The organism is Alistipes sp. An66, from assembly GCF_002161445.1.
In the GTDB taxonomy this organism is placed as follows: domain Bacteria; phylum Bacteroidota; class Bacteroidia; order Bacteroidales; family Rikenellaceae; genus Alistipes; species Alistipes cottocaccae.
The window spans coordinates 287,307-451,071 of record NZ_NFHT01000001.1 but is presented as its reverse complement, the minus strand read 5'-3'; the positions used below and the strand labels follow the sequence as shown (position 1 = coordinate 451,071).

The following is a 163,765-nucleotide window of genomic DNA, read 5'->3' as shown; positions in this document are numbered from 1 at the left end:
GAATACGTATTTGTCTTGGAACATAGCAGCCATTTGTATTAGACTGCAAAGTTGCAAAATCAAGTCCGTTTCATCTCAAGAAAACACGTAATTGACTATATTTCAATAATTTCAAAGAATTATTTATCCACTTTTACGGGACAGTAATGAGAATAAATAATAGATAAATGGTATGTGGTTCTGCGAGTTTGAAGATAATCATTAAATCAATAAATACTCCTATTTATTAATTTACAGAACATAGGGAAAGTTAATTCTTTTATTTCTCGCCTCCGAAATGATTGCGATATTCGAGCGGAATCATATCCAGATTGCGACAAAACATGTTCGAAAAGTAGTAGGCATCTCTATAATTGACCCGAAAAGCAATTTTATTGATACTCATAGCTGTACTCAGTAACAAACAACAAGCGTCCTGCAAACGGAACTGTTGCATGTAACGGGCCGGGGAGATATTCGTATAGCGAGGGAGCTGAATCCATTAAGCAACACTCAATATATCAATATACTAAAGCTTTCACCTGACTGCAATACACCGAACAGGCCACAATGTATTTACGGCTATTTTCCTTCAGGTTCTATTGGTTATCAAGTACTTACTATTTTTTTCAGAATCTGCAACTAAAACAGGGCGCATTATTTCCATCAACAACTCATTTTCAACCGTTTGCGTTCATAAAAATATACAGAAGAATTTTGTTTCATACCGAAACCATCCCTTTTTCCAGAAAAGTAGGCCCCAAATTCTAGGGCCGCTTTTCTTACTGTATCCAAAAGGATCCTGCACAAACAATGGAAAGTATCTCATCGCGAAAGAACAGATGATGGGAGCTTGATCCCGAAATCCTGAAAAACAGGATTGATGGATAAATTCGACAGCAGTTTCATGAATGGATTGTTGGTCGTTTACTTGCAAGACAACGGAGAGGGCTGCGGAGGCCTTTCTGTACCGACAGCAACATTCTCTAATCCCAGAAGATTCACGTAATATTGCAGCGGAGAATCTGCCCGTGATTTATCGTTTCGGAGGTGTCTTTTCTGGAGTGGACTTGTTCTTTACAAATACCGAAACTATACCTGTCGCCTGCCTCGCAAAGCGAGGTTCTCCCAAGTCAAACCCAAACTTTTCTATCGAATGGTCCATCAACAAGAATCCAACTACAAGCTCCAATTCCCGTCATAAATACTCGTCCCGGTCCAAAAACGAGGACAAAAGGGCGACCATGATACGGTGTTGCCTGAATCTGTACAACCGGAAGAGTGAATCGAGATCGAGAAGAACCTCACGGCCGACAATCTCCCTCTCAAACCAATCAACCCGCCGATCTGAAACCATCACGCTGTTTTCGACTTCAAGCTCGGGGCCTCCGGACAGGAACCCTCATCAGGATATCATTCCGCAATCAAGGCATACGCACACCAAAGGACAGGTGCCTGTCCATGGACATCGCCCGTCAGCCGTTTTTTGCTACGATAATGGTCACTGGTCGTACCGAGCATGGTCCCTTCACAAACGTCCTCAACATAACCATCTGCCGTAATGCGATCACAGAGAGCCAGCCATCCCCTGCGGGCCGCCCGGGCATAGGCCGGATCGGTCAGCCACCCCCGCTTCACGCCGACGATCATCGCATAGGTGAACATCGCCGTACCCGACGACTCCTCCCACATCGTCGGATCGTCGACCACCTGCAGCCACATGCCGCTTTTGCTCTGACAGTTGAGCAGCGTCCGCATCATCTTCAGATAGCCAGTCATGATCCGTTCACGGTGCATATTATCCTCGGGCAGGACCCGCAGCAATTCAGCCATCCCGACAGCCATCCATCCGTTGCCGCGGCTCCATGCGAACGGCGCCCCCGGAGCATGATCGAAAAGACCCGACGGACGCTGGATCGAATCCAGATAAAGCTCCATCTCCCGGGCTGCGCGATCAATGTATTTCTCATCACCCGTTACCCGGTAGGCCTGCGACTGAATCGCCGTGATCATGAACATGTCGTCGAGCCAGAAGCGGGTCTGCCACGAATAACCCCGGTCGGCCCACTCTTTCTGCGGTGCCAAGAAAAGCCCGGCATCGACAAAATCGCCATACATCGAACTCTTTTGGACATGCATCGAATCGAGCGACCACCCCGCGGGTAGGGTCCATTGGCTGTCGGCATACATCATACCCAGTTTCAGGCACCGCGGATCATGCGTCTGCATGTAGATCTCCAACGGAACCGCTCCGAAGACATTGTTGTCCACATGGTTGGGTTTAGGCTGCAGACAGGAGTCCTTCGAAAACAGCGGCTCGAACTTGTCGATCAGCCCCTGCTTCAACTCCCTGTCTCCAATTTCATGGGCAAACCAAAGACCTCCGAGCCAGGCACAGACATCCGGATAAGTGACCTGCGTTCGCGGCTCATGGATTCGGAGCGGACTTCCGTATTGCGAATAGGGATCGGCAATAAACCGACGGGTAAGTAATTTCCCGATCTCAACCGGATCAGCCTTCGCCGGGAAAGATCCGGCCGAAAGGTCTGTACACTCTCGATCATTGCATCCTACGGCAAAAACACCGGTCAGAAAAAGGATCCATACGAAGATCGACATCGACGTATTTCGAAAATTCATATTGGTAGTATTAATATTGTTTTCAATCCGGGTAATAGGGGGCAGACTCCTCGTCCATAGGGACATAGGGCTCCATCCAGAAGGCAGAACGACGTTTGAACCGCAATTCCGTGGCGGGATACCAGTTGGCCCACGACGCGGGATCCGTATCGACGACCGCCGAACGTTCGCTCGTGCCCCGTCCGTTAACGGCCACAACACAATATCTGTAGAAAGCCGACCGATCTGCCTCCAACGGACGATCCGACGGATACCGGTCACAAGGACGCACTCCCGACAGATTCCGGTCCGTAAAGGTCGTGGCCTCCCCCTCGTAGACGACCCGGAACCGGCCCGAACCGGGATTCTGCCGATAGAGCACATAACGACGCACGCCCGGCACTGTTCCCCACGAAAGGGTAGCACTTCGCTCCCCCAATCGCAACCTCACCCCTTCGGGGGCATGCGGTTTGCGCTCGTCGACATAGAGGGGGTATTCCGGAGCCGAGTCGGCTCGTTTGCCGCCGTTGAGCGATACGGCCCGGACGTGGTATTTGCCGGGACGAAGATGTTTCAATGCGAAAGTATTGCCGTCGCACCGGCCAACCTCCCGCCACTGTTTACCGCCGTCGTCCGACAGTTCGATGACTACCTCCCGAGCCGACGGGGCCTTCCCGATCACCAGTTCGGCCCCGCGCGGCGTATACTCCGCCGAGGCGACAAGCGACGGCATCGGGACGGCCTCTTCCCGCGTATATTCGATCACATGTTCGCCGACAGGCAGATCGATTTCCTGCCCGGAAAGCGTAGCCGGAACGCCGTCGATATGAAGCCTACCGCCCTTGAGTCCTCGGATCCGCAACGTCGCCGCGCCATAACTCTTGTAGCGGCCGGTGGCCGACGAAGGATTCCGGAACGTCATCGCCACGGCACAATCCCCCTGCGCCTCGAGTTCCATGGCCAGCGGACCGTATGCGATCTTCGAGCCGCGGAAGAGCGCCATCTGAATCTCTCCGGAGTTCATCCGCCGGATCAGCCCCGCCTCGCCCTCGAAGGCATAATTGGGCTCCTGGCAATGCAGCCCCCGGCCGTTGCGGAAGATGATATCCCGGCTGCGGGGCGTTGCGATCTCGCAGATCCCCTCATACTCGATACCCCGACGGTCACTGCGGTGCTCGTAAACCTCTTCGGAGGCCAGTAGCGAGGGTTTCTGGAGTCGTCCGCCCAGCGGCTTCACCCCCTCCTTGTGCGTAACCAGTGTCAGCAACGATCCGTAGTTGTCCCGGTAAAAGCCCCGCGAATTCTCCGTCTGAGCCGTATACCAGTGATCCCTGCGGGCCGGCGCCCCGAAAAAGAAGATCCGGGGCAGTTGGTCCTTTTTGTGGACGAACCACGAAAAGCGGTGGTAGGCCCGCCAGTTCGTGCCGGTCTGGTCGTAGATCAGGAAATAATCGGTACCAACGAGCAGGATGCTCCGCGACAGGTACTCCGGCCACGAATAGCCATCCTTCTCCGACGAGCGAACCTCGGCATATTGAGCAATGTCCAAATCATAGAGCGGAGCCGTAAGTTCATTGTATCCCACCGTCCGGAAGGTTCCGTCCTTCATGACCCCGAAGTTCGTCACGCCGTCCGTATCGTTCTGCGTATGGTCGCCAGCCGCTTCGTTCTCGTGTCCGCAGTAGATCTTCCCGCCGGCATAGAAGTAGAGTCCGCCGGAGTGGCCGCTGCCCTGGTTACCCCAGCGGTAGTTCGGCCCCTTGTCCACTTGGTCGAGATGAATCGAGAGCTCCTCCGGAGTCCCCACTCCGGCACGCAGGATAATGCCGTGCCCCGTATATTTCACACTCTTCAGATGCGGGTCGGTTCCGTTGTTCGAGGTCTCGGAGCAGGCGGCAAAGACATCGTCCCAACAACTGTCGTTGGGTTTGCCTTCGGGGGCCCGACCCATGTCACGCCCCCAATAAAGGTGTTCGGCCTGCATCGGATCGTAATTTTCCAGGAAGCGGGCCAACTGGTAGACATACGAGTACTGCTCGACGAAGCGTCCACCCGAATGGGCTCCGTGAGCCGTATAGACCCGCTGCAAGCGCTCGGTCGAATCCGCCGAGGTGCGAACCCGCACCGGAGCCGTCAGCATGTCGGTCATCCAACGCCCCCGCCGGGCCATCTGTAGCCCAGGGAAACGGTTCTCGCCCCGTGTGGACCACAATGCCAGATTGGCGGCAACGGTCGGTTTGAAGTAGGCCCAGTTGTAGATGCCGAGGCTCTCGACCCAGCGTCCCCCGAACGACTCATAACGGGGTACATCGGGCCGGGTATAGAAGATTCCGTAAATTTCGAGACTCTTGGCGAAGAAATCGGCCCATGTGCGTGCCATCTCATGCTCGGGGAAAAGTGCCGAGAGCACGCCGGTGACAGACCATCCATCGGCAGCCATGTTGGCCGTACCGGCCAGACAGGTCCGGATGGCATTCATCGCCTCGGTCATGTTGACATATCCGGCCAGCAGAAGCAGTGCCTCAACCTGGCGACGTTGCGTATTGTCCAGCAACTGATAATTGTCCAGATACCCTTGAGTCAGACGCCCGTAGAAGTTGCGATGTTCGATCGAATGCACGCCGGGATAACCGTTCAACCCCATCATATAGTAGGCCATACACGAACGCTTCACCTCTTTGAGGAACTCTTCGGGCGAACTCTTCGGAAGCGGTCTTTGGAAGGGGATCTTCCCCCGGGCGCCCTCTTTGGGATATTCCAACTGCCAGTTCTTGACCCGATCGAGATTCAACAGCGCATACTGACTGTGAAGCAGCGTTGCATACCGGTAAGCCGTATTTTTCCCGGTCATCGACCCTCCGATCGCATCCAACGCCCGGTCGAACATCTCGCAGGCCCGTTCCCCTTCATCCACCCCGTAGAGAGCGATAGCCGTAGAGCGGGTGCCGCTCACCAGTGGATAGAGAAATCCGAGCTGCTTGTCCCGGTACCGGAAGCCCACTGACAGATCGGGGCCTTGTTGCCAAATACCATATTGTCCATCATCCCATCGTTCATGGTCGCAGACAAATATGCCGAGTTCATCGCCCTTCTCCTCCCAAAAAGAGATCAACGGCACCTGTTCGCGCACGGAGTTCCCGCCGAAGGGGGTCAGTCGGAACAACATCCGTTCGGCTACGTTTTCAAGCGTACCGCGCCCCGTCCAGGCGGGATCTTCGCGGCAATAGTTCGTATAGACCGGCTCATCGATCCGATACCACGGGAAGCGACTGTCGAAGGTCCGATCCCATTGCAAGGGATAGCGGTAGACCGGGGCAAAATCCGCCCACGTCAACTCCATTCGGACGCTGTCCTGCACCGTCAGGCCTTCGATCCGCTCGTCGAGGATAACGAACGGATAACCGCTCACCACCTTGATATCGAGCCGATAAGCCGCATCGTTTCCGAATCTGTAGGTCATGGCATACTGTGCAAACAGAGGACCGCTCTCCACCTCGGAAACATCTACGGAACGGATCCGGGGCCCCTTTGAGACGATTTGCCCCACACTGCGGGCTCCCGTCGCGGCATCCTTGGCAAAAACCGGAGCCTCGGCACGGTCAGCATCGAGCGAAACCGAGACCGGGAGGGTAACCCGCAGTATTCCATTGGAGACCGTATGCCGACCACCGACGTTCTGCGAAATCACGGGCCGAGTTTCTACAACGGGGCCCGCGGCCTCACGCTTCAACGTAAAGGAGTAGTCTCCTCCGGAGGGAAGCGACGCGAAGAAATGAAGATCCGCCGTCACAATCCGTTCTCCGGACTTCACCACCCGAGCCAATTGGAAAGGAACGGGGCGAGAGGTGCGGTTGTCGATCAGCGTCAGTTCCGCAGCGCTCCGGATTCCACCCTCAAAATCGACCGGATAGCACAGCAATGTCCTCGGCCAATTGTAAGTCGGCAGGGCAAGATTGTCTTTTCGGGTAAAATCCAAATGCCCGTTCTTTTCGAGCACAAGGGCGTTTGCCCGGACCGGACTCAGCGCTCCAAATCCGAACGCCAAAACCAGAGCGGCAAGAAACAGTCTCTTCATTTTCCTTCTGTCACTTGAATTTCATGTGTTGTTTCCGGAGTAAGATGAACCCGTAATAGTATTACGGGTTCATCGGAGTGTAGGGTCCGCAGGCTATTTTACCTTGACAATCTTGAAGTCATCGAACCAAACTTTCGCCTCGGGAGCCGATATGATATTGTCGACACGAGCCTGCAAATAACCGATCTTGACTGCATCTTTGGGGGCCGTCACTGTTCCGGTAAGCTCCACCCAGTCATGGGTTCCTTTCGTCTTGTCGATCCACAGCGAGGTACGGTGATCGATGCTGTTCTTCTCGGGAGATCCCGGAATCCAGCCCGTCAGCCACTTGTTGTCTTCACTCTTGAAACCGAAACCCAGATAGACGTTGGCCGTCTTGGGCATATCGGCCGTCTTGACCCATACGCTGATGGCATACGTGGCCCCCGGCTCGATCAGGATGTCACGGTGGCGCCACGCCTGCCACGGTTTGAACCCATTCTTGAGATCGATATTCCCGATTTTGAGTGACCCCGACCAATCGGAGCCGTGTGACTCGTTCGCATCATAAGCAAGAATCTGCTCCTTGACATAGTTGTTCTCCGGTTTGTCGGCTACCCCGACGATGACCCATTCGGTGAGCCCGTCGATCTGTCCGTTTTCCAGGATGTTGATCTGCCCGGCATCCGGAGTCTCCTGTGCCAGGGCATGCGTCGAGCAAAGAACGAGAGCCGTCAGTGCGGCCGGAATCAAAAATATCTTTTTCATAGCTGCTGTCTTCAAATTTTTGTTATTCAAAATAAATTATTCGCTGATTTTGACCATCTGGATATCATCGAACCAGACATAGGCATCGGGAGCCGTGATGACATTGTCAAGACGAACCTGAAGATTGCCCATCTTGACGGCCCCTTCCGGAACCGTCTCTTCGGCCGTCAGCGTGATCCAGTCGTGCGTGCCCTTTTCCTTGTCCACCCAGGGTGAGGTCACATGATTATAAGCCGTCAAGTTATCATTTCCCTCAATCCAACCCTTCATCCACTGGTTGTTGGCGTCCTTGTAGCCCAACCCCAGATAGACATTGGCCGTTGCCGGCATATTCTCGGTCTTGATGCAGACGCTGATTCTATAAGTGGCACCAGCCTCCACCTCGATGTCTTGGTAAGCCCACGACTGCCAGGGTTTCCAGTTGTTGAGACAATCAACACCCCCAATTCGAAGCGAGCCCGTGCCATCGTCGACATGAGACACTTCCGGATCAATTACCAACACCTTCTCCTGATCGTAATTGTTGTCCGGGCTGCTTGACGTTCCATAGCGCCTCCAACCGCTCTCAAAGCCGTTCGGAATGACACTGGCCGGATCAAACGTGCAGGATTTCTCCTCATGGACAAGAGTCATCGAACGGACATAGGTCGGAACCCCCTCCACGCCTTTGGCAATCCGGAATTGCCCGATAGCAGAAACACTCTTCTTGGGAATCTCGAATTCGATGTACCCACCGTTCTGCAAGGCCGTCTCCAGGCTGACGCTCTTGTCCGTACCATCGATCTTGTCCCAGCTCTCGCCGTTGAACGTCTCCAACCAAAGGGCATGTGCCGCCATCTCCGGGCGGGTATCCACCGACAGTACAATACGTGTTACCTGTCGGCCATCGATATTGGGAATGGAGAGGGCGCCCGGCGTAGCCATATCACCCTTCATACAAAGGCCCGTTTCCGCATCAAAGTTGCACTGCGGGGCATTGAAACGATAGGTCGTTCCCCCGGTGCTGCCCACCAGCGTGAACGCTTCGCCGTCAAGCGTTGCGGCCGGCGTGCCGTCGCTCTTCAGAAAATCAAACGTCAGCGCCTGTTCCGACTCCGCTTGGTTCAGATCAACCGACGCCGAAAGTTTGTCGCTCCCGGAAAAGGTGACGGATCCCGCAGCGATCTTCACCAAACGGCTGTCGGTGATGACAAACACATCGGGAGAGACGAGACCGGTCGAGGCCGTCAGCAGATGGATAGTCGTTGCAGCAAGGCCTTCGGGGTAAATGGCCGTCAGACTGGTTGAAGAGCGATCTGCTGCAAAACCAGAAATGGCAAGCGGTTCCTGCATCCAGTCGACAAGCGCAAAACCCGAAAGGGCAGCCGAGCCGGAGAGCCCTGCCGAACGGATCTTCTCCCCGTCGGCTAGTCCCTGAATCGAGAGTTCGACAGGGGTGGCTACCGAGTTCAGTTCAACGGATATTTGCCCGTCATCGAGAGGGGCCCAAGCGGCCAGCACATCCGCATCCGCATCGCAGGCATCGGCGGCGGGTTGCTGAACTGTCGGGATCATCTGACCGAAGGAGTGTTGTTCCTCCATCAGTTCGAGCGCCGAATTGCAGGGGGCAATCACCAGCATGCGATCCACCTTCTTAGCCGAATTGACCTCCGCTTCGAATTCATAGAATCCGGATTGTTCAGGATCCGGTTCGGCTTGGATCAACGTCTCATTGACTTGTGTACCATCTTCATAAAACAACAGGATGCCGAGATTTTCCGATTTCAAATCCGATGCATTGCTCACTGAAAAGGTAAACGGCACGGTCTCCTCTGTCGGAGTCGACGGCGTATCGTCACCGGGCTCCTGCGGTATATTGTCGTTCGGGACCTCGGTCTCTTCGTCCTGACAAGCGGCGCCCAGCAGCAACATGCCCAGCGCACCCGCTGTAAAAAACAATTTTCTGAGATTCATATGTCAAACATTTAGGTAAGTAATATATGTCTTTTCACCAGAACAAAATTAAGATCGTATCCCGGTGACTCCGGGTCAAAAAATCTCAATCTCCGGTCAGATCGTCTCATTGCACGACGATCATATCGTTGACTACGGGGGCTCCGTCACGGCGCAAAACGATCTTGTCGGCCTTATCTGCCGGCGAAGGCAGGTAGAGCAGATACCCTTCGTCGACAGCCTCGCATTCGACATTGTCGAGGAATGCGCCGATACTCTCCGTTTTTTTGACGGGGACAATGAGAGCCAACAGTTCAGCGGTCTCTCCCGGTTGAAGAGGTTCGGTCGATTCCAGCACCAGAATCCGGGTCTTACCTCGCTCGTAGCTCGAGCACAAATCATCGGTCTCGACCCGCATTCGCGTCGAGGTGGCAGTCTGCGGGAAGAAGAAAGCAGTCGGGATCTCCGCAACGGCCGGCACCGAAACCGTAGTCGGCACATGGCCGGTCTGCATCACCCAACGCTCACCCTGCTGTTCGATCGAAGGCCACAGGTTGTAGGTCACGGCCGCATTCAGCGGCATTCCGCTGCGATTTTCGAGGCGATCGAAAACGATTGCCATACCATTGTTCAACAAAACGATTTGCCGACGCGCACTCACCCCCTCATACTCGAATTTAGTATAGGCTATATCGCACCAGGCCGCATAGGAACAGATTGCCGCGGCACGGTAATCGCCGATCGCATAGTCGGTCTTTTCATCGTAACCCATCACCGCCTTGTAAGCCGACGAGGGCCAGACATCGCCCTGCTCGACCTTCAGCACGGGAAAATCGGCAACCGAAACGGGTGCGACCATCGGGCGGTTGATCCGGAACGGTTCGCCCGGACGCCCCAGCACAGTCGCCATGTGCGCCGACATGAACTGATAGGTAGTGATGCCGATCCGGTGGTCGTAGGCCGCCTTTGACTGCGTATAGCTCATGTCGATGAGCATACTCGGCGAGTTCGGGTGGCGGCCCGTCGAGAGGATGATCTTGTCCTGCACGGTCTTGTAGTTGGCGTCGCCACGGCCCAGCATCACCCCGTTCTGCGAGGTGATCCGCTCCGTGACATGAACCGTCCCGAAATCCGATGTCGGAAGAGCCGTCTGCCCTTCGTAGTTGATTCCTTCGGGCCACAGGTCATAGATGCTCCCCTTCCAGCGCGAGACATTCCGCGAATTGAAACGCAGATCCTCGTATTTACGGGCGATATAAAGGTAATTCGGATCATTATAAAGGCGGTAACCCACCTTCAGATCCCACGACAAGAGCCGTCCTCCGTCGATAGCCAGCTCCTTGTTCGAGGAATAGAGATTCTCCATCGACTTGCCGAACTTGCCGCTTTGTCCCGAGTTCATCACGGTCTTCGCCATCCGGTCCATGATCCGCCGGATATGGGGCGATGCAGCCAGATCATACTCCCGGCCCAGAAGCAGACCCCAACGCAGAATCAGATAGAAACCCGTGGTCGAATCGTAGTGCGGCGAATTATCGCCGTCGTAAGAGGTGACGGTCACGTTCGTCCAGACATTTTCGAAGGTCTTCACCGTCAGCGGATAGGTTTGATCGCCGTAAAGCATCTTGACCCAAAAAGCAATATCCACGGCAAAAATCTCCTTGTTGTAACCGCTCGTCAGGTAGGTCCCGTCAAAATAGTAGGCCCGGTTTTCGACACAATCCTCGATCAACTGCTTAACCAACGCTTCTGATTCTGCATCGTAGCAGTCGAGCAATTTCAGCGCATAAGCGCTCTCCAGTGCATAACGCACCGGATGGACCGTATTGAGATCACGCGGATAGCCGTCGTAGCCCGCCGCACGATCCTTGGCGGCCTCCGCCTCATAGACCTCTATATTGTGCGGAATCTTTGCTCGAAGCAACTCGACCAGTGCCGGCTTGAGCGCCGGGGTGTACTCCGGCATCCGCGACAGCAGTTGCGCCAACACTGTATAGGGTTCTGCGGCATCGGTCTCCGATGTGAACTCCTTGTGATAGGTCGAGAGCCACTGACTCAATGTTCCGTTGGCGATAGCCTGGTCGAGATTAGCGAAAAAGGTCGTCTTCCGGGCGACAAGCCGGCTCTCCCGGGCTGCAATATCAGACGAAGGCTCGTCCGACGGCACCTCGTCCATCGAAAAAACGGCATTGGTATAGATGTATTTGTCTGGATAGTTTTCTCCCGAGGCCGGTGCTCCCGGCTCATCCTCCGGAGCCTTGGTACAGGAGATCCCGACGAGGGCACACAACCCCAAAGCGACAAAATGCCGATAGAATAGGTTCTGCATGACGGTAGTAGTTTGGACTCCGAAACAAAGCTACACAATCGGACGCCTTGGAATCCTTGAATTCATATCAAATCCGGGTAATTCCGTCTCAATCGACCGGTCAAGACGTATTTTCAGGCATTTTTATGGAGGTAATCCGAAGGAGAGATACCATAGGTACCCTTGAAAACCTTACTGAAATAGGACGGATCGGTATATCCGAGTTTGTAGGCCACCTCGGAAACGGTAAGCCGGCCTTCACGCAACATATCGGCCGCAATATTCATCTTGATACTCACGATCAGCCTGTTCGGCGAAAGATTCGAAATAGCCTTTACCTTACGAAAGAACTGTGCCCGGCTGATGCCCATCTCCGGATAGAGATCATTGACCGAAAGGTCCGTAATCTCAACCCGTGACTTGATGAGTTCGACCAATTTTCGAAAGAAGGGGTCCTCGCTTTTAGTCTCTGCCGTGACTGAATCCGTCTGTTTGAGACTTGCCGAAAGGAGCTCCCGCAATCTCGCCCGATTGGCGATCAGACTCTCGATCTTTACTCGAAGTATTTTGCTACTGAAAGGCTTGAGCACATAGTCGTCTGCCAAGGCCTGGTATCCCTCTTCGATTTGTTCTTTCTCCGATTTGGCGGTCAGCAGAATCACCGGAATGTGGGCCGTTGTCAGCTCCTCCTTGATTCGGCGGCAAAGTTCGACCCCATTCATGTTGGGCATCATCACATCGCTCAGGATCAGATCCGGAATATGGGCCCGCGCCAGTTCGAAGGCCTCCACGCCGTCGGCCGCCTCCAGAATCCGGTAGTTTTTCTCGAATTTGCGGCGGATATAGTTCCGCAACTCCTCGTCGTCCTCTACAATAAGCAGAACAGGAGATTCTTTCTTCTCCACCTCCTCTATCAACTTTGGATCCTCTGCCGGAACCGGTTGGATCTCCTCCTTCCGTGAAATCGGCTGAATTGTCTCACGCAAATCAATATCCGGAACAGGGTACAACAACTCGTCGGGTTGGTAGTGTACATAGCCCAGCGGGAACTCCAGCACGAACCGGCTTCCTTCACCCTTCCGGCTCTCAACCCAGACCCGACCCTTGTGAAGAGTCGTCACATACTTGACAAGTGTCAGTCCAATTCCACTGCCAAAACTGCGAAGCCTGCGAGGCGTCGGGACCTGATAGAACGGTTCGAAAATCTTCTCCTGGTCAATTTCATCAATTCCTTCGCCGTAGTCCTGGACATAAATACGCAACAGCCCCTCTTCAGAGCAACAGGTTCCAATCTCGATCCGGGCATTGTCCGGAGAATGTTTGATTGCATTTGAAAGCAGATTCGCAACCACCCGGTCCAGCAGATCCGCATCGGCCCAGAAGTCATCCGGAAGATACCCCTCCTCCAGATCCAAACCAATACCGCGCTTATCGGCGGCCGTACGGAAATTCTCGAGCTCTTCGGTGAGAAACTGTCGGCAATCGATCTTCGTCAACCGCAGTTTCATGTTGCCGTTTTCGATCTTCCGGAAATCGAGCAGCTGATTGACAAGCAGAAGTATCCGATTCGCATTCTTATCGATCTGCCGGATCGGATAGACGAACTTCTCGGGCAGCGATTCGTCGCGGAGCAGATCCTCCGTGGGAGCCGTAATCAGCGTCAGAGGCGTCCGCAACTCGTGAGAGAACTGCGTAAAAAGATCAATGCGGAGTTTGTAGGCCTTTTCAATGTTCTCCTTTTCGAGTTGGTCGATCAGCCGCTTGTATTTCGACGCGCGACGGTCATTCAGATATTTGAAAATGAAGAACAACAGTGTCAAACTCAAAAATCCGTAAAAGATCCGGGCCCCCGTACAGAGCCAGAAAGGCGGCACGATGACGAAAACCTGTTTGGTAACGACGTCACTCCAATTGCCATACTCGTCCGAGGCCTTGATCTTCAACAGATGACGCCCGTAGGGAAGATTCGACAGAATCAGATCGTTTCGGTCCGTATAGTTCCAGTCGTCATCCACATCTTCTACCCGATAGGCATAACGGTAAGCCGACTGAAACAGGTAGTTTAACGTCGAGATCTTGATTCGGATCGAGGTGTTGGCATGCCGGAAGCGCACCCTAAGAAGCTGCTCCGGACTGTCATAAGTTGCCCGATCCCGATCATCCACCCCCTTCAATGATTCGATCGTAGACACAAAGACCCGGGGTGAATGTTCCCTGTAAGAGGTCAACTCCCGGGGTGAAAAAACGGCAAGACCACCATTTCCGCCAACATACATATTCCCATCGGAGGCCATCAGGATCGCCTGATTCGAATTTTCTCGAAGCGGATATCCGTTGGCCTGCGTATAGGAGACGACTGAAAGCCGTTCTGCATCAATGAACGACAGTCCTTTGAGCGTCGAAACCCAAACGCGGCCATCACCATCCTCGGCAATTCCATACACGGTATTATGCGGCAGTCCATTCTCCTCGTTGAACAGACAGGTCTTTCGCTTCCGACTGTCATACATGTAGAGGCCGGAATCATAAGTCCCAATCCAGATACGCCCCTGTCCATCCACGGCTATCTTGCTGATGTTGGCGTCATCGGGAATCGACGGATCTACTCGTTCAGTCTCGAAATATACGGGGGTTGAGCCTCGCTGACAGGGATATCTCCAAAGTCCGTTGTTCCGGGTTCCCACCAGCATGTCGCCATTCTTCTCACGACAGATATCCTGCGTGAGCATGTAACGTGTATATCCATTGTAGTTCGTCGACAGGTCGCGGGATATTGCTCCTGAACGGCGGTCGACCCGGCACAACTCATCGGCCGCAAACCACAGATTACCCTCCGCATCCTCCTCGATGGTCCGGATCTGAGAGGTCGACGAAATTCCCTCATAAACCTGAACAAGAGTCTGTCGATCGGGATCGAACGAAAAGATCCCGACATTGAGAATGTAAATCAGGATGGTTCCGTCGGACAACCCCGCGAGGTGAAACAATTCGCTTTCAGCCCCCTCTTTGTGAATGAGTCGGGTCAGATCGAGGTCTGAAATCCGCCCGTCGGAAAGATCGACTATCGAAATCCCCCGACGATAGCCGACGATCAACTTCCGATTCACCTCCACAAGATCCGAAATGACACGAACCGGATTGTCGGTCCCGTCATCCCGCAGGCGAATCAATCCGATTGAATAGAGGCGTGGATTGTAGAACGAGATCCCGTCCTCAAAAGTTCCGATCCACAACGAACCGTCACGATCCCGAAATATCGACATGATACGGCCCTGTGCATCGGGTTCACGCAGATCGCCCCGAGGATTGTGTTCAGAATAACAGGTCACAATGCTGTCCCGCGTATTGAAGACCATCACCCCGGCGTCGGCGGCCAACAACAGCGAGTCGCGATTGAGTTTGATCACGGCGTGCACCTGGTTGTTCCCGGACCATCGCTTCTCCGGGATTTTCACCTGCACTTTCCGGGTCTTTCCGGTATGAAGATCATAACGGAGCACATGTCCCGCTTCGACAAAAAGCCAGGTGGTCGCATCTCCGTCGTACAGGCAGCAGTTGACGGGATCGCGCCGCACATCGCCCCCGTATTCGGAGATCGGCCGCACCTCACCCGATTCGGTATCGTACAACAACAGGCCTTCGCCAATCACATCGAGAATAATATCGCTCCCTCCGCAGTGCGACATTGAATTGATATAGAGATTGCGGAACCGTTCGACCGGTTCACAGCGCTCTTTCCCGAAGCGGAAAAGTCCCCGCTTGGTTGCCACCCAAATCTCGTCATCCCCGGAAATCCAGATTCCCACAACCACGCCCACAGGCAGTTCGCCCGTGTATTGGCTTCGCAAGTCGACAAAAGTCCCCGTGTAGGGATTGAAGAGCGTGATGCCATTGAAGGTTCCGATCCACATACGGCCCCGACGGTCAGCCTGGATGCTGACGATATCATTCTTCTGACGCTCCCCTTCCTGCCGGTAGTGATAGGTTCTGAATTCGTATCCGTCGAACCGGTTGAGCCCGTTTTTGGTCCCGAACCACATGTAACCGATCGAGTCCTGATAGATGGCCTTGACCGAACTGTTCGAAAGTCCGTCGCTGACCGAATAGTTCGTGCTGCCACAAACCGGAACTGCGATCAGAAAAGACAAAAGCAGGGCAAAAAGGGATCTCATCATCTCGAACGGAGGCATTTCACGGTCCTAATCTATGACAATTATTTTAAATTCCACCACCTTTTCTGCCGTTTCGTTCCGATTCTGGTTATTGAGAACGAACGTCACCGTATAAAGGCCCTTGTCCAAGAATGTATGGCTGAAATTCCAGACCATGCTCATCGACTTGATTTTCACGTAACTGGAAACCTCGTCGCGGCTTACCTGGCGAACATGATGACGCCGTGAAACCAACCACGACTCGCTGGGCTGTTTTTTCATCGCATCGGTGGGCGTCGTGGCGATGACGCCGTTTCCGAGGTCGATATTCTTGTTGGGCTCCCAGACTTCTGTGTCATACGTACATTTGATATCCTGCCCCACGGCATTGGTCCGGACCCAGGGATAACCGGATCCTTCGCCGTATTTCAGGCCCATCTCCGCTACGTTCCATCGGTAGAGCTGCGAATTGGGAACCACCTCCGAGGTTCCTTCGGGAACGGTGGTCGAAGGGGTATACGAGGCCCAGCAGGCCGGAGTCTCATCGTTGGTAACCTTGAAACTGGAATCGAACGGCGACAACGCCTCAAAGATCGGGTGTGAGAGGCTCTTCTTGACCACGACCTCAGTGCCGTCGAGTGTAAAACTGTAATCGCGAGTCTCCACGTTCGAAACATCAAACTGGCGCAATTTCAAGCGGTTATATTGAGCCTCATTGCTCTTGGCCTGGATTCCGTAGACAACATACTCACCGGAGAGCCACTCCGTATAGTCATCCGTCAGCCCGCTTTCATTCTGAATGCCGAGTGTCGGATAATAATACTGCGTCACATCGGACGAGGTTCTGTTTCCGTCCCGCAGATCGAGTTCTCCCACATCGAGCCACGTTGCCTGCGAAACCGCCCGATCGGAATACTCTTCCAAATCGTGGGAGACCAAAAAGCGGAAGCGTGCACTCTTTTCAGCCTGTGGAGACGAAAGTCCCGTCCGGATGAGGATCGTAGGCTTCAGATCACATTGCGGATCGGCATACACACGATCCCGATAGCGGTACTCGTGTCCGATCTCACCGGAATAGAAAAGAATATTATCGACCAGATCGCCCCGAAAGGAGAAAGAGACAGGATCGTTCAGATGGGTGACATAAGCCTGATTTATCTCATCAAAGCGCAGGTCATTGTCAACCGAGATATCCAGATTGACTGCCGATATGGGATCGACATTATATTCGTCACTGCACGAGCAGCAGACGATGCCGGCCACTCCGGCACACAGAATATGGATCAGTGTTTTCATGGTTGCTTTTGCATGATTTTGGATTACCATCCGGGATTCTGATAGAACGTATCGGCCGCTAACCCCATTTCATCCGAAGGAATGGGCAGGATACTGTATTTGGCGTAATCGCTGCCCAACTTGTCGATGGCATAGTTGATATAGGAGTGGTTGGGATTGCTCTCAATCACCCGTCCGACAGCATTGTAGGATCCGACATAGGCATCCCAGCGGATCAGGTCCATTCGTCGGATTCCCTCGAAACACAACTCCCGGGAGCGTTCGTCCATCAACGTTTCCAGATCATAGGTTGCAAAGTCGACCTCGGGATTCGGCGTATTCACATCCACACCGTAGGCGCGGCGACGAACCTGGTTCAGGTATTCGAGGCCTTTGGCCGGATTACCCTCGCTGCCCATCAGATGGGCCTCGGCAGCCATGAGCAACACATCGGCAAAACGCAGTACGGGCAAATGGCATGCCGTCACCCACTGTTCGCGGATCGGCGGCAGATCGGTTTCGTATTCGCGGCGCCACTTTCCGATTCCCCGTTCGGTGACCATGGCAAAGCCCGTTCCCAGGTTGGCGGCCGACGGGTTGAGCCGCGTAACCGAAGTGACAACTCCGTCCACAACTTCGATCCGCACGCCGTCGTTCTGATTGCAGGCGTTGATCCGCTGCATGCCGGTCGTCGCATCGAGCGAATTGCCGGCCTTGTAACCGATGATACCACCCACGGACTTATTGAAGCTTGCCATGGTCTGCGGACGCGAGATGCGCGGAATCTCGACCGTAAAGGTCGTCTGCCCGGCGGCATTGGTGTATCCACTGCCCCCCTCCTCGAGTTGGATTGTCTTCAGGTTGCCCGACCCATAGGTCCAGGTCTCCCGATCGATGACCGGCAGAAAGACCGCCTCCCGGTCCCAGGTGATCCCCTCCGGCATGTAGACCTTGAAATAGGCGTAGCGGGTCGTGGCCGAATAGCCGTCGGCCAGCTCGTCGCTGCTGACATTCTTGTAGCAGAAGGTCGGAATGTTCCAGTCGCGGCGCAAGTCACCGGCCGGATAGGGTTTCGAATCCGACCCAACATACTTGTCGTAGAGGTTGTTCAGCGCCCGATAGGTCAGGTCGGCGTAGCCGATCGGCGAATTGGCCGTCCGGTCCGGACAGGGAATACCCATCTGGCTGCCCAGGCGCTGCGCCGTCTTGTAACGCCCACCCTGATACTCGCCCGAATTGACCGACTTGGCGAAGAACATGATCGACCAGATTCCCTCGGGGTTTTCGCTGTTCCAGGTGGCATCGCTGCGCATGTTGTTCACGAACAGACGCGCATAGGCCGGAAGCGTCTCGTTGTTCACCGTAAGCGTAGCTGTATTCAATCGGTTGGGACCGTTCTGGATGAACTCGTCGGCCCACTTGATGACGTCGTTGTACTTGTCCGTATCCTGGATGTCGGGATGCGAGGCCATGTACAGTGCGATGCGATACGAGAGCGCCTCGGCCGCCGACTTGGTGATGACTCCGCAGTTACCGGTCTGATCCAGGGACTTGAGCAACGGAATGGCATCGCGGCACAGATCGAGCGCATACTGGCAGACATCCTTGAGGGGAGCACGCTCCAACCCGGTATCGAGCCCCATCTCATAAGAGGCCACGCTTTTGATGGGAACCGGGCCGTAATTCATAGCCAGCGTGAAGTGGCTGAACGCCTTGAGCACCATGGCCTGTCCGCAAACATCATCCTTCTCGGTCTGCGTCATATCCGAAGCCGTTTCGGCCATCATGATGGCCGTATTGCAGAACTCGTTGATCTTATAAAGATTCTTCCAGAACTCCCGCACGGAGGTAGACGAAGGGACAATGTTATGGGCATTCGGTATGTTGTTCTGGTTGCTGACATTGTAACGGAAGGATTCATCGGTATCCATGCCGCCGATCTGCCCCCAATAGTATTCACCCATCACTTCGGCATAAAGCAACATGCTGTATGCAGCCGTGAGGTTTCCCTCAACCGTACCTTTCATACCCTGGTCGGCATAGACTGGTTTGCCGGGTTCCATGTTCAGATCCCACAGCGCATCGCACGCCGTCGAAGCCCCGGCTGCCAGGATCAGTATCGTTTTCAGAATAGCTTTCATTGCCGTAACATAATTGGTTTAGAAGGTGATGTTGGCCCCCAGACTGATAACGATGGCCTTCGGATACTGGGCGTTGTCAAGGCCTGCCGAGAGGCTCGTATAGGGAGACGAATTGGTGATCGTATTGTATCCCAATCCCTTGTAGTCGGCGGCATTGCCTCCGCCATAGAAGGAGTTGACCTCGGGATCCTGACCCGTATATTTGGTCCAGACAAAAAGATTCTGAGCCGAGAGATTCAGTGCAACACCCTGAATCCGCAGTTTGTTGAGCCATTTTTTAGGCAGTCGATAGCTCAACACCACGTTTTTCAAGCGCACAAACGATGCATCCTCGATCAATCGGGTTGAAAGACGTGCATAACTGATATTGCCTACATCACCCTTGGCCGTTGGGCGAAGCAGTCGCGGAATGTCCGTATCGGGATTCTCCGGTGTCCAATAATTCGCATAACCGGCGTATTGGTTCGAGTAACGGTTGTAACTTCCCGTCGATTCATAAACAGCCTTGTTGTAATTGATAAGTTTGTTGCCAAAACTATATTGCAGAAAGACGTTCAGCGACCAGTTCCCGTAGGTGAAGGTGTTCGAGAAGCCTCCGGTCAGCACCGGAAGCGGCGAGCCCAGAATCGTCCGGTCATTGTCGTCAATCACACCGTCGTCGTTTAAATCACGGTATTTCGGATCGCCAGGCTGTACACGATAACCTCCCGACACGGTTTTGAAGCCCACAACGTCGGGTTTAAGCAGATAATTGCCGTGCGCATCCTGTTCAAAATCATTAAGTTGATAGAGACCGTCGAAAACGAATCCGTAGAACTGCGACGAGGAGGCCCCAGCCTGCGCCAGCCAGATTTGATTAGGACTGAATCCATTGTATATATAAGTCATCAGATCGGCGCCACGCTCGAAACTCTTGATGCGGCTCTTCACGTAACTCAGCGTAAAGTCCGTCTTCCAGGAAAAACGTCCCTTTTTGACGTTGAGTGTATTGAGTGTGATCTCCAAGCCCTTGATACTCATAGAGCCGGCATTCTCAACCCGGGTATTGGCTCCGTTCATGTAGCCCATATAATAAGGCAATGACTTGGGAATCAGCATGTCGGTCACATTTCGTACATAAGCGTCGACACTCAGGTAGATCCGATCCTTGAAGAAGGTCAGGTCCAGACCGGCATTGAATTCGCGGGTCTTCTCCCACGTGAGCTCCTTGTTAGCGTAGAAGAACGGGACGACGCCGTATCCTGTCTGCTGCGAAAGAGCATCAGTCGGATACTCGTACATGTTGTCTCCAGCGTTGAACTCGATGGCATAGGCATAGTCCATGACGTTACGGTTGTTACCGACGGACCCATACGTCAGTCGGAGTTTTCCATAAGACATCACCGGGGTGATCCACTGCATGAAGGGCTCTTCGGTGAACCGCCACGCAAAAGCACCCGAAGGGAAGATACCCCACTGGTGTCCCTTGGCAAATTTCGAGGAGCCGTCGTCACGGATCGACGCCGTGAGCAGGTATTTGTCCCGGAACGTGTAATTGACACGCCCGAGCAGTGATACCAGCTGATTGGCCGACTTCTGGGACGTAATCTTGCCGTAGGGCGTTCCCAGATCGAGACGATCCATCTTCAGGTGTTCGAAGGCCTGCGGGATGTTCGAGACGCTGAAGGCATAGGGATTCCACTCACTGTACTGGTAGGTGAAACCGGCCATGACCTCCAGTTTGTGATCGCGGCTGAAGGTCCGGTTATAGCGCAGGATATTCTCGTTGAGCAGGCTTTTCACGTCGTTGACACTCCGGTTGGCGTTGATCCCCTTGGAGTTGACCATCACCCCGTTGTAGCGTTTGAAGATCATGCCCTGACGGGTCTGGCTGTTGTAGAACTGATCGCGACGCGTCGTGGTCATCGTCAGTCCGACCGACGGCGTGAAGGTCAGATGATCGGTGATCTTCCACTCAACCTTGCCACTGATCATCGTCTGCCGCTGAATGCGCTTGTCATACTCGTTCTCGGCCTGCTGGAGCGGCGTGATGAGTGCTCCGTAGTCGATGCCCGACTCATCGAGCGTCCCCTCGGCCAGCATTTGCTCCATCTCCTCGATGAAACTGTTCACATCGAGAAATCCCGTCGTAGGGAAGAACTGCCGCGCTTGGTTGAAGGCCGTATTGCTGCGCGTGACGGTCGACGAGTGGTTGGCCATGAGTGTGACCTTGAACCGCCGCCCGAACTGCTGCTCCAACGAGGCCTTCGCCGTGTAGCGCTCCATCCCGGTATTGATCACCAAACCGTTCTGATCCGTATACCCGAACACGGCGTTGTACTTCGTGCCGGCATTCCCGCCCGAAATATTGATGTTGTGGCTGTGGGAGAAGGCATTGTGGGTGATGGCCCGCTGCCAGTCGTTACCCTTTTCATCTCTGTAATAGTCCAGCGTCCGGGGGCGCACGCCGTTCTCGTCGGGCGAACCCAGATAGCGATCGCGCATGTAGGTGCGGTTCTCCTCAAGAGACTCCAGATCGAGTTGCAGCTTCACGTAGTCGTAGGGCGACATCATGTCGATGAAGTCGGGACGCAGCGAGACATTCACGTTGAAGTTGTACGATACGCGCGGCTGTCCAGCCCAAGCCTGCTTCGTGTTGATAATCACCACGCCATTGGCACCACGGGAGCCGTAGATGGCGATCGACGAGGCATCCTTGAGCACGTCGATACTCTCGATGCTCTGCGGATCAAGCGTATTGAGACTGAAGTTCTCGATCGGGAAGCCATCAATGATAAAGAGCGGAGCAGAATCCTGCGAAAAGCCGCCGCTGCGGATCGAGATCGAGGCCTCGGAACCGGGAGCCCCGTCCGTGGCCATAATGTTCAGACCGGCGATCCGGCCGCCAAGCACTTCCGAAAGATTCGCCGCATCAGTCTTCTGGATCGCCTCGACATCTGCCCGCCCCACGGCGCCCGTCAGATCGCGTTTGGCAACGGTTCCATAGCCGACCACCACCACTTCGTCGACGGCCTTCACCTCTTCGTCCAGCACCACGTCGAGACTCGTCCGGGCATTGACTGCCTCGTGCCGGGACTCGTAGCCCAGGCAGGAGAAGACCAGAATGCTCTTGCCCGTGACGGGCAGGGTGTATTTACCCTCCTTGTCGGTGGCCACGCCATTCGAAGGCTTGTTCTTGTCGTAGACGGTCACTCCCACGATCGGATTCCCCGAGGGGTCACGGACCACGCCACTCACCTTCCAGGAGTTTTGAGCTACTGCGGATTGAAGGGCAAAAGAGGTCAGAAAAACCCCTATTGCGATTTTGAGTAGTTTTAAAGTCATAGGTTAGAGATTTGAGTTAATAATCCGAAGTTGTGAAACAAATTTAAGGGTTGGCACGTGGATGAACCGGTAAAAAAATCGCAGATCCGACCATTTTCGTATCAATGTTCACAGGCTTCGGACAAGGAGAGCTCCCCAATGTTCGGGGAGCTCTCCCTCCGGTTTCAAAACGGGCACAAGGTAAACGAAATCCGGCAGGGCTCCGCCTTGAGCAGGTACTTGTCCAGCGGCGGCGGTCCGCAACTGCGGTTTCCGATCGGGTAGATCCGGCTGTCGATCCGCCACTCGATGTCGGGGATCCGCTCCAGCTGGCTTGCGTCCACGGCCCGCGTGAGATTCTCCTGGGTATAGTGCATGGCCGAAGTCTGGATCAGCCCCTCTTTCGAATAGACTCCGATACCGTTTCTCTCTTCCGTGAGCTGCGCCCAGCGACAGCCGTACTTGTTGCCATTGTCCTGCGGATAGACGTAGTTGACAAACTGCTCCTCAACCGGTCCGGAATAAATACCCAGTTTCACACCGTCGTGACGATCCACATAAGCCTCCTCGGGGCCGTAGCCATACCAGCTCATCGTCTTATAGCGTCCGTCGATGGTCAGCAGGTAACCCACGCGGGCGAACGAGACCCAGTCGTCTCCCTCCGGAGTCAGATCAGCGGAAAGGTCCACCGTCCCGTTGCGATGAATCGTATAGGTCTCGACATAATCCACCCAATTGTCATTGCCCGGGGCCTGGGCGCGTTTGCGGGCCGTCACAACCACCGCCCCGTCCCGTTCGGCCGTCGTCAGATCCAGCAACCGGTATTCGAGCGAATCCAGGCCGACTTTGGCCCACTGCTTGACGATCGGGCGCCGCATGCGGGGCAGATAGTCGCCGTCGTTGTTCAACGGCGCCCGCCAAAGATTCAACTGCGGGGCCGATTTCAGCAGCTCCCGGCCGCCGACACGCCACGAGGTCATCGTGCCCCGTGCGGCATCGAAACCGATCGTGAAGCCGCGGCCGGCAACGGTGACTTGTGCTCCATCCCGATCGAGCGTGAGCCGCCCCTTCGCGCGGAGTCCTCCGGCAAAGGGCGGTACGACCCGATCCTCCCGCAACATAAACTCCTCGAACGCCACCTCGAAGCCGGCCGGCGCCCAGATCCGATCAAAACGGGTTCTGGCCGAGAGCCGGAGCAGCAGTTCGCCGTCGTACCCGGCCGGATCGAACGGCAGCTTCAGCGTCACGGAGTCCTGCGGCGCACATTCAACGACGGGCCAGTCTCCCCGCGCCACCGTCCGTCCGTCCGAAAGCAGCTCCCACGCAAGCGCATAGTCGGAGAAATCCGTATAGTTATGATCGTTTCTGAGCGTCAGACGTCCCGCCACCGGATCGCAGCCAAAGAGGATCGGCTGACAAACCTGCTTGCACTCCAGAATCGACGGTTTGGGCCGCTGGTCAGCCCACAAAAGGCCGTTCGTAGCCGTCAAGGCTGTAAAGTAGGGATTTCCATCCTTATCGTAGCGGATCATGCTCTGGTCCTTCCAGTCCCAGATATACCCTCCGATCAGGCGGGGATATTTGCGGATGGCCTCCCAGTACTCCCGGAAGTTGCCTACCGAATTGCCTTTGGCGTGGGCATATTCGCACATGATGACGGGCCGGCTCTCAAAGGTCTGCGTCGCCAGCTCGATCACTCCCTCCACCGAAGGATACATCGTACTGATCAGATCGACAGCCATCGGTTCGCGCGGGTTAACCTTCGGACGATTCGTCAGCATGAAGTCACGACCATAGCCGTACTGTTTCGAACCTCCGTTGGCCAGATAGGCCTCAAAATGAATAAAACGCGTCGGATCGTACTCCTTGACCCATGCCGCCCGTGCCGCATGGTTGGGTCCGAAGCCCGATTCGTTGCCAAGCGACCAGAAAATGATCGACGGATGATTCTTGTCGCGGATCACCATGCCGGCAACACGTTCCATCTGGGAGTGGAGCCAAACGGGATTGTTCGACAGCTCGGCATCGGCCCCGCACGTCTCGACGTTGGCCTCGTCCATGACGTAGAGTCCGTACCGGTCGCACAGATCGTAGAAGCGCGGATCATTGGGATAGTGCGACGTGCGGACCGAATTGAAATTGTGACGCTTCATCAACTCGATGTCGCGGATCATCTCCTCCTTGGAGACGGTTTTTCCATTCCAGGCACTGTGTTCGTGGCGGTTGACCCCCTTGACGAATTCACGCTTGCCGTTGACATAGAGTTCACCGCCGATGAACTCAATCTTGCGGAAGCCGACGTTGCAGCTACGCGACTCAACCGTCGAGCCGTCGGGAGCAAGAATCGTCAACGTCAACTTGTAGAGATTCGGCGTCTCGGCGCTCCAGAGCCGCGGAGCCGAAACCGGGATCTCCAGATACTTGCCCAGATGGTAGTTGTGCTGATACTTCTCGGTGGCATATTTGAACAATCCGTCGCCCATCTCGGCCAGAGGCTCCTCGCCCTCACCGTATAGCCGTGCCCGGATCCGATAGCCGTCGAGTGTCATCCGTTCGGTGGAGGCTACCACGGGGCGAATACGCAACACGGCATCCCGGCAGGCCGAATCCAATTGGGTCTCAACGGCAAAGTCGCGGAGAAACAACGTTGGGCTCATCTCGAGATAGACCCCGCGGTAGATCCCGTGGAACCGCCAGTGGTCCTGATCCTCCAGGTAGGAGCCGTCGCTCCACCGCAGCACCTGAACCGACAGGTCGTTTTCGCCCGCACGCTTCACATATGACGTGACATCGAAGACCGACGGCAGGGCTCCGTCCTCGTTGTAACCGATCTGCACTCCGTTCAGATAGACGAAGTGGGCGCCGCGGATCCCCTTGAAGTGAAGCAGGATCCGATTGCCCTCCCACCCGTCGGGAAGCGTAAAGCGGGTCTTGTAGAGTCCCATGTTGTTCTTTTCACGGGGAACGAACGGCGGGTTAACGGGCCGGAACTCATAACCTCCGCCGCAATAGACCTGCTCGCCGTACCCGAGCGCCTCCCAGGTCGAGGGAACCCGGATACGGTCCCAATCCGCTCCGGCAGGCCGCCGAAAGAAGGTGCTGTCGTACCGGCTCCAGGATTCCAGAAACTTGAAGTCCCATTCTCCGTCGAGACTTTTGTACCGCGGAGAGGACTCAATATCGATTCCGAGCGCGCTTTGTTCATCAGGGAAAGAGATGGAGGTCGCCGCGTAGGGCTCCCGCTCCAGTGAGGTGATCAATGGATTCTCATAAACGGATTGAACGACGGTCAAAGGTGGCGTGTAATAGTTCTCCTGACCATCGAACGGCACCTGCGCCTGCGCAGACATGGCCATGGTCGTCAGTAGAATCGCACCCGAAAAGTGTCTCTTCATAATCGGTCGATTTTAGGTTTTCGTTGCAAAAGTAGCCATCAAAAACAAGAGACAAAGGTAGAAAAATCTCAAAATAACGAGATTTGTACCCCCGGAAAGGGGTGACATATACGGGAGAATCCACTCCTCTCCGGATTATTTTACCCGCAGATGAGACAAAAATAGGGGATAAAACGAGGGATTCAGCCTACCTTTGTATAACAAAACCCAAGAAAACTTACCCCTCCGAGCCATGAACCGCCTACTACCTTTCTGGGGGCTGCTGTTTCTAAGTGCCTGCACCTCCACGCCACGGGCCAAACAATTGATCCTGGAGAATCCGCTTTCATTCACTCGGGAGGACGAGTCCCTTGCAATCGCGTTCTCCCGATTGGGAGACTGCCGGAATGCCATGCCATTGCTGAAAAACGAACAGGGAGAGATCATTCCCTGTCAATTTGATGATCTCGACGCTGACGGCCACCCCGACGAGGTGGCATTCCTCTGTTCATTCGCCCCGCAGCAACGGATGACGATCGGCCTCGAATGGATCGACCCGTCCGAATACCCCCATTTCGCATCCCGTACGAACATCCGCTACGGGAAGGTCGGGGAAGACGGACATATCCACGAACAGACAAACGACATACACGGGAGATACGGCTTGCCGCGCGATGCCGCGACCTATCCCTATCAGATGGACGGCCCAGCCTGGGAGAACGATAAAATGGGGTTCCGCCACTATTTCGACGGCCGCAATTGTCGCGATCTGTTCGGAAAGCGAACTGAGAAAATGGTTTTGGACAGCGTCGGAATCAAGCCCGACGGGAAACCCGGAGACACCTATCATGTTTGGGCCGACTGGGGGCGCGACATCCTGAGTGCGGCCCAGTCGTTCGGACTGGGCGGCGTAGCCCTGCGCTCCGGTGAAGGATTGACCCTGTTGGGAGTCCCTGCCGAGTGTACGACCGACAATGTCGACTCCACCCGTTTCACGCTTCTCTTCGAGGGACCGGTCCGTTCGCGCTTTACCCTCGATTTCTACGGTTGGCACGCTGCAGGAGCAACAATCGGGCACCTGCATCAGGAAGTGACCATTTGGGGCGGATATTACGGGTATGAACAGATGATGACCGTTTCGGAACTTCCCGCCGGGAGTTCGCTGGTAACAGGAATCGTCGCCAGTCGAAACAGCCAGCCTTATGTCGAACACTCACACGAAGACCGACTGGTCTCGATGGCGACCCACGATCTGCAAAGTTACAACAAGGAGTACTATATCGGTATGGGGCTGATTCTGCCCGCAGAAAATGCGGCCGGATCGTTCCACAGTCCCGAAGAAGAGGGTGATCTGCGCAAAACATGGTGCATGGCACTGCGGCCCGATGCGAACGGGCGCTATCAATACCGGGTCTGCGCCGCGTGGGAGCATCGTGATCCCCGGTTCCGGGATCGATCCTACTTTCTGGACATGATCGACCGCTATGCGCAGGCTATCAACCATCCGATTCTCATACATATCCAATAAACCCAATGATGAAAACCATGAACACGAAACTCATTTCGACGCTCTCCGCATTTGCACTTTGTGCAGGTGCCCTGCATGTGAATGCCCAAGTGCAGATTGCCCCCATCTTCAAGGACAACATGGTGCTGCAACAGCAGACCGATGCTCCGATCTGGGGCCGAGCCCTGCCGGGACACACCATCTCCGTAACAGTCAGCTGGCAGGAGAATGCCATCGAAACGAAGGTCAGCAAGGACAGCACCTGGCGCCTGGTCATCCCCACACCCGGAGCCTCATACGATCCGCAACAGATCACAGTCAGCGCCGACGGCCGAAGCCGGACCTTCAGCAACGTTCTAATCGGTGAAGTTTGGCTTTGCAGCGGACAGTCCAACATGGAGATGCCCATGAAAGGCTACTCCTCGCAGCCGATTCTCGGCGGACAGGATGCCATCGTCCACTCGAAGAACGACTTCCTGCGCTGCTTCACCGTCGGCAAGGCAATGACTCTTCAGGAGCAGGAGAGCTGCACGGGGCGCTGGGAGTCAGCCTCGCCCAATACGACTGCAGAGTTCACGGCCACGGGATACTATTTCGCGCGCCTGTTGCAAGAGGTGCTCGATGTCCCGGTCGGCATCATCCACAGCAGCGCGGGCGGATCAGCCATCGAAGCCTGGATCCCGCATGAGGCCTTCACCCGTGAGTTCCCGAAAATCGCCATTCCAAACGACATCTCCCGAGAAAAGAAAAAAGTTCTTGTCCCGACCGTCCTCTACAATGCCATGATCCATCCCATCGCCGGATATGCCATCCGAGGCGCCATATGGTATCAAGGAGAAGCTAACGTAGGGAGATACCAGGAGTATCCCCGGATGTTTGCCGCCATGCATGATGCCTGGACCAAGCGTTGGGGAGGCAAACGATTCCCGATCTATCTGTGTCAGATTGCACCGTTCCGATTCAGCGATCAGGCTGGAAATGCCTTTCTGCGGGAGGCACAAATGAAAATTGCCCAAACCCAGCCCGACACGGGTATCGCTATTCTGATGGATACGGGTGAACAGAACTGCATCCACCCTGCCAACAAACAGGTGGCAGGCGAACGTCTCGCCTATATCGCACTGGCCCGCAACTACGGATTCCCGAATCTGCCCTACCGTGCCCCGGAATTCCGCCGTGCGGAGTACGCCGACGGCAAAGCCACCCTCATCTTCGATCATACGGGAAGCGGATTCACCTCGTTCGGGCAACCGCTGACCGGGTTCGAACTTGCCGGCGCTGATCGGGTTTTCCATCCGGCAACGGCTGCCATTGTCAACGGGAAGATTGTCGTGGAGTCGTCCCAGGTTCCGGATCCCGTAGCGGTGCGCTACGCCTTCAGGGGGTATATCCGGGGATCACTCTACGGTTCGAACGGACTGCCGGTATCGTCGTTCCGCTCGGACAACTGGGATGATGTCCGCTAACCGTCCGACACCATGACACGGCTTTTCGAACGAGGACTTGCTGCGGCGCTTCTGCTGCTGTTGCTGCTCTCCGGAGGCAAAGGCGCGGCCGCCAACCGCTACACGGAACTCTTCCGCGAGCGGGCCGACCGGGCCATTGCCGCCTTCGAGCGGGGGAAAACCGGCCATGACCGCCGCGAATCGCCCTGGAACGGCGACGTGAGCATGATCAATCTGGGATACTTGTGCTACGTGGTCGGCCTTGCAGACGAAGAGAAGCGATATGTAGATGTCGCCCTGAAAATGTACGACTGCTACCTCGATCAGGTGGATGGGAAGCTACTGACGGCCGACTTCCACGCCTATCGTCCCTTTGCCCTTATGACCCGACGTCTCGACACATCGGGCCTGTTGACCGGAGACCGCCGCACACGCGCCCGCAAATTGGCCGAAGGGTTCATGCACTGGTTCTCACCCCGTCACTCTGTCGCAAGGGTCTTCCTCGAGGAGATGTGGGACCACAATATCCACATGGCCACCTACGTAGCGGTCAGAGCACTGTCGTTGACCTTCCCCGACCTGCCGGGACAGACCGAGGCCGACTCACTCTGCAACGAGGTAGTCAACCGCATCATCCGGAAATGCGACCTCAACGAGAATGCCAGCAACTACTCGACACTCGGCGCCGCCTATTTTTACGACTTGCTCCGGCTCGACAACCGGATGGAGCGACTCTCCACGCCCGGATTCCGCGACTACTTTCTGCGGTGGCGCGACATGATGAGCCCGGCAATCATGCTGCCCGAGTTCGGCGACAGCTATTTCTACCACAACCAACTGCCGCTCGATCTGGTTCTGATGATGGAAGTGGCGGCCGGAAGCTTCAATGACGCGTCGTTCTCCGACGAGGCGCAAAGGATCATGTCGTCATACGGCCATACGGCCATCATCAGCGACGATCAGATGTTCCGCTCGCTGCTGCTGGCCGAACTGGAGCTTTCCTCCCCCTCACACGCCTCGGACAGAGGTCTTTCGTTTATCTCGAAGCGGCGTCTGGATTCCGGAGCCCTGACTTTCGACAAGCTGGTCCTCAAAACGGGAAACCGCCCCGGAGATGCCATGATCGCCATGGATCTCTACTGCCGGGGGAGCCATGCGCACGAATTCCGCGAATCGGCCATCCTCTACTACGAAGCAGGAGGGGTCCCGCTCTTCCATAGTCTGGGACGCCGGGGCACCTCGGGAGCCAACTTCGCCAACCTCTTCTGGATGACACCGGCGGGAAACTTTCCGGGGCATCCGGCCAAACACGTCTGGAATACCATGACAATTCCCATAGATCGGCTCCAACCCAAAGGTGAAAAATACATTTTCGGCAGTCGCAAGCTCGATTTCAGAACCTTTCCACAAAAGGATCTGAACCATATCGTCTTCGACAATCTCCGGCTGGTCGGACCCAAGGATACGTTGCTGATCGACGGATTCGAGACAGCAGAACTCTGGGATCGCAATCTGCTGCAACACAATCCGGCCGTAAGGATCGAAAGCGTCGAAGATCGCACCGAAGGTGACAGGGCACAACAAATCCAGTGGAATCTGTTTACGAACGAGGTGGTGAGCCGGCTTCTCCCCGAGTCGTTCATGGAGATGGAGATCGATCCGAAGCGGTATGACCGGATCTGTCTGGACTACAAGTACGAGGGGCCGCTGCCCTGTTTTCACTTCCGGGGCTGGTGCGCCCGGCAATTGGACATGGGTTGCGCGGTATTGGCGTGCAAAGTCCGGGGAGCGATCGTCAAACAACTAAGGCAGGATGCCTATGCACGGATCGAATACGACAACTACATGGAGCCGGGGGCCAAACTGACCCGGGAGATCGTTCTGACCCGGGAGGGCATACTCGTCATCCGGGACACGTTCCACCCCACGGAACGCTGCATCGGGATGGATGTCGGCCAGCTCTGGCAGCTTTACACGCTCAAGGAGCGTGGCCGGGACTATTTTGTCGCCTTTGATGACGGGCGGTTTCCGCAACCGGACGGTCGGGCACGCGAGAAACGCTGCATGCTGGTGAAGTATCTCTCGCCGACCGACATGGAGTGCGGGCACAAACAGTTCGTCCCGGGCTACATGCACGCCTATCGGCTTGAAGCGGAGCAGCGCGTCAATTATCGATCATTCCATACGACCTACTCGACGACCCGCGTGAAGGATCTGAAACCGCGGTCTCTGCTGCAAGTGATCTATCCGCTGGCCGAATCGGAATACCGAAATGCGGCCCAGATCGCCTCGGAGACGCAACTTGAACCGTCCCAAAGCGAATCATCCATCCGTATTCCGACTCCCGACGGTCCATATGTCCAGATCTCCTTTACCCAAACACTTCCGACTGTAATACGACCAATGAAATGAAAAGCGGCGGTCGCCCCCAACCTCATATTCGCAATACTCCTCGCTGAGACAGGACAAGTATATGTAACTCGGGATCGGGAATTTGGGGTTGTGTTTTCGCGGACGGGTCATTCAATAGAAGTTTTGGGGTTCGACTTGGGAGAACCTCACCCGCCTCGCAGAGCGAGGACCTTTGTCGGACAAACCGCCGGTTGTCGGACAAAGGCACACCTCGCTCCCGTCAGGCGACGGGTACAGTTTTGGCATCCAAAAAGAGCGTCTACGCTCTTGAAAGAGCATCCCCGAAACAAAAAAACACGTGCGGATTCTCCACCGCAATATTACGAGGATCTTCAGGGATTAAAAAACGCGGTTGTCGGCCATGCAAGGCCTCCGGAGGACACCGGGAACCAATCCCCAGAAACCGCATTACCTTGCGGACAGATGGATTCAAACCGACACATGACGGCATGGATATTCGATTGAAAAGAGATTTCTCCAAATAAATATTTCCGGATTTACAGATTTCCGGAAATCTGGATTTCTGGATTTCTGGAAATATCCACCCGAACGGAGATTCATGCACATTCATAGATATAGAGTTGAAAATCCAACACGACCAATCATCAACCCCTCAAATCTTCAAACGATGAAAACATCCGATCAACAAACATCCGGTTCCTGGAACATCTCCATCTGCAATCAGAAGGGAGGTGTCGGCAAGTCGGCCCTTACAACGCTTCTTGCCAGCTATCTGCACTACATCTGCAAACGCAAGGTGCTGGTCGTCGACTGCGACTACCCCCAATGGTCAATCTACACGCAACGCTCCCGCGAGTTGGAGATCAAATTTATTGGTTCTTATTTTGAGATAAGAAATATATAACGTATCTTTGCTTTGTAGCAAGGGAAAGTATTAAGGCGCAAAATCGGCCCGACAAACTAGTGACCCACTCATCGTGAAGAGGCGCAACAAATTGATACATAAGAGATGGACGAAGTAGGTTCAAGCCTCGTCAACAGCTCATCAATCAGGCGGTTGCAAATATTTGCTTCCGCTTTTTTCGTTTCGCCGGCTGCTCTTTTTCACACGACACCGGCCAAAAGCCGAATCCCCCCGCTGAAAAAATCCGGAATCAACACCTCAAAAAAAACACACCTCCGGATTTGATTTTTCAAAATTTTTCAGTATGTTTGTAGCCGGTTAAGGTTATTGAGTTTTCAGTACGATGAGACTTCACGGATTTGCATACTTCTTTTATTACTTTTTCTTTCACGCCAGAAGAGAAAGCGGGACGGTATGCATCTGATACCTTGAATTGAATCGAAAACAAACGCATAAATTCACGAAAATCCCGCACCGAACCCAGTGCGGGATTTTTCTTTAATCATCAACGCCATGGATCGAATCGCCATACAGGGCATCGCCGGATGCTACCACGAAACCGCTGCAAGGCGCTATTTCCCCAACCGGGATCTCAACGTGCTGCCCTGTTCGAGTTTCGATGCGCTCTTCGCCCGCATGTCCGAAGATCCCGAACTGCTGGGAATCGCCGCCATCGAGAACACCATCGCCGGAAGCCTGCTCCCCAACCACGAACTCCTGCAACGCAGCCGCGCCCGCATCGTCGGCGAGCAGAAACTCCGCATCTCCCACGTCATCGCAGCGCTCCCCGGGCAGACACTCGACGAAATCCGCGAAGTTCATTCGCACCCCATTGCGCTGATGCAGTGCGGCGAGTTCCTCAAAAGCCGCCCGGCCCTGAAAGTCGTCGAACGCGACGACACCGCCGGAAGCGCCCGGGAAATCGCCGAAGAACACCTCGCGGGAACGGCCGCCATCTGCGGGGCCGACGCCGCGGAGATGTACGGTCTCGAAATCCTCCGAAGCGGCATCGAGACCAACAAACACAACTTCACCCGCTTCCTGATCCTGGCCGACGAAACGCGCGCCGCGGAGTTCGACGATCCCGCCCGCACGAACAAGGCCTCGCTCGTCTTCACCCTCCGCCACACGCAGGGGAGCCTCTCGAAGGTGCTGACCGTCCTCTCGTTCTACGACATCAATCTCACGAAGATCCAGTCGCTGCCGATCATCGGACGCGAATGGGAGTACCAGTTCTACGTCGACGTAACGTTCGACGACTCCCTCCGCTACCGGCAGGCCGTCGATGCGGCACGTCCGCTGACCAGCGGATTCCGCATCCTCGGCGAATATGCCGAAGGCCCCAACCCCGCGATCTGAAACCCGATCGCATTCCCGAATCCGTCACGAACAATCAAAAATAGAAAACACCATGAACGATCTTCAACCCATCGCACTTCCCGGGGTCGACCCCCGCCGGCCGCTGGTCATTGCCGGTCCGTGCAGCGCCGAAACCGAAGAACAGCTCCTCAACACGGCCCGCATACTGGCCGCCGAAGGAATCCGCATCTACCGCGCCGGGCTCTGGAAGCCCCGCACGAAACCCGGCGGATTCGAAGGCGTCGGCGAGAAGGGAATCGCCTGGATGCAGCGCGTAAAGCGCGAAACGGGCATGTACACCGCCACCGAAGTCGCCACGCACCAGCATGTCGAGACGGCCCTGAAAGGGGGCATCGACCTGCTCTGGATCGGGGCCCGCACGGCCGCCAACCCCTTCGCCATGCAGGAGATCGCCGATGCCCTGCGCGGCGTGGACATCCCGGTACTGGTGAAGAACCCCGTCAGCCCGGACCTCGAACTCTGGATCGGAGCCATCGAACGCATTCACAACGCCGGAATCCGCCGTCTGGGCGCCATCCACCGCGGATTCACCTCGATCGACAAGAGCCTCTACCGCAACCATCCGATGTGGGCCATCCCCATCGAGCTGCACCGGCGTCTGCCGTCGCTGCCGATCTTCTGCGACCCGAGCCACATCGGCGGCAAGCGTGAACTGATCGCACCGCTCTCGCAGCAGGCCATGGACCTCGGATTCGACGGCCTGATCATCGAGGCGCACTGCACGCCCGACTCGGCATGGAGCGACAAGGCCCAGCAGGTGACGCCCGATGCGCTGGCCTACATCCTGCGCAATCTGGTCATCCGCGAGCAGACCACGACGACCGAGAATCTCAACGAGCTGCGCGCCCAGATCGACAAGCTCGACGACCAATTGCTGGAACTCCTCGTACGGCGGATGCGCGTCTCGCGCGACATCGGACAGTACAAGAAGGAGCACGACATGCCGATTCTGCAAACGCAGCGTTACGAGGAGTTGCTGGCGCGGCGTGCCGCGCAGGCCGTGGAGCTGGGCATGGACCGCGAATTCATGCGCACGGTGCTGCAAGCCATCCACGAGGAGTCGGTCCGTCAGCAGATGGAGGTCCTGGGGAAGTAAGTTTTTTTTGGGGGCCCGCATAAAAAACGGATTCCTTGTTCAGAAGGTTGATTTTCAAAAAAAAATCGACCTTCTTTTTTGTCAAATCGTCTTTTTTTTATAAATTTGTTATCCCTACCTGAAAACAACCCTCAAAAACCCCAAAATGAACGGCTGTCTGAACATCCTTTGGCATTTTCCGTTTCTCGGATTCCTGCATGCCCTCCTGTACGCGATACTCGGCGTGATTCTCTGCTGCACGATCATTCTTTATCCCGTTGGACTGGGATTTTTCCAAATCGCCCAATTCCTGCTCTCGCCCTTCTCATCGGCGTTAGTATCCCGCAAGGACCTCGATCTGATCCAGCCGTCCGAGCAAAGCACGGTGGCAATGGCCTATTCGACCCTCGTTTCCGTGCTTTACATTCCGTTCGGAATCCTTGCCGCGGCCGGGGCCCTCTTCACCATGCTGGGCGAATTCTTGAGCATCATCGGCATTCCGTGCGGCATTGTCTGGTTCAAGACGCTGCCGGCCATCTTCATGCCCGTCAACAAGGTCTGCGTCCCAAAGGCCGTCGCCGAAGAGATTGAGCGCGTCAAGGCCGGAAACACGGTCGCCGCGTTCAAGGCCGGGAACACCCAGGAATCCGATCCGGAATCCGACCCGGAATCCGACCCGGAATCCGACCCCGACCGTTTCGAAGAGGGAGTTTCGATCTCCGGAGAGAAACCCGAAGTCCGCAAATTCGACACGGTTCAGCTCCAAGAGATTGTTACGCATGCCGCGATGTATCGGGCATCGCTGGTCGAGGAGTGCCGCCATGAGTTGGAGATCCGCGAAAAAAGCAGTTCCTTCGCCGAGATGGTGGCAGCCATGGACGACGCGAAAATACGAGAGATTCTCGCCCACCCGCAACTCTATGCCGAAGAGTTGATCTATGCCTGCTCGCAAGAACATGTCGAACGCGACCGCATCCGGCAGGAGCAACAGGAGCGGGAGGCCGAAGCCGCCCGTCTTGAACGGGAACGGAAGGCCGAAGAGGAGCGTATCGCCCGAGAGCAGCGGAAAAAGGAGGAGGCGGAGCGCCGTGCGGTGGCATGGAAAAAGCAACGCCCGTATGTATTCGCCGTTATTGCCATTCTGGTGCTGGCCGGTATCGGCGTCGGAGGATACTCCTATTATAAGGAGCAAAACCGGTTGAAACAGGAGCGTATCGCCGCAGAGCAGCAGCGCGTCGCGGAAGAACTCCGAGCCGAGCAACAGCGGATCGCGGAAGAAAAAGCCGCCGAAGAACGGCGTCTGGCCGAAGAAAAAAGACGGGAGCAGCAGCGCATCGCGGCTGAAAAGGCTGCCGAAGAGCGGCGGATTGCAGAAGAAAAGGCCGCCGAAGAGCGACGCCTCGCAGCCGAGAAGGCCGCCGAAGAGGAGCGTATCGCCGAACAAAGGCGAGCCGAAGAACGACGAATTCTGGCGGAACAAAAACGAATCGCCATTGAAAAAGCGGAAAAAGAATATCGAGAAAGGCAACAGGCGGAATGGCAGGCCAAACAAAGAATGCTTTCCCAATACAAAGAAGGGGATTTGTTCGTAGATGGGGACGACAAGGGAGTAGTTATCAGACTCGATACACAAGGCATGCTGGTCATCGGCATGAGCGACATGTTCGGTTCCTGGCCCGGATATTATGCAAACACAAACGGATGGAGGCTGCCCACTCGGAAAGAGTTGGACTACATCCAATCCAACAAAGAGAAAATAAACCGATATTTAAGAGAAAACAAGGGTTCACAAATCCGCTCCGGGGTCTATTACTGGTCAGCGAACAAAGGGAGCAGAAGCAACGAAAGAATCGCCTCCAACGGATTCGAGATCTCGCGCGATTACAGCAACAAGAACTACATCCGACTGGTTCAATCTTTCTGAAAAGCCAGAAAGGGCTTATTACATTTCCGTGAAATGTCGGACGCCGGGCGTGTAACATCCGTGAATGTTGTGTAAATTTGGCACGGATTCAAACCCCGAAGCTATGGCAAAACACAAAATCCTCGTGGTCGACGACGAAGAGTCGCTGTGCGAAATCCTCCAGTTTAACCTCGAAGTCGAAGGATACGACGTCGACGTGGCGTACAGCGCCGAACAGGCCCTCGGCATGCACCCCGAACGCTATTCGCTCATCCTGCTCGACGTCATGATGGGCGAGACGAGCGGTTTCCGCATGGCCCGCATCCTCAAAGAGAATCCCGCAACGGCCCAGGTCCCCGTGATCTTCTGCACCGCCAGGGACTCCGAGGACGACACCGTCGCCGGGCTGAACCTCGGCGCCGACGACTACATCGCCAAACCCTTCTCCATCCGCGAGGTACTGGCCCGCGTGCGCAGCGTCCTCCGGCGCACCGCAACCGCCGAAGCCGAACACGAGACGATCGCCTTCGAGGGGCTCGAAATGGATCTCCGACGCAAGGCCTGCACCCTCGACGGGAAGGAGCTCGCCCTCACCAAAAAGGAGTTCGAAATCCTCGCCCTGCTCATCGCCCACCGCGGCGTGATCTTCTCCCGCGAGGAGATCCTCCACCGCATTTGGAGCGACGAGGTCATCGTCCTCGACCGAACCATCGACGTCAACATCACCCGCCTGCGCCGCAAGATCGGACCCTACGGCAAGCACATCGTAACCCGGCTCGGATATGGCTATGGATTTGAGGAGTAGTCTCTCCTACCACCGGCGGCTCTTCCTGCTGCTGCTGGCCTTCTCGTGGACGCTCGTGGGGTGCTTCGTGCTCTTCCAGTACGGGCGCGAAAAGCACTTCAAGGCCGAGCGGCTCAACGCCCGCCTGCAACTCTTCAACCTGCGGATGCTCGACGCTCTGGACGAAGGCGCCGACCCCGCCGCCTTCATCGCCTCGCACGACGAGTCCTTCGAGGCATTGCGCGTGACGCTCATCGACCGCTCCGGGCACGTCCTCTTCGACAACTCGCTCGACTCGCTCCCCGCGGCCAATCACCTCGACCGCCCCGAAGTCGCCGACGCACTGGCTCACGGAACCGGATACATCATCCGCCGCCACTCGGAGAGCACCCACCGCAACTACTTCTACTCGGCGATGTGCGGAGACCGGCACATCGTCCGTTCGGCCGTTCCCTACTCCGTGCCGTTGGGCGAGGTGCTCGCCGCCGACCGCGAGTTCCTCTGGTTCATGCTGGGCGTCACGCTGCTGATAAGCATCGCGGGGTATTTCGCCACCCGACGTCTGGGACACAACATTACGCGGCTGAACGACTTCGCCCAACGGGCCGAACGCGGCGAGCGCATCGACGACATCGCCCCCTTCCCGCACGACGAGCTGGGCGAAATCTCGAACCACATCATCCGCCTCTACGCCCGCTTGCAGCGCACGACCGCCGACCGCGACCGCGAGCATGCGCTGGCGCTGCACGAGGAGCAGGAGAAGATCCGCATCAAGAAACAGCTCACGAACAACATCAACCACGAGTTGAAAACCCCCGTGGCGGCGATTCAGGGCTATCTGGAAACGCTGCTGGCCAACCCCGGGATGGAGGGCAGCCAACGTACGGAGTTCCTCGAAAAGAGTGTCGCGCAGACCGAACGCCTGCGCCGCCTGCTTGCCGACGTCTCGACCATCACGCGCATGGACGAAGCGAGTCAGCTGATCCGGAAGGAGCCCGTCGTGCTGAACGAACTGATCGCCGAGGTGGCCGAAGAGATGGCACTGAAACCCGCCGAACAACGGCTGCGCGTAAACGTCGACGTCCCGAAGCGGGTCGAGGTCGTGGGCAACCCCGCGCTGCTGTCCTCGATCTTCCGCAACCTCGCGGACAACGCCGCGGCCTACTCCGGGGGACGCGACATCTACATCCGCCTGCTGGACGACACGCCCGAGGAGTGCTCGCTCCTCTTTGCCGACAACGGAATCGGCGTCGGCGAGGAGCACCTCCCGCACCTCTTCGAGCGTTTCTACCGCGTCGACAAGGGCCGCTCGCGCAAATTGGGCGGTACGGGGCTCGGACTTTCGATCGTCAAGAACGCCGTGATGATCCACGGCGGAACGATCACGGCCCGCAACCGCGAGCGCGGCGGACTGGAATTCCGTTTCTCGCTGAAAAAAAGAGGGTGACCGCCCATGTTTCACGACGTCGCAACATCCCTGTAACGGTTTTGTAATATCTGTTTCGGACCTTTGCTCCCGGTAAGCCGCAATTCTTCCGGAAGTCCCCGGCACGGCGCCGAAGCCCCGCCCCGCGGCGGATCCTGCAACGGCAGCCACGCGTCGACCTCCCCGAAGAGGGCTGCCCCGCAAGGGAAATTCACAAAAACCGTCAGATATTCACCATGTCTCCCCTGTTTACCGCCATCGTCATCATTCTGGCCATCCTGGCCGTGATGGGCATTGTCGTGGGTGTCGCCAACGACGCCATCAACTTCCTCAACTCGGCCATCGGCTCCAAAGTCGCGCCGCGCCGCACGATCCTCTGGATCGCCGCCGCCGGTATTCTGGTCGGAACGCTTACGTCCAGCGGCATGATGGAGGTCGCCCGCAGCGGCGTCTTCTATCCGGCGCAGTTCTCCTTCCCGGAGATCATGATGCTCTTCCTGGGCATGATGCTCGGAAACGTCCTGCTGCTCGACCTCTACAACACGCTCGGACTCCCCACCTCGACCACCGTCTCGATGGTCTTCGGATTGCTCGGAGCCGCCGTCGCCACGGCTCTCTTCCGCATCGCCGGCGATCCGGCCTTCTCCCTGCAAGACCTCTCGCAGTTCATCAACACCGGAAAGGCCATGGTCATCATCGCCGCCATCCTCCTCTCCGTGGCCTTCGCCTTCGTCGCCGGACTCTTCTACATGTATGTCTCGCGCCTGATCTTCTCGTTCCGCTACGCCCCCGTCTTCCGCCGCTGGGGCGCCGTATGGTGCGGAATCTCCCTCTCCGGAATCCTCTACTTCGCCCTCTTCAAGGGGCTGAAAAGCTCCGGGCTCATCCCCACGTCGGTCTCGGAGTACGTCACCGACCACGTGCTGCTCACGCTCCTCGCCTTCTGGGCCGTGGCATCCATCGTGCTGTGGCTCTTCCAGCGGATGCGGCTCAACATCATCCGCATCACGATCCTCTCCGGAACCTTCGCCCTGGCGCTCGCCTTCGCCGGAAACGACCTCGTGAACTTCATCGGCGTGCCCCTGGCCAGCTTCGACGCCTGGCAGATCGCCCGCGAGGCCGGCAGCGAAACCCTCATGATGGGAGCCCTCGAAGCCCCGGCCCGCGCGAACTTCCTGATCCTGATCGCCTCGGGAGTGGTCATGGTGCTGACGCTCTTCTTCTCGAAAAAGTCCCAGCACGTGGCCGAGACCGAACTCTCGCTCGCCTCGCAGCACGAAGAGGAGGAGCGCTTCGGCTCGACGTTCCTCTCGCGCGGGCTGGTGCGCCTGACGCTGATGGCCAACCACCTCTGGTCGGGCTTCGTACCCAAACGGATGCAGAAGGCCATCGACCGGCGCTTCGAGCCCCTGCCCGTCGAGGAGCGCGCCTCGGCGCAGTACGACATGATCCGCGCCGTGGTGAACCTCACCGCCGCCTCGATCCTGATCGCCATCGGTACCTCCTACAAACTCCCGCTCTCGACCACCTACGTCGTCTTCATGGTGGCGATGGGTTCGTCGCTGGCCGACCGCACTTGGGGACGCGAAAGCGCCGTCTACCGCATTACGGGCGTCATGGCCGTCATCTCGGGGTGGTTCATCACCGCACTGGGCGGGTTCCTCATCGCACTGGCCGTCACGGCCCTGCTGCTCTGGGGCGGATGGATCGCCGTCGTGGTACTCACGGTGCTCTGCGCCTGGCTGCTCATTCGCAGCCACCGAAAGACCCCCGCACTGAAAGAGGAGGCCGAAAAGGCCCTGCTGCCCCTCGAAAAGGCCGAAACCCCCGACGAGGTGCTCTGCGCCTGCATCGGCGAGGTCTGCAACACGATGCAGGAGGTCACGCGCATCTACAACCGCACGCTCGTGGCCGTCTTCAAGGAGAACCGCAAGGTCCTCAAGGAGATGGTCCGCGACTCGGAACGCCTCTTCTCGGAGGCCCGTGAGCGCAAGTACAACATCATGCCCACGCTGCGGCGCCTGCAGCAGTGCGACATCGACACCGGGCACTTCTACGTCCAGGTGGTCGACTACCTCTCGGAGGTGACCAAGGCCCTGATCCACATCACGCGCCCCTCGTTCGAACACATCGACAACAACCACGAGGGCATGTCGAAGGAGCAGATCGTCGACTTGATGCGCGTGAACGACCAGGTGGAGGAGATTTTCGACAAGATCAACGAGATGCTCGCCTCGAAGGATTTCACGGACCTCGACCGGGTGCTCGACATGCGCGACCGCCTCTTCGACACGATCGTCGAGGCCGTCAAGAGCCAGCTGCGGCGCATCAACAGCAACCCCTCGACCTCGACGCGCGCCAGCGTGCTCTACCTGACGATCCTCAACGAGACCAAGACCATGGTGCTCCAATCGCGCAATCTGCTCAAATCCCAGCACTACTTCCTGGAATCGCAGCACGAAATCGCTCCGTCAAGGCAATAGCCGTCGCGCTTCACACAAATGCAACGGGGCCGTCATTCCGATGAAACGACGGCCCCGTATCTTTGCAGCGTGAAAACCGGAAGCCCGGATTCACAAGTTGGTTTTAGGTTACACAAGCAGGTTAGTGGGAGATGCAGCGACGCGATGTCGCGGCATCTTCGTTTTTTTGAGGGCGGGATCCCGCCGCAACCCTCCCGAGGGGCTATTTCTCCATATCCTTCAAATGGATTTCCAACGCCCGGACCGAGATCTGGATCTCCCAGATCGAAACCCCCAGCGAGGCGATCAGCAGCAGCAGCGCAGCCCCGAACACCCAAGCCGAAAGCGTGAAGAAATCGACATAGATCAGAAACATCGTCACCACGCAGAGAAACAGGCTCGACACGCCGAGCGCCTGCATCGTACGGGTGAGGTGGAGCCGGCGGCGGAGGTTGTCGATCTGCGCCTGCGTCACCTTCGAAGGGTGCTGCAGGTACTGCTCCTTGAGCGTGCGAACCAGCTGCGCATAGGAGAGAAAGCGGTTCGTGTAGGCGAGCAGGATCAGCGAGACGGCCGAAAACAGCAGCGCCGGAGTGGTCAGGGTCAATTCTTCCATAACTAACTGAACGAAAACGTTTGCCGCAAAGGTACGCATTTTCCACGACTTCGGAAAATGCACCCAGAACCCCCTCAGGATACCGAAATGCAGGTATTTTTTAAATTTTTATAGGAATTTGTAAGCAAAATTCGTCGCGAGTGAAAAAAACAACCTATCTTTGTGCGCCGAAAGGAGACAATCTTAATCCCAAAACGAACAATAACGCATCTATGGAACTGAACAAAACCTTCATCGACGGGCTTTGGAGCAAGGAGATCAACGTCACGAGTTTCGTGCAGACGAACATCACCCCCTATCTGGGCGACGCTTCGTTCCTGCAAGGACCCACCGAACGCACCCGGCACATCTGGGACCTTTGCCTGAAAGCCATCGAAGAGGAGCGTCAGAACAATGGCATCCGCTCGCTGGACAACAAGACCGTCTCGACGATCACCTCCCACAAGGCCGGCTACATCGACCGCGAGAACGAACTCATCGTCGGCCTGCAAACCGATGAACTCCTCAAACGCGCCATCAAACCCTTCGGCGGCATCAACGTCGTATCGCGGGCCTGCAAGGAGAACGGAGTGGATGTCGACGAGAAGGTGCGCGACATCTTCACCCACTACCGCAAAACCCACAACGACGGCGTCTTCGACGTCTACACCGAGGAGATCCGCTCGTTCCGCTCGCTCGGATTCCTGACGGGTCTGCCCGACAACTACGCCCGCGGCCGCATCATCGGCGACTACCGCCGTCTGGCCCTCTACGGCACCGACCGCCTGATCGAGGCCAAGCAGCAGGACCTGCGCAGCCTCACCGGCCCGATGACCGAAGCCCGCATCCGCCTGCGCGAAGAGGTCGCCGAGCAGATCAAGGCCCTGAAAGACATCCGCACCATGGGCGAATACTACGGACTGGATCTCTCCCGCCCGGCGCACTCGGCACAGGAGGCCGTGCAGTGGGTCTACATGGCCTATCTGGCCGCCGTCAAGGAGCAGGACGGGGCCGCCATGTCGCTCGGAAACGTCTCGTCGTTCCTCGACATCTTCATCGAGTATGACCTCGCTCACGGCCTCATCGACGAGACCTTCGCACAGGAGTTGATCGACCAGTTCGTCATCAAGCTCCGCATGGTGCGCCACCTGCGCATGCAGTCCTACAACGACATCTTCGCCGGCGACCCGACGTGGGTGACCGAAGCCATCGGAGGCCGCTTCAACGACGGTCGCACGAAGGTCACGAAGACCTCGTTCCGCTTCCTGCAAACGCTCTACAACCTCGGCCCCTCGCCCGAACCCAACCTCACGATCCTGTGGAGCCCCGACCTGCCGCAGGGATTCAAGGATTTCTGCGCCAAAGTCTCGTCCGACACCAGCTCGATCCAGTACGAGAACGACGACCTGATGCGCGAAGTGCGCCACTCGGACGACTACGGCATCGCCTGCTGCGTGTCGTATCAGGACATCGGTCGTCAGATCCAGTTCTTCGGCGCCCGCTGCAACCTGGCCAAGGCCCTGCTGCTGGCCATCAACGAGGGCCGCTGCGAGAACACCGGAACGGTCATGGTAAAGGGTATCCCGGCGCTCTCCGAGGGTCCGCTGCGCTTCGAGGAGGTGATGCAGAACTACAAGAAGGTGCTGCATGAGATCGCCCGCGTCTACAACGAGGCGATGAACATCATCCACTACATGCACGACAAGTACTACTACGAGAAGGCCCAGATGGCGTTCGTCGACACCGACCCGCGCATCAACCTCGCCTACGGCGTCGCCGGCCTCTCGATCGCTCTCGACTCGCTCTCGGCCATCAAGTATGCCAAGGTGACGCCCATCCGCAACGAACAGGGCCTCACGGAGAACTTCGACATCCAGGGCGAGTTCCCCTGCTTCGGTAACAACGACGACCGCGTCGACCACCTCGGCGTCGATCTGGTCTACTATTTCAGCGAGGAGCTGAAAAAACTGCCCGTCTACAAGAACGCCCGCCCGACGCTGTCGCTGCTGACGATCACCTCGAACGTGATGTACGGCAAAAAGACCGGCGCCACGCCCGACGGACGCGCCAAGGGCGTCGCCTTCGCTCCGGGAGCCAACCCCATGCACGGACGCGACAAGAGCGGCGCCATCGCCTCGCTCTCGTCGGTGGCCAAGCTGCGCTACCGCGACTCGCAGGACGGTATCTCGAACACCTTCTCGATTGTTCCGAAATCGCTGGGCCCCACGCCCGAGGAGCGGGTCGAGAACCTCGTGACGATGCTCGACGGATACTTCACGAAGGGTGCCCACCACCTGAACGTCAACGTCCTGAACCGCGAGATGCTCGAAGATGCCATGGAGCACCCCGAAAAGTATCCGCAGCTGACGATCCGCGTGTCGGGCTACGCCGTGAACTTCACGAAGCTGAGCCGCGAACACCAGTTGGAGGTCATCAGCCGCAGTTTTCATGAGCGGATGTAACCTCCGGAACGGCAGAAACGGAAACGACCGCGGCAACGCGTCCCGATTCCCGGCAACCGCCGACCGAAGTATGACTCAAAACCGAAACCACCGATGATTCGCGTACACTCCTACGAATCGATGGGAACTTTCGACGGGCCGGGACTCCGGCTCGTCGTTTTCCTGCAAGGCTGCAATTTCCGCTGCCTTTACTGCGCCAACCCCGACACGATCGAGGCCTGCGGCGGCACGCCCACCGAGGCGTCGGAAATCCTCCGCATGGCCATCGACCAGAAGCCCTTCTACGGAAGGCGCGGCGGCGTGACCTTCTCGGGCGGAGAGCCGACGTTCCAGGCCGCGGAGCTGGTTCCGCTGGTCCGGGCGCTGAAAGAGGCGGGGATTCACGTCTGTCTCGACTCGAACGGCGGGGTGTGGAATCCGGCCGTCGAGGAGCTGTTGGGACTGGTGGATCTGGTGCTGCTCGACGTCAAGCAGGCCGCACCCGAACGCCACAGGCTCCTCACCGGACGCGAAAACACGCAGACACTCCGCACGGCGGCGTGGCTCGAAGCCCACGGCAAACCCTTCTGGCTGCGGTATGTGCTCGTCCCGGGGTACAGCGACGCCGAGGCCGACATCCGCGCGCTGGGCGAACGGCTGGGCGGGTACCGCTCGATCGAGCGGGTCGAACTGCTCCCCTACCACACGCTCGGCGTCCACAAGTACGAGGCCCTGGGCTGGGAATACAAGTTGCGCGACGTGCGGGAGAACTCCCCCGAACAGATCGACCGGGCAGCGGCGCTGCTGCGGGAATACTTCCCGACGGTGGTGGTCAACTGACCGTGCCGGTTCTGCCCGACACTACCGACCCGGACCTCGAAAGGTCCGGGTTTCTCATTTTCCGGCCGGTTCTGCCCGCGAAACGGGTGGAATACACAAAAAAGGTCAGAGTCGAAACACGAAAACCAACACAAATCGGACTTATTGATTAATATCTCTCCATAAGAGATTTACAAATCCCGCCGTATGGATTTTTCGACACGGTTTCTGCCACAAATTCGTTCACAGAAAAGATCCGGCAATCGTTTCCCCGAAAGCAAAGGATCCACAAGAGTCTGTTTCACTGACAGATATAGCTGCGTTTGCAAAATATTTCCAGTGGCAAATTTTCAAACGCACTGATCTTCAACATATTGAATATGCTTTATGCCTTTTTTTACAATTCGGACAATCGGATTCGGATTAAAAATGTGTAAAAAAACAGGACGTATATAGCCATTTTGAATAAAAAACTATTATATTTGTTCAACCATTCTCTCTCTTATGGAGAGATTAGAACAACGATCTTTCCGTCGACGGGAAAAATGTTGCACAAAACGATTGTCTCTCTCTTATGGAGAGATTAAACAATTAATTACTCACTCAAACTCTGTTTTTTTCGTATGAAAAAATTGTTTACCTCTTTGGCACTCTGTGGCTGCCTCGTGGTTTCCGCCCAGGAGAAAGTCCGGGAAAACGTACAGGACGACTACAAGCGCAACAGCCTGTCGATCATCGTTGTGGATCGCGGAGACAATTATGATGACACGGTATTCGAAGCCGTGCGTTCGATCAATCTCGGCGACAAGTTCGACCTGAACCTCATCCCGACCAACCGGATCACGATCTCCGGAAACCGTGCCAACACCGTCGGCGGTATCGAAGTCGGCAAAGCCGTGAACGCTTCCGACCTGGGCAAGGAGATCCTCTCCTACTGGTTCGACCGTCAGGCCGACGGCACGATGAACGCCAAGCGTCTCGAACAACGCGGCAACTACAACGCCGACGATCAGGACGTCCTCAATGCCCGCGCCGCAAAGGTCGGCCCCGAATCGCTCGGAGATACGGGGTATGCCCTCGTCAGCGGCAGCTACGTGATGATCCTCGACTACTCGGGCATCACGTCGTCGAAGAACGACAAGCAGGAGGTTTCCTGGTCGGTGACCACCAACGCCTATGTCTACCAGATCGACTACTCGCAGGACATCGAGGCACAGGTGATCGAGGCCTGGGTCTACGAGGACGACACCCCGGAGGCCATCGCCCAAAAGAACGAGGCTTACGACAAGATCCTCGTCGGCATGAGCCCCAAGGCCACGGTATCCTACACCACCTCGGCCAAAGAGGCTGACGGAGGCGTGCGTGCCGCCATCGTGGAGGGCTACGGCGAGACGCTGCTGCGTCTGGAAAACCAGATCCCGGCCTGGAACGTGACCACCGCAATCGCCAAACGGAATCCGCTGCGCGCCAAGATCGGCACGAAAGAGGGCGTGAAGAACCGCATGCGCTTCCGCGCCTATCTGGTCAAGGGCGACAAGAACGGAAACCCCTATACGGTACCCAAAGGCTATATCCGTGCCACGACCGTCGCCGACAACCGCGGCATGGCCACCGGCCAGAGCACGAAGTTCACGGAGTTCTACCAGATCTCCGGCGGCAAGATCGACGAGGGTATGACCATCAAGCAGAAGAACGACCTCGGCATGGGCGTATCGCTCGGCTATAAGGTCGGCGGTCTGGCTCCCTACAACCTCACGGTTGACTATCTGGCCAGCATCAACACCAAAGGTTTCTCGCACTACGGCTTGCTCAACATCGGATATGACATGTTCAGCGGTTCGAAAATCGGCGACAAAGTAGGTAAATATTTGGATGCTGGCGACCTGACCGGATTGACTGACGGAGGAATTTCCTATATCAATTTCGGTATCGGCTATGGATTCGGTATCCGTCCGATCCGCCACGTCGAGCTGATGCCCTTCATCATGGGTGGTGGAGACTATATGATGAACCACAATGATTTCCTCAAAGAAGATGCAGGTGAAGAGACAGAAGACAGTTTCTCGAAGAAAATCGCATGGTATGGAAATGCCGGTCTGCGGGTCAACTTCAATGTGAAGTATCCGTTGCAACTCTTCATCCAGGCAGATTACACGCTTCTTATCGAAGAAGGATCGTATTATAAAGCATTCAACGACCTTCTCAAAGTCGGTGATCTGGGCCACAAGAACTCGTTCGGCATTATGGCCGGCGTGAAGTGGACCTTCTAACGGACGAAACCCAACAAAATCGGAAATAAGATGAAGAAACTCTTGTTTGCGGTGGTAATGGTGTTGCTGGCGGTTGCGCCGGCAACATCATTTGCCCAGAAAAAGAAAGACCGCAAGGCGCTGTTCAGCAGCTGGAACAACTACGAAGTCGCCACCCAGAAGGTCGGAACCGACGGTACGAAATTCATCAAGGTATGGGCCTTCGGAAAGGATGTCGATCAGGCCGTCGTGCAGGCCAAGAAAAACGCCGTGCATGCATGCCTCTTCCGCGGACTCCCCGGAAACGAGGTCGCCATGGCTACGCCCGCCATCTGCCCCGATCCCGCCACGCTGACCGCTCACGAAGCCTACTTCACCGACTTCTTCGAAACGGCCGGCGAGTACCTCAAATACATCAACATGACCACCGACGGCGTGCCGTCGGGACAGGACCGCATGAAGATCAAGGGCGGCTACAAGGTCGCCATCTACGTGCAGGTGATGTACGACAACCTGCGCGACAAGATGGAGGCCGACGGTATCGTCCGTAAACTCAGTACGGGATTCTGACCGGCCGCCGGTTGAATTCCCGCCGTCCGGAAATCGCGGCAAAACGCCGGAAGTGAGGAGTTTTCCCCGCTTCCGGACGTTGCCGCAAATACGGAAGGAGCTGAAAAAAGGGCCGGATGGGATATTCCCACCCCGCGCAAAACGGAGCCGCACAAAACGGGGCGGAGCAAAACGGAACCGAGCAAAACGGAACCGAGCAAAACGGGACGAAGCAAAACGGGGCGGAGCAAAACGGGACGAAGCAAAACGGAACCGAGCAAAACGGGGCGAAGCAAAACGGGGCGGAGCTATTCCCGGAGACAAAGCCCGAAAGCAAAAACCCCGGACCGCGCACCGAAAGCCCGCAATCGGCACGGCGTCTCCCCGGAAGACAAGACCCGGAAACAGGTGTTCCGGATTACAGGCCCGACAAACGGCCGGCAACACGGTTTGAGAGAAAAACGAACAGCATAAATCCATCATGAAAAAATTGATTCTGACCCTCCTGGCTACATCCGTAGCCTGCGGAGTATTCGCCCAGGCGAAGAAACCGACCATCATGGTCGTACCCAGCGATGCGTGGTGCATCCGAAACGGCTTCATTCAGGAATTCAACGACCAGGGCGTCGTAAAGAAGGTCTGCGACTATCAAGCCGCCATGCAGAACAACGCCGACATCCGGACGCTGGTCGCGGCCATGGGAGACTTCATGGCCCAGCAGGATTTCCCGATCCAGTCGCTCGAACAGGAGCTCAAACGCTTGCAGAACCAGGAAGTTGATCTCTCCGTTATAACCGGCAAGGAGACCGGGGCCATCGTTACTGAAAACGACTATGAGCGAATCATCCGCAGAGCCAAGCCCGATATCAGACTCGACCTCGACTTCGAGGTGCGCAGGATTGGACCCAAACGTCAGGTATCGTTCAACCTGACGGCTATCGACGCCTACTCCTCGAAGATCATCTCGGGAAACACCGGCGTCGGAAGCAGCAGCAGCGGAGCCGCCATCGAAACTCTCCTGCAAGAGGCCGTGTTGAGCTTCAAGGACAACTTCATCGCAGGACTGCTGCGCTACTTCGACGACCTGTTCAACAACGGACGCGAGATAACCGTCTACATGCAGTGCTTCGACAGCTCGCCGATCGACTTCGAAACCGAATTCGACTACAACGGGCAGACCGCCGAACTGGCCGACATCATCGGCGTGTGGTTCGAGGAGAACACGCTCAATGGCCGCTTCTCCGAAGCCGAGCGTTCGACCAACATACTACGATACAATCAGGTGCGCATCCCGCTCTACGGCAAGAGCCTCTCGGGCCGCGAGGTGGCCATCGACGCCACGGCCTTCGCACGCCCGCTGGCCAACATGCTCAAAAAAGACCCCTACAACGTAGTCGTGAAAACTGTTCCCAAGGGGCTGGGCGAAATATGGCTCTTCCTGGGTGAAAAATAACCAATACGAACCGACATGATACGCAAACTGCTGATCTGCCTGACCGCCTGCTGTGCCCCGTGGCTACTCACGGGACAGACGCAGCAGGAAGAGCGCATCGCCATCACGCCGATGGTGTGCGACGCTCTGGACCTCCCGGCCGACGCCCGCGCGGCCCTGAACCGCAAGTTGCTCCAAATGACCACACAGAACGGCTTCGGAGCAACCGGAGGACCCTTCATCCTCACGGCCGACGTCCGCACGGTGGACAAACAGGTCACCGCTACGGCCCCGGCCCAGTACATCGTCGAACTGGAAGTCTCGGTCTATGTGGTCAACTTGCAGGAACAGCTGCTGGCCGCCGAGACGTCGTTCGTCGTGAAGTCCATCGAGTCGTCCGAAAACAAGGCCGTGATCCGCGCCATCAACCGCATCAACGCCCGGACGCCCGTCGTGCGGCAGTTCATGACCTCGGCCCGCGAGAAGATCGTCGACTACTACGCCACGCGCGTCCCGACGATCATCGCCAAGGCCCAGTCGCTGGCCGACCGCGGCGATTACGAAGCGGCGCTGGCCGCGCTGGCCGCCGTGCCCGAATCGCTCGACGACTATCCGATGGTCGCCGAGAAGATGACCGCCGTCTACACGCAGATGGTCGACAAGTTCGCCACCGTGTCGATCCAGGAGGCCAAGAGCAAGATCGCCCTGCGCGACTACGAGGGGGCGCTGGACGCCCTGCTCTACGTCGATCCGTCGAGCACGCGCTTCGAGGAGGCCTGCCGCATGGTCGACTCGATCAAGCGCACGATCGACGCCAAAGAGCAGGCCGAAATGCAGGCCCGTCTCGAACAGATGGAGGCCCAGCGCGAACTGGCGCTGAAAATGCACGACGACGAGGTGATGCTGCGCCGCATGCAGATCGAAGCCTCGCAGAAAACAGCCGAGAAACAGGCCTCCGCGTCCGACGCCGCAACGCAATCGGCGTTGAAGAGCTGGCTTTTCGGAAAACTCAACTAATTCCATACGCGCCATGATTTGTCCCCAATGCAAGGAGGAGATGCCCCTCCTGTCGCGCATCTGCCCCGTCTGCGGATACGTCGCCGATGAAGACGAAAACCGACCCAGCGCCACCGAACTCGCCGACACGCTGGAAGAGATCCTGCTCGCCGCACGGTCGCTGCCGGCGCCGTCGTTCAGCCGGAGCATGGGTCAGCTGTCGGTCGTGATGCTGCCGCTGTTGACGCTGTTCCTGCTCCTTGCAGCCCTGATCAGCGAGGCCGGGATCTTCTGGATCGCCACCATCCTGTTCGCACTGGGCAGCATCGCGGCAATCATCCTCAAAATCTGCGGACGCATCGGAAACGGACGCGCCGACCGCGAATTCGCCGAACTCAAAAACAACTTCGAATTCACGGCCCGCATCGCCCGGCGCGATTTCGGAAAGAGCCGCGAGGTGAACAACCTGCTGACCGAAATCACGGAGCGCATCCGGGAGATCGAGCAGGAGCGTCGCAGCGCATCGCGCCGCAACCTGATGATCTGGATGGCGATCCTGCTCGTCGGAGCCATTCTGGCCGGCATGGGCGTACGGTCGGTCGACAAGGCCGTCGCCGTACAGGAGGAGACCGGATGGCAGAAGGAGCTGGAAGCCTTCCGCGCGGCGGGCGTCGTCGACGACTACGACATCGAGACCCGCTCGGCTCTGCTCGCGAAGATCCTCGCCGCCGGAGAAACAACGGCCGCCGAAGAGTTCTTCCGCAGCTACTGCATGGGACGTCCCGGCGACTACGACTGCGCCGTGCAGATCGTCGACCGCTATTTGCAGACGGGCGACCGCGAGGCCGCCGAACGCTTCGTCGGAAGCTGCGACCTGCGGTACAACTCGGACCGGAACAAATTGAAAAAACGCCTAACGAACTGATACCATGGGATTATTCGGAAGCAAAAAGGAGGGTGGCATCCTCGATGTCATCCGCTGCGATCAGAGCGATTACCTGATCTGGAAATGGTCGCCCTCGGGTGAGCCCTCGAAAAAAATGAACGCCATCCGCTACGGCAGCCGCCTGCGCGTCAAGGAGGGCGAAGTCGCCGTCTTCGTCTACGACAAGGAGGGCGGCATGGACTTCATCGAGGGATTCAAGGACGAGGTGCTCAAAACCGCCAACTTCCCCGTCCTGTCGTCGATCGTCGGCAGCGCCTTCGGAGGAGCATCGCCCTTCCAGGCCGAGGTCTTCTTCATCAACCGCGCCGGAACGATCCGCCTGCCCTTCTTCGTCAAGAAGATCTCGCTCTCCGAGCAGTGGCAGCAGCGGCTCTTCGTCCCCGCAACCGTCAAGGGTGCCATCACGTTCAACATCTCCGACTACCGGGCCTTCATCTCGAAATACCAGATGGCCGGGTACAGCATGGACGACCTCTCGCTCCAAATCCGCGACATGGTCGAACGCTACGTGAAATCCGCCGTGACGAACGCCCCCTATCAGCTGGGGATTCCGGTCGTGCAGATCGAACGCGGCATCGACCAGATCAGCGAGGCCGTGCAGGCCAAACTCCGCGATCCGCTGGCCGAGGACTTTGCGGTCAATCTCCGCCGGGTGGACATCTCGGACATCTCGCTCGACACCGAATCGGAAGGCTATCAGGCACTGATGAATCAGGGTCTGGCGCAGGCCGACATTCTGGAAAAGCAGTTCGCGGCCACGGGCGAGGCCACGAGCCGGAACATCCTCGACCAACAGCAGATCGGCGCAGAGAACCTCGCCGAATCGCTCCGCATCAACCGCGAGGAGACCCAGCGTCGTCAGCGGCTGGCTACCGAGAGCGATTTCCTGACGGCACACCAGATCGACGTGCAGGGCGAAGTGGCCCGGACAGCCGCCGAAAGCCTCGGCGAACTGGGCGGCGGCATGGGCGGCGGCGACGGTTTGAACCCCGCCGGCATGATGGCCGGCATGATGCTGGGCGGCGCCGTCGGAGGCCACATGGCCGGCATGATGGGCGGCATGATGCAGGGACTCGGGCAACCGGGGCTCGGACAGCAGAACCTCGGACCGCAAGGACTCGGACCCCAGAACTTCGGGGCGCAGCCGGGCATGGGACAACAGCCGGGCATGGGACAACAGCCGCCGGTTCCTCCCGTACCGCCGGCCGTGCAGTATTTCGTGGCCGTAAACGGGGCGCAGAGCGGGCCCTTTACCCCGGAACAACTCCGGCAGATGATCGCCAACCGGCAGGTGACCGCCGCAACCTACGTCTGGAAGCAGGGCATGGCAGGCTGGGCGGCCGCATCGTCGCTGCCCGAACTGGCCGACGCATTCGGAAGCGTTCCGCCTCCGCCGCCGGCTCCTCCCGCCTTGTAAGGTCGGACGTACAGGAAATCCGCAACCGAAAAACAGAGACCTATGGATGACAAACCGAAACTTTCGATCGACCAGATGCTCGGCATGGCCCAGGAACTCTCGATGGGGCCGCAATGCCGCGACATCATGCAGGGAAGCATCGACAACCTGAAACAGTCGCTCGACCCGAACGGACTGGGCGGGAAGGTCGAACTTCCGAACAACGCCTACTTCGCCATGATCGACGGCACACAGCAAGGCCCCTGCTCACTGCCCGAGATGATCGAACGGGTCCGCTCCGGAGCCATCACCCCCGACACCTACGTCTGGAAATCCGGATTGAAGGAGTGGATCCCCGCCCGCCGGATGGAGGAACTCGCCGGCGAATGGGAAAAGATCGCAGCCCAACAACCCCCGAAAACCATTCCGCAACCATGAAAACCAACTATTTTCTGGCGGTCATCGCGCTGCTCGTCGGAGCCCTGATCGTCTACGGATTCTGCGCCGCCGGAGCCCCGGCCTTGCAGACGGCCGTCAGCGGCGTGCTCTGCACGGCGTTCCTCGTCGTCGGCATGGCCCTCTCGGTCGAGGGGCAGCCCCGCGCCACGCTGCTCGTGAAGAGCGTCGCCCTGACGCTCTTCCTGCTGCTGCTGATCCTCAACATCGTGTTGACCGGACTGCATGTCGGCCAGACCCTCTACATCATCGTGAACGGCGTGCTGACGCTCGTTGCGGCAACCATCGTCTACCTGATCATCCGCGCCAAGCCATGATACGCAGACTCTTCATCACGCTGTCGGCCCTGCTGGCCCTCCACGCGGCAACAGCACAGGAAAAGGTGCTGGAAAGCAGCGCCAGGAAGGCTCCGGCCTGGATCGGAACCACCGAATCCGAATTCATCATCGTCTCGGCCGAAGAGACGACGCTCGATGCCGCACAGAAGCGCTGTCTGAACGACATCCGGCAGTCGATCGTCAATGCAGTCTGCGTGAACATCCGCTCCGAGGAGACCCTCACGGAGCAGCAGACCGAATATTCCGGGGCATCGGAGATCTACCGCCGCTACGAGTCGCAGCTGAAAACCGTCGCCGGACGCCTGCCCTTCATTACGGGCATCTCGCTCTCCGACGCCGAGACCTACTGGGAGAAACGCTACGTGAAGCGCGACAAGCGCACCTATTATCTCTGCCACGTGCGCTATCCCTTCCCGATCACCCGGCGCAATGCCCTGATCGCGGAGTTCCTGCGGCAGGACCGCGCGCAGTACGCCAAGCTGACCGCACTCAAAGAGCGGTTCGACACCTTCACCCGGGTCGAGGAGATCGACCGTGCGATCACCGAACTCGAACCCCTGATCGCCTACTTCTTCGACGACATGCGCCGCGACGAGGCCCAGGCCCTCCAACGCAACTACCGCAAACTCTACACGATGATCTCGACCGTGGCGTGCGGCAACGAACTCGGAGAGCACACGTTCTGCTTCACGCTGAACGATCGCCGGGTGACGACCTCGCGCCGCCCGACCGTCCGGAGCCAATGGGCCACGGGGATCACGGTCACGCCGACCGACGAGGGGCTCTATCGGGTGACCTACAATTACGAGATGTGTCCCGACGATGCGGAGAACAGCATCGAGCTGATCTATCTGCTCGGCGGGCAGGCCGTACGCCACTCGTTCACGTTCGACGTGCGGCAGGACAAGATGTCCGTCATCCCCTGCGGAACGCTCGAACTCGACCTCACGCCCCATGCCAACGCCGCCGACAGCTGCGCCACCGTGACCGGATGGCTCGACCTGCGCTCGAAGTACGAGGCTCCGTTCGAAGTCACGGCCCTGAATCTCACGGCCGACGGCATCGGAGTCCGCATCTACACCGATCTGATGGCGCGTTTCGAAGGAAAGAGCACCCATCGGCTCGGATTCCGTTTCGACGGACCCTTCCCGATCTCCGCACGCCGCGCCGCTCTGGCACAGGGCGTCGTGACGCTGCGGAACGTCCAGACCGGCGAAAGCCGCGACGTGCGCTTCGCACTGCCTTACAAAATCAAAATCCAATAACCCTTAAAACCGAAAAAACATGAAAAAGATGCTTTACTGGACCGGTGTCCTGACGCTGACGATTCTCTTCGCAAGCTGCTCGTCGAGCAGAAAGGCTTCCAAATCCACGCCCGTGACTCCCGGCGAAATCGAGGTGACGATCCCGCTCGGAGGCCCCGAATACCAGTCGGACGCCGAATACTGGCGCGCCGTCCAGACCGGAACGAGCAAGGACATGTCCATGGCCAAGAAGGTCGCCATGCAGAACGCCCGTCAGGACCTCGCCGCCACGGTGCAGCATGAGGTGAAGGCCGTCATCGAAAACTACGGACAGAATGCCGCCGTGGGCGCCAAGAACGAGAACGAAGCTCTCTATCAGGAGATGGCACGCACGGTCATCAACCAGCAGATGAACGGCGTGGAACTGGTCGGCGAGAAGCTCTTCCGGCTGGAAGACGGCAGCTATCGCTACCACGTCTGCCTGCAAATGAGCCGCGAGTCCCTCGGGGCAGGTCTCTCCGATGCACTTTCCAACGACGACCGCCTGAAATTGGAGTTCGACAAGGCCCAGTTCAAGAAGGTCTTCGACGAGGAGATGGCCCGGTTCGCCGAGCAGAAATAATGCAATCGTAAACCTGCGGGGCGGCGTCTCTCGAATGCGGAAGGCGCCGCTTCGTGCATTCCCCCGAAACGATGAAAAAATGGCTGATTCTGGGGCTGTTGCTGGGCATGCTCGGCCCGGCCGCGGCCCAGCGCAACAGCGACTGGCGAAAACAGTACGAAGCCTTCCGGCAGCAGCGGAACCGGGAGTTTCAGGACTTCAAGGCCAAAGCCAACGCCGACTTCGCGGAGTTCCTCAAACAGCAGTGGAAGGATTTCCGGCCCAATGCGGCCGTCGATGCCCCGATCCGGGTCGTGATGCCCCAACCGGAGCAGGTGCCGCCCGCCGAACCCGCAACGCAACCGCTCCCGCAGCCGAAACCCGACCTCGATGTCGTCCGGCGGCTCGCCGACGGGGCGGAGAAACCCGCCGGGCAAACCGCCGGAGGTTCCGGAACATCGGCCACCTCCGGCAGAAACGGCGCCGGACAGCGCGAAGGCTCCGGATCCGGCAGGAATTCCTCCGCAAGCACGGGCGGGAGCGTCTCCGGAGGCTCCGCCACTGCCGTGTCCGGGGCGGCGTTGTCGCTCGACTTCTACGGCGACCCGCTGCGCATTCCGTGGCCCAGGGGGCTGGCGCCCCGGTTGTCGACGGTCGGCGAGGAGGGATTCGGTGCCTGGTGGGGTGCGCTGGGCGCAGAGACCGAAGCCGCGGCCGACTACCTCGCCCAATATGCGGAGCAGCACCGCCTCAACGGATGGGGATACTACCAGCTGGCCCGGAAGGTCAGCGAAGCGATCTATCCGGCGGAGCGTCCCGACGAGCGGATCGCCATGCAGGTCTTCCTGCTCTCGCAATGGAGGTTCCGCGCCCGGGCGGGAGTCTGCGGCAACCGGCTGGTGCTGCTGCTTCCCTTCCGGGAGCAGGTCTACGCCGTGCCCTATCTGCTGGTCGGCGCCGAAAAGTACTATATTTACAGCTACGGCCACGACCGCAGCGCCGAATACCGGACCTATGCGAATGACTTTGCCGAGGCGGACCGGGTGTTGAGTCTGGCGATGGACGGCACGATGGAGGTGGGTATGAAGAGCCGGATCGAGGTGCCGCGGTGGAGCGCCCTGCTGGGCGAAACCTTCGCACCGATGATGAACGTCGGGAATCTGGCCCTCGAAATGGACTATCCGATCGTCGACGGCGAAGTCTTCTACCGGCAGGGCGTGCCGGCGGATCTCTCCGACGCCGTGCTGGGGACATTGCGCCGCAAGATCGCCGGAAAGAGCGAGACCCAGGCGGTGGGATATCTGCTGAACCTCGTGCAGAACGGATTCGAGTACGTCACCGACGAGGAGGCCTTCGGACGGCAGAAGCAGCTCTTCATCGAGGAGTCGTTCTTCTACGGCCGCAACAACTGCAAGGACCGCGTGGGCGTCTTCTCGTGGCTGGTGCGCGAACTGACGGGCCTCGACGTGATCTTCATCCGCTACGAGGGGAATGCGGCCAGCAACGGCGTGAGCCACATCACCTGTGCCGTCGGGTTCCGCGGCACGGTCGAGGGCGATGCGTTCCAGTACAAGGGGCGCCATTACGTGATGTGCGACCCGACCTACATCAATGCCGGCATCGGCCGCACGATGCCGTGCTACGCCTCGTCAAAGGGCGAGATTCAAGTGTACGACTGATTCAACATCCCAAATCCGGACGTCGAAAGACGGCAACGGACCGGGAATACATCTACAACAAGGACTACCGGCAACTTCACATGGTGCGGACGGTCGGGGCGCAGGCTCCGGCCGTCCGTTATTTTTAAGTTAATGCCCCTCCCGGCACGCCATACCCCAACGGCCCGGAACCGACCCCAAAAGTCCGAAATACAACACAAAAAAACGGGGCGGATGGCACTCCATCCGTCCCGTTCGGGTTTCGGTGCGGAACGATCCGCTACCGTTCTGACTACAATTTCGGACCGGCAGCAACCAGGCTCTTGCCCTCTTCGTTGCCCGTGAACTTCGTGAAGTTCTTGATGAAACGGCCTGCCAGATCCTTGGCCTTCACATCCCAGTCGGCTGCGTTGGCATACGTGTCGCGCGGATCCAGAATCTTCGAATCTACGCCCGGCAGCTCCGTCGGAACCTTGAAGTCGAAGATCGGAATCATCTTCGTCGGAGCCTTGTCGATCGAACCGTCCAGGATGGCGTCGATGATGCCACGCGTATCCTTGATCGAGATACGCTTGCCGGTGCCGTTCCAACCCGTGTTCACCAGGTAGGCCGTAGCGCCCGACTTCTCCATTTTCTTCACCAGCTCCTCACCGTACTTCGTCGGGTGCAGCGACAGGAAGGCTGCGCCGAAGCAGGCCGAGAAGGTCGGCGTCGGCTCCGTGATGCCGCGCTCCGTGCCGGCCAGCTTGGCCGTGAAGCCCGACAGGAAGTAGTATTTCGTCTGCTCCGGAGTCAGGATCGATACCGGGGGCAGCACGCCGAATGCGTCGGCCGAGAGGAAGATCACCTTCTTGGCGGCCGGAGCCTTCGATACCGGCTTCACGATGTTCTCGATGTGGAAGATCGGGTACGATACGCGGGTGTTCTCCGTCACCGACTTGTCGGCATAGTCGATCTTGCCCTTCTTGTCCACCGTCACGTTCTCCAACAGGGCGTTGCGGCGGATGGCGTTCCAGATGTCCGGCTCGTTCTCCTGCGAGAGGTTGATCACCTTGGCGTAGCAGCCGCCCTCGAAGTTGAAGACGCCGTCATCGTCCCAGCCGTGCTCGTCGTCGCCGATGAGCTGGCGCTTCGGATCGGTCGAAAGCGTCGTCTTGCCCGTTCCCGACAGTCCGAAGAAGATGGCCGTCTCGCCCTTCTCGTTCGTGTTGGCCGAGCAGTGCATCGAGGCCATGCCCTTCAACGGAAGCAGGTAGTTCATGTACGAGAACATACCCTTCTTCATCTCACCGCCGTACCACGTGTTGATGATCACCTGCATCTTCTCCGTGAGGTTGAAGACAACGGCCGTCTCCGAGTTCAGACCCAGTTTCTTGTAGTTCTTCACCTTGGCTTTCGAAGCGTTCAGAACCACGAAGTCAGGCTCGCCGTACTTTTCCAGCTCCTCGTCCGTCGGACGGATGAACATGTTCTTCACGAAGTGTGCCTGCCAGGCCACCTCCATGATGAAGCGGATTTTCAGACGCGAGTTCTCGTTGGCGCCGCAGAACGTGTCGACCACGTAGAGTTTCTTGCCCGAAAGCTCCTCGGCGGCGATCTTCTTCAACTCCTTCCAGGCAGCCTTCGTGACGGGTTTGTTGTCGTTCTTGTACTCGTCGGAGGTCCACCAGATCGTATCCTTCGTGGTCTCGTCCATTACGAAGAACTTGTCCTTGGGCGAACGGCCCGTGTAGACGCCCGTCATCACGTTGACGGCACCCGTCTCGGTCAGCTGACCCTTCTCGAAGCCGCGCAGGCCCTTCTTGGTCTCCTCACGGAACAGTTCGTCGTAGGAGGGGTTGTACACGATCTCGGTCACGCCCGTGATCCCGTACTTTCTCAGATCCATCTTGTCCATAATCGTTTATTTTGAATTAAACACCAAATCCTTAACCTAACGTTCGGGCGACTCCGGAAAGTATGCTCCCGAACGGCACAAAGGTAAGAAAACTTTCAGAATTGTGAAAAAAATAACAGTGAAAATTATAAAAAATTTTTATTATCCGTCCCGAGACCCTCGAACGGCCCGCTCCGGGCAGGCCGCAGAGCCCGGGAAACGGCATCAAACCCCACCTGCCTCCTGCGAAAACCGCGCCGTTACGCAGAAAAAGCCGTATTTTCTCCCACCCCGGACCGAAAAACGCCCGCCAATCGGACCGAAAAACGCTCCGGACGGCCGAAAGACCCTATCCACGGAGCGTTTTGAAACGGAACTTCCGTTTTCGAATCGAAAACCCGTGCCCGATCCGATTATTTTTATTAACTTTGATATGTTATGGCCGGACTTTACTTCCATATCCCCTTCTGCAAGCGCGTCTGCGCCTATTGCGACTTCTTCAAGGAGGTCGGAACCGCCCGTCTGCAACCCCTCGCCGAAGCCATGCTCCGCGAATTGGAGGCCCGCCGCGACTACCTCGGCGGAGAAGCCGTCCAGACCCGTTATTTCGGAGGCGGAACCCCGTCGCTCTGTCCCCCCGAAATATTGGGCCGGCTGCTGGACCATGCCGCACGGATCTTCGACTGCTCGCACGTGGCGGAGACCACCCTCGAAGCCAACCCCGACGACCTCTCGCCCCACTACCTCGACGCCCTGCGGCGGATCGGCATCGACCGCCTGTCGATCGGCATCCAGTCGTTCGACGACAACTGCCTGCGGCTGATGAACCGCCGCCACAACGCCGCCGAGGCTGCCGAGGCCGTCCGGAACGCCCGACGGGCCGGATTCGGAAACATCACCGTCGACCTGATCTTCGGCGTCCCGGGATTCGGGCGCGAAACGCTCCGCCGCTCCCTCGAAAAGGCCCTTGAACTCGACGTGCAGCACATCTCCGCCTACCACCTGACCATCGAACCCGGCACCGCATTCGGTCGCCGGATGGAGCGCGGCGCCTTCGCGCCCGTCGACGAATCCGTCAGCGAGGAGGAGTACGCCCTCGTGCACGAAACGCTCTGCAACGCCGGATTCGAACACTACGAAGTCTCGAATTTCGCCCGACCCGGATTCCGCGCCCGCCACAACGCCGCCTACTGGCACGGCGTCCGATACCTCGGAATCGGACCCGCCGCCCACTCCTTCGACGGACGGGAACGACACTGGAACGTCGCCTCCGTCGGCGACTATATCGACGGACGGCCCGCCGAATCCGAAACGCTCACGGCGTGCGACCGGTTCAACGAATATGTGATGACCCGGCTGCGGACCGCCGAAGGTATCGACCTCGATGAGGTGGCGGCACGTTTCGGATCGCAACAGGCCGCACGAGTGGTGCGGCATGCCGAAGGCTGGATCCGCGCCGGAGGGCTCCGGCGCGAAGGCTCCCGGCTGGCCGTCCCGCCCCGCCGCATGCTTGTCTCCGACGCCGTCATCGAGGAGCTTTTCGAAACGCAAGACGACACGCAACCAAGTGAAACAGAAATGTTAAGTTATTCTTAAATAATTTTAGAAATTTGCCCCGGAATTGTTTTATCTAAATATAAGTATTACCTTTGCGGCCGGATTCAAATCCATTCGCCACGAATAACAAACAAGCGTTTAAAGTATATGAGCAATGCTAAACACACGCCCGACTTCCTGTTCGAGGTAAGTTGGGAGGTATGCAACAAAGTGGGCGGCATCCACACCGTCATCTCGACCAAGGCACAGACCGCAACCCGCAAATTCGCCGACCGGTATCTGCTGATCGGTCCCGATCTCTCGCATGAGGGACTGAACCCCGAATTCGAGGAGGATCCCAACCTGCTGAAAGCCTGGCGGCAGGGACTCTACAACGAGGGTATCCGCGTGCGGGCCGGACACTGGAAAATCAAGGGCGAACCCAAAGTCCTGCTCGTCGACTTCTCCTCGCTGATCCCCCGCAAGGACGAGATCCTCAAAAACCTCTGGGAATCCTACCACGTGGACTCCATCTCCGGACAGTGGGACTACATCGAACCCGTGCTCTTCGGATGGGCCGCCGGCGTCGTGATCGCCTCCTACGTCAAGACGTTCGGATCCCCCACCGACAAGATCGCCGCACACTTCCATGAGTGGCAGACCGCAGCCGGAGGACTCTACCTGCGCAACCATTCGCCCTATGTGGCTACGGTATTCACCACCCACGCCACCGTCATGGGCCGCTGCATCGCCGGAAACCGCCTGCCCCTCTACAACTCGCTCACGAAATTCAACGCCGATGAGCTGGCCCGCCGCTTCAACGTCGTGGCCAAGCACTCCATCGAGAAGATGGCCGCCACCTATCACGACGCCTTCCTGACCGTGAGCGACATCACGGCCAACGAGTGCAAATACCTCCTCGGACGCGAACCGGACGGCGTAACCCCCAACGGTTTCGAAAACGACTTCGTCTGGTCCGGCGACGAATACTACGCCAAACGCGACGAGGCCCGCAAGGCCATGATCTCCGTGGCCGAGGCCTGCCTGGGAGAGAAGTTCTCGGGCGACCCCCTGATCATCGGAACCAGCGGCCGCTACGAATTCCGCAACAAGGGCATCGACGTCTTCATCGAGTCGCTGAAAATCCTCGCCCAGTCGGACAAGCTCCAACGCGAAATCCTCGCATACATCACCGTCCCGGCCGGAAACCGCGGCCCGCGCGTCGACTTGCAGGCCCATCTGGCCAACCCGGCGAACCCCATCGACGAAAAACAGTACAAATACTCGACCCACTATCTGGAAGATCCGACCTGGGATCCCATCGTGAACGCCCTGAAAGACAGCCCGCTCACGCAGCCCGGGTCGAAGGTCAGGGTCATCTTCGTCCCCACGTACCTGAACCGCGCCGACGGAATCTTCAACAAGGATTACTACGAGTTGCTCGTCGGCATGGACCTCACGGTCTATCCCTCCTACTACGAGCCCTGGGGATATACCCCGCTGGAATCCGTAGCCTTCTCCGTGCCGACGGTCACCACGACGCTCGCCGGATTCGGACGCTGGGTCGACAAACAGCGCGACCACGCCGGCGTGGAGGTCATCCGCCGCGACGACTTCAACGACCGTGAGGTCGGAGAGAAGATCGCCGACGCCCTGCTCCGCTTCTGCCAGCTCGACGAGAAATACGTCAACGAGACGCGCACCTCGGCATTCGAAATCTCGACCACCGCACTCTGGGAACACCTCTATGCCGCCTACGAACAGGCCTATTCGGAGGCCATCGAGAGCTCGATCGTCCGCACCAACCGCGCCATGGACGACGGTGGTGCAAAGACCGAACAGATCAACTTCGTGCGTCAGCAGCTCTTCGTCGAGAAGCCCAATTGGAGCCGCATGATGGTCGACAAGACCCTGCCCAAGCGGCTGCACGCCCTCGAAGAGCTGTCGCGCAACCTCTGGTGGTGCTGGAACCCCGGCGCCCGCGACCTCTTCGAAGGCATCGACCCGACACTCTGGGCCGAGTGCGACCGCAACCCGATCGCCTTCCTCGACAAACTCAGCGTCGAGCGGCTGCGCGAACTCGAAAAGGATACGAACTTCCTCGCCCTGCTCGACGCCGTCTACGCCCAGTTCCGCGAGTACATGAACGAAAAGCCCGATCCGAAGGCCACCACCATCTCCTACTTCTCGATGGAGTACGGTCTGCACTCCTCGTTGAAGATCTACTCGGGCGGTCTGGGCATTCTGGCCGGCGACTACCTCAAAGAGGCTTCGGACCGCAACGTCCCGATGGCCGCCGTCGGTCTGCTCTACCGCTACGGATACTTCACGCAGCGGCTTTCGGCACAGGGTGCGCAGGAGGCCACCTACGAAGCCCAGAACTTCTACAAACTCCCGATCTCGCCCGTGCGTGACGAGGCCGGAAACTGGATGACCGTCTCGATCGCCTTCCCCGGACGCACGCTCCTGGCCCGCATCTGGAAATGCCAGGTCGGACGTACGGACCTCTACCTGCTCGACGCCGACATCGAGGACAACCTCGAGGAGGATCGTCAGGTGACCCACTACCTCTACGGCGGCGACTGGGAGAACCGTCTCAAACAGGAGATCCTGCTCGGTATCGGCGGTATCCGCGCCCTGCGCAGGTTGGGCATCAAGCACGACGTCTACCACTGCAACGAGGGACATGCCGCATTCATCGGCATCGAGCGTATCCGCGACCTGGTCAACCACCGCAAGCTCTCCTTCTCGGAGGCGCTGGAAGTCGTCCGCTCGTCGTCGCTCTTCACGACCCACACCCCCGTGCCGGCCGGACACGACGCATTCCCCGAGTCGATGATCCGCCAGTACATGTCGCACTATCCCGACGTGCTGGGCATCACCTGGGAGCAGTACATCAACCTCGGAAAGACCAACCCCAACGATCCGAACGAGAAGTTCTCGATGTCGGTGCTGGCCTGCAACCTCTCGCAGGAGGTCAACGGCGTATCGTGGCTCCACGGCGAGGTCTCGAAGGACATCCTCGGCAACATGTGGCCCGGATACTTCAAGAACGAGCTCCACATCGGCTACGTCACCAACGGCGTACACTTCCCGACCTGGATCGCAACCTCCCTGCGCCGGCTCTACGCCCGCTACTTCGCCGACGGGTTCGAGGGGCACACCTATGATATCCCGGCCTGGCAGAAGGTGCACAACATTCCCGACGCCGAACTCTGGGAGGAGCGCATGAAGCTCAAAAACAAGCTCATCAAGCACATCCGCAAACGTTACAGCGATCCCAAGCAGGTGCGGCTCGACTCGCCGCGGCAGATGTTGCAGGTCATCGAGGGCATCCGCCCCGACGTGCTGACCATCGGTTTCGCACGCCGCTTCGCAACCTACAAGCGCGCCTACCTGCTCTTCACGAACCTCGACCGTCTGGCCGCCATCGTCAACAACAAGGAGCGTCCCGTGCAGTTCATCTTCGCCGGAAAGGCGCACCCGAACGACAAGCCCGGCCAGGATCTCATCAAGCGGATCGTCGAAGTGGCCGCCATGCCGCAGTTCGTGGGCAAGATCATCTTCCTGCAAAACTACGACATGGAGCTCGCTCGCCGCATGGTACAGGGCGTCGACGTATGGCTGAACACCCCGACCCGGCCGTTGGAGGCCTCGGGCACCTCGGGCGAAAAGTGCGTCATGAACGGCGTCATGCAGTTCTCCGTGCTCGACGGCTGGTGGGTCGAGGGATACAAGGAGGGTGCCGGATGGGCCCTGCCCATGGAGCGCACCTTCACCGACCAGCACTTCCAGGACGAACTCGACGCCGAGATGATCTACAACACCATCGAAGAGCAGATCGCGCCGAAATACTACGCCCGCGGCGTGGACAACATCCCCCACGAGTGGGTGGCTTCGGTCAAGAAGTGCGTGGCCGACATCGCCTCGAACTTCACCACCAACCGCATGCTGATCGACTACGAGGAGCGGTTCTACAACAAGCTCGCCGCCCGCAAGCGCGCCATGGCCGACGACGCCTACCGCATGGCCCGCGAGATCGCAGCCTGGAAGCGCAAGGTCTCCGCAGCGTGGGATCAGGTCCATGCCGTCGACGTACAGCGCGTGAAGATCGACAAGGAGGCCGTCTGCGTCGGTGAAAAGTACCTCTTCTCCGTGACGGTCGACATCGCGAACCTCCGGCCCGAGGACATCGGCGTCGAAATGGTCATCGCACGCCAGATCGTCGGCGGACAGACCGTCAACGTGACCCGCACGATCCAGCTCGAAAGAACCAAGATCGACGGAAGTCTCGTGACCTACGCCCTGGAATACACCCCCGACGAGGCCGGAACCTTCGACGTCGCACTGCGAATATACCCCTCCAACCCGAATCTCCCCCACCGCATGGATTTTGCGCTCGTGAAGTGGGCTTAAACCCGATTCGGACGGAAAGACCGAAAAAAAACGGTATAAAAATATCAAAATCCGGCATTTCGCTTGCTGTTTTTTGAAATTTTGAATATCTTTAAAGGACGAACCGCATTTTTTAAACATATGTCAGCATTAACCTTCGACAAAAGCGAACTCGGCAACCTGGAATACTCCCTCCAGCGTGAGATGCTCGCTACGGACCGGATCGGCGGATACATGAGCACGACCATCGTCTGCTGCAACACCCGCCGCTATCACGGCCTGATGGTGGCTCCGATCGACAACAGCGACCGGACCTATGTCCTCCTGTCGGCGCTCGACGAAACGATCATCCAGCACGACCAGACCTTCAACCTCGCCCTGCACCGCTACAAGGGCGTATACGAACCCCGCGGACACAAGTACATCACCGATTTCGAGTACACCCCGACCCCCACGATTACCTACCGTGTGGGCGGCGTGATCCTCAAAAAGGAATTGCTCTGGATCCACAAGCGCACCCAGCTCATGATCCGCTACACGCTCGTGGACGCTCACTCCGAAACCCGCCTGCGCCTGCGGCCCTTCCTCGCATTCCGCGACAAGCACACCCTGACCCATGCCAACATGGAGGCCGACGGACACTCGTATCCCGCCGTCAACGGCGTGAAATGCCGCCTCTACGGCTCCTTCCCGTGGCTCTACCTCCAAACGAGCAAGCCCGAGGCGGAGTTCGTGCCCGCCCCCGACTGGTACTACAACTTCGAGTACTTGCAGGACATCGCCCGCGGATACGACGGGTACGAGGACCTCATGACGACCGGATACTTCGAAACCGAACTCAAAAAGGGCGAAAGCATCATCTTCTCCGCATCGCTCGATGAGATGGGCTCCACGAAGACCATCGAGGAGGTATTCAACGCCTCGATCGCTCGGCGAACCCACAAGATCGACTTCATCAGCTGCATGGAGCACTCCGCACGCCAGTTCCTCATCCGCCGCCCCGGAAACCGGACCGAAGTGATCGCCGGATACCCGTGGCACGGCGTTTCGGGACGCCAGACATTCATCTCGCTCCCCGGAATCACCCTGCGCCAGAACCACAAGGAGGATTGCATCGACGCGCTCGACACCCAGGTCCGCAACCTGTGCAACGGCATGTTCTGCGGAGACTTCTCGGCGGCCGTGGCCGCCGACACCCCGCTGTGGTTCTTCTGGACCCTCCAACAGCTCGAAACCCAGATCGGTGGAGCCGAAATCTGGAAACGCTACGGCGAAACCATGAAACAACTCCTCGATGCCTACAAACAAGGTGTCGCCGGGCGTGTCATCCTCAACGACAACGGACTCATCTGGGCCTCCGCCGAGAACACCCCCCTGACGTGGATGAACTCCGTCATCAACGGTCAGCCCGTCACCCCGCGAAACGGCTATCAGGTCGAGGTCAACGCACTCTGGTACAATGCCGTATGCTACGCGCTCCGGCTGGCGGCCGAAAACGGAGACAAGAAGTTCGTGAAGGCTTGGGAGAAACTCCCCGAAAAGACCAAAGCGTCGTTCAACGAACTCTTCTGCCTGCCCGAAGGCTATCTGGCCGACTACGTCGGATTCGAAGGCCCCGCCCGGGAGATCCGACCCAACATGATCATCGCCTGCGGCCTTCCCTGCAAGATGCTCGACGAACAGATGCAGCTCGCCGTGATCCAGACCGTGCGCCAGCACCTGCTGACCCCCAAAGGTCTGCGGACCCTCTCGCCCCGCAACCCCCTCTACAAGGGTTCGCAGGAGGGTACCCCCGAAGAGCGCGACTTCGCAGGAAAGAACGGATCCGTATGGCCGTGGCTGTTGGAATTCTACGTCCAGGCATGCTTCGACATCAACGGTGACGCCTTCTTGCCGGAGGCCGAGGAGATCCTCGCCGGATTCGACGAGGACATCCAGTCCTACGGAATCGGATCCATCGGCGAACTCTTCGATGCCGATCCTCCCTATGCACCCCGCGGTGCGATCTCGCAGGCATGGAGCGTCGCTTCCGTACTGGACATCCACGCCATGATTCAGGCCCGCAAGGCCGGTGCTCCGGAGCCGAAGAAAAAAACGACCCGCAAGAGCGCCGTCAAGGCCGAAGCAAAGGTCGAGAAAGAGCCTGCGGCCCGGAAATCCCCGGCCAAGACGGCGGTAAAGGAGGAAGCAAAGACCGCGAAAAAACCTGCGGCCAAAAAGGCTACGACCAAAAAAGCGGCTGCGAAATAGATTTCCGCAGCCCGACGGTCCGGCTCCAAGAGGGGGGGGGCAGTAGAAGGGAGCGAGAAAGAGAGGAGCGAGAAAGAGAGGAGCGAGAGAGAGAGGAGCGAGAGAGAGGAGCGAGAGAGAGAACAAGCAGAAGGGAAGACGGGAGTGAGAAAGAGACGGGAGCAAGAAGGAGAGAAGGGAACGGAGCAGAAGGAGTGAAGGCAAGAAGACGCAACGGAAAAGAGCGGAAAGGGACAGTGAGCAGGGAAGGAGTGAGTAACGGAAAGAACTGACGGAAAACCGGAAAAAGCGGAAAACCGAAAACTCGATGCCAAGCGACAATGCCGGACAACAGCGGATAAAAACGCAAGGAAACACAAGACAAAACTGAATAAGACATGAAAGTATTGATGTTCGGATGGGAGTTCCCGCCCCACATTGCGGGCGGACTGGGAACGGCCTGTTATGGAATGACCCGCGGACTGGCCCGAAATGGCGTAGACGTGACCTTCGTAGTCCCGCATGCGTATGGCGACGAGGACCAACGATTCACGCACGTATTGAATGCCAGCGACGTCGAGGCGCTCTACGGTGCCACCGGCAGCGGTGCCGACGACATTCTCCAAAAAATGTCGTTCATCCATATCGACTCGAATATGGTCCCCTACATCTCCCCCGAAGAGTATGAAAACTACCACGAGCAGTATGTCAAGTCGGGACAGCGTACCTGGTCCACGACCGACGCGTGGAAACAACGCTACACCTTCTCCGGGAAATACGGCGCAAACCTCATGGAAGAGGTGGCCCGTTATGCCATCGTCGCAGCACAGGTTGCCCGCGACCTCGAGGGACAGTTCGATGTCATCCACGCGCACGACTGGCTCACCTACTACGCCGGAATCGCCGCAAAACGGGTCTCCGGGAAACCCCTCGTCGTGCACATGCACGCAACCGAGTACGACCGCAGCGGTGAGCACGTCAACACCCAGGTCTATGACATCGAACGCGCCGGCATGCACGCCGCAGACCGCGTGATCGCCGTATCGAACCTCACGCGCAACATCGTCATCAACCGATACGGCGTCCCCGCCGAGAAGGTCGTCACGGTGCACAACGCCGTGCGATTCGCGGAGAAGGAGACCGTAGCACCCGAACGCGGCGTATCCGACAAGATCGTCACCTTCCTGGGCCGCATCACCTACCAGAAGGGACCCGACTACTTCGTCGAGGCCGCCGCAAAGGTCCTCAAACGGGTTCCCAACGTGCGGTTCGTCATGGCCGGATCCGGCGACATGATGAACCACATCATCCGGCGCGTCGCAAGACTCGGCATCGCAGACCGATTCCACTTCACGGGATTCCTCCGCGGGGAGGACGTACACAAGATGTTCCAGCTTTCGGACGTATATGTCATGCCTTCGGTCTCGGAACCCTTCGGAATTTCGCCCCTCGAAGCCATGCGGTCGAACGTCCCGGTCATCATCTCCAAGCAGAGCGGTGTCGCCGAGGTGCTCGACTACGCCGTCAAGGTCGATTACTGGGATGTCGATGCCCTGGCCGATGCCATCTACGGCCTGATCGAATATCCGGCCCTGGCCAAGATGTTCGCCTCGAAGGGACTCGCCGAGGTCACGAACCTCAAATGGAACGATGCCGCAGCCAAGATCAAGAAGGTCTACGAAGCGGCGATCGACGAGAGTAAAGAACAATCAAAATAGATAACACCACCATGAAAACCGTCTGCCTTTATTTTCAGGTACATCAGCCCTGGCGCTTGAAGAAATACCGCTTCTTCAACATGGGCAAAGACCATAACTACCTGGACGACCTCCAAAACCGTGCCATCATGCAGAAAGTGGCCCGTCAGTGCTATCTGCCGATGAACGCCCTGCTGCTCAAACTCATCAAGGAGAACAAGGGCAAGTTCCGCTGCTCGTTCTCGATCACCGGCATCGCCATCGAGCAGATGCGGACCTTCGCTCCCGAGGTGCTCGAATCGTTCAAGGAGCTTGCGGCCACCGGATGCGTGGAGTTCCTCGCCGAAACCTATTCGCACTCGCTCGCAGCACTGGCTTCGAAGGAGGACTTCGAGGAGCAGGTTAAGCTCCATACCAACCTCATCAAGAAGGAGTTCGGCGTAAAACCGACCGCCTTCCGGAACACCGAGCTCATCTATTCGGACGAGATCGGCGCCATGGTTGCCGGGATGGGATTCCGCACGATGCTCGCCGAAGGTGCCAAGCACGTGCTGGGATGGAAATCGCCCAACTACGTCTATGCGAACGCCATCGACCAGAAACTGCGCCTGCTGCTGCGCAACTACAAGCTCTCGGACGACATTGCCTTCCGCTTCTCGAACCGCAGCTGGGATCAGTGGCCGCTGACCGCCGACAAGTACGTGCAGTGGCTCGCCTCGGAGGAGACGCCCGGAGAGGTCATCAACCTCTTCATGGACTACGAGACCTTCGGAGAGCACCAGGCCGCCGACACCGGGATCTTCGAATTCATGCGTTCGCTGCCCAAGGCCATCCTGGCCAAGAAGAACGGGCTGGAATTCGCCACCGTCACGGAGGCGGCCAAGAAGTACCAGCCCGTGGCCGTGCTCCACTGCCCGCACGTGATGTCGTGGGCCGACGAGGAGCGCGACGTAACGGCATGGCTGGGCAACGAGCTCCAAAACGAGGCTTTCTCGAAACTCTATGCCCAGAAGGAGAAGATCAAGGCGTTGAAGAACCCCGATTTCGATTACGTATGGAGCTTCATGCAGACCTCCGACCACTTCTACTACATGGCCACCAAGTGGCTGTCGGATGGTGACGTACACTCCTACTTCAACCCCTACGATTCGGCTTACGATGCCTTCATCAACTACATGAACGTACTTTCGGATTTCATCATCGAGTTGGACAAGGCCGTAGCAGCCAAGACGACGAAGACCAAACGCGCATAAGGCGTTCGGGTGATGGAAAAAGCGGGTCCCTCCGATGGAGGGGCCCGCTTTTCGGTTCCGGGAGCGACCCGGGAAGGGAGGCAGTCACCGAAGGGAGAAAGGCTGTGGAGGGAAGGGCGGCGGGAGGCGCAGCCGTCTGCCGGAGTCGTCCTCCCGCCTGCCGGAGCGCCGAAGCGGCAAGGCGGCGGGACAACAGGACGGCGGGACAACAGGACGGCGGGACGATCAGACTTTCAGGAAAGTCTTCTTCCGGTAGAGGAAATAGAGAAACAGCCAGCAGACCGCCACGTAACCGGCTGCACAGATCACCGTCCCCACCGCTTCGCCGCACTTCGAGGCCACGCCTCCGACAAAGAAATTCGCGACCCGATTGAACGGAATGATCTGCTGCGCCAGGTAAATCGTAATGGAGTTCAGGCCGATGACGCGGAAAAAGAGCGTCCAGCGCCGGCAGCCGCGGACATCGATCACGTAGTAGAACAAGGCGAACATACCCAGCGAATAGGCTGCCACCACACAGGTGAACGAACTACTCCACAACATCTTGTTGACGGGCATCACGAAACTCCACGCCCAGCCGATGAGGGCGAGCGCCACGGCGGCAAGCGCCATCCAGAGCGCTTTCCGGCTCCCTGAAAGCTTCGGCGAGTCGGCACGCAGGAACTCGCCGGTGAACATGCCGAGCATGGCCGTCACAATAGCTGGAAGCGTGCTCAACAGACCTTCGGGATCAAACGTTCCGTAGATCAGACGTCCGGGCAACCACTGCCGGTCGACCCAGCAGGCCAGGCACCCCTCCTTCGACAGCGGATCGGCTCCCAGCGGGGCATCGGGTGCCGCAACCAGGCACAGCAGCGCCGAATAGACGATCAGAATCACGGCTGCGATCCCGATCCGGGTCCGGGTTCCGCAATAGAGGTAGAGCAGCGCCGCGAACATCCAGGCCAGGCCAATGCGACCCAGCACGCTGGCCACACGCAGCGTCGAGAAATCAAACTTGAAAAGGCCATTGTAGACCATTCCCAGGAAGACCAGCAGCACACCCCGCCGGATCACCCGGTAGAGGATCCGCCCCTCGCTGAACCCCTTGGAGCGCTGCTTGGCCAGCGAAAAGGGGAACGAGATACCGGCGATGAAGAGGAACAGCGGGAAGATCGTATCGTGGTGGGTCAGCCCGTTCCACGACACGTGGTGCATCTGGGCGGCCAGTCCGTCCGTGAAGGCATTGGGACAAAGGGCGCAAAGCGACGCCACAAGGCTCGCAAAGCCCATGATGAAGAGCATGTCGAAACCCCGCAGGGCATCCAGCGAAAAAAGGCGTTCGTTCGGATTCATCGGTTCGGATACTGTTCGGTGCGGATCAAGTCAAATCGGGAGAACGGAGAGGGCCGGGGAGGGCCGGGTCAAACCGGAGACCCGTCACTCCTTCGGGAGGTCCGTACCATCGAAGAAATAGGGCGCATAACGCCAGCCCTGACGCTCGTAGAGCTTCCGGAAGACCTCCATGCGGCGGCGGAAATCCTCCGCATCCCGACGCTCACACGACCATCCCACCTCGGCCAAAGCCGCCAGACGAGGAAGAACCATATGTTGAAGGTGAGCGAAACCGGCGATGTATTCCGTCCAGATGTTGCCCTGAACGCCCAGGATATAAGGACGCTCCGCCTCGGTCAGCTGGTCGTAGGGATCCAGCGAATAGGCCTTGCCCACCGAGACGTAACCGCCGATGCCCCACGGTTCGAGACGCCGCGGATCCTTCGTCTGATAGTAGTCGAGATAGCAGTGCGTGTTGGGCGTCATGATGACCTTGTTCCCGGCACGGGCCGCCGCAATGCCGCCCTTGGCACCGCGCCACGACATGATCGTCGCGCTCTGCGAGATACCGCCTTCGAGAATCTCGTCCCACCCGATCAGGCTGCGGCCATGTTCGTTGAGCCACTTCTCCATCCGCAGGATGAAATAGCTCTGCAATTCATGTTCGTTTTTCAGGTGCTCGTCGCGGATCCGCTGCTGGCAGGCCGGGCATTTCTCCCAGCTCTCCTTCGGGCACTCGTCGCCGCCCACGTGGATATACTTCGAGGGGAAGAGTTCGATCACCTCCGAGAGGACGTTCTGCAAGAACTCGAAAGTCGACTCCTTGCCGGCGCAGAAGACCTCCGGGAAAACGCCCCAGCAGGTCTGCACCTTGTAGCCCTCGCCGGCACACCCCAGCCACGGATAGGTGGCCAGCGCCGCCGAAGCATGGCCCGGCATCTCGATCTCGGGAATCACCTCGATGAAACGTTCGGCCGCATAGGCCACCACCTCGCGGACGTCGTCCTGCGTATAATAGCCGTCGTAAGGAATTCCGTCGTATGCCACCGAGTTGTTGCCCAGCACCGTCTCGGCACGGCGCGACCCGATCTTCGTCAGTTCGGGATAGCGTTTGATCTCGATGCGCCAGCCCTGGTCCTCGGTCAGGTGCCAGTGGAAGCGGTTGATCTTGTGCAGCGCAAGGATGTCGAGGAAGGTCTTCACCTCCTCCACCGTGAAGAAGTGCCGGCAGCAGTCGAGCATCGCCCCGCGGTATCCGAAGCTGGGCGCATCCTCGACCTGCACCTCCGGGAGCGTCGTGCCGTATTGCGCCACGAGCTGCCGCAGGCTTTGCAGTCCGTAGAAGACGCCGGCCGGCGAACCGCCCTCGACAACAACGCCCTCCGGACGGACCGACAGGCGATAGGCCTCCTCGCCGAGCGAGGTATCAAGCATCAGACGGATGTCACCGCCGGCCTTCCGGTCGACTTTCAACGAAAGGTCGCTCTCACGGGCAAGATCCCGGGAAAAGAGCGTCGCGGCAGCGATCAGCTCCTTCTCCTGACCGGGGATGCAGATCCGCGCGGCGGCGAGGTCGACCGTCCGGCCGGGTTCAAAGGTCAGGTGTTGCGGTACGGGAACGAGAGCGGGCGGATTCTCCGCACCGCAGACCGCCAGCGTGGCGACAAGCGCGACAGTCGTCAGAAAGAGGTTTTTCATAGGTCGTTTTTTGTATGTTTGGGTTGATCGGATACCGGGCGGAGACTCCCCGCACCGAATCCGACTCCAAAGATAACGAAATATCGGAAAGCTGCGGAACTTTTTTCGACGGAACCGACATAAAATTATCTCGCGCCCTCTCCGGAGCCGGAGTTCCGACAGATCGCGACGGCGGAAGCCCCCGACCGACGCGCATCCGCAACACGGGCCGCAGTCCGCGGACAACCCCGGAGGCAGTCTCTGCAACTGCACCCCGGGACCATTCCGAACGGCGTCATCCGCAGCCGAAAAGTCCGCCGGTACGGATATTTCCTTTTTTTACCGATTATTATCCCGATCGACTCCGCCATTTGCGTATTTTTGCCCTCGGAACGGAATCCCCGGTCCGAAAAAGGAAACAACCGACCCGAACAAAGTTGCTTTTATGAAACGACTGTTTTCCCTACTGCTCCTGACGCTCCTTGCACTGACGGCCGGAGCCCAACCTCCCCATGCAGCCTATCAAGGCGGCATGGACGTCGACATCACGCCCCGGGGCTGGATCGAGGAGTTCCTCCTCCGCCAGCAATCCGGACTCACCGGACATCCCGAAGCGCTGTCCTATCCCTACGACTCCTGCCTCTGGGCCGGGGAGATCGGACGCAACACCGAAACCTACGGATGCGACTGGTGGCGGTACGAACAGACGGCCTATTACAGCGACGGGCTGCTTCGTCTGGGGTATCTGCTCAACGATCCGACGCTCATCGAAAAGGGCGAGGCCGGCATCCGCTACACGCTGGAAAACGCATCCCCCACGGGAAAACTCGGAAATGCCCGGATCGAATCCATGTGGCCCATGTGCGTCTATTTCCGCGTCATGCAGGCCTGCTACGAGCGGACTGGAGATCCCAGAATCCCGGAAGCTCTCGAACGGCACTACCTCAACTTTCCGAAAGAGGAGATCGAGAAATGGCGCAACATCGTTACGATCGAGGGCATGTTGTGGACCTACGGCAAAACCGGAAACAAAAAGCTGCTCGACCTCTGCGAAAGCGCCTACAACGACGGGAAATTCGGCGACCTGACTCCGGAGGTGGCCGCCAGCGACGAACGCCTCTCCATGCACGGCGTGACCTGCATGGAGGAGCTCAAACTCCCCATGCTGCTCTACGCATACACCGGCAAGCAGCGTTACCTCGATCTGGCCCTCAACGCCGAGCGCAAGCTCACCCGCGACCACATGCTGCCCGACGGTGTCCCGGCCAGCGCCGAAGCCCTCGTGGGCAACGAAAACGTCATCAACAGCCACGAAACCTGCGACATCTCCGACTACTCCTGGACCCTCGAACAGTTCCTCCTCACGACCGGTGACGCCCGGTGGGCCGACAAGATCGAAAAGGCCGTGTTCAACGCCGGAGCCGGCGCCGTGACGAAGGATTTCCGGGCCCTGCAATACTTCTCGTCGGTCAACCAGGTGATCGCCACCGGACGCTCGAACCACAACGACTTCTTCCACGGATCGACCTGGATGGCCTTCCGCCCCACACACCAGACGGAGTGCTGCTCCGGAAACGTCCACCGCTTCATGCCCAACTACGTCACCTACATGTGGCTGCGCGGCAACGACGGTGCCATCGCCGCGGCCCTCTACGGGCCTTCGGTCGGGGAGTTCGAGCTCCCCGACGGCCGGACCTGCCGCATCGAGCAGCGCACCGCCTATCCCTTCGACGGGGAGATCGAATTCGTATTCTCGATGAAGGGAAAGGCCGAAATACCCTTCCAGCTGCGCATCCCCGGCTGGTGCGACGACGCCTCGATCCGCATCAACGGGAAATCCTGGAAGGGCGAGTGCCCGAAAGGATCCTTCGTAACCATCCGGCGCAAGTTCCGGGACGGAGACCGCATCCGGCTGCATCTCGGCATGGAGCCCGTCGTAACGCCCCTCCCCGGGCAGGGCGTCTACATCCAGCGGGGCCCGCTGGTCTTCTCCTACGCCGTACCCCAGCGGAAAACCGAAGACACGACCGTCTATGCCAACATGAACGGAAAGGTCCCGGCCAACCCCGAATTCAAGTGTTGGAGCATCGAGCCGGCCGGGGCCTGGAACTTCGCCCTCTGCCCGGATGCGAAGCCCGAAGTGATCCTCCCGGAAGGAATCGAGGCCGGCAGTTATCCGTTCGATGCGGAGCAGGCTCCCGTGAAGATCCGCGTCCCGGTCAAACGGATCGACTGGACGCTCGAAGAGGAGCGTTACACGCCCCGGCTGCCCGAAGGCGGAAAGGCTCGCGCCATCTCCGACAAAACCGAATACCTCGACCTGATCCCCTACGGGTGCACCGAACTCCGGCTCACGGTATTCCCCGTCGCCGAATGACCGGGGGAGGGCGTGTCGCCGGATGACCGGATCCGTCGCAAAAAACGGTCGCCGTGCCAGATTGCACGGCGACCGTTTTCCGTCCGGAACGCAGACCCGGAGTTTCCGCGTCACACGCCTACCGACGACGCTTGTAGCGCGAAGGCGAAGTGCCCGTATGCTGCTTGAAATACTTCCCGAAAAACGACTGCGTCGAGAAATTCAGATGGTAGGAGATCTCCTGGATGCTCATCCCCGAATATTTCAGCAGCGCCTTCGCTTCCAGAATCACCGACTCGTCGATCCACCGCGCCGCCGTCTTCCCGCTCACCTCCTTGACCACCGACGACAGGTATTTCGGCGTGATATTCATCTGCTTGGCATAGAAGCTCACGTTCCGCTCCCGTTTGTTGTGCTGTTGAAGCAGCGACATGAATTCGTTGAACAGCACCTCGCAACGGCCCTGCCGCTGCTCCTCGGGCTGCTCGCGGAGATTGATCTCCGTAATGAGGTAGAATGCCGTGGTGAAGAGCGTGCGGATGATCTCGTGGCGGTAGCGCTCCTTGTCGCTGCGAAGCATCGTCTTGATCAGTTGGAACAACTGACGGATCTCGTCCACGTCCTGCTGCTGCACCTCCAACAGCGGGGCCTTGCCGAAACGCATGTAGACCGGAAGCGATGTCGACAGGTCGATCTGGATCTCGTTGACGAACGATTTCGAAAAGGCCAGCAGGTAGGCCGCCGCATTCGACGAGCACTTCACGGTCCGGATGATCGAATCGGGGCTGAAAAAGACGATCATGTTCGGACGCACGTGGTAGTTCTGCATGTCGATCGAAACGGTCGCCTCGCCCGCCATCATGATGATCGCCGTAAAGCCGTCGATCGTCGTCGGATACTCCGATGTCGTGTTCTTGTCGGCGGTAAGCGTCGTAATGACCAGATCGTCCGAAAGGTAGAAGACATCGCTCATCTCCTTCTTGATGCGGGAGATCGAAACCTTGTGAAGGCCTTCCCGGCTATTGCCGCGCATCGTTTTGCCGTTTTCCGCCATAAGGACCTCTTTTTTGACAAAAATAACATTTACACCGCAAAATCGCAAGCCGCGAAGGACAAAAAAACCATTCGCACGACCCGCTGCCGACATCCGGACCGCTCGCCGAAACTTCGCGCCAGGAGGCTCTAAACCGGCTCTCCGCGATGGGGGCACATCACCCGAAGGCCCCCTGCCACACATTCGATATGCAGCGGGAACTCGGCACCGGGCTGACCGTCGACGTCCGTCGGTTCGTTGATCGTCGACCGGATGTCGATCTGCCGGGCGCGGATCTGGCGGACGATCTTCGGATTTCCCCCCAGCAGGTAGCGCCCCATGGCCAGGGTCGAACGGAACGGATCCCTCTTTTCCAGCAGAATGCAGTCGAAAAGTCCGTCTCGGATCGACGACGTGCGGGCCAGACGGAAGCCGCCGGCCGTCTCTCCATTGAAGATCAGCACGATCAGCGACCGAAGGTCGAAGCGTTCGCCGTCGGCGACGATCTCCAACGGAACGGCATGCATCGTCCGGAACTCCTTCACCCCCTCGATCAGATAGGCCAGCTTCCCGATCCGGTGTTTGCGGGAATCGGGCGTCCGCTGCGAGGTGGTCGTAAAGATCCCGAACGAGAAGATGTTGACGAACCACAGGTCGTTGACCTGTCCCACGTCGACCCGTTCCTCACGTCCCGAAGCGATCTGACGGGCTGCTTCCAGCACCTCGGACGACATCCCGAGCGCTCCGGCAAAGTCGTTCGCCGTACCGGCCGGGATCACACCCAGAGGGATGTCCAGCCCCTTGCGCTTCATGGCGTTGACGGCGAAATTGACCGTCCCGTCGCCGCCCGCGACGACCATCAGGTCGATCGTCTCGTGTCCGTCGAACGGATTGGCATCGAAGTCGATCACCTGCGGAACGATCTCATAGCCGCACGAGCGGAAGATGGCGTCGATACGTTCGACATTCCGGGCAATCCGTCCCCGTCCGGAACGGGGATTGTAGAGAAGAATTGCGGTTTTCATATTTTTCACTTCATGATCAACGGCTGCATCGCCGGGGAGACATACTCTTCATACGCATCGCCGTCACCCGCAAGGATGAAGTAGACCTTCACCCCGGGCATCCGGTCGACGGCCGCCCGCGCATCATCGGCCCCCATGGCCAGGAACATCGTCCCCAGCGCATCGGCCTCGGCGCACGTCGGAGCCACGACCGTCACCGACAGCAGCCGCGACAGCACGCTGCGCCCCGTCCGCGGATCGAGCGTATGGGCCACCTTGTTGCCGTCGGCATCGAGGTAGAAGCGCCGGTAGTTGCCCGAAGTGGCAAGGCCGCCCTCGGTGAGGCGGATCCGGCGTTGGAGGTAGTCGCCGTCGCTCATGTTCCCGTCGAAGGGGGTCTCGACCCCGATCCGCCACGGATTGCCCTGGCGGTTTACGCCCCGGCAGCGCACCTCGCCGCCGATGTCGACGATGTAGTTCCCGGCGCCGAAACCCTCGACCAGACCGGCCAGCAGGTCCACCGTATAGCCCTTTGCCACGGAGTTGAAATCCAGCTGCACGCGCGGGTCCGCCTTGACCAGACGGCCGTTTTCGATGTGCACCTTGTCGCGCCCCACGAAGGTGAGGAGCGAATCGAGATTCGGGTGCGCCTCGGCCTGTTTCCCGGCGAAGCCCCACGCCTCGACCAGCGGCTTGACCGTCACGTCGTAGCGCCCGTCGCTCAACGCCCCGATGCTGTCCGCAAGGTGCAGGTTGAAGGCGATATGCCGGTCGACCGAATCCGTTTCGTTGCGGTTCAGCCGGCTCAACAAAGACCCCTCGTCGAAAATCGACATCGAAGCCTTCGCCTCCCGGTCGAGATCCATGATCGCCCGATAGAGTTCCTGCGGCGTGGTGTTCCGCACGTCCGCCACCACGTGCAGCGTCGTTCCGAGCATCACCCCGTCGACGGTCGTATATTCCGGACGCTCCGCACACCCCGCGAACAGAACCGCCGCGGCTGCGGCAACAAGACCGGAGATGCTTCTTTTTCCCATAATTTTCATGCGTTTAAGCACAAAAATACGATTTTTCGCGCGAACTTTTCATTTTTCTACCCAAAAGACAAAGAATTTTTAACTTTTCATTCCTAAATCCTAATTATATTCGTACCTTTGCCGAACGCTCTGGCGTTATCCACGGTAAGGGGGATGCGTCGTAGAGTGGAACTTAAATAAACTTTTACACAATGGCTTATTTAACAGCTGAAAAAAAGCAGGAGCTTTTTGGCCAGTACGGCAAGTCTAACACCGACACCGGTTCTCCCGAGAGCCAGATCGCGTTGTTTTCGTACCGTATCAACCACCTTACTGAACACCTCAAAAGCAACAAGCACGACTTCGGTACGCAGCGGGCTCTGCTCCGCCTGGTCGGTAAGCGCCGCCAGTTGCTGGAATACCTCAAGGAGGTCGACATCGAGCGCTACCGCGCCATCGTCAAGACGCTCAACCTCCGCAAGTAATCCCGAGGAAAGAATGAGGGCAATTCCCGCGTGGGATTGCCTTCATTTTCTTGCAACGAACAATCGAAACATCATAGGTTAAAATTTATGGAAGAAAAGAAGCTGTACAACGCAGTCCGCAAGATCATCACCCTGGCCGACGGTCGCCAGATCGAGATCGAAACGGGCAAGCTGGCCAAACAGGCCGACGGCGCCGTGGTCGTCAAGATGGGCGACACGATGCTGCTCGCAACCGTCGTGGCCGCAAAGGATGCAAAACCCGACACCGATTTCATGCCCCTCCAGGTCGAATACAAGGAGAAGTACGCCGCATGCGGCCGCTACCCCGGAGGCTTCATGAAGCGCGAAGGAAAGGCAAACGACAGTGAGATCCTCGTCGCCCGCCTCATCGACCGCGCACTCCGGCCCCTGTTCCCCGCAGACTACCACGCCGAGGTATACGTCACCGTGAACCTCATCTCGGCAGACAAGGACATTCAGCCCGATGCTCTGGCCGGCCTGGCCGCATCGGCTGCGCTCGCCGTGTCGGACATCCCCTTCGGAGGTCCCATCTCCGAGGTCCGCGTCGTACGCAAGAACGGGCAGTACGCCATCAACCCCAACTTCTCCGAGATGCCCGAATGCGACCTCGACATCATGGTCGGAGGTACCATCGACAACATCCTCATGGTCGAGGGTGAGATGAAGGAGGTCTCCGAGGAGGTCATGCTCGGGGCCATCAAGTTCGCACACGAGGAGATCAAGAAGCACTGCGCCGTGCAGATCGAGCTCTCCAAGGAGCTCGGCAAGGACGTGAAACGCACCTACTGCCACGAGGTCAACGACGAGGAGCTCCGCCAGACGATCATCCGCGAGCTCTACGACAAGGCCTACGCCATCGCCACGAGCGGCACGATGAAGCACGAGCGCGAGGATCTCTTCAACGCCCTCGAAGCCGAGTTCGCATCGCGCTACACCGAGGAGGAGCTCGTCGAAAAGGCCCCCCTGATCCACAAGTACTTCCACGATGACGTCCAGAAGAAGGCCATGCGCAACATGATCCTCGACGAGGGCAAGCGTCTCGACGGCCGCCGCACGGACGAGATCCGTCCCATCTGGTGCGAGGTCGGCTATCTGCCCGCAGCACACGGTTCGGCCATCTTCACCCGCGGTGAAACCCAGGCCCTGGCAACCGTAACCCTCGGAACGAAACTCGACGAGAAGGTCAAGGACGAAGTCCTCGTACAGGGCACCGAGCAGTTCGTGCTCCACTACAACTTCCCGCCCTTCTCCACCGGCGAGGCAAAGGCCGCACGCGGTCTCTCGCGCCGTGAGATCGGACACGGACACCTCGCATGGCGCGCCCTGAAACCCATGATCCCGCTGGGCGAGGAGAACCCCTACGCCGTGCGCGTCGTATCGGACATCCTCGAATCCAACGGCTCCTCGTCGATGGCAACCGTCTGCGCCGGAACCCTCGCCCTGATGGACGCCGGCGTGAAGATCAAGAAACCCGTATCGGGTATCGCCATGGGGCTGATCTCCGACTCCGCAACCGGCAAGTGGGCCGTGCTCTCCGACATCCTCGGAGATGAGGACCACCTCGGAGACATGGACTTCAAGGTGACCGGCACGAAGGACGGCATCACCGCCACGCAGATGGACATCAAGGTCGACGGACTCTCCTACGAGGTGCTCGCAGCTGCATTGGAGCAGGCACGTCAGGGCCGCATGCACATCCTCGGCAAGATCACCGAGTGCATCGCCGAACCGCGTGCCGACTACAAGCCCTGCGTACCGCGCATCGTTCAGATCACCATCCCGCAGGATATGATCGGTCCGGTGATCGGCCCCGGCGGAAAGGTCATTCAGGACATTCAGAAGACCACCAACACAACCATCACCATCACCGAGGTCGACAACAAGGGTATCGTCGACATCTTCGGTGTCGACAAGGAGGCCCTCGACGGCGCTCTGGCCCGCATCAAGGCCATTGTGGCCATTCCCGAGGTCGGCGAAACCTATCACGGAAAGATCCGTTCGATCGTCGCATTCGGCGCATTCGTCGAGATCATGCCCGGAAAGGACGCCCTGCTCCACATCTCGGAGATCGACTACAAGCGCTTCGAGACCATGGAGGAGACCGGGCTCAAAGAGGGGGACGAGATCGATGTCAAGCTCATCGGGCTGGATCCCAAGACAAACAAGCTGAAACTTTCGCGCAAGGCTCTGTTGCCGAAGCCCGAAGGATATGTCGAGCGTGAGCGGCGTCCGAGACCCGAGCGGGGAGAACGGCGTGAGCACCGCGAACGGCACGATCGCAAGGAGGAATAAAAGCATTTGTTGATGCAGGATTTCGGGCGGGAAATTTATTCGCATTTTCCGTCCGAAATTTTGCATAATTTACAATACTTTCCTATATTTGCGTTGTTCTGTGGCCATATCTCCGGGGTATGGCAGAACAACAAGGGGGGGGGTGAGAAGAGTGGAGACGGGAGAGCGGAGACGGAACAAGTGGGAGACGGAAGAGTGGAGACGGAACAAGAAGTAAGGAGAAGAGAGGAAGAACGGAAGTATTGGGAATAGGCAAAAAGGCAAACAATATAAAAATAAACACTTAATTTTACCTGAACTATGAAAAACATCATGAAATTGAGCGTTGTGCTCGTAGCTGCCGCTCTGGCATTTTCGAGTTGTAACTGCTTCAAAAAGATGGCTCAGAACCGGGAAGATGTCAAATTGACGGTAACCCCCGAAATCCTGACGCTGAACAACGGCATCGTGGCCGCTGACATCAATGTCACCTTCCCGCAGGAGTATTTCAACAAAAAGGCCGTCATCAAGGTTACGCCCGTGATCGTATTCGAAGGCGGCGAAGTAGCCGGTACGACCAAATACTATCAGGGTTCCAAAGTCGACGAAAACTACGCCGTAGTGGACAAGGTCAACGGCGGAAACTTCAACCAGCATGTCGAATTCCCCTATGACCCCCGTATGGATCAGTGCGAATTGCAGCTCCGCGCCGAGATCAAGTGCCCGTCGGGCAAGTGCAAGGAGTTCACGCTCGTGAACCTCAACACCGGGGCAATCCCCACCAAGGAGGAGGCTGCCGTACTCGCCGGAAATGACGAGGCTGCAAAGGCTGCACTCGCAAAAGAGTTCGGGCTCACCGTCGCTTACGGTCTGAATACCCTCCAGAAGGATCTCAAATACGGCGATCTGATGGAGCAGATGCCCAACGACTACAAGAAGGTTACCACCGTCGTGGACAAGACTGATCTGCTCTACGCCATCAACTCGTCGGTCGTAACCAAGAAGAACGAGAAGAACGCCAACCTCGACGCCTTCAAGGCCAACGTTGACAAGAACCTCGACAACGACCGCGCTACCCAGAACATCGCCGTGAAGGGTTACGCTTCGCCCGATGGCCCCGTGAAGTTCAACGACAAACTCTCGAAGGCTCGCAGCGAGTCCGGACAGAAGGTCGTTGCCAAACTCCTCAAGGACGCAGGACTGGAAATCGACGCCGCTGCATACGGTGAGGACTGGGATGGCTTCAAGGAGCTCGTCGAGAAATCCAACATCCAGGACAAGAACCTCATTCTCCAGGTGTTGAGCCTCTACAACTCGCCCGCAGAGCGTGAGGCCGAGATCAAGAACATGTCGTCGGTATTCGAGGAGCTGAAAAAGGAGATTCTTCCCGAACTCCGCCGCTCGCAGATCGTCAACAGCACCGATCTCCAGGGCCTGACCGACACCGAGATCATGGAGGCTTACCGCAACGGTGGCGAACTGACCGCCGAGCACTACCTCTACGCTGCACAGGTTCTCGCCAAGACCCCCGCAGAGCAGGTTGAGATCCTCACCGCCGCATCGAAGAAGTACAACGATGCACGCATCTGGAACAACCTCGGTGTCGCACAGACCGAAGCCGGCGACAAGGAAGCCGCTTTGGCATCCTTCGAGAAGGCTGCCAAGCTCGACTCCTCGAAAGAGCTGAACAAGAACCTCCTGCTGGCCAACCTCGCAAACGGAAACACCGCCGAGGCCAAGAAGTACGCCGCAGCTGCCGACGCCGAGTCGAAGGCCGCCATGGCTGCCGCCGAGGGCGACTACAAAGCCGCTGCAAAGGGCCTGACCGGATACAACGAGGCGATTGCCCTGATCCAGTCGAACGACCTCGCAGGTGCCAAGAAGGCCATCGCAAAGGACAACTCCGCAGAGGCTGACTACCTGCGCGCCGTGATCGCCGCCAAGGAGGGTGATCTGAAAACCGCAGAGGCACAGTTGAAGAGCGCCGTTTCGAAGAATCCCGAACTGGCACAGAAAGCCGAGAAGGACGTCAACCTGAAAGCGCTCAAATAAGCGATCTCGATCTTAAAAAGTCCGGACCCCGACACGGGTCCGGACTTTTTTTTGCCGGATCGAATAATTTTCCTATTTTTGTACAAAACCGCAAAGTATGGAATACGCCAACCACCTGAAAGAGTATGCGCCGGCAGCAAGCCCCGCACAAGTGGACGACGAAGTGGCCCGCATCCGCAAAATCGCCGAAGCCCGCAACCACAACGCCGAAGTCTACAAGTTCTGCTACTCGGCCATCGACCTCACGACCCTGTCGTGCAACGACTCCGTAACGTCCGTCACGGAATTCGCCCGCAAGGCCGTCGAATTCTATGAAAAATACCCGCACATTCCCAATGTTGCCTCCATCTGCATCTATCCGGCATTCGTCGATACGGTAGGGGTGGCCGTCGACGGGACCCCGATGCGGATCACGAGCGTCGCAGGCGGATTCCCGGCCGCACAGACGTTCCTCGAAGTCAAGGCGCTGGAAGTCGCCATGGCTGTGGAGAACGGAGCCGACGAGATCGACATCGTGATGAACGTCGGACACATGCTCACAGGCGAATACGACGAGGCGGCCAATGAGGTCGAGGTGATCCGTTCGGAGATGGACAGCGACATCGTGCTGAAAGTGATCATCGAATCCGGAGCCTTGAAAACCCCCGAACTGATCCGCAAGGCTTCGCTGCTGTCGATGTTCGCAGGGGCCGATTTCGTCAAGACCTCCACGGGCAAGATCGATGTGGCGGCAACGCCCGAAGCCGCCGTCGTGATGTGCCAGGCCATCCGGGACTACTACACGAAGACCGGACGCAAAGTGGGATTCAAGGCCGCAGGCGGAGTCCGCACGCCGGAGGATGCCGCCCTCTACTATACGATCGTCGAGGAGATCCTCGGCAAGGAGTGGATCACGACCGATCTGTTCCGGATCGGGGCCTCGTCCGCCGCGAACAACATCCTCTCGGCCATCGAAGGCTCGCCGATCAAATACTATTGACGGAATCCGGATCGCACAAAAAGGGCGGCGACCTTTCACAGGTTGCCGCCTTCCTTATATTATATATAGGTAAATTCCGCCGGATTACGAAAGCGTGTCCGGAGTCTCGGATGCCGCAACAGAGAGCGAATCGCCCGGAACCGGAGCGGCAACCGGGGTACGATCCCCGGCGAAACCGGGAGCCTGCCCGTCGGCAGCATCCGGAAGAGTCTGCTCCGTCGGTGCGGAAGCCGGAAGCGTGTCCCGCGGGACCACTGGCTGTTCCGAGGGCTCGCCGATGCGCAGCATCGTGCGGAAACGGTCGCGGTGCAACACCGTCAGAACCACGACGGCAAGCACCGCCACGGTTACCAGAAAGCCGATCAGTCGTTTAATCATGGCTTGCCTCCTCTCCCTTCAAAATCCCGATCGCCCGCATGATCACGTTGTCCACGGGATAGATGTTCGCATAGAATCCGTTGTCTTCCAGGGCCGTATTCCGACCGATATAGGCCCGCAGCTGCGCTTCGATCAGTTTGCGCGAACGGGCTATGTCGCCGTAGCGCGGAGCAACGCCCTTCCGCGCCGCATAGCGGATGAAATCATCCACCAGCGTGCGGTCGCTGTCGAGCAGCGCCTCCAACTCGTCGAGCGTCTGCACGGCATTCAAGGCGTCGCGGTGACGGTCGGCATACTCGATCGTATAGCGGTAGAGAATATTCCGGCCCACGACCTCGATGAAGTAGGGCGTCACGTCGGTCGTATCGGCCGGGACGAAGACGTCGGGCATGATCCCGCCCCCGCCGTAGACCACCTTCCCGCCGGGGGTCACCCGTTTGAGCGAATCGGCGAAATGGATGCTGTCCGCCGAGAAAAACTCGTTGTTGCGGTAGCGGTTGATAAGATCCTCCTCATAGCTCTCGTCGTCGCCGATCGTATAGGGTTTCTGGATCGAGCGGCCCGTGGGGGTATAGTAGCGCGCAGTCGTCAGGCGCAGGGCCGAGCCGTCGCTGTACGGAATCTGACGCTGCACGAGCCCCTTGCCGAACGAACGGCGGCCGACGATCGTCCCCCGGTCGTTGTCCTGCAACGCTCCGGCCAGGATCTCGCTCGACGAGGCGCTCGCCTCGTCGATCAGCACGGCGACCTCCATCTCCCGGGCCGAACCCGTGCCGTCGGCATATTCGCGCAACTGTCTGTGCTGCCGGTCCTCCGTATAGACGATCAGCTGACCGTCGTGCAGGAACTCGTTGGCCACGCCGATCGCCTGATCGAGGAAACCGCCCGAATTGCCCCGCAGGTCGAAGATCAGTTTCGTGACCCCTTCGGCCCGCAACCGCGCCAATGCCTGGCGGATCTCCTCGTGGGTCGTCCGGGCGAACTGGCCGAGTTTGATGTAGCCGATGCTGTCGACGATCCGGAACGCAGACTCGACGCTCTTGATCGGAATCACGCCCCGCACCACCTCGAAGTCGACCAGACCGGAGATGCCCTGCCGCTCGATGCCCAGCCGCACCTTCGAATCACGGGGGCCACGCAGGAGCCGCACGATGCGGTTCTGCGGGATCTGGCGCCCGGCGACCAGCGAATCGTCGATCTCGATGATCCGGTCCCCGGCCTTCACGCCCGCCTTGTCGCTCGGGCCCTGCGGGATGACATTCAGCACGATCACCGTATCGGTAGCCATGTTGAAGACCACGCCGATGCCGTCGAACTCCCCTTCGAGGGGTTCGTTCAATTCGGCCATCTCCGAGGCCGGGATGTAGACCGAATGCGGATCGAGCTCGCGTACCAGCAGCGGAATGACATGTTCCGACAACGAATCCATTGACACCGAATCGACATACTCGTTCTCGATCAGCGAGAGCGTATAGGTGAGTTTGTTGGTGGGAAGTGTCATGCGGTCGAGCACGCCTTTGAGCTGCGAAGCCGTGGTGTTGCGGCCCAGATAGTGCCCGAGCAGCAGTCCCGCCGCCACACCCGCCGCCAGCAGCAGCGGGAAAAGAATCGCTTGTTTCGAATTGCGGTACATCACTTGTTCTTGAAGGTATAGGTAAGACCGACGCTCAACAGCGTCTGGGTCTGGACATCGACGTTCTGCGCCCGGTTGTAATAGAGCTGGAAGCTCACCGTCGTGGTGATGAATTTCGTCGCCTTGATGTCGAGCGTATTCGTCCAGCGAACCGTCGGGTGGATCGGAAGCCACGGTTTGGTCTTCGGATCCTTACCCGCAGCCTCCCACTCCGCATAGGCGTTCTCGTAATCGGAATAGTCGCGGATCTTGTTCGGCTTGCCGATGTCGGTGATCCAACCGTAGAACGAGAAGAGCGTCGTGCGGTAACGCAGGTAGCCCGTCTTGCCGAACGTGCGGTCGAAGTTGATCTCCACGGACGAACCGCCCTCGTATTTCGACGTCTCCTCCGCCGAGGCCAGACCGTAGGATTCCCAGCCCGGCTTGTTGCTGTCCCAGCTGTTGTTACGGATGGTCGCACTCTCCACGAACACCGCACTCATGGCCACCGGAGAGATGTTCACCGCGATCGGGAACTTCGGATGAGGGCTCTTGTAGGTCAGACCCAGCGAGATGTCGAGGTAACCCGGCGACAGGAAGGTGCTTTTCAGATGCTCGCGCTCCTGTTCCGTACGCGACTTGTAGCCGTTGACGAACTGGCTCCGGAACTGGAATGTCGAACCGTAGGTCCAGTTCTTGGCCAGCGTGAAGGCCGGGTTCACCCAGAAGAGCAGTTCGTCCTGATTCTTGAACCAGACGCCGTTGCTGACCGTCTCGCCGCTCTCGGAGTCCGTCGTCTCGACCTTCATGCGGTTGTAGCCGATCTTGGCCGAGAACTTCGTCTCGATCGAGAAGAGGTTTTTCTTGAAGAGGTGACGCAGGTTGAACGTCGCAACCAGCGCGATGGAGTTGTCACCGCCCGACACGGAGATCCACGGGTCGTTGTACGATGTCAGCGTCCCCTGCAACCCGGTGCCGATTTCCAGATCGTTGCGCTCCCTGCGGATGGCGGCCCGTTCGGCCTTGTAGCGCGCCAGGCTGAAATAGTCCACGTCCACGGAGGTGGATTTCAGTTCGTCGCGGAACTTCACGTCCTGCGGTTCGGCCTTGACCTCGTCGATCGAGATCTGGGCTGCGGCCGGAAGACCCGAGACCAGCAGGATAAGAGCTGCAAGCAGCGTATGGAGACGTTTCATGGCGGGTTCAAGGCTTTAATATTCCACGAATGCAAAGTTATGAATTTATTTACAAAATCCTTAACTTTGTCCGAAACAACACGAAACATCGAACGCCATGAAATACTTCGGAGCACATGTCAGCGCATCGGGCGGGGTCGACAACGCACCCCGGAATGCCCGCGCCATCGGGGCCGACGGATTCGCCCTCTTCACCAAGAACCAGCGCCAATGGATGGCCAAACCCCTGACGGCCGCCGAAATCGACGCCTTCCGCCGCGCCTGCGACGAATGCGGCTACACCGCCGCACAGATCCTGCCCCACGACTCCTACCTGATCAACCTCGGACATCCCGATGCGGAGGGGTTGGAAAAGTCGCGCGAGGCCTTCATCGACGAAATGAAACGCTGCGAACTCCTCGGGCTCGACCGTCTGAACTTCCACCCCGGGAGCCACCTGAAACAGATCTCCGAGGAGGAGAGCCTCGACCGCATCGCCGAATCGATCAACCTCGCACTCGAACAGACCCGCGGCGTCACGGCCGTCATCGAGAATACCGCCGGGCAGGGCTCCAACCTCGGATTCCGCTTCGAACACCTCCGCTATCTGATCGACCGCGTGGAGGACAAGTCCCGCGTCGGGGTCTGCATCGACACCTGCCACGCCTTCGCCGCCGGCTACGACCTGCGCACCGCCGAGGCGTGCGACGCCACCTTTGCCGAGCTGGACCGCGTCGTGGGATTCCGCTACCTGAAAGGCATGCACCTGAACGATGCGATGAAGATCCTCGGCAGCCGCGTCGACCGCCACACGCCGCTGGGCGAGGGAATGATCGGCATCGAATGTTTCCGATACATCGCCCGCGACCCGCGTTTCGACGCCATTCCGCTGATCCTCGAAACCCCCGACGAGACCCGCTGGCCCGAGGAGATCGCCCGGCTCAAAGCCTTTGCCGAGGAGGCATAGGCGCAGGCCCGGAGAGAAGGAGAGAGAAGGAGAGAGAAGGAGAAAAAAAAGAGACCCCCCGCAGGAGGTCTCTTTTCGTTGTTTCCAGTCCGCCCGGTTCCCCGGTCCGTTCCCCGGTCCGTTCCCCGGTCCGTTTCCCGGCCTACAACCGGTCGAGGCATTCGCGGATGAGAGCCGCACTGTCGCGCACCTCCTCCTCGGAGATCGTCAGCGGCGGCGAGATCCGGAACGCCGTATCGCAGAAGAGGAACCAGTCGCTCAAAATCCCCGCCTCCTTGAAGAGCTCCATGATCCGGTAGAGCCGCTCCGACGTTCCCAGCTCCACGGCTAACAGCAGTCCGCTGCGGCGGATTTCGCGCACGGCGGGATGGTCCCGCAACAACGTTTCGTAGAGCGCACCCTTCGCCTCGACCGTCCCGACCACGCCGTTGTCCAGCAGGTAGTCGAGCGCAGCCAGTCCCGCCGCACAGCAGACCGGATGGCCGCCGAAGGTCGTGATATGTCCCAGCACGGGGTCGTGCTGCAAGGTATCCATCACCTCGTGGCGCGACACGAAGGCCCCGAGCGGCATCCCTCCGCCGAAGGCCTTCGCCAGGCAGACGATGTCGGGCACGACGCCGTACTTCTGCATCGCAAACATCTCGCCCGTCCGGCCCAGACCGGTCTGGATCTCATCGAAGATCAGCAGCGCACCCGTTTCGTCGCACCGCTTCCGGAGCGCTTCGAGGTAGCCCGGCTGCGGAGGACGCACCCCCGCCTCGCCCTGCACCGGCTCGGTCAGCACGCACGCCGTGCGGCGCGTGATGCGGTCCAGCTGCGCGAAATCGTTGAACTCGATCGCCTGCACGTCGGGCAGCAGCGGACGGAACGCCCCCTTCCACTCCTCGCCCTCCGGAGCCCCCATCATGCTCATCGCACCGTGTGTCGAACCGTGGTAGGCCCGCCGCATGGAGATCATCCCGGTGCGTCCGGTGAAGCGTTTGGCCAGTTTCAGCGCCCCCTCGACCGCCTCGGTCCCCGAATTGACGAAATAGACGCTTTCGAGCGGCGCCGGCAGCAACGAGGCGATCTTCGCCGCATAGGCCACCTGCGGCGTCTCGACCAGCTCGCCGTAGACCATCACGTGCATGTAGCGCGCCGCCTGCTCCTGAACGGCCCGTACCACCGCCGGATTCGCATGCCCGACGTTGCTCACCGAAACACCCGCCACCAGGTCGTAGTAACGTTTCCCTTCGGGCGTATAGAAAAACGAGCCCTCGCCCCGGGCAACCTCCACCAGCATGGGCGAAGGAGAAGTCTGGGCCACATGGGCCAGAAACTGTTTTCGCAGGATCGTATTCATGGATTTTTCTGTTTCCGGATTTATTCCCGCCCGCCGAAGCGCCGTTGCAGGATCGCGTCGGCATCCTTCACGCTGCGCCGCATCCAGCGCTCCATCAGTTCGGCCTGCTCCGCCTCCGTCATCCGCCATCCGTCGACCGTGCGGCGCACCCGTTCGGAGAGCTGGTAAATGAGGATCGCCGCCGAGGCCGAGACGTTCAGACTCTCGACCAGCCCGCACATCGGGATGCGCAGGAATTCGTCCGCCGCGGCGATCGCCTCGTCCGAGATCCCCGCATGTTCGGTTCCGAAGACCAGCGCGAAGGGACCTTTCGTCACGTCGAAGGTCTCGGGCGTCGCATCCTCGCGGTGGGGCGTGGTGGCCACGATCCGGTAACCCCGGCGTCGCAACTCCGCAACGGCCTCCGCCGTCGAGGCGTGGCGGTGCACGTCGACCCACCGCTCCGAACCCCGCGCAATCACGGGATTCGGCTCGAAACGGCACAGCGTCTCCACGGTGTGCATCTCCTGCACCCCGAAGGCGTCGCAATGGCGGATCAGCGCCGCGGCATTCTGACCGTGGTAGATGTTCTCGGCCAGCACCGTCATGTAGCGCGTGCGCATGGCCACGCTCCCCCGCAGCACGCCGTAACGCTCCGCCGTCATGAACTCCGCCAGGCAGGCAATCCGCGCGGCAGACGGTCCCGCCTCCGCACCGAACAGGGCGTCGGAACGCGGCGTCGTATCGTTACTTGCGGTACTTCTCATCTTCGTCGAGGATTTTCAGATAACTTTCGTAGCGCGGCCAGGCGATCTCCCCGGCCTTCACGGCTTCGACCACCGCACAGCCCGGTTCGTGGGTGTGCGTACAGTTGTAGAAGCGGCACCCCGGCGCCGTGCGCATCATCTCCGGGAAGTAGTGCCACAGTTCGGCGTCGTCGATGTCGATCAGCCCGAAACCCTTGATCCCCGGCGTGTCGATCACCGCACCGCCCTCCTGCAAAGGATACATCGTCGAGAAGGTCGTCGTATGGCGCCCCTTGTGGTGGCTCTCGGAGATCTCGCCCGTGCGGATGTCCAGCGTCGGGTCGATGGCCTGGATGAGCGTCGATTTCCCGACGCCCGAATTCCCCGAAACGAGGGTCGTATGTCCGGTCAGCAGCGTGCGGACCTCCTCCACGCCCCGGTTTTCGACGACCGAGGTCTCCAAGACCTCGTAGCCGGCCCCTTCGTACACCGCACGGAAAGCCCCGACGGCCTCCGGATCCTGCAAGTCGATCTTCGAGAGCAGAATCGTCACCGGGACCTTGTAGGCCTCGCACGTCACCAGAAAGCGGTCCACGAACTCCGTGGGTGTCTCCGGAGCCCGCAGCGACACCATCAGCAGCGCCCGGTCGATGTTCGAGGCGATGATGTGCGACTCCTTCGAGAGGTTCGAGGCCCGGCGGATGACATAGTTGCGGCGCGGGCGGATCTCCACGATCACCCCTTCGCCGTCGGCATCCCCCGTCTCGCACTCCACGACGTCGCCCACGACCACCGGATTCGTCGAACGGACCCCTTTCAGGCGCAGCCGCCCCCGGATCCGGCAACGCATCGCCGTACCGTCCTCCGCCACGACGTCGTACCAACTGCCCGTTGCGCGGACCACCGTACCCGCAAATCGTTTATCCATCGTTTTCGTCCGTTTTTTCCGCCCCGGGCGCTTCGGTTGCCGCCGCGGCGTCCGTCCGGGGAAGGCGGTCGCTCACCTCTTCCAGCAGCGGAGGAAGCATTTCGGAGAGCCGCAGCAGCGGTCCGTAGCTCCGCGACTGTCCGATCGTCTGCCGGTCCGCCAGCGTATAATCGGCATTGAGCCGGTCGAAGGCTGCCACGAGCACGCTCAACACCAGCAGGTACTTCACGACCGAGACCGCGACGCCCAGCACGATGTCCGCAATGCCGAAGCCCGCAAAATGGAACAGCTTGCGGAGCAGTCGTGCGGCAACGGCCACAACCAGCACCACGGCCACCAGCACCGTGACGAACCCTCCGGCGGCGGCAACCTCCTCATCGAGGCGGAGCCACGACCCGACCTCGGCGCCGAAACGCGCCGCCAGCCAGATCCCCGCGACGATGCCCGCCAGCGAGCAGACCTGCACGATGAGCCCCTGCCGCCAGCCGTTCCATACGGCCAGCGCCAGAATCAGACAGACAATCAGATCGACAATGTTCAAAATATTCGTTTCTAATCGGGTCGTAAAGATACGAATTTTACCCGAACGTCCCAAAAAAGCTACTGCGGAGCGGCGCGTCCGTCAGCGGACCACCTCGCGCAGCGTCACGCCCAGGGCGTTGCAGATCGTGCACAGGGTCCGCAGCGTCAGGTTCGCACGGCCCGCCTCGATGCGGCTCAAATTCGAACGCTCCATGTCGCATCGATAGGCCAGCTCCTGAACCGTCAGCCGCCGCTCCTTACGCAACTCCCTGATCCTTTTCGAGATATGGATTATTTCATCCTGGCAGTCCATCTTCGGGATTCGTTTCCGCGTATCAAATATAATACATCCCGGCGAAATACGAAAAATTTGTGCGTCGGTTCCGGCAACAAACTTATCGCGAAAATTCGTATCTTTGTGCAGATCCGTCGAAACAACACCGCGCCATGAAACGACACATTCTGTTCCTGCTTCTCTGCTCGCTGCTCCCGACCGTCCTGTCGGCCCGCGAAGTATTCCCGCTCAACGAAGGCTGGCGGTTCTTCTTCAAGTCGGAACGCACCTCCGACAACGCCCGCCACATCACCCTGCCCCACAGCTGGAACACCGACCCGCTGGCACAGGGCTACTGGCTCGAAACCACGGGAAACTACCAGAACGGCATGTACGTCCCCGTCGAATGGGCCGACAAACGCTTCTTCGTGAAGTTCTACGGCGTGCAGTCCGTCGCCGACGTCTTCGTCAACGGCAGCCACGTCGGGTCCCACCGCGGAGGTGGCACGGCCTTCACGTTCGAAGTCACGGACAAGATCCGCTTCGGAACGGACAACGCCCTGCTCGTGACGGTCAACAACAGTTCGCGCGACGACGTGCTCCCCACCTCCACCGACATGAACCTCTACGGCGGAATCTACCGCGAGGCCGAACTCATCGTCACCGAACGAACCGCCATATCGCCCCTCTACCTCGGATCGGACGGCGTACTGGTGCACACGCGCACGCTCTCCGACGAAAGCGCCGAAGGCGAAATCGAGGTGCACCTCACCTCGAAGGGCGAAAACACCTGCATGCTCAACCTCGAAATCACCGCCCCGGACGGACGCCGGGTCTTCACCAAACGCCAGAAAACCCGGATCGACGAAAAACCCGTCTTGATCCCCTTCGCGGTGGAGAACCCCGAGCTGTGGAGCCCCGAACATCCGGCGCTCTACACCGTCACGGCCGCCATCGGCGAAGACAGCATCACGGACCGTGTGACCGTCCGCACGGGATTCCGTACGATCGGCGTCAGCACGGCCGAAGGTCTCACGATCAACGGAGAACGGATCCCCCTGCACGGCGTGGTGCTCCACCACGACAACGCCCTCTCGGGCGGCACCCCGACGGCCGAAGACTGCGACACCGATCTGGGATTCGTCCGCACGATCGGCGCCAATGCCATCCGTTCGGCCGTCGTCCCCCACGGACAATACCTCTACGAACGCTGCGACGAACAGGGACTGCTCGTATGGATCGATGCGCCGCTGCACCGGGCACCCTTCCTGGGCGACATGGCCTACTTCGCCACGACGGCCTTCGAGGAGAACGGCATACAGCAACTGCGGGAGATCATCGCCCAGCACATCAACCACCCCTCGGTGGTCATGTGGGGCATCTTCTCGCAACTCTGGATGCGCGGCGACGACGTCACGCCCTACATCCGCCGTCTGAACGACACGGCCCGCACGATGGACCCTTCGCGCCCGACCGTCGCGTGCAGCGATCAGGACGGAGCCCTGAACTTCATCACCGACCTCATCGTCTGGAAACAGAACGTCGGCTGGCAGCACGGATCGACCGACGACGTGATCGTCTGGCGCGACCAGTTGCAAAAGAACTGGTCCCACCTGCGGTCGGGCGTCAGCTACGGAGGCCCCGGATTCCTCGGACACAAGAGTTACACGACACAGTCCGAACCCCGCTCGAACTGGCTGCCCGAAGAGAAACAGACCCTCTTCCACGAGGAGTATGCCCGCAATTTGCAGAACGACTCGCTCTTCTGGGGCATATGGATCGAGAACCTGTTCGACTACGGTTCCGCCCGCCGGGCCTACGGCGTGAACGGATCGGGGCTCGTCACCCTCAACCGTCGTGAATGCAAGGATGCCTTCTACCTCTACAAGGCGATGTGGAACCGCGACGCACCGACTCTGCACATCGTCGACAAACGCCGCCGGCTCCGGGATTCGGAGAAGCAGCTCTTCCGGATCTACTCCTCGGCCGGCATGCCGCTGCTGACCGTCGGGGCCGACACGGTCGCCGTCACCGAATACGCACCCTGTCAGTACCGCACGGATTCGGTGGATGTGAAGGGGACCTTCCTCGTGAGGGCCGCGGCCGGGGAGCTGCGCGACAGCGTCATTATTCGAGTCGGCAACGTCCTAAAACCGAAACGGACGCCGGGCCTTCCGCGAACAGCAAATCCGCAAACGACAAATTAGCCGCAAAGGGCAAACGGTCGGAAAAAACCTGGAAATAGGGCTCGGCAACGAATGCCGGGCCCTTCGGGTGTTTGGGTCGCAGGTCGAGATCCCCGGGGCGCGGGTCGACATAAGACTCGGAGAGTTGCGGCATGGGGATCTTCGCCAGCGTGCACAACGTTTCCAGCAACCCGAGGTTGTAGTCGACCAGAAAACCGTACTCCCGGCGGTAGAAGGGTTCGAAGCGTTCGGCATAGTAGTCGAAATAGGGCGACGAACGGTAGGAGGCCACCAATGCTCCCCAATGCTGGTGCTGCCAGCGTTTCGAATAGTCGAGGCGCACGTCGCGCATGGGCTGACGCGGGCGGTTGGCGTGACAGACGTGGGCCGTCAGTTCCATCACGCCGTCGGTGGCCAGGATCCGCGTCCGGTTGCGCTCGGAGCGCTTCACGAAGTGTTCCCCGAGGTCCACGACACAGCCGCCGCGGAGCAGGTGCACAAAATACGACACCGAAGGGAGGTAGGCAAGGGGTAGAAGGGTCATGTTCGGGAAGAACGGTACGGTCGGGAACAGAAGATTTCAGGATCGGGAAGGCATGTCGCCCGGGGCATCGACCCAGTCGCCGTTCTCGCGGATCAGCGCGATGAGCCGGTCGAGGGCCTCCTCCTGCGGAATGTTGCGCACGATCACCTCGCGGCCCTTGTAGAGCGTGATGCGCCCCGGGCCCGCACCCACGTAGCCGTAGTCGGCGTCGGCCATCTCGCCCGGGCCGTTCACGATGCAGCCCATGACGCCGATGCGGAGGTTTTTCAGGTGCGACGTGCGCGCCTTGATGTCGGCGAGCGTCTTCTCGATGTCGTAGAGCGTCCGCCCGCACGAGGGGCAGGCGATGTATTCGGTATGCGAAAAGCGCACGCGCGCCGCTTGCAGGATCATCAGTTCCACGTCGCGGATCGCCGCCGCGGAGTGGGTCGGAGCGTCGATCCAGATGCCGTCAGCCAGTCCGTCCAGCAGTAGCGGCCCCAGGTCGGCCGCCGCCTTCACGGCCACGGCTTCCAGCGAGGCATCCCCGTAGCGGCGCTTCACGACGACCGGGCGGTCGGGCGTGTCGAGGTTCAGGATCGCTGCGCGCAGTTCGGCCGTCGGGTTACCCGAGACGGCTTCCAGAACGAGGAATCCGTCGTGCGGTTCGTCGTGCGTCACCGTGCCGGTGACGTGCGAACGGCGCCGGTATTCGGTCGGGGAGTAGCGTTCGGGATGCCGGACCTCGAACACGCCGGGACGCGAGGCGAAGTGTTCGACGAGCATCCGCGCCACGGGAATCTCATTCTCGGGCGCCTCGGTGAGCGACACGCGGATCGTGTCGCCGATGCCGTCGGCCAGCAGCGCCCCGATCCCCACGGCACTCTTCACGCGCCCTTCGAGCCCGTTGCCGGCTTCGGTGACCCCGAGGTGGATCGGGTAGCGCATCCCCTCGGCATCCATCGCCGCGACCAGCAGCCGGTAGGCCGCGACCATCACCCGCGTGTTGCTCGACTTCATCGAGACGACCACCTGGTCGAAATCCCGATCCCGGCAAATCCGCAAAAACTCCATCGCCGAGACGACCATCCCCTCGGGCGTATCGCCCCAGCGGTCGAAGACCCGTTTTGCGAGCGACCCGTGGTTGACCCCGATGCGCAGGGCGACGCCCCGTCGGCGGCACTGTTCGATCAGCGACTCGAACTCCCCGTGGTCGTTGCGGTAGTTGCCGGGATTGATCCGCACCTTGTCGACGTATTGCGCCGCGACGGAGGCCACCTCCGGGACGAAGTGGATGTCGGCCACGACGGCCGTCGCGAAGCCGTCGGCCCGCAGCTGCCGGACGATATTCGCCAGATTCTCACCCTCGCGCCGCCCCTGGGCCGTCAGGCGCACGATCCGCCCGCCGGCCCGGTCGATGCGTTCGATCTGGGCAACGCTCGCCGCCGTGTCGTTCGTATCCGTATTGGTCATCGACTGCACGGCCACCGGGTGTGCGCCGCCGATCGTCTCGCGCCCGATGCGGACCTCGCAGGTCGCACGGCGCACGTATCTCGTCAAATCCATTTTCGCACAGTTTTCTACAAAGATACGCAAATTTTCCTATCTTTGTCTCCGTGGAGATGCTCGACAACGATATCAAATACGTCCCCGGCGTCGGCGAGGCCCGTGCCCGGCTCCTCGAAAGGGAGCTGGGCATCCGTACCGTAGGCGACCTGCTCTCCCACTACCCGTTCCGGTACATCGACCGCACACGCATCTACCGCATCGCGGAGATCACCGAAGCATCCCAACTCTCCTACGTCCAGTTCCGCGCCCGCGTGACGGGCGTCTCCTACGCCGGCGTCGGACGCAAACGGCGCTTCTCGGTTCAGGTACAGGACCCGTCAGGTGCGGCCGAGCTCATCTGGTTCCAGGGGATCAAGTGGATCGAAAAAAAGGTCGAGGTCGGACGCGAGTACCTCGTCTTCGGACGCCCGAACTTCTTCCGCGGCGAACTATCCATCGCCCACCCCGAACTGGAAACCATCGAACAGGCCCTCTCGCGCAAGACCGAAAGCGGCATGCAGGGCATCTACCCCTCGACCGAACGGCTGGGCAGCGTCCTCGGAGCAAAGGGTTTCTACCAGATCGTCTGCAATGCATGGGCGCTGGCCCGCGACCGCATTGCGGATCCCCTGCCCGATGCGCTCCGCGCGCAATACGGGCTGATCCCCCTGCGCGAAGCGCTCTACAACATCCACTTCCCCCAGACGCAGGAGATGCTCCGGCAGGCGCAGTACCGGCTGAAATTCGACGAACTGTTAGGCGTGCAGCTCAACATCCAGCAGCGCCGCACCGCCCGGCTCTCGAAGAGCGACGGATTCCTCTTCCCGAAGGTCGGCGGCGTCTTCAACACCTTCTACAACGAAAAACTCCCCTTTCCGCTCACCGGAGCCCAGAAGCGCGTGATCCGCGAGATCCGCAAGGACACCGTCTCGGGATTCCAGATGAACCGCCTGTTGCAGGGCGACGTCGGCAGCGGCAAGACCCTCGTAGCGCTGATGTCGATGCTGCTGGCCGTCGACAACGGATACCAGGCCTGCATGATGGCCCCCACGGAGATCCTCGCCCGCCAGCACTTTGCGACCATTTGCAAGATGCTCGGCGGAATGCCGGTGCGGGTCGCCATCCTCACCGGCGCATCGAAGGCCCGGGAGCGTCGCGAAGCCCTCGAAGGAATCGCCGCGGGAGAGGTCGACATCCTGATCGGCACCCATGCACTGATCGAGGACCGCGTGCAGTTCGCGAACCTCGGATTCGTCGTCATCGACGAGCAGCACCGATTCGGCGTCGAGCAGCGCGCCCGACTCTGGACCAAAAACGCACAGCCGCCACACATCCTCGTGATGACCGCCACGCCGATCCCCCGCACGCTGGCCATGACCCTCTACGGCGACCTCGACGTCTCGGTGATCGACGAACTCCCGCCCGGACGCCGCCCGATCAAGACCTTCCACTACACCGACGCCGCACGACTCAAACTCTTCGGATTCATGCGGCAGGAGATCGCCAAGGGACGTCAGGTCTACGTCGTCTACCCGCTCATCAAGGAGTCCGAAGCGATGGACTACAAGGACCTCACGGACGGATATGAAGCCATCTCGCGCGACTTCCCCCTGCCGCAGTACGTCACGGCGATCTGCCACGGCAAGATGAAGCCCGCCGACAAGGAGGAGTCCATGCGGCAGTTCAAGGAGGGCGAGGCACAGATCCTCGTCGCAACCTCCGTCATCGAGGTCGGCGTCGATGTCCCGAATGCCACGGTCATGGTCATCGAATCCGCCGAGCGTTTCGGACTCTCGCAACTCCACCAGCTGCGCGGGCGCGTGGGACGCGGCGGCGAACAGTCCTACTGCATCCTCATGTCGGGCGAGAAGCTCTCGCGCGAATCCCGCGCACGCCTCGACGCCATGTGCGAGACGAACGACGGATTCCGCCTCGCCGAACTCGACCTCAAACTCCGCGGTGCCGGAGACATCAACGGCACGCTCCAAAGCGGCATGGCATTCGATTTGAAGATCGCAAGTCCCACGGCCGACGTGCAGATCCTCACCGTCTCGCGCGAAGCCGCCGCCGGGCTCCTCTCCAAAGACCCGAAACTCGCAAAACCCGAAAACCGCGGATTGGAAGCCCTGCGACGCCGCTACTCGGGACGCGAGGAGATCGACTTCTCCCGCATTTCGTAAATCCGACACAAAATATTCATCGCGGAAAAAACGTTAACCCTTAAAAACATGCGCTCGAAGATGAAACGATTTCTGTTCACCATACTGCTGCTGACGGCCGCCGCGCCCCTCGCCGCACAACTCTACCACCCGGGCGAAGAGCTCTACTACCGCGTAAGCTACAAGGCCAAGATGTTCCCCAACACGGAAATGGGAACCGTCGAGGTCCGCACCTCCGAGGATCGGAGCAACGGCAAGACCTTCTACAAGGTTGTCGGCATCGGACGCACGCTGCCCACCTACCGCTGGTTCTACAACCTCGAAGACATCTACACCGTCTGGATCGACACCGCATCGCTGCGCCCGGTCCGCTTCGTCAGCGACCTCCACGAAGGCGACTACACCTTCCAGAGCCAATACACCTACAACTGGCCCGACTCCACGGTCCACACCCGCTGGCAAAGCCGCAAACGGCCCTTCCAGGAGAAGGATATTCCGCTGACCAGCGAAAGCATGGATGCCATCTCGCTCTTCTTCAACCTGCGGACGGCCGAAGCCGAAGATTTCGACACCCGCGAGCCCGGCACCCTGCAAATGGTCCTGCAAGACACCATCAAGATCCTGCACTACCGCTACCTCGGACGCGAGAACAAGAAGATCCGCAACGTGGGAAAATTCAAAACCCTGAAATTCGAATGCCAGCTCGGGACCACCGAGGGATACTCCTTCACCGACGGCACGATCTTCACGCTCTGGATCTCCGACGACCGCAACAAAATCCCGCTCTACATCGAATCCCCGGTCAAGGTGGGCAGCATTCAGGCCTACATCTCGAAGTACAAGGGTCTGAAATACCCCCTCGAAAGCCTTATCCGGTAGCCTATCCGGAGGCGGACGGGGCATCCCGGACCGGAAAGCAGGCCCGAAACGAACCCCGCCGGATTCCGGATTCCATATTTTTCACTATCTTTGCCCAAAGATAACCCCGGTCGGAGGCGAACGGACCGGCGGCCCCGGAGCAACAGGTCCCGGAATCCGCACCGATGCGGCCCCCGCACCGCCAAAACGAACCTTCTATGGAAAACAGACAGGGATACGACCCCTCGGAATTCGAAGACGACGACTACATGACGCCGCAGCCCGACGCCGGAAAATCCATCCGCGGATACCGCATCGTCATCATCATCCTCTCGGTCATCCTCGTGGCGATCTCGGCGCTCTATTTCAGCATCCACCGCCAGCAGATGATCGACAACGAACTCTTGCAGGCCGACCGCGACTCGATCCAGAACGATCTCGGCCGCCTGATGAACGACTACGACAACCTCCAAATCACGAACGACTCGATCTCCCGGGGACTCGACATCGAACGTGAACGCGCCGACTCGCTGATGACCCGGCTCAAAAAGGAGCGTTCGTGGAACCTCGCCAAGATCAAGCAGTACGAAAAGGAGGTCGGGACCCTGCGCTCCATCATGAAGGGATACGTCCGGCAGATCGACTCGCTCAACACGCTCAACAAACAGCTCATCAAGGAGAACGTCGGATACCGCAAGGAGATCTCCACGGCCAAACTCCGGGCCGAAATGGCCGAGGAGAAGGCCGCCGAACTCGACAACAAGGTCAAGGTCGGATCCGTGCTCCGGGCCCGCGACATCCGGCTGGCGGCGCTCAACGACCGCGGGAACTCCGTATCGCGGGTGAAGAACGCATCGCGGCTGCGCGTGGACTTCGTGCTCTCGGCCAACGAGCTTGCAACGCCCGGAAACAGGGCCATCTACGTGCGCATCACATCGCCCGACGGCTATGTGCTGACCACCGAAGCGATGCCGACCTTCGAGTTCGAAGGCGAACGGTTGAGTTACTCGGCCATGCGTGAGATCGACTACCAGAACCAGGACCTCGAAGTGGGCATCTTCTTCAACTCGACGGGATTTGCGGCCGGGACCTACACGATCGAGCTCTACTCCGAAGGCCGTCTGATCGGCAGCAACCAGATCGTCATGAAATAACCCGGGGGGGGGAGAAGGCCACGCCGAGAGACAGGGACTGGGAGAGCACAACACCGGGAGAGAACGGGACCGGGAGAGCGCCACACCGGGAGAAATCGAAACCGGGAGAGCGCCACACCGGGAGAAATCGAAACCGGAAAAGGCCGAAAAAATCCCTGCAACAAGATTGTTGCAGGGATTTTTTCGCAGGAAGCGGACTTCCGGAGTCCCGGATCAGCGGATCAGCGGATCAGCAGGTTCCGAGAACCGGAATGCCGACAGTTCAACGAAGCCGGCCCGGCAAAGCCGCAAATCACCCGATCAGCGAATCCCGCATTTGCGGAGTACCTTCAACAACTCGGGTTGCAGATTCTGCGCCCAGCGCCAGTAACCCAGATCCGAGGGATGCGTCCCGTCGGCCGACGTCACATGGTCCGTACCCGTCAGATTCGCCTTGTCGATGAAGTAGACGTTGTCGAACTCCTCCATCGCCTTCGCCATCATCTCGCGGGCCGCAGCCTGCTTCGCCTCCTCACGGGAACGGCTGCCGAGATTGAAGTTTCCGCTTTCGCGGTAGATCGTCTGCACGAAAATCAGCGGCGTCGAGGGCAGCTTCGCACGGATCCGCGCAATGAACGGCAGCAGCCGTTCGCGGATCATCTTCGCATCCGGATTCGAAAATCCGTCGAAAACAATCGCATCCGCATCCTTCACATCCCCCAGATAATCCGCAAAATAGGGTTGGAGTTTGCAGTTCCCGCTGCATGCGATGCTGCAAAAATAGAGCCCCGTATTGCGCTCGATCTGCATCGGGTAGCTCATCCCCGCACGGCTCGTGCTCACGCCGTGCGTGAAACTCGACCCGAAGATCACGATCTTGTGCCGGAAGGGATTCTCCATCGCTTCGATCCGCGCCCCTTCGTCCACACCGATCTGCAACGACAGCAGCTCGCTGTAATTCGGAAGGTAGAGCAGGCACTCCTTCTCCGCATCATCCATCTCGCCGATCAGCGTGAAGGCCCGGCCGCGCTTCCCGGGAGCCAGCGACGAGGCATAGACCCACTCGCCGTCGCGGCGGATGTAGAGGTCGAACCCCTCCGAAGCGACCCGCGGCGTACTCGCCCCGCCATAGACGAACGAGGTGTAGACCGGCAGCAGGTCGAGACGCGTGGTATTGGTCCGGAAGACCACGGCCAGGCCCGCCGAACAGCGGATCTGCTGGTTCTCGGACTTCGTGAAACCCTTGTAGCGCGTCGTGTCGATCCGATGGTAGGGATGCGAGGTCGGCAGCGCCTTGCCGATCAGCGTAAGCTCCGTGGCATCCACGAAGCGCATCTGGGCGGCGACCGTGCAGAACGCCATCAGTGCGGCCGCCAAAACAATCAGTCTTTTCATAGGTTTTGGGTATCAGTAGTTTTCAAAAAGGGCGAAGTTCGGAAACTTCGCCCGTGGAAAAACCGGTCGCCCGGAGTTTATTTCGACTGCTCCTGCCAGATCAGGGCCGAGGCGCCGAGGATGGCGGCATTCTTGCCCTGGATACCGCTCGGGAGCAGTTTCACCTTGTTCTTGAAGACAAACAGCATGTTCTCCTCCATGTACCACTGCGTGGGATCGAAGAGCAGCTTCCCGGCCTTCGAAAGCCCGCCGAAGAGGAAAATCGCCTCCGGAGAGGTCACCGTGACCACATCGGCAAGCGCACGGCCCAGCATCTCGCCCGTCAGGCGGAAGGCCTCCTTCGCAAGGGGATCGCCCTGCTCGGCGGCGGCCGAGATCATCGAAGCGTCGAGGTCGCTGAACGCAATGTCGCGCAGTTTGCTCGGGGCGGTCATCGTCGCCATCAGCTCGAAGGCCGTGCGTTTGATGCCCGTTGCCGAAACGTAGGTTTCCAGACAGCCCCGGCGGCCGCAGCCGCACTCACGACCGTTGTGCTCGACGATCACGTGGCCGAACTCGCCCGCGAAACCGTCGTGCCCGTAGATCATCTCGCCGTTGGCCACGAATCCCGAACCGAGACCCGTACCGAGCGTGATCATCACGAAATCCTTCATGCCCTTGGCATTTCCGTAGATCATCTCGCCGATGGTCGCCGCATTCGCATCGTTCGTCACGAGCACCTTCTGGCCGTCGAAGCGTTGCGAGATGTCCTCCGCCAGGCGGAAAAGACGCCGCTCGGGATTCCGGTCCGTATCGCTCTCCCTGAAACGCCACAGATTCGCCGGCGTCTCGACCGTCCCCTTGTGGTAGTTCGCATTCGGCGCCCCGATGCCGATACCCATCAGTTCGTAGTCGAACGAGACGCTCTGGGCCAGCGCCTTCATCGAGTCGCAGAGATCCTCCACATAGGCCGGATAGTCGTCCACGTAGGGGTACTTCTTGGTCGAAATGACCGATTCGGCATACAGATCGCCGTTTTCATCCACGAGGCCGAACGCGGTATTGATGCCGCCGATATCCACCCCGATCGCGAGTTTTTTCATAGCAATATTCAGATTAAGTAGGTTCAATGTCGATTTTATCCTTTCAAAGTTAAGCGAAAATTCGGCCACTCCAAAGTTTTTTTCTAATTTTGGGTCGGTTTTCCGTCGAAAAACACCTCCGAACCATGCAAAACAACGACCAGCTGCTCCAAATCATCGAAAATTATCTGGCCCAGACCGAATTCCCGGCCGAGCCCGAACTCCTCTACGCACCCATCGGGTATTCGCTCGCCGGCGGCGGAAAACGGCTCCGCCCCATGCTGCTGATGCTCGCCTGCGGCATCTTCTCCGACGATATGCAGCGCGCCCTGCCCGCAGCCGCGGCCGTCGAGATGTTCCACAACTTCACCCTGCTGCACGACGACATCATGGACAACGCCGCCATGCGCCGCGGAAAACCCTCGGTATTCGCCAAATGGGGACAGAACGTCGCCATCCTTTCGGGCGATGCCATGCTCATCTGCGCATACCGGCTGCTGAACGCCATCGCCCCGCAGCATCTGCCCCAGGTCCTGACCACATTCAACACCATGGCCCTCGAAGTCTGCGAAGGACAACAGTACGACATGGATTTCGAACAGAAGGCAAAAGTCTCCGTCGTCGAATACATGCACATGATCGAACTCAAAACCTCGGTCCTGCTGGCCGGGTCCGTCGTTATCGGAGCCATGCTGGGCGGCGCCTCCGAGGAGGATTGCCGCAAACTCCGCCGCTTCGCCGTCGAGTTGGGACTGGCCTTCCAGTTGCAGGACGACCTGCTCGACAGCTACGGCGACGAACGCCTCGGAAAGGCAATCGGCGGGGACATCCTCGAAGGCAAGAAAACCTACCTGATGATCACGGCCATGAGCCACGCCGACGAAGCCACGCGCGAAGTGCTGCGGAACGCCCACCGCGACCCGACGCTCTCCGACACGGAGAAAATCGCGGCCGTGAAGGCGATCTACGACCGGCTGGACATCCCCCGGCTTACCGAACAGCAGATCTCGCTGCGTTTCGAACGCGCGCTCGCAATCCTCGACACCCTCTCGGCCGGACCCGAACGCACGAAACGGATGCGCGACTTCGCCGCCGGGCTGATGGACCGCAAACACTGATTCCCTCATGAAGCGTTCCGACATCGAGATCATGGCCCCCGTGGGGTCGTACGAATCACTGGCCGCGGCCATCCAGGCCGGAGCCGACGCCGTCTACTTCGGAGTCGGAAAGCTCAACATGCGCTCGGCGTCGGCCGCGAACTTCTCGTTCGAAGACCTCGGACGCATCGTCGAAAAAGCCCACCGCGCCGGCGTAAAGGCCTATCTGACGGTCAACACGATCGTCTACGAGGAGGAGATCGGCGACCTGCACGCCGTCATCGACCGCGCCCGGAAGGCCGGGGTCGACGCCGTCATCGCCTCGGACATGGCCGCCATCCGCTATGCCCGGCAGATCGGGCAGGAGGTCCACATCTCGACCCAATGCAACATCTCGAACTCCGAAGCCGTGCGCTTCTACGCCCAATGGGCCGACACGGTAGTGCTGGCCCGGGAGCTCTCGCTCGGACAGGTCGCCGAGATCCACCGCAGGATCGAGGCGGAGCAGATCCGCGGACCGCGCGGCGAACTGGTCGAGATCGAAATGTTCGCTCACGGAGCACTCTGCATGTCGATCTCCGGGAAATGCTACCTCTCGCTCTATGAAACCGGCTGTTCGGCCAACCGCGGCGCCTGCCGCCAGTTGTGCCGCCGCAAATACACCGTCTCCGACAAGGAGACCGGCGCGCAGCTCGACATCGACGGACGCTACGTCCTCTCGCCGAAGGATCTCTGCACGATCGACTTCCTGGACAAGATGGTGGCGGCCGGGGTCCGGGTCCTGAAAATCGAGGGTCGCGCCCGCGGCGCCGAATACGTGAAGCGCGTGGTATCGTGCTACGACGAAGCCCTGAAAGCCCTGGAGGCCGGGGAGTACACCCCGGAGCTGGCCGCCGGACTGAAAGAGCGGCTCCGCGAGGTCTTCAACCGCGGATTCTGGGAGGGATACTACGCCGGACGCCCCGTCGTCGAGCACAGCCCCGCCTACGGATCTTCGGCCACCCGGCGCAAGGTCTATGTCGGCAAGGTGGTGAACTTCTACAAGAAACTCTCCGTCGCCGAGGTAGCCGTCGAGGCGTCGCCGGTCAGCGTCGGCGATGCGATCTTCTTCCTCGGTGCCACGACCGGCGTCGCCGAGCAGACGCTCGCCGAGCTCCACGGTCCCGACGGCAATCCCTGCGAGACCGTAGCCCAGGGCGAACTCTGCGCCATCCGCACCCCCGGCATCATCCGACGCGGCGACCAACTCTACAAATTCGTCGATGCCGAATAGCGGGGAAACCGCACGGAAAAAGCGCGCCCGAAGCCAATCGGCGAACAGCAACCCTATTTTATTCGTACCTTTGCGGTCGATGCATCCCTATCCGAACATATCCGGACCTGCGGACGGCGTTCCGATGCCCCGACGTCTGGGCGCCATCCTCGCCGTAGCTTTCGGCGTCTCCCTCTCGGTCATCGACGGCACCATCGCAAACGTCGCGCTCCCCACCATCGGCGCCCGGCTCGGCATCTCCGCCGCCGACTCGATCTGGATCGTCAACGCCTACCAGCTCGCCATCATGGTCTCGCTGCTCTCGTTCTCCGCCCTCGGCGACGTCATCGGATGCCGCAAGGTCTACATCGGCGGTCTGATGCTCTTCACCGTGGCGTCCGTCGGCTGCGCCCTCTCCGGATCGTTCCAGACACTCGTCCTGACCCGCGTCATGCAGGGATTCGGCGCCGCGGCCATCACCTCCGTGAACACCACCCTCATCCGCTTCATCTACCCCAAGGCGCAGCTCGGACGCGGCATGGGAATCAACGCCACGGTCGTCGCCGTGTCGTCGGTCGCCGGACCCACACTCGCCGCCGGAATCCTTTCCGTCGCCGACTGGCCCTGGCTCTTCGCCGTCAACATCCCCATCGGACTCGCGGCCCTGGGAATCAGCCTCCGATTCCTCCCCGAAAATCCCGTCAAGGACCGCAGACACCGCTTCGACTGGCGGGATGCTCTGATGAACGCCCTGACCTTCGGCCTGCTCATGGGCTCCGTCGAAGGCTTCTCCCACGGTCTCGACCCCCGGATCCTCTCGGTCGGAATCGCCGCCCTGCTCATCGTCGGGTTCTTCTTCATCCGCACCCAGCTTCGCGAGACCTATCCCATCCTGCCGTTCGACCTGCTGCGCATCCCGATCTTCGCCGTCTCGGTCCTCACGTCGATCTGCTCGTTCCTCGCCCAGATGCTCGCCATGGTCGCCCTGCCCTTCTTCCTGCAACACGCCTGCGGATACGACGACGTGCAGACCGGGCTGCTGCTCACCGCCTGGCCCGCCGTCATCATGGTCGTCGCCCCCGCTGCCGGCATGCTCGTGGAGCGCATCCACGCCGGCGTGCTCGGCGGAACCGGACTCACGGCCATGGCTGCCGGACTCTTCCTGCTCGCAGCGCTGCCCGAGCATCCGACCGACTTCGACATCATCTGGCGGCTGGTGCTCTGCGGCGCCGGATTCGGACTCTTCCAGTCACCGAACAACAGCATCCTGATCGCCTCGGCGCCGCCCACACGGAGCGGCTCGGCCAGCGGCATGCTGGCTACGGCCCGGCTCGTCGGGCAGACGACCGGCGCGGCCCTGATGGCCATGCTCTTCCACTTCGTGCCGCAGAACAGCACCCACGCGGCGCTGACCATCGCCGGAGGTTTCGCCGTCGCCGCCGCCGTCATCAGTTTCGCACGCATCTCGCTGCCCCTGCCCGAAGGGCTGGCCCGAAAAACCCGGAAATCGAAATGAAACGACTGATCCCGACACTTCTGCTCCTGCTACTGGCCGCCGGACTGCGGGCCGAAACCCGGACCGCCGACTCGCCCGACTTCATCCGCCCGCCCTACCTCCGCACCGGAGATACGGTGGGACTCGTTTCGCCAGCCGGCAAGCTCCACAAGAAGATCGACACCGCCCGCATCCGGGAACGGATCGAAGCCTGGGGGCTTCACGTCCGCTTCGGGGCGTTCTGCGCCAACCGCGAAGAGCCCTATTTCGCCGGAACCGACCGCCAGCGTGCCGACGACCTCCAACGCATGATCGACGACCCGTCGGTGAAGGCCGTCATCGCCTGCCGCGGCGGCTACGGTTCGGTCCGGCTGCTCCCGCTCGTGGATCTCGCGGGGCTGCGTGAGAATCCCAAATGGATCGTGGGGTTCAGCGACATCACCACGCTGCACCTCGTCCTGCGCCGGATGGGCATCGAAAGCATCCACGGCCCGATGCCCTCGGGATTCCGGATCGATGAAAAGGAGCGGGAGCCGGACGAGCGGGACATCTCGGCCGAATCGCTCCGCCAGGCGCTCTTCGGCGAGACTCGCCGCATCGAGGCGGAACCCCACCCGCTGAACTGCCCCGGCACAGCCCGCGGACGGCTGGCCGGCGGGAACCTGACGGTGCTCTGCGCCGCGAACGGCACGCCCGAAGCCCTCGACGCCGCAACGCCGACGATCCTCTTCATCGAGGAGATCGGGGAGTTCGCCTACCGCATCGACCGCATGATGCAGAGCCTCGAACGCAACGGAACGCTCCGGAAGGTCCGGGCCGTGCTCGTCGGACACCTCTCGAAGACGATCGGATGCGACAAGTTCGGGGTGCCCGATGCCGAAGCCGTCATCGCGCCGTATGTCCGGGAGCTGGGCATTCCCGTCGTCTTCGGAGTTGCTGCCGGGCATGAGGATCCCAACCTCGCCCTCTACATGGGCCGCGAGGTCGAGGTCCGGGTCGACGGGGCAGGCGCCTGCATCGACTTCTGTTCCGAAACACCATCCGAAGAGTAATCCCGGCCCCGTTTCCCGGGATGCGGAACGGCTTCCGACAAAAATTTCACGCGGGTCCGTCGTTTTGCAGGCGACTTTTCGTATCTTTGTGGAAAACCCGTACACATTATGTTCCCTGCAAAAACCTACGTCGCACGACGCCGCGAGCTGCGCACCAAAATCGGAAACGGCATCATCCTGCTGCCCGGAAACCCGCTCTCGCCCAACAACTATCCCAACAACGCCTACTATTTCCGCCAGGACTCCTCGTTCCGCTACTACTTCGGACTGAACGTCCCCTCGATTGTCGGTCTCATCGACGCCGACTCCGGCGAAGAGGCCCTCTACGGCGACGACTTCACCGTCGAGGACATCATCTGGACCGGTCCCCAGCCCACACTCCGCGAAATGGGCGCCGAAGTCGGCATCACGGCGACCTTCCCCCTGGCCGGACTCGCCGACCGCGTCCGCAAGGCCGTCGCCCTCGGCCGCAAGGTCCACTACCTGCCCCCCTACCGCGGCGAAACGAAACTCCTGTTGTCGGACCTCCTCGGAATCAAGCCCGCCGCACTGCACGACTACAAGTCCGTGGACCAGATGTTCGCCGTCGCCGAGATGCGCGAAAAGAAGAGCGCCGAGGAGATCGAAGCCCTGGAACGCGCCTTCCGCATCGGATACGACATGCACACGCTGGCCATGAAGATGTGCCGCCCGGGAATCATCGAACGCGAAATCGCCGGCGCCATCGAAGGGGTGGCCAAGTCGTGCGGACAGGGCGTGTCGTTCCCCTCGATCGTCTCGCAGCACGGCGAAACGCTCCACAACCTCAACGCCGAAGGCGTGCTGGAGGAGGGCCGGCTGCTGTTGTGCGACGCCGGCGGCGAAAGCCTCGAAGGATATTGCTCGGACCACACGCGCACCTACCCCGTCAGCGGACGCTTCACCCAGAAACAAAAGGAGATCTATGAGATCGTCCTCGCGGCCCACGACCACGTGGCCCGCATCGTCAAGCCCCACATGATGTACACCGAAGTGCACAACGCCGCCTACATGGTCCTCGCCGAAGGACTCGTCGCACTGGGCCTGCTGAAAGGATCCCCGGCCGACGCCGTGGCCGCCGGAGCCATGACGATGTTCATGCCCCACGGTCTCGGACACGGACTCGGCATGGATGTCCACGACTGCGAGGCCATGGGCGAACGGTCGTTCGACTTCGCAACGATCGCTGAACGCGCCGCACAGTCCGGAACCTGCATCTACCGCGCCGCCTGGCGCCTCGAACCCGGAACGGTCCTGACCGACGAGCCCGGACTCTACTTCATCCCGGCGCTGATCGACAAGTGCCGCGCCGAAGGCCTCTACACGGGAATCGTCAACTACGACGCACTCGACACCTACCGCGATTTCGGCGGAATCCGCATCGAGGACGACATCCTCGTGACCGAAACCGGAAGCCGCATCCTCGGTGACCGCCGGATCCCCGCGACGGTCGGGGAACTGGAAGCCGTCGTCGGACGATAATCCGCTCCCGACACCTCCCGCTCAACGAAAAACCCGACATCTGCACATGAAAAAGATCCTCTTCACACTTTTTGCGGCGCTGCCGCTGCTCGCCGCGGCACAACCCCGGGACTGGGCCAATTACGGCCGCTATGCCGAAGCCAATGCGCTTCTCGAAAAGGCTCCCGACGTCGTCTTCATGGGAAATTCGATCACCGACGGCTGGGACGACGCCCATCCGGAGTTCTTCACCGACAACAACTTCGCCTGCCGCGGAATCGGCGGGCAGGTCTCCTCGCAGATGCTCTGCCGGTTCCGCGCCGACGTCATCAACCTCCGTCCGAAAGCCGTGGTGATCCTCGCCGGAACCAACGATCTGGCCCTCAACAACGGACCGATCGACACCGAACACATCGTCGAAAACATCGTCTCGATGGCCGAGCTGGCCCTCGCCGCCGGAATCCGCCCGATCCTCTGCTCGGTACTCCCCGCCGGGGCGTATCACTGGCGCCCCGAAGTGACGGACGTCCCCGGAAAGATCCGGGACCTCAACGACCGGGTCCGGAAGTATGCCGAAGAACGCGGGATCGGATGGGTGGACTACCATCCGGCACTGGCCGCCGAAGACGGGTCGCTGCGCCCCGAATACACCTACGACGGAGTACACCCCACACGGGCCGGGTATGACGTCATGGAAAAGGTCATCATGCCCGTACTGGCTCCGTACCGGAGCGAAACCCGGTAGCGGATCATGTATCGGTCGACCGGATTGCCGAACGCCCGGATTCAGGTGGCGGACTCCCTGCGGGGAATCGCCGTGGCCGGAATCATCCTCATCCACGCCTGCGAGCACTTCAACCTCTACTGGTCCGGAATCCCGTTCGACAGGGCCCTCGTCGACGGTTGGGAGGAGCCCGTCGAACGCTTCGTATGGTGGCTCCTCGCCGGGAAAATGTACACCATCTTCGCCCTGCTCTTCGGGTTGAGTTTCTACATCCAGAACGACAACCAGGCACAGCGCGGGTATGATTTCTCCCGTCGGTTCCGCTGGCGCATGCTCCTGCTGCTGCTCATCGGATTCGTCAACACGGCCTTCTACAACGGCGACGTGCTGGTTCTCTACGCTTTGCTGGGACTCTCGCTCCCGCTCTTCGCCCGGCTCCCGACCCGCTGGCTCTGGGGCGCATTCGCCCTCTTCGCGCTGCAACCCCTCGAACTCTTCCAACTCTGCGGCGGCGGGAACCTCTACGTCGACCCCGAACCGTGGAGCGCCGCCGCAAACCCGGCCTACACCGGCGGAAATCTGCCCGAAGCGTTGCTCGCAAGCCTCCGATACGGGCAGCCCGTCACCCTGGCCTGGTATCTCGACAACGGCCGCATCACGCAGACCCTCGCCATGTTCCTCCTCGGACTGCTGCTGGGACGACGGAGGCTCTTCTACGACGAGCCCGGAAACCGCCGCATCTGGGGCCGGATCCTCGTCGCAGGACTCCTCATCGCCGCCGTGCTCTTCCCCGGGTACGGTGCAGCGGGCAGCCCATTGCGCGTGATGACCAACGCATGGTACAACCTCGCCCAGACGATGGCGCTCGTATCCGCGGTCGTCCTGCTGTGGTACGCCTCCGCAGGCTTCCGACGGGCCGTCGGACCCCTCGCGGCCATCGGGCGCATGAGCCTGACGAACTACCTCCTGCAATCCATCCTCGGAACGGCGATCTTCTACCACTGGGGCGCCGGCCTCTACTGCAAGGTCGGAATGGTCTACGGACTGCTCATCGGCGCGGGGATCGTCATCGTCCAGTATCAGTTCTCGCGGTTCTGGCTCCGGAGATTCTCTCACGGTCCCGTGGAGTGGATCTGGAAACGCCTGACCTGGCTCGATATTCCCTTCCTGAATCGAAAAATCGCCTCCTGAGGGCGATTTTTTCGTCCCGGGGGTTGTTTTTCCCGATTATTTCGTATATTTATAGTCGCGCAAAAAACGGGAGAGGATCCCGCCCGTCCAAATGCCGCCCAAAACGAAACAAAATACCTAAAACTATTCGGAATATGAAAAACTATTCAGCCAAAGAGATCAAGAACATCGTCCTCATCGGTGCCCCCGGCACGGGTAAAACTACCCTTGCCGAAGCGATGGCTTACGAGGGGAAAGTCATCGACCGCAGGGGTAGTATCGAGACCAACAACACGCTCTCGGACAACACGGATATCGAGCACGAATACAAACGCTCGATCTATTCCACGATCCTCTTCACCGAATTCATGGACCGAAAACTCAACATCATCGACTGCCCGGGATCGGATGACTTCTGCGGAAGCCTCTTCTCCGCATTCAAAGTCGGCGACATCGGGGTATTCCTCTTCAACGCCCAGAACGGATGGGAGGTCGGCAGCGAAATCCAGGCCCGCTACGCCCGCCTGCTCCAAAAACCCGTCATCGGCGTCATCAACCAGCTCGATGCCGACAAGGCCAGCTTCGAGGCCACGTTCGACTCCATCAAGGCCGCCTCGCGCGTGAAACCCGTCATCGTGCAGTATCCCGTCAACCAGGGTCCCGAATTCAACGCCTTCATCGACGTCCTGCTCATGAAAATGTACCGATTCAAGGACAACGACGGACACCGCGAAGAGCTCGAAATCCCCGCCGAAGAGATGGAGAAGGCCACGGAACTGAACAAGGAGCTCGTCGAAATGGCCGCCGAGCACGACGAGGCCCTCATGGAACTCTATTTCGACAAGGGAACCCTCACGCAGGACGACATCCGCGCCGGACTCAAAATCGGCGTCTCGAAACGCGAGGTGATGCCCATCTTCTGCGCCAGCGGAAAACGCGACATCGGAACCAAACGACTCATGGAGTTCATCATCAACGTCGCTCCGGGCCCGCTGAAAGCCCCCGCATTCCTCTCGACCGAGGGCGAGGAGATCACCGCCGACGAAACGGCTCCCGCCGTGGCGTTCGTCTTCAAGAGCCAGGTCGAGCAGCACATCGGCGAAATCTCCTACTTCCGCGTCATCCGCGGCAAGATCGCCGAGGGTACCGAGCTCGTCAACACCCGCACCGGAAACAAGGAGAAGCTCTCGCAACTCTTCGCCGTCGCCGGAAAGAACCGCATCAAGGTTACGGAACTCTCCGCTGGTGACATCGGCTGCACGGTGAAACTCAAAGGCACGCGCACGAACGATACGCTCGCCGCCGCCTCGAACCTCGTGACGATCGAACCGATCGTCTTCCCCGAACCCCGCTACCGCGCCGCCGTCAAGTGCAGGGAGCAGAGCGACGAGGAGAAGCTCGGCAAGTTGCTCAACGATGCCAAGTTCGAGGACCCGACGATTCTGGTCGAATACTCCAAGGAGCTGAAACAGACCATTATCCAGGGCCAGGGCGAACACCATCTGAACATCCTCCGCTCGCGGATCGAAAAGGAGAACAAACTCTCCTACGAGTACATCGCCCCGCGGATCCCCTACCGTGAGACCATCACGAAGGTCGCGCAGGCCGACTACCGCCACAAGAAGCAGTCGGGAGGCGCCGGGCAGTTCGGCGAGGTGCACATGATCATCGAACCCTACTACGAGGGAATTCCCGAACCGAAGAACTACAAGGTCCCCGGAAAGGGCGACATGGTGGTCAACGTCAAGACCAAGGAGGAGTACGATCTGGCGTGGGGCGGAAAACTCCAATTCTACTCGGCGATCGTCGGCGGAGCCATCGACGCACGCTTCATGCCCGCCATCCTCAAAGGTATCATGGAGAAGATGAACGAAGGGCCGCTCACGGGTTCCTACGCCCGCGACATCCGCGTGGTGATCTACGACGGTAAGATGCACCCGGTGGATTCGAACGAAATCTCGTTCAAACTCGCCGCACGGAACGCCTTCAAGGAGGCCTTCCGCAACGCAGGTCCCAAGATCATGGAGCCGATCTACAACGTCGAGGTCCTCGTCCCGAGCGAGTACATGGGCGCCGTGATGAGCGACTTGCAGAACCGCCGCGCCATGATCGCCGGCATGGAGTCCGACAAGGGTTTCGACCGCCTCAACGCCCTCGTGCCGCTGGCCGAACTCTACCGATACTCCACGACCCTCTCGTCGCTGACCTCCGGCTCGGCCACCTACACCATGAAGTTCTCCTCTTATGAGCAGGTGCCCGCCGACGTGCAGGACAAACTCCTCAAAGCATACACCGACACCGACGAGGAGTAACCCCGCCGAACAACCGAACCGATCCCGAGACGGGCCGCCTCTCCGGCGGCCCGTCTCCTCGTTTGTCCGCCCGGAGGTCCCGGGGAAAGGCCCCGGAGCTCCCCGCGGAACAACATTCCGGACAATGCCACGTTAAATTAATGTTAACAATCCGTGTCAAATCCGTTATATAGCGAAAAATCAAGTAAATTTGTTCACAATTTGCACAGAACATCCGAGTATGAGTGAAATCTACACCTTCATTGTCGGTATCCTTGGAATTCTCGCCATCTCCGGACTTTTCGTCGGCGTCACGAACGATGCGGTCAACTTTCTGAACTCCGCCATCGGCTCCAAGGCCGCCTCGATGAAAGTCATCCTCCTGGTCGCCTCGCTCGGCATCATCGTCGGCGTCGTGACGTCGAGCGGCATGATGGAGGTCGCACGCAGCGGCATGTTCAACCCCGGGCTCTTCACCTTCCACGAGGTGATGATGCTCTATCTGGGCGTCATGTTCGCAAACGTCATCCTCCTCGACCTCTACAACTCCTGGGGCCTCCCCACGTCGACGACCGTCTCGCTCATCTTCTGCCTGCTCGGATCGGCCATCGCCGTCTCGATCTACAAGATCTCCAACGATCCCGAACAGGGTATCGCTTCGCTCGGACAATACATCAACACGTCGAGGGCCATGGGTATCGTCTCGGCAATCCTCCTCTCGGTGGTCATTGCCTTCACCTGCGGTACCGTCGTCATGTACATCTCCCGGGTCATCTTCTCGTTCCGATACACGGTCGTATTCCGCCGTTACGGTTCGCTCTGGTGCGGAGCATCCCTCACGTCGATCATCTACTTCGCCGTATTCAAGGGGCTGAAATCCATTCTCGCCGGGCATGACTTCATCCGTTGGATCGACCACAACCTCCTGCTGGCCATCTTCATCTGCTGGGTTGTCTGCTCGCTGGCGCTCTTCTTCATCCAGCGGTTCAAGATCAACATCCTGCGCATCACCATCCTCTCGGGAACCTTCGCCCTGGCCCTCGCATTCGCCGGTAACGACCTCGTGAACTTCATCGGCGTTCCCGTCGCCGGGTTCGATGCCTTCTCCATCGCCCGACACTCGGGCGATGCCGGAATGCTCATGGAGGCCCTCAACGAGAATGTCCCCGCGAACTTCCTGATCCTGCTCGCCGCCGGAGCCATGATGATCCTCACGCTCTGGACCTCGAAGAAGGCCATGCATGTCACCGAAACCGAACTTTCGCTCTCGGCCCAGGGAGACGACGGACAGGAGCAGTACGGCTCGTCGCTCTTCTCCCGAACGATCGTGCGCGCCGCCATCAACATCAACGCCGGCGTGGAGCGAATCGTCCCCCCGAGAATCCGCGAGGCGATCTCCAAACGGTTCGAATACGAGGACGTCGAGCACAGCGGAGCCCCCTACGACATGATCCGCGCAACGGTCAACCTCACGACTTCGGCCCTGCTGATCGCCATGGCCACCTCGCTCAAACTCCCCCTGTCGACCACCTACGTCTGCTTCATGGTCGCCATGGGTTCGTCGCTCGCAGACCGCGCCTGGGGCCGCGAGAGCGCCGTGTACCGCATCTCCGGCGTGATGACCGTCGTCGCCGGATGGTTCATCACCGCACTCGGCGGTTTCTTCATCGCCCTGATCGTCGGATTCGCGCTCATCTACGGCGGAACCCCCGCCTTCATCGTCATCACCCTGCTCTGCGGCTGGATGCTCGTCCACAGCAACTTCCTCAAAAAGGACAAGGAGAGCCCCGCCGCCCGGCAGCAGGCCAAAACCAACGACGACATCATCGCCGACCTGCGCGACGAGGTATGCACAACGATGGAGTCCGCCACCAAGATCTACGACCGCACGCTGATCGCCGTATTCAAGGAGAACCGCAAGGTCCTGCGCGACATGGTCAAGGAGTCGAACGACCTCTTCTACCACTCCCGGGAGCGCAAATACTCCCTGCTGCCGACGCTCAAAAAACTCCAGGGCGAGGATGTCAACACCGCCCACTACTACGTGCAGGTCGTCGACTACCTCAACGAGATGACCAAGGCGCTGATGCACATCACACGTCCGGCCTTCGAGCACATCGACAACAACCACGAAGGGCTCTCGATGGAGCAGACCCGCGACCTGATGTCGATCAACGACGACGTGGAGTCGATCTACCGGCGCATCAACCAGATGCTGCGCGAGGGAGACTTCTCCGAGATCGAAACCGTCCTCACGATGCGCGACCAGCTCTTCGAGTCGATCGCCGAGGCCATCAAGTCGGAGCTCACGCGCATCAACGAGGCCCGTTCGAACACCAAGGCTTCGATGCTCTACCTGACGATCCTGACCGAGACCAAGAACATGGTGCTCCAATCGCGCAACCTGCTCAAATCGCAGCAATACTTCCTCAAACACCGCCCGGGGCCCAAGACCTGGATCAAATAGCGGGCGGAGAGGGGCCGGGGGGGGGACGACAGGGAGCCGCCGGAACGCCGGACCTGCGTGGTAGGGAGGAAAGATGGAGATGGAAGAAGACGCCGGGGCGCCGGATATTCAAGAAAACAGAGGTTCAAAGAAAAATGGACATTGCCAAAGCCAAACGGCGCGAAAATATCGCCGAATATATCCTTTACCTGTGGCAGCTGGAAGATTTGCTGCGCGCTCTGCAATTCAGTCCCGAGGCGATCTTCTCGACGCTGATCGCCCCCCGCAAGGACATCGCCGAAGAGCAGAAACACATCTTCCTGCTCTGGTACCTCGATCTGGCCAACCTGCTCCAACAGGAGGGCAAAGAGGAAAAAGGACATCTTGAACACACGCTGCACCTGATTCAGGACCTGCACGACCTGCACCTCCAATTGATGAAGCTGCCGGTCGGCGAACACTACCGCCGTACGTTCGCGCGGCTCGAACCCGAACTGCCCCGTCTGCGCGCCGTGATCGGGAATCCCGGCATGAGCGACACCGAGCTCTGTTTCCGGGCGCTCTACGCCGCCATGCTCTACCGCATCAAGGGCGAAGGCGACAAGTCGGCCGTCACCGATACGCTGGAATTCATCTCACCGGTGATTGCCGAGTTGGCCGATCTTTACGGGAAGGTCGAGCGCGGTGAAATCGACCTCTTCAAAAACGACCCGGAGGCATAGCCGGTGGGGGGGGGAAGAGAGAGAGAGGGGAGAGAGGGGAGAAAAGGGAAAGGGAGAAAGAGAGAAAGAGAGAAAGAGAGTGTGTGAGTGAGAAAAAAGAGAGAGAGGATAGATAGGATGAAGCGTCCCCGGAAGCACAAACCGGAGGGAGAGAGGGCAGAGGAGAAGAAAGGAAGAGAGGAGAGGAAGGAAAGGAAGGAAAGAGGAGATCAAAAACAATACTTCGAAACACAAAAGAGGGTGTCCGGCAACCGCAGACACCCTTTTTTCCTTTCGGTGCGTCCCACGTCATGAATCCCCGGCCGTCACCGACCGGACCGGACCCGGATAAACGGAGCCAATTCCGAATCCGGGCAATTGATTCTTTGAAATATATCCATTATCTTTGTACGGACGGTTCAGACGGGCCGTCGACAGATTGAACCAAAGCGCATCGGCTTTTCTTCTTACGTCAGAAAATTGGACACTTTCACGATTGTAATGGAGAATGAGGGTTGGTGCTTGTGCCGTTTCCGGCGCGGGCATTTCCTTTGTCCCATTACAAGGTCGTCCAATACCTCTGACGTGGGCTTTGAATCCCGCGCTTTTTTCGTCGGCAGAGGTATGATACACATCGGAAATTTGATCGAAAAGGAGTTCCGCAGGCAGGAGCGTTCGGTGAGTTGGCTCGCCAAGAAACTATTCTGCGAACGAACCAACATCTACGACATCTTCAAGCGGCAAAGCATCGATACCGAAATGTTACTGCGCATCTCGGAGGCCCTGCACCACGACTTCTTCCAGTACTACCGCAGCTCCCTCGAAAAAGAGATACCAACCGCAACAACGCCGCACGAGCCCCGAGAAAACAGCCGGAATGACGATTCCGAACGTCAATAAAATCCACGTTTGCGTCAATATTCCTCGACACGCAGCCTTCGGACGATTCCCTGCGGCCGATTAATTTTGTATCTGCAAACCATAAAAAACCCAAACGACATGAAACAATTCAAACTCTTTCTGCTGATGTTCGTTGCAGCAGCCAGTCTGTGCAACTTCACCTCGTGCAAGGACGACGACGATGACAAGAAGAAGATCGACCCGGCCATTGTCGGCACGTGGGCCTGTTACAGCTCCTACGAAGTGATCACGTTGGTCCTCAATGCCAACGGATCCTTTATCGAAACGGCAACCTACACCGGATCGCTGGGATCCGACTCCGACACCTACACCGGGACCTATACCTACAACGGCTCGATTCTGACCCAGTACTACTCCGACGGCGACGTCTACTCCGCGTCGGCCAGCGTCAGCGGAAATACACTCATCTTCGACGGAGACACCTACACCCGGCAATAACCGGGAGTCCGCAAGATACGGAAGAGGGCGGGGAGATCGGTCCCCGCCCTCTTTCGCATGAATAGGCCGCTGTCTCTGCCCCGGCTATCCGAGGTCCAGCCCCATGATGTAGTCGTTCATATAGAAGCCCCCGCCGATCGGGAAATCCCCTTCGCGCAGGCGACGCATGCCCATCCGTTCGTAGAAGTGCACCGCCCGGTTCGAGCGGTTGACGTTGAGTTCCATGCGGCAGGCGCCCGGGCACTCCCCGCGGACATGCTCCACGGCCTGCCGGAACAAAGCCCGCCCCACGCCGGAACCCTGGCAGCCGGGCAGGACATAGATCTTCTGCAAATGGAACAGCCGCTCGCCCTGCCGCTCAACCGACACGTAACCGCACGGAACGCCGTTCCGGAACGCAAGGTAGAAGACATGGCCGTCCCGGAACTGCCCGCGGAGGCTCTCCTCGGAGTACATCCATGCCATCATGTAGTCGAGCTGCGCCGGGGTCAGGATCTCGCGGTAGGTGGCCGGAAAGGCCTCGCCGGCCAGTCGCCGGAGCAGCGGGATGTCGGACTCCGAGGCCCGGAGCAGGGAAATGCCCCGCGATTCCCGCCACGCTTCGCGCGTCAGGCACAGGACTTCTCCGGCATGTTGCGATCCGTCGGGGCAGACGGGCAGCTTCGCTTCGCTCCGCACATAGCGGAAACCGCACTTCTCCATCACCCGCCGCGACGCTCGGTTCCCGACAAAGCAACAGCCCCACAGCGCCGTAAGCCCCAACTCCCCGAACGCTCGCCGCGAGAGCCCGCCCAGTGCTTCGGGAATCAGTCCCCGGCCCCGCCAGTCGGTACCGACCCAGTAGCCCGCCTCGGCCTCCGAGGCTCCGATCGGGAAGTGAGCCGACGCCCCGAACAGCAGCCCCACGCATCCGACGGGACGATCCGTCCCGCGCAACACGACGGCGTAGGTCTCCGGAGCCGAAAAGATCGTACGGATCACCTCGCCGCTCTCCGCAACGCTCCGGTGCGGCGGCCAACCCGCAGCGGGACCCACCTGCGGATCCCGCGCCAGTTCGAAAAGAGACTCCGCATCCCCTTCACGCCACGGGCGCAAAACAAGTCGTTCGGTCGAAAGTCCGGTTTTCATGATTCAGATTCCCTGCAAAATTCGGAAAAATCAAAAAAGGCCAGCTCCCCGCGGAACCGGCCTGTCGCTCTCTGTCTGCAACAAACTATGCGTATTTGAACGTCGACTCGTCCGATACGGTCAGCTTCTTGCGGCCCTTTGCGCGGCGTGCTGCCAGCACCTTGCGTCCGTTGGCCGTAGCCATGCGAGCACGGAAACCGTGCTTGTTGATCCGCTTGCGACGCGAAGGCTGGTAAGTTCTCTTCATTGCCATAGCTATCTGTTTTTTGTTGTTTCTGACATTTTTACGGATTGCAAAAGTACAACAAAAAAACGATCCGCAAAAATTTTTCACGAAAATATTTCGAATTCCCCGGGAAAAAGCCCGAAATCCTATTATCTTTGTAGGAAGAGTCGCCCCGCCGAAGAGGCCGGAATACCCGGCCCGACCGGCGGAAACAGCGCTCCGCAACCCCTAACCAACATCCGAAATGGCTATATTCAAAGTCGAAGGAGGACACCGCCTCCACGGTTCGATCACCCCGCAGGGCGCCAAAAACGAAGCCCTGCAAATCCTCTGCGCCACACTCCTCACCCCGCAGCGCGTCGTCGTCCGGAACATCCCCCGGATCCTCGACGTGATGCAGCTCATCGAACTCCTCCGGCGCATGGGCGTCATCGTCGAACAGCTCGCCGACGACACCTACGCCTTCCAGGCCCGCGACATCGACTTCGAATACCTCCAAACCGACGATTACCGGAACCGCTGCACCCGCCTGCGCGGATCCGTCATGCTCATCGGACCGATGCTGGCCCGCTTCGGCGTCGGATACATCCCCAAACCCGGCGGAGACAAGATCGGACGTCGGCGGCTCGACACCCACTTCCTCGGATTCCAGAAACTCGGAGCCAGATTCAACTTCGACATCGCCGACGAATTCTTCATGGTCGAGGGCAAGGAGCTCAAAGGAACCTACATGCTCCTCGACGAGGCCTCGGTGACCGGTACCGCCAACATCGTCATGGCTGCCGTCATGGCCCGCGGAACCACCACCATCTACAACGCAGCCTGCGAACCCTATGTGCAGCAGCTGTGCCGCATGCTCAACCGCATGGGCGCCCGGATCTCCGGAATCGCCTCGAACCTCCTCACCATCGAGGGCGTCGACGCCCTCGGCGGTACGGAACACACCCTGCTGCCCGACATGATCGAGGTCGGCAGCTTCATCGGCATGGCCGCCATGAACCGATCCGAACTGACCATCCGCAACGTCTCCTACGAAAACCTCGGCATCATCCCCGCCCAGTTCGCCCGCATGGGCATCCGGTTCGAGCAGCGCGGAGACGACATCTGCATCCCCCAGCAGGACCATTACAGCATCGAAACCTTCCTCGACGGCTCGATCATGACCATCGCCGACGCCCCCTGGCCGGGACTGACGCCCGACCTGCTGTCGATCTTCCTCGTCGTCGCCACACAGGCCAAAGGCGCCGTGCTGATCCACCAGAAGATGTTCGAAAGCCGTCTCTTCTTCGTCGACAAACTCATCGACATGGGAGCCCAGATCATCCTCTGCGACCCCCACCGCGCCACGGTCATCGGGCACGACCACCGCATCAACCTGCGCGCCACGCGCATGACCTCGCCCGACATCCGGGCCGGCGTCGCCCTGCTGATCGCCGCCATGTCCGCCGACGGAGTCTCCACCATTCAGAACATCGACCAGATCGACCGCGGATACAAGGATATTGACCTGCGGCTCAATGCCCTCGGCGCCCGCATCGAACGCATCGACGAATGTGACGTCCGTAAATAGCCGAAACGCAGATCCATACGCACCGACACGATCCGGCCGGTCCGTGAGGGCCGCCGGATCTCCATAGACAACGTTTTCAAAACCCCGAAAAATCCATGTTTCTCGAAAACGCCAGCCGAAAGGGCTGGATCGAAGTAGTCTGCGGATCCATGTTCTCCGGAAAGACCGAAGAGCTGATCCGTCGGCTGAAAAGAGCACAGTTCGCCCACCAACGGGTCGAAATCTTCAAACCCCGGATCGACGTCCGCTACTCCGAGGAGGAGGTCGTCTCGCACGATGCCAACGCCATCCGCTCGACCCCCGTGGAGTCGCCCCAGAACATCCTGCTGATGACCTCCGACGTCGATGTCGTGGGCATCGACGAAGCCCAGTTCTTCGACGACAGCATCGTGGATGTCTGCCGGCAGCTGGCCGACAGCGGCGTCCGCGTCATCGTCGCCGGGCTCGACATGGATTACACCGGCAAGCCCTTCGGCCCGATGCCAGCCCTCATGGCCACGGCCGAGTACGTCACGAAGGTCCACGCCATCTGCGTCCGCTGCGGCAACCTCGCACACCACTCGCACCGCCTGACGGCCGACGAAAAGCAGGTCATGCTCGGCGCACAGGACAGCTACGAGCCCATCTGCCGCCACTGTTTCCGGGAGTTGCGGCTGGCAGAGAAAAAGCAGGGAAAGTAGCCCGCAAAGGCGGAAGCGGAGTCCTCCCGCACGAAAACACCCCTGTCGCCGATGGCGGCAGGGGTGTCCGTTTCCAGAGCACGGGCGGAACGGTGCCCGGTTGTTGTTCGATTGCTCCCGCTCCGATCGCACCCGCTCCGGGCGCCCCGCACCGAAACGGTTATTTCACCGTCGAAGCCACGGCGCCGCGAACCTCCGCCAGCAGAGCCGACAGTTCGGCAACCACGTCGGGATGCTCGGCCGCCACATTGTTCCGTTCACGCGGATCGGCGCTCAAATCATACAGTTGCGGCTCCGGAGCGTTGCCCAGTTCGGTCTTCGTCCAGAATTCCAGAGCCGGGCCGTCGCTCGGTTCCAGATACTTCCACGGCCCGGACAGGATCGCCAGCGTGTTGTTCAGATTCTGCTGCACGACGTACTCCCGGTCGTTCTGACGTTCGCCGAGCAGTTCCGGGAGGCAGTCCCGGCTGTCGGGAGCCGCCGTCGCGGGAAGTTCGGCCCCCGTCAGCGAAGCCAGCGAACGGTAGACGTCGATCTGCGAAAAGAGCGCCGGCTGTTCGCCCGGCCGTACGCGGGCCGGCCAGCGCACGATGAACGGAACCCGCGTCCCGGCTTCGTAAAGGCTGTATTTCCCGCCCCGGTAGATGCCCATCGGCGTATGGCCGTTCAGCAGTTCGAGCGCCCGGTCCTGATAGCCGTCGTCGATCACCGCCCCGTTGTCCGACGTGAAGATGAAGAGCGTATTGTCGGCAATCCCCAGGCAGTCCAGCGTCCGCATCACCTCGCCGATCGTCCAGTCGAGTTGCAGGATCACGTCGCCACGGGTCCCCAATCCGCTCTTGCCCGCAAAACGCGGGTGCGGAACGCGCGGAACGTGCACGTCCTGCGTCCCCATATAGAGGAAGAAGGGTTCGTCCCGGTGCTGCGCGATGAAGCGCACGGCCTTTGCCGTGATCGTGTCGGCGATGTTCTCGTCGACCCACAGCGCCGAACGCCCGCCCGTCATCCAGCCGATGCGCGGAATGCCGTTGACGATCGTATTGTTGTGCCCCTGGCTCGGTTTCAGCGTCACCAGTTCGGGATTCTCCTCTCCCGTCGGCCAGTCGCCTACCTTGTGGTCGTAGCTCACCGTGATCGGGTCCGCAGGATCCAGACCGACCACATGCCCGTCCTCGACAAAAACGCACGGAACACGGTCCACCGTCGCCGGAATCAGGAACTCATAGTCGAAGCCGATGTCGCGCGCTCCCGGACGGATCTCGGCGTTGAAATCCGTACCTCCGGCCGGACCCAGCCCCAGGTGCCATTTCCCCACGGCCCCCGTCGCATAACCCACGCTGTGGAGCGCATCGGCCAGCGTATGGCACGCCGTATCGATGATCAGTTCGGAGTTGCCCGGAGCAATGCCCGTATTCTGCTGCCGCCACGGATACATGCCCGTCAGCAGCCCGAAGCGCGACGGCGTACTCGTCGCCGAGGTGGCGTATGCGTTCGTGAATCGCCGGCCCTGCGCAGCCAGCCGATCGATATTCGGAGTCGAGATCTTCGTCGCCCCATAGCAGCTCAAATCACCGATTCCCAGATCGTCGGCATAAATGAAGATCACGTTCGGACGAGTCCCCGCAGCAGGTCGGGGTCCGTCGCCGCAACCCTGAAAAAGAGCCGCAGCCGGCAGTGCCGCCAGCAAACAGCAAGTGTTGGTTTTCATGGCTTTCGAAATTATGGTTGTCTATTATCAGTTCAAAATTCTGCCCCCGGAGCCGACGGACCGTGTCTGTTCTCAACAAGTTACGCCCAGCACCCTCTCTCAACACCCATCCTCAACAAGCCCTCTTTCAGCCCCCCCCTCTCTCAACGGCTCCCCCTCTCAACGGGCCCCCTTTCAACGCCCCTCTCTCAACGGGCCGCACGCAGCGCCTCGATGAAGACCGGCCACAGAGCCCACAGGTTCTCCGTTTGGAGCCACAGCTCCCGCGCCTGCGCCGCCGGGGTCGGATGCTCGCTCTCGATGTCCCGCAGGTAAGCCTCATCGGCCGGATGCTCCGCCGCCGTGAACTCCTCGAACCACGGGGCGAAATGGCTCCGGAAGCGTTGGAGCTCCCCCGCCGGCAGCTTCCCGTCCCGACGGTAGGCCGACCACAGCAGCAGAATCTCCCGCGCCGGGGATTTGTCCGAGATGTCGTTGATGACCTCGTCGAAAAGCTCCTCCTCGCCCATTGCCAGATAGTCGAAGGCCAGCAGCTGGCTCCCTTCCAGATGATCCTCCGGGTCGAGTTCGAGCAGCATCTCCAACAGCGCCGCCGAAAGTTCGAAATCATTGATCAGGAAGTGGTCGATGGCCGACGCACGGATCAGTTCCAGGGCCGCCCGCGAATTGCGGTGGTTCCATTCGAGATTCACCTCCTCATCCTCGGGAATCAGTTCCGCAAGGCGCTGGAACGCCTGAAACCGGGCATTGCAGGCTCCTTCGACATCCCCTTCGGCCTGCATCTGCCGCGTCCGGGCCAACACCCGGGAAAAATCATACGGACCCTCCCCGACCACCTCGAACGTCTGATCCGGAGTGGGTTCAAGCACAGCCTTTCGCATCGTCGCGTCGCAGTTTAAAGATCACAACAAGATATAGATGCGCTTGCGCAGCGTCCGCTGCTCGACACCCATGAAGTCCGCCACGATCAGGCGCGCCGACCGGAAGGCCGTATCCCCGGAGGTGACGGCGCAGGCCACGACGCCGAAAATCACAAAGCCCGCAAGAACCGGTCCCAGCGTCTTCGTGGCAATGACGTCGATCATCACGCCCGCCTGACCGCCGTATTGTGCGATCGCGGCGTTCAATCCCTCGACACCGCCCCAGAAGGCCATGCCGATCGCCGCCCAGATCAGGGCAATGATCGACTCGGAGATCATCGCTCCGTAGAAGACCGAGCGGCTCTCCCGTTCGTTGCGCATGCAGCGCGCCATCAGCGGCGACTGTGTGGCATGAAACCCCGAAATCGCGCCGCAGGCAATGGTCGTGAAGAGCATCGGGACGATCGGGAAATTCCGCGCATCGGCAATGCAGTTCCGCAGCGAGGTCAGCTCCGGGATCACGTAGTCCCGGTCGAACAGCAGTACGAAGAGGATCCCGAGCGCCATGAACAGCAGGGCAAAGCCGAAAATCGGATAGATCCGGCCGATGATCTTGTCGACCGGCAGCAGCGTCGCCGCAATATAATAAAGAAGAATCACCCCCAGCACGATCAGCAGCAGCCACGAGAAACCGCCGAAGGCCGGAACGTCCAGAGACGGGATATCCAGTCGGTTGGCGATCAGCGAGGCGGGTTGCGAAAGGAAAACTGCTCCTACGAGGATCATCAGCCCTGCGGAAAACAGGCGCATGACGATTTTCACGCCGGGGCCCAGATAGCGCCCCACCAGTTCGGGAAGGCTCGCACCGTCCTGCCGCAGCGAGATGACGCCGGAGATGAAGTCGTGCATGGCACCCATGAAGATACCGCCCAGCGTGATCCACAGGAAGGCCACGGGACCGTACGCCGCACCGAGAACCGCGCCGAAGATGGGGCCCAGACCGGCGATATTGAGCAACTGGATGAGAAAAATCCGCCAGCGCGGAAGCGGAACGTAATCCACGCCGTCATAAAGGCGGTCGCAGGGCGTAGTCGCCGAAGGGTCGATGCCGACCAGCCGCTCCAAATAACGGCCATAGGTAAAATAGGCCGCGATGAGCAGCGCCAGACATATCAGAAAAGTGATCATAGCAAAAATTAAGACTCTGTTTCCATGCGAATATAACAAGAATTGCGAGATTTTTCACAAAATTGTTGCGAGGAAAAAAATTTTTTCAGATATTTGCAGTCCCAAAGAGAACGGTAGGGTTCACAAAAACCGATGTTCTTGCGGGCAGTTGAAAGCCGAATTAGCTCAGCGGTAGAGCACTTCACTCGTAATGAAGGGGTCCCGAGTTCAAATCTCGGATTCGGCTCGAAAGTCCGAGGCCGCAAGGCCCGAAACGCAAACGGAAACCGCCGCAAAGCAATTTGCAGGCGGTTTTTTGTTGCGGAACGTGACTCGCGAAAGCGAGGCGGACTTTCGAAAGCGCCCCTGCGGCAAGCAGCCGAGAGAAGACGAGCGCAGCGATGTCAAATTCGGATTCGGCTCGAAAGTCCGAGGCCGCAGACCCGAGACGCAAAGAAAAACCGCCGCAAAGCAATTTGCAGGCGGTTTTTTGTTGCGGAATGTGACTCGCGAAAGCGAGGCGGACTTTCGAAAGCGCCCCTGCGGCAAGCAGCCGAGAGAAGACGAGCACAGCGAAGTCAAATTCGGATTCGGCTCGAAAGTCCGAGGTCGCAGACCCGAGACGCAAAGAAAAACCGCCGCAAAGCAATTTGCAGGCGGTTTTCCCGTGGCGGGAATCGCACACCCGCCGGGCAGGGCAAATCCTAAACACGTCAAAGGCCCGGACCGTGGATTCAAAAGCCAGGAAACAGACAACGGCTACTCCCCGACCATGGCATGGCGGTAACCCCGAATCTTGTTCCAGTCCCCGCGCGTGAAGTCCGGAACCGCAACCGGGGCACTGTTATGTTCGAGAGACAAGGCCGTCAGGGCTCCGATACACGACCATTCCGCCGCATCGTACACATCCTGATCCAGCGGCAGACCGTTCCGCAGGCAGTAGATCAGCCGGTAGTCCATGATGAAGTCCATGCCGCCGTGGCCCCCGACCTCCCGGGCCGTTGCTTCCAGCTCCTTCGTGATCGGATGCTTGTACCGCTCCATCAATGCCGCACGCACCTCGTCCGACACGAAGCTGTGCGAACTCAAATTCTCATGGTCCGGAACCCCGGCATCCGACAACTGCTCCGGCTCGAAGGCATATCCCTCCACCGGATATTTGTTGGCAAAGCCCTTCGTGCCGGTCAGCTGGTACATCCGACTGTACGGGCGCGGCGTATAGACGTTATGTTCCAGAAGGATCGTCCGGCCCCGTTCGGTCTTGATCAGCGTCAGCGTCTGGTCCCCGTTGGCGAACGTCTCCGCACCCATCTTCTCTTGCGCTGTTTCAAGGCCCTTGACCGACGGCGTATCCATCGAAACCAGATAGCGCATCCGGTCGCCACGGTGGATGTCGAGCAGCTGGCACGCCGGACCCAGCCCGTGCGTGGCATAGACGTCGCCCCGGTGTTTCTGATTGAAGTCGAGACGCCAGTTCCCCTGGTAGTAGTCCCAGAAGGGTTCCAAGTTGTGGATGTAGGCTCCCTCGGTATGGAGGATCTCGCCGAAAAGTCCCTGCCGGGCCATGTTCAGCGTCGTAAGTTCGAAGAAGTCATAGACGCAGTTTTCAAGCATCATGCAGTGGCGCTGCGTCTGCTCGGCCGTGTTGACCAGCTGCCAGCACTCTTCCAGCGACGTGGCCGCCGGGACCTCCACGGCAACATGTTTGCCCTGCTCCATGGCGTAGACCGCCATCGGGACGTGCAGCTGCCACGGCGTGCAGATATAGACCAGATCGAGGTCCGCACGCCGGCAAAGCTCCTTCCAGCCCTCCTCGCCGCTGTATGCCGCAGCCGCCGGAAGCCCGCGCCGCGTCAGGATGGCCTGCGCACTGTCGACCCGCTCGGGGTAGAGGTCGCACAACGCACGGATCGAGACCCCTTCCAGGTGCGTGAACCGCTCCACGGCTCCCGGGCCCCGCATCCCAAGCCCGATGAATCCCACCCGAACCGTATCCAGCGGTTCGGTCCGCAGGCCCAGTACGGAACGCTGTCCGGCCGCCCGGGCCGGGGTCTCCGTCACGAGGATCCCATCCTCCATCCGGCAACTTTTCGATCCGCAGCCTGCGAACAGCAGCGTCCCGGCCACAAAACTCCAAAATACAAGGATTTTCTTCATCTTTCAGACGGTTTGGTCAATAGCTGGACAAATGTAGGAAATATTTTGAAATATGCGCCCGTTTGACTACTTTTGCGTTCATAAAATTCTCCTTCCATGTTGCGCAGGTTTGCAGCGGTAATCCTTTCAGCCATTCTCCTTGCTCCGGGATGGCTCGGGCTTTCGGGAATGACCCTCTTCGCGGGTCTCGTCCCCCTGCTCTGGATCAGCGACTCCTACGGCGATTCCCGACGCGACTGGTGGCGCATGTTCGGGTGGGCAGCGCTCGCTTTCGCGCTCTGGAACGTACTGACCGTGTGGTGGATCTGGTATGCCACGCCCGTCGGCCCCGTCGCCGCGACGCTCGCTTCGACGACCCTGAACCTGATCGCCTTCATGCTCTTCCACACCGTCTCGAAAAAGGCGCACAAGGCCCTCGCATACGTCACCCTCGCCGCCGCATGGATCTCCACCGAATACTGGTACACCGTCGGCGACTTCTCCTGGCCCTGGCTCATCCTCGGAAACGGTTTCTCGCACGAAGTGTGGGCCGTACAATGGTATGAATACACGGGCGTCTTCGGCGGTTCGCTGTGGGTGCTCATCGCCAACATCCTGATCTTCGAGGCCTGGAAGGCACGACGCAACCCCCGGAAACGGTACGCTGCCGCCGCGGTCATCCTCCTGCCCGTCGCCGCGTCGCTCATCGTCCGAAGCTGCTGGACCCAACCCGACGAGGGGACGGTCCGCGTCAGCATCATCCAACCCAATGTCGACTGCTACGACAAATTCCACGGCGACACGGAGCGTCAGGAGCGGAATATCCTCGACCTGCTCGCGCAGGTCCCGCAGGATGCGCAGTTCGTCCTGCTGCCCGAAACGGCCGTGCCGGGATACTACCGCGAACCGGCCCTGGCCGAATACCCCTGGGGCGACGCCGCAGAACCCGGAGCCTTCTGGGCGGAGCTGACCGACTCGCTCCGCAGCCGCCTCCCCAACGCCCTGCTCATCGCCGGGGCCAACACCATCCGCTCCTATCCCGCCGGCGCACAGACCGAAACAGCCCGTCCCGACCGATTCGGCGGAGGGTATTACGACGTCTTCAACACCGCCGTGGGGCTCGACTCCGCAGGCCGCATGCAGCTCCACCACAAGGGACGGCTGGTGATCGGCGTGGAGAACACCCCGACGTGGGTATTCAAGGTGCTGAAATTCCTCGTCATCGACCTCGGAGGCGTCGTCGGACAGATCGGAAAGGGTCTCCACGGAACGGCATTCGCCCATGACGGCGCGGCCGTCGGTCCGGCCATCTGCTACGAAGGACTCTACGGCGACTTCTACGGCGACTTCGTGCGCCGCGGCGCCCAATTCATGGCCATCATCTCGAACGACGGATGGTGGGGAGACACACCCGGATACAAGCACCTCTTCTCGATCTCCCGCCTGCGCGCCATCGAACACCGCAGAGCCATCGCCCGCGCGGCAAACACCGGTCAGTCGGGATTCATATCCGCGACGGGCCAAATCGGGGAGACCCTCGGTTGGGAGGAGCGCGGCATCCTCACGGCGGAGGTGCCCCTCCACAGCGAAACGACCTTCTACACCCGATACGGAGACTATCTGGGCCGCATGGCCGAATACATCCTGCTGCTCTCCGTCCTGTACTTCGTCGCCTACCGCGTCAAACGACGGAACCATCTTGTGAAATAAACCCCATTTGTCATGAACTATACCCAGACCCTCGAATTCCTCTTCCAGTCGCTGCCCGCCTTCGAAACCCAGGGCGCTACGGGATACAAACCGGGATTGGAGCGCATCACCGCATTCTGCCGCCACATCGGAAACCCCCAGCGGAACTTCTTCACCATCCATGTCGCCGGAACCAACGGCAAAGGCTCCGTGGCCCACATCATCGCTTCGGTCCTCCAACAGGCCGGGTATCGGACCGGACTCTTCACGTCGCCCCATCTGCGCGACTTCCGCGAACGGATCCGCGTCGACGGAGAAATGATCCCCAAGCAGAAGGTCGTCAACTTCGTCGACAAGCACCACGACAAAATGGTCGAACTCGAACTCTCGTTCTTCGAAATGACCGCAGCCATGGCCTTCGACTACTTTGCACAGAGCGACGTCGAGGTCGCCGTGATCGAAACCGGACTCGGAGGACGTCTCGACGCCACGAACATCATCGTCCCGATCCTCTGCGTCATCACCAACATCGGACTCGAACACACCGCACTGTTGGGCGACACGCTCCCGAAGATCGCCCGCGAAAAGGCCGGGATCATCAAGAAAAGCATCCCCGTCATCATCGGCGAAGCCGACGCCCGCTACAACGAGGTCTTCGAACAGACGGCCGCGGCGAACAAGTCCCGCGTGATCTATGCCGAGCGGGAGTTCCTCTGCGAGGAGCACCGCCCGGAGGGTGAATACCAGCATTTCCGGCTCCGCAGAACCCGCGACGAACAGGCGTTCGACGTGGAGCTCGACCTGCAAGGGGATTACCAGTGCCGCAACATCGTCACGGCTTCGGCCGCCATCGACTTCCTCCACGAGGAGACGCCCCTGACGATCTCCCGGAGAGCCTATCTCGAAGGTATGAAAAAAGCCGCGGCCAACACCTCGCTGATGGGCCGCTGGCAGAAACTCGCGGATGCCCCGCTGACGATCTGCGACACGGGACACAACGCCCACGGAATAGCCTGGGTCGCCCAACAGTTGAAGCAGACGCCTCACCGCAATCTGTACTGCGTGATCGGCTTCGTCCGCGACAAGGATCTGGCGCATATCCTGCCACTGCTGCCCCACGAGGCACACTATCTCTTCACGCAGGCACAATCCGAACGAGCCCTCCCGGCCGCCGAACTGACCGCCAAAGCCGCCATTTACGGATTGCACGGAGATGCTGTCGGGCAGGTTTCGGAAGCACTGGCGCGCGCCAGAGAACTCGCCGGTCCCGAGGATCTGATCTTCATCGGAGGCAGCACCTACGTCGTTGCCGAGGCGTTGTGACGATCCGCGCGAGCCATGAAAAAACCGGAGCCTGGATTCAGACTCCGGGTTTTCGTTGTTTGGCCCCTCGATGTCAGGCTGGCCCCGTCCCCTTCGATGTCAGGCCTGGCCCATCTTGGGGCCCGTCTCCGGAATCACACCCGGAGTCGGAATCTCGATCTTGCCCACGTTGCTCTCGTAGCGGACAATGTTGTCCTGCAAGGAGCGCAACAACCGCTTGGCATGTTCCGGCGTAAGAATGATCCGACTCTTGACGCGCGCCTTCTGCACCCCCGGAAGAACCGTTGCAAAGTCGATGATGAATTCCGACGTCGAATGCGATATGATGGCCAGATTCGAATAGTGTCCCTGTGCCACCTGATCGTCCAGTTCCAGATCAATGCCGAATTGTTTCATCTCTGCCATACCTCACGAATTTGATTTTTTGCAAAAATAACCGGTTTCGCAACATGATATTATACCCGGACGGCAAAGTTTTCGATATTTTATCAACAGTATGACCCCGACGCCGGACAGAATTCCCGTTTTTTTATCTTTCATGATCCGTATGTGCCGCCTTTTTCGTATCTTTGTCATCCAAACCCGCACTCCGGCAATATGGCATTCGATATCGTTGAAACCCTGTTCCGCGGCATTTGCGTCGGCGTCGCAGCCTCGATCACCGTCGGGCCCGTCGCCGTGCTCTGCATCCAGCGCACGCTCTCCAAGAACAGGCGCTCCGGAATCATATCCGGAATCGGCGTCGCATGCGCCGACACCTTCATGGCCATGATCGCCCTGTTCTTCTACTCGATGCTCCAAACCCAGATCGAGCAGTACAACACCCTGCTGCGGGTAATCGGCGGAATCTTCGTCGTCATCGTCGGCGTATTCATTTTCGCACAGAACCCCGTCCCGCAGATCCGAAGAAACCGCGCCGGAAAAACATCCCTCTGGCAGGACTTCGCATCCATATTCGGACTCACCATCGCCAACTTCATCATGGTGATCCCCTACATCCTCGCCTTCTTCGCCGTATTCAAGATTTCGAGCGGCGAAATGACCGAACACACCGTCGGAGACTTCTTCCGCGCCATCTTCGTCATCGCTGGATTCTTCTGCGGGGCTGCCGCCTGGTGGACCTTCCTCGCCTGCGTCATCAACCTCTTCCGCAGACGCTTCCGCCCCCGGCACATGCTCACCATAAACCATGTCGCCGGACTCATCATCGGAATTTTAGGCATCTACACCATATTATCCACTTTTTTTGACATATTCCCGAATGTCGGACACTAAACAAAAGATCATAATCGCCGTCGACGGCTTCTCGTCCTGCGGCAAAAGCACCTTCGCAAAGGCAATAGCGGCCCGCCTGGGCTACATCTTCATCGACACCGGCGCCATGTACCGCGCCGTGACCCTCTATGCCCTCGAACACGGGGCCATCCGCTCCGGAATCGTCGACGACGAGGCCGTCGTGAAGCTCCTCCCGGAGATCTCCATCACCTTCCGATTCAACCCCGAGCGCGGCGCCAGCGACATCTACGTCAACGGTGATCTCGTCGAGGGAAAGATCCGCACGATCGAGGTCTCGAACTGCGTGAGCCGCGTCAGCGCCATCCCCGAGGTGCGGCAGAAACTCGTCGCCATGCAGCAGGAGATGGGGCAGCGACGCGGCGTGGTGATGGACGGACGCGACATCGGAACGGTCGTCTTTCCCGATGCCGAACTGAAACTCTTCATGACGGCCGATCCCGCCGTCCGGGCCGAACGCCGGTACAAGGAGTTGAAAGAGAAAGGCATGGACGTAACGCTCGATGAGATCGAGCGCAATGTCCGCGAACGGGACAAGGCCGACATGAACCGTGCCGTCTCGCCGCTCCGTCAGGCCGAGGATGCCATCGTGCTGGACAACAGTCACATGACCGTCCCAGAGCAGATGGAATGGTTTTTGGCGCGCTTTGCCGAAGTTACCGCCCGCCCGTAAGGGGCAGGCAGGCAGAGGGGCCGGCGAAAGGCAAAGCCCCCTTGAAAAATCCGGAAACGGATCCCCAAAAAGACAAAACGCATGCGTATCGAGATAGACGATAAATCGGGTTTCTGCTTCGGTGTGGTCCGCGCCATCACGGAGGCCGAAAAGGCCCTCGCCGAAGGCGGGACCGTGCACTCGCTCGGAGACATCGTACACAACCGCATCGAGGTTCAGCGCCTCGAACGCCTGGGACTCCGGACCGTGACCCACGACGAAATGCCCGCAATCGCCGGAGGCCGCCTGCTCATCCGGGCGCACGGAGAGCCCCCGACCACCTATGCCGAAGCGGAACGCCTGGGAATCCGCGTGATCGATGCCACCTGCCCGGTCGTAGCCCGACTCCAACGCCGCGTCATGCAGGCCCACGAACAGATGGGGCCCGTCGGCGGACAGGTCGTGATCCTCGGAAAACGGGGACATGCCGAAGTCGTCGGACTCACAGGACAGGTCGAAGAGCCCACGATCGTGATCGAAAACGCCGACGATCTCCGGACAATCGACTTCGCACGCCCGATCCACTTCCTCTCGCAGACCACACAGAGCATCGCTCTCTTCGAAGCGCTCGGCACCGAGATGAAGCGCCGTGCCGCAGACCCCGGGCAGGTACGCATCGACGATACGATCTGCCGCCAGGTCGCCAACCGCGAGCAGCATCTCACGGAGTTCGCCGCAAGGTTCGATGTCGTGATCTTCGTCTGCGGACGCAAGTCCTCGAACGGAAAGGTGCTCTCGGAGGTGTGCCGGAGCGCCAACCCGAAGACCCACGTCGTCGAAGAACCCGACGAAATCGAAGCCTCCTGGTTCGAGGGGACCGGAAGCGTCGGAATCTGCGGCGCAACGTCCACCCCCAAGTGGCTGATGCAGGAGGTCGCCCGGGCCGTCGGGGAAATAACGAAAAAACCGTAAGAACAAAAGGCGGTGAATGGAGCGCCGGAACTCCCGCCTCAACCCCCTCCCGGCAAAGAAAAACAGAACGGTCGATCCGGGTACCGGATGGCCGCCACGGACAAATCGGAAAAAACAAAACTCGAAAATTATGAAATACTTCATCCGCTCGTTAAAATATTTCTGCGCCCTGTGCGTTCTATGTGCAGCGATCATGTACCTCAACCGGATGGCCGGAACCGCCAGACTTACCGTCACGGAGACCCTCTACGTGATGTTCCATACGCCGCGCGGCATGATGCTCCCCGCCGTGATCCTCCTGCTCGCCGCCTTCTATCCCAAATTCGGATTCATCGTGCGGCAGGTCGAGGGGAACATCGACGACAACCGCGAACAGATCCTAAACGCCTTCCGTTCCGAGGGCTTCTCGCTCCGCAGCGAACACGACGGCGTGATGGTCTTCCGCGCCGACAACTGGGGCCGGAAACTCATGATGCTCGGAGAAGACGAACTGATTGTTTCACAATACGGACAATGGATCCGGATCGAGGGGATACGCCGCGGTGTGGCCCGCGTCCAGTACCGGCTCGATTCCTTTTTGGAGATGATTCGACGCAATGAATAGAAAATACCGCCCGCTGATCGCGGCAACGGCTGCCGTGGCCGTCGCCGCCGTTACGATCTTCGCCGCCCGGAACGACTTCGGGCTCGGACGCAACATGGAGATCACCGTCAACATGATGCGAGAACTGTCGCTCAACTACGTCGATCCGGTCGACCCCGACAAACTCATGGAAGGGGCCGCCGCCGGCATGGTCAGCGACCTCGACCCCTACACCGAATACATCCCCGAGGAGGGCATGCAGGATTTCGAACTCCTGACCACCGGAAAGTACGGCGGAATCGGCGCTCTCATCCGACAGAAGGAGGACTACGTCCGCATCGCACAGCCCTACGAAGGATCGCCGGCCGATCGGGCCGGTCTCAAAATCGGAGACAAGATCCTCTCCATCGACGGAAAGGACGCAAAGGGCTTCTCGACCGAAGAGGTTTCGTCAAGGCTCAAAGGAGAGCCCGGCAGCAAGGTCCGCGTCACCGTCGAGCACCTCGACGGAACGCAGCAGACCGCCGTCATCCGCCGCGAGCGCATCGCAATCCCCGGCGTGCCCTTCGCCGGATGGGCCGCCGATGGGATCGGATACATCCGCCACAGCGACTTTACCGAAGGGTGTTACGAGGAGATGAGGGCCGCCGTCGAACGTCTCCGCCAGGAAGGCAGCCTGAAAGGCCTCATCCTCGACTACCGCTCGAACGGTGGAGGCATCATGCAGGAAGCCGTCAAGATTCTCGGCATGTTCGTCCCCAAAGGAACCGAAGTCGTCAGCACCAAGGGCCGTTCGGAGGAGTCCCGGCAGGTGTTCCGCACCGGGTCCGAGCCCATACTGCCCGACCTGCCCCTCGTCGTGCTCATCAACGGGAACACCGCATCCGCGGCCGAGATCGTCGCCGGCGCCTTGCAGGACCTCGACCGCGCCGTGCTCATCGGGCAACGGAGCTTCGGAAAGGGGCTCGTCCAGACAACCCGCCCCCTCGGGTACAACACCATGCTCAAACTCACCACCGCCAAATATTACATCCCCTCGGGGCGCTGCATACAGGCCATCGACTACTCCCATTCGCAGGAGGGATCCGTGCGCACCGTCCCCGACTCGCTGATTTCCGAATTCACGACCCGCGCCGGACGAAAGGTCTACGACGGCGGCGGCATCATGCCCGACATCCGCACCGAACCGGAGTACATCTCCCGCTTCGCCGCAACCCTCTACGCGATGGGGTTCATCGAGGATTTCGGCGACGAATACACCCGCCGCAACCCCGGACAGGCGATCGACATCCGCACCTTCTCGATCTCCGACGACGACTATGCCGACTTCGCGGAGTTCATGAAGGAGAAGAAGGTCCCCTATGAGTCCGACACGAGGCGCGCCCTCAAAGCCCTGAAAAAAGCAGCCGACGAGGACCTCTTCGACGACCTGAAAGCGCGCTTCGAAAAGGTCGAGGCCGAATTGAAGGACGATACGCAGACAAACCTCGAAACCTACCGCGAACAGGTCATCGGGACGATCAACAACGACATCGTCATGCGCCACGCCTATCAGGCCGGCGTGATCGAGCACTCGCTGCCCGGCGATGCCGAGGTCGCACGCGCCGTCGGCGTGCTCGAAAACCCCGAAGAGTACGCCCGCATCACCTCGGAGCAGGATACGCCCCGAAAATAGCTCACGGCCATGAAAATCCATGCGAGAACCTTCTCCTTCCGCAACCGGCTGGTCGTCATCGTCGTCGGAGTCATGCTCGGAGCCGTGTCGCTGCTCTACACCAACGACATGGCACGCAAACTCAAAGGAAAGGAGCAGCATGACGTCGCCCTCTGGGCACACGCCATGGAGCGCGTCAGCCGCGACGTCATGGGGACCATTCAGGACCCGCTCGTCGCGGACATCATGTCCAACGGAAACAACATTCCGTTCATCATCACCAACGAGAACCTCGAAGTCATCAACTCACATCTGGTCCCCGAGAAGATCATCGACCACCCGGACCGACTCCGCAAACAGATCGACAAGTTCATGTCCGAAAACCAGCCCATCCCCGTGCGATACCGGTTTTCGTCGGAACACTACCACCTGATCTTCTACGGAAAATCGGCGCTCCTCAAATCGCTTTACTACTTCCCATACATCCAGATCCTCGTCATCACGGCATTCGTCGCCCTGGGATTCATCGCATTCCGGTCGTCGAAGCACGACGAACAGAACCGCGTATGGATCGGCCTCGCCAAGGAGACCGCCCACCAGCTCGGAACCCCGACCTCCTCGCTGCTCGGATGGATCGAGTACCTCCGTTCGCAGGAGATCGACCAGACGGCCGTCGAGGAGATGAACAAGGACCTCACCCATCTGATGAAGATCACCGACCGATTCTCCAAGATCGGCTCCGAAACACCGCTCACGCCCGAAAACATCAACGAGGTGGTCGGCGAATCGGTCATGTACTTCCGCAAGCGAATCCCGCGCAACGTCACGCTCGAATACAACGGACTGGCCATCGCCCCGGTGCAGGCCAACATCAACGCCGCCCTGTTCGAGTGGGTCGTGGAGAACCTCATGAAGAACTCGCTCGACGCCTTGCAGGGACACGGAGCCATCGACGTGCGCATCTCCTCGGATGACAAATACGTGATGATCGACGTCAAGGACACCGGAAAGGGAATTCCCAAAAGCAACTGGAAACGCATCTTCGAACCGGGATTCACGACCAAGACCCGCGGCTGGGGTCTCGGACTCTCCCTCTCGCGCCGCATCGTCGAGGAGTACCACCAGGGTAAGATCGCCGTCATCGACTCCGAAATCGGCAAGGGCACCACCATCCGGATCACCCTCAAACGCTCCTTCGCCGGATGATCGACGCCCGGCAACATACGGGAAACGCAGCTCCGGTTGGAATGACCTCCGGGGAGTCCGCCGCGGCAGGAGCGAACCGGGCCGAAGCGGGGACTCCCCGTGCAGAGAGTCCCGCAACGGCCGTTGCGGGACCGGCCGCAGACAGCATGGCCGCAAACGGCCGCAGCAAGGAGGTCCCCGAAAACCGCAATACGCCCGAAGAGCGCGTCGGAACGGTTCGGACGCACGGCAGAGCCGGCCTGGAACAAGCCGACACGGGCCTGATCCGCATCGGGACGGCCGTGCGCGAGGCCGGCAGCCTGCGGATCGCCGGCGACTCCACGGCTTTCACCGTCGATTCCCTGTATGCCGGAGGGCCCGGCAGCCTGCCGTTCGGAGAACTCGGGGCGGACCGCGTCGACATCCCGGAAGAGCAACCGGTGCCGTGGCGCGACACAACCGTCTCGGGACTCTTCGGAGAGTGCTCCGCGACCATTCAGCCCGAGCGGATCGAACGCCCGCTCTGCTCTCCGCTGACGGACAACGCCGTATTCCAGGGCTTCGTGCTCCTGCTCGCCGCAACCTACGCCACGCTCCTCTACCGGAACCTCGGGGACATCCGCAGCCTGCTGAACCGGATCTCCCGCGACAAAACCTCCGGAGAACGGCTCTCCGAAGAACCCGGCAGCAGCGGATTCGCCCGATTCCTGAATCTCACGACCGCCATCGGAATCCTCTTCATGGGGGTCGTGGTCGTCAAATACGGCGACTCGCTCATGCCCCCCGGACTCGGAAGATCCCTCTCCCACGGAGCCGTCCTCGCACTCAGTCTGCTCGCAACCCTCGCCTGGGGCATCGTCATCCTCTTCCAGGCCGCAGTCGTCCGCATCATCGGGGCCGTCACCCTCTCGCAGCCCTTCATCGCACAGCTCGTACAGTTGCGACAGACCTTTTTCTCGCTCGCCGTGATCATCGCATCGCCGGCCCTGCTCCTCTTCGCGCTCTGTCCGCGCGGAACCGGCAGCGTATGGTTTTTTGTCGGCGCCGCAGAATTGATCATTACGGCCGTTTTATACCTCAAGGAATCCCTGAATCTCTTTATTTCTAAAAAAATTTCGATTTTGCATTGGTTTTTGTACCTTTGCACCGTGGAAATCTTCCCAATCAGCCTATTATGGCTCCTTGCGGCGAGATGACCGAACGAAAACAAACCTAAATATCCGTAACGTTGAAAGTAAAGAGTGTATTGGTTTCGCAGCCGAGGCCCGCGATCATCGAGAAATCTCCGTTCTACGAACTCTCCCAGAAATACCAGGTGGAAGTAGCCTACAAACCCTTCATCCGGGTCGAGGGTGTCTCCCTGAAAGAGTTCCGCGCCCAACGGGTCGAAATTCTCGACCACACGGCTGTCATCTTCACCTCCCGGACTACGGTCGACAGCTTCTTCCACATCTGCGAAGAGGCCCGGATCACTGTCCCCGAAACCATGAAATACATCTGCCAGACCGAGGCCGTGGCACTCTATCTCCAAAAATACATCGTTTACCGCAAACGCAAGATATCGTTCGCCGACGGTTCGTTCACCTCGCTCGTCGAGCTCATCATCAAACACAAGGAGGAAAAATTCCTCCTCGCATTGAGCGAGCCCCACAAGCCCGAGCTGCCCGAAACCCTCGCCAAACTCAAACTCGCCGTCGATCCCGTCATCCTCGCACGCACGGTCGCCAGCGACCTCGAAGCCGTCCACATGAACGAATACGACCTGCTGGCCCTCTACTCGCCCTCGGACGTCAAGGCTCTGGTCGAGAAGTTCGGAACCGAGGAACTCCCCGCCATCGCCGTCTTCGGCGAAGGAACACTCAAAGCGGCCATCGACGCCGGGATCACCGTCCTCGCAAATGCCCCGACCCCCGTGGCTCCCTCCATGGCAAAGGCCATCGACCTCTTCATCCAGAAGGTGCAGAACGGCGAGGAGATTCAGCCCGTGGAGTTGGTGGCAGACGCCCGTAAGGAGGAGTTCATCCGCACGCAGCAGCACAAACTGGCCAAAAAAAGCCGGACACGCCGCGTCTCCGCAACTGAAAAATAGCGGACGGACAGAGCCGGCCGACCGAGAAACCGGGGGGGGGCAGAGAAGGGCACAGGAGAAGGGCACAGGAGAAGGGCGCAGGAAGTGAAGGCCGCAGCAGAGAAGAGCGCAGCAGAGAAGAGCGCAGCAGAGAAGGCCGCAGCAGAGAAGGCCGCAGCAGAGAAGGGCACAGGAGAAGGGCGCAGGAGAAGGGCGCAGGAAGTGAAGGGCGCAGCAGAGAAGGGCACAGCAGAGAAGGGCACAGCAGAGAAGGGCGCAGCAGAGAAGGGCGCAGAAAAGGGAAAACGATGAACGTATAAATGAGAAGACGGCTGTCCCGTTGAAAAGAAGAGACCTCCGGTGCTGAAAACCGGATACAGACAGAAAATCACAGAAACCGGATAGACAAACGCTCCGGAAAACCCAAAAATCCACAACATGTCCGCGCATTCGCTTCCCCGCAACGAAAGACTCCGCTCGCTGGGTGCAGTACGCCGTCTCTTCGAGTCCGGGGAGAGTGGATTCATTTTCCCGTTCCGGTACGTCTGGTTCGCCGAACCCGATACCGAACGAAGCGTCGAAGTCCTCTTCTCCGTTCCCAAGAAATTCCACAAACGGGCCAACAGACGAAACCTCCTGCGCCGCAGGACCAAAGAGGCTTACCGCCTGCAAAAACAGATGCTCACCGAAGGCGCTCCGCTCAACCTCGACCTCGCGCTCATCTACTCCTCGAAAGAACTCCTGCCCGCAAAAACCATCTCACATGCAGTCCGCAGAATTCTGGAAACGGTCGCTGAACGTCTGTAAACGGATCTGCGCCTTCCCGCTGATCCTTCTCGTGCGGTTCTACCAGCTCTGCATCTCTCCCCTCACGCCCCCGTCGTGCCGGTTTACCCCCACATGCTCGCAATACGCACTCGAAGCTCTGCGCAAATACGGGCCCGTCAAGGGTCTCTGGCTCACCCTGCGCCGGCTCGCCAAATGCCATCCCTGGGGCGGAAGCGGATACGATCCCGTGCCGTAACGAAAAAAGACCGGTCTGAAAACAGACCGGTACTCAAAAGTTGCGTCACTCTCACTCCTTGAAACCCTTCCCTTTTACAACCGCAAAGATCGTGCCCTTCTTCCAAACGGACAACTGCAACCCCAACTCTTCGGATCGGAATTTCGGCCGACGTCGAAGTTCCGGACAAAAACAGGCGATCAATCGCAAAAATCGGCACAATGCTCCGACTCGGTCTCGAATTCGAGCGTCGCATGGGGGATGCCCGAAACCTGCAACAGCGTTTTCAGATCGTGCTTGATCCGCTCCTGTTCCGAGAAATCCGCCAGCACGATATGGGCTGTCAGGGCATTCTCCGTCGTGCTCAAAGCCCAGACATGGATGTGATGGACCGCCTGCACTCCCGGGACGGCGGTCATCTGCCGCGTCAGTTCCGGGATGTCGATGCCCGCAGGCACTCCGTCCAGTGACAGACGCAGGCTGTCACGCGTCAGCGACCACACCGAAGCTACGATCACCCCCGCGACGGCCAGACCCACGATCGGGTCGATCAGCGTCCATCCCGTCCACGAAATCACGACGCCCGAAACCAACACACCGACCGATACCAACGCATCGGCGGCCATGTGCAGATAGGCGCCCTTGACATTCAGATCCCGCTCCTTGTCTTTCAGGAAAAGCCACGCCGTGAATCCGTTGACCAGAACGCCGATGCCCGCCGTCCACGCAATCGCGCCGCCCACGACCGACTCGGGATGCAGCATCCGCCCGACGCTCTCGGCGACGATCACCCCGACGGCAATCAGCAGGATCACCGAATTCAACAGCGAGATCAGCACCGTGCTCTTCTTGTATCCGTAGGTATAGCGCGGCGTCGCGTGCGCCTGCGCCAGCCGGAAGGCCAGCATCGCCAGCAACAGGCTCGCCACATCCGAGAGGTTATGCCCCGCGTCGGAGAGAAGGCCCATCGACCCGTACCAGAGTCCCACGGCGAACTCCACGAGCACGAAGCCCGCATTGAGCGAAATACCCCACAGAAAGGCCCGGTTCAGCGAGGTCAACGTGTGGGTGTGATGATGGTGATGATGGTGGCTGTGAGGGTCCGGTTCGGGTTTCATGGCTGTGGTTCGGGCAGAGTGTCCTTGATTTCGGAGAGTTCGACCAGTTTGTTCACGATGGCGTAGATCGTAAGACCCGCCGCCGAGTGGATCTGCAACTTCGCGGCGATGTTCCGCCGGTGCGTGATGACCGTATGCGCCGAAATGCAGAGCGCATCGGCGATCTGCTTGTTCGTCATCCCCTTCACCACGCAGACGATGATCTCCTTCTCGCGCGTGCTCAACGGTTCGGGCTTCGCAGACCGGGGCCCCGTGGCCGCCAGACGCTCCACCGCCGGGATGAAGATCTCGTCCTCCACGGCGTTGTGCGACGCAAGCTCCCGCTCGCACGTGAAGATGTCGAACAGCACGCCGTTCAGCTCGTTCGTACTCCCCGACGGGTAGTATTTGATGATGATGTTCTTCAACTCGCGCAACTTCGCATCCACCTGATCGTGCTGCCGGCGGAAGATCTCCATCGAATAGGTCGTGTTCTTCTCCCCGGCAAGCAGCGACTCCACGTACGGAAAGACCGTCTGCTCCTCATAGGCCATGTGCCGCTGGACCTCGGCCGCATACTCGTCAAAAAAGCGCATGATCGCAAACGAAACGTCGCTCTGCGAACAGTCAACCGCCTCGATCAGTTTGCGGCGGATGGCCGGAAGCCGGAAGTCCAGAAAATAACCGTGCGAATTGTGCAGGTAGTCCGTCAGGGCCCGCACCGAGACCTCTTCGGCCAGCTCTTCGCCGTTGCCGAAATTCATCAGCAGGTTCACCACTGCCAGAAACGTCGCCGTATCCACCTTGTTGTCCGTGCAGACCTCCGCGATCGTCTTGTCGCCGAAGCCCAATGCAATGCCGAAACGACTCATCACCTGCAACACCGAATAGCGGTCGCAGACCAGGTCGCACATGCGGTCATCGCCGCCGTATCCTCCGGATTTATACATAGAAACAGGTATTTTTCTTCCGCCGCAAATATAGAGAGACAAGCGCTGTGCCGCAATACCTAAAACACGGTATTTTCAGCGGCGCCCGATGTCCGTATAGGTCGTCTGCAACAGCGTCCGACCCACGTCCAGCAGGTCGGGATCCGTCGCCGTGACGACCCGGTCGCCCGTGGCGTCCCAGATCGCCTCACCCACAGCATCCACCACGCCGAAGCCGTCGTTGAACGTATAGTAGGCGAACTTCCGCGGCGGGGTCGGCGCGAAGATGTCCTTGCTGTAATCGAAATCCGCATGCGGGAGCCCCAGCTGCCCCAGCAGCGTCGCCGCCAGGTCGATCTGCGAGGCATAGGCATCCACGATCCGCGGGCCCGAAACCGCTCCGCCCGTCCAGATCATCGGAATCCGGTGCCGCAGCGGCTCGTTGTAGGTCAGCGTTCGCGGATAGGGGTAGCCGTGGTCGGCAACCAGCACCACCAGCAGGTTCTCCCATGCCGGAGAGGCTTTCAGCCGGTCGAGCATCCGACCCACGCAGTCGTCCGAAAAGGCCATGCCATTCAGGATCTTGTCCTCGAACTTCGCATAGGGAACATCGAACGGCTCGTGGCTGCTCAACGTCAGCAACCCGGCCAGGAACGGTTCGCCGGATTTGTCCAGAGCGATCACCCGGTCGGCAAACCAGTCGCACACCAGCGAATCGTCGTAACCCCACTTCGAAAAATTCGGGCCGAAAGGCAGGTCCTTCTGCCAGATCAGCTCCTGCCACCCCGTGGCATACATGTACGAGGCCTGATTCGTGAAGTTCAGGTCCCCGCCGTAGGTGAAACTCGTCGCGTAGCCCGCCGCAGCCAGCGTCCGCGCAATCGAGGGCAGTCCGTGCGCCTTCGCCGGGAGTTTCATGATCGACAGGTTCGTCTGCGCCGGGAATCCGCTCAAAATCGCAACCTCTCCGCGGTCCGTGCGGAAGGAGTTGGCGAAGAAGTTCTCGAACCACACCCCCTCCGATTTCAGCCGCTGCATGTTCGGCATCACCCACTCGCCGTCCACCCGCTCGTCCATCACCGTGCGGGCAAAACTTTCCAGAATCACGATCACCACATTCGGGCGATCGGTCGTCAGCACCCGTTCCGTCGGGGCCGCAGCAGCAGCACCGTTGCCCCGCAGCTCCTCGAAGCGCGCCGCACGCTCCTCCTCCCCGTAAAAGGGATAAGCGGCCGCGTAATCCTCGTTCCGGTCCCCGAGGCTCGAAAGGAACGAAAAAACAGGATTCGTCGCGGCATGGTTCAGAAACATCGTCGGGCTGAAATAGACCTTCGAGACGTTGGCCGTCGAGGGGCCCACCCCGCCGCGGATCGCCAGAAAATCGAATCCCGCCAGCAGCAGCATCGCCAGACTCCCCGGCAGGGCCGTCCGCCAGCCCGTCGGCTCGCCGTCGAAGAGCCGCGTCACGCGCCGGTAGAGGAAGATCATCAGTCCGGCGTAGACCGCAGCCAGCAGGGTCTGGCGCACTCCCAGCCAGAAATCAACGCTCGCCATCGCCTCCTTCGGATCCGAAAGGTAGATCAGGATCGTCGAATCCAGCCGGAACCCCCAATAGCCGTAAAGCGCCACGTCGACCGCAAAAATCACGGCCGTCAGCACCGAAACCAGCACGAAATAACCCGTCAGGATCCGGCGTCCGAGCCGTTCCGGAAGGCGGATCCACAGCGTCGCCAGCGTGACGAGCAGCGGCAGCGCCGTCACATAGCCCGCCACGGTCAGGTCGAGCGACAGCCCGTGCCGCAACACCGCCAGCCAGTCGCCGATTCCCGTTCCGGGCGCCCCCGCGGCGTACCACGCCAGAAATACCGGCTTCTGCAACGCCATCACCAGCACCGTGGCGGCAAACACCGCGAATACGAACCCGAATTTCCGCTTCATCACCGATCAGATCTTCTCTCCGTAGGCCAGGTCACCCGCATCCCCGATGCCGGGAACGATATAGGATCGGGAGGTCAGCTCCTCATCCACCACCGCCGTCCAGATCGTCGTCGTCTGACGCGGCATGTGCTTCATCGCATAGTCGATGCCCTGCTCGCTGGCCACGACCGCCGCCACATGCGTATGGGCCGGCGTGCCGCCCTTCTCACACAGCGCATTGTAGGTCAGAACCAGCGACGAACCCGTCGCCAGCATCGGGTCCACCAGCAGCAGCGTCTTCCCTTCCAGGCTTCCGCACGAGATATACTCCACCTTCACCTTGAATTTCCCGTCCTTCGTGCTCTTGCGGTAGGCCGAGACAAAGGCGTTCTGCGCATCGTCGAAGTAGTTCAGGAATCCCTGGTGGTAGGGCAGACCCGCGCGGAGAATCGTCGCAATCACCAGCTGGTCGTCGATCACGGCCACCTCGGCCTCCCCGAGCGGCGTCTCGACAACCGTCGGACGGTAATGCAGCGCCTTCGAGATCTCATAGGCCGTGATCTCACCGATGCGTTCCATATTCCGGCGGAAGCGCATCGAATCCTTCTGGATCTGACGGTCGCGGATCTCCGCGATGAATTTGTTCAGGACCGTGTTCTGTTGCGAGAGAACGTGAAGTGTCATAGTAACGTTTGGTTGGTTGGTCAATAGAGAAAATTGTTGAACGGATAACGCCCGGCATGAATCTCGCGCACCATCCCGTACAGATCCGAGCGGAATTTTTCCAGATTGAGTTTCTTCAAGGCCGACAGGAAGATGCACGGCGTGTTCGCCTGCGCGATCCAGCTCCGTTTCAGATCGTCCAGCGAAAGGTTCTCGCGCGTCGGAGGCGTCAGGTCATCCTCCGCCTTCTCCACCCACGTGTAGGCGTCCACCTTGTTGAAAACCAGGTAGACCGGCTTCTCCCCGGCCCCGATCTCCTGCAACGTCTGCTTCACCACCGCGATCTGATCCTCGAACTGCGGGTGCGAAATGTCCACCACATGCACCAGCAGATCGGCCTCGCGGACCTCGTCGAGCGTCGACTTGAACGACTCGATCAGCTCCGTCGGCAGTTTGCGGATGAAACCCACCGTATCCGAAAGCAGGAACGGCAGGTTGTCGAAAACAACCTTGCGGACCGTCGTGTCCAGCGTCGCGAAGAGTTTGTTCTCCGCGAAGACCTCGCTTTTCGAGATCAGGTTCATCAGCGTCGATTTCCCCACGTTCGTATAGCCCACCAGCGCCACGCGCACCAACGCCCCGCGGTTCGAACGCTGGACGGCCATCTGGCGGTCGATCTTTTTCAGATCCTCTTTCAACTTGGCGATGCGGTTGCGGATGATGCGCCGGTCGGTCTCGATCTCCCGCTCACCCGCGCCGCCGCGCGTCCCCGTACCGCCGCGCTGGCGTTCGAGGTGCGTCCACAGACCCGAAAGCCGCGGAAGCATGTATTCATAGTTGGCCAGCTGCACCTGCGTCTTCGCATAGGCCGTCTGGGCCCGCGAGAGGAAAATGTCCAGAATCAGGCGCGTACGGTCCAACAGCCGGCAGGGAAGCGCCTTCTCGATGTTGCGCGTCTGCGAAGGGCTCAACTCGTCGTCGAAAATCACAACGTCGATCTCCTCCTCCTTACAGTAAGCCGCAATCTCCTCCAATTTCCCCGGCCCCACATAGATCCGCGACGACGGCTGCGGAAGCCGCTGCGTGAAGCGCTTCACGGCCCGGATATCGGCCGTCTCGGCCAAAAATTCCAGTTCGTCGAGGTATTCGTCGGCCTGGCGCGCATCCTGGTTGTCGCGCACGACGGCGACCAGCACGGCCCGCTCCCGAGGATCGGAATCGCCCGTCGGAGAGGTCGGGGCGACGGTTTGTTTACGTTCTTCCAATGTCATAGGTTTCTGTTCCTCCGGAGGCGGACAACGACACTCCGGATGCAAACGGCATGCTACAAATAAGGGTATCCTCCAAGAAGCAGGATACCCTCAATAGATTCAAAGAGCCGGATCAGTTCTGTACGCGGAAGTCTACCGGCAACGTGTACTTCACACGAACCACCTGGTTGCGCTGTTTGCCCGGGCTCCATTTCGGGGACTTGCTCAACACGCGGATCGCCTCATCCGAAAGCGACCGGTCCGGGGTTTGCAGTACCTGGATGTTGGTCAGACGCCCGTCCTTCTCGATCACGAACGACAGAACGACACGACCCTGGATACCGTTTTCAAGCGCAATCTGCGGGAACTTCACATTCTGCTGAACCCAGTTGCGGAACGTATTCAGGTCGCCCCCCTGGAACGAAGGCATCGTCTCGGCGATCAGGAACGGCTGGTCGTCCTCGATGACCTCCTCCTTCACCTCGACGGTCTGGATGAACTCCGTCTCGTCGTCGAACTCCGCGAAGTCCACCTCCGTGGTGATTTTCGTGTCGTTGGTAACGACCTGCAACAGGTCGGCGATCACCTTCACCTCCACCTTCTTGGGCGGTTCGGGCGGTTTCTGGTCCTGACGCGTGATCTCGACGATCTGCTCCTCGACGATGGCCGTCTGCAAGTCTATTTTCTCAACGTGCTTCTCCTTCGGCGTATACGAGAAGGCTGCGATCACCAGCAGAAGCGATACGACAAGACCGATTTCAAGCAGAAGACCCCGCTTGTTCTGAAGGTCCGCTTTGGGATTTTTCTTGATTTCCATCTATTCAGTTTTTAATTGTTCCGATTCCAGGGACGGCATCGCACGGCCGCAGCCATCCGGGCGCAGGCACGCTATGCACCACAAATATAGAGATAAAAATTCAAAAATGAACGCCCCGAAGCAAAAATCTTTATTTTTTGCCTACTTTTGTCTTGCGAAACAAACCCAGAAGCCGCAAAATGACCGCTCCGGAAACATTGTACGGGAAGACCCCCGAAGAGCTCGACGCCCTGTGCCGCGATGCGGGCATGCCGCGATTCGCAGCCCGGCAGATCGCACGCTGGCTCTATGTCCGCCACGTCGAGGACCCGCTCCGCATGACCGACATCGCCGCCGCGCACCGCCAGCGGCTCGCCGAGCGATTCGCCCCGGCGCTCCGCGCCCCGGAACACGCATCCGTTTCCGCCGACGGCACGAAAAAATACCTCTTCCGGACACTGCAAGGAAACTTCATCGAGTCGGCCTACATCCCCGACGGCGAGCGCGCCACGCTCTGCGTCTCCTCACAGGCCGGGTGCCGCATGGGCTGCCGCTTCTGCGCAACCGGGCGTCAGGGACTCCAACAGTCGCTCTCCGCAGCCGAGATCCTCAACCAGATCGTCTCCCTGCCCGAACGCGACCGACTCACGAACCTCGTGTTCATGGGCATGGGCGAACCCCTCGACAACACGGACAACGTCCTGCGCGCCCTCGAAATCATCACCTCCGAGTGGGGGTTCGGATGGTCTCCGACCCGCATCACCCTCTCCACGGCCGGCGTCGTGCCCCAGTTGCGGCGGTTCCTCGACTCATCGAAGGTCCACCTCGCCGTTAGCCTCCACAACCCATTCCCCGACGAACGCGCCGAGATCATGCCCGTCGAAAAGGCCTGGCCCATCGCCCGGGTCGTCGACATCCTGCGCGAATACGACTTCACCCACCAGCGCCGCGTCTCGTTCGAGTACATCGTCATGAGCGGGCTCAACGACTCCCCCCGCCACATCCGCGAACTGTCGCGGCTGCTGAACGGGATCAAGTGCCGCATCAACCTGATCCGCTTCCACAGGATTCCCGGATCGCCCTACTTCTCGCCCGATGACGACGCCATGATCCGATTCCGCGACGCCCTCACCGCCCGCGGCATTCAGACCACCATCCGCGCCTCCCGCGGCGAGGACATTCAGGCCGCCTGCGGACTGTTAAGCACACGAATGAAAAACGAACCCGCTTAATACGCAATTAGTTTACCAAATCTTTTCATCGCTTGCCTGCTCTATGCCAAAGGCATATGAACAGGAATATCGTCAATGCAAAGTTCAGCCACATTCCAAAGGATAATGAGCCAATACGCAGATACATACGCTCTGCTAAAAAGTTATTTCCATTGGAATCTACCATGTATTTCATATCTACATAGGCATTTATCCATATCAATAACTCATATATGGCAATCAGAGCAAATGCAATAATACCGACTGTTTTCTGCCATTTCTTCATATGCGAAGATATTCATTATAAACTGTACAAAATTACAAAAATGCCATTCATTTGTCTATAATGAACAGCATCTCTTTTTGTGATTCAGCAATATAAAAACGGGGCTTAAAGAGCGAAAGGAGGCTTGTTCGGATTCAGTCCCCGTTCTGCGAGGAGAGGCAGGGGGAGAGACAGGGGAGGGGCAAACGGAAACAGAGAGAGGCTGAAAAAAAGCAGGGGGGGGGTCAGTTCCGCGGACGGCGGCGGAGCGTTGCAGCCAAAGCGTGCATGGTCCACAGATTGACGGCTGCCACAATACAACCCGCAACCCCGCAAAGCAGATATTCCCGAAGGGAGAACAACCCGCTGCCGATCAGAATCCGAAGACCCCATCCGCAGCAGGCCAGTCCGAGCAGCGACGTGGCAACAACCGGCACATAACGCCGAATCATCAAGATTTGCAAAAGATGCCCGACAAGGTGCACGCCGAAGGCGAGGAAGAGCGCCAGCCACGGATAGAGAAAAGACGTGGCCGAGGCCCAGAGCGTGGCAACGGCCACAAGCAAAAGCTCCTCGGCCGCAATGCAGGCGAACGTGCGGCGGGAGACTCCGGCGATATAGGGAAGCAGGCGCGAGGAGAGGTGCGGGAAACGTTGCGACAACCGCTCCCCGCGGCGGTGCAGCCAGCTCGGGAGAAAAGCGGTCTCTTCGGCTTCGTGGAGCACAAAGACAACCGGAAACAGCCACAGCAGCACGTCGGGCAGCATGGACAAAGTTATTTTTTAGGGGTATAGACCACCTTCTTGGTCTCGAAGAACTCCTCGTCGAAGAACGTGCGGATGTCGTAGAGATCCCAACGTTTGCCCGTGCGGGCCAGCTCCTCGGCCAGATCCCCGCCCTTCAAATAGAGGATGCCGTTCGGAAGCGTCCCCCGCTGGCCCCGGTCGATCTTCGACCAGATCCACTCCACGAACTCCGGCATCGCCGTCACGGCCCGCGAAACCACATAGTCGCAGCGTTCCGGAAGCGTCTCGACCCGCACGCAGCGCGGCGTCAGGTTCGTCAATCCGAGGCTCTGCGAGACCCCTTCGACCACCGTGATCTTCTTGCGGATCGAATCCGCAGCCGTGAAGTGCGCACCCGGAAAGAGAATCGCCAGCGGCACCGACGGGAATCCGCCCCCGCAACCGACATCGAGCACCCGCGCTCCGTCGTCGAACCGGCATACCTTCGCGATGGCCAGCGAATGCAGTACGTGGCGCAGATAAAGCTGGTCGAAATCCTTGCGCGAGACGACGTTGATCTTCGCGTTCCACGCGGCATAGAGGTCATACAGCGCGGCAAAGCGCTCGCGCTGCACCGGCGTCAGTTCGGGAAAATATTTTTCGATCAGTTCCATGCGTATTTGGGATTCGGGGCGCCGGACGCCCGTTTTTCTCCGGTACGGCCGACACCTGATGTCAATGTTTCTCCGATGCGGCCGGCAATACCTTCCGCCCCGGCCATCCGTTTTTCCGGTACGGACAACGATACCGTTCCGCCCCGCTGTCAGTTTTTCTCCCCCTCGGCGATCAGGCGGCACATCTGCTCCCGCGCCCGGTGGATCTGCGTCTTCACCGTACCCAGCGGCAGCGAGAGTTTCGCCGCAATCTCCTCGTAGGAATATTCGTCGAAAAAGCGCATCACGATCAACTGCCGGTAACGCGGCGCAAGGCGTTCGAGGTAGTGCTCGATCTGCGTCCGCTGTTGCAGGTTGATCACGCTCTCCTCCGGAGTCGGAGCACTCGACGCCGGCGCCGAAAAAGAGAAGCGGTCGTCGATCGAAAGATCGTCCTGGCGGCGGCGTATGAAGTCGATGAACGTGTTCCGCGCAATCGTATAGACCCACTGCCCGAAGGTATAGTCCCGGCTGTACCGGTGCAGGTTGATGTAGACCTTGATGAAGGTCTCCTGCAACAGGTCGTCGGCATCGTTCGACCCGCCCAGGCGCTGCACGAACAGCCGGTGGATCGCATCCCGGTAGCGGTTGAACAGGTACTCGAAGGCCGTGTCGTCGCCCCGGAGCACCCGATCGACCAGTTCCCGGTCCTCGGCTACGATATAGTCGGCTATCTCCATACCCGATCGTCCCGACGCAACAGCATGACGCCCAGCAGGGCCGCCCACAGCGGGCTCAACAAATCATACAGAAAGTAACGGCCCGTGATGCCCTCCTCGCCCAGCCGCACGGCGATCCTGCGGACCTCGAACGCCACGACCGCATAGCGGACCAGCACGAAAAACGCAGCCCCGAACTTGAACTCCGGCGGCATGACCGCCAGTGCGCAGAGCACCGTCACGAAGAAGAGGCTCCGCGAGCCCAGCTCCCAGCGGATCCGGGTCTTCTCGCGCCGCGGATAGTAGCGGAACGACGACCCGTAGTAGCGCAGCTGGCTCATCCACCACCCCAGACCGCCCCAGACCTTCTCGCGCAGCGTGGCCCGCGGCGAGAGGATCACGCTCACGTTCTCGCGCGTCATCACCTGCTGCATGAACAGGTCGTCCTCGCCGATGTTCATGTTCAGGTGCCCGAAGCCGTTGACCCCGAAATAGAGCCTTTTGGTAAATCCGAAGTTGTGGAGCGTCCCCCGGTAGGCACGGTTCCGCACGGCCCGCGCGATCCAGTCCACGGCGTGCATCAGCCGCCACGTCCGCATCAGGTAGTTCGAAAAACCCTTCCGCCGCTCGATCCCGCAGTAGCCCACGACGATCTCCCCCCGCATGAACCCCTTGACCATGAGCGACAGCCATCGGTCCGTCTGCGGCACGGCATCCGTCGACGTGAAGATCATGTGCTCGTAATGCGCCGACTTGATCCCCACGTTGAGCGCCATCTTCCGCGAAATCGGAAAGCGTGGATCCAGGTGGATCTTCGTCATCGTGATCTGCGGAAACGACTGTTTCAGCCGCGTGAGGTCCTCGTAGAAGTCCGTATCGTGGCCCACGTAGACGATCACCACCTCGAAATCCGGATAGGACTGCGCCAGAATCAGCGGAAGGCGCTCCTCGACGAACGAATAGTCCTCCGAGAACAGCGGCACGACCACCGAAACCGGCGGTTCCCGGTCCAGCGTCACCGCGCGCCGGTTGTTCTTGTAGCCGGGAATCCGACCGTAGACGAAGATATAATAGTAGAGCTGTACGCCGAACATCAGGACGATGGACCCCGCAAGCGCAAGGCCCTCCCAGCCATACGAGACCAGAATTTGTTCGAAGAATCGCATATTGACAAAATATGCGCAAAGATACGAATATTTTGTGTATTTTTGCCGAATAGATGCGTATGAAATTTACCCTGCAACATAAAGACCCGGCCTCGCAGGCCCGGGCCGGTGAACTGGAAACCGATCATGGCGTCATCCGTACGCCGATCTTCATGCCCGTGGGAACCGCCGCAACCGTCAAGGGAATCTTCCACCGCGACGTCCGCGACGAAGCCCGCGCACAGATCATTCTGGCGAACACCTACCACCTCTATCTGCGACCCGGCATGCGGATCCTCGAACAGGCCGGCGGCGTGCACCGCTTCTCCACCTGGGACGGCCCCATGCTCACCGACAGCGGCGGGTTTCAGGTCTTCTCCCTCGCCGCCTGCCGCAAACTCAAAGAGGAGGGGTGCCATTTCCGCTCCCACATCGACGGATCGAAGCACCTCTTCACCCCCGAAAGCGTCATCGACACCGAACGGACGATCGGCGCCGACATCATGATGGCCTTCGACGAGTGCCCCCCGGGCGACGCGCCGCGCGACTACGCCGCCAAGTCGCTCGATCTTACCGAACGCTGGCTCGACCGCTGCTTCAACCGATACCGGCAGACCGCACCCAAATACGGACACTACCAGGCGCTGTTCCCCATCGTGCAGGGGTGCACCTATCCCGACCTGCGGGCCCGGGCCGCCGAGAACGTCAAGCAGTACGACGCCGACGGATACGCCATCGGCGGACTGGCCGTCGGCGAACCCACCGAGGTGATGTACGAGATGATCGAGGTGGTCAACGCCATCCTCCCCGAAGACCGGCCCCGCTACCTCATGGGGGTCGGAACCCCGGTGAACATCCTCGAAGCGATCGAACGAGGCGTCGACATGTTCGACTGCGTGATGCCCACGCGGAACGGCCGCAACGGACAGCTCTTCACCGCCGAGGGCGTCATCAACATCCGCAACAAAAAGTGGGAGGACGACTTCTCGCCCATCGACCCCGACGGAACGGCATTCGTCGATACCCTCTACTCGAAGGCCTATCTGCACCACCTCTGCACCTGCGGCGAAATGCTCGCCGCACAGATCGCCTCGCTCCACAACATCGCCTTCTACCTGCGGCTCGTCGGCGAGGCCCGCAACCATATCCTCGCCGGAGATTTCAAGGCCTGGAAAGAGACGATGGTCCCCAAACTAACCCGAAGACTCTGAACAACCGATGAAAATCCGATTCCCCGGGTTCAAGATCCTGGACCGCTACATACTCGGCAAGTTCCTCGCAACCTACTTCTTCGCCATCGCGATGATCATCGTCATCGTCGTGATCTTCGACTACGCCGAGAAAATCGACGACTTCACCGCCACGAAGGCCCCCCTGAAAGCGATCCTCTTCCGGAACTACGTCAACTTCATCCCCTTCTTCATCAACCAGTTCAGCGGTCTGTTCACCTTCATCGCCTGCATCTTCTTCACCTCGAAGATGGCCTATCAGACCGAAATCGTCGCCATGCTCTCCGGAGGCATGTCGTTCCGCCGCCTGATGTGGCCCTATTTCCTCGGCGCGCTCATCATCGCCTCCCTCTCGCTCACCCTGAACCTCTGGGTCATCCCACGCTCCCAGCAGCGCGTCCTCGCCTTCCAGCAGGAGTACATCCCCAAAAAGCAGAACACACGCTACGACCGGCACATATACCGACAGATCGAACCCGGAACCTTCGCCTACATCCGCGGCTACAACGGAAACGCCCGGCAAGCCTCGTTCTTCGTGCTGGAACGATACGAAAACAACGTCATGACCCGTTCGCTGGAAGCCTCCGACGTCTCCTTCGACCCCGAAACCAAACGCTGGACAGCGCCCCGCTACACCACTCGCGCCTTCACCCCCGACGGCGGCGAAACCTTCGAACAGTTCCGGAACCTCGACACGCTCATCAACCTCGAAGTCTCCGAACTGGGAGCCATCAACGACCTGATCCAGACGATGAACATCTCGGAACTGAACCGATTCCTCGACCAGCAGCGGGCCAAAGGATCCGACTCGATCAACATCATCGAGGTCGAAAAGCACGCCCGATACGCCTATCCGCTCTCGACCTTCATCCTCACGCTGATCGGCGTCTCGCTCTCCTCGCGAAAGGTCCGCGGAGGCACCGGTCTCCACATCGGAATCGGCGTGGCTCTCTGTTTCTCGTACATACTCTTCAACCGCTTCTTCGAGGAGTTCGCCAAGAGCGGCACCCTCCCCACCGGACTCGCCGTCTGGCTCCCCAACATCATCTACCTCTTCATTGCCGTCTATCTGTACAGAAAAGCGCCGAAATAACCTGTCAACCATGCAGAAACAACCCAGCCTCATCGCCCGGATCCGCGAGAACCGGCTCCTCTGGAACATCCTCCTCATCGCCGCGATCATCCTCGTGATGGCCGTCGCCGCACACCTGCTCATGCAGATCGGAACCCGCCACGGCGCACGCCGCACCGTCCCCGACTTCTCCGGAGTGCCCCTCGCCGACGCACAGCGTCTCGCCCGCAAGCACGACCTCAAACTCCATATCAACGACTCGCTCTTCGTCCCCGCCTACGAGGGCGGAATCGTCCTCGACCAGCTCCCCGAAGGCGGCGTCGAGGTGAAACCCGGACGGACCGTCTACATCACGATCAACTCCTTCCGCCAGAAGATGGTCCCCGTGCCCTATGTCGCCGGACGATCCCTGCGGCAGGCCAAGAACATGCTCGAAATCGCCGGACTCGAAATCGAGAAGCTCGTCTACCGGGCCGACATCGCCACGAACTACGTCCTCGAAGAGTTCTACGACGGAAAACCCGTCACCCAGCACTCCCGGATGGAGGCCGAAATGGGCTCCGGCGTGACGCTCCACGTCGGCGTCGAGCAGGGATACGGCACGACCGTCGTGCCGCAGCTGGTCGGGCAGCCCCTCGCCCAGGCCAAAAGCCGTATTTGGGAACTCGGACTGAACGTCGGACGCATCGACTTCGATGAAGGGATCAACCTCCTCAACCAGAAGGATGCTCGGGTCTATATTCAGGTTCCCGGCGCCGAACGCTCGGCCGCCCTGGGATCGAGGGTCGACCTGCGGCTCACGCTCGATGCGGAGAAGCTCGGGAAACACCGCTCCGAGGCCGAAAAGCAGGCTGCGGCGGTCGCGGCCGAACGAAGGATCGAAGAGCAGCAGGAGAGCGATTCGCTGGCCCGGATCCCGCTCGAAGAGACCCTTGCGCCCGCCGGCGAAGGTGCTTCCGTCCGCGAACGGAACGACGACAACGAAGGATTTTTCGACTGATGAAGACCGAACGACATACCGACGCATCCAACGAACGGTCGGCTCCCGATTCCCTTGCCGCAAGATTCGGAACGGCTGCGGAGGAGTCCGTATCCGACGACGGGGCGGCTGCCGGAGACGAGATCAGCGAAGAGGCCGAGGACGAAGAGGAGGCCGGGCTCTACGAGCACTTCGCCGTGACGGCCGACAAGGGGCAGACACCCATGCGGCTGGACAAGTTCCTCACCGTGCGGATGGAGCACTGCTCGCGCAACCGCATCCAGGCGGCGGCCGACAGCGGCAATATCCTCGTCAACGGAAAGGCCGCCAAATCGAGCTACAAGGTCAAGCCGCTGGACCGCATCCAGATCGTTCTGCCCTATCCGCGGCGCGAAACGGAGCTTGTGGCCGAGAACATCCCGCTCGACATTCCCTATGAGGACGACCATCTGCTGATCGTCAACAAACCCGCCGGGATGGTCGTACACCCCGGCGTGGGGAACTACACCGGGACGCTCGTAAACGCCCTGATGTACCACCTCAACGCCCAGGGAATCACGGCCGAGGAGCAGAACCGCGCCGGACTCGTCCACCGCATCGACAAGAACACCTCGGGACTGCTCGTGATCGCCAAGGACGAACAGACCCACGCCCGGCTGGCCAAGCAGTTCTTCGACCACACGATCCAGCGCCGCTACGTCGCCCTCGTGTGGGGAAATCCGGACGAGGACGAGGGGACCATCACGGGAAACATCGGCCGCAGCCCGAAGGACCGGCAGAAGATGTACGTCTTTGCCGACGGATCGGACGGCAAGCACGCCGTGACTCACTGGAAGGTGTTGCGCAGGTACGGCTACGTGACACTCGTGGAGTGCCGGCTCGAAACCGGACGCACGCATCAGATCCGCGTCCACATGGCCTGGATCGGGCATCCGCTCTTCAACGACGAGCGATACGGCGGAGACCGCATCCTCAAAGGCACGACCTTTGCCAAATACCGCCAGTTCATCGAGAACTGCTTCGCCGTGATGCCCCGTCACGCGCTCCACGCCCGGCTGTTGGGATTCGAGCACCCCGCCACGCACCGCGACGTCCTGTTCGACAGCGAGCTGCCCGACGACTTCAAGGCGCTGCTCGCCAAGTGGGACGCCTATGTGGCCGGCGGCCGCGGCCCGGAAGAGGAGGAATAGGACAACCCTGACAAGCCGGTCTCCGGACTCGGAAAAAACAGAGAACAAACAGAAAACGGCCCCCGAAAGGCCGGACAAAACAACCCCGTTTCAAGAAGCGATGTTTCTGCCGACAACCGTCAAGGAGGTCCGCGAACGCGGATGGGATCAGCTCGACGTGATCCTCTTCTCGGGCGATGCCTACATCGACCACCCGGCCTTCGGGGCTGCGGTCGTGGGGCGGCTGCTCGAAGCCGAGGGCTACCGCGTGGCGATCGTCCCCCAGCCCAACTGGCGCGACGACCTGCGCGACTTTACCAAACTGGGGGCCCCGAAGCTCTTTTTCGGCGTATCGGCCGGCGCCATGGACTCGATGGTCAACCACTACACGGCCAACCTCCGGCTGCGCCACGACGATGCCTACACCCCCGGCGGAAAGGCCGGATTCCGGCCCGATTACGCCGTGACGGTCTACACGCAGATTCTCAAACGGCTGTATCCCCATGTTCCGGTCGTCGTCGGAGGCATCGAGGCTTCGCTGCGGCGGCTGACCCACTACGACTATTGGAGCGACCGGCTGAAACCCTCGGTGCTGGTCGAAAGCGGCGCCGACCTGCTGATCTACGGCATGGGCGAAGGGGTCATCCAGCAGGTCGCACGCGCCATGCGCAACGGATACAACGCCAAGCTGCTGCGCAGGATCCGCCAGGTGGCCTTTCTGGCCGACGAGGGGTATGTTTCACGTCTCGATCCCGAGCGCACGATCCGGCTCCACGGTTTCGAGGAGTGCGTGCGCGACAAGCGGGCCTTCGGCGAGAACTTCACCGTGATCGAGACCCAGAGCAACCTGATGGCCCCCGAAGCGACGCTGGTCGAGGCCGTCGGCGGGCAGTATGTCGTCGTGACGCCCGCCAATGCCGCCCTCACGACCGAAGAGCTGGACCATTCGTTCGACCTCCCCTACGAACGGGCGCCCCATCCGCGGTATGCGGGCCGCGGGGAGATCCCCGCCTGGGAGATGATCAAATTCTCGGTGAACATCCACCGCGGGTGTTTCGGAGGATGCTCGTTCTGCACCATCTCGGCCCATCAGGGCAAGTTCGTACACTCGCGCAGCGAGCGGTCGATCCTCGCCGAAGTGGAGCGCATCACGAAGATGCCCGGATTCAAGGGCTATCTCTCCGACGTCGGGGCCCCCTCGGCCAACATGTACCGCATGGGCGGCCGGGACCGGGCGCTCTGTGCCCGGTGTCGGCGCGCGTCGTGCCTCCATCCGGCGAAGTGCCCCAATCTCGACAACGACCACCGGCCGCTGCTGGATCTCTACGCGAAGATCCGCGCCGTGAAGAGGATCAAGAAGGCGTTCATCGGCAGCGGAATCCGCTACGACCTCTTCGACGACTCGCCCTATCTGCGCACCGTATTGGTCCATCACACCTCCGGGCGGTTGAAGGTCGCCCCGGAGCACACCGAAGAGGGCGTGCTGCGGCTGATGCGCAAACCGACCTTCGCGCTCTTCGAGAAGCTCAACGACGACTTCCACCGCATTTGCCGCGAGGAGCAGCTGCCCTATCAGCTGATTCCCTACTTCATCTCGTCGCATCCGGGATGCACGGAGCAGGACATGAAGGCGTTGTCGGAGAAGGTGTTGGGACGGTTGCACTTCAACCTGGAACAGGTGCAGGACCTGACCCCCACGCCGATGACCCTCTCGTCGGTGATGTTCTGGACCGGCGAAAACCCCTACACGCACGAAGCGGTCTACGTGGCCCGCTCGCAGGAGGAGAAACGGCGGCAGAAGAGTTATTTCTTCGCCCGGCAGGCTCCGGCCCGGAGTGGATTCGCGGATCGAAGAAAGGCCGGAAAAGAGGGACGGCAGACGGTCGGTCCAAAAGGCGCCGGCAGAGACTCCGGGAAAAGAAAAACGGCTCCGGTTCAGAGAAACGCAAAAAAAGGCTGATCCGCGCGGATCGGCCTTTTTCATGGGGGGGGGTGTCCGGACGGGAGGGTCCGAGCCGGGTCAGTCTCCGGCGGCAAGCGACAGCACCCGTTCGAGCACCTCGTCACGCCCGGCCTGCAACCCTTCGGCCGTCGGCAGCACCTCGACATCGAGGCGCACTCCTACGGTCTGGGTCGGGGTTCCGTCCGGATAGAGGACGCCGACACCGGAGAAACTGGTTATCTGACCGGGCAGCGGAATCCAGACAATGGAGCCGGTGGCACCCGAGGTCGGCGAACCGATGGTCAGCGTCTGCGGGCAACTCTGGAATGCCATGGCCTGGAACTCGGGGTTGCTCTGCGTCAGTTCGTCGACCAGTAAAATTACCCGTCCTTTGTAGGGTTCGGTACATCGTGCGGCAACCTCTCCGAAGTCCTCGAACAGCCACTGCTCCTGCCGGTAGAAGAGACCGGGCAGGGCCAGTGTCTGATAAAGCGCCTGCCTAACAACGACCGACTCGGTGCGCAGCGACTGGCCAATCAGCGCTATCAGCGCGCCGTCCACATTCAGCGGGTAGGTGCGCAGGTCGATGATGAGTGCCCGCGTGCGGGGCAGCGTCTGCCCGACCTCGGCGAGGTGCTCGCGTGAGAAGGTCCCGGCGTAGATGTACCCCACCGAATCGGCCAGCAGGCGGAAGGGCGGCTGTGCGAGCTGGGCCGGGTCGTAAATGGGGGAGACGCTGCCATAGGGCACCGTTGCCACGCGGAGCGTGTCGCAGGACCCGGCGCGACGGCGGACCACCTCGGCGGTATCGCGGCGCGTGCAGAGCCCGTAATAACGGAGGGCCTGGCGCAGACTTGCCTCGTTCGACCGCGAGGCATATTCCCGCAGCAGCTCCAGCCGTTCGGAGATAGGCTCCCCATCAATGGCCACCACCTCGTCGCCCCGTTCGAGAACCCCGTCGTCGGAGTGGCCGACAAAGAGGCGCCCTTCGGCCTGGAGCGGCCACACGGGCAGCATCCGCTGTCCGAAGAGCATCTCGATCGGCGCGTAGGCATGGCCGTCGTTGAGCTCGCGAATCAGCCGGAAATAGAGCCGGGAGAAGCGGACGGGATCCGTCTCGACCCCCATGCGCGGAATGTAACTCGTGAGCACCTCCTCCCAAGGGTGCAGCGTCAGCGAACGGTTCGGAGCATAATATTCGATGACGTTCCACAACCGGAAGAGCGTCAGCAGGTTGAGTCCGCTATCCATCTGCTGGGTCGGATAGGACCTCTCGTTGCTCAACGACAGGTAGTGATAACCCGCTCCGTTTTCCATTGTTCCCATGCGGAGGTAGTAGTTCTCATCGCGCTCGGCATAACGCAGCTCCTGCAACAGCTTCGAAAGCTCCCCGCCCAGCAGCGTGGTGTCGGCCGTCCAACCGAGGTCGGTCGTCCCGACCAGGTCATACGGTGCCAGCGCCTGTTCGCACTCGATCCGGTTAGGGGTGTAATCTCCCAGCGAGCGGACCCAGTCGAGCAGGTGCCGGTTGCGGGTCTCCCGGTCGGCGTGCACGACCTTCGGCAGCAGGGCAAAGAGGGCGCTGTCGACATCGACGCGGCACAGCGTGTCACAGAAGACCGGATGGTGGTACTTGGCATAGCCCCAGACGCGGCAGAGCGTTTCGAGATTTCCGACGGCACGGGGATCCTTCAGATCCTCCGCCGTGAGGTTGAATCCGGAGGAGGCGGGGGCAGGGACGGGTGTTTGCTGGGCCTGCATGACAGGTGTAACGCACAACAGACAAAGCAGGATACAGAAAATACGAAACACTGGTCTCATTTTACTTATTGTTATGTGATACAATCAGATATATATTGTGGTGAGAATATCCACCTAAATATCAACGAGCCAGTTCCAAGGCCTTCTCCAGAACCAGATCCCGTCCCGCCTGCAGACTCTCCACCGTATCATCCACCTCGACATCGAGGCGCACGCCCACGGTCTGGGTCGGGGTTCCGTCCGGATAGAAGACACCGATTCCCGAAAAAGAGGTCATCAACCCTCCGGGCAACGGAATCCAGACAATATCGCCGTCGGCACCCGAGGTCGGCGAGCCGATGGTCAGCGTCTGCGGGCAACTCTGGAACGCCATGGCCTGGTACTCGGGGTTGCTCTGCGTCGACTCGTTCACCAGTAAGATTACCCGCCCTTTGTAGGGCTGGGTGCACCGCTCGGCACCCTCCTCGAAGCCATTGTACAGCAACTGCTCCTGCCGGAAGAAGAGGCCGGGCAGGGCCAGCGTCGGATGCACCATCTGCCAGGCAACGACCGGCTCGGTACGCAGCGACCGGCCGATCAGCGCTGTCAGCGCGATGTCCATATTCTGTGGGTAGGTGCGCAGGTCGATGATGAGCGCCCGCGTGCGGGGCAGCGTCTGCACGACCTCGGCGAGGTGCTCGCGTGAGAAGGTCCCGGCGTAGATGTAACCCACCGAATCGGCCAGCAGGCGGAAGGGCGGCTGCGCGAGTTGGGCCGGGTCGTAAATGGAGGAGGCGCTGCTATAGGGTATCGTTGCCACGCGGAGCGTGTCGCAGACCCCGGCGCGGCGGCGGACCACCTCGGCGGTGTCGCGGCGCGTGCAGAGCCCGTATAAACGGAGGGCCTCACGCAGGCTCGCCTCGTTCGATCGCGAGGCATATTCCCGCAACAGATCCAGCCGTTCGGAGAGAGGCTCCCCGTCGATGGCCACCACTTCGTCGCCCCGCTCGAGAACCCCGTCGCCGGAGTGGCCGACAAAGAGGCGCCCTTCGGCCTGGAGCGGCCACACGGGTAGCATCCGCTGTCCGAAGAGCATCTCGATCGGCGCGTAGGCATGGCCGTCGTTAAGCTCGCGGATCAGCCGGAAGTAGAGCCGGGAGAAGCGGACGGGGTCCGTCTCGACCCCCATGAGAGGAATATAGGTGGAGAGCACTTCATTCCAGGGGTGCAGCGTCAGCGAACGGTTCGGAGCATAATATTCGATGACGTTCCACAGCCGGAAGAGCGTCAGCAGGTTGAGCCCGTTATCCATCTGCGGGGTCGGATAGGATTTCTCGCCGCGCAACGACAGGTAGCGGTAGCCCAGTTCGGTTTCCATTGTTCCCATGCGGAGGTAGTAGTTCTCATCGCGCTCGGCATAACGCAGGTCCTGCAACAGATGCGAGAGCTCCCCGCCCAGCAACACGGTGTCAGCCGTCCAACCGAGGTCGGCCGTCCCGACCAGGTCATACGGAGCCAGCGCCTGTTCGCACTCGACCCGGTTGGGGGTGTAATCTCCCAGCGAGCGGACCCAGTCGAGCAGGTGCCGGTTGCGGGTCTCCCGGTCGGCGTGCACGACCTTCGGCAGCAGGGCAAAGAGGGCGCTGTCGACATCGACGCGGCACAGCGTGTCACAGAAGACCGGGTGGTGGTACTTGGCATAGCCCCAGACCCGGCAGAGCGTTTCGAGGTTGTCGAGCGTGCGGGGATCTTCGAAATCCGCGGCTGTCAGCGTAAAGTTCGACAAGGGCGCGGTGGGGACAATCGGTTCGGAGTTCCGGCAGAGGGCCGGGCGGGCAGCGAGGCACGTCAGCATCGCTGCCGCAAGCAGCAGGGTTCGCATGGTCAGAGGGTCAGGTTTTCTCACATGAAACGCTTTTTGCAAGACATTTCGTATCCGCAACAGCATTTTTCCGAAAAATCTCCCCCCCCCTCTCTCTTCTCCTACGACCAGAGCGGTTTCAGCACCCCGAACAGCAGGCAGGCAATCAGGAACGTCGCCACGATATTGAAGGTCTGGGCCGTCAGGAACGCACGCAGGATGTTGCGGTTCTCCTTCGAGATGATCTCTTTCAGCCGCGTGTCAAGGCCGATGCAGACGAAGGCCAGCGAGAAGAAGACCGACGAAAACATCTTCGCAACGCCCGGTTCGAGCAATTTGCCCTTCGCGCCCGGCACGAAGACGCCATTCGACTGCAAGAGACTGAACACCAGCGACGCCGCCACGAAGCCCAGAATGAATTTCGGAAACTTTTCCCAGACGATTCCCAGCGAGGGTTTCTGGCCGCCTTTCCCGCCGCGGGCCGAGAGGTACAGCGCAATGAAAAAGGCCACGACACCGATCAGCACGTTCTGCGCCGCCTTGATGATCACGGCATGCCGGTTGGCATCCTCGCCGACGATCATGCTCGAAGCCGCAACGCCCGAAGTCGTGTCGACCGTGCCGCCGATCCACGCCCCGGCAACCTCCTCGGCAACCTCCGGAGCAAACAGATGCGGGAGGATCCAATTGGCCAGCCACGGCATCAGGTAGATCATCGGGACCACCACGATCAGCACCAGCGAGACGATGTAGGAGAGCTTCCGGTCGTCACCCCCGGCAACCCGCGCCGCCGTGATGCAGGCCGAGACGCCGCAGATCGAAACCCCGCTCGAAAGAATCATCGCCGAGCGTTCGTCCACGCCCTGCCGCCGCGAAAACCAGAATCCGAAGAACCACACAGCCGCCACAACCAGCACGGCCTGCAACAGACCGAAAACGCCCGATTTCATCACGTCGCTGAACAGGATCGTCGCGCCGAGGCACACCACGCCGATCTTGATGAAGAACTCGCCCTGGATCGCCGGCTTCATCCAGGCCGGAACCCGCCACACGTTGCGGACCAGAAGCCCGAACAGCACCGAGAAGAAGACCGATTCGAAACCGTAGTAGGAAACGGCCGGGATCTTCGCCACCACCTGCGCCAGCAGCGACAGCGCAAAGACCACCGCCAACGACGGAAGCATCCCCTTCAAGGGACGGCGCAGCAGCAGGCTCCCCACGTAGAGAACCGCCAGCACGATCACGAACAGATAGGCGATGTTGTACCACGCCACCTCGCCGACCAGCGTCGAGGGGACCGACGGAAGGTCCGCCGGGATCAGCACGGCAAGCGCCAGCAGCGGGATCGAGACCCAGACCACGACCCAATCCTCGACCCGAAGTTTTTCAAGCAGATTTTTCATCGTTTTACAAGTGTCAGAATATGCCGGACAGCATCACCGAAACCACGTTGCCGTTTGCAACGGCCGGGGATGCGTAGTCCTCATAAGTATAGTTGAGCTGGCAGCGCAGGTGCTTCACCGGCTGCCACAGCACGCCCGCCGTCCAGTTCGTCTGGCGCGTCGCGCCGACCGAACGGTCTTCCAGAAAAGTGTCGTAACGAGCCACCGCCAGCAGGCTCCGCGTAATCCGCACCCCGCCCACGGCATACCAACCCTCGCTCTGCTGACCGACGACCTGTTCACCGTCCGCCTGCGGCATACCCGTCGTGCCGCAGATGTACTCGCAGCGAAGCACAACCGGACCCCGGTCATAGCACGCACCAAGCCCGTAACGGGTCCGTTCCAGACTCCGCTCCCCATAGCGGCCCCAATAGCCCGAAGCCGCCACCTGGAAACCCGCGAAGGGTTTCAACGTCAGGCGCGCAACCACGTCCTTCGCCCGGTTCAGGTCCTTGACATTCAGACCCTCGCCGTTGAAGACGCCCACGTTGTAGTTCAGGATGCTGTAATCCCCGCGTTTGAAGAAGCCTCCGTAGAGCATCGCTCCCATGTCGCGGCCCGTCGCCGAAAGCCCGCAGAGATCGTCGAAGCCCATCAGCCGGCGCAGCGACAGCGGATATTCGATGAATTCGTATTTCAGGGGGACATACTCCGTATTCTCGATCGAGAAGGGCAGTTTGTATTCTCCCAGCTGGATATTCAGCGCCTCGAACGGCCGGTAGCGAAGGTAGGCATCGACGATCTTCGGCGAGCAGAACTCGATCTGGATCCGGTAGTCGAGACGCTCGGCAAGCGCTCCCGACAGATTCAGGCGGACCCGCTTGATGAAGAACGTCGACGAACGCTCCGACCAGGTATAACCCGTCTGCACGTAGCCCGAAATCTTCGGAAGCGCCGCAAGAATCTTCTCCCACGTCGCCGTTCGGGTTTTCAGAGAGTCCAGCTCCGCGCAGAGATCCGCAACCACAGGATCCGGAGCCGACGGATGCGGCGGTTCCGCAAAGATACGAAACGGCACGATCATCAGAACAAGAGGCAAAAAAGGCGCAAAAAACGTCTTCATGAATGGAACGGTTGTTTTTTCTGTCGCAAAATTCGCAATTTCATCCTTGCCCGTCAATACGCGAAAATACCT

General features: G+C 59.6%; 122 protein-coding genes, 1 tRNA gene and 2 pseudogenes. 72 read left to right on the top strand and 53 right to left on the bottom strand.

What is annotated here, in order from left to right:
* Positions 1 to 259 precede the first annotated feature (259 nt).
* The 11 genes from B5G16_RS01790 to B5G16_RS01735 form a co-directional block, all read right to left on the bottom strand.
* Entirely contained in the window at positions 260 to 454 is a 195-nt protein-coding gene (locus B5G16_RS01790; protein ID WP_262481313.1) for a helix-turn-helix domain-containing protein, read from the bottom strand.
* Between the two features lie 938 nt (positions 455 to 1,392).
* A complete protein-coding gene (locus B5G16_RS01785; protein ID WP_239405911.1) occupies positions 1,393 to 2,619 on the bottom strand; it encodes a glycoside hydrolase family 88/105 protein in 1,227 nt (408 codons plus the stop codon).
* 22 nt (positions 2,620 to 2,641) lie between these two features.
* Complete coding sequence (locus B5G16_RS01780) at positions 2,642 to 6,517, bottom strand: fibronectin type III domain-containing protein (RefSeq protein WP_143260806.1); 3,876 nt, start codon at positions 6,515 to 6,517, stop codon at positions 2,642 to 2,644.
* Positions 6,518 to 6,766: 249 nt separating this feature from the next.
* Complete coding sequence (locus B5G16_RS01770) at positions 6,767 to 7,420, bottom strand: carbohydrate binding domain-containing protein (RefSeq protein ID WP_087260473.1); 654 nt, start codon at positions 7,418 to 7,420, stop codon at positions 6,767 to 6,769.
* A 36-nt stretch (positions 7,421 to 7,456) separates the two neighbouring features.
* Entirely contained in the window at positions 7,457 to 9,373 is a 1,917-nt protein-coding gene (locus B5G16_RS01765; RefSeq protein WP_087260471.1) for a carbohydrate binding domain-containing protein, read from the bottom strand.
* A 106-nt stretch (positions 9,374 to 9,479) separates the two neighbouring features.
* Complete coding sequence (locus B5G16_RS01760; RefSeq protein WP_143260805.1) at positions 9,480 to 11,681, bottom strand: hypothetical protein; 2,202 nt, start codon at positions 11,679 to 11,681, stop codon at positions 9,480 to 9,482.
* Positions 11,682 to 11,794: 113 nt separating this feature from the next.
* On the bottom strand, positions 11,795 to 15,835 hold the full coding sequence (locus B5G16_RS01755) for a hybrid sensor histidine kinase/response regulator transcription factor (RefSeq protein ID WP_162612000.1): 4,041 nt from the start codon (positions 15,833 to 15,835) through the stop codon (positions 11,795 to 11,797).
* Between the two features lie 24 nt (positions 15,836 to 15,859).
* Positions 15,860 to 17,107: a DUF5017 domain-containing protein gene (locus B5G16_RS01750; RefSeq protein ID WP_087260464.1), complete on the bottom strand. Its 1,248-nt coding sequence runs from the start codon at positions 17,105 to 17,107 to the stop codon at positions 15,860 to 15,862.
* Between the two features lie 23 nt (positions 17,108 to 17,130).
* Positions 17,131 to 19,227: a RagB/SusD family nutrient uptake outer membrane protein gene (locus tag B5G16_RS01745; RefSeq protein ID WP_087260462.1), complete on the bottom strand. Its 2,097-nt coding sequence runs from the start codon at positions 19,225 to 19,227 to the stop codon at positions 17,131 to 17,133.
* Between the two features lie 18 nt (positions 19,228 to 19,245).
* Complete coding sequence (locus B5G16_RS01740; RefSeq protein WP_087260459.1) at positions 19,246 to 22,551, bottom strand: SusC/RagA family TonB-linked outer membrane protein; 3,306 nt, start codon at positions 22,549 to 22,551, stop codon at positions 19,246 to 19,248.
* Positions 22,552 to 22,715: 164 nt separating this feature from the next.
* A complete protein-coding gene (locus tag B5G16_RS01735) occupies positions 22,716 to 25,925 on the bottom strand; it encodes a glycoside hydrolase family 2 TIM barrel-domain containing protein (RefSeq protein WP_087260457.1) in 3,210 nt (1,069 codons plus the stop codon).
* Between the two features lie 232 nt (positions 25,926 to 26,157).
* On the opposite strand from B5G16_RS01735, the gene B5G16_RS01730 reads away from it, so the two are divergent.
* The 10 genes from B5G16_RS01730 to B5G16_RS01685 all read left to right on the top strand — a co-directional run bounded on the left by B5G16_RS01730 (position 26,158) and on the right by B5G16_RS01685 (position 41,184).
* Positions 26,158 to 27,432, top strand: a complete 1,275-nt coding sequence (locus B5G16_RS01730; protein WP_143260803.1) for a DUF4861 domain-containing protein — start codon at positions 26,158 to 26,160, stop codon at positions 27,430 to 27,432.
* Between the two features lie 17 nt (positions 27,433 to 27,449).
* The gene (locus B5G16_RS01725; protein ID WP_162611999.1) at positions 27,450 to 28,877 is read left to right on the top strand and encodes a sialate O-acetylesterase; all 1,428 of its coding nucleotides are present in this window, start codon (positions 27,450 to 27,452) and stop codon (positions 28,875 to 28,877) included.
* 12 nt (positions 28,878 to 28,889) lie between these two features.
* Positions 28,890 to 31,268, top strand: coding sequence for a hypothetical protein (locus B5G16_RS01720; RefSeq protein WP_087260450.1), 2,379 nt, complete (start codon positions 28,890 to 28,892; stop codon positions 31,266 to 31,268).
* A gap of 628 nt (positions 31,269 to 31,896) precedes the next feature.
* Positions 31,897 to 32,133: a ParA family protein gene (locus B5G16_RS01715; protein ID WP_087260447.1), complete on the top strand. Its 237-nt coding sequence runs from the start codon at positions 31,897 to 31,899 to the stop codon at positions 32,131 to 32,133.
* A 513-nt stretch (positions 32,134 to 32,646) separates the two neighbouring features.
* Complete coding sequence (locus B5G16_RS01710; protein WP_087260445.1) at positions 32,647 to 33,492, top strand: prephenate dehydratase; 846 nt, start codon at positions 32,647 to 32,649, stop codon at positions 33,490 to 33,492.
* A 52-nt stretch (positions 33,493 to 33,544) separates the two neighbouring features.
* Positions 33,545 to 34,609, top strand: a complete 1,065-nt coding sequence (locus B5G16_RS01705; protein ID WP_087260443.1) for a bifunctional 3-deoxy-7-phosphoheptulonate synthase/chorismate mutase type II — start codon at positions 33,545 to 33,547, stop codon at positions 34,607 to 34,609.
* A gap of 145 nt (positions 34,610 to 34,754) precedes the next feature.
* Positions 34,755 to 36,512, top strand: a complete 1,758-nt coding sequence (locus B5G16_RS01700; RefSeq protein WP_087260441.1) for a YccF domain-containing protein — start codon at positions 34,755 to 34,757, stop codon at positions 36,510 to 36,512.
* A gap of 64 nt (positions 36,513 to 36,576) precedes the next feature.
* Positions 36,577 to 37,296, top strand: coding sequence for a response regulator transcription factor (locus B5G16_RS01695; RefSeq protein ID WP_442856524.1), 720 nt, complete (start codon positions 36,577 to 36,579; stop codon positions 37,294 to 37,296).
* Positions 37,274 to 38,722, top strand: a complete 1,449-nt coding sequence (locus tag B5G16_RS01690) for a sensor histidine kinase (RefSeq protein WP_087260437.1) — start codon at positions 37,274 to 37,276, stop codon at positions 38,720 to 38,722. Before B5G16_RS01695 ends, B5G16_RS01690 begins: the two co-directional genes overlap by 23 nt.
* A gap of 215 nt (positions 38,723 to 38,937) precedes the next feature.
* Positions 38,938 to 41,184 (top strand): inorganic phosphate transporter, encoded by a 2,247-nt coding sequence (locus B5G16_RS01685; protein WP_087260435.1) that lies wholly within the window; start codon positions 38,938 to 38,940, stop codon positions 41,182 to 41,184.
* Between the two features lie 202 nt (positions 41,185 to 41,386).
* On the opposite strand, the gene B5G16_RS01680 is transcribed toward B5G16_RS01685, so the two are convergent.
* A complete protein-coding gene (locus B5G16_RS01680; protein WP_087260433.1) occupies positions 41,387 to 41,779 on the bottom strand; it encodes a DUF2721 domain-containing protein in 393 nt (130 codons plus the stop codon).
* A gap of 212 nt (positions 41,780 to 41,991) precedes the next feature.
* Here B5G16_RS01680 and pflB point away from each other — a divergent pair, with 212 nt between their 5' ends.
* From pflB to B5G16_RS01610, 13 genes are all read left to right on the top strand, one after another.
* Entirely contained in the window at positions 41,992 to 44,220 is a 2,229-nt protein-coding gene (gene pflB, locus B5G16_RS01675; RefSeq protein ID WP_087260432.1) for a formate C-acetyltransferase, read from the top strand.
* A 93-nt stretch (positions 44,221 to 44,313) separates the two neighbouring features.
* Positions 44,314 to 45,039 (top strand): pyruvate formate-lyase-activating protein, encoded by a 726-nt coding sequence (pflA, locus tag B5G16_RS01670; protein WP_087260430.1) that lies wholly within the window; start codon positions 44,314 to 44,316, stop codon positions 45,037 to 45,039.
* A 602-nt stretch (positions 45,040 to 45,641) separates the two neighbouring features.
* On the top strand, positions 45,642 to 47,288 hold the full coding sequence (locus tag B5G16_RS01665; protein ID WP_143260802.1) for a hypothetical protein: 1,647 nt from the start codon (positions 45,642 to 45,644) through the stop codon (positions 47,286 to 47,288).
* A 30-nt stretch (positions 47,289 to 47,318) separates the two neighbouring features.
* On the top strand, positions 47,319 to 47,837 hold the full coding sequence (locus B5G16_RS01660) for a hypothetical protein (RefSeq protein ID WP_087260426.1): 519 nt from the start codon (positions 47,319 to 47,321) through the stop codon (positions 47,835 to 47,837).
* Positions 47,838 to 48,297: 460 nt separating this feature from the next.
* Complete coding sequence (locus B5G16_RS01650) at positions 48,298 to 49,269, top strand: DUF6175 family protein (RefSeq protein WP_087260422.1); 972 nt, start codon at positions 48,298 to 48,300, stop codon at positions 49,267 to 49,269.
* Positions 49,270 to 49,284: 15 nt separating this feature from the next.
* Complete coding sequence (locus tag B5G16_RS01645) at positions 49,285 to 50,265, top strand: hypothetical protein (protein WP_087260420.1); 981 nt, start codon at positions 49,285 to 49,287, stop codon at positions 50,263 to 50,265.
* A 13-nt stretch (positions 50,266 to 50,278) separates the two neighbouring features.
* Entirely contained in the window at positions 50,279 to 51,169 is an 891-nt protein-coding gene (locus B5G16_RS01640) for a hypothetical protein (RefSeq protein WP_087260418.1), read from the top strand.
* A gap of 4 nt (positions 51,170 to 51,173) precedes the next feature.
* Positions 51,174 to 52,607, top strand: coding sequence for an SPFH domain-containing protein (locus B5G16_RS01635; protein ID WP_087260416.1), 1,434 nt, complete (start codon positions 51,174 to 51,176; stop codon positions 52,605 to 52,607).
* A gap of 42 nt (positions 52,608 to 52,649) precedes the next feature.
* The gene (locus B5G16_RS01630) at positions 52,650 to 53,024 is read left to right on the top strand and encodes a DUF4339 domain-containing protein (protein WP_087260414.1); all 375 of its coding nucleotides are present in this window, start codon (positions 52,650 to 52,652) and stop codon (positions 53,022 to 53,024) included.
* Positions 53,021 to 53,359, top strand: a complete 339-nt coding sequence (locus B5G16_RS01625) for a hypothetical protein (RefSeq protein ID WP_087260412.1) — start codon at positions 53,021 to 53,023, stop codon at positions 53,357 to 53,359. The genes B5G16_RS01630 and B5G16_RS01625 overlap by 4 nt, the downstream gene beginning before the upstream one ends.
* Positions 53,356 to 54,645: a hypothetical protein gene (locus B5G16_RS01620; protein WP_087260410.1), complete on the top strand. Its 1,290-nt coding sequence runs from the start codon at positions 53,356 to 53,358 to the stop codon at positions 54,643 to 54,645. The genes B5G16_RS01625 and B5G16_RS01620 overlap by 4 nt, the downstream gene beginning before the upstream one ends.
* A 19-nt stretch (positions 54,646 to 54,664) precedes the next feature.
* Positions 54,665 to 55,246, top strand: a complete 582-nt coding sequence (locus B5G16_RS01615; RefSeq protein ID WP_087260408.1) for an LPP20 family lipoprotein — start codon at positions 54,665 to 54,667, stop codon at positions 55,244 to 55,246.
* 71 nt (positions 55,247 to 55,317) lie between these two features.
* Entirely contained in the window at positions 55,318 to 56,904 is a 1,587-nt protein-coding gene (locus tag B5G16_RS01610) for a hypothetical protein (RefSeq protein WP_087260406.1), read from the top strand.
* 271 nt (positions 56,905 to 57,175) lie between these two features.
* Here the strand turns inward: B5G16_RS01610 and pckA are convergent, their stop codons facing one another.
* Positions 57,176 to 58,780 carry a phosphoenolpyruvate carboxykinase (ATP) gene (gene pckA, locus B5G16_RS01605; protein ID WP_087260405.1) on the bottom strand — a complete coding sequence of 535 codons (1,605 nt, stop codon included), beginning with the start codon at positions 58,778 to 58,780 and terminating at the stop codon, positions 57,176 to 57,178.
* A gap of 417 nt (positions 58,781 to 59,197) precedes the next feature.
* Here pckA and hemW point away from each other — a divergent pair, with 417 nt between their 5' ends.
* The 5 genes from hemW to B5G16_RS01580 all read left to right on the top strand — a co-directional run bounded on the left by hemW (position 59,198) and on the right by B5G16_RS01580 (position 69,869).
* Entirely contained in the window at positions 59,198 to 60,355 is a 1,158-nt protein-coding gene (gene hemW / locus B5G16_RS01600) for a radical SAM family heme chaperone HemW (protein WP_087260403.1), read from the top strand.
* A 108-nt stretch (positions 60,356 to 60,463) separates the two neighbouring features.
* Complete coding sequence (glgP, locus tag B5G16_RS01595) at positions 60,464 to 64,711, top strand: alpha-glucan family phosphorylase (protein ID WP_087260401.1); 4,248 nt, start codon at positions 60,464 to 60,466, stop codon at positions 64,709 to 64,711.
* A gap of 120 nt (positions 64,712 to 64,831) precedes the next feature.
* Positions 64,832 to 66,940: a glycogen debranching enzyme N-terminal domain-containing protein gene (locus tag B5G16_RS01590; RefSeq protein WP_087260399.1), complete on the top strand. Its 2,109-nt coding sequence runs from the start codon at positions 64,832 to 64,834 to the stop codon at positions 66,938 to 66,940.
* Positions 66,941 to 67,317: 377 nt separating this feature from the next.
* The gene (locus tag B5G16_RS01585; protein ID WP_335340980.1) at positions 67,318 to 68,637 is read left to right on the top strand and encodes a glycosyltransferase family 4 protein; all 1,320 of its coding nucleotides are present in this window, start codon (positions 67,318 to 67,320) and stop codon (positions 68,635 to 68,637) included.
* 11 nt (positions 68,638 to 68,648) lie between these two features.
* A complete protein-coding gene (locus tag B5G16_RS01580; RefSeq protein WP_087260397.1) occupies positions 68,649 to 69,869 on the top strand; it encodes a glycoside hydrolase family 57 protein in 1,221 nt (406 codons plus the stop codon).
* A 225-nt stretch (positions 69,870 to 70,094) separates the two neighbouring features.
* Here the strand turns inward: B5G16_RS01580 and B5G16_RS01575 are convergent, their stop codons facing one another.
* Both B5G16_RS01575 and B5G16_RS01570 read right to left on the bottom strand, forming a co-directional pair.
* On the bottom strand, positions 70,095 to 71,204 hold the full coding sequence (locus tag B5G16_RS01575) for an acyltransferase family protein (RefSeq protein WP_087260394.1): 1,110 nt from the start codon (positions 71,202 to 71,204) through the stop codon (positions 70,095 to 70,097).
* Positions 71,205 to 71,288: 84 nt separating this feature from the next.
* Entirely contained in the window at positions 71,289 to 72,881 is a 1,593-nt protein-coding gene (locus B5G16_RS01570) for a beta-N-acetylhexosaminidase (RefSeq protein ID WP_087260392.1), read from the bottom strand.
* Positions 72,882 to 73,305: 424 nt separating this feature from the next.
* Here B5G16_RS01570 and B5G16_RS01565 point away from each other — a divergent pair, with 424 nt between their 5' ends.
* Entirely contained in the window at positions 73,306 to 75,237 is a 1,932-nt protein-coding gene (locus tag B5G16_RS01565; RefSeq protein ID WP_087260390.1) for a beta-L-arabinofuranosidase domain-containing protein, read from the top strand.
* Positions 75,238 to 75,355: 118 nt separating this feature from the next.
* Here B5G16_RS01565 and B5G16_RS01560 read toward each other — a convergent pair whose 3' ends face one another.
* From B5G16_RS01560 to B5G16_RS01550, 3 genes are all read right to left on the bottom strand, one after another.
* A complete protein-coding gene (locus B5G16_RS01560) occupies positions 75,356 to 76,270 on the bottom strand; it encodes an AraC family transcriptional regulator (RefSeq protein ID WP_087260389.1) in 915 nt (304 codons plus the stop codon).
* A 128-nt stretch (positions 76,271 to 76,398) separates the two neighbouring features.
* Complete coding sequence (locus B5G16_RS01555) at positions 76,399 to 77,274, bottom strand: YegS/Rv2252/BmrU family lipid kinase (protein ID WP_087260387.1); 876 nt, start codon at positions 77,272 to 77,274, stop codon at positions 76,399 to 76,401.
* Between the two features lie 5 nt (positions 77,275 to 77,279).
* Positions 77,280 to 78,290: an FAD:protein FMN transferase gene (locus tag B5G16_RS01550; protein ID WP_087260385.1), complete on the bottom strand. Its 1,011-nt coding sequence runs from the start codon at positions 78,288 to 78,290 to the stop codon at positions 77,280 to 77,282.
* 191 nt (positions 78,291 to 78,481) lie between these two features.
* On the opposite strand from B5G16_RS01550, the gene rpsO reads away from it, so the two are divergent.
* From rpsO to deoC, 4 genes are all read left to right on the top strand, one after another.
* Positions 78,482 to 78,754 carry a 30S ribosomal protein S15 gene (gene rpsO / locus B5G16_RS01545; protein ID WP_087260384.1) on the top strand — a complete coding sequence of 91 codons (273 nt, stop codon included), beginning with the start codon at positions 78,482 to 78,484 and terminating at the stop codon, positions 78,752 to 78,754.
* An 87-nt stretch (positions 78,755 to 78,841) separates the two neighbouring features.
* Positions 78,842 to 81,067, top strand: a complete 2,226-nt coding sequence (pnp, locus tag B5G16_RS01540) for a polyribonucleotide nucleotidyltransferase (protein ID WP_087260382.1) — start codon at positions 78,842 to 78,844, stop codon at positions 81,065 to 81,067.
* Between the two features lie 312 nt (positions 81,068 to 81,379).
* Positions 81,380 to 83,098 (top strand): hypothetical protein, encoded by a 1,719-nt coding sequence (locus tag B5G16_RS01530; RefSeq protein WP_087260523.1) that lies wholly within the window; start codon positions 81,380 to 81,382, stop codon positions 83,096 to 83,098.
* A 97-nt stretch (positions 83,099 to 83,195) separates the two neighbouring features.
* Positions 83,196 to 84,077 carry a deoxyribose-phosphate aldolase gene (gene deoC / locus B5G16_RS01525; protein ID WP_087260378.1) on the top strand — a complete coding sequence of 294 codons (882 nt, stop codon included), beginning with the start codon at positions 83,196 to 83,198 and terminating at the stop codon, positions 84,075 to 84,077.
* Positions 84,078 to 84,161: 84 nt separating this feature from the next.
* Here deoC and B5G16_RS12760 read toward each other — a convergent pair whose 3' ends face one another.
* From B5G16_RS12760 to B5G16_RS01510, 3 genes are read right to left on the bottom strand one after another with little or no spacing between them, the layout of a single operon-like run.
* The gene (locus B5G16_RS12760) at positions 84,162 to 84,455 is read right to left on the bottom strand and encodes a hypothetical protein (RefSeq protein ID WP_087260376.1); all 294 of its coding nucleotides are present in this window, start codon (positions 84,453 to 84,455) and stop codon (positions 84,162 to 84,164) included.
* Positions 84,448 to 86,088, bottom strand: coding sequence for a S41 family peptidase (locus B5G16_RS01515; protein ID WP_087260375.1), 1,641 nt, complete (start codon positions 86,086 to 86,088; stop codon positions 84,448 to 84,450). The genes B5G16_RS12760 and B5G16_RS01515 overlap by 8 nt, the downstream gene beginning before the upstream one ends.
* Positions 86,088 to 87,263: a DUF3078 domain-containing protein gene (locus tag B5G16_RS01510; protein ID WP_087260373.1), complete on the bottom strand. Its 1,176-nt coding sequence runs from the start codon at positions 87,261 to 87,263 to the stop codon at positions 86,088 to 86,090. Before B5G16_RS01510 ends, B5G16_RS01515 begins: the two co-directional genes overlap by 1 nt.
* 97 nt (positions 87,264 to 87,360) lie before the next feature.
* On the opposite strand from B5G16_RS01510, the gene nfo reads away from it, so the two are divergent.
* A complete protein-coding gene (gene nfo, locus B5G16_RS01505; protein ID WP_087260371.1) occupies positions 87,361 to 88,209 on the top strand; it encodes a deoxyribonuclease IV in 849 nt (282 codons plus the stop codon).
* A 142-nt stretch (positions 88,210 to 88,351) separates the two neighbouring features.
* Here the strand turns inward: nfo and B5G16_RS01500 are convergent, their stop codons facing one another.
* The 5 genes from B5G16_RS01500 to B5G16_RS01480 form a co-directional block, all read right to left on the bottom strand.
* The gene (locus tag B5G16_RS01500; RefSeq protein WP_087260369.1) at positions 88,352 to 89,551 is read right to left on the bottom strand and encodes an aspartate aminotransferase family protein; all 1,200 of its coding nucleotides are present in this window, start codon (positions 89,549 to 89,551) and stop codon (positions 88,352 to 88,354) included.
* 20 nt (positions 89,552 to 89,571) lie between these two features.
* The gene (locus tag B5G16_RS01495; protein ID WP_087260367.1) at positions 89,572 to 90,297 is read right to left on the bottom strand and encodes a TrmH family RNA methyltransferase; all 726 of its coding nucleotides are present in this window, start codon (positions 90,295 to 90,297) and stop codon (positions 89,572 to 89,574) included.
* A complete protein-coding gene (gene rsgA, locus B5G16_RS01490; RefSeq protein WP_087260364.1) occupies positions 90,278 to 91,204 on the bottom strand; it encodes a ribosome small subunit-dependent GTPase A in 927 nt (308 codons plus the stop codon). Before rsgA ends, B5G16_RS01495 begins: the two co-directional genes overlap by 20 nt.
* Positions 91,197 to 91,745 (bottom strand): CvpA family protein, encoded by a 549-nt coding sequence (locus B5G16_RS01485; RefSeq protein WP_087260362.1) that lies wholly within the window; start codon positions 91,743 to 91,745, stop codon positions 91,197 to 91,199. Before B5G16_RS01485 ends, rsgA begins: the two co-directional genes overlap by 8 nt.
* Positions 91,746 to 91,826: 81 nt before the next feature.
* Entirely contained in the window at positions 91,827 to 92,039 is a 213-nt protein-coding gene (locus B5G16_RS01480; protein ID WP_087260360.1) for a helix-turn-helix domain-containing protein, read from the bottom strand.
* A gap of 134 nt (positions 92,040 to 92,173) precedes the next feature.
* On the opposite strand from B5G16_RS01480, the gene B5G16_RS01475 reads away from it, so the two are divergent.
* Entirely contained in the window at positions 92,174 to 94,207 is a 2,034-nt protein-coding gene (locus tag B5G16_RS01475) for a glycoside hydrolase family 2 protein (RefSeq protein WP_087260359.1), read from the top strand.
* Here B5G16_RS01475 and B5G16_RS01470 read toward each other — a convergent pair.
* Positions 94,128 to 94,730 (bottom strand): WbqC family protein, encoded by a 603-nt coding sequence (locus B5G16_RS01470; protein WP_204227973.1) that lies wholly within the window; start codon positions 94,728 to 94,730, stop codon positions 94,128 to 94,130. The two genes, B5G16_RS01475 and B5G16_RS01470, sit on opposite strands and share 80 nt — an antisense overlap.
* Before the next feature lie 36 nt (positions 94,731 to 94,766).
* Positions 94,767 to 96,275, bottom strand: coding sequence for a (E)-4-hydroxy-3-methylbut-2-enyl-diphosphate synthase (gene ispG / locus B5G16_RS01465; RefSeq protein WP_087260356.1), 1,509 nt, complete (start codon positions 96,273 to 96,275; stop codon positions 94,767 to 94,769).
* Positions 96,276 to 96,331: 56 nt separating this feature from the next.
* Here ispG and recG point away from each other — a divergent pair, with 56 nt between their 5' ends.
* The 3 genes from recG (at position 96,332) to B5G16_RS01450 (ending at position 100,428) form a co-directional block, all read left to right on the top strand.
* A complete protein-coding gene (gene recG / locus B5G16_RS01460; protein WP_239405907.1) occupies positions 96,332 to 98,437 on the top strand; it encodes an ATP-dependent DNA helicase RecG in 2,106 nt (701 codons plus the stop codon).
* 60 nt (positions 98,438 to 98,497) lie between these two features.
* Positions 98,498 to 99,295, top strand: a complete 798-nt coding sequence (locus B5G16_RS01455) for a DUF3108 domain-containing protein (RefSeq protein WP_087260521.1) — start codon at positions 98,498 to 98,500, stop codon at positions 99,293 to 99,295.
* Positions 99,296 to 99,492: 197 nt separating this feature from the next.
* Positions 99,493 to 100,428, top strand: coding sequence for a hypothetical protein (locus tag B5G16_RS01450; RefSeq protein ID WP_087260352.1), 936 nt, complete (start codon positions 99,493 to 99,495; stop codon positions 100,426 to 100,428).
* Between the two features lie 300 nt (positions 100,429 to 100,728).
* Here the strand turns inward: B5G16_RS01450 and B5G16_RS01445 are convergent, their stop codons facing one another.
* Both B5G16_RS01445 and B5G16_RS01440 read right to left on the bottom strand, forming a co-directional pair.
* Entirely contained in the window at positions 100,729 to 101,802 is a 1,074-nt protein-coding gene (locus B5G16_RS01445; protein WP_087260350.1) for an SGNH/GDSL hydrolase family protein, read from the bottom strand.
* A 77-nt stretch (positions 101,803 to 101,879) separates the two neighbouring features.
* A complete protein-coding gene (locus B5G16_RS01440) occupies positions 101,880 to 102,884 on the bottom strand; it encodes an ROK family protein (protein ID WP_087260348.1) in 1,005 nt (334 codons plus the stop codon).
* Positions 102,885 to 103,009: 125 nt separating this feature from the next.
* Between B5G16_RS01440 and B5G16_RS01435 the strand changes: the two genes are divergently transcribed.
* The 12 genes from B5G16_RS01435 (at position 103,010) to B5G16_RS01380 (ending at position 117,929) form a co-directional block, all read left to right on the top strand.
* On the top strand, positions 103,010 to 103,981 hold the full coding sequence (locus B5G16_RS01435) for a polyprenyl synthetase family protein (RefSeq protein ID WP_087260346.1): 972 nt from the start codon (positions 103,010 to 103,012) through the stop codon (positions 103,979 to 103,981).
* 7 nt (positions 103,982 to 103,988) lie between these two features.
* Positions 103,989 to 105,233: a peptidase U32 family protein gene (locus B5G16_RS01430; RefSeq protein WP_087260344.1), complete on the top strand. Its 1,245-nt coding sequence runs from the start codon at positions 103,989 to 103,991 to the stop codon at positions 105,231 to 105,233.
* Between the two features lie 124 nt (positions 105,234 to 105,357).
* Entirely contained in the window at positions 105,358 to 106,728 is a 1,371-nt protein-coding gene (locus tag B5G16_RS01425) for an MFS transporter (RefSeq protein ID WP_087260519.1), read from the top strand.
* Positions 106,725 to 107,759, top strand: coding sequence for a S66 peptidase family protein (locus B5G16_RS01420; protein WP_087260342.1), 1,035 nt, complete (start codon positions 106,725 to 106,727; stop codon positions 107,757 to 107,759). The genes B5G16_RS01425 and B5G16_RS01420 overlap by 4 nt, the downstream gene beginning before the upstream one ends.
* Positions 107,760 to 107,867: 108 nt before the next feature.
* On the top strand, positions 107,868 to 109,259 hold the full coding sequence (locus B5G16_RS01415; RefSeq protein WP_087260340.1) for an aminopeptidase P family protein: 1,392 nt from the start codon (positions 107,868 to 107,870) through the stop codon (positions 109,257 to 109,259).
* A gap of 46 nt (positions 109,260 to 109,305) precedes the next feature.
* Positions 109,306 to 109,983: a GDSL-type esterase/lipase family protein gene (locus tag B5G16_RS01410; RefSeq protein ID WP_087260338.1), complete on the top strand. Its 678-nt coding sequence runs from the start codon at positions 109,306 to 109,308 to the stop codon at positions 109,981 to 109,983.
* Positions 109,984 to 109,989: 6 nt separating this feature from the next.
* Positions 109,990 to 111,153: a DUF418 domain-containing protein gene (locus B5G16_RS01405; RefSeq protein ID WP_087260336.1), complete on the top strand. Its 1,164-nt coding sequence runs from the start codon at positions 109,990 to 109,992 to the stop codon at positions 111,151 to 111,153.
* Between the two features lie 134 nt (positions 111,154 to 111,287).
* Entirely contained in the window at positions 111,288 to 113,444 is a 2,157-nt protein-coding gene (locus B5G16_RS01400; protein ID WP_087260334.1) for an elongation factor G, read from the top strand.
* 220 nt (positions 113,445 to 113,664) lie between these two features.
* Positions 113,665 to 115,890 carry an inorganic phosphate transporter gene (locus tag B5G16_RS01395; RefSeq protein WP_087260332.1) on the top strand — a complete coding sequence of 742 codons (2,226 nt, stop codon included), beginning with the start codon at positions 113,665 to 113,667 and terminating at the stop codon, positions 115,888 to 115,890.
* A 134-nt stretch (positions 115,891 to 116,024) separates the two neighbouring features.
* Complete coding sequence (locus B5G16_RS01390; RefSeq protein WP_087260329.1) at positions 116,025 to 116,591, top strand: DUF4924 family protein; 567 nt, start codon at positions 116,025 to 116,027, stop codon at positions 116,589 to 116,591.
* Positions 116,592 to 117,194: 603 nt separating this feature from the next.
* Complete coding sequence (locus tag B5G16_RS01385) at positions 117,195 to 117,470, top strand: XRE family transcriptional regulator (RefSeq protein ID WP_239405905.1); 276 nt, start codon at positions 117,195 to 117,197, stop codon at positions 117,468 to 117,470.
* A gap of 99 nt (positions 117,471 to 117,569) precedes the next feature.
* Positions 117,570 to 117,929 carry a lipocalin family protein gene (locus tag B5G16_RS01380; protein ID WP_087260326.1) on the top strand — a complete coding sequence of 120 codons (360 nt, stop codon included), beginning with the start codon at positions 117,570 to 117,572 and terminating at the stop codon, positions 117,927 to 117,929.
* A gap of 84 nt (positions 117,930 to 118,013) precedes the next feature.
* Here the strand turns inward: B5G16_RS01380 and B5G16_RS12825 are convergent, their stop codons facing one another.
* The 3 genes and pseudogenes from B5G16_RS12825 to rpmH form a co-directional block, all read right to left on the bottom strand.
* Complete coding sequence (locus tag B5G16_RS12825) at positions 118,014 to 118,508, bottom strand: GNAT family N-acetyltransferase (RefSeq protein ID WP_239405915.1); 495 nt, start codon at positions 118,506 to 118,508, stop codon at positions 118,014 to 118,016.
* Between the two features lie 114 nt (positions 118,509 to 118,622).
* Positions 118,623 to 119,057: pseudogene (locus B5G16_RS12820) on the bottom strand (GNAT family N-acetyltransferase); the annotation flags it as partial.
* Positions 119,058 to 119,142: 85 nt separating this feature from the next.
* Complete coding sequence (gene rpmH / locus B5G16_RS01370; RefSeq protein ID WP_010261331.1) at positions 119,143 to 119,304, bottom strand: 50S ribosomal protein L34; 162 nt, start codon at positions 119,302 to 119,304, stop codon at positions 119,143 to 119,145.
* Positions 119,305 to 119,527: 223 nt separating this feature from the next.
* Here rpmH and murA point away from each other — a divergent pair, with 223 nt between their 5' ends.
* Together murA and B5G16_RS01360 are read left to right on the top strand one after the other, a co-directional pair.
* On the top strand, positions 119,528 to 120,853 hold the full coding sequence (gene murA, locus B5G16_RS01365; protein ID WP_087260322.1) for a UDP-N-acetylglucosamine 1-carboxyvinyltransferase: 1,326 nt from the start codon (positions 119,528 to 119,530) through the stop codon (positions 120,851 to 120,853).
* A 95-nt stretch (positions 120,854 to 120,948) separates the two neighbouring features.
* On the top strand, positions 120,949 to 121,533 hold the full coding sequence (locus B5G16_RS01360) for a thymidine kinase (protein WP_087260320.1): 585 nt from the start codon (positions 120,949 to 120,951) through the stop codon (positions 121,531 to 121,533).
* Positions 121,534 to 121,693: 160 nt separating this feature from the next.
* Here B5G16_RS01360 and B5G16_RS01355 read toward each other — a convergent pair whose 3' ends face one another.
* The 3 genes and pseudogenes from B5G16_RS01355 to B5G16_RS01345 form a co-directional block, all read right to left on the bottom strand.
* Positions 121,694 to 123,241: a sulfatase-like hydrolase/transferase gene (locus B5G16_RS01355; protein ID WP_087260319.1), complete on the bottom strand. Its 1,548-nt coding sequence runs from the start codon at positions 123,239 to 123,241 to the stop codon at positions 121,694 to 121,696.
* A gap of 188 nt (positions 123,242 to 123,429) precedes the next feature.
* Positions 123,430 to 124,122 (bottom strand): hypothetical protein, encoded by a 693-nt coding sequence (locus B5G16_RS01350; protein WP_087260316.1) that lies wholly within the window; start codon positions 124,120 to 124,122, stop codon positions 123,430 to 123,432.
* Positions 124,123 to 124,146: 24 nt separating this feature from the next.
* Positions 124,147 to 125,289: pseudogene (locus tag B5G16_RS01345) on the bottom strand (carbon starvation CstA family protein); the annotation flags it as partial.
* A 154-nt stretch (positions 125,290 to 125,443) separates the two neighbouring features.
* On the opposite strand from B5G16_RS01345, the gene B5G16_RS01340 reads away from it, so the two are divergent.
* A tRNA-Thr gene (locus B5G16_RS01340) sits at positions 125,444 to 125,515 on the top strand.
* A 512-nt stretch (positions 125,516 to 126,027) separates the two neighbouring features.
* Here B5G16_RS01340 and B5G16_RS01330 read toward each other — a convergent pair.
* The gene (locus B5G16_RS01330; protein WP_087260313.1) at positions 126,028 to 127,425 is read right to left on the bottom strand and encodes a Gfo/Idh/MocA family protein; all 1,398 of its coding nucleotides are present in this window, start codon (positions 127,423 to 127,425) and stop codon (positions 126,028 to 126,030) included.
* A gap of 96 nt (positions 127,426 to 127,521) precedes the next feature.
* Here B5G16_RS01330 and lnt point away from each other — a divergent pair, with 96 nt between their 5' ends.
* Positions 127,522 to 129,114, top strand: coding sequence for an apolipoprotein N-acyltransferase (gene lnt, locus B5G16_RS01325; protein WP_087260312.1), 1,593 nt, complete (start codon positions 127,522 to 127,524; stop codon positions 129,112 to 129,114).
* 12 nt (positions 129,115 to 129,126) lie between these two features.
* Positions 129,127 to 130,416: a bifunctional folylpolyglutamate synthase/dihydrofolate synthase gene (locus B5G16_RS01320; RefSeq protein WP_087260310.1), complete on the top strand. Its 1,290-nt coding sequence runs from the start codon at positions 129,127 to 129,129 to the stop codon at positions 130,414 to 130,416.
* A 99-nt stretch (positions 130,417 to 130,515) separates the two neighbouring features.
* On the opposite strand, the gene B5G16_RS01315 is transcribed toward B5G16_RS01320, so the two are convergent.
* Positions 130,516 to 130,821, bottom strand: a complete 306-nt coding sequence (locus B5G16_RS01315; protein WP_087260308.1) for a DUF3467 domain-containing protein — start codon at positions 130,819 to 130,821, stop codon at positions 130,516 to 130,518.
* Between the two features lie 192 nt (positions 130,822 to 131,013).
* Between B5G16_RS01315 and B5G16_RS01310 the strand changes: the two genes are divergently transcribed.
* The 11 genes from B5G16_RS01310 to yidD all read left to right on the top strand — a co-directional run bounded on the left by B5G16_RS01310 (position 131,014) and on the right by yidD (position 139,847).
* Positions 131,014 to 131,691, top strand: a complete 678-nt coding sequence (locus B5G16_RS01310) for a LysE family translocator (RefSeq protein WP_087260306.1) — start codon at positions 131,014 to 131,016, stop codon at positions 131,689 to 131,691.
* Positions 131,678 to 132,382, top strand: a complete 705-nt coding sequence (gene cmk, locus B5G16_RS01305; RefSeq protein ID WP_087260305.1) for a (d)CMP kinase — start codon at positions 131,678 to 131,680, stop codon at positions 132,380 to 132,382. The genes B5G16_RS01310 and cmk overlap by 14 nt, the downstream gene beginning before the upstream one ends.
* 81 nt (positions 132,383 to 132,463) lie before the next feature.
* Positions 132,464 to 133,333, top strand: a complete 870-nt coding sequence (locus B5G16_RS01300) for a 4-hydroxy-3-methylbut-2-enyl diphosphate reductase (protein WP_087260303.1) — start codon at positions 132,464 to 132,466, stop codon at positions 133,331 to 133,333.
* A 130-nt stretch (positions 133,334 to 133,463) separates the two neighbouring features.
* Positions 133,464 to 133,937: a hypothetical protein gene (locus B5G16_RS01295; protein ID WP_087260301.1), complete on the top strand. Its 474-nt coding sequence runs from the start codon at positions 133,464 to 133,466 to the stop codon at positions 133,935 to 133,937.
* Positions 133,930 to 135,591, top strand: coding sequence for a S41 family peptidase (locus B5G16_RS01290; RefSeq protein WP_087260299.1), 1,662 nt, complete (start codon positions 133,930 to 133,932; stop codon positions 135,589 to 135,591). The genes B5G16_RS01295 and B5G16_RS01290 overlap by 8 nt, the downstream gene beginning before the upstream one ends.
* Before the next feature lie 9 nt (positions 135,592 to 135,600).
* Positions 135,601 to 136,776 (top strand): sensor histidine kinase, encoded by a 1,176-nt coding sequence (locus tag B5G16_RS01285; RefSeq protein WP_087260298.1) that lies wholly within the window; start codon positions 135,601 to 135,603, stop codon positions 136,774 to 136,776.
* A complete protein-coding gene (locus tag B5G16_RS01280) occupies positions 136,773 to 137,951 on the top strand; it encodes a DUF4271 domain-containing protein (RefSeq protein WP_239405903.1) in 1,179 nt (392 codons plus the stop codon). The genes B5G16_RS01285 and B5G16_RS01280 overlap by 4 nt, the downstream gene beginning before the upstream one ends.
* Positions 137,952 to 138,001: 50 nt before the next feature.
* Positions 138,002 to 138,844 (top strand): uroporphyrinogen-III synthase, encoded by an 843-nt coding sequence (locus B5G16_RS01275; protein ID WP_442856525.1) that lies wholly within the window; start codon positions 138,002 to 138,004, stop codon positions 138,842 to 138,844.
* A gap of 84 nt (positions 138,845 to 138,928) precedes the next feature.
* A complete protein-coding gene (locus tag B5G16_RS01270; protein WP_204227971.1) occupies positions 138,929 to 139,135 on the top strand; it encodes a hypothetical protein in 207 nt (68 codons plus the stop codon).
* Between the two features lie 126 nt (positions 139,136 to 139,261).
* A complete protein-coding gene (locus tag B5G16_RS01265; protein WP_087260290.1) occupies positions 139,262 to 139,630 on the top strand; it encodes a ribonuclease P protein component in 369 nt (122 codons plus the stop codon).
* Positions 139,587 to 139,847 carry a membrane protein insertion efficiency factor YidD gene (yidD, locus tag B5G16_RS01260; protein WP_087260287.1) on the top strand — a complete coding sequence of 87 codons (261 nt, stop codon included), beginning with the start codon at positions 139,587 to 139,589 and terminating at the stop codon, positions 139,845 to 139,847. Before B5G16_RS01265 ends, yidD begins: the two co-directional genes overlap by 44 nt.
* A 179-nt stretch (positions 139,848 to 140,026) precedes the next feature.
* Here the strand turns inward: yidD and B5G16_RS01255 are convergent, their stop codons facing one another.
* From B5G16_RS01255 to B5G16_RS01230, 6 genes are all read right to left on the bottom strand, one after another.
* Positions 140,027 to 140,944, bottom strand: a complete 918-nt coding sequence (locus B5G16_RS01255) for a cation diffusion facilitator family transporter (RefSeq protein ID WP_087260285.1) — start codon at positions 140,942 to 140,944, stop codon at positions 140,027 to 140,029.
* Positions 140,941 to 141,873, bottom strand: a complete 933-nt coding sequence (locus B5G16_RS01250) for a helix-turn-helix transcriptional regulator (protein WP_087260283.1) — start codon at positions 141,871 to 141,873, stop codon at positions 140,941 to 140,943. The genes B5G16_RS01255 and B5G16_RS01250 overlap by 4 nt, the downstream gene beginning before the upstream one ends.
* A 75-nt stretch (positions 141,874 to 141,948) precedes the next feature.
* Positions 141,949 to 143,790 (bottom strand): LTA synthase family protein, encoded by a 1,842-nt coding sequence (locus tag B5G16_RS01245; RefSeq protein WP_087260281.1) that lies wholly within the window; start codon positions 143,788 to 143,790, stop codon positions 141,949 to 141,951.
* 6 nt (positions 143,791 to 143,796) lie between these two features.
* Positions 143,797 to 144,453 (bottom strand): uracil phosphoribosyltransferase, encoded by a 657-nt coding sequence (upp, locus tag B5G16_RS01240; RefSeq protein WP_087260279.1) that lies wholly within the window; start codon positions 144,451 to 144,453, stop codon positions 143,797 to 143,799.
* A 20-nt stretch (positions 144,454 to 144,473) separates the two neighbouring features.
* On the bottom strand, positions 144,474 to 145,703 hold the full coding sequence (gene hflX / locus B5G16_RS01235) for a GTPase HflX (protein ID WP_087260276.1): 1,230 nt from the start codon (positions 145,701 to 145,703) through the stop codon (positions 144,474 to 144,476).
* A gap of 112 nt (positions 145,704 to 145,815) precedes the next feature.
* On the bottom strand, positions 145,816 to 146,499 hold the full coding sequence (locus tag B5G16_RS01230; RefSeq protein WP_087260273.1) for an energy transducer TonB: 684 nt from the start codon (positions 146,497 to 146,499) through the stop codon (positions 145,816 to 145,818).
* Positions 146,500 to 146,678: 179 nt separating this feature from the next.
* Here B5G16_RS01230 and rlmN point away from each other — a divergent pair, with 179 nt between their 5' ends.
* Positions 146,679 to 147,710, top strand: coding sequence for a 23S rRNA (adenine(2503)-C(2))-methyltransferase RlmN (gene rlmN / locus B5G16_RS01225; RefSeq protein WP_087260271.1), 1,032 nt, complete (start codon positions 146,679 to 146,681; stop codon positions 147,708 to 147,710).
* Positions 147,711 to 147,735: 25 nt separating this feature from the next.
* Here the strand turns inward: rlmN and B5G16_RS01220 are convergent, their stop codons facing one another.
* The 5 genes from B5G16_RS01220 to B5G16_RS01200 form a co-directional block, all read right to left on the bottom strand.
* Entirely contained in the window at positions 147,736 to 147,975 is a 240-nt protein-coding gene (locus B5G16_RS01220; RefSeq protein ID WP_087260269.1) for a hypothetical protein, read from the bottom strand.
* A gap of 224 nt (positions 147,976 to 148,199) precedes the next feature.
* Positions 148,200 to 148,721, bottom strand: coding sequence for an HXXEE domain-containing protein (locus B5G16_RS01215; protein ID WP_087260267.1), 522 nt, complete (start codon positions 148,719 to 148,721; stop codon positions 148,200 to 148,202).
* A gap of 8 nt (positions 148,722 to 148,729) precedes the next feature.
* Positions 148,730 to 149,353, bottom strand: a complete 624-nt coding sequence (gene rsmG / locus B5G16_RS01210) for a 16S rRNA (guanine(527)-N(7))-methyltransferase RsmG (protein WP_087260265.1) — start codon at positions 149,351 to 149,353, stop codon at positions 148,730 to 148,732.
* Between the two features lie 149 nt (positions 149,354 to 149,502).
* Positions 149,503 to 150,072, bottom strand: a complete 570-nt coding sequence (locus B5G16_RS01205; protein WP_087260264.1) for an RNA polymerase sigma factor — start codon at positions 150,070 to 150,072, stop codon at positions 149,503 to 149,505.
* The gene (locus tag B5G16_RS01200; protein WP_087260262.1) at positions 150,063 to 151,217 is read right to left on the bottom strand and encodes a glycosyltransferase; all 1,155 of its coding nucleotides are present in this window, start codon (positions 151,215 to 151,217) and stop codon (positions 150,063 to 150,065) included. Before B5G16_RS01200 ends, B5G16_RS01205 begins: the two co-directional genes overlap by 10 nt.
* Positions 151,218 to 151,276: 59 nt before the next feature.
* Here B5G16_RS01200 and tgt point away from each other — a divergent pair, with 59 nt between their 5' ends.
* From tgt to B5G16_RS01175, 5 genes are all read left to right on the top strand, one after another.
* Positions 151,277 to 152,407 carry a tRNA guanosine(34) transglycosylase Tgt gene (gene tgt, locus B5G16_RS01195; protein WP_087260260.1) on the top strand — a complete coding sequence of 377 codons (1,131 nt, stop codon included), beginning with the start codon at positions 151,277 to 151,279 and terminating at the stop codon, positions 152,405 to 152,407.
* A 7-nt stretch (positions 152,408 to 152,414) separates the two neighbouring features.
* On the top strand, positions 152,415 to 153,518 hold the full coding sequence (locus B5G16_RS01190) for an LptF/LptG family permease (protein WP_087260258.1): 1,104 nt from the start codon (positions 152,415 to 152,417) through the stop codon (positions 153,516 to 153,518).
* 10 nt (positions 153,519 to 153,528) lie between these two features.
* Entirely contained in the window at positions 153,529 to 154,497 is a 969-nt protein-coding gene (locus B5G16_RS01185) for a PASTA domain-containing protein (RefSeq protein ID WP_087260256.1), read from the top strand.
* Positions 154,497 to 155,666 carry an RluA family pseudouridine synthase gene (locus B5G16_RS01180; protein ID WP_239405901.1) on the top strand — a complete coding sequence of 390 codons (1,170 nt, stop codon included), beginning with the start codon at positions 154,497 to 154,499 and terminating at the stop codon, positions 155,664 to 155,666. The genes B5G16_RS01185 and B5G16_RS01180 overlap by 1 nt, the downstream gene beginning before the upstream one ends.
* A 100-nt stretch (positions 155,667 to 155,766) precedes the next feature.
* Positions 155,767 to 157,605, top strand: coding sequence for a YgiQ family radical SAM protein (locus B5G16_RS01175; protein WP_087260253.1), 1,839 nt, complete (start codon positions 155,767 to 155,769; stop codon positions 157,603 to 157,605).
* A 60-nt stretch (positions 157,606 to 157,665) separates the two neighbouring features.
* Here the strand turns inward: B5G16_RS01175 and B5G16_RS01170 are convergent, their stop codons facing one another.
* The 4 genes from B5G16_RS01170 to B5G16_RS01155 all read right to left on the bottom strand — a co-directional run bounded on the left by B5G16_RS01170 (position 157,666) and on the right by B5G16_RS01155 (position 163,693).
* Positions 157,666 to 159,348 (bottom strand): S41 family peptidase, encoded by a 1,683-nt coding sequence (locus tag B5G16_RS01170; protein WP_162611998.1) that lies wholly within the window; start codon positions 159,346 to 159,348, stop codon positions 157,666 to 157,668.
* Between the two features lie 121 nt (positions 159,349 to 159,469).
* Entirely contained in the window at positions 159,470 to 161,209 is a 1,740-nt protein-coding gene (locus B5G16_RS01165) for a S41 family peptidase (protein WP_162611997.1), read from the bottom strand.
* 101 nt (positions 161,210 to 161,310) lie between these two features.
* Positions 161,311 to 162,591 carry a YeiH family protein gene (locus B5G16_RS01160; RefSeq protein WP_087260246.1) on the bottom strand — a complete coding sequence of 427 codons (1,281 nt, stop codon included), beginning with the start codon at positions 162,589 to 162,591 and terminating at the stop codon, positions 161,311 to 161,313.
* Between the two features lie 13 nt (positions 162,592 to 162,604).
* A complete protein-coding gene (locus B5G16_RS01155) occupies positions 162,605 to 163,693 on the bottom strand; it encodes a porin (RefSeq protein WP_087260243.1) in 1,089 nt (362 codons plus the stop codon).
* Between the last annotated feature and the right edge of the window lie 72 nt (positions 163,694 to 163,765).

What these genes read in the sequence shown, in the direction of transcription:
- B5G16_RS01785 (WP_239405911.1), bottom strand. Translation starts at nt 2,619, where the DNA reads ATGAATTTTCGAAATACGTCGATGTCGATCTTCGTATGGATCCTTTTT.
- B5G16_RS01770 (WP_087260473.1), bottom strand. Translation starts at nt 7,420, where the DNA reads ATGAAAAAGATATTTTTGATTCCGGCCGCACTGACGGCTCTCGTTCTT.
- B5G16_RS01765 (WP_087260471.1), bottom strand. Translation starts at nt 9,373, where the DNA reads ATGAATCTCAGAAAATTGTTTTTTACAGCGGGTGCGCTGGGCATGTTG.
- B5G16_RS01760 (WP_143260805.1), bottom strand. Translation starts at nt 11,681, where the DNA reads ATGCAGAACCTATTCTATCGGCATTTTGTCGCTTTGGGGTTGTGTGCC.
- B5G16_RS01755 (WP_162612000.1), bottom strand. Translation starts at nt 15,835, where the DNA reads ATGATGAGATCCCTTTTTGCCCTGCTTTTGTCTTTTCTGATCGCAGTT.
- B5G16_RS01750 (WP_087260464.1), bottom strand. Translation starts at nt 17,107, where the DNA reads ATGAAAACACTGATCCATATTCTGTGTGCCGGAGTGGCCGGCATCGTC.
- B5G16_RS01745 (WP_087260462.1), bottom strand. Translation starts at nt 19,227, where the DNA reads ATGAAAGCTATTCTGAAAACGATACTGATCCTGGCAGCCGGGGCTTCG.
- B5G16_RS01740 (WP_087260459.1), bottom strand. Translation starts at nt 22,551, where the DNA reads ATGACTTTAAAACTACTCAAAATCGCAATAGGGGTTTTTCTGACCTCT.
- B5G16_RS01735 (WP_087260457.1), bottom strand. Translation starts at nt 25,925, where the DNA reads ATGAAGAGACACTTTTCGGGTGCGATTCTACTGACGACCATGGCCATG.
- B5G16_RS01730 (WP_143260803.1), top strand. Translation starts at nt 26,158, where the DNA reads ATGAACCGCCTACTACCTTTCTGGGGGCTGCTGTTTCTAAGTGCCTGC.
- B5G16_RS01725 (WP_162611999.1), top strand. Translation starts at nt 27,450, where the DNA reads ATGAACACGAAACTCATTTCGACGCTCTCCGCATTTGCACTTTGTGCA.
- B5G16_RS01720 (WP_087260450.1), top strand. Translation starts at nt 28,890, where the DNA reads ATGACACGGCTTTTCGAACGAGGACTTGCTGCGGCGCTTCTGCTGCTG.
- B5G16_RS01715 (WP_087260447.1), top strand. Translation starts at nt 31,897, where the DNA reads ATGAAAACATCCGATCAACAAACATCCGGTTCCTGGAACATCTCCATC.
- B5G16_RS01710 (WP_087260445.1), top strand. Translation starts at nt 32,647, where the DNA reads ATGGATCGAATCGCCATACAGGGCATCGCCGGATGCTACCACGAAACC.
- B5G16_RS01705 (WP_087260443.1), top strand. Translation starts at nt 33,545, where the DNA reads ATGAACGATCTTCAACCCATCGCACTTCCCGGGGTCGACCCCCGCCGG.
- B5G16_RS01700 (WP_087260441.1), top strand. Translation starts at nt 34,755, where the DNA reads ATGAACGGCTGTCTGAACATCCTTTGGCATTTTCCGTTTCTCGGATTC.
- B5G16_RS01695 (WP_442856524.1), top strand. Translation starts at nt 36,577, where the DNA reads ATGTTGTGTAAATTTGGCACGGATTCAAACCCCGAAGCTATGGCAAAA.
- B5G16_RS01690 (WP_087260437.1), top strand. Translation starts at nt 37,274, where the DNA reads ATGGCTATGGATTTGAGGAGTAGTCTCTCCTACCACCGGCGGCTCTTC.
- B5G16_RS01685 (WP_087260435.1), top strand. Translation starts at nt 38,938, where the DNA reads ATGTCTCCCCTGTTTACCGCCATCGTCATCATTCTGGCCATCCTGGCC.
- B5G16_RS01680 (WP_087260433.1), bottom strand. Translation starts at nt 41,779, where the DNA reads ATGGAAGAATTGACCCTGACCACTCCGGCGCTGCTGTTTTCGGCCGTC.
- pflB (WP_087260432.1), top strand. Translation starts at nt 41,992, where the DNA reads ATGGAACTGAACAAAACCTTCATCGACGGGCTTTGGAGCAAGGAGATC.
- pflA (WP_087260430.1), top strand. Translation starts at nt 44,314, where the DNA reads ATGATTCGCGTACACTCCTACGAATCGATGGGAACTTTCGACGGGCCG.
- B5G16_RS01665 (WP_143260802.1), top strand. Translation starts at nt 45,642, where the DNA reads ATGAAAAAATTGTTTACCTCTTTGGCACTCTGTGGCTGCCTCGTGGTT.
- B5G16_RS01660 (WP_087260426.1), top strand. Translation starts at nt 47,319, where the DNA reads ATGAAGAAACTCTTGTTTGCGGTGGTAATGGTGTTGCTGGCGGTTGCG.
- B5G16_RS01650 (WP_087260422.1), top strand. Translation starts at nt 48,298, where the DNA reads ATGAAAAAATTGATTCTGACCCTCCTGGCTACATCCGTAGCCTGCGGA.
- B5G16_RS01645 (WP_087260420.1), top strand. Translation starts at nt 49,285, where the DNA reads ATGATACGCAAACTGCTGATCTGCCTGACCGCCTGCTGTGCCCCGTGG.
- B5G16_RS01640 (WP_087260418.1), top strand. Translation starts at nt 50,279, where the DNA reads ATGATTTGTCCCCAATGCAAGGAGGAGATGCCCCTCCTGTCGCGCATC.
- B5G16_RS01635 (WP_087260416.1), top strand. Translation starts at nt 51,174, where the DNA reads ATGGGATTATTCGGAAGCAAAAAGGAGGGTGGCATCCTCGATGTCATC.
- B5G16_RS01630 (WP_087260414.1), top strand. Translation starts at nt 52,650, where the DNA reads ATGGATGACAAACCGAAACTTTCGATCGACCAGATGCTCGGCATGGCC.
- B5G16_RS01625 (WP_087260412.1), top strand. Translation starts at nt 53,021, where the DNA reads ATGAAAACCAACTATTTTCTGGCGGTCATCGCGCTGCTCGTCGGAGCC.
- B5G16_RS01620 (WP_087260410.1), top strand. Translation starts at nt 53,356, where the DNA reads ATGATACGCAGACTCTTCATCACGCTGTCGGCCCTGCTGGCCCTCCAC.
- B5G16_RS01615 (WP_087260408.1), top strand. Translation starts at nt 54,665, where the DNA reads ATGAAAAAGATGCTTTACTGGACCGGTGTCCTGACGCTGACGATTCTC.
- B5G16_RS01610 (WP_087260406.1), top strand. Translation starts at nt 55,318, where the DNA reads ATGAAAAAATGGCTGATTCTGGGGCTGTTGCTGGGCATGCTCGGCCCG.
- pckA (WP_087260405.1), bottom strand. Translation starts at nt 58,780, where the DNA reads ATGGACAAGATGGATCTGAGAAAGTACGGGATCACGGGCGTGACCGAG.
- hemW (WP_087260403.1), top strand. Translation starts at nt 59,198, where the DNA reads ATGGCCGGACTTTACTTCCATATCCCCTTCTGCAAGCGCGTCTGCGCC.
- glgP (WP_087260401.1), top strand. Translation starts at nt 60,464, where the DNA reads ATGAGCAATGCTAAACACACGCCCGACTTCCTGTTCGAGGTAAGTTGG.
- B5G16_RS01590 (WP_087260399.1), top strand. Translation starts at nt 64,832, where the DNA reads ATGTCAGCATTAACCTTCGACAAAAGCGAACTCGGCAACCTGGAATAC.
- B5G16_RS01585 (WP_335340980.1), top strand. Translation starts at nt 67,318, where the DNA reads ATGAAAGTATTGATGTTCGGATGGGAGTTCCCGCCCCACATTGCGGGC.
- B5G16_RS01580 (WP_087260397.1), top strand. Translation starts at nt 68,649, where the DNA reads ATGAAAACCGTCTGCCTTTATTTTCAGGTACATCAGCCCTGGCGCTTG.
- B5G16_RS01575 (WP_087260394.1), bottom strand. Translation starts at nt 71,204, where the DNA reads ATGAATCCGAACGAACGCCTTTTTTCGCTGGATGCCCTGCGGGGTTTC.
- B5G16_RS01570 (WP_087260392.1), bottom strand. Translation starts at nt 72,881, where the DNA reads ATGAAAAACCTCTTTCTGACGACTGTCGCGCTTGTCGCCACGCTGGCG.
- B5G16_RS01565 (WP_087260390.1), top strand. Translation starts at nt 73,306, where the DNA reads ATGAAACGACTGTTTTCCCTACTGCTCCTGACGCTCCTTGCACTGACG.
- B5G16_RS01560 (WP_087260389.1), bottom strand. Translation starts at nt 76,270, where the DNA reads ATGGCGGAAAACGGCAAAACGATGCGCGGCAATAGCCGGGAAGGCCTT.
- B5G16_RS01555 (WP_087260387.1), bottom strand. Translation starts at nt 77,274, where the DNA reads ATGAAAACCGCAATTCTTCTCTACAATCCCCGTTCCGGACGGGGACGG.
- B5G16_RS01550 (WP_087260385.1), bottom strand. Translation starts at nt 78,290, where the DNA reads ATGGGAAAAAGAAGCATCTCCGGTCTTGTTGCCGCAGCCGCGGCGGTT.
- rpsO (WP_087260384.1), top strand. Translation starts at nt 78,482, where the DNA reads ATGGCTTATTTAACAGCTGAAAAAAAGCAGGAGCTTTTTGGCCAGTAC.
- pnp (WP_087260382.1), top strand. Translation starts at nt 78,842, where the DNA reads ATGGAAGAAAAGAAGCTGTACAACGCAGTCCGCAAGATCATCACCCTG.
- B5G16_RS01530 (WP_087260523.1), top strand. Translation starts at nt 81,380, where the DNA reads ATGAAATTGAGCGTTGTGCTCGTAGCTGCCGCTCTGGCATTTTCGAGT.
- deoC (WP_087260378.1), top strand. Translation starts at nt 83,196, where the DNA reads ATGGAATACGCCAACCACCTGAAAGAGTATGCGCCGGCAGCAAGCCCC.
- B5G16_RS12760 (WP_087260376.1), bottom strand. Translation starts at nt 84,455, where the DNA reads ATGATTAAACGACTGATCGGCTTTCTGGTAACCGTGGCGGTGCTTGCC.
- B5G16_RS01515 (WP_087260375.1), bottom strand. Translation starts at nt 86,088, where the DNA reads ATGTACCGCAATTCGAAACAAGCGATTCTTTTCCCGCTGCTGCTGGCG.
- B5G16_RS01510 (WP_087260373.1), bottom strand. Translation starts at nt 87,263, where the DNA reads ATGAAACGTCTCCATACGCTGCTTGCAGCTCTTATCCTGCTGGTCTCG.
- nfo (WP_087260371.1), top strand. Translation starts at nt 87,361, where the DNA reads ATGAAATACTTCGGAGCACATGTCAGCGCATCGGGCGGGGTCGACAAC.
- B5G16_RS01500 (WP_087260369.1), bottom strand. Translation starts at nt 89,551, where the DNA reads ATGAATACGATCCTGCGAAAACAGTTTCTGGCCCATGTGGCCCAGACT.
- B5G16_RS01495 (WP_087260367.1), bottom strand. Translation starts at nt 90,297, where the DNA reads ATGAGAAGTACCGCAAGTAACGATACGACGCCGCGTTCCGACGCCCTG.
- rsgA (WP_087260364.1), bottom strand. Translation starts at nt 91,204, where the DNA reads ATGGATAAACGATTTGCGGGTACGGTGGTCCGCGCAACGGGCAGTTGG.
- B5G16_RS01480 (WP_087260360.1), bottom strand. Translation starts at nt 92,039, where the DNA reads ATGGACTGCCAGGATGAAATAATCCATATCTCGAAAAGGATCAGGGAG.
- B5G16_RS01475 (WP_087260359.1), top strand. Translation starts at nt 92,174, where the DNA reads ATGAAACGACACATTCTGTTCCTGCTTCTCTGCTCGCTGCTCCCGACC.
- B5G16_RS01470 (WP_204227973.1), bottom strand. Translation starts at nt 94,730, where the DNA reads ATGACCCTTCTACCCCTTGCCTACCTCCCTTCGGTGTCGTATTTTGTG.
- ispG (WP_087260356.1), bottom strand. Translation starts at nt 96,275, where the DNA reads ATGGATTTGACGAGATACGTGCGCCGTGCGACCTGCGAGGTCCGCATC.
- recG (WP_239405907.1), top strand. Translation starts at nt 96,332, where the DNA reads ATGCTCGACAACGATATCAAATACGTCCCCGGCGTCGGCGAGGCCCGT.
- B5G16_RS01455 (WP_087260521.1), top strand. Translation starts at nt 98,498, where the DNA reads ATGAAACGATTTCTGTTCACCATACTGCTGCTGACGGCCGCCGCGCCC.
- B5G16_RS01450 (WP_087260352.1), top strand. Translation starts at nt 99,493, where the DNA reads ATGGAAAACAGACAGGGATACGACCCCTCGGAATTCGAAGACGACGAC.
- B5G16_RS01445 (WP_087260350.1), bottom strand. Translation starts at nt 101,802, where the DNA reads ATGAAAAGACTGATTGTTTTGGCGGCCGCACTGATGGCGTTCTGCACG.
- B5G16_RS01440 (WP_087260348.1), bottom strand. Translation starts at nt 102,884, where the DNA reads ATGAAAAAACTCGCGATCGGGGTGGATATCGGCGGCATCAATACCGCG.
- B5G16_RS01435 (WP_087260346.1), top strand. Translation starts at nt 103,010, where the DNA reads ATGCAAAACAACGACCAGCTGCTCCAAATCATCGAAAATTATCTGGCC.
- B5G16_RS01430 (WP_087260344.1), top strand. Translation starts at nt 103,989, where the DNA reads ATGAAGCGTTCCGACATCGAGATCATGGCCCCCGTGGGGTCGTACGAA.
- B5G16_RS01425 (WP_087260519.1), top strand. Translation starts at nt 105,358, where the DNA reads ATGCCCCGACGTCTGGGCGCCATCCTCGCCGTAGCTTTCGGCGTCTCC.
- B5G16_RS01420 (WP_087260342.1), top strand. Translation starts at nt 106,725, where the DNA reads ATGAAACGACTGATCCCGACACTTCTGCTCCTGCTACTGGCCGCCGGA.
- B5G16_RS01415 (WP_087260340.1), top strand. Translation starts at nt 107,868, where the DNA reads ATGTTCCCTGCAAAAACCTACGTCGCACGACGCCGCGAGCTGCGCACC.
- B5G16_RS01410 (WP_087260338.1), top strand. Translation starts at nt 109,306, where the DNA reads ATGAAAAAGATCCTCTTCACACTTTTTGCGGCGCTGCCGCTGCTCGCC.
- B5G16_RS01405 (WP_087260336.1), top strand. Translation starts at nt 109,990, where the DNA reads ATGTATCGGTCGACCGGATTGCCGAACGCCCGGATTCAGGTGGCGGAC.
- B5G16_RS01400 (WP_087260334.1), top strand. Translation starts at nt 111,288, where the DNA reads ATGAAAAACTATTCAGCCAAAGAGATCAAGAACATCGTCCTCATCGGT.
- B5G16_RS01395 (WP_087260332.1), top strand. Translation starts at nt 113,665, where the DNA reads ATGAGTGAAATCTACACCTTCATTGTCGGTATCCTTGGAATTCTCGCC.
- B5G16_RS01390 (WP_087260329.1), top strand. Translation starts at nt 116,025, where the DNA reads ATGGACATTGCCAAAGCCAAACGGCGCGAAAATATCGCCGAATATATC.
- B5G16_RS01385 (WP_239405905.1), top strand. Translation starts at nt 117,195, where the DNA reads ATGATACACATCGGAAATTTGATCGAAAAGGAGTTCCGCAGGCAGGAG.
- B5G16_RS01380 (WP_087260326.1), top strand. Translation starts at nt 117,570, where the DNA reads ATGAAACAATTCAAACTCTTTCTGCTGATGTTCGTTGCAGCAGCCAGT.
- rpmH (WP_010261331.1), bottom strand. Translation starts at nt 119,304, where the DNA reads ATGAAGAGAACTTACCAGCCTTCGCGTCGCAAGCGGATCAACAAGCAC.
- murA (WP_087260322.1), top strand. Translation starts at nt 119,528, where the DNA reads ATGGCTATATTCAAAGTCGAAGGAGGACACCGCCTCCACGGTTCGATC.
- B5G16_RS01360 (WP_087260320.1), top strand. Translation starts at nt 120,949, where the DNA reads ATGTTTCTCGAAAACGCCAGCCGAAAGGGCTGGATCGAAGTAGTCTGC.
- B5G16_RS01355 (WP_087260319.1), bottom strand. Translation starts at nt 123,241, where the DNA reads ATGAAAACCAACACTTGCTGTTTGCTGGCGGCACTGCCGGCTGCGGCT.
- B5G16_RS01350 (WP_087260316.1), bottom strand. Translation starts at nt 124,122, where the DNA reads ATGCGAAAGGCTGTGCTTGAACCCACTCCGGATCAGACGTTCGAGGTG.
- B5G16_RS01330 (WP_087260313.1), bottom strand. Translation starts at nt 127,425, where the DNA reads ATGAAGAAAATCCTTGTATTTTGGAGTTTTGTGGCCGGGACGCTGCTG.
- lnt (WP_087260312.1), top strand. Translation starts at nt 127,522, where the DNA reads ATGTTGCGCAGGTTTGCAGCGGTAATCCTTTCAGCCATTCTCCTTGCT.
- B5G16_RS01320 (WP_087260310.1), top strand. Translation starts at nt 129,127, where the DNA reads ATGAACTATACCCAGACCCTCGAATTCCTCTTCCAGTCGCTGCCCGCC.
- B5G16_RS01315 (WP_087260308.1), bottom strand. Translation starts at nt 130,821, where the DNA reads ATGGCAGAGATGAAACAATTCGGCATTGATCTGGAACTGGACGATCAG.
- B5G16_RS01310 (WP_087260306.1), top strand. Translation starts at nt 131,014, where the DNA reads ATGGCATTCGATATCGTTGAAACCCTGTTCCGCGGCATTTGCGTCGGC.
- cmk (WP_087260305.1), top strand. Translation starts at nt 131,678, where the DNA reads ATGTCGGACACTAAACAAAAGATCATAATCGCCGTCGACGGCTTCTCG.
- B5G16_RS01300 (WP_087260303.1), top strand. Translation starts at nt 132,464, where the DNA reads ATGCGTATCGAGATAGACGATAAATCGGGTTTCTGCTTCGGTGTGGTC.
- B5G16_RS01295 (WP_087260301.1), top strand. Translation starts at nt 133,464, where the DNA reads ATGAAATACTTCATCCGCTCGTTAAAATATTTCTGCGCCCTGTGCGTT.
- B5G16_RS01290 (WP_087260299.1), top strand. Translation starts at nt 133,930, where the DNA reads ATGAATAGAAAATACCGCCCGCTGATCGCGGCAACGGCTGCCGTGGCC.
- B5G16_RS01285 (WP_087260298.1), top strand. Translation starts at nt 135,601, where the DNA reads ATGAAAATCCATGCGAGAACCTTCTCCTTCCGCAACCGGCTGGTCGTC.
- B5G16_RS01280 (WP_239405903.1), top strand. Translation starts at nt 136,773, where the DNA reads ATGATCGACGCCCGGCAACATACGGGAAACGCAGCTCCGGTTGGAATG.
- B5G16_RS01265 (WP_087260290.1), top strand. Translation starts at nt 139,262, where the DNA reads ATGTCCGCGCATTCGCTTCCCCGCAACGAAAGACTCCGCTCGCTGGGT.
- yidD (WP_087260287.1), top strand. Translation starts at nt 139,587, where the DNA reads ATGCAGTCCGCAGAATTCTGGAAACGGTCGCTGAACGTCTGTAAACGG.
- B5G16_RS01255 (WP_087260285.1), bottom strand. Translation starts at nt 140,944, where the DNA reads ATGAAACCCGAACCGGACCCTCACAGCCACCATCATCACCATCATCAC.
- B5G16_RS01250 (WP_087260283.1), bottom strand. Translation starts at nt 141,873, where the DNA reads ATGTATAAATCCGGAGGATACGGCGGCGATGACCGCATGTGCGACCTG.
- B5G16_RS01245 (WP_087260281.1), bottom strand. Translation starts at nt 143,790, where the DNA reads ATGAAGCGGAAATTCGGGTTCGTATTCGCGGTGTTTGCCGCCACGGTG.
- upp (WP_087260279.1), bottom strand. Translation starts at nt 144,453, where the DNA reads ATGACACTTCACGTTCTCTCGCAACAGAACACGGTCCTGAACAAATTC.
- hflX (WP_087260276.1), bottom strand. Translation starts at nt 145,703, where the DNA reads ATGACATTGGAAGAACGTAAACAAACCGTCGCCCCGACCTCTCCGACG.
- B5G16_RS01230 (WP_087260273.1), bottom strand. Translation starts at nt 146,499, where the DNA reads ATGGAAATCAAGAAAAATCCCAAAGCGGACCTTCAGAACAAGCGGGGT.
- rlmN (WP_087260271.1), top strand. Translation starts at nt 146,679, where the DNA reads ATGACCGCTCCGGAAACATTGTACGGGAAGACCCCCGAAGAGCTCGAC.
- B5G16_RS01220 (WP_087260269.1), bottom strand. Translation starts at nt 147,975, where the DNA reads ATGAAGAAATGGCAGAAAACAGTCGGTATTATTGCATTTGCTCTGATT.
- B5G16_RS01215 (WP_087260267.1), bottom strand. Translation starts at nt 148,721, where the DNA reads ATGCTGCCCGACGTGCTGCTGTGGCTGTTTCCGGTTGTCTTTGTGCTC.
- rsmG (WP_087260265.1), bottom strand. Translation starts at nt 149,353, where the DNA reads ATGGAACTGATCGAAAAATATTTTCCCGAACTGACGCCGGTGCAGCGC.
- B5G16_RS01205 (WP_087260264.1), bottom strand. Translation starts at nt 150,072, where the DNA reads ATGGAGATAGCCGACTATATCGTAGCCGAGGACCGGGAACTGGTCGAT.
- B5G16_RS01200 (WP_087260262.1), bottom strand. Translation starts at nt 151,217, where the DNA reads ATGCGATTCTTCGAACAAATTCTGGTCTCGTATGGCTGGGAGGGCCTT.
- tgt (WP_087260260.1), top strand. Translation starts at nt 151,277, where the DNA reads ATGAAATTTACCCTGCAACATAAAGACCCGGCCTCGCAGGCCCGGGCC.
- B5G16_RS01190 (WP_087260258.1), top strand. Translation starts at nt 152,415, where the DNA reads ATGAAAATCCGATTCCCCGGGTTCAAGATCCTGGACCGCTACATACTC.
- B5G16_RS01185 (WP_087260256.1), top strand. Translation starts at nt 153,529, where the DNA reads ATGCAGAAACAACCCAGCCTCATCGCCCGGATCCGCGAGAACCGGCTC.
- B5G16_RS01180 (WP_239405901.1), top strand. Translation starts at nt 154,497, where the DNA reads ATGAAGACCGAACGACATACCGACGCATCCAACGAACGGTCGGCTCCC.
- B5G16_RS01175 (WP_087260253.1), top strand. Translation starts at nt 155,767, where the DNA reads ATGTTTCTGCCGACAACCGTCAAGGAGGTCCGCGAACGCGGATGGGAT.
- B5G16_RS01170 (WP_162611998.1), bottom strand. Translation starts at nt 159,348, where the DNA reads ATGCAGGCCCAGCAAACACCCGTCCCTGCCCCCGCCTCCTCCGGATTC.
- B5G16_RS01165 (WP_162611997.1), bottom strand. Translation starts at nt 161,209, where the DNA reads ATGCGAACCCTGCTGCTTGCGGCAGCGATGCTGACGTGCCTCGCTGCC.
- B5G16_RS01160 (WP_087260246.1), bottom strand. Translation starts at nt 162,591, where the DNA reads ATGAAAAATCTGCTTGAAAAACTTCGGGTCGAGGATTGGGTCGTGGTC.
- B5G16_RS01155 (WP_087260243.1), bottom strand. Translation starts at nt 163,693, where the DNA reads ATGAAGACGTTTTTTGCGCCTTTTTTGCCTCTTGTTCTGATGATCGTG.